A 223,588-nucleotide genomic window follows, 5' to 3' on the forward strand; every position below is an offset into this window, starting at 1 on the left:
GACGGACTCGTGTACGTCCAGCCCAGCGAGCGCAACACGGTGGCGGGGGACGTCTGACATGGCCTTCCGTGAGATCAACTCGAAGATGATCGAGGCGACCGTGCTGCCGGGCCAGCGGCTGTTCAGCCAGCGCGGCGCGATGCTCGCCTACAAGGGCGAGGTGTCGTTCACCCCCAACATGCAGGGCGGGCAGGGCGGCATCGCGTCGATGATCGGCCGCCGGGTGGCGGGCGAGGCGACCCCGCTGATGACCGTCGAGGGCAGCGGCACGGTCCTGTTCGGGCACGGCGGTCACCACATCCAGGTGATCAACCTGACCGGCGAGACCCTCTACGTCGAGGCCGACCGCCTGCTGGCCTTCGACGGCACCCTCCAGCAGGGCACGATGTTCATGGGCTCGCAGGGCGGCGTCATGGGCATGGTCCGGGGCCAGGTGACGGGCCAGGGCCTGTTCACCACCACCCTCAAGGGCCACGGCGCCGTCGCCGTCATGGCGCACGGCGGGGTGATCGAGGTCCCGATCACGCCCCAGCGCCCGGTCCATGTCGACCCGCAGGCGTACGTGGCGCACCACGGCGACGTACGCAACAAGCTGTCCACCGCGCTCGGCTGGCGCGACATGGTGGGCCGGGGCTCCGGCGAGGCGTTCCAGCTGGAGCTGAGCGGCAGTGGTGCGGTGTACGTCCAGGCCTCGGAGGAGAAGCTGTGAGCATGTACGGGGCCCCGGTCGCCGGACCGACCGTCCACGACCCGATGACGCTGCCGTCCGACGACAACGTCAACAACTACACCTTCTGCGTGGAGCTCAAGGGGAGCCAGTGGTTCCTGCAGAAGGGCAAGATGATCGCCTACTACGGCCAGATGGAGTTCAACGGCATCGGGCACGGCCGTCTCGGCGGTCTCGTCCGTACGTCGTTCCATTCGCCTCTGCACGCGAGCGACTGGGTCGTGGCCGAGGGGTCCGGCAAGATGCTCCTCGCCGACCGGGCCTTCGACGTCAATTCATATGACCTGGAGGACGGCAACCTCACCATTCGCTCGGGCAACCTCCTCGCTTTTCAGCCAAGTCTTTCGCTGAAGCAGTCCATCGTCCCGGGCTTTCTGACCCTCATCGGCACGGGCAAGTTCGTGGCGGCCTCCAACGGCCCGGTGGTGTTCATGGAACCCCCCATCCGGGTCGACCCGCAGGCCCTGGTCGGGTGGGCCGACTGCCCCTCGCCGTGCCACCACTACGACCACAGCTACATGGCCGGTGTCATGGGCGGTCTACGTGCGATGACGGGCATCGGCGGGGCGTCCGGCGAGGAGCACCAGTTCGAGTTCGTCGGGGCGGGCACGGTGCTGCTCCAGTCGTCCGAGACACTCATGGCCGAGCAGGCCACGGGCATGGTCCCGCACGAGCCGGGCGTACCCGGCGGCGGTGGGGTACCCGGGCATCCCGGACAGCCGGCGGGGGCACCGCGCCTTCCCGGACAGCTGGGGGACCTGCAGCGTCGCTTCGGGCTGTGAGCGGTAGTCTGCGGAGTGTGACATCGAACGTGTGCGCGTTGTCATGCTCCACACCCGTAAGACCCGACCTGTCCGCACGAACGACACCGACGAACCCTCACTAGTTCGCCTTTCAACATTTTAGGTAGACTTCATTCATGGAGACCGAAACGGCCACGCGCTGGCTGACCGATGCGGAGCAGTGCGCCTGGCGCACCCATCTGGACGTCAACAGGCTGCTGACGCACCAGCTCGAAAGAGACCTGCAGCCGTTCGGCCTGACAATGAACGACTACGAGATCCTGGTGAACCTCTCCGAGTCGGAGGGGCGGCGGATGCGGATGAGCGACCTCGCCGCCGCCACGCTCCAGTCCAAGAGCCGCCTCTCGCACCAGATCACCCGGATGGAGAACGCCGACCTGGTGCGCCGGGAGAACTGCGAGTCCGACCGCCGCGGGCTGTTCGCCGTGCTCACCGAGCACGGCATGGAGACGATGCAGCGGGTGGCGCCGCATCATGTCGCCTCCGTGCGGCGGCACTTCATCGACCTGCTGTCGGAGGAGGCGATGGCGGAGCTGCACAAGTCGCTCGTCCCGATCGCGGAGCACCTCCGGAGCCACCGCGGTAAGCCGTAACCCTCTTTCGGGGCGGGCCGGCGGACTGCGGGTCGAGTGTCGGCCGCGGGTTCGTCGTGGCTGGTCGCGCAGTTCCCCGCGCCCCCTAGGGGCGCGGGGGTCCCAAGGGGAGCCTGAGTTCGAAGAGGGCGCCGCCTTCCGGGGCGTCGCCGATCGTCAGGGTGCCTCCGTGGCGTACGGCGATGTCCCGGGCGATGGCGAGCCCCAGACCCGCGCCGCCGTCGTCCCTCGCCCGGGACTCGTCCAGGCGGACGAAGCGTTCGAAGATGCGCTCGCGGTCGGCCGGCGGGACGCCCGTGCCGTCGTCCGCCACCTGGAGGACCGCCCAGTCCGGCGTGGTGCGCAGCGTGACGGCGACCCGGTCGCGGGCGTGGCGGTCCGCGTTGTCCAGGAGGTTGCCGAGGACACGGCAGATCTGGTTGCGCGAGCCGCGCAGCTCCACCGAGTCCACGCCGTCCAGGGTCACGCCCTCCCGGGACGCCACCTCTTCCCGTACGACCCGCGCCAGGTCGAACCGCGCGTCCGGCGGCGGCCGCTCTCCCGCGTCCAGGCGGGCGAGCAGCAGCAGGTCGGCGGCGAGGCTCTGCAGCCGCACGGTGTCCTCGACCGCCCCGTCCAGGTCCAGCAACTCCGGGTGCGCGGCGCCCACTTCCAGCTGGGTGCGCAACGAGGCGATGGGGCTGCGCAGTTCGTGCGAGGCGTCCGCGACGAACGCGCGCTGCCGCTCCACCGATGCCTCCAGCGCGGCCAGCGTCTCGTTCGTGGTCCGTGCGAGCCGGGCGACCTCGTCGTGCGTGTCCGGCTCGGGGACGCGCCGCGAGAGGTCCTCGGAGGCCGTGATCGCCGCCATCTCCGCACGGATGCCCTCGACGGGTCGCAGTGCCCGCCCGGTGACGACGTACGTCACCCCGCCGACGGTCAGCAGCAGCAGCGGAAGCCCGATGAGCATCGTGGTCAGCGCGGTGCCGACGGCGTCCTCCTCGGTGGAGAGCGGAGCACCCGCATAAACGGTGAGCGGCACACCCGCCGGCGTCACCACCTCGACCCCGGCGAACCGGTAGTCCGCCGTGACCCCTTCGACGGTCGCGGTGCCCTCGCCGTACCAGGTCTCGTCGGCGACATCGCCCGCCTTCAGGGTGCCCTCGTCCTCGGCGTCCCGGTCGCCCTCCGCACGGTCGTCGGCGTCGTCGTTGGTCTCGGAGTTCAGCCGGTTCGAGTCGATGGCGGACACGTCCATGCCCTCGACGTCCTCGCCGACCGCTACGGGCTTCTCGTCGACGTCCAACACCTCGACCGGGTTCTCGTCCCCGTCCGGCAGCCTCAGCTCCGCGTAGGCGAACCCGTTCGCCAGTGCCGAGGCGGCGTTGCGGGCCACGGAGTCGGCCTCCGCGTCCGCCTTGTCGGTCAGGGTGAACCTCAGCGACAGCAGGACGGCGGCGCCCGCGGCGACCAGGGCCACGGCGACGACGACGGTCGCGGCGAGGGTGGCACGGGCCCGTACCGAGCCCAGGCGGCGCTTCACGAGCGGCCCTCCAGTCTGTATCCGGCCCCGCGTACGGTCTTGATGAGCGTGGAGCCGAGCTTGCGGCGCAGCGCGCTGATGTAGACCTCGACGATGTTCGGGTCGCCGTCGTAGGCGAAGTCCCAGACGTGTTCCAGGATCTCGGCCTTCGAGACGACCTCACCGGCTCTCAGCACCAACTGCTCCAGGACGGAGAACTCCTTGGTGGTGAGGGTGATCTCGTCCTCGGCGAGGAACACGCGCCGGGCGGCGGTGTCGACCTTCAGCGTGCCGACCTCGTGCACGGGCGAGGCGCCGCCCGAGGGGCCGCGCCGCCGCAGCAGCGCCTTCACCCGGGCGACGAGGACGACGTACGAGAACGGCTTGGTCAGATAGTCGTCGGCGCCCGTGTCCAGGCCCTCGGCCTCGTCGTACTCGCCGTCCTTGGCGGTGAGCATCAGGATCGGCACGTCGTGACCGGCGGCGCGCAGGGCGGCGCAGACGCGGTAGCCGTTCATGCCGGGCAGCATGATGTCGAGGATCACCAGGTCGTACGACCCCTCGCTCGCCCGGTGCAGTCCGTCGATCCCGTCGTGGACGACGTCCACGGCGTACCCCTCGGCCGTCAGGCCCTTGGCCAGCGACACCGCGAGCCGCTTCTCATCTTCCACGATCAACAGACGCATGCGTTCAGCTTGGCAAACCGAACCTGAAGCGGTCTTCAGGGGGCTTCAGGTCCGCTTCAGCGTCGGTCGGCCAGATTGGTTCCCGTCGAAAGCAGACGAGGCAGACAAGCCGGATCAGCCAGACGATCCTGACAAGTCATCTGCAACCGGCGACATCATCCGTTACTGGTTGCAGCCAGTCGCATCCTGGAGGAACCCCATGAAGCGCAACATCGTCATCGCCACCATCACGGCCGTCGCCCTGATCGGCGGCGGCACCGCGACCGCCATCGCGGTCGCGGGTGACGACGAGGCGCCGGCGAAGAAGACCGTGTCGGTGTCGAACGACGACAACGACCGCGACGACCCGAACGACGACTCCGACGACACGGCCCAGGACAAGGCGGACGACAAGGCCGAGGACCGGGCGGCCCGCGACACGGACCAGGACGCGGACGACAAGGCCGAGAACGCGGCCGAGGCGAAGGCCGGTCAGGTCACGGCCGCCGAGGCGATCAGGACGGCGCTGGAGCACAAGGACGGTACGGCGGTCTCCGCCGACCTCGACGACGAGGGCACGAACCTGGTCTGGGACGTCGACGTGCTGACCGGCGGCGGCAAGTGGTTCAGCGTGCAGGTCGACCCCGGCACCGGCAAGGTCCTCGGCTCGCACGCCGACCGCGACGACGACGGTGACGACGCCGCCGAGACCCAGCAGATCCGGACCGCGCTGAAGGGCGCCTCCGTGACGGCCGCCGAGGCCGCCGAGGCCGCCGCCGGCAAGGGGACGGTGACCTCCGTCGACCTCGACGAGGAGAGCGCGGACCAGGCCTGGGAGGTCGACACCACCGCCGCCGACGGCACCGGCAGCGACTGGAGGGTGAACCTCGACTCCGGCAAGCTCACCGCCGACCGCACGGAGGACTGACCCCTCGCGGGTCCGACCAGACCACCGGGAGGAACGTCCCGCCGACCCCCTCAGCCGGACGTCCCCCAGGAGGACCGGCGCTCCGTCTCCCCCACATCCCGGGAGCCCGCCCCCTCCTCCACGCCGGGAAGCCCGCCGCCTCCTCCTCCCCCCCGGAGGCACGCGGCCTTCCTCACCCCAGGTAGGGGCACCCGACGCCGGGTGCCCCTACTGCCGTTCGCGCGACCGGGGACGTCCTCGGCCGCGCACGCTGACGGGGATGGCCGCCCGACGGCCCGTCACGAAGGCGCCGCGACCGCGCGGGTCGCCGCGTGAGCCGTCCCACGACCGACTGGGCGCCGGTCGCGTGACGGCTCACGCTCCTTGATGCTCGCTCGCCCCCGCGCGGGCGGCCTGCCCCCTCACGCCTTCCTCCCCGCTTTCCTCCCCGCTTTCCTCCGCGCTCGTCTCCGAACCGGCCGCGCGGCCCCGTCGGCTTCCCACTCCCACGGCGGTCGCCGCGAGAAGGGCCGTGGCACCCGCCAGGGCGAAGCCGAGGGCGGGAGAGAGGCGGTCCACCAGCAGCCCGGAGGCCGCCGCCCCCGTCGCGATACCCGCGTTGACGGCCGTGTTGACCCAGGCGCCGGACCGGGTGCGGGCGGTGGGCGGGGCGGTGGCGTCGGCGACCAGGTACGCGGTGGTGAGGGCCGGGGCGACGAAGAGGCCCGCGCAGACGACGGCGCCGGTGAGGACGGCGAGGTTCGGGGCGAGCCCCGCACCCGCGAGGGCGAGACCCAGCCCCGCCGTCAGCAGCGCGAGCCGTACGCGGGCACCGGAGCGCCACTCGACCGCGCCGTACAGCAGCCCGCCCACCGCGCTCCCGGCGGACAGCGCGGCGAAGACCCAGGCCACCACGCCGTCCCCGTGGCCCCGCTGCTCGGCGAAGGCCAGCACGAGCAGGTCCAGCGCCCCGAGCGCCAGCCCGACACCGCCGGCCGCGACGACGGGCGGCACGATCGCGGAGACGCCCCACCAGGCCCGTGGGCCCGCCCCCGCCCCGGACCTGGACCTGGACCTGGACCTGGACACGGTGCCCCGCCCCGGAACCCGCGCCAGGGCCGGGGAGGCGACGAACCCGAAGGTCCCGACCGCCACCAGCACGGCGCCCAGGACCACGGCGGCGGCCGGAAGGGCGAGGCCCACCACCACGCCCACCACCAACGGCCCCGACACGAACAGCAGTTCCTCCGCGACCCCGTCGAGGCTGTACGCACGCGGCAACAGCCCCCGCTCCGCGGCGAGTTCGCTCCACACCGTGCGCATCGTCGGCCCGAGCGGCGGCGTACAGGCGCCCGCCGCCGCCGCGACCGCACCGAGCACCGGGGCCGAGGCGCCCGGCCGCCAGGCCGCCACGGCCAACAGGACGAGCAGCACGGCGTACAGCGAGGCCATCGGTGGCAGAGCCCGGCGGGGGCCGTACCGGTCGACGAGTGCCGCCCTCGCGGGCGACAAAAGGACGCTGGTGGCCCCGAAGAGGGCCATGACGGTGCCGGCGACGGCGTACGACCCCGTCGCGCGGGTCACGGCGAGCAGGACGGCGAGCGGCACCATGCCGTAGGAGAGCCGGCCGACGAGCGCGGCGGCGAAGGTGCGGCGGGCGTACGGGATGCGGAGCACCGCGGCGTACGACGGCCGCGGGGAGGTCGCGGACATGCGAAGGGTTCCTCACGGGAGGCGTATCGGGGGACACCGAAGCCCCGCGGGGCGACGCGATGTCGCATGCGGGGCGGGGCCGCCTCTACGCCATGTGAGGGAACATACGGCCAAGTTAGCAGCCGCGAGAGAGCTCGGGAGTACGGGTTCACGGGCGACCGCGGGCCCGGTGGGACTTCTCGCGCAGTGCCCCGCGCCCCTTTCAGGGGCGCGGCCCCTGGGGGTCAGCCCTCCGTCAGCCCCGTCACCAACTCATCCGCCGCCCGATACGGATCCAGCTCCCCCGCCACGATCCGCTCCGCGAGAGACTCCAGCCGCCGATCCCCGTGCAGGTCACCGATCCGCTCCCGCAGGGCGGTCACCGCGATGGTCTCCACCTCACGAGCCGCACGAGCCCGGCGCCGCTCCGCGAGAACCCCCCGCTCCTCCATCCACGCCCGGTGCTTCTCCAGCGCCTCGACGACCTCGTCGACCCCTTCCGCCCGCGCCGCCACCGTCTTGACGATCGGCGGCCGCCAGTCCCCGGGCCCACGGCTCTCACCGAGCCCCAGCATGTGGTTCAGCTCGCGCGCGGTCGCGTCCGCGCCGTCGCGGTCGGCCTTGTTGACGACGTAGACGTCGCCGATCTCCAGGATCCCGGCCTTGGCCGCCTGGATGCCGTCCCCCATGCCGGGGGCGAGGAGCACCACGGACGTGTCCGCCTGGGAGGCGATCTCCACCTCGGACTGCCCGACCCCGACCGTCTCGACGAGGATCACGTCGCAGCCCGCCGCGTCCAGGACCCGGATCGCCTGCGGGGCCGCCCAGGCGAGGCCGCCCAGGTGACCACGGGTCGCCATCGAACGGATGTACACGCCGGGGTCGGAGGCGTGGTCCGACATCCGGACGCGGTCGCCGAGCAGTGCACCACCGGAGAAGGGCGAGGACGGGTCGACGGCGAGCACGCCGACCCGCTTGCCGGCCCTGCGGTACGCGGTCACCAGCGCCGACGTGGACGTGGACTTGCCCACGCCGGGCGAGCCGGTGAGGCCCACCACGTACGCGCCGCCCGTGAGCGGCGCGAGTGCCGCCATGACCTCACGCAGTTGCGGGGACGCCCCCTCCACCAGGGAGATCAGCCGGGCGACGGCCCGGGGCCGCCCTTCCCTGGCCTGTGCCACCAGCGTGGGGACGTCCTGCATCACAGCTCCGATCCGAGTAGCCCGTACACCTGGAACGACGGGCCTCAGGCCTTGGGTACCCGCACGATCAGCGCGTCACCCTGACCACCGCCGCCGCACAGCGCCGCCGCGCCGACCCCGCCGCCGCGCCGCTTCAGCTCCAGGGCGAGGTGCAGGACGAGCCGGGCGCCGGACATGCCGATGGGGTGCCCGAGAGCGATCGCACCACCGTTGACGTTCACCTTTTCCGGGGACACGCCGAGGTCCTTCATTGACTGCACGGCGACGGCGGCGAAGGCCTCGTTGATCTCGATGAGGTCCAGGTCCGCCACCTCCAGCCCGTCCTTCTTCAGGGCGTGCTGGATCGCGTTCGACGGCTGGGACTGGAGCGAGTTGTCCGGCCCGGCCACGTTCCCGTGGGCGCCGATCTCGGCAAGCCACGTGAGGCCGAGCTCCTCCGCCTTGGCCTTGCTCATCACGACCACGGCGGCGGCGCCGTCGGAGATCTGCGAGGCGGAGCCGGCCGTGATCGTGCCGTCCTTGGCGAAGGCCGGACGCAGCTTGCCCAGCGACTCGGCGGTCGTCTCGCCCCGGATGCCCTCGTCCTGACTGAAGACGACCGGCTCCCCCTTGCGCTGCGGGATCTCCACCGGTGTGATCTCGGCGTCGAAGAGGCCGTTCTTCTGGGCGGCGGCGGCGCGCTGGTGGGACTGCGCGGCGATCTCGTCCTGCTCGGGGCGCAGGATGCCGAGGCGGGTGTTGTGCTTCTCCGTCGACTCGCCCATGGCGATGTTCTCGAAGGAGTCCGTGAGCCCGTCGTACGCCATCGCGTCGAGCATCTGGATCGCACCGTACTTGTAGCCCTCGCGGGACTTGGGAAGCAGGTGGGGGGCGTTGGTCATGGACTCCTGGCCGCCGGCCACCACGATGTCGAACTCGCCGGCGCGGATCAGCTGGTCGGCGAGCGCGATGGCGTCGAGGCCCGACAGACACACCTTGTTGATCGTGAGCGCGGGCACGCTCATGGGGATGCCGGCCTTGACCGCGGCCTGGCGCGCCGGGATCTGCCCCGCCCCGGCCTGGAGCACCTGGCCCATGATCACGTACTGCACCTGGTCGCCACCGATCCCCGCACGGTCCAGGGCGGCCTTGATCGCGAAGCCGCCGAGGTCGGCTCCGGAGAAGGACTTCAGCGAACCGAGCAACCGTCCCATGGGCGTACGGGCGCCCGCGACGATCACCGAGGTCGTGCCGTTCGTTCCAGTCATGAGGTGCGATCCCCTTCCAGCTTGCACAGCCGAGGAGTGAGTGAACGAGGGTTTACTTCGAATGTACTGAGTGGCACTCCGTGCCGTCACCGGGCTGTCGGTGTGATCGCGCGCACGTTGCGTAACCGTCGGATGAGCGCTGCACTGACACCATGCTGACGCGAATCGACCACATCGGGATCGCCTGTTTCGACCTCGACGCCACCGTCGAGTTCTACCGGGCCACGTACGGCTTCGAGGTGTACCACTCCGAGGTCAACGAGGAGCAGGGCGTGCGCGAGGCCATGCTCAAGATCAACAGCACGGACGACGGCGGCGCCTCCTACCTGCAGCTTCTGGAGCCGACCCGCGAGGACTCCACCGTCGCGAAGTGGCTGGCCAAGAACGGCGAGGGGGTCCACCACATCGCCTTCGGTACGGCGGATGTCGACGGTGAGGCAGCCGCGATCAAGGACAAGGGCGTACGCGTCCTGTACGAGGAGCCGCGAATCGGTTCCATGGGGTCACGGATCACGTTCCTGCACCCCAAGGATTGTCACGGCGTACTGACAGAACTGGTCACTTCGGCGCCAGTTGAGTCACCTGAGCACTGACCCCCGTACATATGGGCCGGTAGGGTTGGGGTCGGCCGTCGCCTTCGAGGGGGACGGCCCGGGTCCTGCCGCCTTCCGAGGAGCGGGATCCAAGGGCAGCGCGGAGATCCATCAGCGCCTGTCCTAGGGCCGGGGTCCAGGTTTCGGGGGACGAGGGTGAGGGCGGCAGCCCGTGCTCCGCCGTTGATCTGACACCATTCCCCGGGGGCCCCGTTCGGCGGTTGGACGGAGCTCGATTGCCAGAGGTTGCGACCAGGGGACGGATGGGACCGCGCAGTGCGGGGCTACGAACGCCAGGAGCGAGAGCCGGCGGCTGACGTCGACCACCTCTCTCGGTTCGAGGCCGAGATGGAGCGGCTGAAGACCGAGCGGGAAAAGGCGATCCAGCACGCCGAGGACCTCGGCTACCAGGTCGAGGTGCTGCGCGCCAAGCTGCACGAGGCGCGCCGCACCCTCATGTCCCGGCCCGCCTACGACAGCGGCGGCGACCTCGGGTACCAGGCCGAGCAGATGCTCCGCCAGGCCCAGATGCAGGCCGACCAGCTGCGCGCGGACGCCGAGCGCGAGCTGAGCCAGGCCCGGGCGCAGACGCAGCGCATCCTCCAGGAGCACGCCGAGCAGGCCGCACGGCTCCAGGCGGAGCTGCACCAGGAGGCGGTCGCCCGCCGCCAGCAGCTCGACCAGGAGCTCTCCGAGCGCCGGCAGACGGTCGAGTCGCACGTCAACGAGAACGTGGCGTGGGCCGAGCAGCTGCGGGCCCGCAGCGAGTCCCAGGCCCGCCGGCTCGTCGACGAGTCGCGCGCGGAGGCCGAGCAGGCGCTGGCCGCCGCCCGTGCCGAGGCCGAGCGGCTCGCCGCCGAGGCCCGCCAGCGGCTGCAGAGCGACTCGGAGGCCGCCCGCAGCGAGGCCGACCAGATCCTGCGCCGGGCCCGCGCCGAGGCCGAACGGCTGCTGAACGCGGCGTCCACACAGGCCCAGGAGGCCACCGAGCACGCCGAGCAGCTGCGCACCTCCACCGCCACCGAGTCGGACTCCGCGCGCCGCCAGGCCGCCGAGCTGAGCCGGACCGCCGAGCAGCGCATGGCGGACGCGGAGGCGGCGCTGCGCGAGGCGCGCGCCGAGGCCGAGAAGCTCATCACGGAGGCCAAGGAGAACGCGGCCAAGGCCGTCGCCGGCGCCGAGTCGACCAACGAGCAGCGCACCCGTACGGCCAAGGAGCAGGTCGCCCGGCTGGTCGAGGAGGCCACCAAGGAGGCCGAGGCCACCAAGGCGTCCGCCGAAGAGGTCGTCGCGGACGCCAGGGCCGAGGCGGAGAAGCTGCTCGCCGAGGCCGCCGAGAAGGCCCGCTCGATCACCGCGGAGGAATCCGCCTCCGCTCTCGCCAAGACGGCCAAGACCGCCGAGGACGTGCTGAACAAGGCGTCCGAGGAGGCCCGCAACACCACCAAGGCCGCCATAGAGGAGGCCGAGCGCATCCGCGCCGAGGCCGAGGCCGAGGCGGACCGGCTGCGCGCCGAGGCCCACGACATCGCCGAACAGCTCAAGGGCACGGCGAAGGACGACACCGAGGAGTACCGCGCCAAGACGGTCGAGCTGCAGGAGGAGGCGCGCCGGCTGCGCGGCGAGGCCGAGCAGCTGCGCTCCGACGCGGTCGCCGAGGGTGAGCGGATCCGCTCCGAGGCCCGGCGGGAGGCCGTCCAGCAGATCGAGGAGGCGGCCAAGACCGCCGAGGAACTGCTCGCCAAGGCCCGCACGGACGCCGACGAGCTGCGGCAGACGGCCACCGCGGACAGCGAGAAGGTCCGCACCGAGGCCATCGAACGCGCTTCGACGCTGCGCCGTCAGGCCGAGGAGACGCTGGAGCGGACCCGCAAGGAGGCCGAGCGGCACCGCGCCGAGGCCGAGGAGCAGTCCGAGGAGCTGAAGGCCGAGGCCGAGCGGGCCGCCCGTGAGCTGCGCGAGGAGGTCGAGCGCGGCGTCGAGGCCCGTAAGGCGGAGGCGGCCGAGGAGCTGACCCGGCTGCAGAGCGAGGCCGAGGCCCGGCTGGCCTCCGCCGAGGAGGCGCTCGCCGACGCCCGCGCCGAGGCCGAGCGGATCCGCCGCGAGGCCGGCGAGGAGAGCGACCGGCTGCGCGCCGAGGCCGCCGAGCGCATCCGTACGCTCCAGGCGCAGGCCGAGGCCGAGGCCGAGCGGCTGCGCGACGAGGCCGCGGCCGACGCGTCCGCGTCCCGCGCCGAGGGCGAGGCCGTCGCCGTACGGCTGCGCTCGGAGGCGGCGGCCGAGGCCGAGCGGCTGAAGTCCGAGGCGCAGGACACCGCCGACCGGGTACGGGCGGAGGCGCAGGCCGCGGCCGAGCGGCTCGCCACGGAGGCCTCGGAGACACTGGCCGCCGCACAGGAGGAAGCCGCCCGGCGCCGCCGCGAGGCCGAGGAGCTCCTCGGCTCGGCCCGGCAGGAGGCCGACCAGGAGCGGCTGCGGGCCCGCGAGCAGAGCGAGGAGCTGCTGGCCTCGGCTCGCAAGCGCGTCGAGGAGGCCCAGACCGAGGCCGTACGGCTGGTCGAGGAGGCCGAGCGGCGGGCCGGCGAGATGGTGTCGGCGGCCGAGCAGCACGCGCAGCAGGTGCGGGACTCCGTCGCCGGGCTGCACGAGCAGGCCCAGGAGGAGATCGCCGGGCTGCGCAACACGGCCGAGCACGCGGCGGACCGGATGCGCCGCGAGGCCGAGGAGGAGTCGGACCGGGTCCGCGCCGACGCCTACGCGGAGCGGGAGCGGGCCACCGAGGACGCCAACCGGGTGCGCCGCGAGGCCCGGGAGGAGTCGGAGGCGGCCAAGTCGCTCGCCGAGCGCACGGTGGCGGAGGCCATCGCCGAGGCGGAGCGGGTGCGCAGCGACGCGTCCGAGCACGCCCAGCGGGCCCGTACGGAGGCCTCGGACACCGTCGCGCGGGCCGACCAGGACGCCTCGCGCACCCGTGCGGAGGCCCGCGACGACGCCAACCGCATCCGTTCGGACGCGGCGACCCAGGCCGACACCCTGATCACCGAGGTGACGGCCGAGGCGGAGCGGCTCACCCGGGAGACCAACGAGGAGGCCGAGCGGGTCCGGGCCGAGTCCGTCGCCAAGGCCGACCGGCTGATCGGCGAGGCCACCGACGAGGCCGAGCGGCTGCGGGCCGAGGCCGCCGAGACGGTGGGCTCCGCGCAGCAGCACGCCGAGCGGGTCCGGGCCGACGCCGAGCGGGCTCGGGCCGAGGCGGAGGCGGAGGCCGACCGGCTCATGGCGCACGCCCGCGAGGAGGCCGACAACACCCTCGACCAGGCCCGCAAGGACGCCAACAAGCGGCGTTCCGAGGCCGCCGAGCAGGTCGACAAGCTCATCTCGGAGACGGCGGCCGAGGCCGACAAGCTGCTCACCGAGGCGCAGACGCAGGCCCTGCAGACCACCGCGGACGCCGAGGGACAGGCCGACTCCATGGTCGGCGCGGCCCGCAAGGAGGCCGAGCGGCTGGTCGCCGAGGCGACCGTCGAGGGCAACTCCAGGGTGGAGAAGGCCCGTACGGACGCCGACGAGCTGCTGGTCGGGGCGCGTCGGGACGCGACCGCCATAAGGGAGCGGGCCGAGGAGCTGCGCGACCGCATCACGGCCGAGATCGAGGCGCTGCACACGCGGGCCCGTCGTGAGGCCGCCGAGACGATGAAATCCACCGGTGATCGCTGCGACGCGCTCATCAAGGCCGCCGAGGAGCAGTTGGAGAAGGCGACGGCCAAGGCCAAGGAGATCGTTTCCGAGGCGAACTCCGAGGCGGGCAAGGTGCGTATCGCCGCGGTGAAGAAGGCCGAGGGCCTGCTGAAGGAGGCCGAGCAGAAGAAGTCCACGCTCGTCCGCGAGGCCGAGGAGCTGAAGGCCGAGGCGATCCGCGAGGCCCGCCGGACGGTCGAGGAGGGCAAGCGCGAGCTGGAGGTGCTGGTCCGCCGCCGCGAGGACATCAATGCCGAGATCTCCCGTGTCCAGGACGTCCTGGTGGCGTTGGAGTCTTTTGAGGCCCCGTCGAGCGGCAAGGACGGTGGAGTCAAGACGGGTGCCGCGGCGGGTGCGACTCGTTCGGGTGGCAAGTCGTCAGACGGCTAGCGGTGTCGGGGCGTTGCGGGTATCTTCCCGCCCCGCCCTGGCACTACGGACACCAATTTGTGCTCGTTCTGTGCTTGCCATCTGTGCCGTCTGTGCTTTCAGGGCCTTTACGCAAAGTTTCTGGCAAGTATTCCGATGGTCGGCCACTCAAAAGGGGTGTCATTCTCCAGATCAAACGTGCATCTGCTCGATGACACGCCGCTTCGCCCCCTAGGATTCCACCTATCACCTCACCGGTCTCATTCGACAGGAACCCCATGAGCGACACTTCCCCCTACGGCTTCGAGCTTGTGCGGCGTGGATACGACCGCGCTCAGGTGGACGAACGTATCTCCAAGCTCGTCTCCGACCGTGACTCCGCTCTCGCCCGCATCACCGCTCTGGAGAAGCGCATCGAGGAGCTCCACCTCGAGACGCAGAACGCCCAGGCCGCGGTGACCGACGCCGAGCCGTCCTACGCCGGGCTCGGCGCGCGCGTCGAGAAGATCCTCCGCCTCGCCGAGGAGGAGGCGAAGGACCTGCGCGAGGAGGCCCGCCGCGCCGCCGAGCAGCACCGTGAGCTCGCCGAGTCGGCGGCCCAGCAGGTGCGCAACGACGCCGAGTCCTTCGCGGCCGAGCGCAAGGCCAAGGCCGAGGACGAGGGCGTCCGGATCGTCGAGAAGGCCAAGAGCGACGCTTCGCAGCTGCGTGCCGAGGCGCAGAAGGACGCGCAGTCCAAGCGCGAGGAGGCGGACGCCCTCTTCGAGGAGACCCGTGCGAAGGCCGCGCAGGCCGCCGCCGACTTCGAGACGAACCTCGCCAAGCGCCGCGAGCAGTCCGAGCGCGACCTGGCGTCGCGTCAGCAGAAGGCCGAGAAGCGTCTCGCGGAGATCGAGCACCGCGCGGAGCAGCTGCGGCTGGAGGCCGAGAAGCTGCGCACCGACGCCGAGCGCCGTGCCCGCCAGACGGTGGAGACCGCGCAGCGTCAGGCCGAGGACATCGTCGCGGACGCGAACGCCAAGGCGGACCGGATCCGTTCGGAATCCGAGCGCGAGCTGGCGGCGCTCACCAACCGTCGCGACTCGATCAACGCCCAGCTGACGAACGTGCGCGAGATGCTGGCGACCCTCACGGGTGCGGCGGTCGCCGCCGCGGGCACGCCGGTCACCGACGACGAGCCGATCTCCCGCGGGGTCCCGGCCCAGCAGTCCCGGTAACACGGTCGCCTGACGGCCACGGCCGGAAGAGGCACCTTCGGGCCCGCGTCTCCCCTCCGGGGGGCGCGGGCCTTTGGTGTTCCTGGGGGTGGTGGCAGCCGCCGCCCAGCCTTGATGGCGATGCCTACGAGCTCGGGGGCTCCTGCTGTCGCGCGGCTGACGGTCGTACGTGGCTGGTCGCGCAGTTTCCCGCGCCCCTTGTGGGGGCTGGACCGTGGTCATCAGTACTCCGGTGGCAGGGGGTCTGCGGCCGTTTTAGCGTGGCCGCATGATCGAGCTCGACGGGCTGACCAAGCGGTATGGCGAGAAGGTCGCGGTGAACAATCTGACTTTCGCCGTGCGGCCCGGGCTCGTGACCGGTTTTCTCGGGCCGAACGGCGCCGGGAAATCGACGACGATGCGCATGATCCTGGGGCTGGACCGCCCGACGGCCGGGGACGTCCGGATCGACGGCACGCACTACGACCGTCTGAGGGACCCGCTGACGTACATCGGCGCGCTCCTGGACGCGAAGGCCGTGCACGGCGGCCGCAGCGCCTTCAACCATCTGCTGTGCCTCGCGCAGAGCAACGGGATCCCCAGGGCCCGCGTGCACGAGGTGCTGGACACGGTCGGACTGACGTCGGTGGCGCGGAAGAAGGCGAAGGGCTTCTCGCTGGGGATGGGGCAGCGGCTCGGCATCGCCGGCGCACTCCTCGGCGACCCGCGGATCCTGATGTTCGACGAGCCCGTCAACGGCCTCGACCCCGAGGGCATCCACTGGATCCGCAACCTGATGAAGTCCCTCGCGGCCCAGGGCCGCACGGTGTTCGTGTCGTCGCACCTGATGAGCGAGATGGCGCTGACCGCCGACCATCTGGTGGTGATCGGGCAGGGACGGCTCCTAGCCGACACCTCGATGGCGCTGTTCATCCAGCAGAACTCACGGTCGTACGTACGGATCCGCACCCCCCAGCGCGAACAGTTGCTCGACGCGCTGCACGCCGTCGGTGTCATGGCCGTGCAGACGGGCGACGGGGCGCTGGAGGTGGACGGCCAGAAGACGGAGCAGATCGGCGAGCTGGCCGGCCGGCACGGCATCGTGCTGCACGAGCTGAGCCCCCGACAGGCGTCGCTGGAGGAGGCGTTCATGCGGCTGACCGCCGAGTCGGTGGAGTACCACGCGCACGACGGCACCCCGGTGGCGAGCCCGTCGCCCGCCCCCGCCTGGGGCGCCGGCTGGAAGCGGGAGGGCTGACCATGGCCGCCGTCCAGGTCGTCCGCTCGGAGTGGACCAAGATCCGTTCGGTGGCGTCCACGGTGTGGACGCTGTCGCTGGCCGGGCTCGTGACCATCGCGCTCGGCGTGCTGATCTCCCTGCTGTCGAAGAACGAGTTCGACAATCTGAGCCGCGACGACCGGCTCTCGTTCGACCCCACCTTCATCAGCTTCGCGGGCATGACCCTCGGCCAGCTGGCGATGATCGTGTTCGGGGTGCTGGTGGTGTCGAACGAGTACAGCACCGGCATGATCCGGACCTCGCTCGCCGCCGTGCCGCAGCGCGGCACCTTCCTCTTCGGCAAGATCGCGGTGGCCACCGCACTCGCGTTCGCGGTGGGACTCGTGACCAGCTTCGTGACGTTCTTCCTGGGACAGGCGATGCTCGGCCCGCACCGGGCCGAGATCGGCGATCCGGGTGTCCTGCGCGCGGTCTTCGGCGGCGGGCTCTACATGACCCTGATCGCGATGTTCTCGATGGGCGTCGCGGCGATGCTGCGCAGCCCGATGCTGTCGCTCGGCATCCTGATGCCGTTCTTCTTCCTGATCTCCAACATCCTCGGCAACGTCGGCGCCACCGAGAAGGTCGGCCGCTACCTCCCCGACCAGGCCGGCAGCAGGATCATGCAGGTGGTCACCCCGGTGGACGACGACACCCCGTACGGGCCCTGGGGCGGTCTCGCCGTCATGGCGCTGTGGGTGGCCGCGGCGCTGCTCGGCGGATATCTGACACTGAAGCGGCGCGACGCGTGATCGGACGATCAGGCGCCTGACCAGCGGTTACGTACATGCCAAGTCGACCGGCTCGTGACCTGCGAGGTTTTACCTCCTCTTGGGCGGAACCGTCAGCGTCCCGATAAGCTCCTAATCCTTACGGGGGCGTGCGCCCCGACGTCCTGAGACGAGTCCGAGACGTCACGAACCGTTCGATGGGTGCGGAGCATGATCGAGGCAGTCGGCCTGACGAAGCGCTATGGCGCCAAGACAGCCGTGTACAACCTTTCCTTCCAGGTGCGGCCGGGAGCCGTCACCGGCTTCCTGGGCCCCAACGGCTCGGGCAAGTCGACGACGATGCGCATGATCCTCGGCCTGGACAATCCCACCTCCGGGCAGGTGACGATCGGCGGCTACCCGTACCGCAAGCTGCCCAACGCGGCCCGTCAGGTCGGCGCCCTCCTCGACGCCAAGGCGGTGCACGGCGGCCGGCACGCCCGCAACCACCTGCTGTCCCTGGCCCAGCTGTCCGGCATCCCGGCCCGCCGGGTGGACGAGGTGCTCGGTGTCGTCGGCCTCCAGGACGTGGCCAAGAAGCGCTCCAAGGGCTTCTCCCTCGGCATGGGCCAGCGGCTCGGCATCGCCGCGGCCCTGCTCGGCGACCCCCAGGTCCTGCTCTTCGACGAGCCGGTCAACGGCCTCGACCCCGAGGGCATCCTCTGGGTGCGCAACCTGATGAAGGCGCTCGCCGCCGAGGGCCGCACGGTCTTCGTCTCCTCGCACCTGATGAGCGAGATGGCCCTGACCGCCGACCACCTCATCGTCATCGGGCGCGGGCAGCTGCTCTCCGACATGAGCATCAAGGACTTCATCTCGGCGAACTCCGCCGACTTCGCGCGCGTACGCACCCCGGACAGCGAGCCGCAGCAGCGCGAGAAGCTGACGGCGGCGCTGACCGAGGCGGGGGGCCAGGTGCTGCCCGAGCAGGACGGGGCACTGCGTGTCATGGGTCTGCCGCTCCCCCGGATCAGCGATCTCGCGCACGGCGCCGACGTACGGCTGTGGGAGCTGTCGCCGCACCAGGCCTCGCTGGAGGAGGCGTACATGCGGATGACGCAGGGCGCCGTCGACTACCGCTCGACGACCGACCAGAAGGCCGGTCTCCAGCAGCCCCTGCCGCCCGGCGCGCAGCCGCCGATGCCGGTGCCCGGACAGGGCCAGCCGGGCTGGTACGCGCCGCCGGCACCGCAGCAGGGCGGCCAGCCGTACGCTCCGCAGGGCCACCCGGCGCCGCAGGGCCAGCCTCCGGCCGGTCCCTACGGCGCTCCGGTGCCCGGGGCGCCCGCTCCGGCGCCCGCGCAGCCCCAGGCGAACCCGTACGCCCAGTCCGCGCCCCCGGTCGCGCCCCCGGCCCCCGCGCAGCCCGCCGCCGCGCCGGAGCCCGCCTCCTCCCCCGCACCCGCGGCCCCCGCGCCCGCCGCCGACCTGACGAAGTCCGAGGACGCCCGATGAGCACGCCCCAGCCGCACCTCGCCCAGCAGCCGCCCGCCCCCGCCTGGCAGGGCGCGCCGGGCACGTCGTACACCTCGCCGATCCCGATCGTGCGCACCCACCTCGGGCACGCGATCTCCTCCGAGTGGACGAAGATCAAATCGGTCCGCTCGACGATGTGGACGCTGGGCGTCTTCGTCGTGCTGGTGGTCGGCCTCGGTCTGCTCTTCGCCATGATCGCCGCCTCCACGGACATGAACCTGGAGGGCGAGTCGCCGCTGGGCCTCGGTCTGTTCGGGCTGATGATCGGCAGCGTCTGCTTCATCACGCTCGGGGTGCTGACCACCGCGTCCGAGTACGGCACGGGGATGATCCGGACCACGATGACGGCCTGCCCGAGCCGGGGCCGGGTGCTGCTCGCGAAGGCCATCGTGTTCTTCGCGCTCACCTTCACGGTCACCCTGGTCACCACCGCGTTCGTCGGCTTCGCCCAGGTGGCGATCCTGGAGGGCAGCGGCGTGGTGAACCCCGACGGCGAGGAGTGGCTCAAGGCCACCGTCGGCGTGAGTCTCTTCCTCGCGCTCTTCGGGCTGCTCTCGCTGCTCATGGGCTCGCTGATCCGGCACTCCGCCGGCGCGATCACCATCATGCTCGGTGTCTTCCTCGCGCCGCTGGTCATCGCGATCTTCATGTTCTCGGAGTCGCTGAAGGACGTGCAGGAGTTCCTGCTGGAGTACTCGATCCCGAGTCAGCTCAGCGTCTTCTACGGTGCGGAGATCAGCCAGTCCGGCCCGTCGGGCTGGGACCCGCTGTGGATCATGCTCGTCCTGGTCGCGGCCGGATTCGCCGGCGCGTACGCCCTGCTGGAGAAGCGGGACGTCTGACCGAGGACGGCGACGGAAGTCCGCGAGGTGTCAGAACCTCGGCGCGTTACGGGACCGCTGCACCCGCGAGGTGCGGCGGTCCTTCGCGTTCCAGCAGGCCTTGTGCCAGTGCCGGCGCTCGTCGACGCCCGAGTGCTCGGGCCAGGCGACGACGTGCGGCACCCCGGAGGGGATCATCTGGTCGCAGCCGGGGCAGCGGTAGGTCTTGCCGGCCGCGCTCGCGCCCGCCACATGGCGCACGCTCCACTCCTCGCCCCGCCAGGGCTCGCTGGTCTGCCAGCCGCCGTACCGGTTCGCCCGGTCCTCCTCCGCACTGCGGCCTGACGGACCCGACAGCCCCGAGGAGGCATTGTCCTTGGGGCGGTTGCGACGCGGGGACACGGGACACCTCACGGAGCTATACAGGGAGCAGGGTTGGTGTCCAGCCTACGCGGGCCCGGTGGGGGTACGCGTACGGCGCCAATCCCCTCAGAACGCCCTCCGCCCGGCGCATTCTGCAGACAATCCGCAAATCTCGTCGCCAGGCCGTGTCTTCGGCACGTGTCACGGGGTTATGCCGGTGGGGGAGCTCCCGAGTCGGAGCCGAGGAAGCAGGAAGAGCGATGCACGTAGGAACATTTGTACTGGGCGCCCAGTTCCCCGGCCAGGGCCAGGGGGAGGCGCTCCACCGGGCGGTACGGACCGCGGAAGTGGCCGACGAGGCGGGCCTGGACGCGGTCTGGCTGGCCGAGCACCACTTCGTGCCGTACGGCACCTGTCCGTCGGCGATCACCCTCGCCGCGTTACTGCTGGGGCGTACCCGGCGCATCCGGGTCGGCACGGCGGTCAGCGTGCTGCCCACCACGCACCCCGTGGCCCTGGGCGAACAGGCCGCGCTGCTGCACATCACCTCCGGCGGACGCTTCTCCCTGGGTGTCGGGCGCGGCGGGCCGTGGGTCGATCTGGAGGTGTTCGGCTCCGGGTTGGAGGCGTACGAGAAGGGCTTCCCGGAATCACTCGATCTGCTCATGCGCTGGTTGCGTGAGCCCTCGGTGTCGGCGTCGGGGGAACGATTCAGCTTCCGTGAGGTGGCGGTCGTCCCGAGGCCCGCGGAGGACCTGGACGAGACCCCGGGTCCGGAGGTCGTCGTCGCCTGCACCTCACCGACGAGCGTGAAACTGGCGGCCGAGCGCGGTCTTTCGATGCTCCTCGGCATGCACGTCGGGGACGAGGAGAAGGCGGAGATGGTCGCGCTGTGGCGCAACTGCGCCCGCGCGGCGGGCCGTTCGCCGGAGGAGATCTCCGGCGCGGCCCATGTCTCGGCCGGCGTCTGCCAGATCGCGGACCGCCGCACCGACGCCGTGGAGGCGCTCACCAAGGCGATGCCGGGCTGGCTGAAGCAGGGCCTCGACGCACATGTGACCGTCGACGGCCGCGCCCGCGCGATGCGGGACCCGCTGGCCTACACCGAACTCCTCTGCGGGCTGCACCCGGTGGGCACCCCGCGGCTGTGCGCCGACCGGCTCGCGGCGACCAGCGAGCGGACGGGCATCTCCCGCTTCGCCCTGCTCGTCGAGGGCTCCGGCGATCTGGCGGCGACGGAGGAGAACGTACGGCGACTCGGTGCCGAGGTGCTGCCTCACCTCGGCTGAGCCACGAGGGCCTGTCTGACAATTCCCGTCGTCGCCCGGAGGGCGGCCTTGCGGCGGCATGGGGGTACCTCCCGGTCGAGCGAAGTCGAGACTGGGGGAGCGTGCTCTCGGCGTGCCGGGCGTAGACCCTCGTACTGGACGTACGTGGGTCTGCGCCCGGTGCGGCGAGAGCGCGTGCATGGCGTCGCAGGGCAGACGGGAATTGTCAGACAGGCCCTAGGGGGAGCTTGCCGCCCCGGTTACCGATGCACCTCCCGCGATGGGAGCGGCAAGCTGTGGCGCGTCATGCCCTTAGCAGTCCCGGAGTTCCGGGGACTGGTTGAGGAGCTGGCCGCGGATCGAGGTGAAGCGGGCCAGCCTGTCGTCCACGGACGGGTCCAGTGGGAACACCGCCACCCGGTGGCAGTTCTGGAAGGCCAGCCGTACACCGAAGTGCCGCTGCAGCGCGCCGCGAATCGCGTCACTGGCGAGCGCGCGCAGCAACTGCCCGCGCGCCTGCTCGTCCGGCGGGGGCGTCTGGTTGTCGGCGAACTCTCCGCCGTCGACCTTCAGCTGGGCCACCAGAGAGCTGATCATCTCCCACGCGTAAGGCAGGGAGGTCCGGACGCAGTCGACGAAGGCGGCTTCGTCGACCTCGCCTCGCTCGGCCTGTTCGAGTAGGGCCGGTGAGACGTCGAGCGACATGGGTTCTCCTCTCGCACCCCCACGACAACAGGGGTTGACGGACAGGGCGGAGATCGGGTCGGCGAACACGCAGAGTGCACGCTTCGCGACCTCCAGTTTCTACGGTAAGCAACCGCACGTGACCGCACCAGGAGATTGCGCGCACCGACAGGGCCTGTGACGCACACAATCAGCCAATGCCGAACAGGAGTTGACAGCGGCACATGCCGGGGGACGACGAAGGCCCACGTGAGAGGCGGGAGGGCGTGACGGAGTGCGACAGGCGCCGGGCGGGGGCGCCGGGCCTGTCGCACGCGCCGCACGGTGCCCGCCGGGGCGCGCCGGGAAAGGAGGGGACTCGGGCGTGGGCTGATGCGGCGGTCGAATCGCGCGCACCCGTCGGCGTCGAGTAGCGTTGCCGACCATGCGTCTCGTCATTGCCCGTTGCTCCGTCGACTACGCGGGCCGGCTCACCGCCCATCTCCCCTCGGCCCCCCGCCTGATCCTGGTGAAGGCGGACGGCAGCGTCTCGATCCACGCGGACGACCGGGCCTACAAGCCCCTCAACTGGATGTCGCCGCCCTGCACCCTGAAGGAGGGTTCCGGGGACGAGCAGGGCGTCTGGACCGTCATCAACAAGGCGGGCGAGAAGCTCATCATCACGATGGAGGAGGTCCTCCACGACTCCTCGCACGAGCTGGGTGTGGACCCCGGGCTGATCAAGGACGGCGTCGAGGCGCATCTGCAGGAACTCCTCGCCGACCGTATCGAGACCCTGGGCGAGGGCTACACCCTGATCCGCCGCGAATACATGACGGCGATCGGCCCCGTCGACATCCTGTGCCGGGACGCCGACGGCGCGACCGTGGCGGTGGAGATCAAGCGGCGCGGTGAGATCGACGGCGTCGAGCAACTCACGCGTTATCTGGAGCTGTTGAACCGCGACCCGCATCTCGCGCCGGTCCGCGGCATCTTCGCCGCCCAGGAGATCAAGCCCCAGGCGCGGGTCCTCGCCACCGACCGCGGCATCGGCTGCGCGGTCCTCGACTACAACGCCCTGCGCGGCATCGAGGACGACAAGCTGCGTCTGTTCTAGGGCGGTCGCCGGCGCCGCCCGGGGAACGCCCGGCGGCCCCGGCTGCCCCTGTCCCCCCGGCGGCCCCTACCCCCTCCTGCCCCCTGCCCCTGCCCCTGCCCCTGCCCCTGCCCCTGGGACCTCATGGCACGGGAGATGGCGTCGGCCGCCGCCCGGACGAGGGGCACCACCCACGTGGGACGGATGCCCCGGATGCCCCCCTCGGGCCCCGCCGCGCGCACGGCGGCGACCACCGGCGCCCTGACTGTCGCGCACCGGGACGCAGCAGACCGGGCCGCGTCCCCCTCCGGCCGCGAGGCCGCCGCCCAACCGCTCCGCGAGATGGGGCCCTAGTCTCCGGCGTACCGGCGGGCCGACTCGTTCTCCTGGGCCATGCGCCGCAGCGCGAGCAGCGCGGGCTCCAGGAGGACGGTCAGCAGCAGGGCGCGCTCGGCGGCCTCCAACGGGTCCTCGATCCCGTCGAGTTGGTCGAGGTCGAGGGTCGCGGTGCGCTCAGCGAGCCGGGCGTACGGCAGCAGCACCTGCCAGTCGAGCGGGGCGCCCAGGGTGCGCAGCGTGGACAGGGTCTCGGCGAGGACCGCGCGGGCGGGGGCGGCCTCGTGCACGTTCCATCCCAGTTCCTCGACCAGGGCGTCGACGTTCCCGGTCTCCGAGTGGGCCTCGGCGGACTCCTCCGCGAGCCTGATGGCCCCGAGGGCCAGCCCGAGTTGGACGTGGGTGTCCCCGGCGTGCTCCGCCAGGGCGCCCAGGAGCTCCCGGGTGGTGCTGACGGACAGCCCCCGGACCCCGATCAGCGCACGGATCAGCCGAAGCCGACGCACATGGCTCTCGTCGTACTCGGCCTGCGTCGCCGAGATCTGCCGCCCGGTCGGGAGCAGCCCCTCACGGAGGTAGTACTTGATCGTCGCGACGGAGACTCCGCTGCGGCGGCTCAGCTCGGAGATACGCATCGGTCGTCCCCCGCACTAGAAGTTGGATACCTTCACTGTCTAACATAGATAGTGAAGGTATCCAACATCTCTCCGGAGAGGGCCACAGCCATGCCCACCCTGCGCTGGACCACGGTCAGCACCCCCGCACCGGACACCGAGGCGTTCGTCATGGCCTCCCGACTGGAGGTCCGCTCGTTCAAGGACGTACCGCGCTTCTTCCTCCAGTCCCTGTCCGCGTGGAAACAGGTCTCCGGCACCCCCGGGGCCTACGGCGCCTCCCTGATCGCCGAGCCCCTGAAGCGCACCTTCTGGACCTTGTCGGCATGGGAGGACAGGGACGCGCTCTACGCGTACGCGAGGACCGAACCGCACCGGTCGATCATGAACGGCCTGCGGCCCACGATGAAGGACTCGGTCTTCACCTTCTGGCAGGCCCCCGCGGCCGATCTGCCCATCGCCTGGTCGGACGCCCGCCGCCGCCTCGCCGAGGAGCAGGCGCGGAGCCGTTCCTGACCCCCGGTTCCTGATCCCCACCGGCCGAGCCCTTCGCGCCCCTCCCCCAGGAGAGACCCACCATGACGTTGTCCGAGCAGAACGCGGTTCTCGACAGTCCCGCCCCGGAGCCGGCCGTCTCCGGCGAGCGGCGCGCACCCCTGTGGCTCGCCGTCGTCGCGTGCAGTCTGCCCATGTTCATGGTCGCGCTCGACAACCTCGTCGTCTCCACGGCCCTGCGGACCCTGGCAGTCGACCTGGAGGCGAACACCCAGCAGCTCCAGTGGTTCGTCAACGCCTACGTCCTGAGCTTCGCCTGTCTGTTGATGACCGGCGCGGCGCTCGGCGACCGGTTCGGCCGCCGCACGGTCTTCGTCGCCGGCATCGCCGCGTTCACGCTGGCCTCCATCGGCTGCGGCCTGTCCGACACCAGCGCCCAGCTGATCACCTACCGCACCCTCCAGGGCTTCGGCGCCGCCGCTGTCATGCCGCTGTCGCTGACCCTGCTCTCCCAGGCGGTCCCCGAGCGCCTGCGCGGCATGGCGCTCGGCATCTGGTCCGGAGTGAGCGGCCTGGCCGTGGCCATGGGCCCCGTCGTGGGCGGCGCGGTGGTCGACGGCCTCGACTGGCGGTGGATCTTCTGGATCAACGTGCCGGTGTGCCTGGTCGCCATACCCCTCGTCCTGATCGCCCTGCGGGAGAGCTCGCTGCCCGGCTCGCGCCTCGACCCGGTCGGCATGCTGCTGGCCGCGGCCGGACTGTGCGCCGTGGTGTGGGCGATCGTGCACGGTGAGCCCGACGGCTGGACCTCGACGAGGGTCCTGGGCGCCTTCGCGGGCGGCGGCGTGCTGCTGGTCGCGTTCGTCGCCTGGGAGGCCCGGTCCGCCGACCCCATGCTGCCGCTGTCCTTCTACCGGGTGCGTGCCTTCACCCTCACCAACATCGTCTCGGCGGCGATGTACTTCGGCGTCTTCGGCTCCCTGTTCCTGCTGGCCCAGTACCTCCAGCTGGTGCCTCCGCGCACCCCGCTGGAAGCCGGCGTCCGCACCCTCGCCTGGACCCTCATGCCGATGTTCGTCGCCCCGGTCGCCGGGCTCCTCACCGACAAGGTCGGCGGTGGCCGTCTGATGGCGCTCGGCCTGTTCCTCCAGGGCGTGGGGCTGGGCTGGATCAACCTGGTCGCGGACACCGACACGGCCTACTCCGCCCTGGTCGGCCCGATGATCGTGGCGGGCATCGGCATGGGCTTCGTCTTCGCCCCCACCGCCGCGGTCGTCCTCGGCTCGGTCGCCAAGGAGCACGCCGGGAAGGCGTCCGGCGCCAACAGCACCGTCCGCGAGATCGGCGGCGCGCTCGGCATCGCCGTGCTCAGCACCGTGTTCGTGGCGCACGGCAGCACGCGCACCCCGCAGGAGTTCGTCGACGGTCTGCAGCCCGCGGTGTGGGTCGGCGTGGCCGTGGTCCTCGGCGGCGCCCTGTGCGCCCTCGCCATCCCCCGCCACCCGCGTCCGGCGGCGACGACACCGCCCGACGACTGAGCCGTCCCGGCGAGAGCGGTGGCCGACCCCGCAGGCCCGTTCGCCCTTCCCGCGAGGTCCGGACCGTCCACCCATTCCTGCCGCGGGCGGGCGCGGAGGGCCGCGGGCGGCCGCAGTCCCGGCGGGCGAGGTCAACTCCGTGAGGCCGCCGTCCCCGCGAGCCCAGTCGCCGTCCTCTCAAGGGCCCGTCGCCTTACCCGCGAGGGCCCGTGGCCGTACCCGCGAGGCGCGGTGGCCGGCACGTCGGCCCCGCTCCGAGGCCAGCAGGGTCCGCGTCGATGCTCCGCCCGGCCAACCGGCCCTCCGTCTCCCGCGAGAACATCTCGTCCACGTGGGAGACAGCCCAATCCCTAGCCGTCAGGCCACCGTGTCGGCCGGAGGCCCGGGGTCGCTCGCCGTGGTGCCGCCCGCCGTGGGAGCGGTCGCGGTGTCGGTGGTGCCGGGCGGCGGGCCGCCGGTCGGATCGCCCGTCGGGTCACCGGTGGGGTCCGTCGTCGGGTCACCGGTGGGGTCGCCCGTCGGATCGCCCGTGGGGTCGCCCGTCGGATCGCCGGTGGGGTCCGTCGTCGGATCGTCGGACGGCGTCGGCTTCGGCGAGGTCTTCGACGGGGACGGCGTCGGCTTGCCCGACGGCCCCTTCGTCCCGCTCGGGTCGTCCGACGGCCCCGCCGTGTCGGTCGGCGTCGGGTCGTCCGACGTGCCGTAGGTGCCGTCGGGGCCCGGATCCGTCGGTTCGGGCAGGGCGCCCGGGGTGTCGTCCTCGTCCCCGGCCTTGGGGCGGTCCGCGACGAGGCCACCGTCGTCGGTGCCCTCGCTGGCGGACGGGTTGACGCCGACCCGCTCGGCCGGGGTGTCCCCGTTGCGGTCGGAGGTCGCGCCGAGGGTCACGACGGTACCCAGCACGGCCGCCAGGAGCGCACCCGCACCCGCAGCGACCATGTTCCGCCGGGCACCGCCGACCAGGCCCTTGAGACTGCTCAGCCGGTGCGCGGGCGACGTGGAGCCGGCCCGCTGGGTGACGAGCGTCGTGTCCTTGGCCGCCGGTGCCGAGGCGGCTCCGCCGTTCCCGGCCGCGCCCGATCCCCACGCCCCCGGTCCGGTCGGCGTACCGAAACCGGCCCCGCTCGACGCCGTGGCCCCGTAGCCGACCGCGCCGAGGCCCGCCGCACCGAGTCCCGCACCGGTCGAGCCGGCCGGCGGGTACGCGGACGGCACGCCCCCGGGCGGGGAGGCCGACTCCTCGTGACGGGCGTCCGGCACCTCCTCCCCCGCCGCCGTGCGCCCGCCGGGCGGTGTCGCCCCGGAGCGGTCGGCGACCAGGGCGAGGGCCCGGCGTCCGGCGACGGTGCCGCGCTTGTCGGCGAGGACGTTGCGCAGCCCGATGGAGGACTCCAGCTCCGCCCGGGCCCGCTCCAGCTGCCCGGAGCAGAGCGCGAGGACGCCCAGCTCGTGATGGAAGTAGGCCTGCTCGCCGGTCTCACCGGCGAGACCGGCCGCCTCGGCGCCGGCCCGCAGCGAACGCTCCCAGGCGTTCCAGCGCAGCCCGGCGGCGAACGCGGGCGCCGCCTGCCGGGCCAGCACCACGGCGGCGCTCTCCTCGTCCTCGCCGGGCGGGACCGTCGTCGGCACGAGCGCGGTGAGGGCGGCCAGGACGGCGTCCGCCTCGGCCGAGACCCGCTCGGGGGTGACCGAGGGGTGCCCGGCCCACCAGGCGTAGTGCTGGGCGGCGGTGTGGGCGCGCGCCTCCGTGTCGTCGGCGTACCCGGCGGCCTCCAGCTGTGTCCGCACCCCGGCGGCGAGCCGGTAGCGGGCGCCGACAGGTGTCACCAGGGCGCAGCCGACCAGTTCGCCGAGAGCGGCGTCGGCGTGGGTGTCGCCCACCAGGGCGGGCAGGTGGGCCTGGTGCGGGATCTCGCCGTCGAGCGCGACGGCGAACCTGAGGGTCTCGCGGGCCGAGGCACTCAGCCGGGAGGCGAGCAGCGCGGCGGGCGCGGCCCCCTCGGCGAGCGACGGCAGGGGCAGGTCGTGCCCGTCCGGGACGGCGTCGACGGGCATGGCGACGGGTGGTGCCTCCTGGAAGACCCCGAACTCGTCGACGGCGTCCGCACCGGCCCGCTGCCGGTCCCGCTGCCTGAGCAGCGCGCCGGCCTGGGTGAAGCGCAGCGGCAGGCCCTCGGACTCGAACCAGAGGTCACCGGCCCAGTTCGACTCGTCCTCGGTGAGGGGCCGCCCGACGGCACGCTCCAGAAGCTGTTCGCTGCCGACGCGGTCGAGGCCGCCGAGGAGGATCTCCTCCAGGGGCGCGTCGTTGGAGGGCAGCGGGATGTCGGGGGTGGCGGCGATCAGGAAGGCGCACTCGGGGGTGGCGTCGAGCAGTTCGTCGAGCGCGATCCCGCCGAACTCCAGGTCGTCCAGGACGACGACCGCGCCGATGTCCTTCACGATGTCGAGGATCTGCTGCCGGGCGGGCCGGAACAGGGGTGTGCTGTACACGGCTGCGAACAGTTCGTACAGCAGGTCGTCGACCGTGCGCCGGAAACCGCTCAGCCGGACGACGCCGTCGGGGGCCAGATCCGCGCAGTCCTCGGCGACCGCGTCGAGGAGCGTGGTGCGACCGGAGCCGGGGGCTCCGGTGAGGCGCACGGAGCGGCCGCGTGCGAGCAGCCGTACGAGCCGTGCTCTCTCCTCGTCGCGCTGGAGCAGGGGCAGCTGGGGCAGCGAGGGGCCCGGGGGCACCGGCGGCCGGGCGGCGCGGTCGGCGGCGGCACGCTCGGCGGGTGTGTGCTTCACGAGCTGACCAGGCAGTTCGCCCGGCGGGCAGTTCTCTATCTCGCTGCCGTCGACGGGGTTGACGGTCAGCAGGAAGTCGCCCGAGACGAGCTGGACGGTGCGGGCGAGCGCCGGGGCGTGCCGGTCGAAGTCCTGCGTCAGCGCGTCCCGTGGCGGACGCTTGTTCGGCGCCTGTGCGTCGTCATGGCCGTACTCTTCGGGTCCCCGGTTGTTCGGGTCCATCGGTCCTAGCCCCCCAAAAGCGTCTCGTGTGCTGGAGCCCCTCCCGGCCGTGTCGCACACCGCGCTGTCGCTTCTGGTCCGGAGCCCGCTCGAGGGTAGCTGGCAGCGGGCAGCCGAACCCTAAACCTTCGCACAGTATCTCCGACAGTCCGGGGTCCCGCGCCGTCCGAGACATCACAGTCTCGTGAGGATTGCGAGCGTGGTGCGTTTCGCCCTCATGGTCCGCACTGGTCCACCAGGTCTCATGACCCCCATGACGACCGGAGGGGTCAGGCCGACCGGAGGGTCATGCCGACCGGGTGTCCCGCACACACGGAGCCATACGTACGAACCCGCACACGCGTTCACACGCGGGGCAGTGACTCCAGACCGATTCCGCCCTCGATCGCGAGGATGCGGTGCAGCCGGGTGGCCACGAGCAGCCGCTGCATCTGCGGCGGCACATCGCGCAGCACGAGCCGCCGTCCGCACCGCCCCGCCCGCCGGTGGGCTCCCATGATCACCCCGAGTCCGGTGGCGTCCCAGGAGTCCAGCTCTGACAGGTCGAGCACCAGGTCGCCGGCTCCGTCGTCGACGGCCGAGTGCAGGACCGTACGGGCGTCCGCCGCGCTGCGTACGTCGAGGCGGCCCCCGACGACCAGCTCGGCGTGGTCGCCCCTGATGTACATAAGCGCTCCCCGTGAGTGCGTCTCGTACTCCGTGATGTGGGTGATGCAACGTCTGACGGCGTTTGACACCGACAGGTTGCCGTCTGTGAGCGAACCGATACCGAATTCACCTCAAGGGGTGAAGCCGGAGAGGCTCATGCGTTCACATGCGTGGGAGGGGCCGCCCGTGACGCGTGGGCCGGCGTCAGCCGGATCCGCGTCAGTAGGTGTAGAAGCCCTGCCCGCTCTTGCGTCCGATGTCACCGGCGTCCACCATCCGGCGCATCAGCTCCGGAGGGGCGAACTTCTCGTCCTGCGACTCGGTGTAGATGTTGCTCGTGGCGTGCAACAGGATGTCCACGCCCGTCAGATCGGCCGTGGCCAGGGGCCCCATCGCGTGGCCGAAGCCCAGCTTGCAGGCGAGGTCGATGTCCTCGGCGGTGGCGACACCCGACTCGTACAGCTTCGCCGCCTCGACGACGAGGGCGGAGATGAGACGGGTCGTCACGAACCCGGCGACGTCACGGTTGACGACGATGCAGGTCTTGCCGACCGACTCGGCGAACTCCCGCGCGGTGGCGAGCGTCTCGTCACTCGTCTTGTAGCCGCGCACCAGTTCGCAGAGTTGCATCATCGGCACCGGCGAGAAGAAGTGGACGCCGACGACCCGCTCGGGCCGCTCGGTGGCCGCCGCGATCTTGGTGATCGGGATGGCGGAGGTGTTCGAGGCGAGCACGGTGTCCTCGCGGACGACCTTGTCGAGCGCCCGGAAGATCTCGTGCTTCACCTCCAGCTTCTCGAAGACGGCCTCGACGACGATGTCCGCGTCGGCCGCCGCGTCGAGGTCGGTGGTGGCGGTGATCCGCCCCAGCGCCGCCTCGGCGTCCCCGGCCGCCAACTTCCCCTTGCTCACGAACTTGTCGTACGACGCCTCGATGCCGCCGATGCCACGGTTGAGCGCCTCGTCGGTGACGTCGCGCAGGACGACGTCCCAGCCCGCCTGCGCGGACACCTGGGCGATCCCGGACCCCATGAGTCCGGCTCCGATCACGGCGAGCTTCCGTGCCACTGTGCGACTCCCCTGGTACACGCTGTTGATGTGTTGCCTCTCCGGCGGACACTAGCGCCCGTGAGGGGCCGTGTGACCGCTTAGTAACGCGAGTCACGTCTCAACAGACGGACATCACACCGGCGGCACCCACGCGAAGGGGCATGCGGCGCAGTTGAGCACCTCCTCGCCCAACAGCCCCTCCACGCGACCCAGGAGAAGGAGCACCTCTCGGGATACTTCGCCCGAATTGTTCCCGGGGCGCCTCTCGCGCCTCCTGACGGCCATCACCGTCCGCTGGACCCAGGCGATCTGACCGGCGATCAGCGAGAGAGACGATCGGCATCGAGCGCGCCCCCGGCACGGCGGCTCGATCGACGCGCACCCAGCAGAACTCGGGACTCCTCCTCGGCCCACCGCCCACCGATGTACCGCCGGGTCTCGCCGCCCCTCGCCCCCTGGTTGCCTGAGGACGGCCGGGCGACGTCCCGGCGGCCCCCTCCCCCACAACGACCTCCGTGACAGTGGGCACACAGGTCGTCCGGACGGCCGGGGCGTAACTACGCTGGTCACATGGTCAATCTGACGCGCATCTACACCAGGACCGGCGACCAGGGCACCACCAACCTCGGCGACATGAGCCGGGTGCCCAAGACCGATCCGCGGATCTCGGCGTACGCGGACACCAACGAGGCCAACGCGGCGATCGGGACGGCGATCGCGCTGGGCGGCCTGGACGAGGAGGTCGTCAAGGTCCTCGTACGGGTGCAGAACGACCTGTTCGACGTGGGCGCCGACCTCTCCACGCCCGTCGTCGAGAACCCCGAGTTCCCGCCCCTGCGGGTCGAGCAGTTCTACATCGACAAGCTGGAGGCGGACTGCGACCGCTTCAACGGGGAGCTGGAGAAGCTGCGCTCCTTCATCCTGCCCGGCGGCACCCCCGGCGCGGCCCTGCTGCACCAGGCCTGCACGGTGGTCCGGCGCGCCGAGCGCTCGACCTGGGCCGCGCTGGAGGATCACGCCGACGCGATGAACCCCCTCACCGCGACCTACCTCAACCGCCTCTCCGACCTCCTGTTCATCCTCGCGAGGACGGCGAACAAGGAGGTCGGGGACGTGCTGTGGGTCCCGGGCGGCGACCGGTAGCCACTCCCGGCCACGCTCGCACGAAGCGACAGCGATCTTCGCGGAGCCAGCGGTCTTCGCGGAGCGGCAGCGGTCTTGGTGCGGAGCAGCAGCGGCTCTCGCGGAACGGTCACCCGCCGGTCGCCGCTCCGCGAGCCCGCCGATAGAGGCCCGTGACGACGAGGACGCCTCCCACGCACATCATCACCACGCCGACCTTGGTCAGGGTGACCACCGGGACCTCCACCCCCTCGGTGAAGAGCCACAGCAGCAGGCCGATCACGAAGGTGGCGACCCCTTCCACCAGGTTCCTCGTCGCCCGGCCGACCGTCCTGTCCAGCGTGCCACTCAACGCCCGATCCTCTCCTTCGCGTACCCGGAGTCGCGGCCGTCCCGGGAGCCCCGGTCCCCGTCCCCCCGCGTGTCCGGCTCCTTCTTCGGCCAGATCGTGTAGGCGAGGGCGATCAGGCCGTGGATGCCGGCGGCCCGCAGGGCGATCCACTGGAACGACCTCAGCGAATCGACGTTCCCGTCGTCGCCGACGTACCAGACGGCCAGCTGGAGCAGGGCCAGCGCCACCCCGGTCGCCACCAGCGTCCGGGTCCAGAGCCGGCCCTCGTGGCGGGCCCTGGCCAGGCCGTACTTCGGCGGCCCCGCCGGCTTCGGCCCGCCGGCCAGGCGATGCGCCGCGTGGCCGTCCAGCCACCGGATCATGTAGTGGCCGTAGCCCACGGTGAAGCCGATGTAGAGCGCCGCGACCCCGTGCTCCCAGCTCGGCTCGGCGCCGTTCTTCAGGTCGATCGCGGTCACGACGAACAGCACCAGTTCCAGCACGGGCTCGCAGAGCAGCAGCACGACACTGGCCCGGCGCTTCTTCAGTAGGTAGCGGACGGCCAGAGCCAGGGCCAGCAGCACCCAGAAACCGACCTCGCAGGCGATGATCAACGCGACGATCACGATGCGCTCCTTTCGTTCACCCTTCCAGGCTCCCGGCCGTCGCGCGCGGAATCGTCGTCGGCGGCGACGAAGTCGCGGTACATCGAAAGATGCAGTGCGGGACCGTTCCCGGGCACCAGGCGTCGGGCTCCCGTCCCGTGTTGGATGGAGGGCATGGCCGTACGACCGCCCCGCCCACACCGCGTGGACCTGTACATCGCCGCCGCCGGACTCCTCGGCGGCCTGCTGCTGTGGGGCCTCGGCCTCGACACCCGCACACCCCACGACGGCCTCGTGGTGCTCGAGAGCCACTGGTGGGTGCTGCCGCCCCTCGTCGTGACGGCGGGCTGCGAGGCGCTGCGACGCGTGATGCCCCGCACGGCCCTGCTGGTGGGATGGGCCGCGCTGACCCTGGACACCATCACCCAGGGCAACCTGATCACGGTCCTGATGTTCACCGACCTGGTCTACGCGGCCGTGCTGTACGGCCCGCCCGCCACGGCCCGCCGGGTGCCCTGGGTCTCCGGGCTGGTGACCGTCGCCTTCACCGTGGTCCCGATCGCGGCCTTCCGGAAACCGGAGGCGCTGCTCATCGGGGTGGTCGTGGGTCTGGTCTCCCTCATGCCCGCCGCCACCGGCTGGATCGTGCGCAACCACCGCGACGCCGCCGAGGCGGCCCGGCTGCGCGCCGAGCAGACGGCCCTGCTGGCGGAGATGGACCGGGCCCAGGCCGTCGTCTCCGAACGGGCGCGGATGGCGAGGGAGTTGCACGACATGGTCGCCAACCATCTCTCGGCGATCGCGATCCACTCCACCGCCGCCCTCTCCCTCGACGACCCCGACACCTCCAAGGAGGCCCTCGGGGTCATCCGTGAGAACAGCGTCGCGGGGCTCGCCGAGATGCGCCGGCTGATCGGCATCCTGCGGGATTCGAGCGACGACACCGAGCCGTCCGCCGCGCCCACGCTCGACGGCCTCGGCTCCCTCGTCGAGGGCGCCCGCACCAACGGTCTCGACGTCACCCTGGACGCCGACCACGCCACCACCCTCCCCGCCCCCGTCGAGCTGGCGGCCTACCGCATCGTCCAGGAGTCGCTCACCAACGCCCTCAAGCACGCCTCCCCCGGCCGGGTCTCCGTGCTGCTGCGGCAACCGGACGGCTCCCTCGACATCACCGTGACCAGCCCGTACGGCGACCGTGACGGGCCGAGCGCGCCCGGTTCCGGCGCTGGTCTGGTCGGGATGCGGGAGCGGGTCGCCCTGCTGGGCGGCACCTTCGAGGCGGGCCCCGAGAGCTCGGTGCACGGCAAGATCTGGAGCGTCCGCGCCACCCTCCCCGTCGCCCAAGGAGAACCCGCATGATCCGTGTGCTCGTCGCCGAGGACCAGTCCGCCGTACGGGCCGGGCTGGTGCTCATCCTGCGCAGCGCCCCGGACATCGAGGTGGTCGGCGAGGCGGCGGACGGCGAGCGGGCGGTGGCGCTCGCCCGGGAACTGCGGCCCGACCTGGTGCTGATGGATGTGCAGATGCCGCGCCTGGACGGGGTGTCGGCGACCCGGCAGGTGGTCGCCGAGGGGCTGGCCGACGTCCTCGTGCTGACCACCTTCGACCTCGACGAGTACGTGTTCGGGGCGCTGCGGGCCGGGGCCGCCGGGTTCCTGCTGAAGAACACGGAGGCGAGGGACCTCATCGAGGCCGTGCGGGCGGTGGGGCGCGGCGAGGGCCTGATCGCCCCCGCGGTCACCCGGCGGCTGATCGCGGAGTTCGCCGCCAGGCCCGTACGGGAGCCGGCGGTCGATCCGTCCGTCCTCGACTCCCTCACCCGGCGGGAGCGGGAGGTCCTCTCCTGCCTGGGCGAGGGGCTGTCGAACGCGGAGATCGCCGGGCGACTGGACATGGCCGAGGCGACGGTGAAGACGCACGTCAGCCGACTGCTGGGGAAGCTCGATCTGCGCAGCCGCGTGCAAGCGGCGGTACTGGCGCAGGAGTTGGGTGTCTGACCCCGGTACGGCTCCGCCCGGGGTGTCCGGCGTGGGCGCAGTGGTCCAGACCCATTGACCTATGGTCCAGACCTTTCTATTCTCGGGCCCACTGCGCCACGTCATGCTCATGCAACAAGACACCCCACAAGGAGGCGCACATGCGCTTCAGGCACAGAGCCATAGCGGGTCTCGCGACCCTGCTCCTCCCCCTCGCCGGCCTGGTCGGCCTCGCCACCCCCGCGCAGGCGGCCACGGAGGCGACCGCCACCTACGCCAAGCCCCAGGACTGGGGCTCCGGCTTCGAAGGCAAATGGACGGTGAAGAACACCGGCACCACGACCATCAGCTCCTGGACCGTCGAGTGGGACTTCCCCTCCGGCACGTCGGTCACCTCCGCCTGGGACGCGGACGTCACCTCCTCCGGCACCCACTGGACCGCGAAGAACAAGTCCTGGAACGGCACCCTCGCCCCCGGCGCCTCCGTCTCCTTCGGTTTCAACGGGAGCGGCTCAGGCTCCCCGGCCAACTGCAAGCTCAACGGCGGAAGTTGTGACGGCGGTCCCAGCGTCCCCGGCGACGCGGCACCCTCCGCCCCCGGCACCCCGACCGCCTCGGACGTCACCGACACCTCGGTGAAGCTGAGCTGGCGCGCCGCCACCGACGACAAGGGCGTCAAGAACTACGACGTCCTGCGCGGGGGCACCAAGGTCGCCACCGTCACCGGCACCACCTACACGGACACCGGCCTGACCGCCGGCACCGACTACTCGTACACCGTCCAGGCCCGTGACACCGCCGACCAGACCGGCCCGGTCAGCGGCGCGGCGGCCGTCCGGACCACCGGCGGCGGCACGAACCCGAACCCCGGCTCGAAGATCAACCTCGGCTACTTCACCGAGTGGGGCGTCTACGGCCGCAACTACCACGTGAAGAACCTGGTCACCTCGGGCTCCGCCGCCAAGATCACCCACATCAACTACGCGTTCGGCAACGTCAAGAACGGTCAGTGCACCGTCGACGACACCTACGCCGCCTACGACAAGGCGTACACCGCCGACCAGTCCGTCAGCGGCGTCGCCGACACCTGGGACCAGCCGCTGCGCGGCAACTTCAACCAGCTCCGCCAGCTCAAGGCCAAGTACCCGCACATCAAGGTGCTGTACTCCTTCGGCGGCTGGACCTACTCCGGCGGCTTCGGCCAGGCCGCGCAGAACCCGGCCGCGTTCGCCAAGTCCTGCAAGGCCGTCGTGGAGGACCCGCGCTGGGCCGACGTCTTCGACGGCATCGACATCGACTGGGAGTACCCGAACGCCTGCGGTCTGACCTGCGACACCTCGGGCCCGGCGGCCTTCCGCAACCTCTCCCAGGCACTGCGTGCCGAGTTCGGCTCGAACTACCTGGTCACCGCGGCCATCACCGCCGACGGCTCCTCCGGCGGCAAGATCGACGCGGCCGACTACGGCGGCGCCGCCCAGTACCTCGACTGGTACAACGTGATGACGTACGACTACTTCGGCGCCTTCGACAAGGACGGCCCGACCGCCCCGCACTCCCCGCTGACCTCGTACTCGGGGATCCCGCAGGCCGGCTTCAACTCGGCCGACGCCATCGCCAAGCTGAAGTCGAAGGGCGTCCCGTCCGCCAAGCTGCTGCTCGGCATCGGCTTCTACGGCCGCGGCTGGACCGGCGTCACCCAGTCCGCCCCCGGCGGCACGGCGACCGGAGCGGCCCCCGGCACCTACGAGGCGGGCATCGAGGACTACAAGATCCTGAAGAACTCCTGCCCGGTCACCGGCACCATCGCGGGCACGGCGTACGCCCACTGCGGCAGCAACTGGTGGAGCTACGACACCCCGTCCACCATCGCCGGAAAGATGACCTGGGCGAAGAACCAGGGCCTCGGCGGCGCCTTCTTCTGGGAGTTCAGCGGCGACACGACCAACGGAGAGCTGGTGAACGCGATCAGCAACGGCCTGAAGTAGTACTACGCGACGTTCACGCTCCCCCAGACTTCGTCCGGGGGGACCCCCACCCAGCGAGTGAAAGTGGCTACGCCACATTCACTCGCTGGCCGGGCGGGGCTGCCTCCAGCCACGCGAGGAAACCGGTCAGCGCGTCTTCGCTCATCGCCAGTTCCAGCCGGGTCCCGCGGTGCAGACACGCGAGGATCACGGCGTCGGAGAGCAGCGCCAGCTCCTCCTCGCCCTCGGGAGTGCGACGCCCGGCCACCTCGATCGAGGCGCGCTCCAGGACGCGGCGGGGGCGGAACGCGTACGAGAAGACGCGGTACCACTCGATGCGGTCGCCGTTGTAACGGGCGACGCCGTACCCCCAGCCCTTGCCGTTCTCGTCGCCGTCGGGTTTCTCCGGGGCGTCCCAGCGGAGGCTGCAGTCGAAGGTGCCCCCGGAACGCTGGATGAGCCGGCGGCGCAGCCCGAAGACGAAGAGCCCGACCACCACGAGCGCGATCACCGACCCGCACACAGTCAGAGCGAGGACCATCGACACCGACCTCCTCGTCTCCTAGGTAACGGAACGTAAAAAACACCCATATTCGCCTCAGCCGCGGCCAGGTCGGGATGAAGACATCCGGACCCGGCCGCGGCTGGGGTACAGCATCACACGGCGTCTGCGCTCAGCGCGCACCCGCCGTACGCAGTCGTACATCCGCGCGGCGCTCGGCGGCGGCGTCGCCCTCCGCCTTCGCGCGCTCCAGCTCCCGCTGGGCGCCCTGGACGTCGATCTCGTCGGCCAGCTCGGCGACCTCGGCCAGCAGGGACAGCTTGTTGTCCGCGAACGAGATGAAACCGCCGTGCACAGCGACGACGACAGTGCCGCCCTCACTCGTACGGATGGTCACCGGGCCCGACTCCAGCACACCGAGCAGCGGCTGGTGACCGGGCATGACGCCGATGTCGCCGGACGTGGTCCGCGCGACGACCAGGGTGGCCTGGCCCGACCAGACCTCTCGGTCGGCCGCGACCAGCGCGACGTGCAGCTCAGCAGCCAAGGTGGCTCCTCGGGTCACCACCCGGCGCCTCGGCCGGGTGTTGGGTCAATTCTAGAGGGAGTACAGAGGGGGGCGGGACGCACCCCATGAGGTGTGGCCTCGCCCCCCACTGATCACGATGCGCCTGACGTCAGCTGACGCCGAGCTCCTTCGCGTTCTTCTTCAGGTCCTCGATACCACCGCACATGAAGAACGCCTGCTCCGGGAAGTGGTCGTACTCACCGTCGATGATCGCGTTGAACGCGGCGATCGACTCGTCCAGCGGCACGTCCGACCCGTCGACGCCGGTGAACTGCTTGGCGACGTGGGTGTTCTGGGACAGGAAGCGCTCCACGCGACGGGCACGGTGGACGACGAGCTTGTCCTCCTCGCCGAGCTCGTCGATACCGAGGATCGCGATGATGTCCTGCAGGTCCTTGTACTTCTGCAGGATGCTCTTCACGCGCATCGCGGCCGTGTAGTGGTCCGCCGCGATGTACCGCGGGTCGAGGATGCGGGACGTCGAGTCCAGCGGGTCCACGGCCGGGTAGATGCCCTTCTCGGAGATCGGACGGGAGAGCACCGTCGTCGCGTCGAGGTGGGCGAAGGTGGTGGCCGGGGCCGGGTCGGTCAGGTCGTCCGCGGGGACGTAGATCGCCTGCATCGAGGTGATCGAGTGACCACGGGTCGAGGTGATGCGCTCCTGGAGGAGACCCATCTCGTCGGCCAGGTTCGGCTGGTAACCCACCGCGGAGGGCATACGGCCGAGCAGGGTCGACACCTCGGAACCGGCCTGGGTGAAGCGGAAGATGTTGTCGATGAAGAACAGCACGTCCTGCTTCTGCACATCGCGGAAGTACTCCGCCATGGTCAGACCGGCCAGGGCCACGCGCAGACGGGTGCCCGGGGGCTCGTCCATCTGGCCGAAGACCAGCGCGGTCTTGTCGATGACGCCCGACTCGGACATCTCCTCGATGAGGTCGTTGCCCTCACGGGTGCGCTCACCGACACCGGCGAACACGGAGACACCGTCGTGGTTGTTGGCGACGCGGTAGATCATCTCCTGGATGAGCACCGTCTTGCCGACACCGGCACCACCGAACAGACCGATCTTTCCACCCTTGACGTACGGGGTGAGGAGGTCGATGACCTTGACGCCGGTCTCGAACATCTCGGTCTTCGACTCGAGCTCGTCGAAGTTCGGGGCCTGGCGGTGGATGCCCCAGCGCTCGCCCGTGTACTGCTCGTCGACGTTCAGCACCTCACCGAGGGTGTTGAACACCTTGCCCTTGGTGAAGTCGCCGACCGGCACGCTGATGGAGGCGCCGGTGTCGGTGACCGAGGCCTGGCGGACCAGACCGTCGGTGGGCTGCATGGAGATGGTGCGGACCAGGCCGTCACCCAGGTGCTGGGCGACCTCCAGGGTCAGCGTCTTCAGCTCGCCGGCGTTGGCCGGGTCGGCCACCTCGACATGAAGGGCGTTGTAGATCTCCGGCATCGCGTCGACGGGGAACTCCACGTCGACGACCGGGCCGATGACCCGGGCGACGCGGCCCGTGGCAACGGCCGTCTCAGAAGTCGTCGTCATTACTTGTCACTCCCCGCGGTCGCGTCGGAAAGGGCTGCGGAGCCACCGACGATCTCGCTGATTTCCTGGGTGATTTCGGCCTGGCGGGCCGCGTTGGCAAGGCGGGAGAGCGTGTTGATCAGCTCACCCGCGTTGTCGGTCGCCGACTTCATCGCGCGGCGGGTGGCGGCGTGCTTGGAGGCAGCCGACTGCAGCAGCGCGTTGTAGATACGGCTCTCGACGTAGCGCGGCAGCAGGGCGTCGAGGACGTCCTCCGCCGACGGCTCGAAGTCGTACAGCGGCAGGATCTCGCCCTTCGGCGCCTCCTCCGCGACCTCTTCGAGGCTGAGCGGCAGCAGACGCGCGTCGAGCGCCGACTGCGTCATCATCGAGACGAACTCGGTGTAGACGATGTGGAGCTCGTCCACCCCGCCGTCCGCCGTGTCCTTCTCGATGGCCTCGATCAGCGGGCCCGCGACCTTCTTCGCGTCCGCGTACGTGGGCTCGTCGGTGAAGCCGGTCCACTGGTCCGCGATCTTGCGCTCGCGGAAGTTGTAGTGGGCGACACCGCGGCGGCCGACGATGTACGTGTCGACCTGCTTGCCCTCGGCCTCGAGGCGTGCCGTCAGCTGCTCCGCGGCCTTGATGGCGTTGGAGTTGAAGGCACCGGCGAGACCGCGGTCACTCGTCAGCAGCAGCACTGCGGAACGCGTGACCTGCTCGGCCTGCGTGGTCAGCGGGTGCTTGGTGTTCGAACCAGTGCCCACCGCCGTGACCGCGCGGGTGAGCTCGGTCGCGTAGGGCGTGGAGGCCGCCACCTTGCGCTGCGCCTTGACGACGCGCGAGGCGGCGATCATCTCCATCGCCTTGGTGATCTTCTTGGTCGCGGTGACGGATCGGATGCGACGCTTGTAGACCCGGAGCTGAGCTCCCATGAGTCAGGTCCCTTCCTTACGTCACTTGGAGACGTTGACGGCCGGAGCGTCCTCGCCGAGCAGCTTGCCGTCCGCGGTCTCGAACTGCTTCTTGAAGTCGGCGATCGCGTCGGCGACAGCGGTCAGCGTGTCGTCCGAGAGCTTGCCGCCCTCCTTGATGGAGGTCATGAGGCCCTGCTCCTTGCGGTGCAGGTACTCGAGGAGCTCCTTCTCGAAGCGGCGGATGTCGGCGACCGGGACGTCGTCCATCTTGCCGGTGGTGCCGGCCCACACGGAGACGACCTGGTCCTCGGTGGACATCGGCTCGTACTGGGCCTGCTTCAGCAGCTCGACCATGCGCTGGCCGCGCTCCAGCTGCGCCTTCGACGCGGCGTCCAGGTCGGAACCGAAGGCGGCGAACGCCTCCAGCTCACGGAACTGGGCGAGGTCCACGCGCAGACGGCCGGAGACCTGCTTCATCGCCTTGTGCTGGGCGGAACCACCGACTCGGGAGACGGAGATACCGACGTTCAGCGCGGGACGCTGACCGGCGTTGAAGAGGTCCGACTCCAGGAAGCACTGGCCGTCGGTGATGGAGATGACGTTGGTCGGGATGAACGCCGAGACGTCGTTGGCCTTCGTCTCGACGATCGGCAGACCGGTCATCGAGCCCGCGCCCAACTCGTCGGAGAGCTTCGCGCAGCGCTCCAGGAGGCGGGAGTGCAGGTAGAAGACGTCGCCCGGGTAGGCCTCACGGCCCGGCGGGCGGCGCAGCAGCAGGGACACGGCGCGGTAGGCGTCGGCCTGCTTCGAGAGGTCGTCGAAGATGATGAGGACGTGCTTGCCCTCGTACATCCACTGCTGGCCGATGGCCGAACCGGTGTACGGGGCCAGGTACTTGAAGCCGGCCGGGTCGGACGCCGGGGCGGCGACGATGGTCGTGTACTCCAGCGCGCCGTTCTCCTCCAGCGCGCGGCGGACCGACGCGATGGTCGAGCCCTTCTGGCCGATGGCGACGTAGACGCAGCGGACCTGCTTGTTCACGTCACCCGAGCGCCAGTTGTCGCGCTGGTTGATGATCGTGTCGACGGCCAGGGCGGTCTTGCCGGTCTGGCGGTCACCGATGATCAGCTGACGCTGACCGCGGCCGATCGGGGTCATCGCGTCGACGGCCTTGTAGCCGGTCTCCATCGGCTCGTGCACCGACTTACGGGCCATGACGCCCGGGGCCTGCAGCTCCAGGGCACGACGACCGCTGGTCTCGATCTCGCCGAGGCCGTCGATCGGGTTGCCGAGCGGGTCGACGACGCGGCCGAGGTAGCCCTCGCCCACGGCGACCGACAGGACCTCGCCGGTACGGGTGACCGGCTGACCCTCCTCGATGCCGCTGAACTCACCGAGGACGATGGCGCCGATCTCGCGCTCTTCCAGGTTGAGCGCGAGGCCGAGGGTGCCGTCCTCGAACTTCAGCAGTTCGTTGGCCATGGCCGAGGGAAGACCCTCGACCTTCGCGATGCCGTCGCCGGCAAGGGTGACCGTACCGACCTCCTCGCGCGAGGCCGCGTCCGGCTTGTACGACTGGACGAAGTTCTCCAGCGCGTCCCGGATCTCCTCCGGCCGGATCGTGAGCTCCGCCATCTGGGTTCCCTGCTCTCCTTGTTGGGCCCGAAGTTTCACTTGGGGGGAATGCCTAAACTCCCGGACTCCCCCCTGAACGAGGTGAATCCTCTGCACGGCCCAACCGGGCCGTAGGAATACGTACGTACTGCTATGAAGTTTGAGCTAGCTCGCCAGGCGGCGGCCGGCGTCCTCGAGTCGGTCCGCGATCGAGCCGTTGATGATCTCGTCGCCGACCTGCACCCGGATCCCGCCGAGGACGCCGGGGTCCACGTCGAGGTTGAGGTGCATGGGACGGCCGTAGAGCTTCGCCAGGGCGGCGCCGAGGCGTCGCTTCTGGGGGTCGCTCAGCGGGACCGCGGAGGTGACGACGGCGACCATGCGGTCCCGGCGCTCGGCGGCGAGCTTGGACAGGGACTCGAGTCCCCCCTCCAGGCTACGTCCACGCGGCGCGGTCACGAGGCGCGTCACCAGACGCTCGGTGGTGGCCTTGGCGCGGCCGCCGAGCAGGCTGCGCAGCAGCTCGCCCTTGGCCGAGGCGCCGGCGGCACGGTCGGTCAGCGCGGACCGAAGCCCGGTGTTCGAGGCGACGATCCGGCCGAAGCGGAACAGCTCGTCCTCGACGTCGTCGAGCGTGGCCGACTGCTGCGCGGCCGTGAGGTCGGCGATGTCGGCCAGCTGCTCCAGCGCGTCCACCAGGTCGCGGGGCTGCGACCAGCGGGAACGCACCAGGCCCGACACCAGGTCGGCGGTGGTCGAGCCGACCTGCCCGCCGAGGATGCGGACGACCAGCTCGGCCTTGGCCTCGCCGGACTGCGCCGGGTCGGTCAGGACCCGACGCAGCGACACCTCGCGGTGGAGCAGAGCGGTGACGGCGGCCAGCTCGTCGGCGAGCCGCGCCGCGTCCACGGACGTGGAGTCCGTCAGCGCGTCGAGACGCTCACGTGCGGCTGCCAGGGCCTCGCGGCTCGCTCCGTTCATCGCGTGGCCTCGGCCTTCTCCTCGAGGTCGTCGAGGAAGCGGTCGATCACGCGGCTCTGCCGGGCGTGGTCCTCGAGGGACTCGCCGACGAGCTTGCCGGCCAGGTCGGTGGCGAGCTTGCCCACGTCCTGACGCAGCGCCGAAGCGGCGGCCTTGCGGTCGGCCTCGAGCTGCGAGTGACCGGCGGCGATGATCTCCTCGCGCTGACGCTGGCCCTCGGCCCGCATCTCGGCGATGAGCGTGGCGCCCTGCTCCTGCGCCTCCTGGCGCAGCCGCGCGGCCTCGTGCCGAGCCTCGGCGAGCTGGGCCTTGTACTGCTCCAGCACGCTCTGGGCCTCGACCTTCATGCGGTCGGCCTCTTCGATACCGCCCTCGATCGCGTCGCGACGCTCGTCCAGAACCTTGTTGATGTTCGGGAGCGCCTTCTTCCAGAAGAAGAAGAACACGATGGCGAAGGCGATGGCGCCCACGAGCAGCTCGGGGCCCGGCGGGACGAGCGGGTTCTGCTCTTCCCCGGCCGCCAGCTGTACCAGGTTGGCGATCACATCAGTGCCTTTCGTTGAAAGGTTTGCTCGTCAGGGTTCGTCAGTTGTAGACGAACGGCATGACGATGCCGATGAGGGCGAGCGCCTCACAGAAGGCGAAGCCGAGGATCTGGTTGGCACGGATCAGGCCGGCGGCCTCGGGCTGACGGGCCAGGGCCTGGGTGCCGTTGCCGAAGATGATGCCGACGCCGACGCCGGGGCCGATGGCGGCGAGGCCGTAGCCGACGGAACCGATGTTGCCTTCGAGGGCGGCGAGGGTCTCCATGGCAGCCATGCTGATTCTTCCTTCTCTTTCATGGACCGGCGGGGGTTGGCCACCGGACGTTCTTGGGGGCTTGGGAAGCGGCGGGGCTCAGTGGTGCTCGGCGAGCGCGCCCTGGATGTACGAGCAGGCGAGGAGCACGAAGACGTACGCCTGGACGGCCTGCACGAAGAGCTCGAAGAGGATCATGACGATGGTCATGATGAAGGAGACGCCGGCCGCCGGGATCATCCAGCTGTTCAGCAGGTACCAGGAAGCGACGGTGAACATGACCAGCATCAGGTGGCCGGCGAACATGTTGGCGAACAGTCGCACCGCGTGCGTGAACGGGCGGACCAGCAGGTTCGAGAAGAACTCGATGACCACCACGAGGGGCAGCACCGGGCCGAGCGACTTGTCGTAGCCGGTGACGTTCTTGAAGAAGCCGACGAAGCCGTGCTTCTTGAAGGTCAGCGAGACCCAGACCACATAGACGACCAGGGCGAGGACCATCGGGTAGGCGATGATCGACGACACCGGGAACTGGGCCAGCGGGATCACGGACCAGATGTTCATGATCCAGATGAAGAAGAACAGCGAGACCATCAGCGGGACGTACTTCTCGCCCTCCTTCCGGCCCAGCGTCTCGTAGACGATGCCGCGGCGCACGAAGTCGTAGCCCGCCTCGCCGATCATCTGCAGCTTGCCCGGGACCACCTTGGCCTTGCCGAAGGCGAGGGTGAAGAAGGTGATCACCAGGAGGGTGGTGACGAGGGCGAGCAGCATCACCTTGTTGAACTCGAACCCGCCGACCGTGGCGATCGGCTTGAAGAGGAACGAGTGCAGGCCCGGAGCCGGGAAGCCACAGCCGTTGTCGGACATGATCCGACAGCTCCAGTCAAAGGCGAGCTGGGTCTGGTCAGCACTCACCACGGGCTCCTTCGGCGTGACGCATGGGTACGGCAACCTCGTTGTGTCGGCGCGGCGCGCAGCCGCGGGTCGGCACTGGACTGGTGTTACGGATGTGGGGGCGGCTGGGGGGCATCAAGCCTCGCGATTGAGCAGGCGTCAGCTCAGATGCCCGCGCCCGCGATGCCGCAGTTGGCACCGGACGATAGCAGGAGTTCGCACACGCCCTTATCCCGGCCCTACTCCTCACGACGAGTGCCCCGATTTTTCGGGCTTGTTGCCCGTCGGCGCATCGGGTTCGACGTAGAGGATCTTGGCCTTCATATGAGCACGCGTCTGTGCGGCGATCCACACGAGGGTGGTCCCGACGAGCGTGAACGCGAAGGCCTTGGGGTGGAACAGCGTGGTGTTCTTGAACGCGGACAGAAAGATGAACAACAGCAGGATCTGTGCCGCGTAAAGCATGAGGCCCATCATCTGGAACAGATGAGGAAGCGATTTGGCAGTGCGCTGCAGAACGTAGAGCCCGATTCCCATGAAGAGGATCGTGATCACCGCGGCCACGACGGCGCCGAGAGCCCCCTTGCCTCCGACGACCACACCGCTGACGACAGCGGCGATCGCGCCGGCGGCTGCCGTGGGTACGGCGGCCTGAAGGAGGGTCCGGACGTCATTGGACGGCATGGCGGCAACTCCGCTTGCTAAGGGGGCAGGGTGTCGTCATGGACGAGCGTAGACCCCGGGGGCGAGCGAGAATCTCGCGCCAACGGACCGTCGCAGTGCGGTCCTTCGACTCTGTCCCGGGTTCTCGTGAACCGTATCACAAACTATTTGATGAGGTCTTTACCTGAATGCTGTGCCAGGTGTCACACATGAGGGTGAAGCTGCCCGTCTGTGCAAAATCCACGCCGACTTGTCTGGTATAAGGCCGTTTTGCGTCGTCACGGGCTCGCATGGCGTCGGCAAAGTGTTAGTCAGATTCTTACCTTGCCGTCAGCGCTGTGCCCCGCCCCGCCGCCCTCACGACGGACGGCCGGAGGCCGTGCGCGAGGTGCCGCGCACGGCCTCCGGCCGGTTCTGCGAGTGGGACGACCACGGCTCCGCGCGGAGCCGTCGCTCAGCGGCGCGCGCCCGCCGGGCTGCGTTCCGGTTCGTGGCTGCGGCCGCCGATCGCCGTCGCGCCGTCGAGGGAGGGCGTCCAGTCGGCGACGGGCTCCGGGGCGGCCGCCGGGACCGCCCGGCGGCGGTAGCGGGGCGGTACGAAGCGCTCCGCCCAGCGCGGCGCGCGCGGCGTGAAGCGGGGCAGCAGCAGGAGGAAGAGGCCGACCCCGCTGAACATGGCGATGGCGAGGACGATCCACATGGACGCCGAGTTCACCGTGTACGCCAGGGTGCCGAACGCGATCACCGCGGACCAGAAGTACATGATCAGCACGGCCCGGCTGTGCGAGTGCCCGACCTCCAGGAGCCGGTGGTGCAGATGCCCCCGGTCCGCGGCGAACGGCGACTGGCCCCGCCAGGTGCGGCGCACGATCGCGAGGATCAGGTCGGCGGCCGGGATCGCGAGGATGCTCAGCGGCATCAGCAGCGGGATGTAGACCGGCACCATCGAGTAGACCGTGCTGCGCTCCGAGCCGTACAGGTTCATCACGTCCGGGTCGACCTGACCCGTGATGGAGATCGCGCCGGCCGCCAGCACCAGGCCGATCATCATCGAACCGGAGTCGCCCATGAAGATCCGGGCGGGATGCATGTTGTGCGGCAGGAAGCCCAGGCACATGCCCATCAGGACCGCCGCGAAGAGGGTGGCGGGTGCCGCGGCCTCGATGCCGTAGCTGTACCAGAGGCGGTAGGCGTACATGAAGAACGCGGCGGAGGCGATGCAGACCATGCCGGCCGCGAGACCGTCGAGGCCGTCGACGAAGTTGACCGCGTTGATGGTGATGACCACCAGGGCGACCGTGAGCAGGGTGCCCTGCCACTGGGTCAGGGCGACGATCCCCACACTGGGGATGGGCAGCCACAGGATCGTCAGACCCTGCATGACCATCACGCCGGCGGCGATCATCTGGCCGCCGAGCTTGATCAGTGCGTCGATCTCGAACTTGTCGTCCAGGACGCCGATGAGCCAGATCAGCGCGGCCCCGGAGAGCAGCGCGCGCGGTTCGTTGGACTCGGCGAAGACCTGGCTGAGGTTGGTCAGATGGTCGGCGACCAGCAGACCGGCGCACAGCCCGAAGAACATCGCGATGCCGCCGAGGCGGGGCGTGGGCTCACGGTGGACGTCACGCGCACGGATCTCCGGCATGGCTCCGGCCACGATCGCGAACTTCCGCACCGGCCCTGTCAGCAGGTACGTCACCGCGGCCGTGATGCAGAGCGTCAGGAGGTATTCACGCACGGGCTTCCCCACAGGTCTCGCTGGCCATCACAGCCTCACACCCTAGCGATGCGCGGAGCGATACACGCATACGGTGGAGGACATCCGGGTAGCGACGATGGTTGCACGTGATGCTGTGCCTGGTGGTGCGTCTACCCCACCTCAGCGCGGATACGGCGGAAATCTTCCGGCCAGGTCCCGCACTTCTTCACGCGTCCGCTTGCCGTCGCCGCCGTCCCGCAGGGCCCCCGCGAACAGCGCCGCGATCCGCGCCATCTCCGCCTCGCCCATGCCCTGGGTGGTCAGCGCGGCCGTGCCGAGCCGCAGGCCACGGGAGTCGCCGTGCGGAAGCGCGCAGCAGTCCAGGACCATCCCGGCCGCCGCGAGCAGCCCCTTGGCCGTGCGGCCGTCGACACCGAGCGGCGCGGGATCGACGGTCAGCAGGTGTGTGTCGGTGCCGCCGGTGACGACCACGAGCCCCTCCTCGGCCAGCCCCCTGGCCAGCACGCGGGCGTTCGCGACCACCTGATGGGCGTACGCGGTGAACGCCGGGGTTGCCGCCTCCCCGAACGCGACGGCCTTCGCGGCGATGGTGTGCATCTGCGCGCCGCCCTGGGTGAACGGGAACACCGCCCGGTCCACCCGCTCGGCCAGCTCGCTCCCGCACAGCAGCATCCCGCCGCGCGGGCCTCGCAGCACCTTGTGCGTGGTGGCGCACACGATGTCGGCGTACGGCACCGGGTTGGGCGCGGCTCCCCCGGCGACCAGCCCGATCGGATGGGCCGCGTCGGCGATGAGATAGGCGCCCACCTCGTCGGCGACCTCGCGGAAGAAGGCGTAGTCGAGGTGCCGGGGGTAGGAGATGGACCCGCACACGATGGCCTTGGGGCGGTGGGTGCGGGCCAGGGTGCGCACCTGCTCGCGGTCGACCAGCCCCGACTCGGCCTCCACGCCGTACCCGACGAAGTCGAACCAGCGGCCGGAGAAGTTGGCGGGTGAGCCGTGGGTGAGATGGCCGCCGAAGTGCAGGCCCATCGCGAGGACGGTGTCGCCGGGGCGCAACAGGGCGGCGTAGGCGGCCAGTACGGCCGAGGAACCGGAGTGCGACTGGACGTTGGCGTGCTCGGCCCCGAACAGGGCCTTGGCACGCTCCACGGCGAGCCGTTCGGCGACGTCCACCATCTCGCAGCCGCCGTGGTGCCGGGCCCCCGGATACCCCTCCGCGTACTTGTTCGCGAGCGGTGATCCCAGCGCGGCCAGCACCGCGGGCGAGGTGAAGTTCTCCGCGGCGACGAGCTGCAGGGTCGTCGCCTGCCGATCGGCCTCCCCCAGGAGGATGTCGGCCAGCTCAGGGTCCTGCCGCCGCAGGACATCCGCCTCGAGAACAGGGGTGACCGACATGATGGGCTCCGGGGCGACGTGTTTTCGGGCGGCTGGCCTCCGGGGCGCCTGAGTCGGTGTCGAGCTCTCGACACCGACACGCCCCTTCGGCCCGCTCGCTGTGATGACGTACGGCCAATGTAGACCCGCCGGTCCGCACGCGCCCGGTGTCACGCCCTGGCCGGCACCCCCGTCAGCGCCGTCACCACCGGGAGCCGATCCCCGACGCATCTCTCGCGGCGCTCGGCCCTGGCGGGCCTCCCGGCTTCGAGATGCTGCGCCGGACTCCGTCCGCCGGCTACGCCCACCCGGATCAAGCCCGAGCCGGCACCCCCGTCAGCGCCGTCACCACCGGATCCAGCGCCTGCTGTATCTCGTCGCCCACCGACCGGAAGAACGGCAGAGGAGCGCCGTACGGGTCGTAGACCTCGTCGGCCTCGGCGGTCGGGGCGAGGAGCCACCCGCGTAGAGCCGCCGCAGCGCGGACCAGCGCACGCGCGCGGACGACCATGCCCTCCTCCAGGGGAGGCAGCGTGGTCGGGTCGATCGCGCGGACCAGGCGGGTGAACTCCTTCAGGGTGAAGGTGCGCAGCCCGGCGGAGTGCCCCATGGAGATGACCTGCGCCCGGTGGTCGCGGGTGGCCGTCAGCACCAGGTCGGCGCGGATGACGTGCTCGTCCAGCAGCTCACGCCCCGTGAAGCCGGAGGCGTCCGCGCCGAAGTCCGCGAGGACCGCCTCCGCGTTCGCCTCCATCGGCGCCCCCTCGTGCCCCCACGTCCCCGCGCTCTCGACGATCAGGCCGCCCCACAGCGGGTCCCCGAGCCGGTCCGCCAGGGCATGCCGGGTCAGCCGCTCGGTGATCGGCGAGCGGCACACGTTGCCGGTGCTGACGTGGAGGATGCGGAAGGTGTCCCGCGGCAGCCCCGTGAAGGTCCGCGTCTCTTCCCCGTCCCATATGCCACGCCCCGCGTCAGGGGCCGTCAATTCGCCACCTCAAGGTCGGGTACGACCTTGCGGAGCTCCTCCGCCGACAGGGCCCCGGCACGCAACAGCACCGGCACCTTTCCCGTGACGTCGACGATCGACGACGGCTCGTTGCCGGGGGTCGGGCCGCCGTCCAGGTAGACGGAGACGGAGTCGCCGAGCATCGCCTCGGCGGCGTCGCAGTTCTCCGGCGCCGGGTGACCGGTCAGGTTCGCCGAGGAGACCGCCATGGGGCCGACCTCGGTCAGCAGCTCGATCGCGACCGGGTGCAGCGGCATGCGCACGGCGACGGTGCCCCGGGTGTCGCCGAGGTCCCACTGCAGCGACGGCTGGTGCTTGGCGACGAGCGTGAGCGCGCCCGGCCAGAACGCGTCGACGAGCTCCCAGGCCATCTCGGAGAAGTCCGTGACGAGGCCGTGCAGGGTGTTCGGGGAGCCGATGAGCACGGGCGTGGGCATGTTCCGCCCCCGGCCCTTGGCCTCCAGCAGGTCGGCCACGGCCTCCGACGTGAACGCGTCCGCGCCGATGCCGTACACGGTGTCCGTCGGCAGCACCACGAGCTCGCCCCGGCGAATGGCGGACGCGGCCTCGCGCAGACCGGTGGCGCGGTCGGTCGCGTCGTTGGTGTCGTATCGCCGTGCCATCTAGCGGGCCTCCTCGTACACGTACTGCTGCTGGGGGGTTTTCGTCGTGCGCGTGCGCGTGCTCATCAGGGCAGCGCCTTGCGGGCGGTCGCGAACCGCGGCCGGTTGTTGAGGTCCGGGTGGTCGGCCGCGTCGGCCCAGCCCCGCTCCTCGGTGAAGATCCAGGGCACCTGGCCGCCCTGGGTGTCGGCGTGCTCGATGACGACGACACCGCCCGGTCGCAGGAGCCGGTGTGCGGTGCGCTCCAGGCCACGGATCAGATCCAGTCCGTCCTCCCCCGAGAACAGGGCGAGTTGGGGATCGTAGTCGCGTGCCTCGGGCGCCACGTACTCCCACTCGGTGAGCGGGATGTACGGCGGGTTGGACACGACGAGGTCGACCTGGCCGTCGAGGTCGCGGAAGGCGTCCAGGGCGTTGCCCTGGCGCAGGTCGACGCGGGAGCCCGCCATGTTCTTGCGGGTCCACGTCAGCGCCTCCTCGGACAGCTCCACGGCGTGCACGCGCGAGCGCGGCACCTCCTGGGCCAGGGCGAGGGCGATGGCACCGGAGCCGGTGCACAGGTCGACGATCAGCGGCTCGACGACGTCCATCGCGCGGACGGCGTCTATGGCCCAGCCGACCACCGACTCGGTCTCGGGCCGGGGCACGAACACCCCGGGCCCGACCTGAAGTTCGAGGTAGCGGAAGTAGGCGCGCCCGGTGATGTGCTGGAGCGGCTCACGCTGCTCGCGCCGGGCGATGACCTCCCAGTACCGGGCGTCGAAGTCGGCGTCCTTGACGGTGTGCAGCTCGCCCCGCTTGACGCCGTGCACGAAGGCGGCGAGCTCCTCCGCGTCGTTGCGCGGCGAGGGCACGCCGGCGTCGGCCAGGCGCTGGGTGGCCTGGGCCACTTCCGCGAGCAGCAGGTTCACGCAAGTCCTCCGTCGTACTCTTCGTGCCCGTAACGGCCTTACGCGGCTGCCAGTTTCGCGGCCGAGTCCGCGTCGACACAGGCCTGGATCACCGCGTCGAGTTCACCGTCCAGCACCTGGTCCAGGTTGTAGGCCTTGAAGCCGACACGGTGGTCCGAGATGCGGTTCTCCGGGAAGTTGTACGTGCGGATCTTCTCGGAGCGGTCGACGGTACGGACCTGACTGCGGCGGGCGTCGGCGGCTTCCTTCTCCGCCTCCTCCTGTGCCGCGGCGAGCAGCCTGGAGCGCAGGATACGCATCGCCTGCTCCTTGTTCTGCAGCTGGCTCTTCTCGTTCTGGCAGGAGGCGACGACTCCGGTGGGAAGGTGCGTGATGCGCACGGCGGAGTCGGTGGTGTTGACGGACTGGCCGCCGGGCCCGGAGGAGCGGTAGACGTCGATCCGCAGGTCGTTCATGTTGATCTCGACGTCGACCTCCTCGGCCTCGGGCGTGACCAGCACACCGGCGGCGGAGGTGTGGATACGGCCCTGGGACTCGGTGGCCGGCACGCGCTGGACGCGGTGCACGCCGCCCTCGTACTTCAGCCGGGCCCAGACTCCCTGGCCGGGCTCGGTGGCGCCCTGGCCGCCCTTGGTCTTCACGGCGACCTGGACGTCCTTGTAGCCGCCCAGCTCGGACTCGGTGGAGTCGATGATCTCGGTCTTCCAGCCGACGCGCTCGGCGTACCGCAGATACATCCTGAGCAGGTCGCCGGCGAACAGCGCGGACTCGTCTCCCCCTGCCCCGGCCTTGATCTCCAGGATGACGTCCTTGTCGTCGGACGGGTCCCGGGGCACCAGCAGCAGCCGCAGCTTCTCCGTCAGCTCCTCGCGCTGCTTCTCCAGGTCCTTGACCTCGGCGGCGAAGTCCGGGTCGTCCGCGGCGAACTCACGAGCGGTGTCGATGTCGTCGCCGGTCTGCTTCCAGGAGCGGTACGTGCCGACGATCGGGGTCAGCTCCGCGTAGCGCTTGTTCAGCTTGCGCGCGTTGGCCTGGTCCGCGTGGACCGACGGGTCGGCGAGCTTCTTCTCCAGGTCGGCGTGTTCCCCGACCAGTTCCTCGACCGCCTCGAACATCTTCTCCGGCTCCCTGTACGACGTACGACGTTGTGAGTGGGCTGCACTCCTGGGCTGCGCAGCTGTGTGCCGCACCGCAAAGCGCCGGTCCCGACGCCCCCGATGGGGGCGCCGCGGACCGGCGCTGGGGGCTCGCTACTTCTTGGCAGCGGCAGCCTTGCCGAAGCGGGCCTCGAAGCGGGCCACGCGGCCACCGGTGTCGAGGATCTTCTGCTTGCCCGTGTAGAACGGGTGGCACTCGGAGCAGACCTCGGCACGGATGGTGCCGCTCTCGATCGTGCTGCGGGTGGTGAACGACGCGCCGCAGGTGCAGCTGACCTGCGTCTCGACGTACTCGGGGTGGATGTCGCGCTTCAAGGTGTCTCCTAGTTTCGGGAGGGCGCCGGGTCGCGTCCGCGGGGTGCGAGCGCGTGAACCGGAGCCGACGTACCAGTCTGCCAGCACTGGCGTCATCTCCCAAAACCAGGGGGTGCCGCCAGGTATTCCCCCGGCGCCGCACACCGCCCGGCTGAAGCCGCTCCCCCACAGGCCCCACTGCGGGCAGTCGTGCCGCTGGGGCGGCACGGGTGGGCGCAGCGGCACCCTGTCAGCGCCGGTAAGCGCCTGCTGGTCCGGGCCGGCCACGCCACGGGGTGCCTCGTCATCGCCGTACGCGACCGCAGGGCCGTCGTGGCTTGTCGCGCAGTTCCGCGCGCCCCTCAGGTGCCGGCGGTCACCACGCCCTCCGCGGCCCCCGTCGCCGTCCCCTTCGTCGCCGACTTCGGGATCGCCTTGTCGGCCTTCAGCGCAGCCCAGACCCGCTTCGCCTTCGCCTCGTCCACCAGCACCCGGTTCAGGTCGTCGGGGTCGTACTGCACCGGCATCGTGACCATGGTCATGTTCTTGGAGCTGATGCCCTTCAGACCGTTCGCGAAGGAGGCGAGGTCCTTGACGTCCTTCAGCTCGGAGTCGGTGGTCACCGCGTCGGTCGCGGTGTCGGCGAGATCGTAGAGCTTCGTCGGGTTGCTGAAGATCCCGACCGACTTGACCTGCTCGATCAGCGCCTTGATGAACGCCTGCTGGAGCTGGATACGTCCCAGGTCCGACCCGTCACCCACCCCGTGCCGCGTCCGCACGAGCCCGAGCGCCTGCTGGCCCGTGAGCGTGTGCTCCCCGGCCTTGAGGTTCAGATGGCTGTCGGGGTCCTTGATGTTCTTCGTGGTGGTGACGGGCACCCCGCCGAGGACGTCGATCAGCTTCTCGAAGCCCGCGAAGTCCACCTCGATGTAGTGGTCCATCCGGATCCCGGTCATGGACTCGACGGTCTTCACCGCACACGCCGCGCCGCCCGTCGAGTACGCGGAGTTGAACATCGCGTACGAGGCCGCCGGGTGCGCCGTGCCGTTCGCGTCCGTGCACTCGGGCCGCTCGACGAGCGTGTCGCGGGGGATGGAGACCACGCTGGCCCGCTTGTGGCCCTCGTAGACGTGCACGACCATCGCCGTGTCGGAGCGGGCGCTGCCGTCGTCGACGCCGCCGCCGAGCTTCTTGTTGCTGCCCGAACGGGTGTCGGAGCCGAGGACCAGGATGTCCTGCGAGCCGTTGTCGACGTCGAGGGGCCGGTCGGTGCCGAGCGCCTGGTTGATGTCGACGCTCTTGATGTTGCCGTTGAGCTTGAAGTAGAGGTAGCCGATGCCGGTGCCCCCCAGCACCAGGACGCCCGCGGCGGTCCAGACGACGGCGAGCGCCGCTCTGCTGTGCCCGTCGCGTGACTTGCGGCGGCGGCCCTTGGCCGCGCGGTGGCGCGGACCGGTCGTGCCGGTCTTCCCCGGTATGCCGGCGTCCGGCGTGCTGTCGGCGGACATCTGCTCCTCGTTCTCTCTCCGGTCGGTTACCCCCTGCGCTCAGGCCCAGGCCTGTCGGGTCGGACGCGGCCGTGCCACGGCGTCGCCGTTCCAGTGACCGGTCCGCCCGGTCAGACGGGATATGCCGGGAAAGGGTTGCACAACGAACGGTGCCCATCGCGTAAAGCGCGATGGGCACCGTGTGTGACGGATGAGCCCGGCGGGACCGGGTTCACCTGGTGTTTCAGCCGAGCAGGTCGTACTGGGCGTAGCTGGTGCCGACCGAGACGCGTGTGCTGAAGATCTCGCTCGTGGCCTTGCCGGTGCCCTTGTAGAGGTACAGCGTGCCGGCCGGCGTACGGGCCAGCAGGTCCGCCCTGCCGTCGCCGCTCACGTCACCGGGAGTGATGAGCGTGTTGTAGGCGCTCCAGTCCGAGCGGACCTTGATCCGGGTGGCGAAGGCGCCCGTGCCGGACTTGCCGGTGCCCTTGTAGAGGTAGACGTTCGAGCCGGTCTTGGTGCGCGCGATCAGGTCGGCCTTGCCGTCGCCGGTGAAGTCGCCGTGACCGAGCACCGCGTTGTACGTGTTCCAGCCCGTGCCGACCTTGACGCGGGTCGAGAACGTCCCGTTGCCCTTGCCCGGGTAGATCCACAGGGCGCCCGCCGAGTCGACCGAGAGCAGGTCGGGCAGCGCGTCGCCGGTGACGTCACCGGGGGTGAGGATCCGGGTGCGGGTCGCCCAGTTGTCGAAGATCTGCGTGGTCGACCAGGTCTTGGACGAGGGCACGTACCGCCGCCAGAAGACGTCGCCGTCGGAGGAGCGGCGCAGGACGAAGTCCTGGTGGCCGTCCCGGTTCAGGTCGGTCTGCTGGACCAGGTTGTAGCCCTTCCAGCTGCCCTCGGCGTTCAGGGCCTTGCGGTCACCGAGCGCGGAGCCCGTGGAGGCGCGGACGTAGCCCGTGCCGGTCTCCTTGTTGCGCAGGAAGACGTCGGCCTTGCCGTCCCGGGTGATGGCGGTGTCGTCGACCCTCGGGTAGACCGCGCCGACGTACGTGCTGACCTTGGCGAAGACCGGGTAGGCGTCCGGCCACACACAGTCCTCGACGCCCCAAGAGACGACACCGACGACCTTGCTGCCCACGACGAGCGGGCCACCCGAGTCACCGTTGCAGGTGGCGGTGGTCGTGGCGTCGGTGCCGCCGGAGGGCTTGCCCGCGCAGACCATGTGCCCCTTGACGAACCAGGGGCTCCAGGTGTTCGCGCAGGTCGTGTCGCTGACCATCGGCAGCGTGGCCGTCTTCAGCGTCTGCGAGATGTCATCGGTCTTGGAGCTGGTACGGCCCCAGCCGTAGGCCCTGGCACTGGTGCCCGCCGCGTACGAGGCCGTGTCGCCGGACGTCGTCATCTTGATCGGCGTGGCCTTGACGGGCGCGGACAGCGTGAGGACCGCGACGTCGTTGTCGATCGCCTCCTCGTCCCACGAGGAGTGGTTCCACTGCCGCGAGACCTTGCTGACGGTGCCGCCGTGGTAGTCGAGGTGGTCCAGGCTGCCGTCGGACTTGTAGACGGCCGTGGGCAGCTGGTCGGTGCCGGTGACGATCTCGCCGTACTCGACCCAGTTGTAGTGGTTCTTGTCGACGCAGTGCGCGGCGGTGAGGATCTTCGTGGGCGAGACGACCGTGCCGCCGCAGAAGAAGCCGAGGTCCTGCGTCGGGTCGTAGTACCAGAGCTGCGCCATCCAGGGCGCGTTGGCGATGGTCGTCTCCGAGCCGCCGATGATCTGGGCGGACGGCTTCATGCCGCTGTCGCTGTCGCTGTCCGTGCTCGCGGTCGACGACGGCTCCCGCGTCACGGCCACGGTGTCGTCCGCCGCCATCGCCTTGGCGATGCGCACATCCGCCTCGTCCGGTGTAGAGGTGCCGTCGGCGCCGGCCGCGCTCGCGGACGACAGCAGCAGCGTCCCGGCTATCGCGGCGGCTATGGCTCCGGACACAGGTCTAGCCACTCAATTCCCCCCTGGGAGTGCATGGATTGATCAGATTGATCAGATCGTGCAGAAACTGATCGTGGAAGACCGTGATCGTACACGTGTCGCATACAGAAAACTGGGGCCACCCTCACAAAGAGGGTGGCCCCAGCGTCTGCAGAGGTACGAGACCTAGTCGCCGTTACCGGGCGTCGGCGTCGTCTTCTGGATCTGCATCAGGAACTCGATGTTCGACTTGGTCTGCTTCATCTTGTCGAGGAGCAGCTCGATGGCCTGCTGCTGGTCGAGCGCGTGCAGCACCCGGCGCAGCTTCCAGACGACCGCCAGCTCCTCGTTGCCGAGCAGGATCTCTTCCTTACGGGTACCGGACGCGTCCACGTCCACCGCCGGGAAGATGCGCTTGTCGGCGAGCTTGCGGTCGAGCTTGAGCTCCATGTTGCCGGTGCCCTTGAACTCCTCGAAGATCACCTCGTCCATGCGGGACCCGGTGTCCACCAGGGCGGTGGCGAGGATGGTCAGCGAGCCGCCGTCCTCGATGTTCCGGGCCGCGCCGAAGAAGCGCTTCGGCGGGTACAGGGCGGTCGAGTCGACACCACCGGACAGGATGCGGCCGGAGGCCGGCGCCGCCAGGTTGTAGGCACGGCCCAGACGCGTGATCGAGTCGAGGAGCACGACCACGTCGTGGCCCAGCTCGACGAGGCGCTTGGCCCGCTCGATGGCGAGCTCGGCGACCGTCGTGTGGTCCTCGGCCGGACGGTCGAAGGTCGAGGAGATGACCTCGCCCTTCACCGACCGCTGCATGTCGGTGACCTCTTCCGGACGCTCGTCGACGAGGACGACCATCAGGTGGCACTCGGGGTTGTTGTGCGTGATCGCGTTGGCGACCGCCTGCATGATCATGGTCTTACCGGTCTTCGGCGGGGCCACGATCAGACCGCGCTGGCCCTTACCGATGGGCGAGACCAGGTCGATGATGCGGGTGGTGAGCACGCCCGGGTCCGTCTCCAGACGGAGGCGGTCCTGCGGGTACAGCGGCGTCAGCTTGTTGAACTCGGGGCGGCCGCGCCCGGAGTCGGGCGCCATGCCGTTCTGGGAGTCCAGGCGGACCAGCGCGTTGAACTTCTCGCGGCGCTCGCCCTCCTTGGGCTGACGCACGGCACCGGTGACGTGGTCGCCCTTGCGCAGGCCGTTCTTGCGGACCTGGGCGAGGGAGACGTACACGTCGTTCGGGCCGGGCAGGTAGCCCGAGGTGCGGATGAAGGCGTAGTTGTCGAGGATGTCCAGGATGCCCGCGACGGGGATCAGGACGTCGTCCTCGGCGAGCTGCGGCTCGGGGGCGCCCATCTCGTCACGGCCACGGCGGCCACGACGGTCGCGGTAACGGCCGCGACGGCCACGGCGTCCGCCGTCGAAGTCGTCGTCGTCCTGCGGGCCGTTGTCACGCTGACGGTCCTGACGGCCGCCGCCCTGCTGCTGGCCCTGCTGGCCGCGGTCGCGCTGCTGCTGACCGCCGCCCTGCTGCTCGTCGCCCTTGCCGCGGCGGCCGCGGTCGCCGCGCTCACCGCGGTCCCCACGCTCGCCCCGGTCACGGCCACGCTCGCGGCGGCCCTGACGGCCCTCGCCGCCCTGGTCACCGGCGTCGGCCCTGGTCTCGGCGGACACGGCCGGGGTCTCGGCCTTGGGCTCGCTCTTCGCCTCGGCGGCGACCGTCTCGGGGCTGCCCGCGTCGGCGGTGGCCCGGCGCCGACGGCGCTCGGTGGGCGCCTCGTCGCCACCGGCCGGCTGGCCGGGGATCTCGATCTGCTGCTGGGCCACGGCCTTCTCGGCCTTCTCGGCGGGCGCCGCGGCCTTCTTGGCGGTGGCGGTGGCCTTCTCGGCCGGGGCGACGTCGTCACCCGTGCGCGCCTTCGAGGTGGCGCGGCGCTTCGGCTTGGTCTCGGCGGCGGCCTCGGCCTTCGCCGGGGCGCCCCCGCCCGCCTGCGCCTCCTTGATGACCTCGATCAGCTGGCTCTTGCGCATCCGCGCGGTGCCCCTGATGCCGAGGCCGGATGCGACCTGCTGCAGCTCGGCCAGCACCATGCCCTCGAGGCCGGTGCCACGGCGCCGCCGGGAGCCGGCACCGCTGGCAGGCGCGGCGTCCGTGGCGGGCGCGGCAGCGGTGTCCTCGACACGTGCGCCCATCAGATCGGTGGTGTCGCTCACGAAGGGTCCTTCCCTGGAGCGGACGTCGGCCTTCTGGCTCGGCGACCGTTTGTGCTGTCCGGCTTCGGTCCTGTTCGGGTGGACCGTGCCGGGGCGGTGGTCCGCCAAAGGCGGCGGAGGGGAATTTCTGGCGATTCGGCGCTTTCCGGGCCGTGGCACTGATGTGTCTGTGTCACGGGGATCGGCAACGCCGGTTCCGGAGCCTGCTCGGCAGACCGCTCAGTGCCTGCGTACGGCGTACAGCTTGACGTACGAAGCACAGTGCGGCTTGGGAGACTCCCGGAAGAATGGTTGTCCCGGACGGGGACGATAAGCACCTCGCCATGGCTGGGGCAGGTGCAGACTTGAGGTTAACACTACCGGATCCAACAAACATTCCCCCTCTCGAAATCCGGCAACCGCGCCCCTACGCGTCGCCGGTGTCGACGCCGTGTTCGGCGACGGTGGTGGTGAGCGGCAGGACGCACGCCCCGCGGGCGTCGAGGTCCAGCCGGTTCGCGGCCCATCCCGCACCCGCGAGATCGGCCACCTTGTCGGCACTGGCCTCGTCGGCCAGGGCCAGGACGGTGGGTCCGGCGCCGGAGATGACCGCCGGGACGCCGTCGGCCCGCAGTCGCTCGACCAGGGCCGCGCTCTCCGGCATGGCGGGCGCCCGGTACTCCTGGTGCAGCCGGTCCTCGGTGGCGGGCAGCAGCAGCTCGGGGCGCCTGGTCAGGGCCTCCACGAGGAGGGCCGCCCGGCCCGCGTTGGTGGCAGCGTCGACGTGCGGGACGTTGCGCGGGAGCAGTCCGCGCGCTGTCTCCGTCAGGACCGGCTTGCCGGGGACGAAAACCACCGGAACGATGGAATCCGCGGGGTCCATCCTGATCGCCCGCGCGGCGCCGCCCTCCATCCAGGAGAGGGTGAAACCACCGAGGAGGCAGGCCGCGACATTGTCGGGGTGGCCCTCGATCTCCGTGGCCAGTTCGAGCAGCGCGGCGTCGTCGAGCCGGTGGTCCCCGCCTATGGTTACGGCGCGGGCGGCGACGATGCCGGCGCAGATGGCGGCGGAGGAGGAGCCGAGGCCGCGGCCGTGCGGGATGCGGTTGGCGCAGACGATCTCCAGGCCCCGGGGCTGTCCGCCGAGCAGGTCGAAGGCGGTGCGCAGGGAGCGGACGAGCAGATGCCGCTCGTCGCGCGGGAGCGTCTCGCTGCCCTCCCCCGCGATGTCGACGTGCAGGCCGGAGTCGGCCACCCGGACGACCACGTCGTCGTAGAGCCCCAGCGACAGGCCCAGGGCGTCGAAGCCCGGACCGAGGTTGGCGCTGGTGGCGGGGACGCGCACCCGTACGGCGGCGGCGCGGAACGCTGGACCGGCCATCGCTCGATGACTCTCCTTGAGCTGCGAGATTGACGAGTGTCGAATGACATTCGATTGGCGTTCGACAGGTACCTGGAACCCTGCGGCCGCTCAGGACGGCGCGGCGCCGCGCCCTTGCGGGCATATGCAGCGGGCGGGTTCACCACAGCCTATCGAAGGAAGGTTCTGTGGCGACATAGGGCGCACAGGAGGCGCACGATGCGTGTCGTAAGCCCCCTGTGCACCCCCTGTCGGGTCCTGTCAGGGTTATCCCCCGAGAATCGACGTCTACGCGCGGCTCTCAGGTCTTTTCGAACGGCTGGGCGAGAGGATACGCGAGCAGCCGTCCGTGTCGTTACGCGAGGCCGAGGCGCTCGGCCGCCGTCGCCGCGTCCACCGGGACCGTGACGGGCTGCGGGGCGCCCGCGACGGCCCAGTCCGGGTCCTTGAGGCCGTTGCCGGTGACCGTGCAGACGATGGTCTGGCCCGGGTCGACCTTGCCGGCCTCGGCGGCCTTCAGCAGACCGGCCACGGAGGCGGCGGAGGCGGGCTCCACGAACACACCCTCCTGAGCGGCCAACAGCCGGTAGGCGCGCAGGATCTCACGGTCCGTCACCTCGTCGATGGCACCGCCGGACTCGTCCCGCGCGGCCAAGGCGTACTGCCAGGACGCGGGGTTGCCGATCCGGATCGCGGTGGCGATCGTCGAGGGGTCCTTGACGACCTCGCCGCGCACGATCGGCGCGGAACCGGAGGCCTGGAAGCCCCACATCCGGGGCGTCTTGGCGGCGATGCCGTCGGCGGCGTACTCCTTGTAGCCCTTCCAGTAGGCCGTGATGTTGCCCGCGTTGCCCACCGGCAGGACATGGATGTCGGGCGCGTCGCCGAGCATGTCCACGATCTCGAACGCGGCGGTCTTCTGGCCCTCGATCCGCACCGGGTTCACCGAATTGACCAGCGCCACCGGGTAGTTGTCGCTCAGTTCACGCGCGAGGGTGAGGCAGTCGTCGAAGTTGCCGTCGACCTGGAGGATCTTCGCGCCGTGCACCAGGGCCTGGCCCATCTTGCCCAGCGCGATCTTGCCCTGCGGGACGAGCACGGCCGAGACCATGCCCGCGCGGACGGCGTAGGCGGCCGCGGAGGCAGAGGTGTTGCCCGTGGAGGCACAGATGACCGCCTTCGCGCCCTCCTCCTTCGCGCGCGTGATGGCCATGGTCATGCCGCGGTCCTTGAAGGACCCGGTTGGGTTCGCGCCCTCCACCTTGAGGTGGACCTCGCACCCCGTGCGCTCAGAGAGCACCTGCGCGGGGACGAGGGGCGTACCGCCCTCGCGGAGCGTCACGACCGGCGTGCTGTCGGAGACGGGCAGCCGGTCCCGGTACTCCTCGATGATTCCGCGCCACTGGTGGGTCATTGCTGGTTACTCTCCTTCAACCCGCATGATGCTGGCGACACCCCGCACGGTGTCGAGGTTGCGCAGCGCCTCGACGGTCCCGGTGAGGGAGGCGTCGGAGGCGCGGTGGGTGACGACGACGAGAGAGGCCTCGCCGTCCTTGCCCTGCTGCCGAACCGTATCGATCGACACGCCGTGCTCAGCGAACACGGTCGCCACCTGGGCGAGAACTCCCGGTTTGTCGGCGACGTCGAGGCTGATGTGGTAGCGCGTGACGACCTCGCCCATCGGCGAGACCCGCAGGGCGGCGTAGGCGGACTCGCCGGGCCCGGTGGAGCCGGCGAGGCGGTTGCGGCACACGGCCACGAGGTCACCGAGCACGGCGGAGGCGGTGGGGGCACCGCCCGCGCCCGGGCCGTAGAACATCAGCTGACCTGCGGCGTCCGACTCCACGAACACGGCGTTGTAGGCGCCGCGCACGGAGGCCAGCGGGTGGGTCAGCGGGATCATCGCGGGGTGCACGCGCGCGGTGACGGACCCGCCGTCCGCGGCCCGCTCGCAGATGGCGAGCAGTTTGATGGTGCAGCCCATGTTCTTGGCGGAGGCGAAGTCGGCCGCCGTCACCTCGGTCATGCCCTCGCGGTACACGTCGTCGAGGCGCACGCGCGAGTGGAAGGCGATGCCGGCGAGGATCGCGGCCTTCGCGGCGGCGTCGAAGCCCTCCACGTCGGCAGTCGGGTCGGCTTCCGCGTATCCCAGGGCGGTGGCCTCGTCGAGGGCCTCCTGATAACCGGCGCCCGTGCTGTCCATCTTGTCGAGGATGAAGTTGGTCGTCCCGTTGACGATGCCCATCACCCGGTTGATCTTGTCGCCGGCGAGGGACTCGCGCAGCGGCCGGATCAGCGGGATGGCACCGGCGACGGCGGCCTCGTAGTAGAGGTCCGCGTCGTGGTCCCCGGCGGCGGCGTGCAGGGCGGCGCCGTCCTGGGCGAGGAGGGCCTTGTTGGCGGAGACGACGGAGGCGCCGTACTCGAACGCGGTGGTGATGAGGGAGCGGGCGGGCTCGATACCGCCGATGACCTCGACGACGACGTCGATGTCCCCCCGTTTGACCAGGGCGGTCGCATCGGTGGTGACGAGCGCCGGGTCGATGCCCTCACGCACCCGCGAGGGCCGCCGGACCGCCACGCCCGCGAGCTCGACCGGGGCGCCGATGCGCGCAGCGAGATCGTCGGCGTGCGTCGTCATGATGCGCGCCACCTCTGAGCCGACAACCCCACAGCCCAGCAGCGCCACCTTCAGCGGACGCGTACGCATCATCCGACCTCGTTTCCTCACATACCGACATACCGAACACGGTGGGACCAGTCTCACTCACCGGACGGGGGTTTCTATCCCCGGTCCGGATCGTGAGACATCTATTTCATTTTCTCAGCGCCGGAGGACGGAGATCTTCCGGCCCCGAGGCGTCTTCATGCTTTGTCGCCGCGCCTCAGCCGACGTCGAGCCGGAGAAGGTCCTCCTCCGTCTCGCGGCGGACGATGACACGGGCCTCTCCATCATTGACGGCGACGACCGGCGGGCGCAGGACGTGGTTGTAATTGCTCGCCATGGAACGGCAGTACGCGCCCGTGGCCGGTACGGCGATCAGGTCACCCGGTGCCAGGTCCGCCGGCAGGAACGCGTCCCTCACCACGATGTCACCACTCTCGCAGTGCTTGCCGACCACACGCGCGAGCATCGGCTCGGCGTCGGAGGTCCGGGACACCAGCGCGACGCTGTACTCGGCGTCGTAGAGCGCGGTCCTGATGTTGTCCGACATGCCCCCGTCGACGGAGACGTACGTCCGCAGCCCGTCCAGCGGCTTGATGGTGCCGACCTCGTAGAGCGTGAAGGCGGTGGGTCCGACGATGGCCCGCCCCGGCTCGACGGAGATGCGCGGGGCGCGCAGCTTGGCGGCGTCGCACTCCCGGTTGACGATCTCGGTCAGCGCCTTGGCGATCTCGTGGGGCTCACGGGGGTCGTCGCCGCTGGTGTAGGCGATGCCGAGCCCGCCGCCGAGGTCGATCTCGGGCAGCTCGACGCCGTGCTCGTCACGGATCTCCTTGAGCAGCCCGACGACACGGTGGGCGGCGACCTCGAACCCGGAGGTGTCGAAAATCTGCGACCCGATGTGGGAGTGGATCCCGATGAGTTCGAGCCCATCGAGCTTCAGAGCCCGCCGAACGGCCTCCGCGGCCTGCCCTCCCGCCAGCGGAATCCCGAACTTCTGGTCCTCGTGGGCGGTGGCGATGAACTCGTGGGTGTGGGCCTCGACGCCGACGGTGACACGGATCTGCACACGCTGCCGCGTGCCGAGCGACTGGGCGATGTGCGCGACCCGCACGATCTCCTGGAACGAGTCGAGCACGATCCGCCCGACGCCGGCCTCGACGGCCCGGCGGATCTCGCTCTCGGACTTGTTGTTGCCGTGGAAGGCGATGCGATCGGCGGGCATCCCGGCGGAGAGGGCGGTGGCCAGCTCGCCGCCGGAGCAGACGTCGAGGTTGAGCCCCTCCTCGTGCAGCCAGCGCACGATGGCCCGGGACAGGAACGCCTTGCCCGCGTAGAACACGTCGGCGTCCTGCCCGAACGCGGTGCGCCAGGCGCGCGCCCGCGCACGGAAGTCGGCCTCGTCGACGAAGTACGCGGGCGTACCGAACTCCTCCGCGAGCGCCTTCACATCGATCCCGCCGACGCTGACGACTCCGTCGGGGGTACGGGTGACGGTCTGCGCCCACACCTTGGGGTCCAACGTGTTCAGGTCGGCGGGCGGGGCGGAGTAATGCCCCTCGGGGAGCACGTCGGCGTGACGGGGCCCGGCGGGGTGTGCGGAACGGCTCATTTTCTTGCGGCTTTCTGTGTGCTCTCTGGGCGGGCGGCGAGGGGGCTTTGGCCTGCGGTGCGGGTGGGTGAGTGGGCGGGCGACGGTGGCTGTCGGCTCGACTGCGCTTCGCTGCGCTTGCGGCCGACGGCCGACGGCTTGCGACCTGGGCTTGGGCTATGGCCTCCGGCTTGCTCGCTCGCTCCTCGCTCCTCGCTCGCTCAGAGATAGTCGGGTGCGTCGATGCCGAGCAGGGACAGGCCGCCGGCCAGCACCGTCCCGGCGGCTTCGGCAAGGGCCAGCCGGGCCCGGTGGGCGGCCGAGGGTTTCTCGTCGCCGCGCGGCAGCACCGTGTGCTGGAAGGCGAGCAGGGCGTCGGCGAGGACGACCAGGTGCCGGGCGAGACGATCGGGGGCACGGTGCGTGGCCGCTCGGGCGAGTACGGAGGGGTACTCGGTGAGGGCGCTGACGAGGGGGGTGGCCACGTCTGGGGCGGTGACGTCGGGGGTGGTGACGTCGCCTGTGAAACCGAGGCCCGCGGCGTTGCGGGTGAGCGCGCGGGCCCGGGCGTGGGCGTAACGGACCCGGAAGAGGGGGTTGGCGGCCCGCTGCACGAGGAGATCCGCCGTGATCCGGGGCCGGTCGTGGGCGGCCGGGTGCAACAGGGCCCAACGGAGGGCGTCGGGGCCGAGGGGGGTGGGGTCCTCCGGGGCGGGGACGGGGCGGAGGTCGATGGAAGTGAGGGTGGAGGTGGAGGAGGCGGGCGTGGGGATGGTTTCGGAGTCGCCGGCACCAAGCTCCAGGGGTGGGCCGGGCCGGGTGTGATCGACCTCGACGCGACCACCCTGACTGGCGATGATCCGTACGAGCGCATCGGCGACGACCTCGGCGCGGATGTCGTACGGGATGCGCAGCCGGACGACGTGCCCGGCGAGGGTGTCACTGTGGCCGTAGGGAAGAGCACCAGTCGTGTCCGGACCGCCCTCGTTGCCCTGGATCCGGCGCACGAGGGCGGTGACGGCGGCCCGGTCGAGGTGGATGTTGAGGAAGCCGGGGCCGGTGATCTCGACGGCGGCGACTCCGTCGGTGCGGCTGAGGTGGGGTCGCAGTATCTCGGCGACTTGCAGGGGAGGCCGACCGGCGGGCCGGGCCAGCTGCAGGGCGATGTTCGTGGCGTAGTCCCCGCGCCCGCCGGGCCCCGGCGGGGTGACGACGGCGCGTGCGGGCACGGCCACGCTCAGCTCCCCGTCGTCGACAGCACGACGCACCGCGCGCAGCACGGTACGGGAGAGCTCGACGGGGGTCACGGGGACAAGCGTATGGGAGGAGGGGGGTGGGTATGCGAGCCGGTTTACCTCGGGGTCCGCGATGTGGACGGGCGGGGCGGGGCCTCCGGCGAGGCCGAAGCACAGGGAGTAAGGACTCCGTGAGACACCATGACGCGTGATACACGACGCATGATGCGTCAGGTGTTGGTGTCAGGTGCCAGGTGTCAGGCGCCCTCGAATCAACTTCCGCTACGGCCTGCGCGCTGGGCACGCTCGGGTTGGTCGCTCCCGTTGCCCAAGCCGCCGGCCGTGGACCCGGCGGAGGCGGTGGAGGAGGGAGCGATGGCAGCGCCGGGGACGGCGGTGGACGTGGCGGGGCCGGGGCCGACGGTGGACGTGGCGGTGCCGACGGTGGTGCCGGAGGCGACTGGACCGTCGGCCGCGACGCCGCCGACCCGGTCAGACGCGGCCACACCGCTCCCGACCCGCGCCTGCTCGACCAACTGCCGCACCAAGGCGACGAGTTGGCTCGGCTCGAAGGGCTTGGCGAGGAACGCGTCGACGCCGACGTCGAGCCCGGCCTCGACCTCGTACTGGGTGCAGGCGCTGACGATGGCGAGCGGCAGACGCCGTGTGCGCGGGTCTCCGCGGAGCTGGGCGGCGGTACGGAGACCGTCGAGCCGAGGCATGACGACATCGAGGGTGATGAGGTCGGGCCGCACCTGATGAACGACGTCCAGGCATTCGGCACCATCGGCCGCGGTCACCACCTCGAAGCCCTCCAGCTCGAGGTTGACCCTGATCAGCTGCCGGATGACCTTGTTGTCGTCCACAACAAGCACCCGGCCGGACGCGCCTGGCACAACTCGAGAGTAGGTCGGCACCCACCGCCGCGTCCGGGTTTTCCCCACTTCCACCCCCTGCGGGCGGTCCCGGACCACTCAACCCCGCTCCCACCCCCACGAAAACCGTTCATGATCTCCCTCGGAGAGCTGGTAGGGTTCTACCCGTCGCCGCCAAACAAGGCGCCCGACACGCCCCCGTAGCTCAGGGGATAGAGCAACGGCCTCCGGAGCCGTGTGCGCAGGTTCGAATCCTGCCGGGGGCACTTCGCCTCAACCAGCACGATGATGCGGTTGACCAGCGCAGATGCCAAGCATGAAGAGCGGGAACCAGTCTTACTGGGTCCCGCTCTTTGTCGTTGATTCGTGCTGATCGCGATAGACCTGCGATAGAGGGGACCGGTGCGAAGCCGGCCGGTCATCTCGATCCTCGCCTGACGTTCAGCTACGACATACTCTCGCTTCGTCGTCTGGATGAGAGGCAGCAAAGAAGTGACCGCAGCAGGCGAGACCAACGGGCGCATCGACTTCGAGGTCGAGTCCGATGACGAGTTCGATGAGGATTACGAGGACCCCGGCTCACTCACGGCAAAGCAAGTTCAGGGGGCAGTGGTCTACACCCTGGACTGGACCGTCAGCACCATCGTCGAGCAGATCGACGCCGACCCTGACGATGCCGAATCAATCGGATTCCTCGTCACCTCACCTCCCTTTCAGCGACGTACAGCATGGAACGACCAGCGCAAGAGCCTCTTTATTGAATCACTGATGTTGGGGCTCCCGATTCCCCCTATCGTTCTCGCAGAGAGCATAAACAATCCAAGTCAGTTCTACGTCCTTGACGGAAAACAGCGCCTCACAGCACTGAAGACTTTCGTCGCCGACAAGGAAAACCCTTTGAGATTGAAGGGGCTCGAACTGCTCGACAGTGATTTGAGTGGTCTCACCTACGATCAAATCAGGACTCAACCAGAAACGCGCAACTTTGCCCGGTCTCTGGGCGCTCAGCCAATTCGAACGATCGTTGTTAGAAACTGGCGCACTCCTGCTCTATTGCATCTCATCTTTACACGCTTGAATAAGCAGAGTGTCCCTCTAGCTTCACACGAACTGCGCCAGGCCCTATACCCGGGCAAGATGACCAACTTCATCAACAAGCGGAGCGCGGAGAGTGAACCACTACTTCACGCTCGTCGCCTAACAGCCCCGGATGCCCGGTTGCGCGACGCAGAAACCCTCCTACGCTACGTCGCGTTCCGTACCAATATCGATAAGTACCGCGGCGATCTACGCGATTTCATGGACCGTGTACTAAAGGGCGGTAACGACAACTTCAACCAGATCGAAGACGACTTGGCAGATTTGGTGGACTCGCTAGAGCGAGCTATCAATACAGCCTTCAAAATTTTCGGAAGAACGGCCTTTCTGCGCTACGACGCGGATCGAGCAAAGTATATGCCACGATTCAACGTATCTGTCTTTGAGTTGATGACATGGTATTTCGCCGACCATCAAATCGCGGCGAGAGCTCTGGAAGACCCTGATGCAGTGATCCGGGCCTTCGAAGGCCTTATTCAGAGTGACGCAAAGTTCTCTGGATATCTAACTTCGACAACCAAGACTCGCGACGCAGCCACAGGCAGGCTGGAGAAGTGGGGGAAAGCACTCGGAGACGCCCTATCTCTAAACCTCGACTACACCGATCACGTGAAGAGATTCTTGCCCATCGCAGTTGCAGGCAAGTAGGTGAGCAGTGCAACTCGGGGAAAAGATCAGGTCTGCGCACTTTAGATCCCGTAGAGGCGATGAGCTAGTCAATCGCCTAGACGAGTTGGCCAAGAGCCTTCACGTAACTCTGCTAACCGCACCGACCAACCAGGATATCGTAGATCACCTGCACGCTTACCGCGTGCTGGCCTACTCAGAAGTTCAGGCTTACATAGAGGCTGTCACGGAGCAGATGCTAGTCACCACCGAGCATATGTTCGCGAGTAGGCAACGTCTAAGCCATGCCGGGCATCACCTGATGGTGAGCTCTGAAATATTGCAGCTCGCCAATAAGTCTCAAGCTGCCGCCTCAAGATATCCGCTGTACGAAGTTAATGCGGTCCGTTCAGCCCTCACGTCTGACCCGGCAGTCCTTGCAAAGCACATAAAGGCCCACCGTGAACGCATCAAGAGGAATAGCGGAGCTAAAGCCAGCAACGTGCGCGCCCTACTACTTCCATTGGGCTATCGCGAGGAGTTCTTTCGAGTAGGCTTGTTCGATAAGCTAGATGAACTCGGGCGCGAACGAGGCAACGTAGCCCATGGAACTGGTGCGATTACGCGAAACCTGCCGTCCGGATCGGTTGAGCTTGGCAGAGTGAACAGCATATTGCCCGGCCTCATCGATGTAGACCGATATGTGCCACGCCTATTGCGGCCCGCATGGTAGACCTTGCTGTGCCATCAGCTGCGGCTGATGGCACAGCAACTAGGCCCACGAGGCTAACCTTCAGAACTAAAGGATCACGCCCAATCCAGCTCTCGCTCGATCTTCGCGTTCATGGCGTCCTCCTGGCCGTATATGCACCCTTCGTAGACGCGGTGGATCACCTGCGGTGAGTTGCCGACTCTCCGAGCAACCTCCGCAACCGGCACGCCAGCGTTCAGCCACGTAGTGATGCAGGTGTGCCGCAGATCGTACGGTCGCCCCCCAAGGATGGACGCTTGAAGGTCCGGCGGAAGCGCCAACTCTCTAGCGTCCCGCCACACGCGCCAATAGGTACTGCTGCCCACGAGACCGCCTCGTTCGTTCGTGAAGAGCCGCCCGTCCTTGGCCGTGCCGAACTCCTTCAGGTGGGCGCGGAGCATGGCCACAAGCGGCGGGGGAATGGGAACCGGCCGGTCTTCCTTGGCCTCCCTCGACTTCAGGCCACGCTTGTCGTGACGCTCTCCACTGTCTGTCCACTGCTTGCCAGACACGGGGTGCGTATCGTGGAGCGTCAGAACGCCCCACCCCTTCTCTGGAAGGAAGCAATCAGCCTTTCTGAGGCCCACGGCCTCACTCGGGCGGAGCCCTGCGAAGTACATGACCGCGTAGAAGCCCACCAGGCGACGGCCCTTCTTGCGATCCCATGTCCCAACGTAGGAGACGGAGGCGAGGAGTTGAGCGGCCTGCGTCTTGTTCACGAGAACTCGGGGGTCCACACGGTCCGATGAGGAACTCTTCACCTTCTTGATGGCGGTGAGTGGGTTCTCCGTCAGTAGCTTGCGTTCGATGGCGTATTCAACCGCCGTGTTGAGCGCGCGCCGCCGACGACGGGATGTCTCTCCTGCCGCGGGAGTGCCATCCAGTTTGAAGGAGATCCGATACTGAACATCGCGGAGAGTCTTCGGGTCTTCCAGCGAGGAGACGAGAAGCGATTTCTTGGAGATCCATCCGTAAGCGTCTTCAAGTTCCTCCGGCGGGTCAAGTTCGGCGTTCTTGGGAATGACCGCCCACCGGAACGCAAGGCGCAACTCTTCCGGTGACGGCATCTTCTGTTCCTGCTCCACCAGGGCCAGCGTCACCGCTGCGAGCCCATCGGCGATTCCCTCACGGGTCTTGGCCGCAGCGGTCGGCCAGCGCATCGCCATGTACTCGCGGCAGAATGCGAACCAGGGAAGTTCCTCACGGACTTGCTCCGCAGTGGCCTGAGCCCGTACCTCGGATTCGGGCAGACCGTCGGCGATGCGGAATGCCTCGCCGCGGCGCATTGCCTGCCACAGTTCAGATCTGCGGCTCTCTGCGAGAGCCACCGTGGCGAAGGTGGCGCTACTGACCTTTCCTCCGACTTTCCAACGGAGTTGGTAGGGACGAGTTTTGCTCTGCGCCTTGGACACCTTCCACAGGCGGACGTCGAGCGAGAACCCTTCCGGGGCCGAGCCGTTGTTCTGCTCGGCCCCGTTGTCACTGTCCTGCGTCACGCACTCTCCTCCAGTGTCTGGAGCCACCGACTCAGTTCGGACCGGCGGATGCGCACAGCGCCGTTGGGGAGCTTGATGGACTTCGGGCCCTTCTTGTACTGCCGCCAGCGGTAGAAGGTCGCTCGCGGAACGCCTATCTCTTCGATCACTTCGGGGATGGTCAGCATCTCGTCGCGGGGCTTGGCCACGACTCCTCCTTGGGCGAGAGAGCAAGGGAAGGTGGTGGGACCAGCCGAGGGCCGCCACAGAAACCACGAAAACCACAGAAACCCTGGATTAGCGGGCTGACCTGCGGCGATGCCGCACGGTGGGGGCTGCCACAGAAATCGCGGAAAGTTCCACAGAAATAGGCGGCCGGACCGGCGGGGGCGGGTGACGGGTTATTTCTGTGGCTTCTCGGTTGGTTTCTGTGGCAGCGCCCCGCAAGCCCCTGGCAGGGGTGTCTGTGCTGGTCAGGGGCTTGCCGGGGTTATTTCTGTGATTCTGTGGTTTCTGTGGCGGGGGTCAGGCGGTCGCGTCGGTCAGGCGGGGGTGGATGAGGTAGCGGGGGGAGGGCGGCCGGCCGCGTCCTCCGCTGCGCTGGACGGCTTGGGCGCGCACGTAGCCGTGGTCTTCCAGCAGGGCCAGGACCGGATCGAGGTCGTTGGCGGTGCGGAACTCGGAGCGGGAGAGCTTGACCATCAGGTCCCGCTTGCTGACCTCACGCCACCCGTGGGCGTGGAGCACTTCCAGCACGGTGCGGGCGCGCTCCACGATGCGGTCAGCGCCCATGGAGTCGAACGCGGCGAGGCTGTGGCTGATGAAGTACTCGGCCAGCGCGATCGCGTCGCGCATGGTCGCTTCCGCCACGGGCACCGTGTGCCCTTTGGTGAGGTGTTCGGCGAGGTGGAGCAGGGCGGCCATGCGGGCGGTGGCGCCGACCAGCTTGCCGCCCCAATCGCCGATCTGGCCCATGATGCCGCCGCGGGCTTCCAGCATCGGTTCCACCCGTGCCTGAAAGGCTTTGAGGGCGGCGACCGCCTCGGGGGTGAGCTGGATAAGGGCCGGATCGGTCCACTCCGCGAGGAACAACGTCAGGTCGAGGACGTGACGCCGGTAGGTCTCCATGACCTGCTCGGGGATGGGGTCCGGCTCGATCTTGCGGCGGCCGACCAGCGACTCAGGAACCGAGTAGAGGAACCTGCCGAGCAGGCCACGGCCCTTGAACCCGTCCTGGCGTCCGATGTCGTCCAAGACCTGCGGCTGCACGCACAACCCCATGGTGAGGGCGGGGTGTTCGATGTATTCCTCTCGGGTCTGCCGGTCGACCTTGAGCCGGTCTCCGGCATGGCCTTTGAGAAAGACGCCCATGTTGGGCTTGCCGGAGTAGCGTCCGGCGATGATGTCGAAGATGTCGCCCTCCGCGGACATGACGGAGATCCGGCCGCCCTGCTCGGCCATGCGGGAGGTGACCGTCTCAGCGGTGGTGTCGTCAGCCAGCAACTGCGGTTTGGCCGGCACGCTGACGCTCTCCGCGGTCTGCGCCAGCGCGATCGCAGTGGAGACCAGGTCGTCCCGCTCGTCCGCGCTCGCGGATGCCGCCTTGGCGGTGGCCTTGTCGGCCGCCTCCTTGGCGAGACGCGCGGTCATCTCGGCTTCCACGATGGCCGGTTGGATCAGCGTGCGCAGTTGCTGCTCTGCCTCGTACAGCGGATCGGTGAGCAGGCCGAACACAGCGGACTTCCGGTTGGCGGGCGGCAGCGAGACGACGACGTAGAGGTTGGTCGGCTCACGCCAGTGCCCGCGCACCTGCACCACCGCCCGCCCGCCGGCCGCGGTAGCGAGCACGGACAGGGCGATGCATCCGGCGAGGTCGACGGGGGTCTGTGTCTCCTCGGCAACCGCGGCCACGAACTCCCCCAGCCACCCCGGAAGCGAGGCGGTGGGGAAGGGCGCAAGCTTGCGGGGTCCGGCGAGGGGAACGGGGTCCTCCCACACGGGTGCGGGCGGCTCGTCGAGGGTGGGCAGTCCGGCCCACAGGTCGGTGCTGTCCACAGGCTGTGCGGTCATGAGGTTGCCCTCCCTTCGGTGGGATCGCCGACGTGCGGGTCAGAACCAAGGACAGGGCGGACGCCTACGGCGACGTTCCTTCGGCCGCCTACGATGACCCGTAGTGCGGCCTGCGTAGCGTTCTGAGGCTGTTTCAGGGGTTTGAAGATCTTATGGGTCATGCGGCGCCCCTCTCGGTCGCACAGAGGCCATTGGCGACCGCGCGGCGGGCGTAGGGCTCGGGGACACCGACCGAGACGGCCGCGGCCACGATCTCTTCCCCGATCACGTCCAGTCCGCACGGTCCGGGGCAGCCGGTGTGCTGGGCGGAGAGGAACCGGGCCACCCCGAACGCCTGTGATCCGGCACCGGATTCGACGCGGGAGCGCACGAGGGTGAGGCCCCGTTCCAGACCGGCGCGGACGTAGCCGTCGGTGTGACGGCATCCGGTGGCAACCGTCCGGTCGAACGTGGCGCGCTCGGGGAGGGAAGAGACCACCTCCCCGCGGGCGGCGGTGGTCTCTTCCTTCACCACCAGGGCGCGGACGGCCGACGGCAGATCGGTCATCCGGCCGGCGCCCGGACCGAGCCAACGGGCGTACGACATCGCGGACTTGATGTCGACACCCGCCCGGACTGCGTTGTGCGACCCCATGACGCCTCGGTAGATCCAGTGCTCACCGCGGGTCGTCGCCACCGTTCGGGTGGCGGGCAGGGTCTCGCGAGCCCAGGCGACGGCCGCCGCGTTGTCGAGGTCGACCACGGTCAGCCTCGCCCCTCCGGGGTGGTAGCCGACGCACACCGCCCGCTCCCATGCCGCCACCCACAGCGGGGAGACGACGACGTTCCGTTCGGTGGTGGCAGCGGCCCACGCGTGGCAGGGAGCGGGGCAGCGGCAGGTACCCGCGCGCTTCATGTTCGGCCGCCCGCCGCACGCGTTCTTGGCGCAGGCAGGGCAGTTGCCGAACGGGACCTTGCCGTCCCGCAGCGGCAGCACCGGCACACCGGCCGCCGCGAGGTACAGCGCGTTGCGCAGATGACTACCGTCTTGGCGGTCCGCGCCGTGGGGGCGCGGGGTCTTGCGGTCAGGTGTCATGCTGGAGGTCTCCTGTTCTGTCGAAGGGACGGAGAACCGGGGCGGTCGCGGTCTTTGGCGAGAGGCGACCGCCCCAGCCGTGGCTAGGCGACGTCGTGGCGGGTGAAGGTGTCGTACTGATCGCGGGTGATGAGTCCGCTCTCGCGCCATTCAGCGAGCAAGTCGGTCTGTCCCTCGGTGTCGACGCACTTGGAGCACAGCCGTCCGGCCGCCTTGCGGGTGCGCTCGCCGGGTGGACGCTGGCCCCATTTGCAGGCGGGGAAGCCTGCAGCTTCGGCTTCGTTCTCCAGCTCACGAAGCGGCTTGGCCGCGTGGGGGTAGAAGAACTCGATCTCGTCCAGCTCTCCGGGCTTGGCGAAAGCCCCACACAGGCACTCCCCGGACATGTGCAAGTGAACGGTCACCTCGTTCAACGGCAGCGCGCCGGGGCTGCACAGGCGGTGCGGGGCGTGTTCGTGGGGGAGGTCGCAGCGGTGTCGGGCCCGGTACTCGCGCATGTGGGCATCGGTCCAATGCACGATGGGCGAGACCCAGATCAGCGAGCCTTCCCGGTCGACCTCTTCAGCGTTGCGAAACCGCCGATCAGTCTCCGCCCACCGCATTCCCCCGAGGTAGACGACGTTCCGGGTCCGCCACTGGGTGCCGACGATCTGAGCGCGCAGCCGCTGCAACGGCTCATCCTTCAACCGTCGGTACATCACGCTGTGCCCGGCCGGGCCAGGGAAGCCCTTCCAGACCTGGCGACCGATGTTCTTACCCCGGGTCGACAAGACCCGCCCCATGACGAGTTCGGCGTAGCTGTTCTTCGGGTGCAGCTCATGCAGCGGCAACCCCCAAGCGGCGACCACATCCCGTACATGGTGAGTCGTCTCCGGGATGCCGGTTCCGGTGTTGACGTGCGCGACCGCGTCGACACGGTCGCGGAAGAGGTGATTGACGACCACGGAGTCGTTGCCGCCGGAGAACAGTCCGATGGTGGCGACCACCGGATGAGCGGCAAGGACCTTGTCCACGATGGCGTGAGTCTTCGCGATCGCCTCGTCCAACGTCAGGGCTTCCGGCTCGGTTTCGGCTTTCGGCGGCGTGCCGTCGATGCGGTCGGCCATGCCCGGGAACATGTCCACCGGCTGACGCTTCTTCTTGCTGCGTGACGTCATAGCTGTCAGCACTCCTGTTCTGTCGAAGGGACGGAGAACCGGGGCGGTCGCGGTCTTTGGCGAGAGGCGACCGCCCCAGCCACAGCTACTGCTCGGCGGCGAGCGAGTGGGCGTACTGCTGACGGACGTACGTGCGCGGGTCGTAGAACGGGCCCGGCTGGTCCATGTCCATCAGGAACACGGCCGCCGCGTCGGCGGTCTCGGTGGCGTCACTGAACAGATCGTGGGGTTCGTCCAGGAGCGCGATGCGGTCCAGCAGTGCGGCCTTGCGCAGGTAGAAGTCACGCCCCAGCTCGGTGAAGCACTCGGCGGCAGCGAGGGTGCGCGCCACCCAGCCGATCTCGCTGTTCATGCTGGGGGCGTTGGCGTACGCCTGCTCGGCGGTGAGCGAGGACTTGGCCGGCTCGGCGTCGGTGGGCTTGGACTCGGCGCGGGCGTAGAGGCGGTTCCGCTTGCGGTCGCGGGTGGGGTAGACGCTCACGGTGCCGACCGTGAAGGTGCGGTCCAGCGCGGCGACGATCGGTTCAGTTTCGGCGGGGTCGCAGATGACACGGATCTCGAACACGGTTCTCCCATCGGGGTGTTCAGCCGTTGAAGTGGTTGCGCTTGAAGACGGCCTTGCGGATGTGGAAGGTGTTGCCACCCCGGTGGCCGCTCGCGCTGAAGACCTGCACGGCGACCCAGCCGCCGAAGATGACGGCGGCGAGAATGATGAGCTGGTGAATCAGCGCGGCGAGCGCGGCGATGAACGTGGTCAGCAGGAACAGCCCGCCGCACACGGCGCCGAACCCGACGCCTCCGAGGACGATGTTCACCGCCGTACGCGAGACGGCCGGCTTGGTGGCGACCGGTTCGGGCTTGGCGGGCTCGATGGCGTAGCCGGTGACGACGCGGCCGTCCGGCAGGACGACGCTCGCCACGGCCGCGATGCTGCCGGGCTGCACGACTGCGAGCGGCGCCGTGCGGGCGGCGGGGGTGATCGGGGTGGGGACGTGGACTTCCACGGTCGCGGGCGAGTGCCTGTTGCGGCCGTGGGGGGTGGGTTCGTTCACGAGCTGTCTCCCTAGTTCCCGAGGGCGGACAGGGCGTCGGCGGACGCCTGCACGAGGTTGTGGATGGGCTCGTACGCGCCGGTCCCGGCGGCGAAGAAGCCGAAGAGGAAGAGCACGATGGCCGAACCGCCCCCGGCGGACTTGGTCTTGACGGCGAGGGCGGACGCGGCACCGAACAGCAGGACGGCGGAGATGCTGAGGATCACGGGGAAACTCGCTTTCGGGCGAGGTGGATGGGTGGATACGCTCCGCAGGCCCCGGGTGCTGGCAAGTTCGGGGCATTGACCGGCGACCGCGCCCACCTAGCTCCTGCTCGGAGCGGGGTCCGTCTCATGGCGGGCGGTCGTCTGTCTTCTCCTCAGCCGGTGCCGGAGCGGTAGATGCGGGCCCAGCGGTTGTAGAGCCAGCGGCCGACGCGTATGCGCTTGCCGGTGGCCTTGCAGCGGCGGCAGTCCTTGCCGCGCTTCTGGCGGCCCTTGCGGTCGGTCTTCATCTGGAAGCCCCAGCCGTTGCACTTGCGGCAGTTGCCGAACGGCGAGGCAGCACACACCGCGACGTAACACAGTGTTACGCCGAGCAGGAGTGTGATAGCGAGCAGGGCAGGGGTCATGACGGGCCCTCCGGGGCGGTTTTCAGGGTTTCCGCAGGTGGGCCGCTATGCGCTAGCGACCTGATCAGGGCTGGTTTGGGGCGCTAAGCGAGCCGCTAACGCTAGCGGGGGGTGCCGCTAGCGCTAGCGGCCCGCAGCGGTCAGCCCGCGTCCCGCTTTCCGTCACGCTCCGCAATCGCTGCGGTGATGTGGGAGCGGTCGACACCGCGCCGGTTGACGACCTTGCCGTCCACCCGGCGGCCCACCTGGATCGTGGACAGACCCCGCGGCTTCAGCGCTGCGGCGAGGGTTTCGGGCTCCCATCCGTCGTAGACCTCGGGGCGCAGTTCGGCGAGCCGTGCGACGACGGTCTCGGACCACACCTTGGTCTCCTTGACGGGGATCACGGCGAGGATGTCGGCGAGCAGGTCGTACGCGCTCGCCACGGTCTCCGGCTCTTCCCCGAGCGCGTGCCCGGACAGCAGTCCGGCCTTATCGCGCGCCGTGCGGGCACGGGCGGCGATGCTGTCGGCACCGGGTCCGTCGACGTAGACCGAGCCGACGATCCGGGCATCGGAGCCTTCACCGATGAAGTAGTGAATGCCCTTGTCACCCCAGCTGAACATGGTCGCCCGCACGCCCCGCTTGTAGGCGGACGTACCGAGGACCATGTCGTTCTCCAGCTGGCCCATGACCTTCAGGCACCAGCGGGCCGACGCGTTCGCAGAAATCCCGGTGGGCAGCGCCTTGGCGTCGGGGCGCTGAGTGGCGAGCAGGAGCACGATGCCGGTGGCCGGACCGCGCTTGACCAGGTCGGTTGCGATCTCCTCGAACTCGTCCTTGTGCTTGGGGTGCTCGAACAGCACCTGGCACTCGTCCACCCCGATCACGATGGGGTGCAGGCCAAGGGAGCGCTTGTCGGCGAGTTCGCTGGTCACCTTCGACTCCGGGCAGATGTCCCGCGGAAGCGAGCGGATCACCTTGGTACGCCGGCGCAGTTCCTCGCGCAGCGCCCTGAAGTCATTGAGCGCGTACTCGATGGCGTCGTCATCGTCGCCCGCGGCGTGCCGGTGCGAGACGGCATTGCCGACCGGGTCCAGGTCGCCGGTGCCCTTCATGTCGTAGGTGTGCAGCTCCGCCCGCGGGTCCAGCGCGGCGATCAGCAGGAGAAGGCGGAGCAGGAAGGTCTTGCCCATGCGCGGGATGGCGCCGATGATGCCCGCGATGTACATCAGGGTGACTTCGACCCAGCGTCCGCGCTGGTCGGTGCCGTAGGCGACGGGCTTGAACAGATTGACCGAACCACTGGTCAGCAGCGGCCACTTGGGCTTGCGAGAGGTCGACATGTCCTGATCGCCGACCCACAGCACCAGGTGCCCGGTGTGCTCACTCGGCACGGCCTCGGGCCATACGCAGCCGAGCGGCCGACGCAGACCGGAGGCGAGCCGGTCGCGCCGCTCGATGACGTCCGTGACGGTGACGCCGTAGGGGAGGTTGCCCTCCGCACGCCATCCCGGACCGTCGCGGGTGATGGGGGCGGTGAACTCGAACCCGTCGCGGCCCTTGCCCTGTGCCTGGTTGATGGCGGGGATGCCGAGCGAGCCGAGCGCGCGCAGCACGATGTCACTGGTGAGCTTGACGGCCTTGGGGAGCTCCACCGCGCGGTGGATGACCGGGTCGTCCGCCTTGCGGCCGGCGGCCCCGAGCGCCATAACAACCGCACCGACCGACAGGGCCTGAAGCCAGTCGGGGGCCAGGACGTAGATGGCGAGCGCGGAGCCGAGCCCGATGAACATCGCGAGCACGGCGACCAGCGTCCGGAGTCGGACCCGTCCGTCACGCTGTCGCGACAGCTTCAGGTACTCGGCAGCGTCCTCGCGCCGGACCGCTGCGAGTCGGACCGGCTCGCCCTCGCGGTCGGCCACCCACCGCATGGTGGCTCCCACGAACTTCGCGGCACCGGACGGGGCCTGAAGCGTGAGCCGTGCGGCGTAGACCGGGGAGCGAAGCGCGTGATAGCTGGCCGAGTGGGCGTAGTGGCGGGCCACCCATCCGGTTGCGGTCTTCAGTTCCGCCACGGACTTCAGCCACAGCGGAACGACCGGACGGCGCTGCGCGGCGAGCAGCCGACCGAGGTAGCCCGGACCGGTCGCCTTGGCGCTCGGAAGGTCGACCAACCGGCGGGCGGTCGGGTCGCCCGACTCGGTACCCGACCGGTCCGGCGCGGGGTCGGCCGACGGGTCGGAGTCGGATCGAGTGGTCGGGTCGGACGACTCGGTACGGGCCGACCGTGCTTTGTCGAGGTCGACTACCTCGCCCCCGGAGTCGGCGGCCATGTCAGCTTCGAGTCGGTGGAACAGTTCGTTCTCGTCGTCGGGGTGCTTCACTGAATGTCCCTTCCAAGGGAAAGAGGCGGGGTCCGGCCGTCGCTGTAGGAGGTGGGCGGACGGACCCCGCACGGCGGTGCTACGGGGGTGGCATGGGGGAATCTGCGTTCAGGACGCGGCCGTGCAAGTGGTGCGGCAAGCCGGTGAAGCAGCCAGAAAGTCGCTGGCGAAGGCGGCGTTTTTGCAGCAAGTCACACCGCCGCAGGAGCCGTGTCCTCGAAGCTGTCCTGGAGTTCGTGGACATCTGGTAGGTCACGCGGCGCGCTGTTCCTCGGGGTAGGCGCAGGGCACGCACATGCCGAGCGAGGTGGGGATGACGTATCCCGCATCCGTGCGGCACTGCGGGCAAGTACGGCGGGCACGCATCGCCTTGGCGAGCGCGGCCCGCTTGCCGGGCGTCATCGGCCGCACCGGCTTGGCGCGGTCGACGCGGTAGAGATAGGCGACCAGCGGGCCGCGCCGGTAGCGCGGGCGCAGCACCTGCGCCGCGATCGGCTGACCACCCGGACGTAAGCCGCGAACGCGCAGCTGACGCCGTGTGGCGAGCCCGTCGGGGGCATAGCGCCATGGGTAGGTGGGGATGCCGTACTGGCTTCCGGAGGGGTCGTAGCACTTGCCGAATGCCGCGGGCATCAGGCGGCCTCAGCCTCGGACTCCTCGCCCTCCACGTCATCGACGGAGTACAGCGGAGGGCCCTCAGCGCGCTCGGACTTCAACGCGTCGCGCAGCGTGCGGGCGTTCGTTGCCGAACAGTGCACTTCGGTGCGGATGCGTTCCGCGGTCAACTCCGCGTCCGGCCACTGTGCGGTGGCCGTGCGTGCCTCGGTCAGCAGCTCCTCGAAGGTGCGCTGCGCCTTGGTCTTTCCCTTGGCGGGAGTCCGGCGGCGCGGACGCGGCTTGGCATCGGCCGGGGACGCTGGCGTGGCCACCGGGGGCGGCGCGGGGGTGGTTTCTTCGATGGCGGGGGCGAGGTCACCCATGCGCAGCAACACGCGTTCGCGGCGCGGGGTCTTGGACCGCCACTTGCGGCCGTACTGCTCACGCAGATCCGCGCGAGCCAACTGCCGCTCCTTCTCCCGCGCCAGTGCCTCGCTGTAGGAGGTGACCTCCCACAGCGTCATCCGACGCCAGAGCGCGAAGGTGGAAGGGAACGCGAGCAGCCAGCGGGAGAACCGGATCTTCTCCATACGACGGCCGGTGGCCGCGCCGATCCGGACGGCGTAGATGTGCGCGCCGATCTCTGAAAAGACCACCCACAGCAGCGGCATGGTGCCGTGCGCGACCTTGGCCGACGGGGAGTGTCCGGCCGCGATGTTCAAGCCGCACGTGATCAGCGTGAGTGCCCAGGGCACGAACCGCACCCATGCGAGCGCCATATCCATGCGGATCAGCAGCAGGTTGGCGACGGTGAACACCGGGATGGCCACGTCGATGCCGACCGGCAGCATCCACGGCGAGGCAAAGCCCCAACTCGCCGCGGCAGCGGAGACCGCGTCGAAGGAGGAAATCAGTCCCAGCGCGCCGACCGCGGCGGCGGCGAGCGCGCCGATTCCGGCGAGTCCCAGTTCCGGGCGGGTCAGTGGCGGCACTCCGGACGCGGGTGTCTCGGGGGCGGTGGTCATGCTGCTGCCTCCGTTCCGCCGGCCGTGCCGGGGCGACCGACGCGGCGGTTGTTGACCGTCCCTGCCTGCGGGGTGAGGTCCAGGGCGGTCAACCAGTCGGCACCGGAGCGCTTGGCCGCGTACATCTGCTCATCGGCCAGGCGCAGCAGCGTGGACAGGTCCACGTCGTCGGCGCGGGGGTCGTAGGCGACCGCGCCAACAGATGCGCCAACCGTGAGCGGGCGGCCGTCGACCGTGACCGGCTGCTCGATGGCGCGGGTCAACTCGCCCAACGTCCACGACAGATCAGCGCGACTGAAGACGCGAGCGACCGCGGCGAACTCGTCACCTCCCAGGCGCACCACGGTGCCCGCGTTGATGTCGGCCCATTCCGCCAGCCGCTGGCCGGTGGCCGCGATAACCGCGTCTCCGACAGCGTGCCCGTAGCTGTCGTTGATCTCCTTGAAGCTGTCGAGGTCAACGACGTAGACCGCGCTGGGACCGCCCGCCAACACCCTCATGGCGCGCTCCGCGAACGCGTCGCGGGTGAACAGACCGGTGAGCGGGTCACGGCGGGCGGTCTCGATACGACGGCGCAGGCGCAGCGCGTGCAGCGACCATCCGGCCGCCATCGGCAGTCCGGCCGCAGCGGCAAACAGCAGCTCACTCATGCCGCAGCCCCCTTGCGTGCCGTGCGGCGGCGAGCGGGGCGAACCAGGGGAACGACGTCGAACAGGTCCGGGTTCTCCTCGATGACCTGCGCGGCGATGCGGACCAGGTCGTCGGGAAAGTGCGGGTTGTCGGCGAGGATGTCGCGCGCCGCGTCCTCGCGGGCGGCGCGCTCTTCGTCCGTCTCTCCCTCGACCCCGAGCCACAGCTCAACCGGGGTACCGAGCGCGAGTTCCGCGAAGTCGGCAGCAGAGACGGCCTGTTGGTGGCCGATGTACGTACGCATGGAAGTTCTCCAGGCATCGAAGGGATGCCGGGGCGGTCGCGGTCTTTGGCGAGAGGCGACCGGCCCGGAAGACGAAACCCGGACCGCGTACGCGGTCCGGGTTGGGCGGCTGGGCCGTGGCGATGGTGAGCGTGGCGACCAGCAGCCGCAGGTGGTGAATAGAGCTGGTCAAGGTGGACGTGTCTCGGGTCCACCGTTTCGGCGGCTAGCTCCGGCGGCGGAGCAGGCGCCGCATCAGGGCGCGAAGGTGGTCGCCGATGGCGCGGACATGCTCGATTGCAGTCTTCGAGTCACGCGAGGTGTCGACGTTGGTGAAGCGCGGTCCGGGTACCGCCGCCAGGAAAGTGAGGTAGGCAGCCAGCAAATTGGCTGCGTTCCCGAGGTTTTCAAGCACGGTCAGCTGTCTCTCTGCGAGTCGGGTCTATTCCGTGACGTGACCGGGCCCGGTTCGTCGACTCAAGCATCGAGGGCAGCGTTATCCGCAGCAAGGGGTGTTTTCGCAGGTCAGAGGACCTTTGACGGGTTCGAGGACTCTCGCGTAGACCAACGACCCGGCGGAGCCGGGTCGTTATTGTACGCGAGAATTCTTGAACTCGCAATATATTAACCCTGTGACTATGGGCACAAAGTTCCTCTCGCGCACCTCGAGTTCCGGCCGCTTCCACTGACCACCTCACTGCGGGCACATACTCGCCGCTCGCTCCACTAGCTGATCTGGACGTCGCCGCCGGCCACCCGGCGGCGGACATTCAGGTGCGCCGCGCCCGTGATGCGCGCGCACCCCGAGGTGGCATTCACCACGAGACGGCCGGTCGCCTGCGAGGTCGCGGTCATGCGGATGTTGCCGGAGGTGAGGTTCAGCCGGGCATGGTGGCCGCTGTAGGCGCCGACGTTGACGTTGCCGGACGTGAGGTTGACGTCCAGCGGGCCGCTCACGTCGCCGACGGTGACGCTGCCGCTGGTGACCGTGGCGTCCAGTTCGCCGATGCGCTCAGCGGCCAGGGTGCCGGACGTGCCGTCGTACTCCAGTCGCGCCAGGGTGCCGGTGACGACGGTGTTCGCGCTGTTCGTACCGATCGCGACCACCGACTTGGTGGGCAGGTGAATCGTGGCGGTGACCGGGGTGACCGCGCCCCCGGCCGGGCCACTCGCGGTTACCTCACGGCCGTTGACGAACACCTTGCCGCCACCGTGACCGGTGAGGTGCACGTTGCCGTTGATGATCTGCACGCCGCTGCCGCCGGAGAACGTCATGGTGCTGTTGCCCATGCGGATGGTGGTGCTGCCGCCCGTACCGTCGGCGACATCCGGGACGCGAACCCTGAGGTTCTGACCGGTGAGACTGACGGCGGTGTCGCGGATCGCGTCGGCCGACGGGCCCGAGGTGGCCGCGGTCTTCAGCGCCACGTGCGCCTGCTTCAGCGCGGGGTCAACGACGACGCGGATAGTGCCCGCGTTCATGGTCAGGTCCAGGGCGATCGGGCCGAAGGCGTCCACGGGGATCGTGCGTTCGGTCATGGCGAACTCCAGGAAGTCGAGGGGACGTGTGATGCGAAGTGCCGGGGCGGTCACGGTCTTTGGCGAGAGGTGACCGCCCCGGAAGGCACCTGACCGCCGTACGAGGTACGGCGGTCAGGTGCCGTGGTGCGTTGTCTCCTTCGGGAGCTCGGGCTCCCGTTTCAGGCGTATGGAGATGAGACCTCTCGGTCTCCAGCCCTCCGGTTAATGCCAAGGCGCCGGGTCGCCTCCCCCCGTCCGATGCGGGGCTCCTGGTCGTGCGCTCGTTCGGGTCGCTGACGCGATCCGAACTAGAGGAACATGTATTACGTGTTCCTCATCTTGCAGAGGGAGGTTCGCTCCGTCAAGCCCTTCGGCTGATGGAGGTCTGCGAGACCCTCGCGCTCGATGTACCTACAGACTGGCGTCGGCAGCGACGACGTTCGACTTCGCGGTTGCGCGGCTCAGGTCGTTCTTAGCTACCGTGAAGTCGAACCAAGTCGTCCCAATAAGTCGGAGGTTGGCATGGCGAACGAGCGACTGCGCGGCGCGATAGTGGACTTGGGACTGACGCTCGATGAGGTTGCCGAACGACTCGGGGTCGCGGCCAAGACGGTCGAGCGATGGATCAACGAACCTGAGCGCAAGCCGTACCGCCGCTTCCAGTTCGCAACAGCGTCGCTGCTGAGGTGCGAGGTGTCGTACCTGTGGCCGGACGAGCGCACGTCAGCTGAGGTTGCGGCCGCCGGCAACGCGGAGTTGGTCAGGCTCTATCCACACCGATCCGTCGTGATGCAGAACCTGTGGACGAACCTCTACTCCAAGGCGACCCGTCAGTTTGACCTGTTGGTGTACTCCGGGTTCTGGCTCACAGAAGACGCGTCGTTCCACCGGATCGTGAAGGAGAAGTCAGCCGACGGAGTGCCCATCCGCTTCATCCTGGGAGAGCCCACGTCGCCGGCTGTGGCGATGCGGGGCGAGGACGAAGGTATCGGCGGGGCGATGGCAGGCAAGATCCGGAACGCCCTTATCAACTACGGCCCACTCTTCGGTCTCCCCGGGGTGGAGTTCCGTTTGCACAGTACGACCCTCTACAACTCCATCTACCGGGCCGATGATGAGATGCTGGCCAACGGGCACCTCTATGGCGTCGGCGCCTACATGGCTCCCGTGCTGCACCTGCAACGCGTGCCCGGCGGTGAACTCTTCGACGCCTACGCTGAGAGCGTTGAGAAGGTCTGGCAATCGGCCCGCCCGATCTCTTCACCTGCCGATTGGGAAGGCGCTGCCTGATGAGCCGCATCGACTACTTCCGCGACCCGAACGCCCCTCAAGCCAACTCGGTGGTGCCCTCCATCACCGCGATCGTCCGAGACGACACGGGGCGTTTGCTGCTCATCCACAAGACCGACAACGACCTGTGGGCGCTGCCCGGTGGCGGCCACGACATCGGCGAACGCATCGCTGACACCGCCGTACGTGAGGTCGCGGAAGAGACCGGCATTGACGTCGAAGTGGACAGCATCGTCGGCCTCTACACCGACCCTGAACACGTGCTGGCGTACGACGACGGAGAGGTCCGGCAACAGTTCTCCATCTGCTTCCGAGCCCACCCTGTCGGGGGCTCGCTGCGTACGAGCAGTGAGTCAAAAGAGGTCCGCTGGGTTGACCCAACGGACCTTGACGAGCTGGACATCCACCCGTCGATGATGCTGCGCATCCGCCACGGTCTCGACGACTCGCGGCGAGAGCCCTACATCGGCTGACTGTCGGCGGAGACCTGCGCCAACCGGCTCTCAACACGCTTCGCCGCCGCATGGATCTCGGGTGCCGCGCGTTGGATGAATCGCCCGACGATCGTGTCCGGGCCGTACCGCTGCACGATCTCGTCCAGCCGCTCGGTCGAGGTGGTCTGCGTTCCGTCGGGCGTCGTCGTCATGTCGCAGAAGAGCAGGGCATCGACAAGGTCCGGACGCTCTAGCTCGAACTCCCCTTCAAGGTCCTGCCTCAGCCCGCGTTCCTCGGCTTCCAGCAGGGCGCAGGAGTGGTGGGCCACGAGACGAACGACCCGCTCGTCTGCCTTCTCCTGGTCGCGGAGGAACCGCGCACCGTCCAGGGGATGAAAACCGGTCGTGGCGATGGCCGGCGAGTACCCGATGTCATGCAGCACCGCGGCAGCTTCCAGCAACTCGGCATCGTCGCCCATGATCGGGCCCAGGGAGCGAGCGCGCTTGGCGACCCCCAGCGAGTGCGCCCACCGGCGCGGGAGCGGATCGGACAGCAGCGATTCGGAGAGCGAGTACGCCCACTCAGTCAGTCCCATGGCAGCCAAGACTACGGCCGGTCGGTAGGCGTCGGGAGAGCGTGTACGGTTCGCCCCTTGCCGTGGACGGTGGCGAGCAGGCCGTTTCCTTCCATCTGTGCCAGCACGCGGCGCACAGCGGTGCGGGAAGACCCGAACCGCTGACACAGCTTCGCCTCGGAGGGGTAGGTGTCGCCTACTGCAAGGGAGTCCTCCGCGATCAGGTCCGTCATCCGTTGCGCCAAGGAACGCCGGTCACCGCCCTGGACGACACGCCAACCGATGCCGGGTGCCGGTTCAACGACGCCGTCGGCCTCCAAGACCTTAAGAGCGCGGCGGATGGTATTGCGCGAGACGTCATGCGCACGCATGAGGGCGGCCTCCGACGGCAAGACACTGTCCGCGTTGCGCGACTCGATCTGTTGCCGCAACGCCTCAGAGACTTGCAGATAGGTACCGCGTGGACTCGCTTGTGGCACAGCCTCCCCTTCCGCGATCGGGTAGTCACGAACAAGCCTCCCAGGTTCACGCAACTTCGAGGCATCCCCCTCCAAGACTACGACCTCGGATTATCCACCGTGAACCAGCGATGTTCGTACATGGAATCTACCCCATAGTGCCGTTTCTTGAACTGCCCAAGTGCAGCCTGCCATTGACTCAGAAGCAGCACTACGTCACTGTTTTGCGGAAGGGTTTCTTCGTCCAGATTTTCGAGAAAATCTCGACTCGGATCATCGCCGAGAACCTTAACGAGCTCATCCAAGAGCCTGTTGATGTTCCTAATTTTCAAGGCATTAACGATTCCATCTTGTTTCTTCTTCGAAAGCTCACTCATCTCCTTATGGGCAGCTGTCAGCATCGGAACTAGGCGGTCATACGTTTCCGCCTGCGCTTCACTGATGTCGGTCATGATGTACTCCTACTTCGGAAGAGTTCTCGTAAACTCTACGTACTTCTTACGAACGGCTTCGATCGGCCGACGTCCAGATTCCATCAACTGAAGCATCAACTCAAGGTCGCTGTCGTCAAGACACAGCACGGCCGCACGTTTAGATGAATGCAGGTCCACAATATTCTGGGCCACGTTTCGTGGAGAAGGATTACGAGCCAAGAGGATGCCGAACTTCCCGATATCCTCTTCATCCAAATAACGGTATAGTTGATTCACGTGCTCAGTCTCCAGAGACTTCACATTCTTCAACTCGACCACGACTTGGCGGGCTCCATACTGATCACGCAAGTCACCCAGGAAAGCGGTCTTTCTATCGTTATGGAAGATCACATCACGAATGTGCGCGCCGCTGATTGTCCGCACTTGGTCGGCCGCGAGATCGAGCTCAGGGTAAAGCAGAGAGGAGAGTAGCTCGTATGCCAGATCCTCGAACTGCTTGTCGGCGCCCCCGGCCCTACCTGTGGGCAACTTACGCAGCTCAGCAAGCTTCCGCTTAAGCGTTGTGAAGCGCAGCGGCGTGAAGAGTGGATCAGGAGTGCAGAGCGATGCATTGGCCTCACGGGAGGCCACATACCCCTGGACCGTGTCATAATGAGCACGGTTATATGCCAACACCGATTCCTTGGGCACCGCCTTCCTGGATCTTCCTGGAGGAAGCACCAGCGGCGCATATGAACTGCGATAGTAATCCGCGTAATTGATCCACGGCAGGCGGCGCAGCAGGTCGAGCGGGCACAGAATTATGGGAGATTCATCAACAGGGTTGTACGGAAGTCGACAACTAAACGGCACCCAATCGAGCCGACCCCCATCCCAACCAAGCATTCTGAAGCTTCGAGTTGGAATACCGAGCTGCTTCGACTGCTTTTCACTATATTCCGCAAGCCATTTCTTAATCACAGAAGCTGTGATGTCACTGATACGGTCTTCAGCTACTTTGGGAACAAGGAGAGCGAGCAACTCGATATGGCTGAGACCTTCAGAGTGGAGCTGCGGGGTGTCCCTAAAGGTTGCAGTAATGGCAGTCCTCAAGGCTGGTCCCAGAGCGGAGCCTCTCTTACTTCCAGCTGCATATCCGAGCCCTAGCTCTACCGGCTCAGCAACCTCAGAGAGAAGTAGCTGTGCCCGCGTTTCGCTCCCTCCAATAGCTTCCGACCTTACTTTTTCGACAAAGCTCAAGAGGGTTTCGTGCAGAGTCGCATACTCGGTACTTTCCGACTTCCAGAGAAGGAAGGGATCAATCGAGAGCGGCAGATCCTCCTTAAGATGCGGGATAGCAAATCCCACCTCATCCTGGCGAATCGTCAAGTCAAATACATCACTTAGTCGCGGATTGATGGTGCCAGCGTCGTTTCCTCTGCCCACGTCGGCACCGTCGTCAGTTGCTCTAGGCTCATCTTCGTGATCACTCGCAGACATCGCCCCACCCCTCCCGGAGGAATGACGGCATGTTACCTGCGACCACTGACACCACACCGCGTACGGACCAGCGGTCATCCCGTTGGGGGCAAGCGGCCTTGTGCGCCCATGGCCCCTGCCTGCCTCAGCCAGGCCGAGCACGAGGGCAGCCGCCCCGCCTCGCACCCGGCGGGTGAGCGGGAATTCATCCGACGCATGGTCTGCGATAGATATCAACGTCCCTCAGCAGGAGGCCCGGGAAAGGTGCAGGTCAGGGGCCCTCTTCGGCCCCATGACGGCATGCCCTCCGGAGCCGTGTGCGCAGGTTCGAATCCTGCCGGGGGCACTCCGGAAAATGCTCGTCGGCGGGGCCCGGGAGTTCGTTGGGGTATTTGTACTCCCGGACCCTCATGGGCCGCTCGACGCTGTCCTCTCCGCCTTCGAGGTGGAGGTCGCTCCCCTGCGCGATGAGTATGGGAGTCCTCTCCGTCCTCACACGCTGAGCGCGGTCCGTACGGTCTGCTCGGCCGCCACCCCGCCGTCGCCGGAGGAGGTCACGCGGCCCGCTTCCAGGACGTAGTAGCGCTGGGCGGCGCGCATGGCGAAGCCGACGTGCTGTTCGACGAGGAGGACGGAGAGGCCGCCGCGTCGGGTGAGGGCGAGGATCGTCTCCTCGATCTCTGCGACGACGGAGGGCTGGATGCCCTCGGTCGGCTCGTCGAGAAGGAGGAGCCTGGGGCGGGTGATCAAGGCGCGGGCGATGGCGAGTTGCTGGCGCTGGCCGCCGGAGAGGAGGCCGGCGCGGCGGCCGGACAGCTCGCGCAGGGCCGGGAAGAGGTCCAGGGCCTCGGTGATGGCCTCCTTGCCGTCGGGGCGGCCGTCGGCGACGAGTTGGAGGTTCTCGGCGGTGGTGAGGTGCGGGAAGGACTGCTGGCCCTGCGGGACGTACGCCATGCCGCGGGCCACCCGCTGGTGCGGGGCGAGGCTGGTGATGTCCTCGCCGTCCAGCAGGACCGTGCCGCCCGTCGGCTTGATCAGTCCCATGGCCGCACGCAGGAGCGTGCTCTTGCCGGCGCCGTTGTGGCCGAGGACGGCCGCGACGCCGTCCTTCGGGACCGCGACAGTCACTCCGTGCAGCACGGTGGTGCGGTCGTAGCCGGCCCGGACGGTGTTGATCTCCAACATGGGCGTCACGCCTCCTCGGCGACAGGAACGGCAGCGGGCTCAGGCTCGGGCTCGGGTTCGGAGGCGCGGCCGAGGTAGACCTCCTGGACCTTGACGTCGGCCTGGACCTCGGCGACAGAGCCCTCGCTGAGCACCTTGCCGGCGTGCAGGACGGAGACGCTGCGGGCGAAGGAGCGCATGAAGTCCATGTCGTGCTCGATGACGACGACGGTGTGGTCGCCGCTGACCCGTTGGAGCAGTTCGCCGGTGGCCTCGCGTTCGTCGTGGCTCATGCCTGCGACGGGCTCGTCGAGCAGCAGCAGTTTCACGTCCTGGACGAGCAGCATGCCGATCTCCAGCCACTGCTTCTGGCCGTGGGCGAGCACGCCCGCCGGGCGATCGCGCAGGTCCGTCAGGCCGGTGGTCTCCAGCGCCCTCGTCACCGACTCCGGTACACCCTTGCGGCGCCGCAGCATCGTCCACGGGCCGCGTCCGGCGCCTGCCGCGATGTCGAGGTTCTGCAGGACGGTCAGCTCCTCGAAGACGGTGGCCGTCTGGAAGGTACGGCCGACGCCCATACGGGCGATCTTGTGGACCGGCTTGCCCAGCAGGTCGTGGTCTCCGAATCGGACCGAGCCGGTCGCCTTCACCAGACCCGTGACCGCGTCGACGAGCGTGGTCTTGCCGGCGCCGTTCGGCCCGATGAGGAAGCGCAGGTCGCCGGGACGGATGTCCAGGTCCACTCCGTCGACGGCCCTGAAGCCGTCGAACGTCACGCGCAGGTCGCGGACGGTCAGTCCCTCGCCGATCATGCTGTCTCTCCCGTCGGGGTCGCAACGGTACGGCGCTTGCGCAGCACGGTCACCAGGGACGCCAGGCCGCCGGGCAGGAAGCCGACCGCCACGACGAACAGCAGGCCCTGGAGGTACGTCCACGCCGCGGGGTAGGCGTCCGAGAGCGTGCTCTGCGTCCAGGCCACCGCGATCGCGCCCAGCACCGCGCCCACCAGGCTGGCCCGGCCGCCGACCGCCGCGCCGATGACGAAGCCGATGGACGGCACGATCCCGATCAGCGCCGGGGAGATGATCCCGACCGCGGGCACGAAGAGGGCACCGGCCAGGCCCGCCATGCCGGCCGCGACGACGTACGCCACCAGCTTGACGTTGGCCGGGTTGTAGCCGAGGAAGCGCACCCGCTCCTCGGAGTCCCGTACGGCGATGAGGAGTTCGCCGTAGCGGCTGACGAACAGTTGGCGGGCGGCTGCCATGAGCAGGAGCAGTACAGCGGCGACGATGAAGTACACCGTCCGCTGGTTGACGGGGTCGTTGAGGTCGTAGCCGAAGAAGCCCTGGATGTCGGTCAGGCCGTTGGTGCCGCCCGTGGTGGCCTGCTGGCCGACCAGCCAGATGGCCAGGGCCGCCGCGAGGGCCTGGCTGAGGATCGCGAAGTACGCGCCCTTGACCCGGCGGCGGAAGACGAGGAAGCCGAGCAGCGCGGCAACCGCCATGGGCAGCAGTACGGTCATGGCGAGCGCGAAGGCCGGGTCGGCGAACGGTTTCCACCACCAGGGCAGCGCGTCACCGGTGCCGTACAGCTGCATGAAGTCGGGCAGGGTCTGGCCGGTGGCGGCGGCGTCGGCGAGCTTGAGGTGCATGGCCATGGCGTAGCCGCCGATGCCGAAGAAGACGCCTTGGCCGAGGACCATCAGTCCGCCGCGGCCCCAGGCGAGGCTCACGCCGACGGCCACGATCGCGTAGCACAGGTACTTGGCCAGGAGGTTGAGCCGGAAGTCGGACAGGGCCAGCGGGGCGATGCCGAGAAGCAGGACGGCGCCGAGGAGAAACCCGCCGGGCACGCGGAAGCGTTCCAGGAGGGACGCCGACGGCTGCGCCACGGACGTCGTCTTGGTCGGGGAGGTTGTCGTCGTCATGCCAGGCTCCGGGTGCGCAGTGCGTACAGGCCCTGGGGTCGCCACTGCAGGAAGGCGACGATCGCCACGAGCACGATGACCTTCGCGACGCTCACGGTCGTCGAGTACTCCAGCACCGACTGCAGCACGCCGAGCGCGAAGGCCGTGATGACACTGCCCTTGAGCTGGCCGATGCCGCCGACGACCACGACCAGGAAGGCGTCGACGATGTAGTTGGTGCCCATCGTCGGGCCGATCGGGCCGACCAGGGTGAGCGCGACGCCCGCCACACCCGCCAGGCCCGAACCGATGAAGAACGTCGTACGGTCCACCCGCTCGGTGGCGATGCCGGACACCTCGGCGAGGGCCCGGTTCTGCACGACGGCCCGGATACGGCGCCCGAGCGGGGTGAGCCGCAGGATCAGGGTGAGGCCGAGGACGCACAGCAGCGCGAGGCCGAGGATGAACAGCCGGTTGTTGGCGAGGGTGATGCCCGCGACCGAGATGTTGCCGGTCAGCAGATCCGGGGCGGCGGTCTGCACGTTGGGGGCGCCGAAGATGTCACGGGCGAGCTGCTGAAGCATCAGGGACACGCCCCAGGTGACCAGCAGGGTGTCCAGCGGCCGGGTGTACAGGCGGCGGATGAGCAGCCACTCCAGGAGCGCTCCCATGGCGCCGGCGACCAGGAAGGCAAGTGGCAGGGCGACGAGCAGGGAGACGCCCGCGCCACTGATGGACTTCTGCAGCACGTACGTGGTGTAGGCGCCGGCCATGATGAACTCGCCGTGCGCCATGTTGATCACGCCCATCTGACCGAAGGTCAGGGTCAGGCCGAGCGCGATGAGCAGCAGCACGGCACCGATACTGATGCCGGTGAAGGACTGGTTGAGGATGACCGTCATGAAGCGGCTCCGGGTCGGGGACGTAAGGTGCGGGCTTTCCATGGGCGTGACCCGGCCTCACGAGAAGGCCGGGTCCCACCACGCGGGGCCGAGCGGGGCTCAGGAGAGGCCGGAGGCCCAGGAGTAGCCCTTCAGGTACGGGTCCGGCTCGATCGGCTTGCCCGAGTTCCAGACCTCCTCGATGAGGCCGTCCGCGCCGACCTTGCCTATCCGGGCCGTCTTGTAGACGTGCTGGGTGGCGCCGTCGACGGTGACCTTGCCCTCGGGGGCGTCGAAGGTGATGCCGTCCGAGGCGGCCTTCACCTTCGCCACGTCGAAGGAGCCGGCCTTCTCGACCATCGCCTTCCACAGGTAGACCGAGATGTAGGCGGCCTCCATCGGGTCGGACGTCGGCTTGTCCTTGCCATAGGCGGCCTGATACGCCTTCACGAACTTCTCGTTCGCCGCGCCCGGAGTGGTCTGGTAGTAGTTCCAGGCCGTCAGCTGGCCCTCCAGGTACTGGGTGCCGATGCTCTTGACCTCTTCCTCGGCGATGGACACCGACAGCACCGGCAGGCTCTTCGCGGTCAGGCCCGCGGACTTGTACTCCTTGAAGAAGGCCACGTTGCTGTCGCCGTTGAGGGTGTTGAACACGGCGTCCGCGCCGGCGTCCTTGACCTTGTTGACGATGGTGCTGAACTCGGTCGATCCCAGCGGCGCGTAGTCCTCGCCGACCACCTCCATGCCGTTGGCCTTCGCGTAGGCCCTGATCTCCTTGTTGGCGGTGCGCGGGAAGACGTAGTCGCTGCCGACGAGGTAGAGCTTGGTCAGGCCCTGCTTCTTGAGGTAGTCCAGCGCGGGCACGATCTGCTGGTTGGTCGTCGCGCCGATGTAGAAGATGTACGGGGACTGCTCCAGGCCCTCGTACTGCACGGGGTAGAACAGCAGCGACTTGTTCCGCTCGAAGACCGGCTTGACGGCCTTGCGGCTGGCCGAGGTCCAGCAGCCGAAGGTGGCGACGACCTTGTCGTCCGTGATCAGGGTCTGCGCCTTCTCGGCGAAGGTGGGCCAGTCGGAGGCGCCGTCCTGGCTGATCGGCTTGAGCTTCTTGCCGAGGACGCCGCCGGCGGCGTTGATCTCCTTGACCGCGAGCAGCAGGGCGTTGTGGACGGTCACCTCGCTGATTGCCATGGTGCCCGAGAGCGAGTTCAGCAGACCGACCTTGACGGTGTCACCCGAGGTGTCCGCCTTGGCGCCGGAGCCTGACGACGTGTCGCTGCCGGTCTTGGCGCCGCACGCGCTGAGGGCGGCGGATGCGCCGAGGGCGGATACGCCTGCCAGGAGACCGCGCCTGCTGATGTTGAGCCCGGACATTCAATACCTCCATGCCCCGAAGGGCGGTGCGAAGCGAGCGGAAGACTCTGGGGAGGGAGCGGAAGACTCTGGGGAAGGAATGGAGCGGACGCGCTTCAGTGGCGGCGGCGTTGGCGCGCGAGTTCCCCAGCCGTTCCGGGGTGACCTCCGGGCTGGTCGCTGAAGTGCGTCCACAGCCTGCGGCGGAACTGTTTCAACCGCGTTTCGGCGCAATTGAAGAACAGTTTCCATCGAAAGTATCGAGGTAGGTCGATAAACAGGAGAGCCGCCACTGACGACGCACGATTAACGGCGCCTCAGTGACGGCATTTATTGCTTCCTCCGGAAAGGATCATATTCTGGGAATGCTCTGTCAAGAGTGAAGTGATCGACGGTAGGCTCACGGCATCCCCGCCGCGGGGTCGTGCGCATGCGAGCTGAGGAGTGCAATGGCGAGGCAGCCCCAGGACCTGCTCCATCTGCTGACACGGGCCGAGCGCCTCGCGGTGCGCCGAGTCCAGTCCGTGCTCGAGGAGTTCGACTGCTCCATCGAGGCGTGGCGGGTGCTCGACCTGCTCTCCGACGGCGAGGGGCACAACATGACCGCCCTCGCCGACCATGCCTTCCTGCCGGCTCCGACCCTGACGAAGCTGATCGACCAACTCGTCGACCAGAACCTGGTCTTCCGCCGCGTCGACCCTGCCGACCGGCGCCGTGTCCTGGCCCAGCTCACGCCACGGGGAATGCAGCGCCGGCAGCGGCTGTCCCGCGCGGTCCGGGCCGACTGGGGTGAGGTGGAGCCCCTGCTCGGGCAGGACGACGAGGAGCGGTTGCAGACCCTGCTCGATCAGCTGGCCGGGGCACTGGAAGGCGACGGGAGCGTCACAACAGCTCGTGCGGAGCGCGCAGTTGGGCGAGCACATTGAAGTCGAGCCCGTCCGCCCGCGCCAGGTAGATGCGCTGGCGCACATGCCGTCCGTGCAGGCTCAGCAGGCCGCGCGGGCCTTCGTACGCGACGTTCTCGGCTGCCGCTCCGATGGCGGACACGTCCAGGGTTCGGGCCCGTTCGATGAGCGCCGCGAGCAGCAGCACGCCCTCGTAGCAGGACTCGCCGAGACTGCCCGGAACCGGTGCCTCCACACCGAAGCGGCCCGCGTACCGGCCGTGGAAGTCCATCGTGTTCTGGTCGGCCAGTGAGGCGAAGAACCCGGCCGTGCTGTAGAGGTCGGTCGTTGCCTCGGCGCCGCTCGCCAGCAGCATGCTCTCGTCCATGAGTGTGCTCAGCCGCAGGCAGCGCTGGTCGAGTCCGGCAGCGGCGAAGGCCCGGTTGAAGCGGACCGCGTCGCTGCCCACCATGAGCATGAGCACGCCGTCGGCGTCCGCCCGCTCGATGCGGCGCAGGGCGTCGGTGAAGTCGTCGGTACCCAGCGGCAGGTACACCTCGCCGCAGACCCGGTCCCGGCCTTCGCGCGCGTAGCGGCGCGCGGCCTGGGCGGTGCGGCGGGGCCAGATGTAGTTGTTGCCGACGACGAACCAGCGGCGCACGCCCCGCGCCTCGGCCAGCAGCCGCATCGCCGGCAGCAGCTGCCAGGCAGGCGTCTCGCTGGTCATGTAGACGCCCTCGGTGCGCTCGCCGCCCTCGTACAGGGCCGTGTAGACGTACGGCACCCGGTGCGCGATGCGTGGTGCCACCGCCTGCCGCACCGAGGAGATGTGCCAGCCGGTGACGCCCTGCACCGCGCCCGCCGCCACCAGGGCCTCGACCTCGTCCGCGACCCGCTGAGGATCCGCGCCGCCGTCGACCTCCAGCAGCCGCAGCTCCTTGCCGAGCACGCCGCCCGCCTTGTTGATCTCCTCGGCGGCCAGCCGCGCGCACGCCTCGCAGGTGGGACCGAAGATCCCGGCAGGCCCCTGCATCGGGTACACGAACGCCACATTCAGGGTCGACTCGTCGGCCGTGAACCACTCGGGGGCGTAGAGGCGGAGCGGCGGCCGATGCATGGCCCCATGATTGCCGCACCGCCCTCAGCGCCCAAGCGGTGGCCCGGATCGAGACCGATTCGTAGACATGCGGCACGACTGGGTCGGCCCCGGCGGCCTCAGCACCACCGTCTACCTCGGCCTGCACGGGTACCGGCACCTCCGAGGGGCCGGGACTTCGCCCAGCTCAGGTCAGGTCCTCCTGCGGGACGGTGGGGTGAAGAGGTAGAGGTCGAGGATGGGGGGCATGGGGGTGATGCCCGGGCCGCCGGCGAGGATCCAGGTGGCTATGTCCTCGGTCGCGTCGGGGTCGTTGACCAGGCCCAGCCAGACGGGGCGGGCGCCTGCGGCTCGGCCTGCCGCTGACGGCTGGACGACGATCACGTTGGCCTGGTCGCAGGCGTCCAGGCAGGCGGAGATGCGGGTGGGCACCAGGGACTGGAGGCGGGTGGTCTGGGCCTCGTGGTCCACGCCGGGGAGTTTGGGGGTGCCGCAGCAGCAGTCCCGGCAGATCGTCACTCGGCAGGGAGCGGGATCGGGGGTGGGGCCGTCCGAGTTCAGCCGGTCGGGGGTCACCTGGGTGTCGGGTGGGTGGGAGTGGGCGTCGTCATTCGGGTCGTCGCCGTTCGGTGCGTCAGGTGGCTCATGCGTGTCGTGCGCTTGATCGGTCCGGTCTACTGGTCGCCCGCCTTGTGAACTGGGCTTTTTCGCTGGGATTTTACTCGCCTCCGCCGCCCCTCCGGAGAACGGGTGCGCGGTCCAGATGGTCGCGCCGTTGGGGGTGTGGCGCGTGCCCCCAACGTCCGGTGAGGTGGGCTACGAGGAACAGGCCCCGGCCACCCTCGCCCTCGGTTCGGGTGAAGGCCGGTTCGGGCAGGCCCCAGTCGGCTGGCTGCGCGGTGACCGCCTCCCGCGCGAGGGAGACGACCGCCGGGTCGCCGAACAGGGTGTCGAGGACCGCCTCGCAGGTGTCCTCGGGGGCGCGGTCGGGGCGGGCCAGGGCGGTACGGAGCATGTCGAGGCCGGTGTCGATGTCGCGGTGGCGGTCCTCGACCAGGGCGTCGGTGCAGAGGACCAGTCGGCTGCCATCGGCCAGGTCGAGTTCGACGGCCTCGAAGGGCATGCCGCCCCAGGCCCAGCGGGGCCGAGGGCAGGTCGACGAACTCCACCGGCCCGTCCTGGGCCACGGCCGTCGGCAGCGGGTGCCCGGCACGAGTGAGGACGCAGCGCCGGGACGCCGGGGGCGTAGACCGCGTACAGGGAGGTCGCGCCGACGATGCCGGAGTCCTCGTGGGTGTTCTCCACCGCCCTGCCCTCGCCCCGGTCGAGGCGGTCGACGAGGTCGTCGAGGTGGGTGAGCAGTCCGCCCGGGGCAGGTCGAGGGCGCAGACGTTGTGGACGGCGGTGCGCAGCCGGCCCCTGGTCGCGGCGGCGTGCAGGCCGTGGCCGACGACGTCTCCGACGACGCGGGCGACCGGGCGCCGGAAGCGGCGGTAGGCGAGTGACCTCGACCGCGCTCTCTTCGGGGCGGCCGCGCGGCAGCAGGCTGCGTGGCAGGGCGAGGGCCGTGTTGTGCTCGCGCGTGTAGCGCTACAACCCCAGGCCTCGAGTGACGCATATCACAACGGCGGGGTGGGGGTGGGGTGCCGTGGTTTCCAGTCGAGGGTGGGTCGGCCGGACGTTCGGGGTGGGTGGGTGTGGCATTGGTTTCGGCGGATCGACTCAGGTGCGTACGGCGGGGTACGGCGGCGGTCGTCGCTCTCGGCGGCGACCGGTGAGGCGGGGTGGTGCGGGGCGGGGCGGGCGGGATGCCGTAGGGGGTGGGTGGGCCCCTTGCGTCGGGGGGCTCGGGAGTGACTTGCGTCTCATGCGGGGTCGTGGGGTTCGGGTGGGTGTCGGGCGCGGAGTCGCTGTTCGGACGCGGTGTCGTCGTTCTGGCGGTGGCAGGAGTTCGGGCGGTGCATACCGGGGAGTCATTTGGGGTGGGAACGGTCCTGGGGTTCCCTTCGTTCTTGACTTGCCCTGCCTCCGTCGACGCGGTCCCCCGCCGTACCGACGCGACGCGGAAGGACGACGTGCCCTTTGTTCCCGCTCCCGCTCGACGCGCCGCCCCCCTCGCGGCCGACCCCGTCCCCGGTCCCCGATCCCCTCACCCTGATACCCAGCCCGGCCCGTCCCGTGGACCTCACCCGGGCCCCGCGTCACACCGCACCCACGGCCGCCGAGCTCACGGCTGCCGCTCCCACGGCTGCCGGGCTCACGGATTCTGAGCCCACGGCTGCCGAGCTGACGGATTGCACACCCACGGATCGCACGCCCATGGATTGCGAGCTCGCGGTGTGCGAGCTCACGGCTTCTGCGGATCCCGCGGCTGCCGACCCCGCGGTTCGCACGGCCCCCACGGTCCCTGCGGCTCCCGCGAACCCGACGGTGGCCCCGGCCTGCGACTCCGCCTCCACCTCCGCCCAGCCCTCCGTACCCCACCCGGCCCGGCTTGTCGCGCTCCTGCCCGGCAGGGTTCGGGCGCTGCTCCCCGCCCGGTCGGCCGCCAATGGCCGACGGCTGCGGCTTGCTCTGGCCTTGTTGCCGCTGGTGCTGCTCGGCGCGTGGGCGGCGTTCGACTGGCGCACCGTGCACGGCGGGGCGGTGCGGCTGGCCTCGGCCGATCCGCGGTGGCTCCTGGCCGGGGTGTTGTTCACCGGCCTGTGTTCGGTGGCCTCCGCGTTCGTACGGCAGGGGGCGGTGCCCGAACGGCTGCCGCCGGGCCAGTTGCTGGCGACGCAGTTCGCGGCCGGGGCGGCGGGGCACGCGCTGCCGGGCAACATCGGGGCCCACGCCGTCGTCCTGCGCTTCCTGCGACGCCAGGGCATCCCCCTCGCCCGGGCCACGTCCTCGCTCGCCCTGTACTCGGCAGTCAAACCCGTGGCCAAGACCCTGGTGATCGTCGCCTTCGTCGTCGCCTTCCCGGGCACGCTGCGCCTGACCGAACTCCTCCCGAAGGGCGAGACGCTCGCCCTGGTCGGCGCGATCACCGGCGTCAGCCTCGCCGCCGTGGTCACACTGATCACGACCGTACGGCCGTTGCGGCGGCCACTGATCGGAGGGCTGCGTTCCGCCCTCACCGACACCCGGATCGTGCACAGCCGCCCCGGCCGGGCGCTGGCCCTGTGGGGCGGGGCCGCCGCCTTCCCCCTGTGCCAGGGGGCCGTGGTCGCCTCGGTCGGCTCCTCGCTCGGGCTGCCCGTGTCCTGGCCGCAGATGCTCTTCGCCTATCTCGTCGCCAGTACGGCGGCCGGTGCGGTGCCCGCGCCGGGCGGCCTCGGCCCCATGGACGCGGCGCTCGTCTTCACCCTGGTCGCCTTCGGCGCGCCGGCGGCCCTCGCCACCACGACGGTCATCGGCTACCGCGTCCTCACCGTCTGGCTCCCCCTCCTCCCGGGCACGCTCGTCCTCTCGGCGCTGGTGCGAGCGAAAGTTCTTTGACGGGCGGCGGCCTTCGGGGCCGCGCCGCGGCAGGCAGGCAGGCGGCCGACGGTGCGGGAGGCCGCCATGGACCGCCATGGACCGCCGTGGGCCGCCGTTCGTGAGACGCCGGCGGCGGGGTCGCGCCTTGTGTGGTCGCCGTGGACCGCGGTGTCCGCCTCGGCCTCGCGGGACGCCTTCGCGCTACGCCCCCGGGGCGAGTGCCCTCGCCGGCCATGGGTGCAGTGATGGGTGCAGTAAGCAGTTGAAGCGGGAACCATCTCGGGAACTGGAGGATCGGGCGAGGCTGGGCAGTTGGGGAGGGCGTATGCAGTACTCGGTGGGGCGCCGAGTGGTCGTCACGGGGCTGGGGGCCGTCACTCCGCTCGGGGTGGGCGTGGGTGAGCTGTGGCAGGGGCTGTTGGAAGGGCGTTGCGGGATACGGGAGTTGGACGGGGAGGAGTTCGCGGAGTTACCGGTGCGGGTCGCGGGGACGGTGCCGGTGGATCCCGCCGAGCTGCTCCCCCGGCCCCGGGCCCGGCGTATGAACCGGGCCGCGCGGTTCGCCGTACTGGCGGCGCGGGAGGCGTGGCGGGACGGGGGCTTCGAGCCCGGCGGTGCGGCGGAGAGCGGGCTCGACGCGGACCGGGTCGGGGTGTCCGCCGGGGCGATCCTCGGAGACGCGTCGGTGCTGGTGGCCGGCGACCGGCAGTTACGGGACCGGGGGCCGCGCGGTGTCTCGCCGCTCACGACCCCGATGTGTGTGCCCTCGCAGGCGGCGTCGCAGGTCTCGCTGGACCTCGGGATCACCGGGGAGGCGCGGACGGTCACCAGTGCGTGCGCCTCCGGGACCGAGGCGATCGGGCAGGCGGTCGACCGGATCCGGTACGGGCGGGTGGACGTCGCGCTCGCGGGTGGGGCCGAGGCGGTGGTGACCCCGGCGATCATGGCGTCCTTCGCAGCGATGCGAGCTCTGTCGCGGCACGGGCTGGACGAGGGTGAGGCGAGTCCGTCCCGGCCGTTCGCGAGGGACCGGGACGGGTTCGTGAACGGCGAGGGAGCGGGGTTTCTGCTGCTGGAGGCGGAGGACCACGCCCGGGCTCGCGGGGCCCGGGTCTACTGCGAGGCCGCCGGGTGGGGGCTGTCCGCCGACGCGCATCACATGGCGGCGCCCGATCCGTCGGGCTCGGGAGTGGCGCTCGCGTTGCGGCGGGCTTTGGAGGACGCGGCGGCGGGGCCCTCGGACGTGGTCCACATCAACGCGCACGCCACCGCCACGGTCGACGGGGACCTCGCGGAGGCGAACGCGCTGGCGGCGGTGCTGTCGGGGCGCCGGGTGCCGGTGACGGCGCTGAAGGGGCACCTCGGGCACCTTCAGGGGGCGGCCGGGGCGGTGGAGGCCCTTGCCACCGCGCTCACGCTCCACCACGGGCTCATCCCACCGACCATCGGCTGCGCCGACCAGGACCGGGCCATCACCCTCGACGTCGTCACCGCCGCCCCGCGCCCGCTCCCCCGCGACGGCGACCTCGCCCTGACGAACTCGTTCGGCTTCGGCGGCCACAACGCCGTCCTGGCCCTCCGCCGCACCACGTAGCCCTCCGGGTCGGCCACAGCTTGCAGCAGGCCCGTCCTGTGCGCCCGGGCGCCGCCGAGCGACCGCGACCGTCGTGGCTGAGCGGCGCGGGGGTGGGGAGAGTAGGCGGGAGGGCCACTGGAGAGCTGAAAGAGGGAGCTGGTTGCAGGAAGCCGAGGGCCAGCGAGGAAAGAGCTGGGCCAGACAGGCCAGACAGGCCAGACGGGCCAGACGGGCCAGACCGCGGAAGGAGGCCCTCGGCGTGGGGCCGTACTGAGTCGTTCCCCCTCAGGCCGAGCGTTTGCGGGCCGTGGTCTTCTTCGCCGGGGTCTTCTTTGCGGGTGTTTTCGCCGTCGCGGACTTTTTCGCCGCCGTGGATTTCGTGCTCGTCGACTTCGCCGCCGTCGTCTTTCTGGGCGTCTGTTGCTTCGTGGCCGTCTTCTTTGCCTGCTGTGTTGTCTTCGCGGTCGACTTCTTCGGGGAAGCAGCCGTTTTCCTGGTCGATGCCGTGGACTTCTTGCCCGGGGACTGTTTGGGGGTGGGCCGGGACGCGAGGTGGGTCACATCGGCCTCGGCCTCCCCCTGGGCGTCGACGCTCTCGCCCCGGGACTCCTTCGCCTCACGCACGCTCTTCTCCAGCGCGGCCATGAGGTCGAGGACCTTGCCCTCCGCCGCCGGCATCGGAGCGCTCGGCGGCTCCTCGCCGGACGCCTTCGCCGCGATCAGCTCCTCGACCGCCTCGCGATAGTCGTCGTGGAGGGTTTCCAGGTCGACCTCCCCGAGCGTGTCCATCAGGGCGTCCGCCAGGTCGAGTTCCTTGTCGCGGACGGTGACACTCGCGTCGGGGGCGACCCCCTCGGTCGTACGGATCTCGTCGGGCCAGAGCAGACCGTGCATGGCGAGGACGTCGTCCACCACCCGGAGCATGCCGAGCCGCTCACGCCCCCGCAGCGCGAACTTGCAGATCGCCACCTTGCCGCTGCGCTTGAGCGCCTCGCGGAGGAGGGTGTACGGCTTGGCTGCCGGGACCCCGTTCGCCGCGAGGTAGTACGCCGCGTCCACCTGGAGCGGGTCGACGCTCTCGGCCGGTACGAAGCCCTCGATCTCGATCGTCTTGGCCGTGGGGATGGGCAACGACGCGAGGTCCTCGTCGGTGATCGGGATCATCGTGCCGTCCGCGTCCTCGTACGCCTTGCCGATCTCCCCCTGCGTCACCTCACGGTCCTCCAGCTCGCAGACCTTGCGGTAACGGATGCGGCCGCCGTCCTCCAGATGGACCTGGCGGAAGGAGACGGAGTGGCTCTCGGTCGCGTTCACCAGCTTGATCGGGATGCTGACCAGGCCGAAGGAGATGGCACCGTTCCAGATGGATCGCACGGGCAGCACGCACCTTTCGGGTCCCTGCTTCCGGTTTGCCCACACCGTAACGCCGACCCGCCGCCCCTGCCCGTCGACGACCGACGCGCACCCGCCACCGGCCTAGGGTGCGTTTCGAAAGTGCTGGTCACAGCCACTCGTTGATGGCTGCGACCAGCACGGTCGCCTCGTAGCGGACGGCGAGTTTGTCGTATCTCGTCGCCACCGCGCGGTGGCGCTTGAGGCGATTGATGCCGCACTCCACCGCGTGGCGCTCCTTGTAGTCGGCCGTGTCGAACTTCGGCGGCCGGCCACCGCGGGAACCGCGCTTCTTGCGGTTGGCGATCTGGTCCCGCTTCTCCGGAATGGTGCAGCGGATACCGCGCTTGCGCAGGTAGACGCGGTTCGCGCGGGAACCGTATGCCTTGTCGGCGCGCACCTTGTCCGGCCGGGTACGCGGGCGGCCCGGCCCGAGCCGAGGCACCCTGATACGCCCCAGAACCACCTGGAACTGCGGCGAGTCACCGCGCTGCCCGGCCGTAATCACCAGCGACATCGGCTTCTGGGCCTGCTCGACTGCCAGGTGCAGCTTGGTCGTCAGCCCGCCCCGCGAGCGTCCGAGACCGTGGTCGTCGGGCTCGGCGAAGACACCACCGGGCGGCTCGACCTGCAGATCCCCTTTTTGCGGGCACCGGCCGCATGCTGGTGGGCGCGGGCGATGGTCGAGTCCACCGAGACGTCCCAGGTGATCAGTCCCTCCGCGTCGGCCCGGGCCTGCAGTTGCTCGAAGATACGATGCCAGGTGCCGTCCCGCTGCCAGCGCCGGAACAAGCCGTAGACCGTCTCCCACGGACCGTACCGCTCGGGCACGTCCCGCCACGGAGCACCGGCGCGGGTGCGCCAGCGTATGCCGTCTATCAACTGCCGCTTGGTGTGTACCGGTGGCCGTCCAGGCTTCTTCCCGAGCGGCAGCAGCGGCTCCAGCTTCGCCCACTGAGCATTCGTCAGATCGTGCCTCGCCACGAAGTGGATCTTGCCACATCAAGATCCACTTCTGAAACGCACCCTAGGTCCGGCCCCGCCACCGGCCAGGTACGGCCCAGCCACCGCACCGGTCAGGATTCGAGAAGCGCGGGTGGGTGGGGCGCGCCTAGCGTGAGGGCCATGGACCTCACCGTCCAGCCGTACGGCGTCCGTGACTTCGTCGTCCGTGATCCGGCGGGCAACCTGATCCGCGTCCACGAGGTCTGAGATCCGGAGGACCGCCGTAGCCGTTACGAAGAGGGCCACCGCGGTCGTACGACGGTCGGCAGTGGACGGGCGACGCCGGTGGGGACCGTGACGGGGCCCCGCCCGACAGATGGAGGAACGATGACCAAGGCCACGAGCGCGCGGACGCGGGCGCAGGCTCCCGGGCCGCACGCCGCCGACAGCCATGATCTGATCCGTGTGCACGGGGCGCGGGAGAACAATCTCAAGGACGTCAGCATCGAGATCCCGAAGCGCCGGCTGACCGTGTTCACGGGCGTCTCCGGCTCGGGGAAGAGCTCGCTGGTGTTCGACACGATCGCCGCCGAGTCGCAGCGACTGATCAACGAGACGTACAGCGCCTTCCTCCAGGGCTTCATGCCGAACCTCGCCCGGCCCGAGGTGGACGTGCTGGACGGGCTGACCACCGCGATCACCGTGGACCAGCAGCGGATGGGGTCCGATCCGCGCTCCACCGTCGGCACCGCCACCGACGCCAACGCGATGCTGCGCATCCTCTTCAGCCGGCTCGGCACCCCGCACATCGGCCCGCCCGGCGCGTTCTCCTTCAACGTCGCCTCGGTCTCGGCGAGCGGCGGCCTCACGGTCGACCGGGGCGCCGACAAGACCAAGACGGAGAAGGTGACGTTCAGCCGCACCGGCGGGATGTGCACGCGCTGCGAGGGCCGGGGCACGGTCTCCGACATCGACCTCACCCAGCTGTTCGACGACACGAAGTCGCTGTCCGAGGATCCGTTCACCATCCCCACCTACACGGGGGACGGGTGGGTCGTGCGGGTCATCGCCGAATCCGGGTTCTTCGACAAGGAGAAGCCGATCCGGGAGTACACCAAGAAGGAGCGGCACGACTTCCTGTACCGCGAGCCGACCAAGGTGAAGATCAACGGCGTCAACCTCACCTACGAGGGCCTGATCCCGAAGATCCAGAAGTCGTTCCTCTCCAAGGACCGGGAGTCGATGCAGCCGCACATCCGGGCCTTCGTGGACCGGGCGGTCACCTTCGCCGTGTGTCCCGACTGCGACGGCACCCGGCTGAGCGAGCTGGCCCGCTCCTCGCGGATCGCCGGGCTCAACATCGCGGACGCCTGCGCGATGGAGATCCGCGACCTCGCCACCTGGGCACGCGGGATCGAGGACGCCTCGGTCGCGCCGCTGCTCGCCAAGCTGCACTACACGCTCGACTCGTTCGTGGAGATCGGCCTCGGCTACCTCTCCCTGGACCGGGCCTCCGGCACACTCTCCGGCGGCGAGGCGCAACGGACGAAGATGATCCGCCACCTCGGCTCCTCCCTCACCGACGTCACGTACGTCTTCGACGAGCCGACCATCGGGCTGCACCCGCACGACATCGAGCGGATGAACAAGCTGCTGCTGCGGCTGCGCGACAAGGGCAACACGGTGCTGGTGGTCGAGCACAAGCCGGAGACGATCGCCATCGCCGACCATGTCGTGGACCTCGGGCCCGGCGCCGGCACGGCGGGCGGCACGGTCTGCTTCGAGGGCACCCTGGAGGGGCTGCGCGCGAGCGACACCGTCACCGGACGTCACCTCGGTGACCGGGCCGCGCTGAAGGAGACGGTGCGCAAGCCCACCGGCGCGTTGGAGATCCGCGGCGCCTCGGCGAACAACCTCCGAGACGTCGACGTCGACATCCCGCTCGGCGTGCTCACCGTCGTCACCGGCGTCGCCGGCTCCGGCAAGAGTTCGCTGGTGCACGGGTCGATGGCCCGACAAGCGGGGGCGGAGGGCGTGGTGTCGGTCGACCAGACCCCGATCCGCGGCTCCCGGCGCAGCAACCCGGCGACGTACACCGGGCTTGCCGACCCGATCCGCAAGGCCTTCGCCAAGGCCAACGGCGTCAAACCGGCGCTGTTCAGCGCCAACTCCGAGGGCGCCTGCCCCACCTGCAACGGCGCCGGTGTCATCTACACCGACCTGGCGATCATGCAGAGCGTCGCCACGACGTGCGAGGAGTGCGAGGGGAAGCGGTTCGAGGCGTCGGTGCTGGAGTACCGCTTCGGCGGCCGGGACATCAGCGAGGTGCTCGCGATGTCGGTGACCGAGGCCGAGGCGTTCTTCGGCGAGGGCGAGGCGCGCACCCCGGCCGCCCACCGGATCGTCGAGCGGATGGCGGACGTCGGGCTCGGCTACCTCACCCTCGGGCAGCCGCTCACCACGCTCTCCGGCGGCGAGCGGCAGCGGCTGAAGCTGGCCACCCACATGGGTGACAAGGGCGGGGGCCGGAACGTCTTCGTGCTCGACGAGCCGACCACGGGTCTCCACCTCGCCGACGTGGAGCAGTTGCTCGGGCTCCTCGACCGCCTGGTCGACGCCGGCAAGTCGGTGATCGTCATCGAGCACCACCAGGCGGTCATGGCCCACGCCGACTGGATCATCGACCTCGGGCCCGGCGCCGGTCACGACGGCGGCCGGATCGTCTTCGAGGGCACCCCGGCCGACCTGGTCGCGGCCCGCTCCACGCTCACCGGCGAGCACCTGGCCGCGTACGTAGGGGCATGAGCGCGGCCGTCGGGGCATGAACACGGGCATGGGGCTGAGCGCGGCTGTGGGGGCGTGAGCGTGGCCACGGAGGCCTTGTTCATCCCCTTCATCACCTAATCATGGGATTCTGGGTCCCATGACACCCATCACCGAGGTGGAGGGCCACAGGGTCGCCCTCTCCAATCTGGAGAAGGTCCTCCACCCGGCGACGGGCTTCACCAAGGGCGAGCTGCTGCACTACTACGCCACGACGGCGGACGCCCTGCTGCCGCATCTGCGCGACCGCCCGGTCTCCTTCCTGCGCTACCCGGACGGGCCGGGCGGCCAGGTCTTCTTCACCAAGAACGTGCCGCCGGGCACACCGGACTGGGTCACCACCGCCGAGGTACGGCGGATGGAGGGGCCGGCCCGGATGGTGCTGGTCCAGGACCTGGCGAGCCTGATGTGGGCCTCGAACCTGGTCGCCGAGTACCACACACCGCAGTGGACCGTCCGCACCTCCGACGAGGCCGACCGGCTGGTGTTCGACCTGGACCCGGGGTCGCCCGCGACCGTCGTCGAGTGCTGCGAGGTCGCCTGCTGGCTGCGGGAGCGGCTCGCGGCGGACGGGATCGAGGTGTACGCGAAGACGTCCGGGTCGAAGGGGCTGCATCTGCTGGCGGCGGTGCGCGGGGCGTCGTCGGAGCGGGTCTCGGAGTACGCGAGGGAACTGGCCGTCGAGGCGGAGCGGGCGATGCCCCGCCGGGTCGTCCACCGGATGACCCGCAGTCTGCGCCCGGGCAAGGTGTTCGTCGACTGGAGCCAGAACGCCGCCCGCAAGACCACGGCCACGCCGTACACCCTGCGGGCCCGTGCCGAGCCGACCGTCTCCGCGCCGGTCACCTGGACCGAGGTCGAGGAGTGCCGCGCCCCCGAGCGGCTGTCCTTCCGCGCCCCGGACATCGGCCCCCGGCTGCAGGACTACGGCGACCTGCTGGCACCGCTCCTGGACCCGGAGGCCGCGCGACCACTGCCGTGACGGCGGCAGTGCCGGTGTGGTCCGGGGCCGGTCGGGCCCTACAGGCCCTACACCCGCGTCCACGTCCGCCGGTCGCGGGCCATCGCGTGCAGGCCCTCCACGTCCGCAGGCTTCAGCACCCCGCCGGCGCGGGCGAGTTCCGACAGGTCCGTGTCGCGCAGGACGCGCACCTCCCGCAGGGGTGTGGTGACCGCGACCGAGGAGGGTCCGGCGAGGGCGAGGACCGGGCGGACCTCGGCGGTGAGGGCGTAGGAGGCGCGGTCGGCGTCGGCCCGCAGCCCGCGCAGCAGCGCCCGGGGTTCGTGCCGGCCCACGGCGACCATGGGGTCGGTGACGACGACGCGCTGCCTGCGGGCGTGGACGGAGCGGACGCAGAACAGGCCCCCGGGGCCGACGACCAGGTGGTGGATGCGGTCGCCGCCGGGCAGTGGCACGGAGTGCAGGGTGTGCCAGCCGGCGCCCGCCAGCCGGTCCAGCGCGTCGCCGACGGTCTGTTCGGCGGCCAGGGCGCGGCGGCGCGGGTCGGGGCGCAGCCGGCGTGCCGGGCCGGGGGCTCGGTCGAGGGCGATCAGCAGGGCTTCGCCGGGCCGGTTGGGGGCGAGGTCGTCGTCCGGGGGGAGGCTCAGCCGGGCCAGTTCGGCGGGGGTCGGCACGGGCGGCGGTCCCACGGTGACCGGGCCGGTGACGAAGGGGCCGAGGACGGCCAGCACGTCCTCTCTCAGCTCCTCGCTGAGAAGGTTCACCCGGCCCGCCTCACGGTCGTACCAGGCGACGTGCCTCCCGTCGGTCCGGCACACGTACAGGCGTTGCTGTCCATGACGCCAGGTCGGTATGACGCGCAGTCCGCTCATGCACCATCACCCCACGACCATGGGAACAGGCGGGGTGCTCCATCGGCAAGAACCCGGCTACCTTTGGGGTGACGACCCGTCGTCGAGGGCCACGGCCTGGGGGAGGCGCCGTTGCGGACGCGCAAGCAACCCGATGTCCCGGCTCCGCGGGAGCCGTGGAGCGAGATCGTGCCGGGGCTGTGGATGGGCGGGCACGAGTTCGCGGGGCCGGCCGGGACCAGGGGCGTCGAATTCGCGGTCGTACGCGACGAGTTCGATCTGGTGCTGACCCTGCTGCGGCTGCCGGGGCACGGACCCGACGAGGGTGTCGAGCACCATGTGTGGCCGATCCCGGACGGGCCGCTGGACGGTACGCAGTTGGCGGGTGTGATGCGGCTGGCGCAGGCGGCGTGCGATGCGCTGGAGGACGGCAAGCGGGTCCTGGTCCGCTGCTACAGCGGGTACAACCGCTCCGGTCTGGTCGTGGCGCACGCGCTGATCCGTGACGGGCACTCCGCCGAGGAGGCGATCCGGCTGATCCGCACCCGCCGTTCGCCGTGGGCACTGCACAACGAGCTGTTCGTGGAGTACCTGCACACGGGGCTGGCGACGGTCCGGCTGCTGGAGGAACTGGAGGAGCCGGCCGAGTGACGGCACGTGCCCGGGCAGCGCGGCGAGCCGAGCCGCATGGCCCGGCGTGCCGGGCAGCGCGGTCGGCACGTCGGTCGGCACGACCGAGCCGTCACGAAAAAGCACTTCCGCACGAATTAGGGTGTACGGGACCACAGCGGTCCTCCCCCACAACCGCCCTTCCCGTCCCCGTACACCCAGGAGTCCCGTGTCCCGCCGCCGCCCCGCGCGCGCTGCCGTCGGCGCGCGCGTCGCCGTCGGCGCCTTCGCCGCCATGGCCGCCGTCCTGCTGGTGGGCGGCTGCGGCGACTCCGGGGGCCTGGTGAGCGCGGGCGCGACGCCCACCGCGAGCGGCCCGACCCGGCTGTGGCCCGGGGAGCCGCCCGCGTCCTCCCCCGCCTACGACTACGGCGAGGCCGAGACGGAGGTGGTCAAGGGCGTCCGCGCTCCCGGCGAGGACATCCACAAGGTGGACCCGCTGGCCGTCGTCCGCGCGGAGATCGCCGCGCACCCCGAGGTGTACGCAGGGTCCGGGGCCATCTACCGGGGAACGACCGCACGCATGGCCGACTGCGGAAAGGGCGGCACCGAGGCTTCGGCCGACCCGGACGCGACCGTCGGCACGGACACGGACACGACGGCAGGCCCGGACACGACCGCGGACAGGGGCACGACCGCAGGCCCGGACGCGACCGTCGGCATGAGGACCGACCGCGCCAGGTGCCCCGTCCTCCGGGCCTACTACCGGGACCTCACCGGCGACGGGCGCGACGACATGGTGCTCGGCTTCCGGCTGCTGCCCGGCAATCAGACGGCGGTGCGGATGTACACCTTCCAGGCGGACCGGCTGGTGCAGGTGCTGGCCAGCGACGACGCGGTGCTCGCGGTCGAGCTGGCCGGCCGAACCGTGATCATCCGCTCCCCGGCGGGCATCGTCGGCTACGAGTACCGCACGCAGTGGACCTGGGACGAGGACCAGCTGGCCATGCTGCTCACCCGGGACGAGATCCTGCGCGTGGGCGGAGCGGCGAAGCCGTCCCGGTCCCCGTCGGCGTCACCCTCCGCCTCCCCCTCGCCCGGCACGCCTTCCGCCTCGCCCTCGCCCGACATGCCCTCCGCTTCGCCCTCGGGGAGGCCGGGGTGAGCGCCGCGAGGCCCGCGAGACCCTGGCGGAAACGGTTCGGCCTGCCCCGTTGGACCTCCTCGCTCACCTGGAAGGCGCTGGCGTTCATCACGGTCATGTGCTGCGGGCTGGCCGCTCTGCTCGGCGCCCTCGTCCATGTCTCCGTCACCAACCGGACGGTGAGCGACGCCCGTTCCCGGGCCCTGGTCCGGCTCGACGAGGCGGCACAGGCGTACAAGGCCGGGAACCGGCTCCCGCCCGATGCCGGGATCGACCCGCGGGGCATGCCGGGGGAGCTGCGCGAGCTGGCGGTGAGCGGGCGGCGCGGCACGATGGTCGGGGTCGTCTCCGGGGTCCCCTCGATGTGGGCCGCCGCCCCCGCCGACGGCCGTGCCCTCGCCGTGCGGATCGACTACGCGCAGAGCGCGGCCACCATCGAGAACCTCGACCGGGCCATCCTGGGCTCCTCGGCGCTGGCGATCGGGGCGACGCTGGTCGTCGGCGCGCTGGGCGTCGGCGGGGTGACCCGGCGGCTGCGCACGACCTCCCAGGTGGCCCGGCGGATCAGCGCGGGCGACCTGGACGCCCGGGTCGGCGACCCCCGGACGACGGACCCGGCGCGGTATCGCGACGAGGTGGCCGCGGTGGCCGCCGCGCTCGACACCATGGCGTCCACGCTGCAGCGGAAGCTGCTCGGCGAGCAGCGGTTCACGGCGGACGTCGCGCACGAGCTGCGTACGCCGTTGACCGGGCTGCACGCGGCGGCGGAGCTGCTGCCGGCGGGACGGCCGACGGAGATGGTGCGGGACCGGGTCGCCGCGTTGCGGACGCTGACCGAGGACCTGCTGGAGATCTCGCGGCTGGACGCGGGGAGCGAGCGGCTGGACCTGGACGCGATCCGGCTCGGACTGCTGGCCGAGCGGGTGGCCGCGCACGCGAGCGGCGACACCGAGGTGCGGGTCGTCGAGGACGCGTGGGTGGAGACGGACCGGCGGCGGCTGGAGCGGGTGGTGGGGAACCTGGTGGCCAACGCCCACAAACACGGGGCGCCTCCGGTGGTGTTGACCGTGGACGGGCCGGTGGTGACCGTGCGGGACCACGGGAACGGGTTCCCTGACTATCTGCTGACCGAGGGACCGCAGAGGTTTCGTACCGAGGGTTCCGCCAAGGGACACGGTCTGGGTCTGACCATCGCCGTGGGGCAGGCGGAGGTGTTGGGAGCGCGGTTGGGATTCGAGAACGCTTCGGACGGGGGCGCGTTGGCCGTTCTGCGACTGCGGGTCGGTGGGGGTTGATCGCGCAGTTCCCCGCATCCCTGAAAAAAGCGGCGCTGCCCTGATGGCCCATCGAGAAAGGCGCCCCCTCCGCCCTCCTCCTAACGTGGCGAATAGTCAGCCTCGCCCCCTTTTTCCCTGGAGGAACATCAGATGTCCCTGCGGATTCTGCTCATGCGGTTCGGTATAGCCGCTGCCGGTGGCGCTCTCCTCGCGTTCGCCGCCACGACTCCCGCCGCCGGTGCCGAACAGGAGGACCCCCGGAAGAGCAAGCAGATCGTCGACGGCGAGGTCGTCGCCCCGTCCGGCCTGATCCTGCGCAGCGCGCCGACCCGAGGAGGTTCGGTCATCCGGGTCGCGCGCTACGGCGAGATCGTCAAGATCTACTGCCGGACCGAGGGCCAGAGCGTGGACGGCAACCGGCAGTGGTACCTGCTCGTCGACGGGACCTGGGCCTGGGGCTCGGCCCGCTACATCGCCCCCTTCAAGGCGCCCCTCTGGTGTGACGCCTGAGCAACAAGGCACAACAAGGCACACAGGCAGAACAAGGCGCACAAAGCATTCCATTTGGGTAAGTTCCGGGCATGACCACCAAGGCCGGAACGACCCTGGCGGCGGATCCCTCCGATCCGTCCCCGCCGCCCGCCGTACGCCTGCTCCGGCGCCGGGGCGTCGAGTTCACCCTCACCGTCGTGGCCGTCCTGCTCTCCGTGTACGGCTACTGCGCTGTGGGTCTGGCCAGATACGGAACCGTCCCGCCCGGCGCCGCCGACTACGGCGCCGGGCTCGGCGTGCTCGCGCTGCTGGCCCATCTGGTGGTCCGGCTGCGGGCGCCGTACGCCGATCCGCTGCTGCTGCCGATCGCGGTGCTCCTCAACGGCCTGGGGCTGGTGCTGATCCACCGGCTCGACCTGGAGACACCGGCCGACCAGGCGGCGCCCGCGCAGCTGAACTGGTCGACGCTCGGCGTCGCGCTGTTCATCGCGGTGGTGGCGCTGCTGCGCGACCACCGGGTGCTCCAGCGGTACGCGTACGTCTCGGTGGTGGCGGCGCTCGTGCTGCTGGCACTGCCGATCCTCTTCCCACCGGTCAACGGGGCCCGGATCTGGGTACGGATCGCCGGGTTCTCCCTCCAGCCGAGCGAGTTCGCGAAGGTGCTGCTCGCGCTGTTCTTCGCCAGCTATCTCGCGGCGAACCGCAACGCGCTGGCGTACGCCGGACGTCAGATCTGGCGGTTCAGACGCCTCCAACTGCCCACCGGGCGGGTCCTCGGCCCGATCGTCACCATCTGGCTGCTGAGCGTCGGCGTCCTGGTCCTGGAACGGGACCTGGGCACCTCCCTGCTGTTCTTCGGCCTGTTCGTGATCATGCTGTACGTCGCCACGGGCCGCACCGGCTGGATCGCGGTGGGGCTGCTGCTGGCGTGCGTGGGCGCCGTCGCCGTCGGCTGGCTGGAACCGCACGTCCACAGCCGCGTCGAGGACTGGCTCCACCCGTTCGCCTCGATCGAGGCGGGCCAGGGTGCCAACCAACTCGCCCAGTCCCTCTTCGCGTTCGCCGCCGGCGGGCTGCTCGGCACCGGGCTCGGTCTCGGCCACTCCATCCTCATCGGCTTCGCCGCCAAGTCCGACTTCATCCTGGCCACGGCGGGCGAGGAGCTGGGCCTCGCCGGACTCTCCGCGATCTTCCTGCTCTACGCCCTGCTGGTGGAGCGCGGCTTCCGGGCCGGTCTCGCCCTGCGCGACGCCTTCGGCCGGCTCCTGGCCACCGGCCTCGCCTCGATCATCGCCCTCCAGGTCTTCGTCATCGCCGGCGGCGTCACCGGCCTCATCCCGCTCACCGGCATGGCGATGCCCTTCCTCGCCCAGGGCGGCTCGTCGGTCGTCACCAACTGGGTCATCGTGGCCCTGCTGATCCGGCTCAGCGACTCCTCCCGACGGCAGTACGCCCCCGGGCCACCGTCGGGGGACCCGCTCGGGGAACCGGAGGGCCGGGACGGCCTGCGGGAGGGCCGCAGCGCATGACGCCGTACATCCGCCGGGCCGCCGCCCTGTGCGCCCTGCTGCTGCTCGCCCTCCTCGTCAACGCCACCCGCGTGCAGGTCCTGCAGTCCCGGGCCTACGACGACAATCCCGCCAACCGCCGCGCCGAGATCGCCCGTTGGGGGCAGCCGCGCGGGGACATCCTGGTCGGGGGACGCCCGGTCACCGGCTCGACGGACACCGGGGAGCAGCTCCGCTACGAACGGACGTACCGGGACGGCCCGTTGTACGCGCCGGTCACCGGCTTCGCCTCGCAGGTGTACGGAACGACGTTCCTGGAGCACGCGCAGGACTCCGTCCTCGACGGCAGCGACCCGCTGCTGTCCTTCCTCCCGCTGTGGAACGACATCACCCGCGACCGGAACGCCGGCGGCACCGTGGTCACCACGATCCAGGAGGCGGCCCAGCGGGCGGCGTACCTGGGTCTCGGCACCCGCCGGGGCGCGGTCGCCGCACTCGAACCGGCCACCGGGCGCGTCCTGGCGCTGGTGTCCCGGCCGTCCTACGACCCCGGACTGCTGTCCGGCAACGGCCCCGAGGCGGCCGAGGCGTGGGCACGGCTGAACGGGGACGCGAGCAGACCGATGCTCAACCGGGCGGTGCGGCAGACCTATCCGCCGGGCTCGACCTTCAAGGTGGTGACGGCCGCCGCCGCGCTGGACTCCGGGGTGGTCACGGACCTCGACGCCCCGACCCGCTCCCCCGACCCGTACACCCTGCCGGGCACCACGACCTCCCTCGCCAACGAGGTCGAGGGCTGCGCGAACGCCTCGCTGCGCTATGCCTTCGAGTGGTCCTGCAACACGGTCTTCGCGAAGCTGGGCGTGGACGTCGGCCTCGGCGCCATGACGGACACGGCCCGCGCCTTCGGCTTCAACGACCCCGGGCTGCGGATCCCCTTCTCGGTCGCCCCCAGCAGCTTCGACACCGAGATGGACCGGGCCCAGCTCGCCCTCTCCTCCATCGGCCAGTACGACACCCGGGCCACGCCCCTGCAGATGGCGCTCGTCACGGCGGCCGTCGCCAACGGGGGCTCGGTGCGGGCGCCGTACCTCGTCGAACGCACCACCACGGCGAGCGGCCGCACGGTCGCCGGCTCGGGCACGCACCCGCTCCGCCAGGCCATGAACCCCACCACCGCGCGGCGGCTGCGCGACCTCATGCGCGGCGTCGTCAAGGACGGCACCGGCGCCAACGCCACCCTCCGTCACGCCACCGTCGGCGGCAAGACCGGCACCGCCCAGCACGGCCTCGGCAACTCCGGCACCCCCTTCGCCTGGTTCATCGGCTGGGCCCAGTCCGACGACGCGGTCGAACCCGAGGTGGCCGTGGCGGTGGTGGTGGAGGACGCGGAGGCGGTACGGGGCGACATCAGCGGGGGCGGCGACGCGGCACCGATCGCGAGGGAGGTGATGCGGGCGGTGCTCAAGGCTTCCGACGCCCCGTAGGGGGCGCGGGGGCGCGGGGCCGTTTCGATGTGCGGCTCCGTCGCGTGGGCGCGAGAAGCCCCACCGGCGGGCACGGTACGCGCCCTTCCCACCATCCGAGATAAGCCGTGTGACCCCGGCCCCGCCCCGGCCTACCGTTCGCCCATGACGACCGCCGCGTACGAACTCGCCCAGGTGAACATCGCCCGCCTCCAAGCCCCGCTGGACTCGCCTCAATTGAAGGACTTCGTCGACGCCCTCGACCCGGTGAACGCGGTCGCGGACCGCTCCCCCGGCTTCGTCTGGCGCCTGCAGAGCGACTCCGGCAACGCCACCGACATCCCGGTCCTGGGCGACGAGTGGCTGATCATCAACATGTCGGTGTGGCGGGACACCGACGCTCTGACCGCCTTCATGTACCAGGGACAGCACCGGGAGCTGCTGGCCCGCAGGCGGGAGTGGTTCGAGCGGCTGAGCGAGGCGGCGACCGCCCTGTGGTGGGTGCCGGCCGGTCACCACCCCACCGTTGCCGAGGCGGAGGAACGGATCGTCCACCTGCGCGCCCACGGCCCGACGCCGTACGCGTTCACCCTGCGCACGTCGTTCCCGGCGGGACCGGCGGAGCCGGCAGGACCGGCGGAGCCGGCGCAGCCGGACGCGGTGCTCAGCTGATCGGCTGCCGGAGTTCGGAGCGGACCTGGAGCGTGCGCTCCGCGAAGGCCTCCACGTCGACCTCCGAGGCGTCCTGCCCGACGCTCTCGACGCTGAGCTCGGCGACGGACGCCCCGGTGTTGCCGTCGGCCCAGGCGCACATCGGGTAGGTGATCTCGGTGCCGGCCTGGTTCTGGGTGACGACCTGGCAGCTGATGGTGAGGCCGTCGTCGCCCGGGGTGTAGTCCTTGGGCGGCACGACCACCTCGATCGAGCTGACGCCGGCCGCGCCCTTCAGCATGTTGTCGCGGGCGGCGTCGGTGTTCTTGAACCGGCCGTACATGCCCGAGACGATCAGCGCACCCTCGGCCCCGCTCTTCTGGGGCGCGTACTGCGCTACGGCGGCCGTGACGTCACGGGCGTCCCAGGCGCCCTCCGCCTCGTCCTCTACCTTCCGCCCCTCGCTGTCGGAGAGGTCCTGGACCAGCTCGTACTCACCGTCGAGGACGGTCTCGGGCAGGGCCAGCTTGTACTCGGCCTCCGGGAAACCGCTGGTGCTCTGCGTCCCGACGACCCACAGCCCCACGGCCCCGAGCACCACGAGGCCCGCGACCCCGCCGACGATCCCGAGGACGAGTCCCGTGCGGCTCTTCGGCGGCGGCGTGGGCTGCCACCCGGCAGGCTGGGGCGCGCCGTACGGCTGGGGCTGCGGCGGGTACTGCTGCGGTGGGTACTGCTGGGGCACGTGCGGGTGCTGACCGTACGGCTGAGGCGGCTGTTGCGGCTGTTGCGGCGGGTACGGCTGCTGACCGTACGGCCCCTGGGGCGGCGGCTGCTGACCGTACGGCGGCTGGGGCGATGGAGGCATGGACACGCCAGCACGTTACTGCACAAGTCCCGCACAAAGGATTGACGGCCTTGCTGACAAGTAGTCTCATAAGCGGTGACCGCTGGTAACTCCCTGAACGTCCGCACGAGGAGCTGCGACAGCCATGACTACGGTGACCTCGCTGAGTTCGACGAACCCCGAGTCGGAGGCGGAGGTGCTGCGCGACGCGCTCGGGCTCCTCAAGGACCGGGAACAGGTGGCCGAACGGCTGCTCGTCTCCTCCGCGAAGCACTCCTTCGACCCGGACAAGGAGCTGGACTGGGACGCCCCCTTCGAGGAGGGGAAGTGGTTCTGGCCGCCGGAGCTGGTGTCCCTGTACGGGACGCCGATGTGGCGCAGGATGTCGGAGGAGCAGCGCATCGCGCTGTCCCAGCACGAGGCGGCGGCGCTGGCCTCCCTCGGCATCTGGTTCGAGATCATCCTCATGCAGCTGCTCGTCCGGCACATCTACGACCGGGCGGCGACCAGCGCGCATGTGCGCTACGCGCTCACCGAGATCGAGGACGAGTGCCGGCACTCGAAGATGTTCGCCCGGCTGATCAGCAAGGGCGGCACCCCGTACTACCCGGTGAGCAGGCTGCACCAGAACCTGGGCCGCGTCTTCAAGACGATCTCGACGACACCGGGGTCCTTCACGGCGACCCTGCTCGGCGAGGAGATCCTCGACTGGATGCAGCGGCTGACCTTCCCCGACGAGCGGGTCCAGCCGCTGATCCGGGGTGTCACCCGGATCCATGTGGTCGAGGAGGCGCGGCACGTGCGCTACGCCCGTGAGGAGCTGCGCCGCCAGATGGTGACGGCCCCGCGGATGTCCCGGAGCTTCACCCGCGTCACGTCCGGCGAGTTCGCCCGCGTCTTCTCGGTGGCGTTCGTGAACCCCGAGGTCTACTCGAACGTCGGCCTCGACCAGCGGGCGGCTGTCGCCCAGGTCCGGGCGAGCGGGCACCGGCGGGAGGTCATGCAGACCGGGGCGAAGCGGTTGACGGACTTTCTGGACGACATCGGGGTGCTGCGGGGCGTGGGGCGGCGGATGTGGAGGTCGTCGGGGCTGCTGGAGTAGGTGCTTGGGGCGATCTGGGAGCGGGGGGTTGGGAGGTCGGTGCGCCTGGGAGCGCGGGGTTGGGAGGTCGGCGCGCCTGGGGGCTCGGGGGTTCGTGTTCTTCGGCGGCTGCGGGCCCGGTGGGGCTTCTCGCGCAGTTCCCCGCGGGCCTGGAAGACGGCGGGGGCAGCGGGACGCGGATGAAGAGCACGGGGCGCAGCCCCGGCTTTTCAGGGGCGCGGGGAACTGCGCGAGAAGCCCCCACGCACCCGCAGCCGCCCACGAAACCCGCATCCCCACCCCCTGACGCGATCCCGGCGGTCGCCACCCACCCCCGACTACCCTGCGGGTATGACGTCCGAGGCCCCCTCCCGCGCATACCGTCGGCTCAGTGTCGAGGAGCGGCGCAGCCAGTTGCTGGACGCGGCCCTGGAGCTCTTCGCGCACCACGCGCCCGAGGACGTCTCCCTCGACGACGTCGCGGAGGCGGCCGGCGTCTCACGCCCCCTCGTCTACCGCTACTTCCCCGGCGGCAAGCAGCAGCTCTACGAGGCGGCCCTGCGCACGGCCGCCGAGGAGCTGGAGCACTGCTTCGACGAGCCCGCCGAGGGCCCCCTCACCAGCCGCCTGGCCCGCGCCCTCGACCGGTATCTGGACTTCGTGGACACGCACGACACCGGCTTCAGCGCCCTCCTCCAGGGCGGCAGCGTCGTGGAGACCTCCCGGGCGACGGCCATCGTGGACGGGGTCCGGCGGGCCGCCGCCGACCACATCCTGCGGCACCTGGAGGTGGCCGAGCCCGGCCTGCGGCTGCGGATGACCGTCCGGATGTGGATCACCTCCGTGGAGGCCGCCTCCCTCATCTGGCTCGACGAGGGCAAACAGCCCGACGTCGGCGAACTGCGGGACTGGCTCGTCGAGCAGTTCGTCGCCTGTCTCGCCGCCACCGCCGGCCGCGACCCGCAGACCGCCGCCGTCGTCCGGCACGCCCTGACCGTCGAGACCCCCGAGGGCGCCGTCGGGACCCTGGCCCGCCGCATCCTGCCTGTGGTCGGCGACGCCGGGCACCTGCTGTGACACCGATCCTGTGACACTGGTCCGGTGAAGAGCCAAGACACCCCTTTCGTGGGCGGCCCCCTCGACGGGCGCGTCCTGCCCGTGCTGCTCGGCATCACCGGGCACCCCCCGAAGACGTACCGGGTCCCGGTGCCCGACACCGCCGGTGGCCCGCCGACGGTCCTGGTCTACCGCCGGGTCGACGCCGGCCGCGGCCGCTTCCTGCACCAGCTGTGGAAGTACGAGTACGCACCGGACGCGGACCCCAGCCGCCGCCTGAAGTGGCCCTGGTCCAAGCCGGACACCCGGCCGGGCCCCGGCGCCCCCGACACCCCGGACGGGCAATCCGCCACGCCGCCCGCGCGGCCGCGCCCCACCGACGAGTGACACCCCGGCACCGAACGGTCCACCCGGCGCGCGCCCGCCTCCCCCTCCTCCGATCCTGCCGGTGCGAGGTGGACGGCCCACCTGAGCACCGGAGGTGATGACGTGTCAGCAAGGCTGCTGCGCCTGGTCGGTTCGGCGACGGTCACGGCCCTCACGGCCGGCGCCCTCCTCACCACGGCCCCCGGACCCGCCGCGGCCACACAGGAACCCCGCGCCGCCGAGACCCCCACCGGCACTGCCGCCGAGTCCCCCTCCGCCGGGGACCGCTCGGTCGCCGATCTCCTCACCGACCTCCAACGGCTCCACCGCGAGGCCGAGAAGGCCGCCGAGGCGTACGGCAGGACCGGCCAGGAGCTGAGGAGGCAGCGGGCCGAGGTGGCGAGGCTCGACCATCGGCTCGCGGTGGCACGCCTCTCCCTGCACGACAGCCGGGGCGCGGCGGGCCGGCTGGCCCGGCAGCAGTACCAGAGCAGCAGCACGGCGCTCTCCCCCTACGTACGGCTGCTGATGACGCGGGACCCGTACCGGGCCCTGGAGCAGGGCCATGTGATCGGACAGATGGCGCAGGAGCGGGCGGAGACGATCGAGCGTCTGGTCGGCAGCGAACAGGACACCGACGCCCTGGCCCGCAGGGCCCGCGTGGCCCTGGACCGCCAGCTCACCCTCGCCGAACAGCACAGAAGGGAACACGACACCGCGTCCGACCGCCTGGCCGAGATCGCGGAACTCCTGGCCTCCCTCACCCCGACCCAACTGGCCGAACTCAGGAAGTCGGAGCACACCCCCGACCGCGACCTCCCGGAGCCCCCGTCCCCCTAGGCGCGCGGGGAACTGCGCGAGAAGCCCCACCGGACCCGCACCCGGCAGCCGAGACGCACCCCGACGGCGCCCACCCGCTCACCCGCCCCCGGCTCCCTACCCCCCGGCCACCTCAGAGAGATACGCCCGCGTCTTCTCCGCCTCGTAGAAGTACCCCTCGAAATCCGCCGGATCGTCAAACCCGTTGGCGAATCGATCCGCCACCACCGGCAGCCCCTCCGCCGCCTCGACCAGCTCCCGCGCGTGCTCGGTCGGCGGAGCCAGCATCGTGTTGGTCCACTTGGTGGCCGGCCCCGCGATCTGCCAGAACCGCTCGAACGTCCGCCGCATCCAGACCTCGTCGAACTCGCCGTCCCCGTGGTCGAGGATCGCCGAGAGGTACACGGCCGCGCACTTGGCCGCCGAGTTCGCCCCCTGTCCGGTGAGCGGGTCGTTGGCCACGACGACGTCCCCGGCGCCCAGCACCAGCCCGCCGCTCGGGAGCTCTCCCACGGGGTGCCGTACCACCGGTGTGTAGCGGCCGGTCAGCGCCGCACCCGGGTCCGTCACCTCGGCGCCCGTGGCCCGCGCGTACTCCCAGGGCGTGTAGCGCTTCATCAGCTCCAGGGTCAGCGCGAGCTGCCCCTCCGCGTCCCGGACGCCCTCGAAGGCATCGACCGGCCCGCCGGGCAGCCCCAGCCAGAAGAGGGCGTCGGCGCGCCCGGAGGTGGTGAGGACGGGCTGCACGATGAGTTCGCCGACGCCGGGCACCAGGTTGCAGCGGGCCGCGTCGAACTCCGGGTGCTCGGGGCGCGGGCCCAGTCCGTGCACGTACACCGCTGCGAGCGCGCGCTGCGGTTCGGTGTAGGGCGAGCGGGCGGCGTCGCGGCGGAACATCCGCACCAGTTCGCCCTTGCCCGCGGTGACGAGCACGAGGTCGTACATCCGGGAGAAGTAGTCCAGGTCGGAGACCGCCGCGCCGTGGACGACCAGTTGACCGCCGCGCCGGGAGAACGTCTCCAACCAGCCGGCCATCTTCACCCGCTGGTCCACGGCCTGCGCGTACCCCCGCAGCCGGCCGACCCAGTCGACGTCGCGCCGTCCGTCCGGGCCCGCGACGGAGACTCCGACGCCCTCGATCCTCGGCGCCTGGGAATCCCAGAAGTCGAGGTCCAGCTCACGCTCGTGGCGCAGGGCCGAGTCGAACATGCACTGGGTGGACATGATGCGGCCGGCGCGTATCTCGTCCGGGGTGCGATTGGACATCAGTGTGACCTCGTACCCGTGCGACTGGAGTCCGAGGGCCAGTTGCAGCCCGGACTGGCCGGCTCCGACGACGAGAATCTTCCGCATCCGGACAGGTCTCCTGGTTCGTCCGTGGCGTCCCGTGGTGTCCCGCTCGGGACTACTCGGGGCTACTCGGGGCTGAGGGATATCGCGTGGGCGCAGAGCGCCAGCAGGGTCTCCATCGCGGAGGCCCGCTTGCGCGCGTCCATGATCATGACAGGTACATGGTCGGGGACGGTCAGCGCGTCCCGGACGTCCTCGGGCTCGTAGCGCACACTGCCGTCGAAGGCGTTGACCGCGACGATGTACGGCAGTCCGCAGCTCTCGAAGTAGTCGAGCGCGGGGAAGCAGTCGCCGAGGCGGCGGGTGTCGGCGAGGACGACCGCGCCGATCGCGCCGCGCACCATGTCGTCCCACATGAACCAGAACCGCTCCTGTCCGGGCGTGCCGAACAGGTAGAGGACGAGGTCGTCGTCGAGGGTGATGCGGCCGTAGTCCATGGCCACGGTGGTGGTGAGCTTGTCCGGCGTCGCGGAGAGGTCGTCCGTGCCGACGCTGGCCGCGGTCATCAGCGCCTCGGTGCGCAGCGGGGTGATCTCGGAGACCGCGCCGACGAAGGTGGTCTTGCCGACACCGAAGCCGCCCGCCACCACGATCTTCGTGGCGATGGGGGCCCGGCTCAGGTCGGACTGCCAGGGTTTCAGCTCTTCCTCGGGCTCCGCGGCGGGCCCGGCCGCGCCGTCCCCGGCGCCGGCCCGCGCCTCGGCGAGCCGGTCGAGACCGCGGGAGGCCGCCCGGGCGTAACCCCCGGGCGGGGCCGTGCCGGTGCCGGTGCCGGTGTCGACGCCGTGCGTACCGGGCTCGGCACGCACGGCGTCCGCGTCGACACGAGGAGCGTCCGCGTCCAGCTCGACGCGGGGGGCGTCGCCGACGCCCGGGGTGACGCCGGCCGAGGCGTCGGGGTTGACGCCGGCCGAGGCGGCGTCAGAGACGGCGGAGTCCACTCAGCACCCTTTCCAGCAGAGCGCGGTCCGGCTGTCCCGGTCCGTGACCTGTTCCGTACACACGGATCTTTCCCTGGTCCGCGAGATCGCTGAGGAGGACGCGGACCACGCCGAGCGGCATCTTCAGCAGCGCGGCGATCTCCGCCACCGTCCGCATACGGCGGCAGAGTTCGACGATGGCCCGCATCTCGGGCATCACCTTGGTGTTGAGTGAACCATTCGCCAACTGCGGCCGTTCCGCCGGGGCTTCGAGTACGGCGACGAAGGTCTCCACGTGCAGGACGTGGCCGAAGCGGGTGCGGCCGCCGGTGAGCGAATAGGGGCGTACGCGGGCAGGTTTGCGGTCGCCGCCGCGCACGGGAAGCTTCTTGGCACCCCTGGTGCTCCTGGTGCCCGTCGCGCCCTTGGTCGCGGGCGGCCGCTTCGCCCGGCCGGGCTCGTGGGCCCGCGCCCTGTTCTGCCTGGGGCCGTTCATCGACGGCTCCCGGCCGCCTCGGTCTCCCTGTGGGACTCGGCCTCCAGGGACTTGCGCAGCTCGCTGCGGAGTTCCGGGGTGAGGACATGGCCGGCGCGACCGACGAAGAGCGCCATGTGGTACGCCACCACGCTCATGTCGCAGTCCGGGGAGCCGTGCACCCCGAGCAGCGAGCCGTCGCTGATCGACATCACGAAGAGGTTGCCCTCGTCCATCGCGACCATCGTCTGCTTGACCCCGCCGAACTCCATCAGCTTGGCGGCGCCGATGGTGAGGCTGCCGATGCCGGAGACGATGGTGGCCAGGTCGGCGGCGGAGCCCCGGGGGCCCTGCGGCCGCACTTCCCGTGCCTCGCGGGCCGCGGCGTTCCTGCCGGGGTCGGAGGAGAGCAGCAGCAGGCCGTCGGAGGAGACCACCGCGACCGACAGCAGCCCCGGCACCTCCTCCACCAGGTTGGTCAGGAGCCAGTGCAGGTTGCGGGCTTCACTGCTCAGTCCGAAGGTAATGGGCGCGGTCAACTGCTTTCCTCCTCGGAAGTGCCCCCCGTGGTGTCAACTGCCTCTGTCCGGTACTCATGGGGCACGGGCATCCGTGTCTCGCCCGACTGCTCGGCGATCTCGGCCTCGACGTCGCGCCGCCCCTCCCTGGCCCCCTGGTGGAACCCGCCGAGCCGCCGGCGCAGCTCCTCGGCGTTCACGCCGCCGACCCGCGGCCGGGGCGTCGTGGGCGCCGGCGCGGTGATCCTGGGCGTGCGCTTGGGCAGGCCCTTGTCGGTGAGGCGCGGGGTCGGTTCCCCCCGCGGTCCCTCCGTCCCGGCCCGTGACACCTCGGTCGCGCGCGCCGTGTTCCCCTCGTCGGCGGCACGCTCATGGGTGTCGGGTTCGCCCGTGTACGGATCGTCCCCTTCGGCGCCGGCGTCGGTGTCGTGGTCGGCGAAGGTCTCGTCGCTCTCCTCGTCGGCGCCCTTCCCCGGGGCCACCGGAGCGAAGAGCTCCATCGTCGTCTCGGACACGGACACGGCCCCGGACGCGGGTCCGGTCCCGGCCTCGGTGTCAGGGCCGGGTTCGGCCTCGGTGTCGGGGCCGGGTGCGGCCTCGGGTGCGTCGTCTTCCGGTACGACGCTCCCTGCGGCCTCTGCGGCGTCGGCGGCCGTCCCCACGGCCCCCCTCGCCTGAAGTGCCCGCTCGGCCGCCTCGATGAGGGGGTCGCCGTCGCCCTCGGGCTCACGTACGGCGACGGATCGGCCGGGCAGGACGTTCGAGTTGGCCTCGGCCACGGCGCCCGGCAGCGTGAACTGGGGCGTGACGGAGGCCGGGGTCCCCACGGGCACGGCGGGCGTGGGGGCCAGCAGCGCCTTGGGCAGGACGACGACCGCGGCGGTGCCGCCCGAGCCGTGCGGCTGGAGCCGGACGGGGGTGCCGAGCCGGTGCGCGAGGCGGGCCACGACGTACAGGCCGAGGCCGAGGCCCTCGCCGTCCTCCTGCTCGTAGGGCGCCTCGGGGTCGAAGTCGGTGAGGCGTGAGTTGAGCCGGGCGAGCCGGTCGGGGGCGACGCCGATGCCGCCGTCCTGGACGGAGAGGGTGATCTCTCCGTTCTCCATCAGCCAGCCGGTGACCTCGACGGACATCTCCGGCGGCGAGAACGACGTGCCGTTCTCCAGGAGTTCGGCGAGGAGGTGGCTGAGGTCGTCGGCGGCGAACCCGGCGACGTGCGCGCCCGGCGGCAGCGCTGCGATGCGGACGCGTTCGTAGCGCTCGATCTCGCTGACCGCGGCGCGGACGACGTCGACGAGCGGGACGGGTCCCGCGTGGTGCTGGACGTGCTCGTGGCCGGCCAGGACGAGGAGGTTCTCGCTGTGGCGGCGCATGACGGTCGCGAAGTGGTCGAGCTTGAAGAGGGTGGCGAGCCGGTCCGGGTCCTGCTCGCGCTCCTCCATGGACTCGATGACGGCGAGCTGCCGCTCGACGAGGCCGAGGGTGCGCAGCGCGAGGTTGACGAAGGTGGCGTGGACGCTGTGCTGGACCTTCGTCAGGTGCGCCGTCGCCTCGGCGAGTTCGGCGCGCAGCCGGTCGCGGTCGTCGGCCATGGTCTGGCGCTGGCCGATGAGGTGCTTGCGGTCGCCCTCCAGGGGCGCGAGCCGCTCGTGCAGGGCGAGGGCGTGCGCGTGGAGCGCGTTGACCGAGCGCACGACCTGCGCGAACTCGTCGTTGCGACCGGTGAACTTGACCGGTTCCTGGTTCGCCGGGTCGCCGGCGACCCGGGCGGAGCCGATCCGCAGCACCGCGAGCGGACGGGTGAGCGAGCGGGCCATGCCGGTGGCGACACCGACGGCCAGCAGCATCAGGGCACCGAGGACGGCGACGCGGATCTCCAGCGCGGTGACGTCCTCGTCGCGCAGCTGGGCGAGATCCTTGGTGCGCCGGTCGTAGAGGGAGGACTCGGCGCCGCGCATCAGGTCCACGCGGGCGGACAGGGCCGCGCCGACCTTCTCGGCGCTGGTGCCGGCCTCGCCCTCGGAGAGCGTGGGCTGGTCCGTGAGGTCCGCGAGGTACTTGTCGGCGGTGTCGGCCTCGGGGCCGGTGACCGTGGCGTCGTAGGAGGAGCGGCCGGCGGCGGGCGCGGTCTCGCGGAAGTGGGCGAGAGCGGCGTCGGAGCGGACGCGGGCCTGCTGGGCGACGGCGGTGAGGGCGTCGCGCTGCTTGGCGTCGGCGGCCGAGGCACCGGTCGTGACGGTGGGCAGCCCGGTGGTGGGGTCGATGACCGTCCGGGTGGTCGTCGGGACGCTGAGCGCGGCGACGAGCAGCCCCCGGGCGGCGGCGGCCTGCTGGACGGCGGTGTCGAGTTCGGCGAGGGCGTAGGCGCCGCCACCGGCACGCGGCGGCAGTTCGGCGGCCAGTTCCTCGGCGAGGGCGTGGAGTTCCGAGACGACGGCGCTGTACGCGGTGTGCGCCTCCAGCGCGGTGCTCTTGCCGGAGAGGGCCGCTTCCCGTACGCCGGAGATGGACTCGATGTCCTCCCGCAGAGCGGCGGAGGTGTCGGTGTCGGCGCTCAGTTCCTCGGCCTGGGTGTCGACGCGGTCGCTGCGCTGCTTGCTGGGCGCGGCCGACTTGGGGCGCCCGGCGGCGATGTACGCGGTGACCTCGTCCCGCTCGTCGGCGAGCGCGTGCGCGAGGGTGAGCGCCTCCTGGGTCTGCTCGGCGAGCGTGACCAGGCTCTGGGTGTCGTGCAGTTGTTCCGAGGCGGCGAGGATGGAGGGGGCTCCGGCGCCCGCTATGGCGGCGGCCACGACGGCCACGGCGACGATGAGCCGGTTGCGTACGTGCGCCTTCCGCCCGGTGCCGACGGCGGGGGCCCCTGCCTGAGCCGTCCCCTGCTGGTTCGGGGAGGCCGCGGAGGCCTTCGAAGCTGCCTGCTTGCCTGCGCGCCGAGGCCGCGTCTTCTGCACCGGTGCTCGCATTCCTGACTCGTGTACCCATTAGCCCGGGTGACGATCCGTCAACTCGTCAAATCTGGCCGTCCCCCCGGTACGGCTCCCGACCCTCCCAGTGCCGGTGGGCAGTGGTCCCGCATCATCAGTCCCGCCACCCGAAGGAGTGAACATCCCCGGGGAGTTGGCGGGCAAGTTCCTCCGGCTCGTGCCGATGCCCCCTGCGGCAGGCCGGTTGGACGTCGGCGACGCGCTTTGACAGTATTCGCCGCCGCGCTTCACCGCTCACGATCATTCCATGCCAAACCCGGCGGCCCACCTGGAGGGTCCGGGTCGTACGGCGACCATTGTCGGTCTTTCACGGATCTTGTGGCGGGCTCGTGCAGACTGGCCGAATGCGCACGGAACTCGTCTCGGAACCCGGCGATCCCCTTCGCCCCAACGAGGACTTCGCGTCGGTGGCCCTGCCCGCGGGGGGAACGGGCGGCGCCCTCGTCGTCCTCGACGGGGTGACTCCGCCGCCCGACGGCTACGGCTGTCGACATTCGGTCGCATGGTTCGTTTCCCGCCTCGGCGGCTCCCTGACCGAACTGTCCGTTTCGGAGCGGGATTCGCCGTTGCCCGACGTGCTCTCACAGGCCATTTCTCGTACCGCCCGAGCCCACGCCCAAACCTGTGACCTTTCTCACCCACGAACCCCACAGGCCACGGTGGTTGTCGCCCGCTGGTCGCGGACGGCCGTGGAGTACCTGGTGTTGTCGGACTCGGCCCTGCTGTTCGAGCGGCCGGACGGCACCGTGACGGCCGTCCTGGACGACCGCCTCTCCCTGCTGCCCCGGGCCTCGTTGGCGACGGCCGCGATCGCGGACTCGACCGTGCGGAACAAGGAGGGCGGGTTCTGGACGGCGGCCGCCGATCCCGCCGTGGCCGCGCGGGCGGTGACGGGAACCGTCCCCCGCGAGGAGGTCCGCGCGCTGGCCGCGTTGACGGACGGGGCGGGCCGCTGGGTGGAGACGTTCCGCGAGGGCGACTGGGCGGACTGCCTCACCCTGGTCCGCAAGACGGGGGCGCGGGGGCTGGTGCAGCGGGTGCGGGAGCTGGAAGCCGTCGACGTGGAGCGGGAGTTCCTGGGCCGCGCCAAGAGACACGACGACGCGAGCGTCGTGTTCGTCGAGTGGTGAACCCCACGGCCGCTCACCTCTCCCCGCCTCGGTTCAGTTCTCCACGCCTCGGTTCAGCTGGTGCAGCAGATGCGCGAGTTGGGCCACCTCGTCCCGGTCCCAGCCCGCGAGCTGTCGTACATACGCCCCCCGCCGGGCGTCCCGGACCGCCCGGAAGCGGGCCCGGCCCTCGTCCGTGAGGTGGACGAGCCAGGCGCGGCCGTCGGCGGGGTCGGGTTCGCGGGCGATGAGGCCGAGGTGTTCCAGGGCGCGGAGCTGCCGGGACATGGTGGCCTTGCCGACGCCGATGTAGGCGGCGAGTTCGGTGGCGCGCAGCCGGCCCGTCTCGTCGAGGCGGGCGAGGAGGCCGTAGGCGGCGGACTCCAGATCGGGGTGGACGGCCCGGGCCATCTCGCCGGACTTGGCGCGGGCGCGACGCAGCAGGACCGTCAACTCGCGCTCCAGCGCCAGGAACGCCTGGTCCATGCCCACCGCCGGCAGGCCGGCCCCGACACCGCTGTCGGCCCCGCCGCCGCTTTCGCCGCCGTCGCCGTTTCCGCCCTCGTCGTGCACGTCAGCGCTCCTGCTTTCCGATTCCGGGTACCTGCGGTCAGTATTTCGCAGGTGAGGGGTGGACACCGCCCAGGCCGCCCGCGGGCCCGGTGGGGGCGGGCCGCACCCGTAGAACGACGCCCACCCCGCCCCCACCCGGAGGGTCACGCCGCCACAGGTACCTCCGAATCCACCACCGCCGGGGCCAGCGCCAGCTCCAGCACCTGGCGGACATCGGTCACCGCGTGCACGTCGAGCTTCTCCAGCACCTCGGCGGGCACATCGTCGAGGTCCGCCTCGTTCCGCTTGGGAATGACGACGGTGGTGACACCGGCCCGATGCGCGGCGAGCAGCTTCTGCTTCACCCCGCCGATCGGCAGCACCCGCCCGGTCAGCGACACCTCACCCGTCATCGCCACATCCGTACGGACCAGCCGCCCGGACAGCAGCGAGGCGAGGGCCGTCGTCATGGTGACACCGGCGCTGGGGCCGTCCTTGGGGACCGCGCCCGCCGGGAAGTGGATGTGCACGCCCCGGTCCTTGAGGTCGGCGACGGGCAGCTCCAGCTCCGCGCCGTGCGAGCGCAGGAAGGAGAGCGCGATCTGCGCGGACTCCTTCATCACGTCGCCCAGCTGGCCGGTGAGGGTCAGTCCCGCCGCGCCCGTCTCCGGGTCGGCCAGCGACGCCTCGACGTAGAGCACGTCGCCGCCCGCACCGGTGACCGCGAGCCCGGTCGCGACACCCGGCACCGCCGTACGCCGCTCCGCCGGGTCCTGGGCCGACTCGGGCACATGGTGCGGTCGGCCGATGAGCCCGCGCAGATCCGCGTCGGTGACGGTGAACGGCAGCTCGCGCCGGCCCAGTTCGTGCTGGGCCGCGACCTTGCGCAGCAGCCGCGCCACCGACCGCTCCAGGTTCCGTACGCCCGCCTCGCGCGTGTACTCACCGGCGAGCTTGCGCAGCGCGCTCTCGTCGAGCACGACCTCGTCGGCGTCGAGCCCGGCCCGCTCCAGCTGCCGGGGCAGCAGGTGGTCCCGGGCGATGACGACCTTCTCGTCCTCCGTGTAGCCGTCGAGCCGGACGAGTTCCATCCGGTCGAGCAGGGCCTCGGGGATCGCCTCCAGCACGTTGGCGGTGGCGAGGAAGACGACGTCGCTCAGGTCCAGCTCGACCTCCAGGTAGTGGTCCCGGAAGGTGTGGTTCTGCGCGGGGTCGAGGACTTCGAGCAGCGCGGCCGCCGGGTCGCCCCGGAAGTCGGAGCCCACCTTGTCGATCTCGTCGAGCAGGACGACCGGGTTCATGGACCCGGCCTCCTTGATGGCGCGGACGATACGGCCGGGGAGCGCGCCGACGTACGTACGCCGGTGTCCGCGGATCTCGGCCTCGTCGCGCACACCGCCGAGCGCGACCCGGACGAACTTCCGTCCCATGGCGTGCGCGACGGACTCGCCGAGGCTGGTCTTGCCGACGCCGGGCGGCCCGACGAGCGCCAGCACGGCACCGCCGCGCCGCCCGCCGACGACACCGAGGCCCCGCTCGGCCCGCCGCTTGCGCACCGCGAGGTACTCGGTGATGCGCTCCTTGACATCCTCCAGCCCGGCGTGCTCGGAGTCGAGGACGCGCTGCGCGCCCTGGATGTCGTAGGCGTCCTCGGTCCGCTCGTTCCAGGGGAGTTCCAGGACGGTGTCGAGCCAGGTCCGGATCCACCCGCCCTCGGGCGACTGGTCGCTGGACCGCTCCAGCTTGTCGACCTCCTTGAGCGCGGCCTCCCGTACCGCCTCCGGCAGGTCGGCGGCCTCGACGCGGGCCCGGTAGTCGTCGGACTCCTCGCCGTCCTTCTCGCCGTTCAGCTCACGCAGTTCCTTGCGGACGGCTTCGAGCTGGCGGCGCAGCAGGAACTCGCGCTGCTGCTTGTCGACGCCCTCCTGGACGTCCTTGGCGATGGTCTCGGCGACGTCCTGCTCGGCGAGGTGGTCGCGGAGCAGCTGGGTGGCGAGCTTCAGCCGGGCGACCCCGTCGGTGGTCTCCAGGAGCTGGATCTTCTGTTCGAGGGTGAGGAAGGGCGAGTAGCCGGAGTTGTCGGCGAGCGCGGAGACGTCGTCGATGGCCTGCACCCGGTCCACGACCTGCCAGGCGCCGCGCTTGCGCAGCCAGCTGGTGGCAAGTGCCTTGTACTCCTTGACGAGTTCGGCGACCTGTCCGGGCAGCGGCTCCGGCACGCCGTCGTCGATCCGCGTCCCCTCGACCCACAGGGCGGCACCGGGCCCGGTGGTCCCGGCCCCGATCCGCACCCGGCGCAGCGCGCGGATGAGCGCCCCGGGGTCGCCGTCCGCCAGCCGTCCGACCTGTTCGACGGTCCCGAGCACGCCGATGCTCGCGTAGGCGCCGTCGATACGCGGCACCAGGAGCACCTTCGGCTTGCCCGGTTCGGCCCGCGCGGCCGCCTGCGCGGCCTCCACAGCGGCCCGTACATCGGTGTCATTGAGGTCCAGCGGCACCACCATTCCCGGCAGCACGACCTCTTCGTCGAGCGGCAGCACGGGCAGGGTGAGCGGTGCGGACGTCGATGCCATGATCTCTCCCTCGGCAGTCAAGTTGAGCTATGCCGACTCAATGCAGATGAGCCGGGGAATGTTCCCCGAGCGGCCATCCGTTCGCTGTGGGCGATCACGACCCGCGTCCCGCCGGGCGGCCCCCGCGCTGCCCGAGCCACTGCTCGGCGCCCCAGGCACGGAACCGCTCCACCTCGGTGAACCCCAGCTTCGCCGCGAGGCGCATCGAGGCGACGTTGGCGGTCTGGGTGGCGAGTACCACCGGCTCGCCGGGAAGGAAGCCGTCGACCCAGTCGAGCGCCGCCGCGCACGCTTCAGCGGCATACCCGAATCCCCACACCCGCGGCAGGAACAGGTAGCCGAGATCGACCTTCCCCTCGGCAGCCGGGCGACGGTGCTCCGGCGCCCTCCTGAGCAGGATCTGCCCGATCATCGTCCCGTCGAGCTCGACGACGAAACACCCAGGCCCCCGCCCGGGCACCGCGGGCATCTCGCACTCCAGTTCGTCCCGCGGCCGGGGCCCGCCGAGGTAGGTGTGCACCTCCGGCGAGGCGTGCAACTCGACGAACACCGCACGGTCCCGGGCCTCGGACTCACGGAGCACGAGCCTCTCGGTCCGGATCGGGACGGGCGGCCAGACGACAGGCCCAAGATCAGTCATGCCGGCCAGCCAATCAACAGGCCCGGCAGCGTTCAAGGCGATGCACGGCCCCTCGCTTGCACCGCCACTCAACGTAATACCCTGTCGACAATCTCAACCATTACGACACACGGGGGTCAGGGTGGACGGAAGGATGGACGGAACAGTGCGGGCATGGGTCGACGGATGGGTCGTGTCCCGGGGAGCGGCGCCGCCGGTGGTCGAGCCCTGGGGCTTCACCGTCGACATGGGCCTGGCCCACCACGTCACCCGCCACGTGCTGTCGGCCACGAACGACGAGGTGGAGGAGAAGACGGTCCGGAAGGTCGCCGACGCCGTCACCGGGGCCGGCACCTGGCTCAAGGTCTTCACGGACGCGTCGACGGTGGGCCCCTGGCTCGGCGAGGGCTGGTGGATCGACCCCGACCCCGGCTTTCTGATGACCGTACGACTGAGGCCCCGCGAGACCCCGGCACCCTCCCTGCCCGACGGCTACCGGCTGCGCACCTGGTCGCGCGGCGGCGTGATCCGGGTGATGGTCGCGGCGCCGGACGGTTCCCTGGCGGCCCGCGGTCAGATCGTGCCGACCGGAGCGACAGCGGTCGCCGACCAGATAGAGACGTCCCCGGCCCACCGCCGCCGCGGCCTCGGCACCTTCGTCATGGACACCCTCGCCCAGGCCGCCCTCGAACACGGGGCGGAGACGGGGGTGCTGGCCGGCACACCGGACGGCCGAGCCCTCTACGCGTCACTGGGCTGGACGGTGACGGCCCCACTGACGAGCGCGAAGTTCACCGGCCGCGACTGACGGGCGGTTCCACTCCCGTACCACCGGCCACATCGCCACCCCGATCGCCAGGGCCAGCAGATGCCCCCAGTTGGCCATCGGGTCCGCGAACGCGATCAGGTCGTCCAGCAGCATGCCGCCGAAACCCAGCAGGAGCGGCCACCTGAGCCACGGCGGCAGCAGGCCCGCCGACGCGCCCGCGCTCGCCGCCACCCCGAAGCTGATGCCGTAGTCGAGGCGGTGGAGGGAGCTGTCGGGGAGGTGGCCGACCAGGACGGCGAGGCCCACGGGGACCTCCGTCGCGAGGGTGGCGAGGACATGGCCCAGCAGGAAGACGCCGGCCGTGCGCCACCCGCCGACACGGCGTTCCAACGCGGTCAGCACCAGCAGGAAGGCGAAGAAGTACACGGAGCCGACCCCGCCCGCGACCCACAGCGCGCTCGCGACCAGGACCAGCACCGGGGAGTGCACCAGATGCGCCACGTCCGTACTGGAGCCCTGGTGCAGGGCGCGCACCAGGGCGGGGTCGGCATACGCGGCGACCAGCGAGGTCAGCACGAGGACGGTGGCGTAGAAGAAGGTGAAGGGCGTGCCGACGGGGGTGGGGAGCAACCGCCAGGGGCGCGGGAACGGGGTGCGCCGGCCCTGGTCGGACGCAGCCCCGGCACGCGTCTCGGGCCCCGCGCCGAGCTCCACCGCGCACGCCTCGGATCGCGCCGCACACACCTCGGCTTCCACCGCGTACGCCACCGACTCCACGTGCGTCACTGGCTCCGCGTACGCCACCGGCTCCCGCCCGGGTGTCGCCGTCGGCTGCCGCGGAATGCCGTCGAGGACGGGCCCCGCGGTCTCCACAGTCTCGGCGGCATCCAAGGTGAGGCGCTCCTTCCGTTTCACCTCACCTTCGACGGACCGGTACGCCGTTGTCTGTGATCCCCGCCACTGGAACGGCGATTCACAGCAAGCCGACACCTCCACGGCTCGGCCCCCCTCACGCGAACCGGCGGTTACACGAGTCAATCACCCGTTCTTTCAAGCCATCTGCCGCGTGAGAGTGGCCACTTGGTCCCTATCTGGTCCGCGCCCGGTTTCGCTGATTCCCTGAATGGGCCTGCCGACGACACCGACACCCGTACAAGGAACTCCGGATGTCCACAGCCCCGTACCGTGACCCGAGCCGCCCCGTCGACGAGCGGGTGGAGGACCTGCTGGCCCGGATGACCCTCGCGGAGAAGGCTGGTCAGCTCTTCCACACGACGCTGACGATGAACGGCGACGGGACACTCACCGAGGCGAGCGACGGACCGTCCCTCCGGCAGGGCACCACGGAACTGGTCGTGGACAGCCGGCTGACCCACTTCCACCTCGTCGGCCGCCACGGGACGCGGGAGACGGCGGAATGGGTCAACCGCCTCCAGGCCCTCGCCGCCGACACCCGCCTGGGCATCCCGGTCACTCTGTCCACCGGCCCGCGCCACTCGTTCACCGCCAGGGCGGGCGCCCCCTTCGGCGCCGCGGCCTTCTCGACCTGGCCCGATCCCCTGGGCCTGGCGGCGATCGGAGAACCGGAACTGGTGGAGAAGTTCGGCGACACCGTCCGCCGCGAGTACCTCGCCCTCGGCCTCCGCGTGGCCCTGCACCCCCGGATCGACCTCGCCGGCGGGCCCCACCGGGCCGGCCGGTCCCACCGGTCCAACCATCGCGGCTCACCCGCCGACGTCACGTGCGCGCTGTTCAGGGCGTACGTACGCGGCCTCCAGGGCCCCCGGCTCGGCCCGCGCTCGGTCGCCGCCGTGGTCGCGTACTGCCCCGGCGGTCCTCAACAGCACGACGGGGAACCGCATTTCGCGCACGGCGGGGGTCGGGTCCGTCCCGGCGGCACGCACGACCACCGCCTCGCGCCCGTCCGGGCGGCCGTCGAGGCCGGGTGCTCGCAGATGATGCCGCACCACGGCCGGCGGACCGGTGCGGACGGCTGTGCGGAGATCAGCCTCGGCCTGGACCGGGACGCCCTGACCGGCCTGCCGCGCGAACGCCACGGCTTCGACGGCGTCGTCCGGACCGACCGGGGCCTGCTGACCCACGCCCCCGCCGACGGCGACACGCACCGCACCCGCGCCTGGGGCCTCGAACACCTCACCGTCGCCGAACGCGCCGCGAAGGCCCTGGACGCGGGCGCCGACCAGTTCGGCGGCGAACACGGGGAACAGTGCCCCGAGTTGATCGTCGAACTGGTGCGGTCCGGCCGGATCCCCGAGGAACGGATCGACGCCTCCGTACGCCGCCTCCTGCGTGAGAAGTTCGTCCTCGGCCTCTTCGAGAGGCGGTACGTCGACCCGGACCGCGCCGAGGAGACCGTCGGCGCCGGCGAGTTCACCGCCCTCGGCGAGGCCGCCCAGCGCCGCTCACTCACCGTCCTGACCAACCACTCCCTCCTCCCGCTCACCGACCGCCCGAACCTGTACGTCGAAGGAGTGGGCGCGCAGACGGCGTCCCTGTACGGCAACGTCGTGGCCGACCCGGCCCACGCGGACGTGGCCGTGCTGCGGCTGGGCACGCCGTACGAGGAGCGGCTGAAGGAGACCCTGGCGCTGCTGGCGGCGGTGCCCACCCTGGTCTGCGTCAACCTGCAACGGCCCGCCGCGCTCCCGGAGATCGCCGCGAAGGCCGCCGCGCTCGTCGCCGACTACGGGGCCTCGGACACGGCCCTGCTCGACGTGGCCTTCGGCCGGGCCCGCGCGGAGGGCCGGCTGCCCTTCGCACTACCGCACTCCCTGACGACCGCCGAGCCCTTCCACCATGCGGCCCCCGACGACACCGGGCCCCCGCTCTTCCCCTACGGCCACGGCCTGACGCTCTGACAGCGAACGGACGGGGCGTCGCCGTGCCGTCGTAATTCGGCTGCCCCGGCACGGGGAGCACGTAAGGATGGGTGGATGCCCATCACCGACGAACCCGAAGTCATCGACCGTCACGAGGGCCCCTACGGCGAGGTCGTGCTGCGACGGCACGGAGAGCTGTTGCAGATCATCGCCAACGGGTGCTTCCTGATGGACACCTCGGACGGCCGCTCGGAGCGACTGCTGGTCGACGCGGCCCTCGCCGCGCTGACGGATCGTTCTCGGCCAAGTGTGCTCATCGGCGGTCTGGGCGTCGGCTTCTCGCTCGCCCACGCCGCCGCGGATCCGCGCTGGGGGCCGATCACAGTTGTCGAACGCGAACCCTCCGTCATCGCATGGCACCGCTCCGGTCCGCTGGCCGAGGTGTCCGCCGGAGCGCTCGCGGATCCCCGTACGGAGATCGTGGAAGCCGACCTCGTCAAGTACCTCGATGAGACATCCGCCACGTTCGACGCGCTCTGCCTGGACATCGACAACGGGCCCGACTGGACCGTCTCCGAGAGCAACGACAGCCTCTACTCGCCGAACGGACTGACAAGCTGCGCAAGGGTGTTGAGGCCAGGTGGAGTCCTTGCCGTGTGGTCGGCGCGGCCATCTGCGGAATTCGAGGAAACCTTGGGGAATGCCGGGTTCCAACAGGTGCGTACCGAAGAGATCCCGGTTGCCCGAGGAGTTCCGGACGTGGTGCACCTCGCGGTCCGACCTGGATAGCCCTGGTGCGGCGACTGCCCGTACCCTGCTTGCCTGACGCCGATCATTCAAGCGTCAATCGCAGTCATGCGCAGCCATGCGTAGTCAAGGGATCACCCCACGGATTCCGGAAAGCAACACAGGGGCGGGCGATGGAGCAGACACACACCACCCACAGCAACACCACGGCGACGCCGGGCGCGCAGCGCCGGGTCCTCGTGGTCGAGGACGACGCGACGATCGTCGACGCCATCGCGGCCCGCCTGCGCGCCGAGGGTTTCGTCGTCCAGACCGCGTCCGACGGACCGGCCGCGGTGGACACCGCGGAGGCCTGGCAGCCCGATCTGCTGATCCTCGACATCATGCTGCCCGGCTTCGACGGCCTGGAGGTGTGCAGGCGCGTCCAGGCCCAGCGGCCCGTCCCCGTGCTGATGCTCACCGCCCGGGACGACGAGACGGACATGCTGGTCGGGCTCGGCGTCGGCGCCGACGACTACATGACCAAGCCGTTCTCCATGCGGGAGCTGGCCGCCCGCGTGCACGTCCTGCTGCGCCGGGTGGAGCGGGCCGCGCTGGCAGCCACCACGCCGCGCTCGGGCATCCTGCGCCTCGGCGAGCTGGAGATCGACCACGCGCAGCGCCGTGTGCGGGTGCGCAGCGAGGACGTGCACCTCACGCCCACCGAGTTCGACCTGCTCGTATGTCTCGCGAACACCCCGCGTGCCGTACTCTCGCGCGAGCAGCTGCTCGCCGAGGTGTGGGACTGGGCGGACGCGTCCGGGACGCGGACCGTGGACAGCCACATCAAGGCGCTGCGGCGGAAGATCGGCGCGGAGCGGATCCGCACGGTGCACGGTGTGGGGTACGCCCTGGAGACCCCGACTCCCTGACCCGTGCCCGCCGTTCCGTGTGCGCAGGGCACACGTAGGCACGCAGGCACGTAGGCACAAGGGGCTGATGGCGTGATGAGCGGAGTCGGTGACCCGAGGTCCCGGAACCGGGGTCCCGGTGGCGCGCAGTCGCGGAAGGGCGCGAGCCCGCTCGGCGGGGTGCGCCCCTTCTCGATCAAGACGAAGCTGGGCGCTCTCGTCGTCATCTCGGTCCTGATCACCACCGGTCTGTCGATGATCGCGGTGCACACCAAGACGGAGCTCCGCTTCATCACGGTGTTCTCGATGATCGCCACACTCCTGATAACGCAGTTCGTGGCGCATTCGCTCACCTCGCCACTGGACGAGATGAACGCGGTCGCCCGGTCCATCTCGCGCGGCGACTACACCCGCCGGGTCCGTGAGAACCGCCGGGACGAGCTGGGCGACCTGGCCCACACGATCAATCTCATGGCGGACGAGCTGGAGGCCCAGGACCGCCAGCGCAAGGAGCTCGTGGCGAACGTCTCCCACGAACTCCGTACGCCCATCGCCGGCCTGCGCGCGGTCCTGGAGAACATCGTCGACGGCGTCACCCAGGCCGACCCCGAGACGATGCGCACGGCCCTGAAGCAGACCGAACGCCTCGGCCGTCTCGTGGAGACCCTCCTGGACCTGTCCCGCCTGGACAACGGCGTGGTCCCGCTGCGCCGCCGACGCTTCGAGGTCTGGCCGTACCTCTCGGGTGTCCTCAAGGAGGCCCAGATGGTCTCCTCGGCCCGCGGCGGCGTCGCCTCGGACTCGGGCAAGCACACGCGTACGGACGTGCACCTGCACCTGGACGTGCACCCGCCGGAGCTCACCGCGAACGCCGACCCGGAGCGCATCCACCAGGTCGTGGCGAACCTCATCGACAACGCGGTCAAGCACAGCCCGGCACACGGCCGCGTGACGGTGAAGGCCCGGCGCGGTCCCACCGCCGAGTCGCTGGAGCTGGAGGTCCTGGACGAGGGCCCCGGCATCCCCGAATCCGAGTGGCACCGCGTCTTCGAACGCTTCAACCGCGGCGCCGTCAGCTCCCCCCACGGCCCCGGCAGCGACGGCGGCACGGGCCTGGGCCTGGCCATCGCCCGCTGGGCGGTCGACCTCCACGGCGGCCGAATCGGAGTAGCAGAGTCCCCGAAGGGCTGCCGTATCCAGGTGATCCTCCCCGGGATCCCCCCGAAACCACAGAGCGCGGCAAGCGTCTAGGCCACAGCAGACCGCAGCCTTCCCAGGCGGCAGGGGTCCTGAGCCGGGGAAGCCGCCGCTTCCAGAGACGAGGCGATCCGCCCGAGAAGCCACAGGCTCCCAGGGCCGCGGCGCACCGCCCGAGAAGCCCCACGCTCCCAGGGGCGCGGGGAACTGCGCGAGAAGCCCCACCGGACCCGCACCCGACAACGCACCCCCGCTGCCCCCACCGCCCCGCTGCCCCCACCATCCTCGCCGCCCCCACCCACCCAGGGGGGTCTGGGGGCGCAGCCCCCAGGGACAGGATGGGACGGGTAGGGGCGGCGGGGGCGGAAAAATCCCGCGATACCCACATTGCACCTGGCTGAATCCCCCCACCCTTGCCAGATTTCGCTCATCCTCCCGGGGCTTACTTCTCTCCCAAGTTGACGTAAAGTTCGAACCGGAGCCACAAGATCCATGGCAGATCCGCCCAGCCGGACACGTGTGATCAGGTGCGTTCGAGCAGAGGGCCGCGTGCACATCCCCGCAGGCCCCACCCGAGGCATGCCCGGCACCCACCCCCCACACCCATTCCAGACCGGAACCACGATTGTTTCCCGCCATTTCCACCCCCGAAACACGCTTTCCGATGTGACTTACGCGACGAAGAGCGGACTCGGCCTGACCTTCCCGGCCAGGGGGGCGTAGCCTTAATTCCCGCTGTCCATCACCTTGTGAAGCGGAAGAGGGCGGTTGCCGCCGTGTCGCCACAGTCCCCCAGTAACTCGAGCATCTCGACCGACGCAGACCAAGCGGGTAAGAACCCCGCCGCGGCCTTCGGTCCGAACGAGTGGCTCGTCGACGAGATCTATCAGCAGTACCTCCAGGACCCGAATTCGGTAGACCGAGCCTGGTGGGACTTCTTCGCCGACTACAAGCCAGGCGCAGCTGCCGCCCCGGCTCCGGCGAGCTCTGCGGCCACGGGGCCCGCAGCGACCACCACACCCGCGGCCCCCGCCGCCCCGGCCCAGGCCGCACCCGCCGCCCCGGCCACCCCCGCCCCGAAGCCCGCGGCAGCCGCCCCGGCCCCGGCCCCCGCGAAGCCCGCGGCCGCCGCGCCCGCGCCGGCCAAGCCCGCGGCCGCCGCCCCGGCGAAGCAGGCCGCGCCCGCCGCTGCCGCCGCCGAGGGCCCGGAGCTGATCACGCTGCGCGGCCCCGCCGCCGCCGTCGCGAAGAACATGAACGCCTCCCTGGAACTGCCCACGGCCACGTCCGTGCGCGCCGTCCCGGTGAAGCTGCTGTTCGACAACCGCATCGTCATCAACAACCACCTCAAGCGCGCCCGGGGCGGGAAGATCTCCTTCACGCACCTGATCGGCTACGCGATGGTGCAGGCCATCAAGACGATGCCGTCGATGAACTGGCACTACGCGGAGAAGGACGGGAAGCCCACCCTCGTCAAGCCGCCGCACGTCAACTTCGGCCTCGCCATCGACCTGGTGAAGCCCAACGGCGACCGTCAGCTGGTCGTCGCGGGCATCAAGAAGGCCGAGACGCTGAACTTCTTCGAGTTCTGGCAGGCCTACGAGGACATCGTCCGCCGCGCCCGTGACGGCAAGCTGACGATGGACGACTTCACCGGTGTCACGGTCTCCCTGACCAACCCCGGCGGCCTCGGCACCGTCCACTCGGTCCCGCGTCTGATGCCCGGCCAGTCGGTCATCATGGGCGTCGGCTCCATGGACTACCCGGCCGAGTTCCAGGGCACGTCCCAGGACACCCTCAACAAGCTCGGTATCTCGAAGGTCATGACCCTGACCTCGACGTACGACCACCGGGTCATCCAGGGCGCCGCCTCCGGCGAGTTCCTGCGGATCGTCGCGAACTTCCTCCTCGGCGAGGGCGGCTTCTACGACGACATCTTCGAGGCCCTGCGCATCCCCTACGAGCCGGTCCGCTGGCTCAAGGACATCGACGCGTCGCACGACGACGACGTCACCAAGGCCGCGCGCGTCTTCGAGCTGATCCACTCCTACCGGGTCCGCGGCCACGTCATGGCCGACACCGACCCGCTGGAGTACCGCCAGCGCAAGCACCCCGACCTGGACATCACCGAGCACGGGCTCACCCTGTGGGACCTGGAGCGCGAGTTCGCGGTCGGCGGCTTCTCGGGCAAGTCCCTGATGAAGCTCCGCGACATCCTCGGCGTCCTGCGCGACTCGTACTGCCGTACGACCGGCATCGAGTTCATGCACATCCAGGACCCGAAGCAGCGCCGCTGGATCCAGGACCGCATCGAGCGCCCGCACACCAAGCCGGAGCGCGAGGAGCAGCTGCGCATCCTGCGCCGGCTGAACGCGGCGGAGGCCTTCGAGACCTTCCTGCAGACGAAGTACGTCGGCCAGAAGCGCTTCAGCCTGGAGGGCGGCGAGTCCGTCATCCCGCTGCTGGACGCGGTCATCGACTCGGCGGCGGAGTCCCGTCTCGACGAGGTCGTCATCGGCATGGCCCACCGCGGCCGGCTGAACGTCCTCGCGAACATCGTCGGCAAGTCGTACGCGCAGATCTTCCGCGAGTTCGAGGGCAACCTCGACCCGAAGTCGATGCACGGCTCCGGCGACGTGAAGTACCACCTGGGCGCCGAGGGCACCTTCACGGGCCTGGACGGCGAGCAGATCAAGGTCTCCCTGGTCGCGAACCCCTCGCACCTGGAGGCGGTGGACCCGGTCCTGGAGGGCGTCGCCCGCGCCAAGCAGGACATCATCAACAAGGGCGGCACGGACTTCACGGTCCTGCCGGTGGCCCTGCACGGCGACGCGGCCTTCGCGGGCCAGGGCGTGGTGGCCGAGACCCTGAACATGTCGCAGCTGCGCGGCTACCGCACCGGCGGCACGGTCCACATCGTCATCAACAACCAGGTCGGCTTCACGGCGGCTCCCGAGTCGTCGCGCTCCTCGATGTACGCGACCGACGTGGCCCGCATGATCGAGGCCCCGATCTTCCACGTGAACGGCGACGACCCCGAGGCCGTCGTCCGTGTGGCCCGCCTCGCCTTCGAGTTCCGTCAGGCGTTCAACAAGGACGTCGTGATCGACCTCATCTGCTACCGCCGCCGCGGTCACAACGAGTCGGACAACCCGGCCTTCACCCAGCCGCTGATGTACGACCTGATCGACAAGAAGCGCTCGGTGCGCAAGCTCTACACCGAGTCCCTGATCGGTCGCGGCGACATCACCCTGGAAGAGGCCGAGCAGGCGCTGCAGGACTACCAGGGCCAGCTGGAGAAGGTCTTCACGGAGGTCCGCGAAGCCACCTCCCAGTCGGCGTCCGCCGAGGTCCACGACCCGCAGGACGGCTTCCCGGTCGCGGTGAACACCGCGATCACGGCGGAGACCGTCAAGCGCATCGCCGAGTCCCAGGTCAACGTCCCGGACCACATCACCGCCCACCCGCGACTGCTGCCGCAGCTCCAGCGCCGGGCGGCCATGGTCGAGGACGGCACCATCGACTGGGGCATGGGCGAGACCCTCGCGGTCGGCTCCCTCCTCCTGGAGGGCACCCCGGTCCGCCTGGCCGGCCAGGACTCGCAGCGCGGCACCTTCGGCCAGCGTCACGCGGTGATCATCGACCGTGAGACGGGCGAGGAGTTCACGCCGCTGATGTACCTCTCCGAGGACCAGGCGCGGCTGAACGTCTACAACTCGCTGCTCTCCGAGTACGCGGCGATGGGCTTCGAGTACGGCTACTCGCTGGCCCGTCCCGAGTCCCTGGTGATGTGGGAGGCCCAGTTCGGCGACTTCGTCAACGGCGCCCAGACGGTCGTGGACGAGTTCATCTCGTCGGCTGAGCAGAAGTGGGGCCAGACGTCCGGCGTCACCCTGCTCCTCCCGCACGGCTACGAGGGCCAGGGCCCGGACCACTCGTCCGCCCGCCCGGAGCGCTTCCTCCAGATGTGCGCGCAGAACAACATGACGGTCGCCATGCCGACCCTGCCGTCGAACTACTTCCACCTCCTGCGGTGGCAGGTGCACAACCCGCACCACAAGCCGCTGGTCGTCTTCACCCCGAAGTCGATGCTGCGCCTGAAGGCCGCCGCCTCGAAGGCGGAGGAGTTCACGAGCGGCGAGTTCCGCCCGGTCATCGGCGACAACTCGGTCGACCCGAACGCGGTCAAGAAGGTCGTCTTCTGCGCCGGCAAGGTCTACTACGACCTGGAGGCCGAGCGTCAGAAGCGCGGCGTCACGGACACGGCGATCATCCGCATCGAGCGCCTCTACCCCCTCCCCGGGGCCGAGGTCCAGGCGGAGGTCAACAAGTACCCGAACGCCGAGAAGTACCTGTGGGCCCAGGAGGAGCCGGCGAACCAGGGCGCGTGGCCCTTCATCGCCCTCAACCTGATCGACCACCTCGACCTCGCGGTCGGCGCGGACGTCCCCCACGGCGAGCGTCTCCGCCGCATCTCCCGCCCGCACGGCTCGTCCCCGGCGGTCGGCTCGGCCAAGCGCCACCAGGCCGAGCAGGAGCAGCTGGTACGTGAGGTGTTCGAGGCGTGAGCCTCTGACCTCCGGTCGTGCCGTTCATGGTGAGGCCCGGCCCGAGTGACGTATCACGTCGCTCGGGCCGGGCCTCGGCTTTTCAGCGGTGGTGTCAGGGGATCTCGTCCCGACAGGAACGGGCGTCGATCGCGTCAGCACTCGGCCGGTAGTCACTGATCCAGCCCGGGTCCTGCTCGGGGATGCCCGGCAGCCACGCCTCGAAGTCACGCTTCCACTGGTCGCTGCGGACATAGTCCTTGACGACTTCACGGAGCCTCACGCAGTCGGTCCGGTGTCCTTTGGGCAGACCGATGCCCCAGTGCTGAGGCCCGCCGATCGTCAGGCCGGGAACCACCCGGAGCCCGTCGCCGGTGTGCAGTTCGGCGAAGCCCTGGAGGATCATCTGGTCGGTGAAGACCGCGTCGACCTGACCGTCCCTGAGCTGCTCGACACACGCGGAGGCGTCGCGGAGGGTTCGGGCCTCGATGTCGGCCAGCTTGAACTGCTGCAGGACGTCGGCGGAGGTGCTGCCCTCCCAGGAGCACACGATCTTTCCGCCCAGATCGCCCAGTTCTTCGATGGCCTCGCCCTCGGGACCGACCAGGAACCCCTGGTAGGTGGTGGCGTACGGCCCGACGAAGTCGATCCTCTTCATCCGCTGCGGGGTGATGGAGAAACTGGCGACCACCAGGTCGAGCTGGCTTTTCTCCAGCTTCGACACGCGGGCTTCGGAGGACACGTTGGTGAGCGTCGCGTCGTCCTCGTCCATCCCCAGCTCGTGCATCACGGCACGGAGCACATCGGAATCGAACCCGAAGCGCTGGTAATGCTTCTCGAAGGAGATGCCGGGCAGGTCGTTGTGCATGCCCACTCTGGGCTGTTCGGTGCCGAGCAGCGCGGGACGCTGTTCGGGCATGCCCACCGCGAGGCCGACCACGCTGCAGACGAAGAGAACCACCGAGGCAGCGAAGATCCAACGGGTGTTCCAGCTCATACGGTCTCCTTCAGCCGTGCAGCACGGCGCTGTGGACGTTCACTCGCATCTGGCAGCCGTAGGGCGTACGGACTGTCACCCGGACACGGGCATCCGACCGTGTCCCGCCCAGAGGAAGGTCGACCACCTGGCCGGAGAGGACATCGGTCACGGTGTTCCGGCTGCCGTCGAGGGCGACGTCGAGAGAGGTGTCCGGGGTGCAGAACTGTGTGCTGTCGTCGCCTTCCGCGACCCGGAGGACGAGGCGTAGATGGGTACGGGCGACGCCACCCCGCACCACCACGGCGAGCGACTCCCCGTCCGTCAGCGGGCGGCCGGACGAGAGCGTCGTCCGGCCCTCGACGTCGACCTCACCATGTCCGCGTAGGTACTCCGCCCGCACCAGCGCGCCGACGGCGAGGGCTACGGACAGCGCCGAGGCGAGGGCGGCGGCGGCCGCGGGGCGCCGGAAGCCCGCCACCCGCACCAGGGCGGCCGCCACCGCGACACCGAGCATCAGGCACACCCACAGCCACTGCTCGGAGGAGCCCCGTGTACGCAGCAGAGCGGTGCCGCCCAGGCCGAGGACCACGAGGAAGGGCAGCCAGTTCCACCCGCGCCAGCTCCGTACGCCCTCGGCGGCGTCCTTGAGCGCGTCACCGACGACCAGGCTGACCACGAGGTTGCCCAGCACCTGCCCCACGGCCGTCACCCAGCGGCCCTGCCCCCAGACCCCGGGCCGCAGGTCCTCGGGGCGCTCCCCGTGGTCGCTTTTCGGGACGCTGTCAGTCGGCTGGGGCATCTGCCGCTCGCGGTTCCGCCCCGATCGTGATGCGGAAATCGCGCTCGATCCGCCCCACCGCCACCGCGTGATCCCCGTATGCCGTCACCTGGAAGTCACCGCCCCGCCCGAGCCCCGCGGCCTTCACGACCTGCGCCTCCAGGGCGGCGGGGCTCAGATCGCTCCCGGCCAGCCAGTGCCCCACGGCCGCTTCCAGCAGAGCCCGATCCTCGTCGCCGAGCCGTTGGAGGGCCGTCTCCGCACCGGCAACCTCTTCGTCCCCCGCGCCGTCCCGTCGGCGCAGGGCGGCGGCCAGGAACGTACGGCCGCCGCGTACCGCGCTCTCCGCCAGCTGGTCCCTGGCCGTGACGAGCACGGCCGTCCCCATCGAGGCCGCCGCGGCGCTGAGGCAGGGAGCCAGCTGACCGACCACCGATATCAGTTCGGACATCTCATCACTCCATGAACAGGCGTACGAAATAGGGCAGTTGCCCACGAATCGTCAGGCGCACACCATAGCCGCGGACTCACCCGCCGGAGAGGCATCGAGCGATTTCGTACGCTGTGAGCTGCACATCGACCACGTACGCACCCAGGAGAGCGAGCCATGTACTTCACCGACCGCGGCATCGAGGAACTGGAGAAGCGGCGTGGCGAGGAGGAGGTCACGTTCGAGTGGCTCGCCGAGCAGCTGCGGACGTTCGTGGATCTGAACCCGGACTTCGAGGTGCCCGTGGAGCGGCTGGCCACGTGGCTGGCACGGCTGGACGACGAGGACGAGGACGAGTAGCCGTTCCCTCCGGCAGGAGCGGCGGGGCTCAGTCGCGCGGGTGGGCCAGGTCGTAGAGCAGGCCGAGGGCGCCGTGGGCGATCAGGAGGCCGCCGGCGACGAGCCAGCCGGGGCTGCGGCGGTACAGGCCCCAGCCGGTGAGCGGGAGGCCCGCGAGGAGCTGGCCGGTGGCCAGGGCGCGCGCTCTGGGGGTGCCGGCCCAGGGCAGCCACGGGCCCAGTCGGCCGCGTTCGAGGGCGTCGAGTTCCGTGCGGACGGCCCCGCGCCAGCCCGTCCACTCGATGCGCTGGACACCGGGCTGGACCCGGGCGACCTCACGGAGCCGGTCGGCGGGTTCGCCCGGGGTGAGGCCCGCGGGGAGTGACACTCCGGCGCGGGCGAGGACGGCGAGCAGACCCAGCAGGCGGGCGCGGGCGTCGGCGGCCGGGTCGGGCTCGGTGAGCCGGTCCAGGGCCTGTGCGTCCAGGCCCAGGCGGGCGGCGAAGGTGCGCATCGCCTCGCTCTCACCGGCCGGGGTGCCGTTGGCCAGCCATACGTAGCCGACGGTGCGGCGGAATCCGGCGGCGAGGGTGTAGCCGCCGCGGTCCGCGTCCCACCACAGGGCCAGTACGGGCCACGGGACGCCGACGGCGAGGGCCGTCGCCCAGCCGGTGAGCACCCGGTCCACCAGTTCCCCACCGTGCGACCAGGGCTTTCCCTCCGGCACGAGCGCGGTCCACTCCGGACCGGCGGGGACGAGCAGCATGCGTTCGCGCAGCAACTGGGCGACGGGGGCGACGGCGTCGGAATCCGCCCGGCAGAGCAGGAGCGCGCCGGGGGCGGGGGCGGGCCGGGGGTCACGGGATCCCTGGGAGCGTTCCGTCGACATGCCTCTACGCTAGGCCGATTTGCCCAGGTATATCCCTGCGGGATCACCAGAACGGGTGTCTTGACTTTCCCTCTCCGCGATATATCGTGAATTACATGAGACGCGATAGCTCGCGTCTGTGTCTGGGGTCTTCCGCCGCAGTCGGGGTCTGTCGAGGAGGTCAGCACCATGTCCGAGTGGTCCGTCGCCGAGCCGCGCAAGCTCACGTTCGACGAGCCGGTGACGGCACTGCACGTACGCGTCGTCAACGGAACGGTGAACGTCATGGGCACCGACGAGGGTTCCGCCCGCCTGGAGGTGTCCGACATCGAGGGCCCACCGCTCACGGTCACCCAGAAGGACGGCACCCTGACCGTGGCCTACGACGACCTGCCCCGGAAGGGCTTCCTGACGTGGCTCGACCGCAAGGTCCGGCGTCGCACCGCCCTGGTGTCGCTCGCCGTCCCGACGGGCACCCGGGTCGAGGTCGGCGTGCTGGGTGCCACGGCTGTCGTGTCCGGGCTGGGCGGGCGTACGGAGGTGAGGGGCGTCTCGGGTGACACGACACTGGTCGGCCTGTCGGGGCCGGTGCGCACCACGACGGTCTCGGGAAGCGTGGAGGCGCAGGCCCTCACGGGCGATCTACGGCTCAGTTCCGTCTCCGGCGACCTGACCGTCATAGAGGGCTCCTGCCCCACCGTGAAGGCCGAGTCGGTGAGCGGCGCCATCATCCTCGACCTCGACCCCTCGGGCGGCCCCGCCGACATCGGCCTCACCAGCGTCTCCGGCGAGATCGCCATCCGTCTCCCCCACCCCGCCGACGCCGAGGTCGAGGCCAACACGGCCAGCGGCACGATCTCCAACGCCTTCGACGACCTCCGCGTCAGCGGCCTCTGGGGCGCCCACAAGGTCACCGGCCGCCTCGGCCCGGGCACCGGCCGCCTCAAGGCCACGACAGTCTCCGGCTCCATCGCCCTCCTCCGCAGGCCACCGGCGGAGGACGGACCGTGGGACGACCTCGACTCCCCCGATCCTGACGGCACGACCGCTGACGCGACCACTGACGCAACCGATGGCACGCCCCCTCGCACGACCGACAAGAAGGTGCTCTGACATGCCTCCCGTCTTCGCCCACGGCCGCCTGCGGCTGTATCTGCTGAAGCTGCTGGACGAGGCGCCGCGCCACGGCTACGAGGTGATCCGACTCCTGGAGGAGCGCTTCCAGGGCCTGTACGCGCCCTCGGCCGGCACCGTCTACCCCCGCCTGGCCAAGCTGGAGGCCGAGGGCCTGGTCACCCACACCACTGAGGGCGGCCGCAAGGTGTACGCGATCACCGACGCCGGCCGCGCCGAACTGGCCGACCGCAGCGGAGAGTTGGCCGATCTGGAGCTGGAGATCCGCGAGTCGGTGGCGGAGCTGGCCGCCGAGATCAGGGCCGATGTCCGGGGCGCGGCGGGCGACCTGCGCCGTGAGATGCGGGCGGCGGCCTCCGGGGCTCGCAAGGGGGGCGGGGAGGGCGGTACGCCCGGGGAGTCTGGGGAGTCCGGGGAGTACACCGACAACGCGTCCTGGCGGGCCGCGAAGGAGGAGATGCGCCGAGCCAAGCAGGAATGGAAGGAGCAGGCCCGCCGCGCGAAGGACGAGAGCCGACGGGCCCGGGAGGAGGCCCAGCGCGCCCGCCGTCAGGCCAAGGAGGCCCAGGAGCGCGCCCGCACCCAGGCCCAGGAGGAGTTGCAGCGCATCGCCAAGCGCGTCCAGGACCATGTCCAGGACCACTTCACGCGGGGCGACTGGCCGACGGGTGTGCGCGAGGGCCTGACGGAACTGGTCAAGGAGTTCGGCGAGTTCGGGGAGGACTTCGCCAAGGAGTTCGGCAAGGACTTCGGCTTCGGACGGACGGGCGCGGAGCCCGACCCCGGCACGGCCGGCCCGGAGCGCGGTGCGGGGGCCGGGCCGACCTCACCCAAGGGCACCGGGACCAGCACCACCACCGGCGGTGAGGCGCCCGAATACTCGACCACCCCCGAGGACTTCCCGGCCGACTACGAGCCCGCCTGGGTGCACGAGACGTCCACCGGCGACCCGTCCCGCGACCTCGACCGGCTCCTGGACCGCTTCCGCGACGACATCCGCGACGCGGCCCGCGACCACGGCGTGACAGAGGACCAACTCCGCGACGCCCGCCGCCACCTGTCGACAGCGGCGGCGCACATCGGGGCAGCCCTGCGAGTACCGAAGGGATAGCGGGAGGGCAGGGGCGCAGCCCCGCCCTCCAGGGGCGCGGGGAACTGCGCGACAAGCCACGACGAGCCCACACCCCGCGACGCACATCACCCCCACCCCGAACCCGACACACCCCGAACCCGACACACCCTGAATCCGACGCGACCCCACCCCGGTCACCCCACCCAAGTCACCCCGCCTTGGCCTCCCCCGCCCCATAGAGCACCCGCTCCAACGCCTCGTACGTCACCCCGTGGTCCGCGAGAACCTCGGCCGGAACCCCGGGCCGGGTGGTCAGCGCGAGCAGCAGGTGCTCGTCGCCGATGTGGCGGTCGCGGTGGGCGTGGGCAGCGCGGAGGGACCGGGTCAGGACGTCCTTGGCCTCGCGGGCGAAGGGACGGTGTCCCGACAAGCGACGGCGCCGCCGTCCCCCGCCGCCGGACTCCAACGCTCCCACCCCGTGGGCCTCTTCGACCCGGAAGACGATCTGCGAGAGGTCGATGCCGAGACCGGAGAGCGCGTCCGTGTCCGCGCGGGAGAGGCCACCCCGGCGTCGGGCCTCGGCGAGCGCCCGCTCCACGGAGTCCCGGCGGTCACCCGCGGCCAGCCCGAGCGCGGCCAGGGCGAACGAGGCGCGGCTGGCCTTCCGGTCCAGCAGGGAGAGCAGCAGATGCTCCTCGGTCACCTCCCCCGCACGGGCGCGTTCCGCGTGATCGACCGCGCCCAGGACCACGGCCCGGGCATCCTTCGTGAACCGCTCGAACATCAATGCCTCCCGTACTTCTTGTGGACGGCCTGCCTGCTGACTCCGAGTTCCGCGGCGATCTCCTGCCACGACCAGCCCTGATGGCGCGCGCTGCGCACCTGTACCGATTCCAGCTGCTCCAGCAGCCTGCGCAGCGCGGCGACGGCCCGTAGCCCGACCCGGGGGTCCCGATCGCCCGCGCGCTCGGCGAGATCCGTTGCTTCGGTCATGATGTCAACCTACGTTGACACACCCCTCGTGTCAACCGTGGTTGACACGACGACGGCCGGCCCGGAGGACCGGGCCGGCCGTCGCGATATCGAGAATCGTCAGGGGTTGGTGAGCACGATCTTGCCGAACTGGTCGCCCGCAGCGAGGCGTTCGAAGCCCTCGCGGGCACGGTCCAGGGGCAGCACCTCGTCGATGACGGGGCGGACACCGGTCGCGGCGCAGAAGGAGAGCAGGTCCTCCAGCTCGTCCTTGGTCCCCATGGTGGAGCCGACGACCTTGAGTTCGAGGAAGAAGATACGGGTCAGCTCGGCGTGGGAGGGCCGGTCGCCGCTGGTGGCGCCCGAGATGACGAGGCTGCCGCCGGGGCGCAGGGATTTCACCGAGTGGGACCAGGTGGCGGCGCCGACGGTCTCGATGACCGCGTCCACACGGTGCGGGAGCCGAGCCCCCGACTCCAGTGCCTCCACGGCGCCGAGTTCCAGGGCCCTCTTCCGCTTGGCCTCGTCGCGGCTGGTGGCGAAGACCCGCAGGCCCGCCGCCCTGCCGAGCACGATCGCGGCGGTGGCGACACCGCCACCGGCGCCCTGCACGAGAACGGAGTCCCCGGGGCGTACACCGGCGTTGGTGAAGAGCATGCGGTACGCCGTCAGCCAGGCGGTGGGCAGACAGGCGGCCTCTTCGAAGGAGAGTTCGGCGGGCTTGGGGAGGACGTTCCAGGTGGGGACGGAGACGAGTTCGGCGAAAGTGCCCTGGTAGCGCTCGGTGAGGATCGAGCGGGGTTCGTCCGGGCCGACACCGTGGCCGGTCTGGCCGATCACGGAGTGCAGGACGACCTCGTTGCCGTCCTCGTCGACACCGGCGGCGTCACAGCCGAGGATCATGGGCAGCTTGTCCTCCGCGAGGCCGACCCCGCGCAGAGACCACAGGTCGTGGTGGTTCAGCGAGGCGGCCTTCACCTTGACGGTCGTCCAGCCGGGCCTCGATTCCGGCGCGGGCCGGTCGCCCAACTCCAGTCCGTTGAGCGGTTGGTCACGGTCGATGCGGGCGGCGTAGGCAGCGAACATGCGCCTGACCATAGGGGGATGCCGGGACCGATGGAACCACGGACCACTGTGACACGCGTCCCGTCCCCGACCTCCGCGTTCGAACTCGGGACGCCAGGTCGTGTGGCCGGTGCGAACCAAAAGATTCAGGCCCCTGCGGGCCTGAAAAGCACGGGGCGCAGCCCCTGCTCTTCAGGGGCGCGGGGAACTGCGCGAGAAGCCCCCACCGGACGGACGCCTGGGGGTCGAAGGGGCGCAGCCCCTTGAGGAGGGACGGGTAGGGGCGGCGGGGGCGAGGAAAACACCGCCGCCACCCCGAAGGGGCTAGCGCCGAGCCACGCCCTCCGCCCGCGCCGCCGCCGCGACCGCCGCGGTGACCGCCGGAGCGACCCGCTCGTCGAACGGCGACGGAATGACGTAGTCCGCCGCGAGATCGTCCCCGACCACCGACGCCAGCGCCTCGGCCGCCGCGATCTTCATCCCCTCGGTGATCCGGGAGGCCCGCACCTGAAGGGCCCCCGCGAAGATCCCCGGGAAGGCGAGGACGTTGTTGATCTGGTTCGGGTAGTCGGAGCGCCCGGTCGCGACGACCGCCGCGTACTTGTGGGCGACGTCCGGGTGCACCTCGGGGTTGGGGTTGGCCATGGCGAAGACGAACGCGTTCTCGGCCATCGAGGCCACCGCCTCCTCCGGGACCGTACCGCCGGAGACGCCGATGAAGACGTCCGCGCCCGCGAGGGCGTCCTCCAGGGAGCCCGACAGACCGGCCCGGTTGGTGAGCTCGGCGAGCTCCCGCTTGACCGGCGTGAGGTCCTCGCGGTCCACGGAGACGATGCCCTTGCGGTCGGTGACCGCGACGTCGCCGAGACCGGCCTCCAGCAGCATCTTGGCGATGGCCACGCCCGCCGCGCCCGCGCCCGAGATCACGGCGCGCAGGTCGCCGAGCCCCCGGCCGGTCAGCCGGGCGGCGTTGCGCAGGGCCGCCAGCGTCACGACGGCCGTACCGTGCTGGTCGTCGTGGAAGACCGGGATGTCCAGCCGCTCCTGGAGCCGCTTCTCGATCTCGAAGCAGCGGGGCGCGGAGATGTCCTCCAGGTTCACGCCGCCGAAGGAGGGAGCGAGGCGGACCACGGTCTCGATGATCTCGTCGACGTCCGTGCAGGCGAGCGCGATCGGCACCGCGTCGACGCCGCCGAACTGCTTGAACAGGATCGCCTTGCCCTCCATCACGGGGAGGGACGCCTCGGGGCCGATGTCGCCGAGGCCGAGGACCGCCGTACCGTCCGTCACGACGGCGACGACCGACGACTTCCAGGTGTAGTCGTTGACCAGGTCGGGCTGCTCGGCGATGGCGGTGCACACCCGCGCCACGCCGGGCGTGTAGGCGAGGGACAGGTCGTCCTTGTCCCGGATCGGCACGGTGGCCTGCACGGCCATCTTGCCGCCACGGTGCAGGGCGAACGCCGGGTCGAAGGAGTCGAGGGAATTGAGGGGCTCCCCGCCGCCTTCCTGGCCCGTACTCCCGTCGCCGTTGTCGGTGCGAGGATTGACAATCTCCGCTGCCACTGTGTGTACCCCTTAGGTCTACATGGTTTGAGGGTGACCGCTCCCGGTTCGGAGGCGGGCGGGCACCGCGTAAGGCCCAGGTCGACCGATACGTACGGCGACGCCTGCGGGCTCAGACGCGACGGGCGCGCCGCACACGCGCCCTGGGCCCCGGATGAGGGGTGTAAGGAACCTTCTTACCGGACGGACGGCGCCGAGGACGAGTCCATACGACTTCATACCGTGAAGGTCACAACTCGAAGGTCAATTGAAGACGATCACGGTCGGCTCGACTCATCGACGGATGACATGACAAGTCGGGTCACATCATGACAAGTCCTGTACGGCCGCGTGTGCGGAGTTCACAGTCGACCGCATCCTGAGATGCACCGAAGATCTTCCGGTCGGAAGAGGGGAATCCCGCACATGATCCGGTGTGATCACGCGGTCCACGGCGGTTCGTAGGTCATCCGGGGGTCACCCGTTATCCGATTTTGACATGGCTGGTCATCTGATTGCACATGCCCGAATGGCAAGATGCCGTAATCACACGAGGTCGCCACACTCGAAGACGCGTGTTAATCGTCGACCTGTAGGCAACTCCACACCACCCCCGCCGGAGGAACCCACCATGACCGCAAGCACCACCCGTCGTACGACCGGCCTGCGTTCCCGTACAGCCGCGGTCGGAGCGATCGCGGTCGCGGGCGCCCTGCTGCTCACCGCCTGCGGTGACCAGACCAAGAAGGACAACGGCTCCGCCTCCACCAGCGCGGCGCCCCTGGCGGACAAGCTGCCCGCGGCCGTCCGGGACAAGGGCGTGATCAACGTCGGTTCGGACATCGCCTACGCCCCGGTCGAGTACAAGGACGAGTCGGGCAAGGTCGTCGGCATCGACCTGGACATCGCCGCGGCGATGGGCAAGCAGCTCGGTGTGGACTTCAAGTTCCAGAACGCCACCTTCGACACCCTCATCGGTGGTCTGGCCGCCAAGCGGTACGACATCGCGATGTCGGCCATGACCGACACCAAGGACCGCCAGGAGGGCATCGACGCCGACACCGGCAAGAAGGTCGGCGCCGGCGTCGACTTCGTCGACTACTTCACCGCGGGTGTCTCGCTGTACACCAACAAGGGCGACGACCAGGGCATCAAGACCTGGGACGACCTCTGTGGCAAGACGATCGCCGTGCAGCGCAACACGTTCTCGCACGACCTCGCCAAGGACCAGGCGACCAAGTGCAAGGACGACAAGAAGAAGGCCCTCAAGATCGAGGACTTCGCCACCAACCCCGAGGCCGAGACCCGGATGCGCTCCAAGGGCGCGGACGTCGTCTCCGCCGACTACCCCGTGGCCGCGTACTCGGTGAAGACCTCGGGCGGCGGCGACTACTTCGAGATCGTCGGCGACCAGGTCGAGGCCGGCCCCTACGGCATCGCCGTGGCGAAGGACAACACCGAGCTGCGTGACGCGCTCCAGGCGGCCGTCCAGGCGATCATCGACAGCGGCGAGTACGAGAAGATCATCAAGAAGTGGGGCGTCGAGGACGGCGCCGTCACCGAGGCCAAGATCAACGGTGGCTCCTGATCACAGCGGCTCCTGATCCTCGGCTCGGTTCTGAAAGGCTCCACCCTTGACTGTTGACGTCAGCAAGACGGACGGTCCCTCGGACACTCCCCCCGCCGGCCCGGAGGCCCTCAAGGCCGTTCCGGTCCGGCACCCGGGGCGCTATGTGTCCGCGGCCATCGCACTCGCCCTCCTCGGTTCGATCGTCTACGCCTTCGCCCAGGCGCAGAAGATCAACTGGGGTGCGGTCCCCGACTACTTCTTCGACGACCGCATCATCGAAGGCGTCCTGAACACCCTGCTGCTCACCGTGCTGTCCATGGTGATCGGCGTCGTCGGCGGCATCCTGCTCGCCGTGATGCGGCTGTCCAAGAACCCGGTGACCTCGTCGGTGGCGTGGTTCTACATCTGGTTCTTCCGCGGCACGCCGGTCCTGGTCCAGCTCTTCGTCTGGTTCAACCTGGGTCTGGTCTTCGAGTACATCAACCTCGGACCGATCTACAAGGACTACTGGTCGTCCTTCATGACGCCGCTGCTGACGGCGCTGCTCGGCCTCGGTCTCAACGAGGCCGCGTACATGGCGGAGATCTGCCGCGCCGGTCTGCTGTCGGTGGACGAGGGCCAGACCGAGGCGTCGCACGCGCTCGGCATGAGCCAGTCCAAGACCCTGAGGCGGATCGTGATCCCGCAGGCGATGCGCGTGATCGTGCCGCCCACGGGCAACGAGGTCATCAACATGCTGAAGACCACGTCGCTCGTCTCGACGGTGCAGTACGTGGATCTGCTCAAGGCGGCCCAGGACATCGGCCAGGGCTCGGGTTCCACGGTGGAGATGCTGTTCCTGGCCGCCGCCTGGTACCTGATCCTGACCAGCATCTTCAGCGTCGGGCAGTACTACCTGGAGCGGCATTACGCGAAGGGGTCCTCCCGGTCCCTGCCGCCGACACCGATCCAGCGTCTCAAGACGGCCGTACTGCCGGTGCGCCGTCCGAAGGGAGTCTCGGCATGACCGCCATGGTGAAGGCCGAGGGCATCCACAAGTCGTTCGGCCCCGTCGAGGTCCTCAAGGGCATCGATCTGGAGGTGCAGACGGGCGAGGTGTTCTGCCTCATCGGCCCCTCCGGCTCCGGCAAGAGCACGTTCCTCAGGTGCATCAACCACCTCGAGAAGATCAACGCCGGGCGGCTGTACGTCGACGGCGAGCTGGTCGGCTACCGCCAGAAGGGCGACAAGCTGTACGAGCTCAAGGACAGCGAGGTCGCGCTCAAGCGGCGTGACATCGGCATGGTGTTCCAGCGCTTCAACCTGTTCCCGCACATGACGGCCGCGGAGAACGTCATGGAGGCGCCGATCCAGGTCAAGGGCGTCGGCCGGGGTCAGGCCCGCGAGCGCGCCCATGAGCTGCTGGAGCGCGTCGGCCTCGGCGACAAGGCGGGCAACTACCCGTCGCAGCTCTCCGGCGGCCAGCAGCAGCGGGTGGCCATCGCCCGGGCCCTGGCCATGGAGCCGAAGCTGATGCTCTTCGACGAGCCGACATCGGCGCTCGACCCGGAGCTGGTGGGCGACGTCCTCGACGTCATGCGCGACCTGGCCGAGTCCGGGATGACCATGGTCGTCGTCACCCACGAGATGGGCTTCGCCCGCGAGGTCGGCGACAGCCTGGTCTTCATGGACGGCGGTGTGGTGGTCGAGTCCGGCAACCCCCGTGACGTGCTGACGAACCCGCAGGAAGAGCGGACGCAGTCGTTCCTGTCCAAGGTGCTGTAGGGCCTGGGCGCGACGGCGCGACGGGAGGAGGGGCGGTACGGGATTCCGTACCGCCCCTCACTCGTGCCACCCCTCACTCGTACCGCGGCGCGGGCGGGCCGCCTACTTCACCGCCAGCACCATCGAGTCGGCGGGCGAGCACCACACCGCGCGGGCCTCGGCGAAGCCCCGCTCGCGCAGGACCCGGGCGTGCCAGTCGACGCTCTGGAAATCGCCGTCGGCGTGCTCGCCGTAGATCTCGAAGCGGCGGGCCGTCGGCGCGGCGAGCACGGGGTCCTGGGCGGCGAGCTGCCACCATGCGGCCCAGTCGACGACGCCGGCGGCTGTGGCTTGTTCCATACCCGCGTGCCGGTGCGCGCGCTCCGCCGCGTTGATCCGGGGCGTCGACTCGTCGATCATGTGGTCCGCGTTCATGAAGACACCGCCGTCGCGGAGGAGTTCCGCGACCTGACCGTAGAGGGCGGCGAGGGGTTCGCTGTGCAGCCAGTGCAGGGCTGTGGCCGTCAGGACGGCGTCGTACGCGTCGTACGGCAGCCGGGCCGTCCAGTCGGGGTCGGTGAGGTCGGCGGTGACGAAGGTGACCCGCCGGTCGCCCTCGAACGTGCCCTCGGCGATGGCGAGGAGGGCCGGGTCGAGGTCCACGCCGGTGCTGACGGCCTTCGGGAACCGCGCGAGCAGCCTGGACGTGATGGAACCCGTACCGCAGGCGAGGTCGAGGACGCGGGGCGCGGGGCCGGCGAAGGCCTCCACCATGTCGAGCATCACCCGGAACCGCTCCTCACGGTCCGGCAGATACAGCTCCTGCTGCCGGTCCCAGCTCTCCTGCCAGGCCTGCCAGTCGGTTCCTGCCGTGGTGGTCATGAGGTCCCCTTCCTCCGTGCACCGCTTGTGCTGCTTGTACCGCTTCTTCCAGCTGTCAGGCCGAACGCGTAATACCCTGTAAGTGCGAGCAGCCATTACTTGACCCGCAACCGACATTAGAGCGCCCCCGTAAGGACTACAAGTGGAACTGGCCCATTACTCGGACTACGCCGTACGCCTCGTCAACACCGAGGAACCGGCCCGGGGCAAGGACACGCTCACCTCGGTCGAGGCCGTCCGCGACCTCTTCGGGCCCAGCCGCCAGGCGGCCCGGCGGGCGACGGACGCCGATGTCACCCGGTTCCGGTCGGTGCGGGCCCGGCTGCGCTCGGTCTTCGAGGCCGCGAACGACGGCGACGAGACCCTCGCCGTGGACCTGCTGAACTCGCTGCTGCTCGAATTCCCGGTGAACCCGCAGATCTCGGGGCACGACTTCCGGGACGACGACGGCCGCCCGCTGTGGCACATGCACCTGGCGGACCACCCGTCCAACGCGACGGCGGGCTATGCCGCCATCGCCGCGATGGGCCTGGCCTTCCACCTCACCGAGTACGGCGTGGACCGGCTCGGTCTGTGCGAGGCGGCACCGTGCCGCAACGCCTACCTCGACACCTCGACCAACCGCTCCCGGCGCTACTGCTCGGACCGCTGCGCGACCCGCGCCAACGTGGCCGCCTACCGGGCCCGCAAACGCCTGGAGGCGGACCGGTCGCCGAACACGGGCCGGGCCGCCGAGAACGCCCAGCGGGCGAGCGTGAGCGGCGAACGCTGACCCTCGGGCCTGGGCCGGTAGCGGAACCGGACCTTCCCCAGGACCAGTTCGTCGGGGACGACCCCGTAGTCGGTGCTGTCCCCACCCGCGTAGGCGTTGTCCCCGAGCACCCACCAACCGCCGTCGCGCCGCTCGGCGATCCGTTTCACGACGAGCAGATCCTGCTGGAAGGGATGGCGCAGCACGAGGACGTCACCGACCCGCAGGCGGGCCCCGTAGTGGACGAGCAGCTGGTCCCCGTGGCGCAGCGTCGGAACCATGGAGGGCCCCGTGACCTCGGCCACCCCGAAGGGCAGGAGGGCCCTGCCCCGCTCACTTCCCGGCCCGCTCTCCTGCGACGGCTCCGGCATCACCCGGCACCTCCCCGGTCCGTTCCTCTCCAGTGCTCCACCAGTCCCAGTCTGACCCCGGACTTTTGTCCTAAGCCCATGGGGGCACTCGCGAAAACCTCTCTCGCAGGGAGTAATGTCCCACCTGAGAAGACGATCACGAGGAAGGAATGCTCCATGCTTTCCCGCCTGTTTGCCCCCAAGGTCAAGGTCAGCGCCCACTGCGACCTGCCCTGCGGTGTGTACGACCCGGCCCAGGCCCGCATCGAGGCAGAGTCGGTGAAGGCCGTGCAGGAGAAGATGGCCGCCAACGACGACCCGCACTTCCAGGCGCGTGCCACGGTCATCAAGGAGCAGCGCGCCGAGCTCGCGAAGCACCACGTTTCCGTGCTCTGGAGCGACTACTTCAAGCCCCCGCACTTCGAGAAGTACCCGGAGCTGCACCAGCTGGTCAACGACACCCTCAAGGCTCTCTCGGCCGCCAAGGGCTCGACGGACCCGGCGACGGGCCAGAAGGCTCTGGACTACATCGCCCAGATCGACAAGATCTTCTGGGAGACCAAGAAGGCCTGACCCGGCCTCTCTCGTCCGCACCCGGTCCGCATACCGCCGTCCCGAACGACGGTGTGACGGGCCGGGTGCGGTCGTGTTCGGGGGCCCGTATGGCCCTGACGGTCCAAGCCCTGACGGCCGTTCGTCCGGCCGGAGTCAGGGGGTCGGGTCGGGACCCGGCCAGATCGCCGACGCGTCGTCGCGGTCGGGGTCGGGGAGGCGGAGGGGGCGGACGGGGACTGCGGTGGCGTGGCCGTCGGTCGTCGCCGTCCAGGGGGCGGGGCGACCGGAGTAGCAGAGGGCGGTCAGGACGAAGACACCGTCGGCGTAGACCTCGACGTACTCACCGACCGTCAGGACGCGCAGTGACGTGGGGGGTTCACGCAGGACCGTCTCGGCGAACGGGGCGCCGGCGGGGCCCGTGACGCGGAGGTTCTTGCCGTCGCAGGTGACGGTGAGGGCCGGGCGGGCGGGGTCGGCCGGGTCGGTGCGCAGGGCGATCTCGACGGGGCGGCCGGAGAGGTCGATGTCGCCGACTGCGTGGAGTGCTGGGTCGGTCGTCGGGTCACCGAGCCAGGCGTCCAGGCCCGGCCACCAGGCCAGGTGCGGGGCCCCATCCGCCCCCACGACCAGGGACTTGGGCTGGGCGAGCATGCCCCGACAGGTGTCGCCGGCGTCGGTGAGGCCGACCCGGCGAGGGGTCGTGTGCAGCACGACGCGAGAGCCGTCGGGGGCGGCGATGACGCGGGGGGCGTACGCCCCCGTGGGGCCGAGTGGGCCGCGACGGGTCCAGGGGCCGCGCAGGCGGGGGGCGGTCCACGCGTCGAAGCCGCGCGTCGCGCCGATCGAGCCCAGGAGGAGCCAGGTCCCGTCGTCGAGGCGTTCCAGGACCGGGCACTCCAACTCGTCCACGTCGCCCGGGGAGATCAACGGCGGGTGGACCGTCCAGTGTTCGAGGTCCGGGGAGGTGGCCCAGGCCACGCAGCCGCTCACCTCGACCGGGAGCGAGGCGTCGGCCGCGCAGATCGCCATGACCCAGCCGTCGCCCTCGTCGTCGCGTACGACGAAGGGGTCGCGCCAGCCCATCCGGTCGGCGGTGCGGTACCAGCGGGGGTCGGCCTCGACGACCGGTCCCGTGCCGTGGCGCCGCCAGCCCGTGCCGTCCGTGCGGTCGGAGAGGGCGAGGCCGACGGACTGCAGGGGCCAGCCCTCGGGAGTCAGCCCGCTCACCCCCGTGTAGAACATCGCGCTCCCGGTGCCGTGGCGGACGGGGTGCATCGTCCACACCGCCTGCTGGTCGAAGCGGCCGGGCAGTCCGTTGCCGAAGGCGGTGCCTTCGGGCCGCCAGCCGACCAGATCGACCGAGGTGGCCCGGCCGTAGGACGTCTCCATCCGCAGATGGTCGAACTCCGCGGTCCAGGGCCCCTGGAGATGCAGCACCGTGTAGGTGCCGTCGTCGTCGCGGAGCAGGGCGAAGTCGTTCACGCAGAGGCCCGGCGGGGCGTATCGCATGCGCAGCAGTCCTGTCGGCTCGCAGCGCCCAAACGCGTGCGCTGACCATGGTTCAGAGAGATGTCGATTGAGAATCAGCGCAAGTAAAACTGAACGCAAACGCTTGCGCAACAAGGAGGCCGGGTTTACGGTCACGTCACCCCCCAGACACACACCGACGTGAACCCGACGGGAGAAATCCGCCGTGCCGGTCAGCATCACCGATGTCGCCCGCGCCGCCGGCGTCTCGGCGTCCACCGTGTCCCGCGCGCTGCGGGGCAGACCGGGCGTCTCGGACGAGGTGCGCACCCAGATCGCGGCCGTCGCCGCACAGCTCGGCTACACCGCGTCCCGTTCGGCGTCCAGCCTCGCCAGCGGGCTCACGTACACGATCGGGGTGGTCGCCCCGTACATCGGCCGCTGGTTCTTCGGCACCGTGCTGGACGCCGCCGAGCAGGTGTTCAGCGCCGCCGGGTACGACGTACTGCTCTACAACCTGGGTTCGGCCGAGGCGCGCAAGCGGTTCTTCACCAAACTGCCGGTGCGCAAACGGGTCGACGCGGTGCTGTCCCTGCTCATACCGGACGAGGACGAGTCCGCCGCGCTGCGCTCCCTCGGGGTGCCGCTGGCCTCCACCGTCGGGGGCGCCCGGCCCGGCTTCACCGTGGTCGGCATCGACGACCGGGCGGGCGCGGAGAGCGCCGTACGGCATCTGGTGAACCTCGGCCACCGCCGGATCGGCATGATCTCCGGCGCCAGCGGGCCGCTGCACTGGACCACCCCCGTCGACCGTCGCGCCGCCTATCTGCACGTCCTCGCCGAGGCCGGGATCGAGCACGACCCGGCGCTGGTGGCGGACGGCGACTACACGGTGGACGGCGGCGAGCGGGCGATGACCGAGCTGCTGGCCGCGTCCCGGCCGCCGACCGCCGTGTTCGCCCAGTCGGACGAGATGGCGATGGGCGCGTTGCGCGCGCTCAGACGGCATCGGCTGCGGGTGCCGGACGACGTGTCCGTGGTCGGCTTCGACGATCACGAACTCGCCGACGTGGTCGGGCTGACCACCGTCGCCCAGCCGGTCGCCGGGCAGGGCGCGGAGGCCGCCCGGCTGCTGCTGCGGCAACTGGACGAGCCTGAGGCCGAACAGCCGCCCGGCCGGGTGGAGATGCCCATCCGGCTCGTGCTGCGCGAGACCACCGCGCCCCCGCGCCCGCGCGGACCCCAGTGACTTCCCGTACGCCCCCCATTCCGTCGAGCTCGGCACCCCGCCGGCCGAAAGACCCCCGCACTTCGCACCTCGCACCCTCATCCCGCACGGAGGCACACACCATGAACCCGACCACCCGCTCGACCGGCAGAAGGTTTCGCCGCACCGCCCGTACGGGACTGGCCCTGGCTCTCCCCCTGGCGGCACTGGCCGCCTGCGGCGGTGGCGGTGGGAACGACACGTCCGCCGAGGCCGGCAGCGGCGAGGGGACCATCAGTGTCTGGGCCCACCAGGGCCAGAAGAGCGAGTCGGAGGCCCTGCAGAACGCGGTGAAGTCGTTCAACTCCTCGCAGAGCAAGGTCAAGGTCGAGCTGAAGCTGATACCGGAGACCGACTACACCAAGACGATCACCGCGACGGACGCCGGTGAACTGCCGGACGTCCTGGAGTTCGACGGCCCGACGATGGCGAACTTCGTCTACAACAAGAAGCTCGCCCCGCTCGACGAGCACGTCTCCGCCAAGACCCTCGACAACGCCACGGACGCCTCCAAGGCGCAGGGCGAGATCGACGGCAAGCACTACGGCCTGGGCATGTTCGACTCCGGACTCGGCATGTACGGCAGCAAGAAGCTGCTGGACGCGGCCGGGGTCACGTACCCGAAGGGCCTGGACGACGCCTGGACCGCGAAGGAGTTCGACGCCGCGCTCAAGGCGCTCAAGGCGAAGGATTCCGACGGCAAGGTCCTCGACCTCCAGGAGGGCAACGGCTACGCCACCGAGTGGGGCACCTACGGATTCGCCCCGGTCGTCTGGTCGGCCGGCGGCTCCCTGCTCAAGGACGGCAAGGCGGCGGGCGCCCTCGACACCCCCGCGGTCGTGTCGGCCATGAAGACCTTCCAGTCCTGGAAGGCCACCACGGACGCCAACACCGACGGCAACGCCTTCGCCAAGGGCCGGGTCGCCCTGAGCTGGGTCGGGCACTGGATGTACCCCGCCTACAGCGAGGCGCTCGGTGACGACCTGGTCGTGCTGCCGCTGCCCGACTTCGGCGACGGCCCGAAGACCGGCCAGGGCTCGTGGGCCTGGGGGGTCGGCGCGAACAGCAAGAACGCCAAGGCCGCGGGCACCTTCCTGGACTTCCTGCTCGACGACACCAACGTCGGCGCGATGACGAAGGCCAATGGCGCGCCGCCGGCCACGAAGTCCGCGCTCGCCGCGAGCCCGCTCTACCGCCAGGGCGGCCCGCTCCAGCTCTTCGCCGACCAGCTCGCCAAGCCCTGCGGCGACAGCGACATCAGCGCGGCGTGTGTCGCCGTCACCCGCCCGGTGACCGCCGGATACCCGGTGGTGACCGCGAAGTTCAGCGAGGCCGTGAACTCGATCTACGGCGGCGCCGACCCGAAGGACGCCCTGTCGAAGGCCGCCCGCGCCATCGACCGGGACTTCTCGGACAACGCCGGTTACGAGATCCCGTAGCAACGCGCCCTGCAGGCCGCACCGGACCCATCGGTCCAGCCGAACCCATCGGCCGGGGCGGACGCGCACCCCGTGTCCGTCCGCCCCTTTCGGGAAGAGGACCCCTCCGTGAAAACCGTGGAACCCGCGCCCGCGGCGGCCCCAGGCCGGCAGCAGGCCCCATCCCCCGGCGCGACGACCCGGCGGCCGTCACGCCGCGACCGCGCATGGCTGCACGGGCTGCTGATGTCCGCCCCCGCCGTCGCCGGACTCATCGCCTTCGTCGGCATCCCCTTCTGCTACGCCGTCGTGCTCTCCTTCTACAACGTGCGCCTCGGCTCCCCGCTGGAACCCACCTTCTTCGGTGTCGAGCAGTACCGCCGGCTGTTCACCGACCCCGACCTCTCCGGCCCGTTCCTGCGGGCCCTGCTCAACAACCTGACCTTCGCCGTGGTCGTCGTCCCCCTCCAGACCGGCCTCGCGCTGGGCCTGGCGATCCTGCTGAACCGCAAGCTGAAGGCGATCGGCGTCTTCCGGTCGGTGTTCTTCATGCCGGTCGTCTTCCCGATGGCGCTGGTCGCGGTGATCTGGCGGCTGATCCTGGCCCGCAGCGACCAGGGCATGCTCAACTCGGCGTTGGACGCGGTGAGTTTCGGCAACTGGGGCGCGTTCGACTGGCTCGGCGACGGCCTGACCGCGATGGCCTCGATCATCGTGCTCTCCGTCTGGCAGGGCGTCGGCTTCCAGATGGTCATCCTGCTCGCCGGGCTCCAGCAGATTCCGGGCGAGCTCTACGAGGCCGCCCAGCTCGACCGGGCCTCGCGCTGGCAGCAGTTCCGGCACGTCACCCTGCCGGGCATCCGCTCCACCCTGGTCTTCGTCGTGATGCTCACCTCGGTGCTGTCCTTCCGCGTCTTCGACCAGGTGTACGTCCTGGTCAAGGGCGGCGGGCTCGACGAGGACGCGGCCCGCACGGTGATGTACCAGGCCGTCACGACCGCCTTCGACCAGAACAACATCGGCCAGGCGTCCGCGATCACCGTCGTGTTCTTCCTGATCGTCGTCGCCCTGACCCTGATCCAGCGCCGCGTCGTCCGGCCCGACAACGAGGACTGAGCAGATGAGTACGACCATGAGCTCGACCGTCAGCACGGGTGCGGGTACTGGTACTGGTACTGGTACTGGTACTGCTACGGGTACGAGCACGGGTGCCGGCCCGTCCCGCGGGCCGCTGCGCCGCTTCCTCGACTACGCCGTCCTCTCCGTCCTGGCGTTCGTCTTCGCGCTGCCCGTCCTCTATCTCCTCCTCGGCAGCCTCAAGCCGTCCGACGAGGTGTTGAACGGGCTGTCCGGCTTCCTCCCCACCCATCTGTCCTTCGACAACTACTCGGCCGTCCTGGACAGCCTGAACTCCGAGAGCACGGGCTACTTCTGGCAGTTCATGGGCGTCTCGCTGCTGCTGGCGTTCGTGGTGGTGACCGGCGGCCTCTTCGTCAACTCGATGGCGGCGTACGGCCTCTCGCGGCTGCGGTGGCGGGGCCGGGAGTCCGTCTTCACCCTGGTCCTGCTGCTGATGCTGGTGCCGTTCGAGTCGGTGGCCGTGCCGCTGTTCTACATGTTCAACGACCAGCGGAACACGCTCTTCATCCAGGCGCTGCCGTTCGTCGCCAACGCCTTCTCGGTCTACCAGTTCCACACGTTCTTCCGCTCGATCCCACCGAGCATCGAGGAGGCGGCCCGGCTGGACGGCGCCGGCCCCTGGCGCACCTTCTTCGCGATCATCGTCCCGATGTCCAAGCCTGCCTTCGCCTCGGTCGCCATCCTGACCTTCCTCACCCAGTGGGGGTCGTTCCTGTGGCCGGTGCTGATGGTCTCCGACCCTTCGGTACGTCCGCTGCCGCTGGAGATGAGCGTCTTCCAGGGTCAGCAGCCCCCGGACTGGGGCCAGATCCTCGCCTTCGGCGTCCTGCTCGTCCTGCCGGTGCTGATCGTCTTCGCCTTCTTCCAGCGGTGGTTCGTCCAGGGGGTGGCCAGCTCGGCGGTGAAGGGGTGAGCTTCCGCCCGCCCCGGGCGGGCGTACCCCGACGTCCCGGGCGTGGCCCGTTGTCAGTGCCCGGTGCGATGCTGTGGGCATGGACCGGGACGATCTGGTGCGGCTGCGGCGGGCGCGGGACCGCATGGACCGCGAGTACGCCGAGCCGCTGGACGTGACCGCGCTCGCCCGCACGGCGCTGATGTCCCCCGGACACTTCCAGCGCAGCTTCCGCGCGGCGTACGGCGAGACTCCGTACGGCTACCTCATGACCCGTCGGACAGAACGCGCCAAGGCGCTGCTGCGCCGCGGCGACCTCACGGTGACCGAGGTGTGCATGGCCGTGGGCTGTACGTCGCTGGGCTCCTTCAGCTCCCGCTTCACGCAGCTGGTCGGCGAGACACCGAGCGCGTACCGGGCCCGCTCGCACGAGGAGGGCGCGGCCGTCCCCGCCTGTGTCGCGAAGCGCCTGACCCGGCCGTCCCGACACGGCGTACGCATGACGGAACCCGGTGACGCGGACACGGCCTAGCGTGAGGGCATGACTACGAACGATGCGAACGCCGCGCGCGGCCTCCCGGTCCCGGACGTGAAGCTCGCCCAGTGCTTCCTCGCCGTCGACGACCATGACAAGGCGCTCGCCTTCTACCGCGACGTCCTGGGCATGGAGGTCCGTGGCGACGTGGGCTTCGAGGGCATGCGCTGGGTGACCGTGGGCTCGCCGCTCCAACCGGACGTCGAGATCGTCCTGGAGCCGCCCGCCGCCGACCCCGACATCTCCCCCGCCGACCGCGAGACCATCGCCAACCTCCTCGCCAAGGGCGTCCTGCGCGGCGTCAACTTCACCACCACCGACTGCGACGCCCTCTACAGCCGCGTCGAAGCCTCCGGTGCCGACGTCCTCCAGGCCCCCACGGACCAGCCGTACGGCGTCCGCGACTGCGCGTTCCGCGACCCCGCGGGCAACATGCTGCGCTTCATGCAGCGCCGGGACTGACCAGCCGGGTACGGAGAGAGCGCCCGGCTCACGGAAACGGCGTTGCGTGGAGCGGGACGGCGAGAGAGCGTACGAGTCGTTCAGCCGTGGGGCTGGACCGTACGACAGGGAGCGGCGCTGTGGGTGGAGTGGGCGGGAACGGCAAGGACGGCGGAGACGGCGGGGACGGCGGGGGCGACGTCCTGGGCCACGTCTTGGACGGCGGCTCGGTGGGCGGGGAGGGCGAGGTAGGGGTGCCGATCCGGTGGACGTACGCCTTCGTCGACCGGCCGACGGCCGTGTTCGAGCGGGCCTGCGCCTTCTGGACGGGGGTCACGGCGACGCGGCTGTCCGCGCCCCGGGGCGATCAGGGCGAGTTCTACACCCTGCTGCCCGAGACCGGCGACGCCTGTGTGAAGGCGCAGGGGGTCGGTTCGGACGGCGGCGCTCACCTGGATCTCGTGGTCGAGGACGTCCCCGCGCTCGTCGGCCGGGCGGTCCGGCTCGGCGCCGAGGTGGTCGCCCCGCACGACGGCTGGGCGGTGCTGCGCTCGCCTGCCGGGCAGCTCTTCTGCGTGGTGCCGTGGCACGGAGAGGCCGAGCGGCCGCCCGTGGTGGACGGCAGCCGGCTGGACCAGGTGTGCCTCGACGTGCCGCCGGCCGCCTTCGCGGCTGAGGTCACCTTCTGGGCGGCCCTGACGGGGTGGGACTCCCACCCGGGTTCCCGCCCGGAGTTCCATGTACTGCGCCCGCCGGCCGGTCTCCCCCTTCGCATCCTCCTCCAGCGACTCGACGCCCCTCGCCCGGCCTCCGCCCACCTCGACCTCGCCTGCGCCGACGTCGACGCCACCCGAGCGCACCATGAATCCCTCGGCGCCACCTGCGTGTCGCGCCGGACCCACTGGACCGTGATGCGTGATCCGGCGGGCGGCACCTACTGCCTGACGGGCCGGTCCCCGGAGACAGGCGGGCTGCCTCCGACGGCGGGGTGAGACAGCCCGGTCGGCTCAGATGTCCTCCGCGCCCTCCAGCACCGGGCGGATGACCACCGGGTACTCCTTGAGCCCCTCCGGGCCGGGGCACTGGGCGACGCGGGCCGCGATCTCCGTGACGCGGTCCAGGTCGGCGCAGTCCAGGAGCCAGTAGCCGGCGAGCAGTTCGGCGGTGTCCGGGTACGGGCCGTCCGTGACCACCGGTTTGCCGTCGACGTCGGCCGTGACGAAGCGGGTGCTCGCCGGCTCGGCGAGCCCCTGCCCGTCGATCATCTCCCCGGTCTCGGTGAGGTCGTCGTTGATCGCGCTCATGTAGGCGTACATGGCCCGCAACTGCTCCGGCGTCCAGGCCGGGGACTGCTCGGAGGCCCGGCCCCGCATGCCCTCGTAGTCCGCCTGCGTACCGAGGACCATCATCAGGAACTTCATGTGTCCGCTCCTTCGTCCGCCGCGCGGGCCGGGAGCCAGGGGCCGAGCCCGGCCAGGTCGGGCCGCTCCGGTCAGGCTTTCCCCTCGGTCCGCTCCTCGGCCGGGCCCGGGGCCGGGGCTGGGGCTGGGACCGGGTCGGTCGCCTCGGCCGGCTCGGCCACCGCCTCGGCATCGCCGGGATGCGCCGCACGACCGGCCTGACCTGCAGGGCCGCCGTGCCCGGCCCGACCACCGTGACCGCCATGCGCACCATGGCTGCCGTGCGTCCGGCGGGCCACCGCCCGGGGCTTCTCAGCGGCGGCCTCCGCGACCTCGTCGACATACACCGCACACTCGTGGTTCCTGCACGGACCCGGACCCCACACGGGTACCCACGCGCCCAGCGTCTTGTGCCGCCGTACGACCGTGGCCACAGGCTGTCCGCAGACCGAGCAGACATGCTCGACGATGCCCATGCCCTCAGGGTAGGGCCGACGGGGTCGGTGCGCTCCCCGCCGTACACCGGCAATCCCCGGCGCTCAGCGCCGCGCTCGGCGCTTCCTGCTGTACTTCCGTACGACCACCCCGTTGTCGAAGCCGCGCACGTCGTCGAGCGTGAACTCGGCGAGGGCGAATCCGGAGCCGAACATCGGCATGCCGCTGCCCTGCACGACGGGGTACGTCTTGATGATCAGCTCGTCGATCTCGTCGAGCAGCTCGCCCGCGATCACCGAGCCGCCGCAGAGGTAGATGCCGAGCTCGCCGTCCTCCGCCTTGAGCTCGCGGACCTTGCCGACCAGGTCGTCCGAGATGATCTCGACGTTCGGGTCGGGCGACTCCCTCAGCGTGCGCGAGGCCACGTACTCGCGCAGATGGGCGTACGGGCTGGTGACGCCCTCCCGCAGCGCCACGTCATAGCTGCCGCGGCCCTGGATGATCGTGTCGTAGTCCTTGGGGGGAAGCCCGTCGGTGCCGATGAGCCGACGGACTTGGCTCGGGTTGGTGTCCGGGTGCTCCGCGATCAGGTACTCGGCGAATTCACCCACCACATACGGATACATGTACGACGCATCACCATCCGGGTCCCCGATGAAGCCGTCGATCGAACATGCGATGAGGTACGTCAGCTTGCGCAAACCGGTCTCTTTCCCTCGTCCGACAGTCAGGTCGCGAGAGGGCAGGCGGCCACCTGTCGGCGCCCTCCCCCGCAATCAACCACTTCAGTTATAGTACTTCAGACGTAGTGGTTGCAAGGGAATTCAGTACTGAGGAGTGCGGATGGTCAGGAACCCCGAGCGCAGGGGCGCTCTGCTGGACGCGGCGGTGGCGGTGCTGGCACGGGAAGGGGCCCGCGGGCTGACGTTCCGCGCGGTGGACGCCGAGGCCGGGGTTCCGGTGGGCACCGCGTCGAACTACTTCGCCGACCGTGACGCCCTGCTCCACCAGATCGACGCACGGCTGAAGGAACGCCTGGCCCCCGACCCGGCCGTGGTCGAGGAGCTGCTCGCCTCACCGAAGGACCGGACCCTGGTCACGGCGTTCATGCGTGATCTGCTGGCCCGCGTCACCGGGGACCGCACCGGCTACCTCGCCCACCTCGAACTGCGCCTCGAAGCCACCCGCCGCCCGGCCCTGTACGCCTCGTACACCGCGTCGGTGCGCGGCGAGCTGGACTTCGGCATGCGCTTCCACCGTGAGGCGGGCCTCCCCGGCGGCGACGAGACCGTCATGGTGCTCTACCTGGCCATGCAGGGCCTGCTGCTCGAACACCTGACCCTGCCGGACGTCCTCGACGACGCCCTTCCCGGGGTCGCCGCCCCCGAGGGCCTGATGGAGCGTGTCGTGGAGACGATCGTCCCGTAATCCGTAAGGAGCGCGGTGAACTGCACGACGAAGCCACGAAGCTCCAAGCCCCGAAAACCCGGCGGGCCCCGCACACCGTGGGGATGTGCGGGACCCGCCGACCACCCGAAGGCGCCGGCACCGTGCGGGGTCAGGTCCGCACGGCACGAGACGACGCCTCCGGAGCATGGACCACCCCTCGGCCCCGCCTCAGCTGCTGCGGCGCGTCACGAATTCGGCCAGTGCGAGCAGACCGCCGGCCGACTCCGGGTCAGGGACCGCGCGGGAGAGTTCGTGCATGGCCCTGGCCATGCGGTCGGCGGCCTGGATCTGCGCCCAGTCGCGCCCACCGGCCCGCTCCACGACCGACGCCGTGCGCTCCAGGTCCCCTTCCGTGTACGGCAGGCCGTACAGCTCGGCGAGTTCGAGAGCCTCCGGGGTGCCGGAGGCGAGGGCGGCGACCACCGGAAGGGACTTCTTGCGGACCATGAGATCCGCCCCGGCCGGCTTGCCGGTGTGACTCGGGTCGCCCCAGATGCCGATCACGTCGTCGATGAGCTGGAAGGCCAGTCCGGCCTCCCGTCCGAACGCGTCCAAGGCCTCGACGTCCTCCTCACCGGCGCCCGCGTACAACGCGCCCACCGCACAGGCACAACCGAGCAGAGCGCCCGTCTTCGCCTCGGCCATGACGAGCACCTCGTCGAGAGTGACCTCCTCCGGCCGGCGTCCCTCCAACTCGGTGTCGGTGTGCTGGCCCGCGCACAGTTCGACGACACAGGCCGCGAGCCGGGCGGCGGCCGCGGTCGACGCCGGATGCGGGTCCTGGGCGAGCAGTTGCTGGGCCAGGGCCTGGAGCGCGTCCCCGGCCAGGATCGCGTCGGGAATCCCGAACACGGTCCACGCGGTGGCCCGGTGTCTGCGCGTGGTGTCCCGGTCCATCACGTCGTCGTGCAGCAGCGTGAAGTTGTGCACCAACTCCACCGCGGCGGCGGCCCGCACGGCGGTGGACTCGCGCCCGCCGAGTGCGGCGACGGCGGCCAGGACCAGCGCCGGGCGTATCGCCTTGCCCGCGTTCCCCGTGACCGGGGTGCCGTCCGTGTCCTCCCAGCCGAAGTGGTAGCGCGCGACGCGACGCATCGAACCCGGTAAGGACCCGATGGCCCGGCGCAGTTCGGGATCGACCGACAGCCGCGCCTGTTCCAGGATCCCCGCCGCCTCGTGTCCTTCAGGTCCGCTCGCCGCGCCCACCCGGCCGGCCGACCCGTCGGCACCGGCGGGTCTCCGCTTCGCCTCCGTCACGGACTCACCCATGGGGTCGCTTGGGAGGGGCCGCGGAGGGCGGCGGTTCCGCTGTGCGCGGGCGCGTGCTCGCGAGGTGTTCCCGCCCGGTGGGGCGGGGACACGGCGTCCGTTCGGACAGGGTCACCGCCAGCGGCCGATCTCGACGTTCTCCAGCACGCCGAGCGCGTCGGGGACCAGGACCGCGGCCGAGTAGTAGGCCGTCACGAGGTACTTGATGATCGCCTGTTCGTTGATGCCCATGAACCGCACGGACAGGCTGGGCTCGATCTCGTCGGGGATGCTCGCGGCCCGCAGACCGATGACGCCCTGGTCCTCCTCGCCGGTACGCAGGGCGATGATCGACGTGGTCCGGGCCTCGGTCACCGGGATCTTGTTGCACGGGTAGATCGGCACTCCGCGCCAGGTGGGGATGCGGTTGCCGGCGATGTCGATGGTCTCGGGGACCAGTCCGCGCTTGTTCAGTTCGCGGCCGAACGCGGAGATCGCGCGCGGATGGGCGAGGAGCATCTTGGTGCCCCGGCGGCGGCAGAGCAGCTCGTCCAGGTCGTCCGGGCTGGGCACGCCGTCGTGCGGCTGGAGCCGCTGGTCGTACTCGCAGTTGTGCAGGAGGCCGAACTCCCGGTTGTTGACGAGCTCGTGCTCCTGGCGCTCCTTCAACGCCTCGACCGTGAGCCTGATCTGCTGCTCGGTCTGGTTCATCGGCTGGTTGTAGAGGTCGGCCACGCGGGTGTGGATACGCAGGACGGTCTGGGCGACGCTGAGTTCGTACTCGCGCGGCGCGGCCTCGTAGTCGACGAAGGTGTGCGGGATGTCCGGCTCACCGCTGTGGCCGGCGGCGAGGTCGATCTCCTTCTCGCCGTACTTGTTGGTGCGCTGCGACGGGATCGAGCGCTGTTCCTGCAGGTGCTCGCTGAGCGTCTCGGCACGTTCGGCGAGTTGCTCGACGGCCTGGCGCGGCAGGACGAGCACCGTGCACGCGGTGACCGCGCGGGCCGTGTACTCCCAGATCGCGTCGGGGTCGAGCAGTGCCTGCTCGCCGAAGTAGGCGCCGTCGGCCAGTACGCCGAGGACCGCGTCGTCGCCGTAGGGGCCGGTGCCGATCTTCTCGACCTTGCCGTGCGCGAGCAGGAACACCTCCTCCGCCTGGCTGCCGAATTCGGCCAGGACGTCGCCGGGCACGAACTCCCGCTGCTCGCACCGCTGGGCCAGTTCGCCCAGTACGTCGATGTCCTCGTAGGTCCGCAGGGCCGGCAGTTCGCCGAGCTCCGCGGGGATGACGGCGACCTGGTCGCCGGTCTTCACAAAGGTGACGCGGCCGTCGCCGACCGCGTAGGTGAGCCGCCTGTTCACCCGGTACGTACCGCCCTGCACGTTCACCCACGGCAGGGTGCGCAGCAGCCAGCGCGAGCTGATCTCCTGCATCTGGGGCGTGGACTTCGTGGTGGTGGCCAGGTTCCGGGCAGCGGCCGTGCCGAGACTCTGCTGCGGCCTGTCCTGCTGCGAGCGAACCTCTTCGCCTACCGACATGCGGATTCCCCTCCGGGTATGCACTGACAGCACTGATCGCGGTCACCGATCTCGCGATCCAGCCTTGCATCGCGGAGCGTGCCGGTGCTATTACCCGAAAGAGCGGGAATGGATCTTCACAGACTGGGCATGTCGGCTGTTTCTGTCGACCACTCGCACCCTCGTACGAGCCCCGGCCGAATCTGACCGGATCCATCCGCGCGCCCCCTCGTCCGCCTCGCCCGCACCGCGAGTTGGGGTACACACCGCGTACGAGGCGGTCACGACCAGCGGCCGTCGCACGGCACGAAGGAGTCGGCCATGGCCCCACCCATGTCCGCGAGCAGGTTTCTCACCGTCCTGAAGAACGAGGGCGTCCGGGTCGTCGAGGTCGGCGACTGGGAACATCACAATCGCAACCATGTGGGCCCCTGGGGGCCCGTCCACGGCGTGATGATCCACCACACCGTCACCTCCGGGAGTGAACGCACCGTCCGTATCTGCCGCAACGGATACGAGGGGCTGCCGGGCCCGCTGTGCCACGGCGTCATCACCAAGGACGGCCGGGTGCACCTCGTCGGCTACGGCCGGGCCAACCATGCCGGCCTGGGCGACGACGACGTGCTGCGGGCCGTGATCGCCGAGAGGCCGCTGCCCGCGGACAACGAGGCCAACACGGACGGCAACCGCCATTTCTACGGCTTCGAGTGCGAGAACCTCGGCGACGGCGAGGACCCCTGGCCGGCGGCGCAGCTCGAGGCCATCGAGCGGGTCTCGGCCGCCGTCTGCCGTCACCACGGCTGGAACCAGCGGTCCGTCATCGGGCACCTCGAATGGCAGCCCGGGAAGGTCGACCCCCGGGGATTCACCATGGCCAACATGAGAGAGCGCGTCCGGGACCGGCTGAAATAGGGCCCGGCGGCGGGCGCGTCCGACACCCACCGGTCATGTGTCCGACAATGGGCACGTGACCGGCCAGCCCTCCACCCCCGACGACCCCACCACCGTCCTGGAGCCCAGGCTGCCGTCACCCCTTCAGGAGGTCGCGGACGAGCGCTTCGCCCGCCACGGCCTCCGGTTGCTGCTCAAGCGCGACGACCTGATCCATCCGCGGCTCGTCGGCAACAAGTGGCGCAAGCTGGTCCCGAACCTGCGCGCGTCGGCGGGCCGCCCGCTGCTCACCTTCGGCGGCGCCTACTCCAACCATCTGCGCGCCACCGCGGCCGCGGGTCACCTCCTGGGCCTGCCCACCATCGGCGTGGTCCGCGGCCAGGAGCTGGCCGACCGCCCCCTGAACCCTTCCCTGGCCCGCTGCACGGCGGACGGCATGCGGCTGCACTTCGTCGACAGGTCGACGTATCGCCACAAGTCCGACCCGGCCACCCTGGCCGCCGTCCTCCGTGCCGCCGACGCCGACGGCGCGTACGTGGTCCCCGAGGGCGGCAGCAACCCTCTCGCCGTCCAGGGCTGCCAGGACCTCGGCGCCGAGCTGCGCGGCCGGGCCGACGTCGTGGCCCTCGCCTGCGGCACCGGCGGCACGCTCGCCGGACTGGCCGCGGGGCTGGCCCCCGCCCAGCGCGCCCTCGGCATTCCGGTTCTCAAGGGCGGCTTCCTCGACGAGGAGATACGGCAGCTTCAGCGCAGGGCGTTCGGCGGGCCGCGCGGCGACTGGAGTCTCGACGACCGCTTCCATTTCGGCGGTTACGCACGGACCTCACCCGAACTGGACGCCTTCGCGGACGACTTCGAGACGCGCCACCGTCTCCCGGTGGAACGTCTCTATGTCGCCAAGTTGCTCTACGGACTCGTCGCCCTGGCGGCGGAGGGCGCCTTCCCGCACGGGACGACGGTCGCCGCAGTGATCACCGGCCGCCCGTTCCCGGAGCCGCCGGCCTAGGAGGCCTCCCGGTAGACGGCCGCCTCCTCCAGGTCCAGCCTCCGCAGCAGGGTGCGCAGCATCTCGTCGTCGATGTGCCTGGAGTCCCGCAGCCTGACGAAGACCTCGCGTTCGGCGCCGATCATCTCGCGCGACAGGCGACTGTAGGTGTCGTCGACACTCTCCCCGGTCACCGGGTTCACGGCGCCGAGCCGCTCCCAGACGGCGTTGCGGCGCCGTTCCAGGACGGTGCGGAGGCGGTCGACCAGCGGGGGCGGCAGTTCGTTGCGCTCGTCCGCGAGGAGCTCGTCCAGCCGGGCCTCGGCCGCCCGGGACGCCTGGGCCTGGGCGTTGGCCTCGGCGAGGGTCTCGGCCTGCTGGTCGCGTCCCGGCAGCTTCAGGAAACGGATCAGTGGCGGCAGGGTCAGTCCCTGGATGACCAGGGTCCCGATGACCGTCGTGAAGGTCAGGAAGAGGATCAGGTTGCGCTCGGGGAAGTCGTCCCCGCCGTTCACGGTGAGCGGGATCGAGAAGGCGATGGCCAGCGAGACGACACCCCGCATGCCGGCCCAGGCGATGACGAACGGCCCCTTCCAGGTGGGGTCGTCCTCCCGTTCCCGGATGCGCCGCGACACCATGCGCGGCAGGAAGGTCGCCGGATAGACCCATACGAACCGGGACACGACGACCACGAGGAAGACGGCCACGGCGTACCACGTGGCGCGGCCCCCCTCGTACTCGCCCAGCCCTTCGAGGACGACCGGGAGCTGGAGTCCGATGAGGGCGAAAACAGATGATTCCAGGAGGAAGGCGACCATCTTCCAGACGGCCTCCTCCTGGAGGCGGGTGGCGAAGTCGACCTGCCAGTTGCGGTGGCCGAGGTACAGGCCGACGACGACCACGGCGAGCACCCCGGAGGCGTGCACCCACTCGGCGAGCCCGTAGGCGACGAAGGGGATGAGCAGGGAGAGGGTGTTCTGGAGCAGCGCCTCCTTGAGGTGGGTGCGCAGCCAGTGGATCGGCACCATCAGCAGCAGGCCCACCGCGACACCGCCGACCGCCGCCACCAGGAACTCCACGATCCCGCCGGCCCAGCTCGCGCCCTCGCCGAGGGTGGCCGCGAGGGCCACCCGGTAGGCGGTGATCGCGGTCGCGTCGTTCACCAGGGACTCGCCCTGCAGGATCGTGGTGATCCGCGACGGCAGGCCCACCCGCCGGGCGACCGCCGTCGCCGCGACCGCGTCCGGCGGCGCCACCACCGCGCCGAGCACCAGCGCGGCGGTCAGCGGCAACCCCGGCACGATCATGTACGCGGCCCAGCCCACGACGAGGGTCGCGAAGAGGACGTAACCGACCGACAGCAGGGCGACGGGTCGCAGTTGGGCCCGCAGGTCGAGGTAGGAGCTGTCGCCGGCGGCGGTGTAGAGCAGCGGGGGCAGGATCAGCGGCAGGACGATCTCGGGGTCGAGTTCGTAGTGCGGCACCCCGGGCAGGTACGACACCGCGAGCCCCACCGAGACCAGCAGCAGCGGGGCGGGCACCGGCGTGCGCCGGGCGGCAGCGGCGACCGTCGCACTCCCTGCGACCAGCAACAGCAAGGGCAAAAAGTGCATCGCTTCCGCCGCCTTCGTTTCCGCGCGATGTTCCGCGCGCCCGTCGTAACCTGGCAATCATGAAACAGTGCACGCACACGGACGCGCTGCCGCACCCCGAGCCCGATCCCCTGAGCGACACCTGCCTGGAGTGCCTGGCCGCGGGGAGCCACCCGGTGCAGTTGCGGATGTGCCTGGAGTGCGGACACGTGGGTTGCTGCGACTCCTCGCCGATGCGCCACGCCACCGCGCACCACAAGGAGAGCGGCCATCCCATCATGCGTACGTTCGAGGCCGGCGAGACCTGGCGCTGGTGCTTCGTGGACCATGTACTCGTTTGACGAACACGACCGAGACGTCGTACGACGGAACCATGTCACCCCGTGACACGTCGACGTACTCGTGTGACACGGTTCGGCGGTCCGGCGCCTGGGTACGTCAATCCGGCGCGTGCTCTTCCTATTTGAGGCCCGCAGACCTCTAGCCACCGAGCGTGTTCATAGGCTTACTATGAGTGACAGCGTGGGGTGGGGTCCTCAGGACCCCGAGGACACGGCGCTCGGTAGCGCGATAGCGTCACCGCTGAACCACGTAGCGCGTTACCCCGGGGGGCGACCCTCGGCCCCCGAAAAAGCTTGTACCACCTTGGAGGTGAGGGTGTCCCAGATCGCAGGCGAGCCCGGGACCCAGGACTTCGTGGAAGTCCGGCTGCCGGCCGCGGGTGCCTACCTGTCGGTGCTGCGTACGGCGACGGCCGGCCTCGCGGCCCGTTTGGACTTCACCCTCGACGAGATCGAGGACCTGCGCATCGCGGTCGACGAGGCCTGCGCGATCCTGCTTCAGCAGGCCGTGCCCGGCTCGGTGCTCAGCTGTGTCTTCCGTCTGGTCGACGATTCGCTGGAGGTCACGGTCTCGGCCCCCACCACCGACGGCCACGCCCCCTCGCGCGACACCTTCGCCTGGACCGTGCTGTCGGCCCTGGCGGGCAAGGTCTCCTCCGCGGTGGCCGACGACAAAACCGTTTCGATCAGCCTCTACAAACAGCGCGGCGCGGGACCCGGGCCGGCGTGAGGAACGGGGACGGGCCGGTGCGGGACGAAGAACGCGGCACACGGGAACTGCCCGCTGAGGACGACGGCGGTCCGAGTGGGCCGGCGCATCTGGCGGACGGCGTCGACGGCATCCCCGAGCAGGCCCGGCCGCACCCGGAGGACGAGTCCTCGGCGGCGGGAGCGTCTCGGTGGGCGGAGCCGTCCGACGACGAGGCGCCCTCCGACGGGCAACGGAATCCGGAGGGTGCCCTGAGGAGCACCACGTCCTCACGAGGGCGGACTGGGGCCTCCCCCGCTCGAGCACAGTCGAGAGCTGGGGGAACGGTGACGGCGGGCGGGACTATGAGCGAGCACGAGCGACACGACGAGGCGAGCGCGCAGAACGCGCAGAGCGTGCGGAACGCACAGCACGACCCTCAGGACCGCAGCGGGGCGCGCGCCCTGTTCGTGGAGCTGCGCGCCCTGCCGGACGGCAGCGCCGAGTACGCGGAGCTGCGCAACCGGCTCGTCCGGATGCACCTGCCGCTCGTGGAGCACCTCGCACGCCGGTTCCGCAACCGCGGCGAGCCGCTGGACGACCTGACCCAGGTCGCCACCATCGGCCTGATCAAGTCCGTGGACCGCTTCGACCCGGACCGCGGCGTGGAGTTCTCCACGTACGCGACCCCGACGGTCGTCGGCGAGATCAAGCGGCACTTCCGCGACAAGGGCTGGGCGGTGCGGGTGCCGCGTCGGCTCCAGGAGCTGCGGCTGGCGCTGACCACGGCCACGGCCGAGCTGTCGCAGCAGCACGGGCGCTCCCCGACGGTGCACGAGCTGGCCGAGAAGCTGGCCATCTCGGAGGAGGAGGTGCTGGAGGGCCTGGAGTCGGCCAACGCGTACTCCACGCTCTCCCTGGACGTCCCCGACACCGACGACGAGTCCCCGGCGGTCGCGGACACCCTCGGCGCGGAGGACGAGGCGCTGGAGGGCGTCGAGTACCGGGAGTCTTTGAAGCCGCTGCTGGAGGACCTCCCGCCGCGCGAGAAGCGGATCCTGCTGCTGCGGTTCTTCGGCAACATGACCCAGTCGCAGATCGCCCAGGAGGTCGGCATCTCCCAGATGCACGTCTCCCGACTGCTGGCGCGCACCCTGGCGCAACTGCGGGAGAAGCTCCTCGTCGAGGAGTAGCGGCGAGAGTCCCGGCGGGAGCGGCGAGAAGAGAGCCGCGGAGGTCGAGGAGGAGCGGGGCGAAGCGACGGTCGCGCCGGCGCGCGACCGGAGCACACCCCTCGACCACACCCGCACACCACGCCCACCTCGACGAACGACACTCCCCCGGCGGCCGGCGATGCCCCCACCGGCACACGGACACCGATTGGCCTCGCCCTCCGCGCCCGCGCGCGGGGTCCGAGCACCGGTGACGGCTCGCGACCGACGCCGGAGACCTGGCGACTGCGCATGGGCCACGATCAGCCGCTGACCGTCTGTCCGCCTGTGCGCGACCGAGCGCGGGGCCGGCCCCAGAAAGCCGTCAGCGGACCCGAAGTTTTCGCTCTGCGTCCGGCTGCCCGGCCGATGGGCCACTCGGTCCTGTGCAACCGCACGGCCGACCTCGCACTCGGCTTTCGCTGCCACTCGCCCCAGCAGACTTCGGCTTGCTCGTCCGCCCGGCTGCCCGGCTGCCCGCTAGGGCTTCGGCTGCTGGGTGCGGCCCGGGCCCTGGATGTCGAGTGCCTGGGTCGTGGCGGGGTTGATCAGGAGGACCAGCGCGGCCACGGCGACCACCGCCAGCGCGATGCCCGCCGGGATCGCCACGCTGTCGGCCCGCAGCAGGTTGTAGGCCACCGGCAGCGCCATGATCTGGGTGATGACGGCAGGCCCCCGGCTCCAGCTCCGCCGCAGCAGCAACCCGCGCGCGGCGATCAGCGGCAGCAGGGCCAGCGCGATCAGGGTGATGCCGCCGGTGACTCCGGTGGTCAGGTCGTCCGCGTCACCGGTGAGGCCGACGACGAGCATGGCCCCGCCGCCCACCAGCAGGGCCACCCCCTCCAGCGCGGCCAGCGCCGCCGCGGCGGTCAGCCGTCCCGGACGGGGCTCGGCGTCGGAGGTGTCCGGCGTGGGGGTCTGCTCAGGGCTCACCCCTGAAGGGTAGCCCTCGCCCCGTCGCCCGCTCCGCCCCCGGTACCCGGCCCCGTTTCCGGCACGTGCACCGCGTTTTCCGGCACGTGACACCGCGTTCGCGCGCCCCCGCGTGCTCATCGTCACTACCTGATCTCCCCCTTGATCCGCACCTCGGTATGGGCCGGGTACCACCCAGTAGGTACCCTGCAACTCATGCGTGCACTTCTCGTGGTCAACCCGGCGGCAACCACCACAAGCGCACGTACGCGCGATGTGCTGATCCACGCTCTCGCGAGCGAGATGAAGCTGGAGGCGGTGACCACCGAGTACCGGGGTCACGCCCGGGACCTCGCCCGCCAGGCCGCGGAGGGCAAGGGCGACATAGAACTGGTCGTCGCACTCGGCGGCGACGGCACGGTCAACGAGGTCGTCAACGGCCTGCTGCACCACGGCCCCGACCCCGACCGCCTGCCCCGTCTCGCCGTGGTCCCCGGCGGCTCCACCAATGTCTTCGCCCGCGCCCTGGGTCTGCCCAACGACGCCGTGGAGGCGACCGGCGCCCTGCTCGACGCGCTGCGCGAGAGCCGGGAGCGCACGGTCGGCCTGGGCATGGCCTCCGGCACCCCGGGGACGGAGGACGAGGCGGTCCCGTCGCGCTGGTTCACCTTCTGCGCCGGCCTCGGATTCGACGCGGGTGTGATCGGCCGGGTCGAGCAACAGCGGGAACGCGGACGGAAATCCACACACGCTCTTTACCTGCGTCAGGCTTTCCGCCAGTTCCTGGAAGAGCCCCATCGCAGACTCGGCACGATCACTTTGGAGCGGGCCGGCGAGGACCCGATTTCCGATCTTGTGCTGTCCATAGTCTGCAACACGTCCCCGTGGACGTTTCTGGGCAATCGCCCGGTGTACGCGTCGCCTAAGGCCTCGTTCGATAAAGGTCTCGACGTGCTCGGCCTCAGCCGCATGTCGACGCCCGCGCTCGCCCGATATGGCACACAGTTGCTCACTTCGTCCCCCGAGCGGGGACCCCAGGGCAAGCACGCCACCACCCTGCACGACCTGACCGACTTCACCTTGCATTCGAAGGCGCCCCTCCCCCTCCAGATGGACGGCGACCACCTCGGACTGCGAACCAGCGTGACGTTCACAGGCGTACGCCGTGCACTGCGTGTGATTGTGTGAGCGGAACGGGCAAAAGTCCTTCCACTCGAACGTTTAGGCCAGGGTCCACCCCATGGAAGTACGGCTGTGACACAGTCGACACCGAGGAATCAAAAAAAACTTTCCGGAAGGGGTTGTATCCGCCGCTGAGGTTTGCGAGTCTCTACGTGGCGCTCGGGACAGCCCGCAACACCGGCTCACGCAAGCGCCAGAACCCCTCCTCAATCCACAGGACCACACCAGTCCGTCTGGTGATCGGCCCTTCACTTGTTGAGGGATTCGTGAAAGCGTTCACATTCACAAGCTAACGTGCATGTAATACCAAGGAGAGGTAGCAGCCATGGACTGGCGTCACAACGCCGTTTGCCGCGAGGAAGACCCCGAGCTCTTCTTCCCCATCGGCAACACCGGTCCTGCGCTGCTGCAGATCGAGGAAGCCAAGGCTGTCTGCCGTCGCTGCCCGGTTATCGAGCAGTGTCTGCAGTGGGCGCTTGAGTCCGGCCAGGACTCCGGCGTCTGGGGTGGTCTCAGCGAGGACGAGCGCCGCGCCATGAAGCGCCGCGCCGCCCGCAACCGGGCCCGTCAGGCATCCGCCTGACATCCCACCCAGCAATAGCCTGAGCTTGGCGGCGCGCACAGCGAGTGCGCATCTCCCGCCCCCGAGCCGCAGCGCGCAGTGCCCCCGGTGCGCTTAATCAGCCACGAGCCCGAGCCCCGGACCACATGATGGTCCGGGGCTCGGTGCTGTCTCGGCTACGGCTACGGATACGGATACGACGACCGTGGTGTCCCGACCGGTACGGCCGCCGTACGCCCGCTACTTCTGGGCGCGCACCGGGATGTCCAGGATGACCTGGGTGCCCCGCTCCGGCGCCGGGACCATGTCGAAGGTGCCGCCCAACTCCCCCTCCACCAGGGTCCGTACGATCTGCAGGCCGAGGTTGCCCGAGCGGTGCGGGTCGAAGCCCTCGGGGAGGCCGACGCCGTCGTCCTGGACGGTGACGAGCAGCCGGGCCTCCTTGGAGGTGCCGCCCCTGACGGCCGAGACCTCGACCGTGCCGGTATCGCCCTCGCGGAAACCGTGTTCGAGGGCGTTCTGCAGGATCTCGGTGAGGACCATGGACAGCGGGGTGGCGACCTCCGCATCGAGGATGCCGAACCGTCCGGTGCGCCGGCCGGCGACCTTACCCGGTGAGATCTCGGCGACCATCGCGAGCACCCGGTCGGCGATCTCGTCGAACTCCACCCGCTCGTCCAGATTCTGGGACAGCGTCTCATGCACGATCGCGATCGACCCGACCCGTCGGACGGCCTCTTCGAGGGCCTCCCGGCCACGCTCGGACTCGATGCGCCGGGCCTGGAGACGCAACAGGGCGGCCACGGTCTGGAGGTTGTTCTTCACCCGGTGGTGGATCTCCCGGATGGTCGCGTCCTTGGTGATCAACTCGCGCTCGCGGCGCCGCAGTTCGGTCACGTCCCGCAGCAGCACCAGCGAACCGATGCGCGGGCCCTTGGGCTTGAGGGGGATCGCACGGAACTGGATCACCCCGTCGCTGGACTCGATCTCGAACTCGCGCGGCGCCCACCCGCTCGCCAGCTTGGCGAGCGCCTCGTCGACCGGGCCCCGGGAAGGGGCGAGTTCGGCGGTCGTACGGCCGAGGTGGCAGCCCACCAGGTCGGCGGCGAGGCCGAGGCGGTGGTAGGCGGAGAGGGCGTTCGGGGAGGCGTACTGGACGATGCCGTCGGCGTCGAGCCTGATCAGCCCGTCGCCGACGCGCGGCGAGGCGTCCATGTCGACCTGCTGGTCGGGGAACGGGAACGCGCCCGCGGCGATCATCTGGGCCAGGTCGGAGGCGCTCTGGAGATAGGTCAGTTCCAGGCGGCTCGGGGTCCGCACGGTCAGCAGATTGGTGTTGCGCGCGATGACGCCGAGGACGCGCCCCTCCCTGCGCACGGGGATGGACTCGACCCGTACGGGCACCTCCTCGCGCCACTCCGGGTCGCCCTCGCGGACGATCCGGCCCTCGTCGTGCGCGGCGTCGAGCAGGGGCCTCCGGCCGCGCGGGACCAGATGGCCGACCATGTCGTCCTGGTACGAGGTGGGGCCGGTGTTGGGGCGCATCTGGGCCACGGAGACATAGCGGGTGCCGTCACGCGTGGGGACCCAGAGGACCAGGTCGGCGAAGGAGAGGTCGGACAGCAACTGCCACTCCGACACCAGCAGGTGCAGCCACTCCAGGTCGGAGTCGCTGAGGGCGGTGTGCTGGCGGACGAGTTCGTTCATGGAGGGCACGTGTGCGAGCGTACCTGGCGGTACGGAGATGACCGGAAACGGCTGCTGGAGTGGCCGGTACGAGCCCGGGAACACCCGCGGGCCGCGGCACCTGAGAGGGACCCTCAACCCTCCCGGCACCGCAGCCCGGAGCAACATCGGCCGTGGGGTGTGCGGTCCCAGTCGGCCGAAGGATGAGGATCCGGAGCAGTCAGGGCAGAGAGCGCCGGGTCCTCGGTCCGCCTTCCTGTGCGGGGAAGACGGAGGCTTGTCGTCGCGTGCGATCGCCGGCGGCGGGCCGCTGATCGATCACATGCTCTACCACGCATTGTTGACTAGACCACTGCGTGTGTCCATGCGTTGACGGATGTTTGTTGTTGTTCCCTTGCCCGACATCCGCGGACGGTCCACTGGCAGAGTAGCCCGCTTCGGTCCGGGGGTGGGCCGGAACGCCACCGCCGGAGCCGGTGACGGGCCTCACGCTCGCCCCCTGTGGAGAGGGGGTCACCCCTGCTAGATTGGTCTACACCACATGAAAGGTGCTTGACCCGCGGGTTACCGGTCGAGTCCTCTTGAGTCCTACGTTCCAGATCGGCAGGCCAGCGTGGAAGTTGTCATCGTTCCGGATGCCAAGGCGGGTGGCGAGCTCATAGCCGAGGCGATGGCGGAGTTGCTCCGGCGGAAGCCCGACGCGTTGCTCGGGGTGGCCACGGGGTCGACTCCGCTGCCCATCTACGAGGCGCTGGCGCGGAAGGTGCGTTCGGGCTCCGTGGACGTCTCCCGGGCACGGGTGGCCCAGCTCGACGAATACGTGGGGCTGCCGGCCGAGCACCCCGAGTCCTACCGCTCGGTGCTGCGGCGGGAGGTGCTGGAGCCGCTGGGGCTCGGGATGGACGCGTTCATGGGGCCCGACGGCACCGCCGAGGACGTGGCGGGGGCCAGCGCGGCGTACGACAGGGCGCTGGCCGAGGCGGGGGGTGTGGACCTGCAGGTGCTCGGTATAGGCACCGACGGGCACATCGGGTTCAACGAACCGTGCTCGTCGCTCGCGTCCCGGACGCGGATCAAGACCCTCACCGAACAGACCCGGATCGACAACGCGCGGTTCTTCGACGGCGACATCGACCAGGTGCCGCACCACGTCATCACGCAGGGCATCGGCACGATCCTGGAGGCCCGGCACCTGGTGCTGCTCGCCACGGGCGAGGGCAAGGCGGACGCCGTCGCGGCGACCGTGGAGGGCCCGGTGGCGGCGGTGTGCCCCGCGTCGGCGCTGCAGCTCCACCGCCACGCGACCGTCGTGGTGGACGAGGGCGCCGCGTCGAAGCTGAAGCTCGCGGACTACTTCCGGCACACGTACGACAACAAGCCCGACTGGCAGGGCATCTAGGGCGGCCGGGGGTACACGTAGGCGCCACAGCCCGGGGAGGAGGGCTGTGGCGCCGGTGTGTTTCCCGGGGCGGGGTGGGGGCGCGGGTCGGTGTGTCCCGCCTCAAGGGGCACGACGTCCCGCCTCTAGGGGACGATGTCCCGCCTCCGGCGCCCGCCCGCGATGACCTCCGCCGCCGCCCTGCCGCAGACCCTCGCCGCGCCGTGGGTGGCGATGTGGAGGGCGGCACGGGGCGGGGACTGGGGGACGCCCATCTCGACCACGATGGTGTCGGGGCGGGTGGTGAGGAGGATGTCCAGGGCGGCGGTCATCCAGGGGTGGCGGTGTTCGTCGCGGACGACGGCGACGATCCGACGGGTGCCCGCGACCGCCAGGGCCGAGGCACCGGCGCTGTCGCCGGCGAAGGTGCCCGTCTCGGTGCCGGGGAGGAGGCGGGCCAGTTCCGCGCCGACGCCCCAGGGGGTCTCGTCGCCCACGGCGATGTTCGCCACCGGGGTGAAGGCCGCGACGTAGACGGGTTGGGTGGGCGGGTGGTAGGGCCGCGTGAACGTCGTCGTCAGGGCGCGGCGGGCGGCCACGAGGCCGATGCCCCCGTCGACGCGGTCGGTGCCACCTGCTCGGCCCGTCCGCCCGAGAGGCTCGGGCGACGTGCCGTCGACACCTTCCGCTTCCGCGGCGGCCTCTCGCGTCCACCGCGCCAGAGCCCTGACCCGGTTCGCCGCGTCCGCCAGACGCTCCTCGGGCAGTTCGCCGGTGCGGACGGCGGTGACGAGGGCGTCGCGGAGGCGGAGGACGGTCTCCTCGTCGGCGAGGCCGCCGCCGACGCAGATGGCGTCGGCGCCGGCGGCGAGGGCGAGGACACTGCCGTGTTCGATGCCGTAGGTGCCGGCGATCGCCCGCATCTCCATGCCGTCGGTGACGATGAGGCCGTCGTAGCCCAGCTCGTCGCGGAGGAGGCCGGTGAGGACGGAGCGGGACAACGTTGCCGGGAGGTCGGGGTCCAGGACCGGGACCAGGATGTGGGCGCTCATCATGGCGCGCGACCCGGCGGCGATGGCGGCCCGAAAGGGGGCCAGGTCCCGGGTGTCCACCAGCGAGCGGTCCGCGTCGATGCGGGGCAGGGAGAGATGGGAGTCGACGGCGGTGTCGCCGTGGCCCGGGAAGTGCTTGGTGCAGGCGGCGACGCCCGCGGCCTGCAGGCCGCCGACGTAGGCGGCCGTGTGGCGGGCGACCAGGCCGGGGTCGGCGCCGAAGGAGCGGACCCCGATGACGGGGTTGGACGGGTTGGCGTTCACGTCCGCCGACGGGGCCCAGTTGAAGTTGACGCCGCACTCCGCCAGTCGGCGGCCCAGGGCGAAGGCGACCTGCCGGGTGAGGTCGGTGTCGTCGACCGCGCCCAGGGCGTGGTTGCCCGGGAAGGAGGAGCCGGTGCGGACCTCCAGGCGGGTGACGTCGCCGCCCTCCTCGTCGATCGCGACCAGGACGTCCTCGTGCTCGGCGCGCAGCTGCGCGGTCAGGGCGGCGAGCTGTCCGGGCGAGACGATGTTGCGGCCGAAGAGACCGACGGAGGCGAGGCCCTCGCCGAGGCGGCGCAGCAGCCAGTCGGGGGCGGTGGTGCCCGTGAAGCCGGGCTGGAGGACCGTCAGGGCGTCCCGGGTGAGCGCGTCCTGTCCGGACGGGGAACCGGGGGAGCCGGTGGCGAACGTCGTCGGTGACATCAGGGTTCGTTATCCCTTCACGGCGCCCGCGGTGAGGCCCGCGGCCATCTTGCGCTGGACGAGGAGGAAGAGGACGACGATCGGCACGGCCATCATGGTGGAGCCGGCCATCATCGGGGCGTATTCGGTGCCGTGTTTGGTGGTGAAGTTGCCCAGCCAGACGGTCGCGGTCTGGTTCTGCTGGCTCATCAGCATCAGGGCGTACAGATACTCGTTCCACGCCTGGATGAAGCCGTAGACGGAGGTCGCCACCATGCCCGGGGCGAGCAGCGGGAACACCACGCGGATGAAGGCGGTGGTGCGGGAGCAGCCGTCGACCATGGCCGCCTCCTCCAGTTCGCGCGGGATGTTGACGATGAAGCCGCGCAGCGTCCACACGGTGAACGGGAGGATGAAGGTCAGATAGGTGATGATCAGACCGGTCAGGCGGTCGTACTGCCCGAGGTCGTTCAGGAGCAGGAAGACCGGGATGATCATGGCGACCAGCGGGACCATCTGCACGGCCAGGATGCCGACGATGACGACCTTCCGGCCGCGGAAGGCGAAGCGGGAGATGGCCAGGGCGGCCAGCATGCCGACGACGATGCCGATCACGACCACGGTCAGGGACACGATGAGGCTGCGGCCGACCGGTCCCCAGAAGTCGGCGATGCTCAGCGCCCGGCTGAAGTTGGAGAGGGTCACGGCGGTCGGCAGCAGGCTCGGGTCCGGGTCGATGGCGTCCTTCGCCGGTTTGAACGCCGTGTTCAGCATCCAGTAGACGGGGAAGCCGGCCGTGACGAAGACGCACAGTCCGAGGAGGTTCCACCCGAGCCTGGACTTCCGGGGGCCGGAGCGGCTCTTCGTGTTCCTCCGGGGACCGGAGACGGTGGCGGTGCTCATTCGACTTCTCCGATCTTCAGCATCTGACGCATGTAGACGCCGATCACGCCGAGCAGCAGCAGCACGGTGAGCAGGGCGATCGCCGAGCCCTGCGCGTAGTCGTTGACCACGAACGCCTTGTCGTACGAGTAGGTCGTGAGCAGTTGGAACTCGGCCTCCGGGTGGCCGTTGCGCATCACGAAGACCTGCGGGAAGACGCCCATGTCCCAGATGACGGAGAGGGTCGTGAGCATCACGATGATGGGCTTGAGGATGGGCAGGGTGACGTAGCGGAAGACGCCCCAGGCGCCGGCGCCGTCGAGACGGGCGGCCTCCTCCAACTCCTTGGGGACCTGGGTGAGTCCGGCGCTCAGGGTGATGACGACGAACGGCACCGCGCCCCACACCACGAGCAGCGTGATGACGGCCAGGCCCTCGGGTCCACTGGCGAACCAGTTGTGGCCGATCATGTCGACGCCGGGGAGTTTGCTGAGGAGCGCGTTGAAGATGCCGTAGTCGGAGTCGAAGAGCCACTTGAAGACGGTGGTGGCCACGATGATCGGCATGCCCCAACTCGCCACGAGCGCGATGTTGATGAGCGTCTTCACCCAGCCGGAGACCCGCTGGAGCAGCAGGGCGATCGCCATGCCGATGACCATCGTGAAGACGACGCAGGCGGCGGCGAAGACGATGGTCCGGACGACGACCGCCCAGAACTCGCTGTCGCCGAGCACCTTGGCGAAGTTGTCGAGGCCGACCGACTCCGCCGGCTTGAACCCCCAGAGCTGCGACTGGCCGAACTCCTGGAAGGACAGGGTGACGAGCCGGACGAGCGGGTAGCCGAGGACGACGGCGAGGATCAGCAGGCAGGGGGCCAGCAGGGCCCAGGGAACGGCGGCCCCGCCGGAAGTCCGCTTCCCGGTCGGCCGTTCCGGCGCCGCCGGCGGTGGCGGTGGCCCCGGCCGCACGGGCGGCACCTTCGCTGGGGCGGTCGTGTCTGCGGCACTCATCGCGCACTCCTAAGCAGATGAAGGAGGGGCCAGGCAGCCTCCCCGAGGGGCTGCGCCCCGAAAGGGGCCGGGGAACTGCGCGACCAGCCACAACGCACCGGCACCGAACCCGGCCCCGTCGCGGCACTTTCTTAGATCACCCACCGGCCGAACCGATGTCGTCGACCGGCCCGACCGATGTCCCCCACCGGCCGAACCGTGCGGCACCCCCGGCCGGGCCCGGCCACCACGGCCAGGCCCGACCGGCAGGTCACCTCACTCGTTGTTGATGACCTTGTCGATCTCGGCGTCGGCGTCCTTCGCGGCCTCCTCGACCGACTTCTTGCCGGTGCCGATGGACTGCAGCATCGTCTGGAGGATCTGCGCCTTCTCGACCTGGCCCCAGCCCGGTGCCATCGGCACGAACCAGTTGGACTCGGCCGCGGTGGCCGGGACCGCCGTCGCCGGGTCGTCCTTCAGCGTGGCGAGGTCGGTCTTGTTGTTGGGCAGGTTGCCCTTCTCCATCAGCCCCTTCTGACCGGCGGGCCCGGTGAAGGCGTTGATCCACTCGGCGGCGACGGTCTGCGCGTCGGACTTCACCGGGACGGCGAGGTCACTGCCGCCGAGGAAGACGGGCAGGTTCTTGCCGGACGGGCCGGGCAGCACGAAGTTCTCGACGTTGCCGGCGAGCTTGCCGGTCTTGTCGTTCTCCTTGGCCGCGGCGGTCGCGCCCTCCCAGGCGGGGGCGAAGATCATGCCGGACTTGCCCTGGCCGTAGACGATGTACCGGTCGGACTCGTCCTTGGTCTTGTCGCCGTGCATGTACGTGTCGACGACGTTCTTGAACTCGTTCAGGCCCTTGAGGGACTCCGGGGAGGAGAGGCTGGCCTTCCACTTGCCGCCGGACTCGACGGCTATGGAGCCGCCGGCGTCGTAGACGAAGGACATGGCCGCGTACCAGTCGCGGGTGGGCTGGTACCAGGCGCTGAACTTGTCGCCCCGCTTCTTCTGGACCTTGTCGAGGGCGGCGGTGAGCTCGTCGTACGTCTTCGGCGGGGACTTGACGCCCGCGGCGGCGAAGACGTCCTTGCGCCAGTTGGCGACGCGGCCACCGGCGTAGTACGGGACGCCGTAGGTCTTGCCCTCGTAGGTGACGGAGGCCTTGAGGCCGTCCAGCCAGGCCCCGGAGTTGTCGAACTTCGCCGGGTCGAGGGGGGCGAAGGCGCCCTTGACCATGTAGGCGAGCATCTCCGTGTTGCCCATCTCGACCACGTCGGGGGCCTTGTCGGTGGCGAGGACGGCGTCGAGCTTGGCGTTCTTGTCGGGCCAGCCGTAGTACTCGTGCGTGATCGTGATGCCGGGGTGCTTCTTCTCGATCGCCGCGTCGGCGGCCTTGACCAGCTCCGGCCAGTTGTTCTGCGCGTCGACCGTGAGCCAGACCGTCAGCTCCTTGGTGTCCGCCCCGGTGTCGGAGCTCTTGTCCTCGCCGCCCCCGCACGCCGCGATGGAGACCATCATGCCCGCGACACAGATCGCGGTCGTCAGCTTCCTCTTCACGCCACCCTCCTCAGGGATGCCATTGCTCAGGGATGCCACAAACCCCCCTGCTCCCCGCGGTGACAGACGTACCGCCCATGGGGCCAGGACCTGGACCAATGGTGTAGACCAGTACGCCGGAGCTTGGCTCAGACCATTCGCCGTGTCAAGGGTGCTCGAACCCCCTCTCACCAGCCGTTATGCGACCTACATATGCAGGAACCTTTATGTAATAAGGCAGCGAAAACCGCGCGACTGAGCCACACTCTTCGGGTAGACCACTGCGCCTTCCCCGGGAGGACCACCGGAGACCCTTCCGTGGACTAGACCAGCGGGGCCCGCAGAGGTATACAGAGGGATCACGCCACGAGGAGCCGGGAAGGCGGAGCATGAGCACCGACGTCAGCAGTGCGGAGAACGAGAACGGGGCGGCCGTCCGTACCGCACGCGTGCCCAAGTACTACCGCCTGAAGAAGCACCTGCTCGACATGACCGAGACGCTTCCGCCCGGCACCCCGGTACCGCCCGAGCGCACCCTCGCAGCCGAGTTCGACACCTCGCGCACGACCGTGCGCCAGGCGCTGCAGGAGCTGGTGGTCGAGGGGCGGTTGGAGCGCATCCAGGGCAAGGGCACGTTCGTGGCCAAGCCGAAGGTCTCCCAGGCGCTGCAACTCACCTCCTACACCGAGGACATGCGCGCCCAGGGGCTCGAACCCACCTCGCAGCTGCTGGACATCGGCTACATCACCGCGGACGACACGCTCGCGGGACAGCTCGACATCACCGCCGGCGGCCGGGTGCTGCGCATCGAGCGGCTGCGCATGGCGAACGGCGAGCCGATGGCGATCGAGACGACCCATCTGAGCGCCAAGCGCTTCCCGGCGCTGCGCAGGTCGCTGGTGAAGTACACCTCCCTCTACACCGCGCTCGCCGAGGTGTACGACGTCCATCTCGCCGAGGCCGAGGAGACCATCGAGACCTCGCTGGCCACGCCGCGCGAGGCCGGCCTGCTGGGCACGGACGTCGGCCTGCCGATGCTGATGCTCTCCCGGCACTCGCTGGACAAGGACGGACAGCCGGTGGAGTGGGTGCGCTCCGTGTACCGGGGCGACCGGTACAAGTTCGTGGCCCGCCTCAAGCGACCGCAGGACTGAGCCCGTTCGGGGCCTCCCCGGCTCGGCGCCCGCGCGCGGAGGGGCCTGCCGACTCCAACTCCAGCGCCGTCTCACCACTGGTGGACCACCGGCTTGAACACAGAACCTCCGCATCCGATATCCGGACAGGGGGTTCCGTACGACGGAAGCCGTCCCTTAGATTTCCTGCGCGTTGCGCGAGGGATCAAAGGTGACCCAGTGGTGATCGGCGAGGGGACGGAACCGGGACATGTCAGAAGCGTCTGAAGTGAGGCCGCCGGCACCCGAAGCGGGACCACCGACGGTGACACCTGTCAGGGTGGTCATCGCCCTGTGTCTGCTCGCCCCGTTCGTCGCGATGCTCTGGGTCGGCTCGTACGCCAAGACGGACCCGGTGTTCATCGGCATCCCCTTCTTCTACTGGTACCAGATGGCCTGGGTGCTCATCTCCACCGCGCTCACCGCCACCGCGTACGTCCTGTGGCAGCGTGACCAGCGCGCCCGGAAATCCGGCGAGTCGCAGCAGCCCCAGCGGTCCCCGGAGTCCCAGGACGGGGGTGCCGCGAAGTGAAGGACGGCGTGAACGGCGTGGCACTCGCCGTCTTCATCTTCTTCTTCCTGGCCGTCACGGTCATGGGCTTCCTGGCCGCGCGCTGGCGCAAGGCCGAGAACGAGCACAGCCTCGACGAATGGGGCCTCGGCGGCCGGTCGTTCGGCACCTGGATCACCTGGTTCCTGCTGGGCGGCGACCTCTACACCGCGTACACCTTCGTCGCCGTGCCGGCGGCGATCTACGCGGCGGGCGCGGCCGGTTTCTTCGCGGTGCCCTACACGATCCTGGTCTATCCGCTGATCTTCACGTTCCTGCCCCGCCTGTGGTCGGTCTCCCACAAGCACGGCTATGTGACGACCTCGGACTTCGTCCGCGGCCGCTTCGGCTCGAAGGGCCTGTCGCTGGCGGTCGCGCTGACCGGCATCCTCGCGACGATGCCGTACATCGCCCTCCAACTCGTCGGTATCCAGGCCGTCCTGGACGTGATGGGCGTCGGCGGCGGCGAGAACACCAACTGGTTCATCAAGGACCTGCCCCTGCTGATCGCGTTCGGTGTCCTGGCGGCCTACACCTACTCCTCCGGCCTCCGGGCGCCCGCGCTGATCGCGTTCGTGAAGGACACCCTGATCTACATCGTCATCGCAGTGGCGATCATCTACATCCCGATCAAGCTCGGCGGCTTCGACGACATCTTCGCCAAGGCGGGCGAGGCCTACAGCCAGACCAACCCGGCGACCGACAAGCCACGCGGCGCGCTCGTCCCGGGCGACGCCAACCAGTGGACGTACGCGACGCTGGCCCTCGGCTCGGCGCTGGCGCTCTTCATGTACCCGCACTCGATCACGGCGACGCTGTCGTCCAAGAGCCGCGAGGTCATCCGCCGGAACACGACGATCCTGCCGCTGTACTCCCTGATGCTGGGCCTGCTGGCGCTGCTGGGCTTCATGGCGATCGCGGCCGGCGTCCAGGTGCAGAACGGCCAGCTGGCGATCCCGCAGCTGTTCGAGACGATGTTCCCGGACTGGTTCGCGGGCGTGGCCTTCGCCGCCATCGGCATCGGCGCGCTGGTGCCCGCGGCGATCATGTCCATCGCGGCGGCGAACCTCTTCACCCGCAACATCTACAAGGACTTCATCAAACCGGACGCCACGCCCGCGCAGGAGACGAAGGTCTCCAAGCTGGTGTCCCTGCTGGTGAAGGTGGGTGCGCTGGCCTTCGTCCTCACCATGGACAAGACGGTCGCCATCAACTTCCAGCTCCTGGGCGGCATCTGGATCCTCCAGACCTTCCCGGCCCTCGTCGGCGGTCTCTTCACCCGCTGGTTCCACCGCTGGGCCCTCATCGCCGGCTGGGCGGTCGGCATGCTGTACGGGACGATCGCCGCGTACGGCGTGGCCTCCCCGACCCAGAAGCACTTCGGCGGCTCGTCCGCCGAGATCCCCGGCATCGGCGAGATCGGCTACATCGGTCTGACGGCGTTCGTCCTCAACCTCGTGGTCACGGTGGTCCTCACCTTCGCCCTGCGCGCCGCGAAGGCCCCCGAGGGCATCGACGAGACCCGCCCCCAGGACTACACGGCAGACGCCGGCGACCCGGGAGTCCAGGTGGAACTCCCTCCGGCGACGGCGGGAACGAGCCACTAGCCGGGTTGCGCCCCTGAAAAAAAGGCAGGGGCGCAGCCCCGCCTCTTTCAGGGGCGCGGGGAACTGCGCGAGAACCCCCACCGGACGGACGTGTGGGGGTCAAAGGGGCACAGCCCCTCATGGACGGGACGGGTAGGGGCGGCGGGGGCGAGAAACACCCCGCTACGCTGGGACAGTGACCGCTCGCCCCCCGATCGTCCTGGACAGCGACCCCGGCATCGACGACGCCGTAGCCCTCCAGTACCTCCTGGGAACAGACCTCTGGGACCTCAAGGCGTACACCTCGGCAGGCGGAAACCTCCCCGCCGAAGCGACGTACGCCAACGCCCGCGCCCTCGCCCGAGCCCTACGCATCGACACCCACGTCCCGGTCCACAGAGGCGCCGGCCGCCCCCTCTCCCGCCTCCCCTACCGCGAGGCCTCCGCCTTCCACGGCCGCGCCGGCCTCGGCGACGAAACCCTCCCCGACTCCACGGCCCCGCACCCCACGGAGTCCTCCGCCCAGGCCCTGCTCCGCCTGTCGAGGGAGTACGAGGGCGAGCTGACCGTGTGCGCCACCGGACCCCTCACCAACGTGGCCATCGCCCTGCTGGAGGACCCGCACTTCGCCCACCGCGTCCGCAAGTTCGTGTTCATGGGCGGCGCCGCGCAGGTCCCGGGCAATTTCACCCCGGTCGCCGAGTTCAACATCTGGGCCGACCCGGACGCCGCCGAGATCGTGCTCTCCTCGGGCATCCCGTTCACCATGGTCGACCTGGACGCCTCGCACCGCTGGCTGTTCCGCCCGGAGGACCTCGCCGCGCTGGAGGCCGCGGGCCCCGGCACGGCCCTCGCCGCCCGGCTGATGCGCACCTACATGGGCGCCTACACCCGCCACGGCGGAGACGGCACCTGCCCGCTGCACGATCCGCTGGCCGTCGGCGTCTGCGGCGACGAGGCGTTCGTCGAGGCCGCGGAGGGGGCTGTCGTCGTGGAGTGCGCGAGCGAACTCACGCGTGGCCAGACGGTGTTCGTGCCGACCGCCGCCCGGCGCGTCTGCTACTCCGAGTCCCCCGCGCTGACGGCGCGCCTGCGGGCCACCGGCCGGGTCGCGCTGGGACCGGGCACCCGTGACTTCACCGCGGACTTCGTGACGACGCTGCCCCGGTGGCCGGCGACGGCCTGACGCGGCCTGCGCGATCTCCACCGGAGAGCCCGAACAGCGCGGCGCGACCTGCGCGATCCCGAACGGCGATCCCGAATGACCTGGGGTCACCCCCCCGGTCCCGAACGGCCCGGCGGGACACGCGCGGTCCGATTGTCCGACCGACGGCGCTCCCTGTGGAAAACCGCAGCCCCGCCGACCCGTCGCTCGTGCACACTGCGACGCATGGACATCACCATCAGGACCGCCGCTCCCGCCGAGTACGCCGCACTCGGCGAGATCACCGGCCAGGCCTACCTCGGCGACGGCCTGCTGGACTTCGGGCAGAGCGACCAGTACCTCGACGAGCTGCGGGACGTGGCGAAGCGGGCCGCCGACGCCGACGTGCTCGTGGCGGTCGCGGACGAGCGGGTGCTGGGCGGAGTGACCTTCGTCCCCACGGGCGGCCCCATGGCCGACATCGCCCGTGCGGGAGAGGCCGAGATACGGATGCTCGCGGTCTCCCCGGAGGCCCGCGGGCGCGGTGCCGGCGAGGCGCTCGTGCGGGCCTGTGTGGAGCGCGCCCGCGCCGTGGAGGGCTGTGTGCGCCTCGTGCTGTCGACCCAACGCGGCATGCAGGCCGCCCATCGCATCTACGAACGCCTGGGTTTCACCCGCACACCGGAGCGCGACTGGAACCCCCTGCCCGACCTCCTCGACGTCACTCTCATCACCTACGAGTTGACGCTCTGACACCCTGCAAGACCGAAGGCGACACAACATGTGGGGGTGACACCGCGCCCCGGCACTAGATGTATGCTCATGCTCGCTGTCGCCGCAGGGGAATCCGGTGTGAATCCGGAACTGTCCCGCAACGGTGTACGGGCGCGTGCACATCACCATGCGCGCACGCCTGTTCAGTCCGAACACCTGCCGACAGTGCGCCCGGCCGTCCGGTCCGGGTGCCCTGACGTCCGGGCCTCGCGGAATGGGCCGGTGGACGCGACGCCCCCGTGCGCTCGTGTGCTGCCGCCTGCCCTCCGCAGGGCCCCCAGCCGAGCGAGGGAGAGCCCCACGTGACCATCGCGCCAGCCGATCCGGTGTCAGACATCGCCGCGGCCGAGCCGGTTCCAGCCGACCCGGCGGCGGAGTCCGACGGCCCCGGTGCCGCGTTGCTGCGGACCCTGACCGAGCTGACCGCCGACCTCCCCGACGCCGACCCCGGCCGGGTCGCGGCCGCCGCGCTGCGCGGCCGGTCGGTGCGTGTCTCCTCCGCCGAGATGGTCGCGGAGCTGCGTGAGCTGGCCACGGAGGCGGCCGCGGGCCTCATCGCCGAGGACCCCGCCTACTCGAAGCTGGCCGCCCGGCTGCTGGCCATCGGCATCCGCGCCGAGGCGGCCTCGCAGGGTGTCACGACGTTCACCGAGTCCATCGCCGTGGGCCACCGGGAGGGCCTCGTCGCCGACCGCACGGCCGAGTTCGTCCGCGCCCACGCCGAGCGTCTCGACGCCCTGATCGACCCGGCCGGGGACGACCGCTTCGGCTACTTCGGTCTGCGCACCCTGCACAGCCGCTATCTGCTCCGGCACCCGCTCACCCGCAAGGTCGTCGAGACGCCCCAGCACTTCCTGCTGCGGGTCGCCGCCGGTCTCGCCGAGGACACGGGAGCCGATCCGGAGGCGGGACTCCGCGCCCTGGACGAAGTGGCCGCGCTGTACGGGCTCATGAGCCGCCTCGACTACCTCCCCTCCTCGCCCACGCTCTTCAACTCCGGCACGCGACACCCCCAGATGTCGTCCTGCTACCTCCTCGACTCCCCGCTGGACGAGCTGGACTCCATCTACGACCGCTACCACCAGGTGGCCCGCCTCTCGAAGCACGCCGGCGGCATCGGTCTGTCGTACTCCCGCGTCCGCGCGCGCGGTTCGCTGATCCGGGGCACCAACGGGCACTCCAACGGCATCGTGCCGTTCCTGAAGACGCTGGACGCCTCGGTCGCCGCCGTGAACCAGGGCGGCCGGCGCAAGGGCGCGGCCGCGGTCTACCTGGAGACCTGGCACTCCGACATCGAGGAGTTCCTGGAGCTGCGCGACAACACGGGCGAGGACGCCCGGCGTACGCACAACCTGAACCTGGCGCACTGGATCCCGGACGAGTTCATGCGCCGGGTGAACGCCGACGAGCAGTGGTCGCTGTTCTCCCCCTCCGACGTACCCGAGCTGGTCGACCTGTGGGGCGAGGAGTTCGAGGCCGCGTACCGCAAAGCGGAGGCGGACGGCCTGGCGAAGAAGACCATCGCGGCGCGCGACCTGTACGGCCGGATGATGCGCACCCTCGCGCAGACCGGCAACGGCTGGATGACCTTCAAGGACGCGGCCAACCGCACGGCGAACCAGACGGCCGAGCCGGGCCATGTCGTCCACTCCTCCAACCTCTGCACGGAGATCCTGGAGGTCACGAACGACGGGGAGACGGCAGTCTGCAACCTGGGCTCGGTGAACCTGGGCGCGTTCGTCGACCCGGCGGCGGGCGACATGGACTGGGCGCGGCTGGACGCGACCGTCCGGACCGCCGTCACCTTCCTCGACCGCGTGGTCGACATCAACTTCTACCCGACCGAGCAGGCGGGCCGCTCCAACGCGAAGTGGCGTCCGGTCGGACTCGGCGCGATGGGCCTGCAGGACGTCTTCTTCCAGCTGCGGCTGCCCTTCGACTCCCCCGAGGCGAACTCCCTGTCGACGCGGATCGCCGAGCGCGTCATGCTCGCCGCGTACGAGGCCTCGGCCGACCTCGCCGAGCGGTCCGGCCCGCTGCCGGCCTGGGAGAAGACCCGTACGGCGCGCGGCGTGCTGCACCCCGACCACTACGGCGTCGAGACCACCTGGCCGGAGCGCTGGGCGGCCCTGCGTGAGCGCGTCGCGACGACGGGCCTGCGCAACTCCCTGCTCCTCGCCATCGCGCCGACGGCCACCATCGCCTCGATCGCCGGTGTGTACGAGTGCATCGAGCCGCAGGTGTCCAACCTGTTCAAGCGCGAGACGCTGTCCGGTGAGTTCCTCCAGGTCAACTCGTATCTGGTGAAGGACCTGAAGGAGCTGGGCGTCTGGGACGCCCGCACCCGTGAGGCGCTGCGCGAGTCGAACGGCTCGGTGCAGGACTTCGCGTGGATCCCGGCCGACGTACGGGCGCTGTACCGCACGGCCTGGGAGATCCCGCAGCGCGGTCTGATCGACATGGCCGCCGCCCGCACCCCGTATCTGGACCAGTCCCAGTCGCTCAACCTGTTCCTGGAGACGCCGACCATCGGCAAGCTCTCCTCGATGTACGCGTACGCCTGGAAGTCGGGCCTGAAGACCACGTACTACCTGCGCTCCCGCCCGGCGACCCGCATCGCCCGCGCCGCACAGGGTCAGGGCCAGGCGCAGACGTCGAACCGGCCCGAGAACACCATCCCCGTCCAGCAGTCGGCCGATCCGGATGCCGTCGCCTGCTCCCTTGAGAACCCCGAGTCCTGCGAGGCCTGCCAGTAATTCCCGCCCGCCACCCGACCACCACCCCTGGAGGACGGCGCTTCGCGCCGACTGCTATGACCCAGAATCTCCTCGACCCCGGCTTCGAGCTGACTCTCCGCCCGATGCGCTACCCGGACTTCTACGAGCGCTACCGGGACGCGATCAAGAACACCTGGACTGTCGAGGAGGTCGACCTCCACTCGGACGTCGCCGACCTCGCGAAGCTCTCCCCCGCCGAGCAGCACCTCATCGGCCGTCTGGTCGCGTTCTTCGCGACGGGCGACTCGATCGTGGCGAACAACCTCGTGCTGACGCTCTACAAGCACATCAACTCCCCCGAGGCGCGGCTCTATCTGAGCCGCCAGCTCTTCGAGGAGGCCGTGCACGTCCAGTTCTATCTGACGCTCCTGGACACCTACCTCCCCGACCCGGAGGACCGGGCGGCGGCCTTCGCGGCGGTGGAGAACATCCCCTCCATCCGGGAGAAGGCGGAGTTCTGCTTCCGGTGGATGGACTCGGTCGAGAAGCTGGACCGACTGGAGTCCCAGGCGGACCGCCGCCGCTTCCTGCTCAACCTGATCTGCTTCGCGGCGTGCATCGAGGGCCTGTTCTTCTACGGCGCCTTCGCGTACGTCTACTGGTTCCGCAGCCGGGGTCTGCTGCACGGTCTGGCCACCGGCACCAACTGGGTGTTCCGCGACGAGACGATGCACATGTCCTTCGCCTTCGAGGTGGTGGACACCGTCCGCAAGGAGGAGCCGGAGCTCTTCGACGACGCGCTCCAGCAGCAGGTCACGGACATGCTGCGGGAAGCGGTCGAGGCCGAGCTGCAGTTCGGGCGCGACCTGTGCGGTGACGGACTGCCGGGCATGAACACCGAGTCGATGCGGCAGTACCTGGAATGCGTGGCCGACCAGCGCCTCACGCGCCTCGGCTTCGCCCCGGTGTACGGCTCGGAGAACCCCTTCTCCTTCATGGAGTTGCAGGGCGTCCAGGAGCTGACCAACTTCTTCGAGCGGCGCCCGTCCGCGTACCAGGTCGCGGTGGAGGGCACCGTCGACCTGGACGAGGACTTCTGAGCCGGGCCCCTTCGAGGTGATGGCGTCCCCGGCCGACGTGACCTGCGCGGTCGTCGTCGTGCCGGGGAGGTGCCGGAGGGGTCGCCGCCTCGGGTCGTGCGTCCGTGGCCATGGGGCGCCGCATGCCTGACGACGGCGATCAGGCGGGGCGGGCGACGCGGTGCGACGGCGCCGCCTGCCTCTCCTGCGCCGCCTGCCGTTCCTGCGGTGCCCGCCTCTCCTGCGTCGCCCGACGTTCCTGCGCCGCCCGCCGGAGCTGGCGGTCGATACGCCGGTCGTGCACGACGCCGACGATCGCGGGTAGCGCCACCAGGGCGAGCATCCCGAGGACGGCCAGTGTTCCGATGAGTCCTTGCAGCTGTGTCGTATCCATGGACACCACTGTCGCGCCGAACACTCCTGACAAACAGTGGCAGGACTGCCGCACCCCCTCGAATTCCTGCCACTTCCGAGGCACACTGGCAGCATGCTGAAGAACGTGGCCGCCATCCTCATGGAGGGCGTGCACCCCTTCGAACTGGGAGTCGTGTGCGAGGTCTTCGGCCTCGACCGCAGCGACGAGGGCCTGCCGGTGTACGACTTCGTGGTCGCGTCGGCGGAGGGCCCGACCCTGCGGACGCACGCGGGCTTCACCATCTCCACCCCGTACGGCCTGGACCGGCTCGAAGAGGCCGACCTGGTGGTCGTGCCGGCGGGCGACAGCTATGTGCACCGGATCTACCCGGCCGACCTGCTCGACGCGCTGCGCCGGGCCGCGGACCGGGGCGCCCGGGTGCTGAGCGTGTGCTCGGGCGTCTTCGTGCTCGGCGCGGCCGGACTGCTGGACGGCCGGCCGTGCGCGGTCCACTGGCGGCACGCCGAGGAACTGTCCCGGCAGTATCCGCGCGCGGTGGTCGAGCCGGACGTGCTGTACGTCGACGCGGACCCGGTGATCACCTCGGCGGGCACGGCGGCCGGTATCGACGCCTGTCTGCACATCGTCCGCAAGGAGCACGGGACGGAGGTGGCGAACAAGATCGCCCGGCGGATGGTGGTGCCACCGCATCGCGACGGCGGCCAGGCCCAGTACATCGAGCGGCCGCTGCCGCGCTCGCAGTGCGACACGGTCGGCGAGGTGCTCGTATGGATGGAGCAGCACCTCGACGAGGAGGTCACCGTCGAGCAGCTCGCCGCCCGCGCGCACATGTCCCCGCGCACGTTCGCCCGCCGCTTCCAGCAGGAGACCGGGACCACCCCGTACCGCTGGATCCTGCGCCAACGGGTGCTGCTGGCCCAGCGCTTGCTGGAGGCGACGGACGAGACGGTGGACGCCATCGCCTGGCGCACCGGCTTCGGCACCGCCGCCGCCCTGCGTCATCAGTTCGTCCGGTCGCTGAACACGACCCCGCAGGCCTACCGCCGGACGTTCCGGGGCCCGGAGGCCGCCTGAGGGCGGGGCGAGTCGTTTCAGTCGTTGGCGACCACGGGGTAGCGGGGCTCGTTCTCGGCCATCTGCCGCAGGGCGTCCTTGCGGTCGCGCTTGGAGAGCCGGTCGATGTAGAGGTAGCCGTACAGGTGGTCGGTCTCGTGCTGGAGGCAGCGCGCGAAGTAGCCGGTGCCGCGCACCTTGATCGGGTTGCCCTTCTCGTCCTGCCCGGTGACCTCGGCGTAGTCGGGGCGGGCGAGCGGCATATAGGCCGTCGGCACGGACAGGCAGCCCTCGTTGCTGTCGTCCAACCGGCGCTTTTCGGCCGGGAGTTCGACCAGCTTCGGGTTGCAGATGACACCGGTGTGACGCTTGCCCTCGTCATCGGGGCAGTCGTACACGAAGACCTTCAGATCGACACCGACCTGGTTCGCGGCCAGACCCACGCCCTCCGCCGTGCGCTGGCTGGCGAACATGTCGTCCACCAGCTTGGCCAGCTCGTCGCCGAACTCCGTGACGTCCTTGCACTCCTTGTGCAGCACCGGGTTCCCGACCACGGTGATCGGCAACGACGTGCCACGCTCGCGGTACGCCTGCTCGCGCTCCTCGCAGTCCTCCGTGTCGATGACGAACCCCTCGTCATCGACGGGGAGCACGCCCACGTGCTGCTGATCGGTGTCCTGCTGGGCCATGACAGACGTACGCCTTCCTCAAAACAACAAGCGATGAAGTTGCTGATACAGGGTACGGGGACCGCGCCCCGTGTTTTGGGGGCGCGGGGAACTGCGCGAGAAGCCCCACCGAACCCGCGGCCGAAATCGAACCGCACGCCCCTAACAAACCTCTTCCAGATCCCGCCAATCACGAGAATCCGGACTGTCGGCCACCCACCCGTCCAGCAACCCCCGAACCAGCGAAGCCGGCGCGGCCACCCCGCACTCCCGCTCCGGCGCCCACAACTGCCCGTCCGTGACATGCCCCAGCGGCCCGGGATGCCCCGGCTCGCTGTGATCGTGCGGATCGAGATGCTCCCCGTCGCCCTCGTCGGACGGCATCCGTGACTCCGAGCACAGCCGGCACAGCAACCGCACCGACGACGACCAGTCCTCCGCAGCGAACCCCGCGTCCGCCGCGAGCCGCTCCAGCGCGTCCCGGTCCGCCTCGGTCGCGGCCTCCAGCAGCACCACCCAGGTCGGCACGGGGGACGGCGCCCACAACTCGATCTCGTCGAACACCGGATACGCGTGCCCCGCGGCGGTGGTCCGCTCCCCGTGCGGCACGCCGTCGTGCAGGACGACCTCGCCCCAGCGCCGCCCGGACGACGGCAACGGGATGGAGAGCACCTCGATCCGGGCGGGGTCGAGCCGCCGCCCCCACACGACCTCGGCCTCGCCCTCGGGCGAGAGCCGTACGGCCGCGCTGCCGAGGTCCATGCCCACCGGCTCCCCGGAATCGCCGGGCCCGCTACCGGGCTTCGGCCGGGCCGCGCCCCCGGGCACCCGCAGCCCGTACGCCTGCCACGCCCTGCGGGCCAGCGGCCAGTCCTGGAGGGCGGTCGCGGCGATGCCCACGTTCCACCAGTCGGGCGCGCCGGTCTCGCGGTCGAGCAGTGCGACGGCCCGCAGTCCGGCCGCTCTCGCCTGCTCCCAGTCGTGCCGGAACTTGTGCAGGAGGGCGAGGTTGAACCAGGACTCGGACAGCCACGGCTCCAGGTCCGCGGCACGTGTCAGCAGCGCCCCCGCGTCCTCGTACCGACCGTCGCCGATCAACGTGAACGCACGATCGGTGGCCTGCCGCCAGGAGGCGGAGGGCCGATGCCGTCCCTTGCCGAAGATCCTCACGATTCCCGCCTGCCAGTTACGGTTCCCGCCTGCCAGTTCCGTCGGAGTGGGCTGGCCGTCGCCCCCGGTACACCCTCTCCCTCGCATCCAACCACGACCGGATGGAGAGGCGCTCATTACCCATGGGTTACCCCACCGCGGGCAAGGTCAGACAGTCTCTCGACAGTACCCGCGCGAGCGACTCCACCACCTCCGGGTGATAGTCCCGGGCCGTGCCCAGCCGCAGTTCCTCCAGCGCCCGGAGCGGCCCTTCCGGCCCTGCTTCCCGGACCTTCTCCTCGTATGCGTTCACGGCCCGCACGATGCGCGCGCCGACCGGCTGCTCACGGTACGGATCCGCCTGGCGCTCCACCACCACGGCGACCTCGGCGTCCACCCCGGTCTGCCGCACGACGGCGCCGCCCAGCAGCGCGATCCGGCGCTGCTCGGCCACCGGGAGCCCGGCGGTGGCTCCGGCCGGTACGGGGTCGACGAGGCTCAGCTGGCCGATGTCGTGCATCAGGGCGGCGAACTCGACGACGGTCAGCTGGGACTCGCCGAGCCCCAGCTCACGGCCCACCTCGCGGCTCAGCAGGGCCACCCTCCGGGCGTGCCCGGCCGGGGTGTACCCGGCGATCTCCGTGGCGCGGGCCAGGGAGGCGATGGTCTGCCGGTAGGTGTTGCGGACGTGGGCGTACCGCCGCGACGACAGGTGGGTGAGGAGCAGCGGCAGCGAGAACACCGGCAGCGCCCACAGCCCGACGACACCGGTGGCGAGGGCCATGACGGCCCCCGTCGCGCACACCGCCGACCCTATTCCGGGCAGCGTCCGCAGTTCGTCCCTCAGCAGCGGGCCGTACGGCCACCGGGTCCGCGCGTGCGCCATGGCCGCCGCGAGCACGGCGTCGCACAACGCCGTCAGGACGAGCAGCGCGACGAGGAGCAGAGCGTGGGAGGGGCCGCTCCACTGCGCGGGTACGCCCCGGTGGTGCAGCGGCTGGAAGCAGAGGGCGGCGAAGGCGACGGTGAGGACCCGCCGGGTGAGGTGGTCGACGGTCGATCCGCACCCCTTGGCCACATGCGGCACGCACCCCAGCAGCGCGGCTGCGACGACCACGGCGACGACCTGGAGCACCCCGTGCCCCGTCGGCCGCCCGCCGTTCTCCCCCAGCAGCGCGTAGGCCAGCGCCCCGGCGGCCCCGAGCGGCGCCACATCACGCCCCTCCGCCCCACGCCACCGCGACAGCTCCCCCACGCCCATGAGCACCCCGAACGCGAGGGCGACACCGGGATCGTCGAGACCGTGCCAGAGGGTGTGGCCGAGGGCCAGGAGAGCAAGCAGCCCGGCGAGACAGCGCAGACCGACGAGCAGGGTCACGGCACGCGCCCCCCATCGCCACCACGCGCCCCACTTCCGCGCCCGAGCCCGGCCTCGCGCCGCTCCCGGCCCGTCCCCGGCTCGCCGCGCGTCCCGCCGGACGGGATGCTCGCGCCGGGTGGGACGTTGCCACTGGGGTCGGCCGTGACGGTCGGGGCCCAGCCGTGGCGGGCGAGGGCGCGGCTCAGTGCCGTCACCATGACGGGGTCGAACTGGGCGCCCGCGCATCGCCGCAGCTCGGCGAGGGCGGCGTCGACGGGGCGCGCCCGGCGGTAGGAGCGGGTGGAGGTCATGGCGTCGAAGGCGTCGGCGACCGCGACGACCCGGGCGAACTCGGGGATCTGGCCACCGACCAGCCCGTAGGGGTACCCGCTCCCGTCCAGCCGCTCGTGATGGTGCAGCACCGCCGCCCGGGCCTCCCCGAGGAAGGAGATCCCGCGCACCATCTCGTGGCCGTACTCGGGATGCAGTTCGACGATCCGCCGCTCCTCGGGCGTCAGCGGACCGTCCTTGCGCAGCAGCCGCGTGGGCACCCCGAGCTTGCCCACGTCGTGCAGGATCCCGGCGAACCGGAGGACCTCAGCCCGTTCGTCGTCCATGCCCAGTTCCCGCGCGATCAGCAGGGACGCCTGCCCGACCCGCTCGCTGTGCCCGCGCGTGTACCCGTCCTTGATGTCGACGGCCTGGACGAGCGCGCGGACGGTCGCCCGGTGCGCCGCACGCTCCCGGTGGTACTGCGCGAACACCCAGCAGGACACGTACATCGGCAGCAGCACGAGCAGCGCCGCGACGGGCCCGTGCGGGCTGCGCCACAGCACGGCCATCATCAGCCCGGCGAGCCCGTGCACGACGACGGGCGCCAGCGACCGCCAGAAGAGCCCCCGCCAGGCGACGCGCGCCGGTACCCGCTCGGCGAGCGCCAGGATCCCGCCGTCGAGCAGCGTGAGCACCGCGCAGAACACCACGGCCGCGGCGCCGGCGGGCAGCAGCGCGTACGGGAAGTCGGGACCGGCGACCGCGTCCCGGCCGCCGAGCGCCGCGTGCGTGTGCGACGCGGCCCCCACCGCGAGCACCAGCCGGCCCGCCCGCCAGATCCGGCGCAGTGCTCGCGGCCGCTGTTCGACCAGGGAGAGCAACGCCCCCGGCACGGCCACGAGCGCGGCGGCGGGCACCGGCAGCAGAAAGGCCCCGGCGAGGAGGACGGGGAAGAAGGTGCCCATGCCCTTGGGCGCGCGGTGGCCCATGAAGGGGCAGCGGGTGATCTGCTCGCACGCGGCGTACAGCGCGGCGAGCAGGGTCACCGCCCACCACGGGACGTGGCCGCCCGACAGGGGCGCGAGACAGACCAGGGCCCCGAGGACGACACAGGCGACGTACACACGTGCCCATGCCGTCACCGACCCCATGGCACCCTCCCCGAGTTCAGGCTCCGGAGCCTAGGACGGGCCGGAACGGGAGGGGACGGCTACGGGTGAATCCCTCGCGCCACGACGGCCGGATTAACCCCTTCGAGTGAAGTAACGCTCCCGCGTCGACGGCCCCGGTCTGCGGCACCGCCGTACCTCTTCGCCGTCCCGGTCGACGGCACCGCCGTGTCTCGTCGTCGTCTCAGTGCGCCACATCCGCCGCGAGCGCCTTGTTCAACTGTTCGACGGTCGCCGGGGACTCGCGTTGGAAGGCGGCGAGGTCGAGGCCGTCGTCGCCCATGACGGTCAGCAGGGTGCGTTCGCCCACGGCGACCACGATGACGTGCCCCGCGCCGCACCGGACGACCACCTCGCGGAGGGCCCCGGCACCGGACTGGTCGGCCATACGACGGCTGACACCGAGGGTGGCGGCGGCGAGGGCCGCGACGGACTCGGGGTGGACCTTGTCGACGTCGGCGACGACGAGGAGCCCGTCCACGGTGGACAGGACGCTCTCGGCGACGCCCATCACCCGGTCACGCAGCGAGGCCAGGATGCCGGTCAGCGATTCGGTCGATGCGTGTGTGGTCATGGGCACGTGCTCCTTGGTCCATACGTCTGCGGTGGGTGTGCGGTCCGGGCGGCAGGGGGTGCCGGCGGACTTTCCCGGCGCCCGCTAGTCGGGCAGGTGCCGGTGGGACTCGGGGAGAGCCCGCAGCCCGCGGCGGACACGCCGCAGCATTTCTACGGAGGGTTGGTCGGCGAGCAGTTCCTCGGCCGACAGCAGGGACATGGGCGGGAACGGGGACGGAACGGCCGGGTTGTCCGGCGTGCCGTCCGCGGCGTCGGTGGGAGGACGCGCCGCGCCCCGCACGGGTAACGGCGGCTTCGCGGCGACATCACCGGGTAGGGCGCCCGACGGCCGTTCTGCGGCCGGGACGGGGTTCTCGGTGTTCTCGGTGTTCTTGGAGTTCTTGGAGTTCTTGGTGGGAGGTGACGATCCGGCCGGCATCGCACCGGACGGTGACCGTTCGGCCGCCCCGGCCCCGGCCACTGAGGCGGACGGTGGCCGTTCGGCCGCGCCGACACCGGGCTCGGTGGACGGCGGTCGTACCGGGTTCGTGGGGACGGGCGCGGCGTGCGGTGGGGTTTCGGCGGGTGGGACCGGACGGTCGTCCGTGGGCGCTCTCGGCACCTGCCGCCGTCGGAGGCGGGCGGCCTTGCTGCGTATGCGGCGTTTGCGGGCCGGGTCTCTGTGGGGGCTCACTACCCGCCCTTCGCTCCGAGGCCTCCGGTGGGAGAGCCTCCACCGGGCCTGCGTCTGGGCAGGGGACCGGCTCTCGGTGACGGTTCGTCCGGTGCCGACTGCCCCTGGAGGACCCGGGGCGCGGTGCTGGGCCGGCGGTCGGGGGCCGGCCCGCTCTCCCAGTGGACGACCCGGCGCGCCTCCAGCCGGACGAGGTCCAGCATGACCGCGTAGAGTCCGCGCCCCCGGGCGAAGGCCATGTCTCGTGGGGTACGGCGGCCGTTGGCGGCCTCCACAAGGTCCTGGTGGCGTCGGGTCAGCCGACCGTCAGGCTCCGGGGTGCCGCGGCCGCCGACCGGTCGGGGCCGGGCCCGGGCCAGTTCTCCCGCGGGGCCCCACAGCCGGGTCAGCAGCGCCATACGGCGGGTGGTCTCCTCGGCCAGCGGCCGCGGCTCGACGCCGGGCCGGGCGAGGAGAGTGGGCTGGCGTTCGGTCAGTTCCCAGCCGCCGGGCGGGCTGAGCGCCATCGCGAAGGCCCCGTCGAACACGGCCGCCGTGCAGACGACCTCCAGTTCGGCGGCGCCGATCAGACCGGCGGCGATCAGATGCGGGGCGAGCCGGTCGGCGTCGGGCTCGGCGGCGCGGGCCGCGAGCCAGGCGTCGTCGTCGATCCGGCCCGAGGCGAGCAGCGTGGACGTCGCGGTCGGCGCACCCGGTGTCTCGATCGCTCCGATCAGTCCGTCCCGCAGGTGAATCGTGCCACCGGGGGAGCCGGAGACCCGTACCGTGCCGGTGTAGCTCTCCTGGTGCAGTGCCTGCAGCAGTGCGGGGACGTTGCGTGCCGAGGGTGTCTTCACGCCAGCACCTCGCGCACCCGGTCGCCGAGGCTGCGCAGTGCCAGCGCCACGTTCGCCCGGTCACGGTCGAGGCCGGCGGCGAGCAGCAGCGGGTCGCCGGCCGTCCGGTCCACGGAGAGCAGTACCTGATGGCGTCGTCTGCTGGTCATGACCACGCTCTCCAGCTCGCCCTCGGCCCCGGCCTCGCCGAGCCGGTCGGAGATGAGGGTGGCGAGATCGGAGCACTCCGCCCCCGTCCCGACCTGGGCCGCGTCGCCCGCGACGGCGTAGGTGAGTCCCGTGACCGCGTCGATCAGGGCGAGGCCGGTGACGCCGGGAGAGTCGAGAAGCCGGTCCAGGGAGGCCTGGAGCGCGGGCTTCCTTTCCTCAAGTCCCCCCATTCGCCCTCCACGTTGACGCGCCGCACAGTACTTTGAACGCCAACTTCCGTAACACACAGAAAAGTTGATGTTTGTGACCGGTGGGTCACTGATGTCGATCGTAGATGGCCGGACAGTGACCGGTCAGCAGCACTGAGGAATTGGGGCAGCAATATGAACATCGAGACCGCACTCAAGGAAGCCATGACCATCGACGGCGCGGTCGGTGTCGCGCTGGTCGACTACGAGAGCGGGATGTCACTCGGCGCCCTCGGCGGCGGGCCGCACCTCGATCTGGAACTCGCGGCGGCCGGCAACACCGAGGTGGTGCGCGCCAAGATGCGCACGCTGGCGTCCCTCGACATGAACGACGTGATCGAGGACATCCTGATCACACTGAGCCGGCAGTACCACCTGATCCGCCCGCTGACCAGCAGCAAGGGTTCACTCTTCCTCTACCTCGCGCTGGACCGCTCCCGCAGCAACCTGGCCCTGGCCCGGCACGGCCTGAAGCGCATCGAGAGCGGCATGGAGGTCTGAGCCCGTTCCACCGCCGCGCCCCCGCACATGACTGAGCCCGTTTCGGGGACGGCCGGGCGGCCGTCCCCGAAACGGGCTCAGAAGAAGGTCAGCCCTCCTGCGGTGTGACCGGCGACGCCGTCACATCATGTTCGGGAACGGCCTGTCCCGATCGGATCAGATCGATCCTGCCCATGACCTTGGCGCGCAGATCGGTGGGCACGTCGTCATGCCCACAGCAGCGCTTCACCAGCTTCTTGACGGCCTGTTCGAGTCCGTACTTCTCCAGGCAGGGCGAGCACTCCTCGAAGTGGTGCTCGAACTTGGTGCAGTCGGCGTCGGGCATCTCCCGGTCGAGGAACTCGTAGAGATGATCGAGGATTTCGCTGCAATCCGTCTCATGCGGCTCTCCGCAGCTCATGAGCCCGAGCCTTTCGCTTCGTTCGACTCCCCGGCGCCGGCCGGAACCAGCCCGCGGTCACGGGCGTAGTCCTCGAGCATGCCGCGCAGTTGACGGCGACCCCGGTGCAGCCGGGACATCACCGTACCGATGGGTGTCCCCATGATGTCGGCGATCTCCTTGTACGCAAAGCCCTCGACATCGGCCAGATAGACGGCGATGCGGAACTCCTCGGGGATCGCCTGCAGCGCCGCCTTCACGTCCGAGTCGGGCAGGTGGTCGAGCGCCTGCGACTCGGCGGAGCGCAGCCCGGTCGACATGTGCGACTCGGCGCGCGCCAGCTGCCAGTCCTCGATCTCCTCGGCCGCGCTGCGCTGGGGTTCGCGCTGCTTCTTGCGGTACGAGTTGATGAAGGTGTTCGTGAGGATCCGGTACAGCCAGGCCTTCAGGTTGGTGCCCTCACGGAACTGGTGGAAGGACGCGTACGCCTTCGCGTACGTCTCCTGCACCAGGTCCTCGGCATCGGCCGGGTTGCGCGTCATGCGCAGCGCGGCCGAGTACATCTGATCGAGGAATTCCAGAGCGTCCCGTTCGAACCGGGCGCTGCGCTCCGCGGCGGTCTCGGTGCCCTCGGGCTGCTCCGCCTGGCCCCGTTCGGTCCCTGCGTCGGTCCCAGTGACCGGACCCACCTCCTCCAGCGTCTGTGCGATACCGAAACCGGTACCACCAGAATCGGAGGATAGACGACGATCCATGCCCGCCGCCGCCCGAACAGGGCCGCTCTTGGCCGCGTGCAGCACCGTCCAGTCCAGGTCAGCGCGGCTGCTGCGGCTCGGGCAATAGGTCGAACCCATGCGGCGGACTTCCTCTCGTACGGCGGTCAGCACGGTCTTTCGCGCTGTCTGATCCGCACAACCAAGGGCCACCGCTCCACATTCCCGTCCGCCACCGGACGGATCACCGGAGTGACGCGATCCACTCCACGACACCCTCGGTGATCACCGTCAGCGCCTCGTCCTGCCCGAGGGGCGCCCGCTTCGGCACGGCGAACCCGTGATCGCCGTACGGCACCTCCACGAGCCCGTACCCGCCCTCCGGGAACTCCTCCGGCCTCCCGAACGGATCGTTGCCGCCCTGGACCACGAGGGTGGGCACCCCGGCCCCCAGCAGTTCCTCGGCCCGGGACTTCTCCGGCCTGCCCGGCGGATGCAGCGGAAAGCTCAGCGCCAGTACGGCCGCCGCGCCCAGCTCAGCCGCCGTGCGGCAGGCCACCCGCGCGCCGGCGCTCCGGCCGCCCGCGATCACCGGGAGTCCCGGCTTCGCCAGCGCGGGCCACAGACCCCGCCAGCCCACGTCCAGCGTCCTGGGCGCGGGCGCGAGCTTCTTCCCGGCGACCCGCCACGGCTGCTCCACCAGGGCCACGCTCACCCCGTGCGCGGGGAGCACGGCGGCGAGGGCCCGCAGATCACGGGCCTCGATGCCACCGCCGGCGCCATGGCTGAGGGCAAGGACGCGTTCCGGCGCCTCGGCCTCGTACCAGCTGACACGGCCCGTGCCGGCCTCGGTGTCGATCTCTTCCGTCGCTGCTGCCTCGATCTCGGTCACGTCAGAAGAGTGTGCCTTCCTCGGGCCCTTCCAGCTCCTTCAGCAGCTCCGGCCCGTTGTTGCGGACGTTGCTGACGGCCGTGGAGACGGGGTAGGCGCGCATCAGCCCGGCGGGCGGCGGTTCGAGCAGCCCGCGCAGGTCGTCGAGGTCGGTTCGGGCCGGGTCGAGCCAGCCGTCCCACCGGTCCGGCGTCAGCATCAGCGGCATCCGCGGGTGGATCTCGGCCAGCGCGTGCGGGCCGTCCGCCGGGGCCACCGCCAGCGGGGTCGTCTCGGCCTCCGTCGTGATCACCGAGCAGGTCGCCCACCAGGCCCCCGGATGGTCGTCCGGCAGCGTCCTGTCCCGCCAGAACTCGTACAGCCCGGCCATCGCGAAGACGGAGCCGTCCGCCGGGAGCACGAAGTACGGCTGCTTGCGCGGGCGCTTCTTCTTCCCCTCGACCTCCAGCTCCCGCTCCCCCTTGCCGGTAACCCACTCGAAGTACCCGTCGGCGGGCAGGATGCAGCGCCGGGCGGCGAACGCACGGCGGTACGACGGCTTCTCGTGCACGGTCTCGGCGCGGGCGTTGATCATCCGCGCGGCGCCCTCGGGGTTCTTGGACCAGGAGGGGACCAGCCCCCACTTCAGCTTCCGCAGCTGGCGAACCGGCCGCTTGTCGTCGGCGTCCTTCAGAGGGCGGTCGAGAACCGCGTAGACCTCCTTGGTGGGAGCCACGTTGTAATCCGGCTCCAGGCCCTCCTCCGGCTCCCACTTCTCGATCTCAAAGATTCCTGCGAGATCCTCGGGCCTACGACTCGACGCATACCGTCCGCACATAAGTGCCACACTGCCAGGCCCACCCGTCACCCGACCACCACCCCCGACGAACGGCGCAAGGCGCCGACGCCGTTCGACAACGACCCGAGGGAGCCACCGCAGAACATGGAAAGCACCGCAGCCACCTCGCTGGCCAGCCTGTGGGACGAGGTCTTCGGTACCCAGCCGGACCCGGACCTGTGGGTCGTCATAGCCACCGGGGTCGCCGCGCTCGCGGCGATCGTCCCGCACGGCGTCTGGCGGCTCTCGCGCAACGCCATCACCATCGCGCACGAGGGCGGCCACGGACTGATCGCGCTGCTCACCGGCCGCACCCTCACCGGCATCCGACTGCACTCCGACACCAGCGGTCTCACGGTCAGCCGCGGCAAGCCCACCGGCCTCGGCATGATCCTCACCGCCGCCGCCGGCTACACCGCTCCCCCGCTCCTCGGCCTCGGCGGCGCCGCCCTCCTCGGCTCCGGCCGCATCACCCTGCTCCTCTGGCTCGCCACGATCCTGCTGATCGCCATGCTGGTCATGATCCGCAACGCCTACGGCGCCCTGACGGTCCTCCTCACCGGCGGCACCTTCGTCGTCGTCTCCTGGCTGGCGGGCCCCCAGGTCCAGGCCGCCTTCGCCTACGCGGTGGTCTGGTTCCTGCTGCTGGGAGGCGTACGCCCGGCCTTCGAACTCCAGGCCAAGCGCCGCCGGGGAGGCGCCGGCGACTCCGACGCGGACCAGCTCTCCCGGCTGACCCATCTGCCGGCGACGGTGTGGCTGGTGATGTTCCACGTGGTGTCGCTGTGCGCGCTGATGGGCGGCGGAAGGTGGCTGCTGGGCCTCTGAGGTTTTTCGAAGCTGCGGTCAAGGCGCGCGCCCCTCAGCAGCGCGGGGCTCTGTCGATGTGCGCCTCCGCCGCTTGGGCGCGACCAGCCACAACGGACCCGCGGACAAATGCCGGCCCTCGTTCCCCGGCGCGACCCGGCGGAGCGAACCCCTACTAAAGTGGCCGCATGGCCCTGAACGCACAGCCCGCCCTCTGGCCCGCCCCCACCGCGAGCGGAGCCGTCGACGCGACGGTCCACGTCCCGGGGTCAAAATCGGTCACCAACCGCGCCCTCGTCCTCGCCGCCCTCGCGAGCGAACCCGGCTGGCTGCGCCGCCCCCTCCGCTCCCGCGACACCCTCCTGATGGCGGCCGCCCTGCGCGCGATGGGCGTCGGCATCGAGGAGACCGTCTCCTCCAGCTCCTCCGGCGCGGGCGGCTCCGGCGAGGCCTGGCGCGTCCTGCCCACCGGCCTGCACGGCCCGGCCACGGTCGACGTCGGCAACGCAGGCACGGTCATGCGCTTCCTGCCCCCGGTGGCGGCCCTGGCGGACGGCCCCATCCGCTTCGACGGCGACCCCCGCTCCTACGAGCGCCCGCTGAACGGCGTGATCGACGCCCTGCGCGTCCTCGGCGCCCGGATCGACGACGACGGCCGGGGCGCGCTCCCCCTGACGGTCCACGGCAGCGGTGCCCTGGACGGCGGCCCGGTGGCGATCGACGCGTCCTCGTCCTCGCAGTTCGTGAGCGCCCTCCTGCTCTCCGCCCCCCGCTTCAACCAAGGCGTCGAGGTCCGCCACACCGGCGCGACCCTCCCCTCGCTCCCCCACATCCGGATGACCGTCGACATGCTGCGCTCGGTGGGCGCCCAGGTGGACACCCCGGAGTCGGGCGGCGAGCCCAACGTCTGGCGGGTCACGCCGGGCGCCCTGCTGGGCCGTGACCTCACGATCGAGCCGGACCTCTCCAACGCGCAGCCGTTCCTGGCGGCGGCCCTGGTGACCGGAGGCAAGATCGTCGTGCCCGACTGGCCCGCGCGCACCACCCAGCCCGGTGACCAGCTCCGCGAGATCTTCACGGAGATGGGCGGCACCTGCGAACTGACCGAGTACGGACTGGTGTTCACCGGTTCGGGCGCGATCCACGGCATCGACGTGGACCTGAGCGAGGTGGGCGAGCTGACCCCGGGCATCGCGGCGGTCGCCGCCCTCGCCGACTCCCCCTCCACGCTGCGCGGCGTCGCCCACCTCCGTCTCCACGAGACGGACCGCCTGGCCGCGCTCACCAAGGAGATCAACGAACTCGGCGGCGACGTCACCGAGACCGCCGACGGTCTGCACATCCGCCCGCGCCCGCTGCACGGCGGTGTCTTCCACACCTACGACGACCACCGCATGGCCACGGCCGGCGCGATCATCGGCCTGGCGGTGGAGGGTGTGCGGATCGAGAACGTGGCGACGACGGCCAAGACGCTGCCGGACTTCCCTGACATGTGGACCGGGATGCTCGGGAAGAACTGACGGGCGGGCCGGGATCATGCGCCGTTACGGCAAGCACACCGACGAGGACGACATCCGCAGCCGCCCGAACCGCAAGGGCAACCGTCCCCGGACGAACATCCGCCCGAAGCACGAGGACGCCGCCGAGGGCATGGTCCTCACGGTCGACCGGGGCCGGCTGACCTGCCTCGTCGAGGACCGCGTCGTCCTCGCGATGAAGGCCCGCGAACTGGGCCGCAAGGCCGCGGTCGTCGGCGACACGGTGGCCCTCGTGGGCGACCTCTCCGGCAAGAAGGACACCCTCGCCCGGATCGTCCGCATCGCCGAGCGCACGTCGGTCCTGCGCCGCACGGCCGACGACGACGACCCGTACGAACGCGTCGTCGTCGCCAACGCCGACCAGCTCGCCATCGTCACCGCCCTCGCCGACCCCGAGCCCCGCCCCCGTCTCGTCGACCGCTGCCTGGTGGCGGCCTACGACGGCGGCCTGGACCCGCTCCTGGTCCTCACGAAGTCGGACCTGGCCTCACCGGACAAACTCCTGGAGCTCTACGGCGACATCGACATCCCGTACGTCGTGACGAGCCGCGAGGAGCTGGAGACGGGCGGCGCCGCCGACCGCGTGCGCGCACACCTCTCCGGGAAGGTCACGGCGTTCGTCGGCCACTCGGGCGTCGGCAAGACGACCCTGGTGAACGCCCTCGTCCCGGAGGACCGGCGCCGCACCACGGGCCACGTCAACGCGGTGACCGGACGCGGCCGGCACACCACGACCTCCGCACTCGCCCTCCCCCTCGCGGACTCGGACGGCGGCTGGGTCGTGGACACCCCCGGCGTGCGTTCCTTCGGGCTCGCGCACATCGATCCGTCCCGGGTGATCAACGCCTTCCCGGACCTCGTGCCGGGCACGGAGGGCTGCCCCCGCGCGTGCAGTCACGACGAGCAGGACTGCGCGCTGGACCAGTGGGTGGCGGACGGGCACGCCGACCCGGCGCGGCTCTACTCCCTGCGCAGGCTGCTCTCGACGCGCGAACGGCGGGAAGGCGACTGACCTCCGCGTTGTTTGCGCCCCCGCCCACCCGGTAAGTGCATAATCGCACCGAGTCGGACCCAGACCAGACGAGATCAGCCGAGAACAGACGAAGCGGTCACGGAACGTGGGACACGGGAGGACGAGACATGGCGTGGCTGCTGGTGGTCGTGGCGGGGCTTCTGGAGACCGGATTCGCCGTCTGTCTGAAGCTCTCGCACGGCTTCACCAGACTCTGGCCGACGGTCGCCTTCTGCGTCTTCGCCCTCGGCAGCTTCGGCCTGCTGACCCTCTCCCTGAAGAAGCTCGACGTCGGCCCCGCCTACGCCGTCTGGACGGGCATCGGCGCGGCCGGCACCGCGATCTACGGGATGATCTTCCTAGGCGACATCGTGTCGACCCTGAAGATCGTCTCGATCAGCCTGGTGATCGTGGGCGTCGTGGGACTCCAACTGTCGGGCTCGGCCCACTAGTTCCGACCCACCAGTTCCGGCCCGCCAGCTCAGCCCCCACCACTCCCTGGGCGACAGCTAGCCGAGGGGACGGCTGAGCTGTCGGGGCAGCGCCGTCCGCACGAGGTCCGTGACCCCGCCGTCGACCGGGGGCGCTGCCACGCACGAGAGGGCGAGCCGCACCGCGAGTTCACAGGACCTGGCCAGCTCCGCCTGGTCCGCCTTGGGGGCGCCCGGCGCGGAGAGCACGGCCACGGCCCGCTCGCGCACCAGCGCGACGAAGTCGGTGGGCGCGGGCAGCGGCCCGTCCGCGCGGCGCTGCGCGGGCACCGCGGAGGACGAGCGCACAGCCGCGAGCGTCGGTGACGGCAGCCGCTCGCTCCAGCAGCCGGTGAGCATGGCGCGAATCAGCGCGTTGTTGCGGGAGGCCGCCACGGTCCACTCGGCGGTCGCCGCCAACCGGTCCCGCGAGTCCGCGGGGGTGGCCAGCGCCCGCTCGACGCCCGCCAGATAGCCGTCCGCTTCCCTGCGGACCAGGGCTCTGGCGAGCCCGTCCTTGCTGCCGAACTCGTTGTACAGCGTCTGACGTGACACTCCGGCCACCGCCGCCACGTCCACCATGCGCACGGCGGACCACGGCCGACGCACCAGCGCCGTGTAAGCGGCGTCCAACAAGGATTCCCGCGCTGCAGGCATCATCGCCTCCCTGAATGCGAGCGGGCGGCTCTGGCCCTCAGATTTGACGCGCATCAAGTCACTGTCAAGGGTTCACGGCACCCCCCAGGGGCGCACACCGGCCAATGTGCGCGGCACGATCCTCCGCACGCGGCGACAGCCCCCACTCAGGTGCCCACCCCGGCGAACCCCATACGTACCGCCGCCTCCGCCGGTCCGACCCCGACCCCTGTAGCCCCGCACCGACCTCGGCGGATACCGTTCGCCACATGGCCGATTACCTCGACGACCTCCGCCTCGCCCACGTCCTCGCGGACGCCGCCGACGCGACCACCATGTCCCGCTTCAAGGCCCTCGACCTGAAGGTCGAGACGAAGCCGGACATGACCCCGGTGAGCGAGGCCGACAAGGCCGCCGAGGAACTCGTCCGCGGCCAGCTCCAGCGCGCCCGCCCCCGCGACGCCATCCTCGGCGAGGAGTACGGCGTCGAGGGCACCGGCCCGCGCCGCTGGGTGATCGACCCGATCGACGGCACCAAGAACTACGTCCGGGGCGTCCCCGTCTGGGCCACCCTGATCTCCCTCATGGAGGCGGCCGAGGGCGGCTACCAGCCCGTCGTCGGCGTGGTCTCCGCCCCCGCGCTCGGCCGCCGCTGGTGGGCCGCCAAGGGCCACGGCGCCTTCACCGGCCGCAGTCTGAGCTCGGCCTCCCGCCTGCACGTCTCCCGCGTCGCCGACCTCTCGGACGCCTCCTTCGCGTACTCCTCCCTCAGTGGCTGGGAGGAGCGCGGCCTCCTCAACGGCTTCCTGGACCTGACCCGCGAGGTGTGGCGCACCCGGGCGTACGGCGATTTCTGGCCGTACATGATGGTCGCCGAGGGCTCCGTGGACATCTGCGCCGAACCCGAGCTCTCCCTCTGGGACATGGCCGCCAACGCGATCATCGTCACCGAGGCGGGCGGCAGCTTCACCGGCCTCGACGGCCGCCCCGGCCCGCACGGCGGCAACGCGGCGGCCTCGAACGGCCTCCTCCACGACGAGCTCCTGGGCTATCTGAACCAGCGCTACTGAGCCCTGGAATGATCCGGGGCGCCCCGAACTGACCACGCACGCCCTCTTGTTGACCTCCGCTTTACCTGCCACATTGAGAGTTCCCCCACTTGTGAACTTGTGAATCCTTGAACAAAGCGTTCCGGGATTCCCTAGGAGGTGGCTGAACTCCATGCTCGTCCGCGACGCCATGAGCACAGTGGTCCTCACCATCGGCCCCGATCACACCCTCCGCCAGGCCGCCGCCCTGATGGCGGCTCGCCGGATCGGCGCGGCCGTGGTCCTCGACCCGGACGCCGGCGGACTCGGCATCCTGACCGAACGCGACGTCCTCGTCTCGGTGGGCCTGGGCCAGAGCCCCGACACCGAGCGCGCCCACGCCCACACCACCACCGACGTCGTGTTCGCCACGCCGTCCTGGACCCTGGAGGAAGCCGCCCGCGCCATGACCCACGGCGGCTTCCGCCATCTGATCGTCCTCGACGAGGGCGCCCCCATCGGCATCGTCTCGGTCCGCGACATCATCCGCTGCTGGGCACCCGCCCGACAGCCCGCACCGGCGTAGCCGCGCCCCGGACGCACGAACGGGCCGGGAGTCTCCTACGAGACCCCGGCCCGCCCCAACGACAAGCGGTCCAACCCCGGTCAGCCGCACAAGGCCTGGACGGCGGCCTCCAGGCGCTTGCCGAAGCCTTCATCGATCGAAGCCAAATCCTACATTGGACAAAATCCAAGTCAAGGCAAGCTCCAAATTCACACCCGTTCGGGAACTGTTTCCGCTTGCTGTTACGCTGACCGGTATGAGTGACCTTCTGGAGCGGCTGCGCGGACGCGGATGGCGTATGACCGCGCAGCGGCGTGTCGTGGCCGAGGTCCTCGACGGCGAACACGTCCATCTGACGGCCGACGAGGTGCACGCGCGCGCTGTCGCCAAGCTGCCCGAGATCTCCCGGGCGACCGTCTACAACACCCTCGGGGAGCTGGTCTCTCTCGGCGAGGTGCTGGAAGTCGCCACGGACCGGCGTGCCAAGCGGTACGACCCGAACGCGCACCGTCCGCACCACCACCTGGTCTGCGCCCGGTGCGGCACGATCCGTGACGTGCACCCGACCGGAAACCCCCTGGCGGACCTCCCCACCTCCGAGCGCTTCGGCTTCACCGTCTCGGACGTGGAGGTCACCTACCGAGGCGTCTGCCCGAACTGCACCCAGGCGTAGCACCACCACCGCCGCACGACGAAGCCCCGGCCGCACAACGGCCGGGGCTTTTCTTCGACACCTGAATGTGAACCTGAACAAAAAACACCGATGGCCCGGAACCTCACGGTCCCGGGCCATCGGCCTTCAGTAGCGGGGACAGGATTTGAACCTGCGACCTCTGGGTTATGAGCCCAGCGAGCTACCGAGCTGCTCCACCCCGCGTCGATGAACTGAACACTACGTCACCCTCGCCGACCAGAGCAAATCCATTAACCACCAGCCCAAACCAGGCGCAGCCGCAGTGCAGCAGGCCAGTACGGGTGGACGCAGCGACACCCCGGCCCGACACAGCCGCGGGCAGCCGCACCCCTGGGCGCCACAGCCGCGACGCAGCGACACCCCGGCCCTGCACGGCCGCGGGCAGCCGCACCCCTGGGCGCAACGGGCGGGACGCAACGACACCGCGAACCCGGCATAGCAGCGGGCAGTCGTGCCGCTGGGGCGGCACGGGTGGGCGCAGCGGCACCCTGCCAGCGCCGGTGAGCGAGACACCGCCCGGCGCCCAGCACGCGCCCCCGGGCACCCTCGCAGCCCCGGACCACACCGCCACCCCGCCGCCCTGACACCCCTTCGGCGCCCCGCCCCCTCACCTACGCCGACAACTCGTCCCGCAACGCATCCCGCAACCGCGCCGCCCGCTCCGCCACCTCGGCCGGCCCGAGCGCCACGGCCCGGTCGGCCCACCGCTTCCCCTCCACCAGCTCACCCCGACGCGCGTAGACGAGGGCGAGCCGCAACGCCGCCCGTCCATGCCCCGCGTCGGCGGCCCGAGCCCACCACACGGCGGCCTCCGGCTCACTCCCCTCCCGGGCCAGCAGCAGCCCCAGATTGAACGCGCCGTTCCGCGACCCCGACTCCGCCGCGACCCGGTACCACCGCGCGGCCTCGACCACGTCCCCCCGCCCGGCCGCCAGCATCCCGACACGCACCTGCGCCCGCCGATGCCCCTGCGACGCGGCCCGCTCGTACCACTCCTCGCACTCGTTCTTCTCCCGCACCGGCTCGCCCAGTTCGTGTGCGGGCGCGGGCGGACGGCGCGCGTCGAGCACGGCGGCCAGCCGGTACGCGGCCTCCGCGCTGCCCCCACCGGCGGCGCACCGCAGATGCCGCTCGGCGGCGCGCTCGTCACCGTCCCGCAGCCGCGCTATGGCCACCTGGAGCGCCGCCTCGGTGTGCCCGGCGGCAGCCGCCCGCTCGTACCAGACCAGTGCCGTCGCGTCGTCGCCCCGTCCGGCGAACAGAATGCCCAGGTTGAAGGCGGCGTCGACGCTCCCGGCCTCGGCGGCCTTGGAGAACCACGGCTCCGCACCGGACGCGTCGCCGACCTGGAGCAGCAGGATGGCCAGCGCGTTCGCCGCCTCCCGGTGGCCGGCGTACGCGGCACGCCGGTACCACTGGTCGGCCTGCGCGGTCCGCCCCTGCTCGGCACAGAGCAGCCCGAGGTTGTACGCGCCGTTGACGTCCCCGGCGTCCATCGCGGCCCGGTACCAGCGCTCGGCGGTCTGCGTCTCGCCGCGCTCGGCGTGCAGCGCGCCCAGCGCGTTCGCCGCGTTGCCGTTGCCGTCCTGGGCGGCCCGCAGCCACCACACGGCCGCGCTCTCGGTGTCGCCCGCGTCCCGCAGCAGGAACCCGAGCGCGCACGCGGCGCGCGGCTCGCCGTCCTTCGCGGAGGTCAGGTACCAGCGGCCGGCCTCCTTCAGCTCCCCGCGCCGCTCCAGGATCGCCCCGAGGTGCAGCGCGGCCCGTCGGTGCCCGCGCGCGGCGGCCTGCCGGTACCACTGCTCCGCCTCCTCGGCGGCGCCCGCCACGACACCGTTGTCGGTGTCGCGCTGCCCCGCGCCCACGGCCCGCCCGCCGCCGTCCCGCGCGGCAGCACGGCGCTCGCGGGGGCCGCTCCCGATCTCGAGCGCCGCGCGTGCGATCTTCCGCCCTTCGCGCACAGCGGTGCGCTCCTCCTGCTCCGCGCGCTGGTCGAGCGTCCGCGCGAGCCGGTACGCGGCCTCGCGGTGCCCGCGCTCGGCGGCCACTCTCATCCACCGCTCGGCGGCGGCGTCGCTGCGGTGCTCCAGCAGGTCGGCGAGCGCGTACGCGCCCAGGGCGTGCCCCTGCTCCGCGGACTGGCGCAGCCAGTACTCGGCGGCCGGTTCATCGCCGCGCTCGCGGTGGTGCCGACCGAGCGCGTGCGCGGCGGCGGCGGAACCGGCGACGGCCGCGACCCGCCACCAGCCGGCGGCCTCGTCGGCGTACCCACGCTGGTGCAGCAGGACACCCAGGTTGTTGGCGGCCGCCCGGTCCCCGGCCGCGGTGGCGGCCCGAAGACAGGGCTCGGCTCCGTCCAGGTCGCCGCGGCGCAGGAGCATGGCGCCGAGGACACTCATCGCCTCGGTGTCACCGGCTTCGGCGGCGAGCCGCTGACGCGCCTCCTCGACGGCGTCGCCCGTCTCGTCCTCGTCCGCGACCCCCGCGGACTCGACCGACGAGGCGGACTCGGCGGGCAGCACGAAGTCGGCAGGCAGCGCAATGTCGGCAGGCTGCGCAAACCGCCCTGTCTCCAACAGAGTTGCCTTGTCCCCCATAACGTCCATCGTCGCACCACCTGCAACCTGGGTACACCTGGTATACCGCAGCCATTGAGGTCACTACAGCGTTTTGTCGACATGCCCACAGAGCGACAAGTCAAACACAGATTTCCCGTGCATCCCGGCCAACACGTCGAAGGCCCGGATCCTTTAGAGGATCCGGGCCTTCAACTTCAGTAGCGGGGACAGGATTTGAACCTGCGACCTCTGGGTTATGAGCCCAGCGAGCTACCGAGCTGCTCCACCCCGCGCCGTTGCGTTGCAACCGTACCACGGCGCGGGACGGAGCCTTGAATCAGCCGCCTCCGGAGCCTCCGTCGCCGCTCTGGTCGCTGTCCTCACTGCCGCTGCCGCCGGTCGCGTCGGCCTTGGACTGCGCGTCCTCCGCCCGCTTCAACGCGTCCTCCAGGTCCTGTTGGGCCCGGCCGTACGCCTCCCAGTCGCCGTCCTTGAGGGCCTGCTGCCCCTCGTCGAACGCCTTCTGAGCCTGCTGCAGGGCCTCTTGGACCGTCGGATCGCCCGACGTCGGCGGCTCGTCGGTGCCCTCGTCGGGGTCGTCCGGCGGCGGCTCGGTGGGCGCGCCCTCGGTTTCGAACACCTTGTTGAGCGCCGCGTCGAGGGTGTCCTCGAAGGCCGTGTTGCCGCCGTAGGTGACCAGGACCTTGCGCAGCAGCGGGTACTTGAGTCCGCCGCCCTTCACATAGACGGGTTCCACGTAGAGCAGTCCGCCATCGAGCGGGACCGTCAGGAGGTTGCCGTACTCGACCTGCGAGTCACCTCTCTTGAGGAGGCTGATCGTCTCGGCGATGTCCTGTTCGGAGTTGAACTGGCTCTGGACCTGTTTCGGCCCGTCGATCGGTTCGCTGGTCGGCAGTTTCAGAATTCTGATCTTGCCGTAGTCCTTGGTGCCCGCCTCGGCGTTGACCGCCACGAAGGCGCTGAGGTTGTCCCGGCCGTTCGGCGTGAGCGTCGTGGTCAGCGAGAACGCCTGTTCCGTCTGGCCCGGCAGCTTCATGCTCAGGTAGTACGGCGGCACCGCGTTGCCCGAGGTGTTGGTCGGGTCGTCCGGGACCTGCCACACCTCGCTGCCGCTGAGGAACGTCTCGGCGTCCTTCACGTGGTAGCGGGTCAGCAGCTCGCGCTGCACCTTGAACAGGTCCTGCGGGTAGCGCAGATGGGCCAGCAGCGAGTCGGAGATGTCGTCCTTCGACTCCACCGTGCCCGGGAACGCCTTCATCCAGGTCTTCAGGACCGGGTCCTGGGTGTCCCACTGGTAGAGCTTGACCTGACCCGTGTACGCGTCGACGGTCGCCTTCACCGAGTTGCGGATGTAGTTGACCTGGTTCTGCTGGGCCACCACCGCGCGCTGGCTGTTGTCCGCCGTCAGCGAGTCGGCCGTCGTGTCGCCCAGGGTGGTGCGGGAGGCGTACGGGTAGCCGTTGGTGGTGGTGTACGCGTCGACGATCCACTGGATCTTGCCGTCGACGACGGCCGGGTAGGCGTCGCCGTCGATGGTCAGCCACGGCGCGACGGCCTCGACACGCTCCTTGGGCGTGCGGTTGTACAGGATCCGCGAACCCTCGCCGATGGCACCGGAGTAGAGGATCTGCGGCTCGTTGAACGCCACCGCGTACGCGGCGCGGTTGATCGGGCTGGAGAGGTTCACCCCGCTGCCGCCCTTGTAGCTGGTGGTCTTCTCACCGCTGTCGTCGGAGTAGTCGATCTCGTCCTGGGGGCCACCGACGATCGAGTACTGGGTGGTCTTCTCGCCGTAGTAGACCCGCTGCTGGTACTCGCCCAGGTCGCCCTTGGACGGCAGGTCGGACTCGGTGAAGACCGGGCGGCCTCCGGAGGTGGCCTCGGTGCCCTTGGCGGCGACCACGCCGTAGCCGTGGGTGTAGCGGAAGTGGTCGTTGATCCAGTTGTTCTTCGGGATGCCGGCGAGGTTCAGCTCGCGCAGACCGATGACCGTGTCCTGCTCCGCGCCGTCCTCATTGCTGTACCGGTCGACGTCCAGGTTCGTGGGGAACGCGTAGTAGTTCCTCATCTGCTGGAGCTGCTGGAACGTCGGCGAGACGATGTTCGGGTCGAGCATGCGGATGCTGGCCGTGGTGTCGGCGTCCTTGCGGAGCTTGGCCTTGTCCGTGGTGTCGCTCACACCCGAGTACTCCTCGACGTCGGTCCCGTCGATGCCGTAGGCCTGTCGGGTCGCCGCCAGGTTCTTCTCGACGTACGGCGCTTCCTTGGCCTGCTCGTTCGGCTGGACCTGGAACTTCTGCACGATGGCCGGGTACAGCCCGCCGATGAGGATCGCGGAGAGGACCATCAGACCGAAGCCGATGACCGGCAGCTGCCAGGTGCGCCGCCAGATGGTGGCGAAGAACAGCAGCGCGCAGATCACGGCGATGCAGAACAGGATCGTCTTGGCCGGCAGGTACGCGTTCGCGTCGACGTACCGCAGACCGGTCCAGTTGCCCGTGGCCTTGAAGTCGCTGGACTTCACCGCGAGCCCGTAGCGGTCGAGCCAGTAGGCGACCGCCTTCAGAGCGACGAAGATGCCGAGGAGCACCGACAGGTGCCCGGTGGCCGCTGCGGTGGCACGCGCGCCCGGCGAGGTGACCCTGAGGCCGCCGTAGAGGTAGTGCGTGAGCGCGGCGGCGATCACCGAGAGCACGGCGGCGGCGAAGCCGAAACCGAGCAGGAAGCGGTACCAGGGCAGGTCGAAGGCGTAGAAGGCCACGTCCAGGTCGAACTGGGGGTCCTTCTGCCCGAAGGGCACCCCGTTCACCCACATCAGCCAGGTGCGCCACTGCCCGGAGGCGGAGGCGCCGGCGATGAGGCCCACCAGGGAGGTGATCCCGAGAAGCAGCCACTTCTTGTAGGGCGCGATGCCCATGCGGTACCTGTCGAGGCTCTGCTGCTCCATCGACATCGCGCTCAGCGGCGGCCGCAGCCGGTGCGCCAACCAGATGTTGAAGCCGACCGAGGCCGACATCAGCAGACCGAAGACGAAGAAGAGCCCGATCTTCGTCCACAGTGTGGTGGTGAAGACGGAGGAGTACTTCACCGACCGGTACCAGAGCCAGTCCGTCCAGAACCCCGCGAACATGACGAACGCCATGCCGAGGACGGCAAGGACGCCGAGCGTCATGAGCAGGGTCCGGACACGTCGGGACGGTCGGCCCACTCTGATCCGCGGCCCCGTCGGGCCTCCGCCGCGGTCCGGCATCTGGAAAGCCAAGGTGCGCACCTCGAAGTTCGCTGTCGATACGTCAGGCCCGCGTCTGCGGACCCTCCAGCGGGCCCCGTGATCGTAGGGGCCTCACCTATGCAACTTACTCACGCTTTACTCGGTTCCCGCTTCCGGGAACGAACGAGGCAGGATTGTGACCATGTCCAACACTCCCATGGCAGCGAACCCCCTCACCCGGGCGGTGCTCGAGATCGACGAGTACGCCTCGGGCCTCGGCTGGGACCAGCCCGCTCGCCTCTTCGCCCTGGTGGATACCGCGCGTCTGCGGTCCCAGGAACCCGCCCTCGCGGCTCAGCTCGGTCTGCAGGACGAGTCCGAGACCGTGGGTCTCACTCCGATCGAGCAGGAGGAGATTCCCGCGGGCAAGGCGCTGGACGAGTTCCTCGGCACCATCGCCTGGCCCGACGCGGTGGTCGGCTGCGCCCTGACCGTGGAGCGGCTGATGCTGCCGCCGTCCGCCGAGGCGTCCGTCCCGGAGAACCTGGACGGGGCCCGGCTCACCAAGTGGGTGGCCTCCCACCCCGACCGCCAGGAGGTCCGGATGACGGTCGCCGTACTGCGCGACGGCTCCCGCGACTCGGCCCTGCGCCTGCGTGAGAAGGACACCCCGACCGAGGTCCTCACCGGCCCCGAACTGGTCCCGGGCCTGGCGGAGGCCCTGTCCGCGACCTTCGTGGACTGATCCCCGGCCGCACGACGACCGGGTCCGGGACGACCGGATCCACGACACTCGGGTCCACGACACTCGGATCTACGACGATCCGATCAACGACTGTGGGGGCGCCCTCCGGCTCGGAGGGCGCCCCCACGCGCGCGTGCGCCGTCACTGCGCTCCCGTCAGCCCTTGGTGGTGCACTTCGGCAGATCGGCCGTGTCGCCGGAGCGGATGTCCTTGAGGGCCCCGAGGGCGTCCTCGATGGTGTCGACCTTGACGAGGGTGAGCCCGTCGGGGGTGTCCTTGGCGGCCGTGGCGCAGTTGTCCTTGGGCGTCAGGAAGTACTCGGCGCCCTTGTCACGCGCGCCGACCGTCTTCATCTCGATGCCGCCGATGGGGCCGACCTTGCCCGCGTCGTCGATCGTGCCGGTGCCGGCCACGAACTTGCCGCCGGTGAGATTGCCCGGGGTGAGCTTGTCGTAGATCCCGAGGGCGAACATCAGTCCGGCGCTCGGGCCGCCGACGTCCGCGAGCTTGATGTCGATGGTGAACGGGAAGGTGTGGTCGGTCCCGGCGGAGATTCCGACGATCGCCCGTTCCTCGCCCGTGTCGTCGGACTTGGCCGTGGTGATCGTGACCGTCTCGGTCTCGGTCGCCGTCCTGTTCGCCTTCTCGGCGGCGGCCTGCGCCTTGGCGGGCACGATGACGAAGTCGACGTCCTCGCCGGGCTTGTGCTTGGTGACCAGCTTCGCGACGTCCTCGGGCGCCTTGACCGCCGTGCCGTCGACGGACTTGATCACGTCACCGGCGTGCAGCTCGCCCTCGGCCGGTGAGTCCTTGAGGACGGTGGAGACGATCACCCAGGACTTCACCGGGATGCCCAGCTCCTTCAGGGCGGCGACCTTGGCGCTCTCCTGGGACTGGCTGAACTCCTCGGCGTTCTCCTGGGTCGACTGCTCCTCGGTCTTGCCGTCCGGGTAGAGCGTGTCGTGCGGGACGACCTTGTTGTCGTGTGCCAGCCAGCCGTACACGGCCTCGACGAGGTTCATCCTGTAGTCGGCGCTGGTCACACGGACCGTTGTCATGTTCAGGTGGCCGGTCGTCGCGTACGTCTTGCGTCCCGAGATCTGCAGTACCGGCTCGCCGCCGTGTTCCCCGAGCGTGTTCACCGTCGGCCCCGGCGACATCTCCGAATACGGCACGGGAATGATCACACCCGCGCACAGGAGCGCGATCAGCATCAGGGTGGAGGCGAGCATCGTCGCGGTGCGGCGTGGCATGGAACGACAGTACGGGACAGGCCTGTCAGTGCACCGTCGGGGCCGTCCGTCCGGGGGCGGCCGGCGCGGGCACTAGCCGCCGGTGTGGGACCGCTCCATGGCCTCGCGGAAGCGCGAGTATCCCGCGAGCTCGGTGCCGTCCTCGATGCTCCTGCGGTTCCGGCTGGCCCAGCCACCCCACAGTCCGGCACCGATCGCGGCCACCAGTGGAATCAGCAACCAGGCGAGCGCCGCCATGCCGGCCTCCCAACCCCTATGAAGCAACCACAACTGACTGATCAGCAGATTATCCGTCCGTCCCGTCAACGCTCTCGCCGGGGGCCGGGTTACGCAACCGGAACGCGCACGGGCGTATTCCGGTCACTCCATCAACAAGCTCCGACCCATTCATCGGTGCCGTCGGAGAACCGCTGGTGCTTCCAGATGGGCACCTCGTGCTTCAGGTCGTCGATCAGCCTGCGGCACGCCTCGAAGGCCTCGCCCCGATGCGGACAGGACACGGCGACGACCACGGCCAGGTCACCCACCTTCAGATTCCCCACCCGGTGCACGGCAGCGAGCGCCCGCACGGGGTAGTCGGCGACCACCTTCTCCGCGATCCGCCGCATCTCGGCCTCGGCCGTCGGGTGGCACGAATAGCCGAGCGCGTCGACATCGGCCCCGCCGTCGTGGTTCCGCACGGTCCCCACGAACAGCGCCGTCCCCCCGGCCGCGTCGTCCCCGACCGCCCGGAACACCTCGTCGAGGGAGAGCGCCGTCTCCCGGATCGCGATCAGCTTGATGGGCTCCGCGGCGCCCCGCTCACCAGGGTGATCATCATTCACAGCCATACCCCCATCGTGCCTCACCCGCGCCCCGGACCGGCCGGGGCGCCCGTCAACGCCTGCCCCGCGCCTTCCGCGCCCGCCGCACCAGCGCCGCCGTGCCCAGCAGCGCGACCGTCGCACCGGCGGCACCCGCGGCCGTCGCGTCCTTCCGCCCCAGCCGCCGTCCGGCCACGGTGTGCCGCCCGGCGACCTCCTCCAGCAGCTCCGCGAGCACTTCCTCGTTCGTCCACAGCGGCCGCCACCCGGCGTCGTGCAACCGGCTCCCGCTCACCACCCACGGGTACATCGTGTACGCCAGGTCGCCCGCCGGTGACGGCGTGAGCCCGATCCGGTGCAGCCGGGCGGCGGCCCCGAGCGCGACCGCGGACGGCAGCTCCATGCGCCGGATCCCGCTGAGCTCCTCGACCTCCTCCTGCTCCAGCCACCCCTCGCACCCGACGGCGAGCTCCCCGTCGACCTTCTCCAGCACGGCGTACTCCAGCGCCCCGCAGAGGTCCTCGACGTGACAGAACTGCCAGGCCGGGCGCGACCCGGCCACCACCAGCAGCCGCGGCGACTCGAAATACCTGGTCAGCGCCGTGTCCGTCCCTCCGACCAGGGTCGCGGGACGCACCACGGTGACATTGAGGCCGGGATGAGCGCGCGGCGCCCGGCGCGCGAGCCGCTCGATCTCCAGCAGGTCGCCGACCCCCGTGGCCTCGGCGGTCGCCCGCAGCTCAGCGTCCTCCGAGAGCGGCAGCTCGTTGTCGGGCAGCGCCCCGTAGACCATCGCCGACGTGCACAGCACGACCCGGTGCACCCCGGCCGCGGCGGCCGCCGTGAGCACGGTCTGGGTCCCGCGCACGTTGTACGCGCTGCGGGCCGCCGAATCGGTGCCCAGGTCGAGGTCGACGGCGAGGTGCACCACCACGTCGGCCCCGCGCAGCTTCTCGGCGATCGCCGGGTCCCGCACGTCCAGGATGTGCCACTGGGCGGACGCGCACTCGCCGCGCCGCTCGTCGATGGCGATGACCTGCCGGATCTCGTCGGACTCGGCGAGCCGCTCGGTGAGCAGCGCTCCTACGCCGGACGCGGCACCGGTGACCGCGACGACGGGCCCGCGCACGGCGGGACTGGTTGAGTGGTTTCGCGCTGCGCGAACCTGCGGATCTGGGGAACTCACCGGGCGTCTCCAGCGGTTGTCTTCAGTACGAACGCGGGTGACGCGTACGTACCAGGTGGCATCCATCCTGCCGCAGGCCTTCGGTCGGCGGAGCACCGAGGCCTTAACCCGCCGTGGTGTCTACGCTGGGTGGTGTTCGGGCAGCCGTGCCGTCGGAGAAACCCGATGGCCCTATCAGCCGAGGAATCCCGTGAGTGACACCCCATTCGGATTCGGCCTTCCGCCGGAGGAGCCGGACGACGGCGACGAGGGCAAGAAGAAGGACCAGCAGAGCGGTGGTGGTCAGGGCCCGGCCAACCCGTTCGGTTTCGGGTTCCCCGGGGCCGGCGGCCCCGGCGCCGACAATCCGTTCGCCGCGATGTTCGGTTCCATGAACCCCACCGACCTGGGCGCCGCCTTCCAGCAGCTGGGCCAGATGCTCTCCTACGAGGGCGGCCCGGTGAACTGGGACATGGCCAAGCAGATCGCCCGCCAGACGGTCGCCCAGGGGACCGCCGACGGCACGAAGGACGAGAGCGTCGGCCCTGCCGAGCGCACCGCCGTCGAGGAGGCCGTCCGCCTGGCCGATCTCTGGCTGGACGACGCGACGTCCCTGCCGTCCGGCGCCGGCTCCGCCGTGGCGTGGAGCCGCGCGGAGTGGGTGGAGGCGACCCTGCCCGCCTGGAAGGAGCTGGTCGACCCGGTGGCCGAGCGGGTCGGCGGCGCCATGGGCGACATCCTGCCCGAGGAGATGCAGGCCATGGCAGGCCCGCTGATCGGCATGATGAAGTCCATGGGCGGCGCCATGTTCGGCCAGCAGATCGGGCAGGCCGTGGGCGTGCTCGCGGGCGAGGTCGTCGGATCCACCGACGTCGGCCTGCCGCTCGGGCCGGCCGGCAAGGCCGCGCTGCTGCCGCTGAACGTGGCGGCGTTCGGCAAGGACCTGGGCGTCGGCAAGGACGAGGTGCGGCTCTACCTGGCGCTGCGCGAGGCCGCCCACCAGCGTCTCTTCGCGCATGTGCCGTGGCTGCGCTCGCATCTGTTCGGCGCTGTCGAGGGCTACGCACGCGGGATCAAGGTCGACACGGCCAAGCTGGAGGACGTGGTCGGGCAGTTCGACCCGCAGAACCCCGAGGAGCTGCAGCAGGCGCTCCAGCAGGGCATGTTCCAGCCGGAGGACACCCCGGCGCAGAAGGCGGCCCTGGCCCGTCTGGAGACCGCTCTGGCCCTGGTGGAGGGCTGGGTGGACGCGGTGGTGCACGCCGCCGCGAAGCCGCGCCTGTCGTCCGCGGACGCCCTGCGCGAGACCCTGCGCCGCCGCCGTGCCACCGGCGGTCCGGCCGAGCAGACCTTCGCCACGCTGATCGGTCTGGAGCTGCGCCCCCGCCGCCTGCGCGACGCCTCCCGCCTGTGGGCGTCCCTCACGGACGCGCGCGGTGTCGACGGCCGCGACGCCCTGTGGGCCCACCCCGACATGCTGCCCACCGCCTCCGACCTGGACGACCCGGACGGCTTCGTCCACCGCGAGCAGATGGACTTCTCCGAGCTGGACAAGATGCTCGGCGAGGCCGCGGGCGGTGGTTCCGCCGAGAAGCCCGACCTCAAGAAGAAGGACGACGACACCGAGTGAGCCTGTACGACGACGCGGTCCTCGTACTGAAGAGCTACGAGGACCAGGCCGAGCTGCGCCAGGCGTACCTCGACCATCTCGCGGCCCACCCGGACGGCATGTGGAAGGCGTGCGGCGCCGGACACATCACGGCGAGCGGCCTGGTGATCGACCCCGAGCGCGGCCGCGTGCTGCTCACCCTCCACAGGAAGCTGCGCATGTGGCTCCAGATGGGCGGCCACTGCGAGCCCGGGGACACCGCCCTCGCGGACTCCGCGCTGCGCGAGGCCACGGAGGAGTCCGGCATCGCCGGCCTGACGCTCCTGCCGGGCGGCCCGGTCCGCCTGGACCGCCATCACACCCCGTGTGCCTGGCACCTGGACGTCCAGTACGCGGCCCTCGCCCCGGCCGACGCGGTGGAAGCGATCAGCGACGAGTCCCTCGACCTGCGCTGGTTCGCCTACGACGAGGTCCCGACCGTGGCAGACGATTCGGTCGTCCGCCTGCTGGAGGCCACGCGGGCGCGGCTGTGACCTCGCTCTTTCGCTTGGCGGGGG

Annotated in this window: 208 protein-coding genes, 3 tRNA genes, 4 pseudogenes and 1 riboswitch (1 of these 216 running past the window's edge); of the genes and pseudogenes, 90 read left to right on the forward strand and 125 right to left on the reverse strand. The window is 70.4% G+C overall.

Translation table 11 applies throughout. From position 1 onward, the window contains the following. The 4 genes from ACZ9QC_RS12425 to ACZ9QC_RS12440 form a co-directional block, all read left to right on the forward strand. Window positions 1–57 carry the final stretch of an AIM24 family protein gene (locus ACZ9QC_RS12425; RefSeq protein WP_184903697.1) on the forward strand. Its footprint begins 576 nt before the window's first position, so the window shows 57 of its 633 coding nt (coding positions 577–633); its start codon lies beyond the left edge, outside the window; its stop codon occupies window positions 55–57. A gap of 1 nt (window position 58) precedes the next feature. Continuing rightward, window positions 59–709: an AIM24 family protein gene (locus ACZ9QC_RS12430; RefSeq protein WP_472920211.1), complete on the forward strand. Its 651-nt coding sequence runs from the start codon at window positions 59–61 to the stop codon at window positions 707–709. A 2-nt stretch (window positions 710–711) separates the two neighbouring features. Then, window positions 712–1,509: an AIM24 family protein gene (locus ACZ9QC_RS12435; protein ID WP_472921669.1), complete on the forward strand. Its 798-nt coding sequence runs from the start codon at window positions 712–714 to the stop codon at window positions 1,507–1,509. A gap of 137 nt (window positions 1,510–1,646) precedes the next feature. After that, window positions 1,647–2,123: a MarR family winged helix-turn-helix transcriptional regulator gene (locus tag ACZ9QC_RS12440; RefSeq protein WP_184899511.1), complete on the forward strand. Its 477-nt coding sequence runs from the start codon at window positions 1,647–1,649 to the stop codon at window positions 2,121–2,123. Between the two features lie 85 nt (window positions 2,124–2,208). Here the strand turns inward: ACZ9QC_RS12440 and ACZ9QC_RS12445 are convergent, their stop codons facing one another. Both ACZ9QC_RS12445 and ACZ9QC_RS12450 read right to left on the reverse strand, forming a co-directional pair. Beyond that, on the reverse strand, window positions 2,209–3,645 hold the full coding sequence (locus tag ACZ9QC_RS12445; protein WP_472920212.1) for a sensor histidine kinase: 1,437 nt from the start codon (window positions 3,643–3,645) through the stop codon (window positions 2,209–2,211). After that, window positions 3,642–4,310: a response regulator transcription factor gene (locus tag ACZ9QC_RS12450; protein ID WP_472920213.1), complete on the reverse strand. Its 669-nt coding sequence runs from the start codon at window positions 4,308–4,310 to the stop codon at window positions 3,642–3,644. Before ACZ9QC_RS12450 ends, ACZ9QC_RS12445 begins: the two co-directional genes overlap by 4 nt. A 199-nt stretch (window positions 4,311–4,509) precedes the next feature. Here ACZ9QC_RS12450 and ACZ9QC_RS12455 point away from each other — a divergent pair, with 199 nt between their 5' ends. Beyond that, window positions 4,510–5,217, forward strand: coding sequence for a PepSY domain-containing protein (locus ACZ9QC_RS12455; protein WP_472920214.1), 708 nt, complete (start codon window positions 4,510–4,512; stop codon window positions 5,215–5,217). Window positions 5,218–5,571: 354 nt separating this feature from the next. Here the strand turns inward: ACZ9QC_RS12455 and ACZ9QC_RS12460 are convergent, their stop codons facing one another. The 3 genes from ACZ9QC_RS12460 to ACZ9QC_RS12470 all read right to left on the reverse strand — a co-directional run bounded on the left by ACZ9QC_RS12460 (window position 5,572) and on the right by ACZ9QC_RS12470 (window position 9,337). Continuing rightward, window positions 5,572–6,909, reverse strand: a complete 1,338-nt coding sequence (locus ACZ9QC_RS12460) for an MFS transporter (protein WP_472920215.1) — start codon at window positions 6,907–6,909, stop codon at window positions 5,572–5,574. A 224-nt stretch (window positions 6,910–7,133) separates the two neighbouring features. After that, complete coding sequence (meaB, locus tag ACZ9QC_RS12465) at window positions 7,134–8,090, reverse strand: methylmalonyl Co-A mutase-associated GTPase MeaB (protein ID WP_472920216.1); 957 nt, start codon at window positions 8,088–8,090, stop codon at window positions 7,134–7,136. A gap of 44 nt (window positions 8,091–8,134) precedes the next feature. After that, window positions 8,135–9,337 (reverse strand): acetyl-CoA C-acetyltransferase, encoded by a 1,203-nt coding sequence (locus tag ACZ9QC_RS12470; RefSeq protein WP_472920217.1) that lies wholly within the window; start codon window positions 9,335–9,337, stop codon window positions 8,135–8,137. 152 nt (window positions 9,338–9,489) lie between these two features. Between ACZ9QC_RS12470 and mce the strand changes: the two genes are divergently transcribed. From mce to ACZ9QC_RS12505, 7 genes are all read left to right on the forward strand, one after another. Next, a complete protein-coding gene (gene mce / locus ACZ9QC_RS12475; RefSeq protein ID WP_184899498.1) occupies window positions 9,490–9,930 on the forward strand; it encodes a methylmalonyl-CoA epimerase in 441 nt (146 codons plus the stop codon). Between the two features lie 276 nt (window positions 9,931–10,206). Then, window positions 10,207–14,058: a polarized growth protein Scy gene (gene scy / locus ACZ9QC_RS12480; RefSeq protein ID WP_472920218.1), complete on the forward strand. Its 3,852-nt coding sequence runs from the start codon at window positions 10,207–10,209 to the stop codon at window positions 14,056–14,058. A 257-nt stretch (window positions 14,059–14,315) separates the two neighbouring features. Then, complete coding sequence (locus tag ACZ9QC_RS12485) at window positions 14,316–15,254, forward strand: coiled-coil domain-containing protein (RefSeq protein WP_215449050.1); 939 nt, start codon at window positions 14,316–14,318, stop codon at window positions 15,252–15,254. A gap of 268 nt (window positions 15,255–15,522) precedes the next feature. Next, on the forward strand, window positions 15,523–16,491 hold the full coding sequence (locus ACZ9QC_RS12490; RefSeq protein ID WP_472920219.1) for an ATP-binding cassette domain-containing protein: 969 nt from the start codon (window positions 15,523–15,525) through the stop codon (window positions 16,489–16,491). 2 nt (window positions 16,492–16,493) lie between these two features. Then, on the forward strand, window positions 16,494–17,264 hold the full coding sequence (locus ACZ9QC_RS12495; RefSeq protein ID WP_472920220.1) for an ABC transporter permease: 771 nt from the start codon (window positions 16,494–16,496) through the stop codon (window positions 17,262–17,264). Between the two features lie 189 nt (window positions 17,265–17,453). Further along, entirely contained in the window at window positions 17,454–18,737 is a 1,284-nt protein-coding gene (locus ACZ9QC_RS12500) for an ABC transporter ATP-binding protein (protein ID WP_472920221.1), read from the forward strand. Continuing rightward, window positions 18,734–19,600: an ABC transporter permease gene (locus ACZ9QC_RS12505; RefSeq protein ID WP_472920222.1), complete on the forward strand. Its 867-nt coding sequence runs from the start codon at window positions 18,734–18,736 to the stop codon at window positions 19,598–19,600. Before ACZ9QC_RS12500 ends, ACZ9QC_RS12505 begins: the two co-directional genes overlap by 4 nt. 30 nt (window positions 19,601–19,630) lie before the next feature. Here ACZ9QC_RS12505 and ACZ9QC_RS12510 read toward each other — a convergent pair whose 3' ends face one another. After that, on the reverse strand, window positions 19,631–19,981 hold the full coding sequence (locus tag ACZ9QC_RS12510) for an ATP/GTP-binding protein (RefSeq protein WP_230220428.1): 351 nt from the start codon (window positions 19,979–19,981) through the stop codon (window positions 19,631–19,633). 221 nt (window positions 19,982–20,202) lie between these two features. On the opposite strand from ACZ9QC_RS12510, the gene ACZ9QC_RS12515 reads away from it, so the two are divergent. Then, window positions 20,203–21,231: an LLM class flavin-dependent oxidoreductase gene (locus ACZ9QC_RS12515; protein ID WP_472920223.1), complete on the forward strand. Its 1,029-nt coding sequence runs from the start codon at window positions 20,203–20,205 to the stop codon at window positions 21,229–21,231. A 291-nt stretch (window positions 21,232–21,522) separates the two neighbouring features. Here ACZ9QC_RS12515 and ACZ9QC_RS12520 read toward each other — a convergent pair whose 3' ends face one another. Then, entirely contained in the window at window positions 21,523–21,915 is a 393-nt protein-coding gene (locus tag ACZ9QC_RS12520) for an SCO5389 family protein (RefSeq protein WP_005480204.1), read from the reverse strand. A gap of 403 nt (window positions 21,916–22,318) precedes the next feature. Between ACZ9QC_RS12520 and nucS the strand changes: the two genes are divergently transcribed. Then, the gene (nucS, locus tag ACZ9QC_RS12525; protein WP_472920224.1) at window positions 22,319–22,990 is read left to right on the forward strand and encodes an endonuclease NucS; all 672 of its coding nucleotides are present in this window, start codon (window positions 22,319–22,321) and stop codon (window positions 22,988–22,990) included. A 329-nt stretch (window positions 22,991–23,319) separates the two neighbouring features. Here nucS and ACZ9QC_RS12530 read toward each other — a convergent pair whose 3' ends face one another. Then, window positions 23,320–23,940 (reverse strand): MerR family transcriptional regulator, encoded by a 621-nt coding sequence (locus ACZ9QC_RS12530; RefSeq protein WP_472920225.1) that lies wholly within the window; start codon window positions 23,938–23,940, stop codon window positions 23,320–23,322. Between the two features lie 90 nt (window positions 23,941–24,030). On the opposite strand from ACZ9QC_RS12530, the gene ACZ9QC_RS12535 reads away from it, so the two are divergent. Both ACZ9QC_RS12535 and ACZ9QC_RS12540 read left to right on the forward strand, forming a co-directional pair. Then, a complete protein-coding gene (locus ACZ9QC_RS12535; protein ID WP_472920226.1) occupies window positions 24,031–24,435 on the forward strand; it encodes a DUF3291 domain-containing protein in 405 nt (134 codons plus the stop codon). A gap of 62 nt (window positions 24,436–24,497) precedes the next feature. After that, window positions 24,498–25,952, forward strand: a complete 1,455-nt coding sequence (locus ACZ9QC_RS12540; protein ID WP_472920227.1) for an MFS transporter — start codon at window positions 24,498–24,500, stop codon at window positions 25,950–25,952. 357 nt (window positions 25,953–26,309) lie between these two features. Here ACZ9QC_RS12540 and ACZ9QC_RS12545 read toward each other — a convergent pair whose 3' ends face one another. The 3 genes from ACZ9QC_RS12545 to ACZ9QC_RS12555 all read right to left on the reverse strand — a co-directional run bounded on the left by ACZ9QC_RS12545 (window position 26,310) and on the right by ACZ9QC_RS12555 (window position 30,680). Continuing rightward, complete coding sequence (locus ACZ9QC_RS12545; RefSeq protein WP_472920228.1) at window positions 26,310–28,964, reverse strand: ATP-binding protein; 2,655 nt, start codon at window positions 28,962–28,964, stop codon at window positions 26,310–26,312. Between the two features lie 344 nt (window positions 28,965–29,308). Then, entirely contained in the window at window positions 29,309–29,632 is a 324-nt protein-coding gene (locus ACZ9QC_RS12550; protein ID WP_033526497.1) for an STAS domain-containing protein, read from the reverse strand. 199 nt (window positions 29,633–29,831) lie between these two features. Beyond that, window positions 29,832–30,680 (reverse strand): 3-hydroxyacyl-CoA dehydrogenase family protein, encoded by an 849-nt coding sequence (locus ACZ9QC_RS12555; RefSeq protein WP_472920229.1) that lies wholly within the window; start codon window positions 30,678–30,680, stop codon window positions 29,832–29,834. A gap of 552 nt (window positions 30,681–31,232) precedes the next feature. Between ACZ9QC_RS12555 and ACZ9QC_RS12560 the strand changes: the two genes are divergently transcribed. Continuing rightward, a complete protein-coding gene (locus ACZ9QC_RS12560; protein WP_467300126.1) occupies window positions 31,233–31,805 on the forward strand; it encodes a cob(I)yrinic acid a,c-diamide adenosyltransferase in 573 nt (190 codons plus the stop codon). A gap of 109 nt (window positions 31,806–31,914) precedes the next feature. On the opposite strand, the gene ACZ9QC_RS12565 is transcribed toward ACZ9QC_RS12560, so the two are convergent. Both ACZ9QC_RS12565 and ACZ9QC_RS12570 read right to left on the reverse strand, forming a co-directional pair. Continuing rightward, window positions 31,915–32,136, reverse strand: a complete 222-nt coding sequence (locus tag ACZ9QC_RS12565) for a DUF5708 family protein (RefSeq protein ID WP_472920230.1) — start codon at window positions 32,134–32,136, stop codon at window positions 31,915–31,917. Beyond that, complete coding sequence (locus ACZ9QC_RS12570; protein ID WP_472920231.1) at window positions 32,133–32,741, reverse strand: hypothetical protein; 609 nt, start codon at window positions 32,739–32,741, stop codon at window positions 32,133–32,135. The genes ACZ9QC_RS12565 and ACZ9QC_RS12570 overlap by 4 nt, the downstream gene beginning before the upstream one ends. A 153-nt stretch (window positions 32,742–32,894) precedes the next feature. Between ACZ9QC_RS12570 and ACZ9QC_RS12575 the strand changes: the two genes are divergently transcribed. The 3 genes from ACZ9QC_RS12575 to ACZ9QC_RS12585 all read left to right on the forward strand — a co-directional run bounded on the left by ACZ9QC_RS12575 (window position 32,895) and on the right by ACZ9QC_RS12585 (window position 36,684). Then, on the forward strand, window positions 32,895–34,082 hold the full coding sequence (locus ACZ9QC_RS12575; RefSeq protein WP_472920232.1) for a sensor histidine kinase: 1,188 nt from the start codon (window positions 32,895–32,897) through the stop codon (window positions 34,080–34,082). Beyond that, the gene (locus ACZ9QC_RS12580) at window positions 34,079–34,720 is read left to right on the forward strand and encodes a response regulator (RefSeq protein WP_005480228.1); all 642 of its coding nucleotides are present in this window, start codon (window positions 34,079–34,081) and stop codon (window positions 34,718–34,720) included. Before ACZ9QC_RS12575 ends, ACZ9QC_RS12580 begins: the two co-directional genes overlap by 4 nt. 140 nt (window positions 34,721–34,860) lie before the next feature. Then, complete coding sequence (locus ACZ9QC_RS12585) at window positions 34,861–36,684, forward strand: glycosyl hydrolase family 18 protein (RefSeq protein ID WP_472920233.1); 1,824 nt, start codon at window positions 34,861–34,863, stop codon at window positions 36,682–36,684. A gap of 67 nt (window positions 36,685–36,751) precedes the next feature. On the opposite strand, the gene ACZ9QC_RS12590 is transcribed toward ACZ9QC_RS12585, so the two are convergent. The 26 genes and pseudogenes from ACZ9QC_RS12590 to ACZ9QC_RS12715 all read right to left on the reverse strand — a co-directional run. Then, window positions 36,752–37,204, reverse strand: coding sequence for a DUF2550 domain-containing protein (locus tag ACZ9QC_RS12590; protein ID WP_472920234.1), 453 nt, complete (start codon window positions 37,202–37,204; stop codon window positions 36,752–36,754). Between the two features lie 133 nt (window positions 37,205–37,337). Then, the gene (locus tag ACZ9QC_RS12595) at window positions 37,338–37,712 is read right to left on the reverse strand and encodes a F0F1 ATP synthase subunit epsilon (RefSeq protein WP_033526509.1); all 375 of its coding nucleotides are present in this window, start codon (window positions 37,710–37,712) and stop codon (window positions 37,338–37,340) included. Between the two features lie 130 nt (window positions 37,713–37,842). Continuing rightward, window positions 37,843–39,279 (reverse strand): F0F1 ATP synthase subunit beta, encoded by a 1,437-nt coding sequence (gene atpD / locus ACZ9QC_RS12600; RefSeq protein WP_472920235.1) that lies wholly within the window; start codon window positions 39,277–39,279, stop codon window positions 37,843–37,845. Further along, a complete protein-coding gene (locus ACZ9QC_RS12605) occupies window positions 39,279–40,193 on the reverse strand; it encodes a F0F1 ATP synthase subunit gamma (protein ID WP_472920236.1) in 915 nt (304 codons plus the stop codon). Before ACZ9QC_RS12605 ends, atpD begins: the two co-directional genes overlap by 1 nt. Window positions 40,194–40,214: 21 nt before the next feature. After that, entirely contained in the window at window positions 40,215–41,810 is a 1,596-nt protein-coding gene (gene atpA / locus ACZ9QC_RS12610) for a F0F1 ATP synthase subunit alpha (RefSeq protein WP_472920237.1), read from the reverse strand. Window positions 41,811–41,954: 144 nt separating this feature from the next. Then, window positions 41,955–42,770 carry a F0F1 ATP synthase subunit delta gene (locus tag ACZ9QC_RS12615; RefSeq protein WP_472920238.1) on the reverse strand — a complete coding sequence of 272 codons (816 nt, stop codon included), beginning with the start codon at window positions 42,768–42,770 and terminating at the stop codon, window positions 41,955–41,957. Beyond that, the gene (locus tag ACZ9QC_RS12620) at window positions 42,767–43,315 is read right to left on the reverse strand and encodes a F0F1 ATP synthase subunit B (RefSeq protein WP_472920239.1); all 549 of its coding nucleotides are present in this window, start codon (window positions 43,313–43,315) and stop codon (window positions 42,767–42,769) included. The genes ACZ9QC_RS12615 and ACZ9QC_RS12620 overlap by 4 nt, the downstream gene beginning before the upstream one ends. 40 nt (window positions 43,316–43,355) lie before the next feature. Continuing rightward, window positions 43,356–43,589, reverse strand: a complete 234-nt coding sequence (gene atpE / locus ACZ9QC_RS12625; RefSeq protein WP_013000660.1) for an ATP synthase F0 subunit C — start codon at window positions 43,587–43,589, stop codon at window positions 43,356–43,358. A 78-nt stretch (window positions 43,590–43,667) separates the two neighbouring features. Beyond that, the gene (atpB, locus tag ACZ9QC_RS12630; RefSeq protein WP_217177345.1) at window positions 43,668–44,438 is read right to left on the reverse strand and encodes a F0F1 ATP synthase subunit A; all 771 of its coding nucleotides are present in this window, start codon (window positions 44,436–44,438) and stop codon (window positions 43,668–43,670) included. Window positions 44,439–44,711: 273 nt separating this feature from the next. Further along, window positions 44,712–45,149: a hypothetical protein gene (locus ACZ9QC_RS12635; RefSeq protein ID WP_472920240.1), complete on the reverse strand. Its 438-nt coding sequence runs from the start codon at window positions 45,147–45,149 to the stop codon at window positions 44,712–44,714. A gap of 433 nt (window positions 45,150–45,582) precedes the next feature. Next, window positions 45,583–46,866 (reverse strand): MraY family glycosyltransferase, encoded by a 1,284-nt coding sequence (locus ACZ9QC_RS12640; protein ID WP_472920241.1) that lies wholly within the window; start codon window positions 46,864–46,866, stop codon window positions 45,583–45,585. Between the two features lie 141 nt (window positions 46,867–47,007). Further along, complete coding sequence (locus ACZ9QC_RS12645) at window positions 47,008–48,246, reverse strand: serine hydroxymethyltransferase (RefSeq protein ID WP_472920242.1); 1,239 nt, start codon at window positions 48,244–48,246, stop codon at window positions 47,008–47,010. A 292-nt stretch (window positions 48,247–48,538) separates the two neighbouring features. Continuing rightward, window positions 48,539–49,210, reverse strand: coding sequence for an arsenate reductase/protein-tyrosine-phosphatase family protein (locus tag ACZ9QC_RS12650; protein ID WP_472920243.1), 672 nt, complete (start codon window positions 49,208–49,210; stop codon window positions 48,539–48,541). Further along, complete coding sequence (locus ACZ9QC_RS12655) at window positions 49,207–49,854, reverse strand: L-threonylcarbamoyladenylate synthase (protein ID WP_033526519.1); 648 nt, start codon at window positions 49,852–49,854, stop codon at window positions 49,207–49,209. Before ACZ9QC_RS12655 ends, ACZ9QC_RS12650 begins: the two co-directional genes overlap by 4 nt. A 65-nt stretch (window positions 49,855–49,919) precedes the next feature. Next, on the reverse strand, window positions 49,920–50,765 hold the full coding sequence (gene prmC / locus ACZ9QC_RS12660; RefSeq protein WP_215449022.1) for a peptide chain release factor N(5)-glutamine methyltransferase: 846 nt from the start codon (window positions 50,763–50,765) through the stop codon (window positions 49,920–49,922). Between the two features lie 38 nt (window positions 50,766–50,803). Next, window positions 50,804–51,880, reverse strand: coding sequence for a peptide chain release factor 1 (gene prfA, locus ACZ9QC_RS12665; protein ID WP_472920244.1), 1,077 nt, complete (start codon window positions 51,878–51,880; stop codon window positions 50,804–50,806). A 135-nt stretch (window positions 51,881–52,015) separates the two neighbouring features. After that, a complete protein-coding gene (rpmE, locus tag ACZ9QC_RS12670; RefSeq protein ID WP_028804216.1) occupies window positions 52,016–52,237 on the reverse strand; it encodes a 50S ribosomal protein L31 in 222 nt (73 codons plus the stop codon). Between the two features lie 341 nt (window positions 52,238–52,578). Further along, window positions 52,579–53,724, reverse strand: coding sequence for an LCP family protein (locus ACZ9QC_RS12675; RefSeq protein WP_472920245.1), 1,146 nt, complete (start codon window positions 53,722–53,724; stop codon window positions 52,579–52,581). Window positions 53,725–53,947: 223 nt separating this feature from the next. Continuing rightward, complete coding sequence (locus ACZ9QC_RS12680) at window positions 53,948–55,708, reverse strand: trypsin-like serine protease (protein WP_472920246.1); 1,761 nt, start codon at window positions 55,706–55,708, stop codon at window positions 53,948–53,950. A 153-nt stretch (window positions 55,709–55,861) separates the two neighbouring features. Continuing rightward, complete coding sequence (rho, locus tag ACZ9QC_RS12685; protein ID WP_472920247.1) at window positions 55,862–57,892, reverse strand: transcription termination factor Rho; 2,031 nt, start codon at window positions 57,890–57,892, stop codon at window positions 55,862–55,864. A gap of 406 nt (window positions 57,893–58,298) precedes the next feature. After that, entirely contained in the window at window positions 58,299–59,252 is a 954-nt protein-coding gene (gene thrB / locus ACZ9QC_RS12690; RefSeq protein ID WP_472920248.1) for a homoserine kinase, read from the reverse strand. Window positions 59,253–59,586: 334 nt separating this feature from the next. Then, window positions 59,587–60,645 carry a threonine synthase gene (gene thrC, locus ACZ9QC_RS12695; protein ID WP_316725812.1) on the reverse strand — a complete coding sequence of 353 codons (1,059 nt, stop codon included), beginning with the start codon at window positions 60,643–60,645 and terminating at the stop codon, window positions 59,587–59,589. 6 nt (window positions 60,646–60,651) lie between these two features. Beyond that, window positions 60,652–61,944, reverse strand: coding sequence for a homoserine dehydrogenase (locus ACZ9QC_RS12700; RefSeq protein ID WP_472920249.1), 1,293 nt, complete (start codon window positions 61,942–61,944; stop codon window positions 60,652–60,654). A gap of 172 nt (window positions 61,945–62,116) precedes the next feature. Next, on the reverse strand, window positions 62,117–63,508 hold the full coding sequence (gene lysA / locus ACZ9QC_RS12705; protein ID WP_472920250.1) for a diaminopimelate decarboxylase: 1,392 nt from the start codon (window positions 63,506–63,508) through the stop codon (window positions 62,117–62,119). Between the two features lie 200 nt (window positions 63,509–63,708). Then, window positions 63,709–64,794, reverse strand: coding sequence for an ArgS-related anticodon-binding protein NrtL (gene nrtL / locus ACZ9QC_RS12710; RefSeq protein WP_472920251.1), 1,086 nt, complete (start codon window positions 64,792–64,794; stop codon window positions 63,709–63,711). A gap of 377 nt (window positions 64,795–65,171) precedes the next feature. Beyond that, window positions 65,172–65,666, reverse strand: a pseudogene (locus ACZ9QC_RS12715) (response regulator); the annotation flags it as partial. A gap of 125 nt (window positions 65,667–65,791) precedes the next feature. On the opposite strand from ACZ9QC_RS12715, the gene ACZ9QC_RS12720 reads away from it, so the two are divergent. Then, window positions 65,792–65,863, forward strand: a tRNA-Arg gene (locus tag ACZ9QC_RS12720). A gap of 208 nt (window positions 65,864–66,071) precedes the next feature. After that, complete coding sequence (locus tag ACZ9QC_RS12725) at window positions 66,072–67,343, forward strand: GmrSD restriction endonuclease domain-containing protein (RefSeq protein ID WP_472920252.1); 1,272 nt, start codon at window positions 66,072–66,074, stop codon at window positions 67,341–67,343. 765 nt (window positions 67,344–68,108) lie between these two features. Here ACZ9QC_RS12725 and ACZ9QC_RS12730 read toward each other — a convergent pair. The 15 genes from ACZ9QC_RS12730 to ACZ9QC_RS12800 form a co-directional block, all read right to left on the reverse strand. After that, entirely contained in the window at window positions 68,109–69,548 is a 1,440-nt protein-coding gene (locus tag ACZ9QC_RS12730) for a tyrosine-type recombinase/integrase (protein WP_472920253.1), read from the reverse strand. Beyond that, complete coding sequence (locus ACZ9QC_RS12735) at window positions 69,545–69,736, reverse strand: helix-turn-helix transcriptional regulator (protein ID WP_101400676.1); 192 nt, start codon at window positions 69,734–69,736, stop codon at window positions 69,545–69,547. The genes ACZ9QC_RS12730 and ACZ9QC_RS12735 overlap by 4 nt, the downstream gene beginning before the upstream one ends. A 316-nt stretch (window positions 69,737–70,052) precedes the next feature. Beyond that, complete coding sequence (locus ACZ9QC_RS12740) at window positions 70,053–71,597, reverse strand: YfjI family protein (protein WP_472920254.1); 1,545 nt, start codon at window positions 71,595–71,597, stop codon at window positions 70,053–70,055. Between the two features lie 157 nt (window positions 71,598–71,754). After that, the gene (locus ACZ9QC_RS12745) at window positions 71,755–72,672 is read right to left on the reverse strand and encodes a bifunctional DNA primase/polymerase (RefSeq protein WP_472920255.1); all 918 of its coding nucleotides are present in this window, start codon (window positions 72,670–72,672) and stop codon (window positions 71,755–71,757) included. 83 nt (window positions 72,673–72,755) lie between these two features. After that, window positions 72,756–73,829 carry a phosphoadenosine phosphosulfate reductase domain-containing protein gene (locus ACZ9QC_RS12750; RefSeq protein WP_472920256.1) on the reverse strand — a complete coding sequence of 358 codons (1,074 nt, stop codon included), beginning with the start codon at window positions 73,827–73,829 and terminating at the stop codon, window positions 72,756–72,758. A gap of 85 nt (window positions 73,830–73,914) precedes the next feature. Beyond that, window positions 73,915–74,394: a hypothetical protein gene (locus ACZ9QC_RS12755; protein ID WP_424884628.1), complete on the reverse strand. Its 480-nt coding sequence runs from the start codon at window positions 74,392–74,394 to the stop codon at window positions 73,915–73,917. Between the two features lie 19 nt (window positions 74,395–74,413). Next, window positions 74,414–74,881 (reverse strand): hypothetical protein, encoded by a 468-nt coding sequence (locus ACZ9QC_RS12760; RefSeq protein WP_472920257.1) that lies wholly within the window; start codon window positions 74,879–74,881, stop codon window positions 74,414–74,416. A gap of 11 nt (window positions 74,882–74,892) precedes the next feature. Further along, entirely contained in the window at window positions 74,893–75,087 is a 195-nt protein-coding gene (locus tag ACZ9QC_RS12765; protein WP_037717778.1) for a hypothetical protein, read from the reverse strand. Window positions 75,088–75,239: 152 nt separating this feature from the next. Continuing rightward, complete coding sequence (locus ACZ9QC_RS12770; RefSeq protein ID WP_280911340.1) at window positions 75,240–75,491, reverse strand: hypothetical protein; 252 nt, start codon at window positions 75,489–75,491, stop codon at window positions 75,240–75,242. 140 nt (window positions 75,492–75,631) lie between these two features. Then, on the reverse strand, window positions 75,632–77,857 hold the full coding sequence (locus tag ACZ9QC_RS12775) for a cell division protein FtsK (protein ID WP_472920258.1): 2,226 nt from the start codon (window positions 77,855–77,857) through the stop codon (window positions 75,632–75,634). A 252-nt stretch (window positions 77,858–78,109) separates the two neighbouring features. Continuing rightward, a complete protein-coding gene (locus tag ACZ9QC_RS12780) occupies window positions 78,110–78,490 on the reverse strand; it encodes an RRQRL motif-containing zinc-binding protein (RefSeq protein ID WP_329440913.1) in 381 nt (126 codons plus the stop codon). Beyond that, complete coding sequence (locus ACZ9QC_RS12785) at window positions 78,490–79,479, reverse strand: DUF2637 domain-containing protein (protein WP_472920259.1); 990 nt, start codon at window positions 79,477–79,479, stop codon at window positions 78,490–78,492. The genes ACZ9QC_RS12780 and ACZ9QC_RS12785 overlap by 1 nt, the downstream gene beginning before the upstream one ends. Next, entirely contained in the window at window positions 79,476–80,129 is a 654-nt protein-coding gene (locus tag ACZ9QC_RS12790; protein WP_472920260.1) for a GGDEF domain-containing protein, read from the reverse strand. The genes ACZ9QC_RS12785 and ACZ9QC_RS12790 overlap by 4 nt, the downstream gene beginning before the upstream one ends. After that, complete coding sequence (locus ACZ9QC_RS12795) at window positions 80,126–80,413, reverse strand: hypothetical protein (RefSeq protein ID WP_472920261.1); 288 nt, start codon at window positions 80,411–80,413, stop codon at window positions 80,126–80,128. Before ACZ9QC_RS12795 ends, ACZ9QC_RS12790 begins: the two co-directional genes overlap by 4 nt. A gap of 705 nt (window positions 80,414–81,118) precedes the next feature. Beyond that, the gene (locus ACZ9QC_RS12800; RefSeq protein ID WP_472920262.1) at window positions 81,119–81,931 is read right to left on the reverse strand and encodes a DUF4097 family beta strand repeat-containing protein; all 813 of its coding nucleotides are present in this window, start codon (window positions 81,929–81,931) and stop codon (window positions 81,119–81,121) included. Between the two features lie 504 nt (window positions 81,932–82,435). On the opposite strand from ACZ9QC_RS12800, the gene ACZ9QC_RS12805 reads away from it, so the two are divergent. After that, window positions 82,436–83,203: a helix-turn-helix domain-containing protein gene (locus tag ACZ9QC_RS12805; RefSeq protein ID WP_472920263.1), complete on the forward strand. Its 768-nt coding sequence runs from the start codon at window positions 82,436–82,438 to the stop codon at window positions 83,201–83,203. Then, window positions 83,203–83,676 carry an NUDIX domain-containing protein gene (locus ACZ9QC_RS12810; protein WP_472920264.1) on the forward strand — a complete coding sequence of 158 codons (474 nt, stop codon included), beginning with the start codon at window positions 83,203–83,205 and terminating at the stop codon, window positions 83,674–83,676. Before ACZ9QC_RS12805 ends, ACZ9QC_RS12810 begins: the two co-directional genes overlap by 1 nt. Here ACZ9QC_RS12810 and ACZ9QC_RS12815 read toward each other — a convergent pair. The 9 genes from ACZ9QC_RS12815 to urtA form a co-directional block, all read right to left on the reverse strand. Beyond that, window positions 83,664–84,233 (reverse strand): HD domain-containing protein, encoded by a 570-nt coding sequence (locus ACZ9QC_RS12815; protein ID WP_424884638.1) that lies wholly within the window; start codon window positions 84,231–84,233, stop codon window positions 83,664–83,666. The two genes, ACZ9QC_RS12810 and ACZ9QC_RS12815, sit on opposite strands and share 13 nt — an antisense overlap. 11 nt (window positions 84,234–84,244) lie before the next feature. Further along, window positions 84,245–84,691 carry a GntR family transcriptional regulator gene (locus ACZ9QC_RS12820; protein ID WP_472920265.1) on the reverse strand — a complete coding sequence of 149 codons (447 nt, stop codon included), beginning with the start codon at window positions 84,689–84,691 and terminating at the stop codon, window positions 84,245–84,247. A 77-nt stretch (window positions 84,692–84,768) separates the two neighbouring features. Further along, the gene (locus ACZ9QC_RS12825; RefSeq protein WP_472920266.1) at window positions 84,769–85,122 is read right to left on the reverse strand and encodes a hypothetical protein; all 354 of its coding nucleotides are present in this window, start codon (window positions 85,120–85,122) and stop codon (window positions 84,769–84,771) included. A 9-nt stretch (window positions 85,123–85,131) separates the two neighbouring features. Continuing rightward, window positions 85,132–86,583, reverse strand: coding sequence for a hypothetical protein (locus ACZ9QC_RS12830; protein ID WP_472920267.1), 1,452 nt, complete (start codon window positions 86,581–86,583; stop codon window positions 85,132–85,134). Between the two features lie 471 nt (window positions 86,584–87,054). Beyond that, the gene (urtE, locus tag ACZ9QC_RS12835) at window positions 87,055–87,747 is read right to left on the reverse strand and encodes an urea ABC transporter ATP-binding subunit UrtE (RefSeq protein WP_472920268.1); all 693 of its coding nucleotides are present in this window, start codon (window positions 87,745–87,747) and stop codon (window positions 87,055–87,057) included. 5 nt (window positions 87,748–87,752) lie between these two features. Next, window positions 87,753–88,538: an urea ABC transporter ATP-binding protein UrtD gene (gene urtD, locus ACZ9QC_RS12840; protein WP_472920269.1), complete on the reverse strand. Its 786-nt coding sequence runs from the start codon at window positions 88,536–88,538 to the stop codon at window positions 87,753–87,755. Continuing rightward, window positions 88,535–89,656, reverse strand: coding sequence for an urea ABC transporter permease subunit UrtC (urtC, locus tag ACZ9QC_RS12845; protein WP_472920270.1), 1,122 nt, complete (start codon window positions 89,654–89,656; stop codon window positions 88,535–88,537). Before urtC ends, urtD begins: the two co-directional genes overlap by 4 nt. Then, window positions 89,653–90,537, reverse strand: a complete 885-nt coding sequence (urtB, locus tag ACZ9QC_RS12850) for an urea ABC transporter permease subunit UrtB (protein ID WP_184899403.1) — start codon at window positions 90,535–90,537, stop codon at window positions 89,653–89,655. Before urtB ends, urtC begins: the two co-directional genes overlap by 4 nt. Window positions 90,538–90,636: 99 nt before the next feature. Beyond that, complete coding sequence (gene urtA / locus ACZ9QC_RS12855) at window positions 90,637–91,890, reverse strand: urea ABC transporter substrate-binding protein (protein ID WP_472920271.1); 1,254 nt, start codon at window positions 91,888–91,890, stop codon at window positions 90,637–90,639. Between the two features lie 428 nt (window positions 91,891–92,318). Here urtA and ACZ9QC_RS12860 point away from each other — a divergent pair, with 428 nt between their 5' ends. Then, a complete protein-coding gene (locus tag ACZ9QC_RS12860; RefSeq protein WP_472920272.1) occupies window positions 92,319–92,795 on the forward strand; it encodes a MarR family winged helix-turn-helix transcriptional regulator in 477 nt (158 codons plus the stop codon). Here the strand turns inward: ACZ9QC_RS12860 and ACZ9QC_RS12865 are convergent. The 4 genes and pseudogenes from ACZ9QC_RS12865 to ACZ9QC_RS12880 all read right to left on the reverse strand — a co-directional run. Continuing rightward, a complete protein-coding gene (locus tag ACZ9QC_RS12865) occupies window positions 92,752–93,870 on the reverse strand; it encodes a substrate-binding domain-containing protein (RefSeq protein WP_472920273.1) in 1,119 nt (372 codons plus the stop codon). The genes ACZ9QC_RS12860 and ACZ9QC_RS12865 overlap by 44 nt on opposite strands. Window positions 93,871–94,041: 171 nt before the next feature. Next, a complete protein-coding gene (locus ACZ9QC_RS12870) occupies window positions 94,042–94,410 on the reverse strand; it encodes a (2Fe-2S) ferredoxin domain-containing protein (RefSeq protein ID WP_472921670.1) in 369 nt (122 codons plus the stop codon). Between the two features lie 157 nt (window positions 94,411–94,567). Continuing rightward, window positions 94,568–94,972: a SpoIIE family protein phosphatase gene (locus ACZ9QC_RS12875; protein ID WP_472920274.1), complete on the reverse strand. Its 405-nt coding sequence runs from the start codon at window positions 94,970–94,972 to the stop codon at window positions 94,568–94,570. 64 nt (window positions 94,973–95,036) lie between these two features. Beyond that, window positions 95,037–95,288: pseudogene (locus tag ACZ9QC_RS12880) on the reverse strand (ATP-binding SpoIIE family protein phosphatase); the annotation flags it as partial. Between the two features lie 991 nt (window positions 95,289–96,279). On the opposite strand from ACZ9QC_RS12880, the gene ACZ9QC_RS12885 reads away from it, so the two are divergent. Then, complete coding sequence (locus ACZ9QC_RS12885) at window positions 96,280–97,332, forward strand: lysylphosphatidylglycerol synthase transmembrane domain-containing protein (protein ID WP_472920275.1); 1,053 nt, start codon at window positions 96,280–96,282, stop codon at window positions 97,330–97,332. Between the two features lie 325 nt (window positions 97,333–97,657). Continuing rightward, window positions 97,658–98,908, forward strand: a pseudogene (locus tag ACZ9QC_RS12890) (beta-ketoacyl-[acyl-carrier-protein] synthase family protein); the annotation flags it as partial. Window positions 98,909–99,175: 267 nt separating this feature from the next. On the opposite strand, the gene ku reads toward ACZ9QC_RS12890, so the two are convergent. Together ku and ACZ9QC_RS12900 are read right to left on the reverse strand one after the other, a co-directional pair. Continuing rightward, window positions 99,176–100,264 carry a non-homologous end joining protein Ku gene (ku, locus tag ACZ9QC_RS12895; protein WP_472920276.1) on the reverse strand — a complete coding sequence of 363 codons (1,089 nt, stop codon included), beginning with the start codon at window positions 100,262–100,264 and terminating at the stop codon, window positions 99,176–99,178. Window positions 100,265–100,391: 127 nt separating this feature from the next. Further along, window positions 100,392–101,266 (reverse strand): IS5 family transposase gene (locus ACZ9QC_RS12900; protein ID WP_472919063.1). Its coding sequence is split into 2 segments (ribosomal slippage): window positions 100,392–100,874 and window positions 100,877–101,266, totalling 873 coding nucleotides; the frame shifts between segments, so codons are not numbered across the junction. Between the two features lie 348 nt (window positions 101,267–101,614). Between ACZ9QC_RS12900 and ACZ9QC_RS12905 the strand changes: the two genes are divergently transcribed. Both ACZ9QC_RS12905 and ligD read left to right on the forward strand, forming a co-directional pair. Next, entirely contained in the window at window positions 101,615–104,032 is a 2,418-nt protein-coding gene (locus ACZ9QC_RS12905; protein ID WP_472920277.1) for an ATP-binding cassette domain-containing protein, read from the forward strand. Between the two features lie 118 nt (window positions 104,033–104,150). After that, window positions 104,151–105,032 carry a non-homologous end-joining DNA ligase gene (gene ligD / locus ACZ9QC_RS12910; RefSeq protein WP_472920278.1) on the forward strand — a complete coding sequence of 294 codons (882 nt, stop codon included), beginning with the start codon at window positions 104,151–104,153 and terminating at the stop codon, window positions 105,030–105,032. Window positions 105,033–105,079: 47 nt separating this feature from the next. Here the strand turns inward: ligD and ACZ9QC_RS12915 are convergent, their stop codons facing one another. Continuing rightward, window positions 105,080–105,883: a nuclease-related domain-containing protein gene (locus ACZ9QC_RS12915; protein WP_472920279.1), complete on the reverse strand. Its 804-nt coding sequence runs from the start codon at window positions 105,881–105,883 to the stop codon at window positions 105,080–105,082. 111 nt (window positions 105,884–105,994) lie between these two features. On the opposite strand from ACZ9QC_RS12915, the gene ACZ9QC_RS12920 reads away from it, so the two are divergent. From ACZ9QC_RS12920 to ACZ9QC_RS12950, 7 genes are all read left to right on the forward strand, one after another. Next, window positions 105,995–106,513: a protein-tyrosine phosphatase family protein gene (locus tag ACZ9QC_RS12920; RefSeq protein WP_472920280.1), complete on the forward strand. Its 519-nt coding sequence runs from the start codon at window positions 105,995–105,997 to the stop codon at window positions 106,511–106,513. A 253-nt stretch (window positions 106,514–106,766) separates the two neighbouring features. After that, complete coding sequence (locus ACZ9QC_RS12925; protein WP_472921671.1) at window positions 106,767–107,636, forward strand: hypothetical protein; 870 nt, start codon at window positions 106,767–106,769, stop codon at window positions 107,634–107,636. Next, on the forward strand, window positions 107,633–108,910 hold the full coding sequence (locus tag ACZ9QC_RS12930) for an ATP-binding protein (protein ID WP_472920281.1): 1,278 nt from the start codon (window positions 107,633–107,635) through the stop codon (window positions 108,908–108,910). Before ACZ9QC_RS12925 ends, ACZ9QC_RS12930 begins: the two co-directional genes overlap by 4 nt. 132 nt (window positions 108,911–109,042) lie before the next feature. After that, a complete protein-coding gene (locus ACZ9QC_RS12935) occupies window positions 109,043–109,402 on the forward strand; it encodes an SH3 domain-containing protein (RefSeq protein ID WP_472920282.1) in 360 nt (119 codons plus the stop codon). Between the two features lie 71 nt (window positions 109,403–109,473). Further along, entirely contained in the window at window positions 109,474–110,913 is a 1,440-nt protein-coding gene (locus ACZ9QC_RS12940; protein ID WP_472920283.1) for an FtsW/RodA/SpoVE family cell cycle protein, read from the forward strand. Continuing rightward, complete coding sequence (locus ACZ9QC_RS12945; RefSeq protein ID WP_472920284.1) at window positions 110,910–112,379, forward strand: penicillin-binding transpeptidase domain-containing protein; 1,470 nt, start codon at window positions 110,910–110,912, stop codon at window positions 112,377–112,379. Before ACZ9QC_RS12940 ends, ACZ9QC_RS12945 begins: the two co-directional genes overlap by 4 nt. Before the next feature lie 144 nt (window positions 112,380–112,523). Further along, window positions 112,524–113,030 (forward strand): DUF3291 domain-containing protein, encoded by a 507-nt coding sequence (locus ACZ9QC_RS12950; RefSeq protein WP_472920285.1) that lies wholly within the window; start codon window positions 112,524–112,526, stop codon window positions 113,028–113,030. On the opposite strand, the gene ACZ9QC_RS12955 is transcribed toward ACZ9QC_RS12950, so the two are convergent. Next, window positions 113,023–113,877 carry a hypothetical protein gene (locus ACZ9QC_RS12955; protein ID WP_472921672.1) on the reverse strand — a complete coding sequence of 285 codons (855 nt, stop codon included), beginning with the start codon at window positions 113,875–113,877 and terminating at the stop codon, window positions 113,023–113,025. The two genes, ACZ9QC_RS12950 and ACZ9QC_RS12955, sit on opposite strands and share 8 nt — an antisense overlap. Before the next feature lie 124 nt (window positions 113,878–114,001). Here ACZ9QC_RS12955 and ACZ9QC_RS12960 point away from each other — a divergent pair, with 124 nt between their 5' ends. From ACZ9QC_RS12960 to ACZ9QC_RS12975, 4 genes are all read left to right on the forward strand, one after another. Then, entirely contained in the window at window positions 114,002–114,958 is a 957-nt protein-coding gene (locus ACZ9QC_RS12960) for an AurF N-oxygenase family protein (protein WP_472920286.1), read from the forward strand. Window positions 114,959–115,288: 330 nt separating this feature from the next. Continuing rightward, window positions 115,289–116,014 (forward strand): TetR/AcrR family transcriptional regulator, encoded by a 726-nt coding sequence (locus ACZ9QC_RS12965; RefSeq protein WP_472920287.1) that lies wholly within the window; start codon window positions 115,289–115,291, stop codon window positions 116,012–116,014. Window positions 116,015–116,038: 24 nt separating this feature from the next. Next, window positions 116,039–116,380, forward strand: coding sequence for a hypothetical protein (locus ACZ9QC_RS12970; RefSeq protein ID WP_472920288.1), 342 nt, complete (start codon window positions 116,039–116,041; stop codon window positions 116,378–116,380). Between the two features lie 102 nt (window positions 116,381–116,482). Then, a complete protein-coding gene (locus tag ACZ9QC_RS12975) occupies window positions 116,483–117,199 on the forward strand; it encodes a hypothetical protein (RefSeq protein WP_472920289.1) in 717 nt (238 codons plus the stop codon). Between the two features lie 96 nt (window positions 117,200–117,295). Here the strand turns inward: ACZ9QC_RS12975 and ACZ9QC_RS12980 are convergent, their stop codons facing one another. The 5 genes from ACZ9QC_RS12980 to ACZ9QC_RS13000 all read right to left on the reverse strand — a co-directional run bounded on the left by ACZ9QC_RS12980 (window position 117,296) and on the right by ACZ9QC_RS13000 (window position 123,401). Then, window positions 117,296–118,531, reverse strand: a complete 1,236-nt coding sequence (locus ACZ9QC_RS12980; RefSeq protein ID WP_472920290.1) for a styrene monooxygenase/indole monooxygenase family protein — start codon at window positions 118,529–118,531, stop codon at window positions 117,296–117,298. Window positions 118,532–118,593: 62 nt separating this feature from the next. Beyond that, window positions 118,594–119,169: a GTP-binding protein gene (locus tag ACZ9QC_RS12985; protein ID WP_472921673.1), complete on the reverse strand. Its 576-nt coding sequence runs from the start codon at window positions 119,167–119,169 to the stop codon at window positions 118,594–118,596. Window positions 119,170–119,449: 280 nt separating this feature from the next. Further along, window positions 119,450–119,944: a DUF742 domain-containing protein gene (locus ACZ9QC_RS12990; protein ID WP_251828757.1), complete on the reverse strand. Its 495-nt coding sequence runs from the start codon at window positions 119,942–119,944 to the stop codon at window positions 119,450–119,452. Next, window positions 119,941–120,462 (reverse strand): roadblock/LC7 domain-containing protein, encoded by a 522-nt coding sequence (locus ACZ9QC_RS12995; RefSeq protein WP_472920291.1) that lies wholly within the window; start codon window positions 120,460–120,462, stop codon window positions 119,941–119,943. Before ACZ9QC_RS12995 ends, ACZ9QC_RS12990 begins: the two co-directional genes overlap by 4 nt. Continuing rightward, on the reverse strand, window positions 120,459–123,401 hold the full coding sequence (locus ACZ9QC_RS13000) for a sensor histidine kinase (protein WP_472920292.1): 2,943 nt from the start codon (window positions 123,399–123,401) through the stop codon (window positions 120,459–120,461). The genes ACZ9QC_RS12995 and ACZ9QC_RS13000 overlap by 4 nt, the downstream gene beginning before the upstream one ends. Window positions 123,402–123,766: 365 nt before the next feature. Between ACZ9QC_RS13000 and ACZ9QC_RS13005 the strand changes: the two genes are divergently transcribed. After that, window positions 123,767–124,552 (forward strand): protein phosphatase 2C domain-containing protein, encoded by a 786-nt coding sequence (locus ACZ9QC_RS13005; RefSeq protein ID WP_472920293.1) that lies wholly within the window; start codon window positions 123,767–123,769, stop codon window positions 124,550–124,552. Window positions 124,553–124,585: 33 nt separating this feature from the next. Here the strand turns inward: ACZ9QC_RS13005 and ACZ9QC_RS13010 are convergent, their stop codons facing one another. From ACZ9QC_RS13010 to ACZ9QC_RS13020, 3 genes are all read right to left on the reverse strand, one after another. Beyond that, window positions 124,586–125,104 carry a MarR family winged helix-turn-helix transcriptional regulator gene (locus tag ACZ9QC_RS13010; RefSeq protein WP_472920294.1) on the reverse strand — a complete coding sequence of 173 codons (519 nt, stop codon included), beginning with the start codon at window positions 125,102–125,104 and terminating at the stop codon, window positions 124,586–124,588. 143 nt (window positions 125,105–125,247) lie between these two features. Beyond that, a complete protein-coding gene (gene lon, locus ACZ9QC_RS13015) occupies window positions 125,248–127,656 on the reverse strand; it encodes an endopeptidase La (RefSeq protein ID WP_472920295.1) in 2,409 nt (802 codons plus the stop codon). Between the two features lie 94 nt (window positions 127,657–127,750). Further along, complete coding sequence (locus tag ACZ9QC_RS13020; RefSeq protein WP_472920296.1) at window positions 127,751–128,296, reverse strand: GNAT family N-acetyltransferase; 546 nt, start codon at window positions 128,294–128,296, stop codon at window positions 127,751–127,753. Window positions 128,297–128,429: 133 nt separating this feature from the next. On the opposite strand from ACZ9QC_RS13020, the gene ACZ9QC_RS13025 reads away from it, so the two are divergent. Beyond that, window positions 128,430–129,083, forward strand: coding sequence for a GNAT family N-acetyltransferase (locus tag ACZ9QC_RS13025; protein WP_472920297.1), 654 nt, complete (start codon window positions 128,430–128,432; stop codon window positions 129,081–129,083). Here the strand turns inward: ACZ9QC_RS13025 and ACZ9QC_RS13030 are convergent. Continuing rightward, entirely contained in the window at window positions 129,024–129,935 is a 912-nt protein-coding gene (locus ACZ9QC_RS13030) for a rhomboid-like protein (RefSeq protein WP_472920298.1), read from the reverse strand. The two genes, ACZ9QC_RS13025 and ACZ9QC_RS13030, sit on opposite strands and share 60 nt — an antisense overlap. A gap of 275 nt (window positions 129,936–130,210) precedes the next feature. Here ACZ9QC_RS13030 and ACZ9QC_RS13035 point away from each other — a divergent pair, with 275 nt between their 5' ends. The 5 genes from ACZ9QC_RS13035 (at window position 130,211) to ACZ9QC_RS13055 (ending at window position 139,286) form a co-directional block, all read left to right on the forward strand. After that, window positions 130,211–131,923: a glycoside hydrolase family 3 protein gene (locus tag ACZ9QC_RS13035; RefSeq protein ID WP_472920299.1), complete on the forward strand. Its 1,713-nt coding sequence runs from the start codon at window positions 130,211–130,213 to the stop codon at window positions 131,921–131,923. Between the two features lie 75 nt (window positions 131,924–131,998). Then, window positions 131,999–132,673 (forward strand): spermine/spermidine synthase domain-containing protein, encoded by a 675-nt coding sequence (locus tag ACZ9QC_RS13040; protein ID WP_472920300.1) that lies wholly within the window; start codon window positions 131,999–132,001, stop codon window positions 132,671–132,673. A gap of 131 nt (window positions 132,674–132,804) precedes the next feature. Then, complete coding sequence (locus ACZ9QC_RS13045) at window positions 132,805–133,542, forward strand: response regulator transcription factor (protein WP_184899333.1); 738 nt, start codon at window positions 132,805–132,807, stop codon at window positions 133,540–133,542. A 75-nt stretch (window positions 133,543–133,617) separates the two neighbouring features. After that, the gene (locus ACZ9QC_RS13050) at window positions 133,618–134,772 is read left to right on the forward strand and encodes a HAMP domain-containing sensor histidine kinase (protein WP_472920301.1); all 1,155 of its coding nucleotides are present in this window, start codon (window positions 133,618–133,620) and stop codon (window positions 134,770–134,772) included. Window positions 134,773–135,494: 722 nt separating this feature from the next. After that, window positions 135,495–139,286, forward strand: coding sequence for a multifunctional oxoglutarate decarboxylase/oxoglutarate dehydrogenase thiamine pyrophosphate-binding subunit/dihydrolipoyllysine-residue succinyltransferase subunit (locus ACZ9QC_RS13055; RefSeq protein ID WP_472920302.1), 3,792 nt, complete (start codon window positions 135,495–135,497; stop codon window positions 139,284–139,286). Between the two features lie 94 nt (window positions 139,287–139,380). Here the strand turns inward: ACZ9QC_RS13055 and ACZ9QC_RS13060 are convergent, their stop codons facing one another. Genes ACZ9QC_RS13060 through ACZ9QC_RS13070 form a run of 3 tightly spaced genes read right to left on the reverse strand, consistent with a single transcriptional unit; the run spans window position 139,381 to window position 141,473 of the window. Continuing rightward, window positions 139,381–140,262 carry a transporter substrate-binding domain-containing protein gene (locus tag ACZ9QC_RS13060; RefSeq protein WP_472920303.1) on the reverse strand — a complete coding sequence of 294 codons (882 nt, stop codon included), beginning with the start codon at window positions 140,260–140,262 and terminating at the stop codon, window positions 139,381–139,383. 10 nt (window positions 140,263–140,272) lie between these two features. Further along, window positions 140,273–141,043, reverse strand: a complete 771-nt coding sequence (locus tag ACZ9QC_RS13065; protein WP_472920304.1) for a hypothetical protein — start codon at window positions 141,041–141,043, stop codon at window positions 140,273–140,275. Next, complete coding sequence (locus ACZ9QC_RS13070; protein WP_472920305.1) at window positions 141,027–141,473, reverse strand: hypothetical protein; 447 nt, start codon at window positions 141,471–141,473, stop codon at window positions 141,027–141,029. The genes ACZ9QC_RS13065 and ACZ9QC_RS13070 overlap by 17 nt, the downstream gene beginning before the upstream one ends. 156 nt (window positions 141,474–141,629) lie before the next feature. On the opposite strand from ACZ9QC_RS13070, the gene ACZ9QC_RS13075 reads away from it, so the two are divergent. Further along, a complete protein-coding gene (locus ACZ9QC_RS13075) occupies window positions 141,630–141,812 on the forward strand; it encodes a DUF6104 family protein (protein WP_003961784.1) in 183 nt (60 codons plus the stop codon). 28 nt (window positions 141,813–141,840) lie between these two features. Here the strand turns inward: ACZ9QC_RS13075 and ACZ9QC_RS13080 are convergent, their stop codons facing one another. Next, window positions 141,841–142,680: a hypothetical protein gene (locus ACZ9QC_RS13080; protein ID WP_472920306.1), complete on the reverse strand. Its 840-nt coding sequence runs from the start codon at window positions 142,678–142,680 to the stop codon at window positions 141,841–141,843. A 168-nt stretch (window positions 142,681–142,848) separates the two neighbouring features. On the opposite strand from ACZ9QC_RS13080, the gene ACZ9QC_RS13085 reads away from it, so the two are divergent. Together ACZ9QC_RS13085 and ACZ9QC_RS13090 are read left to right on the forward strand one after the other, a co-directional pair. Then, window positions 142,849–143,772 (forward strand): DUF4097 family beta strand repeat-containing protein, encoded by a 924-nt coding sequence (locus ACZ9QC_RS13085; RefSeq protein WP_472920307.1) that lies wholly within the window; start codon window positions 142,849–142,851, stop codon window positions 143,770–143,772. A gap of 1 nt (window position 143,773) precedes the next feature. Continuing rightward, complete coding sequence (locus ACZ9QC_RS13090) at window positions 143,774–144,904, forward strand: PadR family transcriptional regulator (RefSeq protein ID WP_472920308.1); 1,131 nt, start codon at window positions 143,774–143,776, stop codon at window positions 144,902–144,904. A gap of 169 nt (window positions 144,905–145,073) precedes the next feature. On the opposite strand, the gene ACZ9QC_RS13095 is transcribed toward ACZ9QC_RS13090, so the two are convergent. The 4 genes from ACZ9QC_RS13095 to ACZ9QC_RS13110 form a co-directional block, all read right to left on the reverse strand. Beyond that, window positions 145,074–145,649 (reverse strand): Clp protease N-terminal domain-containing protein, encoded by a 576-nt coding sequence (locus ACZ9QC_RS13095; RefSeq protein WP_472920309.1) that lies wholly within the window; start codon window positions 145,647–145,649, stop codon window positions 145,074–145,076. Next, window positions 145,649–145,858: a helix-turn-helix domain-containing protein gene (locus tag ACZ9QC_RS13100; protein WP_013000766.1), complete on the reverse strand. Its 210-nt coding sequence runs from the start codon at window positions 145,856–145,858 to the stop codon at window positions 145,649–145,651. The genes ACZ9QC_RS13095 and ACZ9QC_RS13100 overlap by 1 nt, the downstream gene beginning before the upstream one ends. Window positions 145,859–145,957: 99 nt before the next feature. Beyond that, window positions 145,958–146,923, reverse strand: coding sequence for a zinc-binding dehydrogenase (locus ACZ9QC_RS13105; protein WP_472920310.1), 966 nt, complete (start codon window positions 146,921–146,923; stop codon window positions 145,958–145,960). 303 nt (window positions 146,924–147,226) lie between these two features. Further along, the gene (locus tag ACZ9QC_RS13110) at window positions 147,227–148,468 is read right to left on the reverse strand and encodes an NAD(P)-dependent malic enzyme (protein ID WP_472920311.1); all 1,242 of its coding nucleotides are present in this window, start codon (window positions 148,466–148,468) and stop codon (window positions 147,227–147,229) included. Between the two features lie 610 nt (window positions 148,469–149,078). Here ACZ9QC_RS13110 and ACZ9QC_RS13115 point away from each other — a divergent pair. The 3 genes from ACZ9QC_RS13115 to ACZ9QC_RS13125 are packed head-to-tail and all read left to right on the forward strand — an operon-like array spanning window position 149,079 to window position 151,781. After that, window positions 149,079–150,035, forward strand: coding sequence for an ABC transporter substrate-binding protein (locus ACZ9QC_RS13115; RefSeq protein WP_472920312.1), 957 nt, complete (start codon window positions 149,079–149,081; stop codon window positions 150,033–150,035). A 46-nt stretch (window positions 150,036–150,081) separates the two neighbouring features. After that, window positions 150,082–151,023 carry an amino acid ABC transporter permease gene (locus ACZ9QC_RS13120; RefSeq protein WP_472920313.1) on the forward strand — a complete coding sequence of 314 codons (942 nt, stop codon included), beginning with the start codon at window positions 150,082–150,084 and terminating at the stop codon, window positions 151,021–151,023. Then, window positions 151,020–151,781 (forward strand): amino acid ABC transporter ATP-binding protein, encoded by a 762-nt coding sequence (locus ACZ9QC_RS13125; RefSeq protein WP_319245520.1) that lies wholly within the window; start codon window positions 151,020–151,022, stop codon window positions 151,779–151,781. The genes ACZ9QC_RS13120 and ACZ9QC_RS13125 overlap by 4 nt, the downstream gene beginning before the upstream one ends. A 102-nt stretch (window positions 151,782–151,883) precedes the next feature. Here ACZ9QC_RS13125 and ACZ9QC_RS13130 read toward each other — a convergent pair whose 3' ends face one another. Next, a complete protein-coding gene (locus ACZ9QC_RS13130) occupies window positions 151,884–152,642 on the reverse strand; it encodes a class I SAM-dependent methyltransferase (protein ID WP_472920314.1) in 759 nt (252 codons plus the stop codon). A 142-nt stretch (window positions 152,643–152,784) separates the two neighbouring features. Between ACZ9QC_RS13130 and ACZ9QC_RS13135 the strand changes: the two genes are divergently transcribed. Further along, the gene (locus ACZ9QC_RS13135) at window positions 152,785–153,414 is read left to right on the forward strand and encodes a CGNR zinc finger domain-containing protein (protein WP_472920315.1); all 630 of its coding nucleotides are present in this window, start codon (window positions 152,785–152,787) and stop codon (window positions 153,412–153,414) included. Here the strand turns inward: ACZ9QC_RS13135 and sodX are convergent. Next, the gene (gene sodX, locus ACZ9QC_RS13140; RefSeq protein ID WP_391450093.1) at window positions 153,318–153,764 is read right to left on the reverse strand and encodes a nickel-type superoxide dismutase maturation protease; all 447 of its coding nucleotides are present in this window, start codon (window positions 153,762–153,764) and stop codon (window positions 153,318–153,320) included. The genes ACZ9QC_RS13135 and sodX overlap by 97 nt on opposite strands. 156 nt (window positions 153,765–153,920) lie before the next feature. Here sodX and sodN point away from each other — a divergent pair, with 156 nt between their 5' ends. Next, a complete protein-coding gene (sodN, locus tag ACZ9QC_RS13145) occupies window positions 153,921–154,316 on the forward strand; it encodes a superoxide dismutase, Ni (protein ID WP_031140564.1) in 396 nt (131 codons plus the stop codon). Window positions 154,317–154,451: 135 nt separating this feature from the next. Here sodN and ACZ9QC_RS13150 read toward each other — a convergent pair whose 3' ends face one another. Beyond that, the gene (locus ACZ9QC_RS13150) at window positions 154,452–155,807 is read right to left on the reverse strand and encodes a glycoside hydrolase family protein (RefSeq protein ID WP_472920316.1); all 1,356 of its coding nucleotides are present in this window, start codon (window positions 155,805–155,807) and stop codon (window positions 154,452–154,454) included. Window positions 155,808–155,991: 184 nt separating this feature from the next. On the opposite strand from ACZ9QC_RS13150, the gene ACZ9QC_RS13155 reads away from it, so the two are divergent. From ACZ9QC_RS13155 to ACZ9QC_RS13185, 7 genes are all read left to right on the forward strand, one after another. Further along, window positions 155,992–157,014 carry a LacI family DNA-binding transcriptional regulator gene (locus ACZ9QC_RS13155; RefSeq protein WP_472920317.1) on the forward strand — a complete coding sequence of 341 codons (1,023 nt, stop codon included), beginning with the start codon at window positions 155,992–155,994 and terminating at the stop codon, window positions 157,012–157,014. A gap of 101 nt (window positions 157,015–157,115) precedes the next feature. Continuing rightward, window positions 157,116–158,471 (forward strand): ABC transporter substrate-binding protein, encoded by a 1,356-nt coding sequence (locus tag ACZ9QC_RS13160; RefSeq protein ID WP_472920318.1) that lies wholly within the window; start codon window positions 157,116–157,118, stop codon window positions 158,469–158,471. A gap of 108 nt (window positions 158,472–158,579) precedes the next feature. Next, entirely contained in the window at window positions 158,580–159,566 is a 987-nt protein-coding gene (locus tag ACZ9QC_RS13165; protein ID WP_472920319.1) for a carbohydrate ABC transporter permease, read from the forward strand. A 4-nt stretch (window positions 159,567–159,570) separates the two neighbouring features. Beyond that, on the forward strand, window positions 159,571–160,503 hold the full coding sequence (locus ACZ9QC_RS13170) for a carbohydrate ABC transporter permease (RefSeq protein WP_472920320.1): 933 nt from the start codon (window positions 159,571–159,573) through the stop codon (window positions 160,501–160,503). 79 nt (window positions 160,504–160,582) lie between these two features. Then, on the forward strand, window positions 160,583–161,014 hold the full coding sequence (locus ACZ9QC_RS13175) for a helix-turn-helix transcriptional regulator (protein WP_472920321.1): 432 nt from the start codon (window positions 160,583–160,585) through the stop codon (window positions 161,012–161,014). A 9-nt stretch (window positions 161,015–161,023) separates the two neighbouring features. Continuing rightward, on the forward strand, window positions 161,024–161,479 hold the full coding sequence (locus ACZ9QC_RS13180) for a VOC family protein (protein WP_472920322.1): 456 nt from the start codon (window positions 161,024–161,026) through the stop codon (window positions 161,477–161,479). Between the two features lie 233 nt (window positions 161,480–161,712). Further along, the gene (locus ACZ9QC_RS13185; RefSeq protein ID WP_472921674.1) at window positions 161,713–162,450 is read left to right on the forward strand and encodes a VOC family protein; all 738 of its coding nucleotides are present in this window, start codon (window positions 161,713–161,715) and stop codon (window positions 162,448–162,450) included. A gap of 15 nt (window positions 162,451–162,465) precedes the next feature. Here the strand turns inward: ACZ9QC_RS13185 and ACZ9QC_RS13190 are convergent, their stop codons facing one another. From ACZ9QC_RS13190 to ACZ9QC_RS13200, 3 genes and pseudogenes are all read right to left on the reverse strand, one after another. Further along, complete coding sequence (locus tag ACZ9QC_RS13190) at window positions 162,466–162,879, reverse strand: YciI family protein (protein ID WP_472920323.1); 414 nt, start codon at window positions 162,877–162,879, stop codon at window positions 162,466–162,468. A gap of 209 nt (window positions 162,880–163,088) precedes the next feature. Next, a pseudogene (locus tag ACZ9QC_RS13195) lies at window positions 163,089–163,334 on the reverse strand (hypothetical protein); the annotation flags it as partial. Window positions 163,335–163,397: 63 nt separating this feature from the next. After that, window positions 163,398–163,994, reverse strand: a complete 597-nt coding sequence (locus tag ACZ9QC_RS13200; protein WP_472920324.1) for a dihydrofolate reductase family protein — start codon at window positions 163,992–163,994, stop codon at window positions 163,398–163,400. Between the two features lie 142 nt (window positions 163,995–164,136). Between ACZ9QC_RS13200 and ACZ9QC_RS13205 the strand changes: the two genes are divergently transcribed. Further along, entirely contained in the window at window positions 164,137–164,721 is a 585-nt protein-coding gene (locus ACZ9QC_RS13205; RefSeq protein ID WP_472920325.1) for a TetR/AcrR family transcriptional regulator, read from the forward strand. Between the two features lie 189 nt (window positions 164,722–164,910). Here the strand turns inward: ACZ9QC_RS13205 and ACZ9QC_RS13210 are convergent, their stop codons facing one another. Then, window positions 164,911–166,011: a family 2 encapsulin nanocompartment cargo protein polyprenyl transferase gene (locus ACZ9QC_RS13210; protein WP_472920326.1), complete on the reverse strand. Its 1,101-nt coding sequence runs from the start codon at window positions 166,009–166,011 to the stop codon at window positions 164,911–164,913. 111 nt (window positions 166,012–166,122) lie between these two features. Further along, the gene (locus ACZ9QC_RS13215; protein ID WP_472920327.1) at window positions 166,123–167,529 is read right to left on the reverse strand and encodes a family 2B encapsulin nanocompartment shell protein; all 1,407 of its coding nucleotides are present in this window, start codon (window positions 167,527–167,529) and stop codon (window positions 166,123–166,125) included. 300 nt (window positions 167,530–167,829) lie between these two features. Between ACZ9QC_RS13215 and ACZ9QC_RS13220 the strand changes: the two genes are divergently transcribed. Both ACZ9QC_RS13220 and ACZ9QC_RS13225 read left to right on the forward strand, forming a co-directional pair. Continuing rightward, window positions 167,830–168,420 (forward strand): N-acetylmuramoyl-L-alanine amidase, encoded by a 591-nt coding sequence (locus ACZ9QC_RS13220; protein ID WP_472920328.1) that lies wholly within the window; start codon window positions 167,830–167,832, stop codon window positions 168,418–168,420. A 55-nt stretch (window positions 168,421–168,475) separates the two neighbouring features. Next, window positions 168,476–169,405, forward strand: coding sequence for a 1-aminocyclopropane-1-carboxylate deaminase/D-cysteine desulfhydrase (locus ACZ9QC_RS13225; RefSeq protein WP_472920329.1), 930 nt, complete (start codon window positions 168,476–168,478; stop codon window positions 169,403–169,405). Here the strand turns inward: ACZ9QC_RS13225 and ACZ9QC_RS13230 are convergent. Further along, window positions 169,402–170,997 (reverse strand): Na+/H+ antiporter, encoded by a 1,596-nt coding sequence (locus ACZ9QC_RS13230; protein ID WP_472920330.1) that lies wholly within the window; start codon window positions 170,995–170,997, stop codon window positions 169,402–169,404. The two genes, ACZ9QC_RS13225 and ACZ9QC_RS13230, sit on opposite strands and share 4 nt — an antisense overlap. Window positions 170,998–171,056: 59 nt before the next feature. Between ACZ9QC_RS13230 and ACZ9QC_RS13235 the strand changes: the two genes are divergently transcribed. The 3 genes from ACZ9QC_RS13235 (at window position 171,057) to ACZ9QC_RS13245 (ending at window position 173,198) form a co-directional block, all read left to right on the forward strand. Further along, window positions 171,057–171,317 carry a UBP-type zinc finger domain-containing protein gene (locus tag ACZ9QC_RS13235; RefSeq protein ID WP_472920331.1) on the forward strand — a complete coding sequence of 87 codons (261 nt, stop codon included), beginning with the start codon at window positions 171,057–171,059 and terminating at the stop codon, window positions 171,315–171,317. A 316-nt stretch (window positions 171,318–171,633) separates the two neighbouring features. Further along, the gene (locus ACZ9QC_RS13240; protein ID WP_033525425.1) at window positions 171,634–172,047 is read left to right on the forward strand and encodes an ATP-binding protein; all 414 of its coding nucleotides are present in this window, start codon (window positions 171,634–171,636) and stop codon (window positions 172,045–172,047) included. After that, window positions 172,044–173,198 (forward strand): RNA polymerase sigma factor SigF, encoded by a 1,155-nt coding sequence (locus tag ACZ9QC_RS13245; RefSeq protein ID WP_472920332.1) that lies wholly within the window; start codon window positions 172,044–172,046, stop codon window positions 173,196–173,198. Before ACZ9QC_RS13240 ends, ACZ9QC_RS13245 begins: the two co-directional genes overlap by 4 nt. A 498-nt stretch (window positions 173,199–173,696) precedes the next feature. Here the strand turns inward: ACZ9QC_RS13245 and ACZ9QC_RS13250 are convergent, their stop codons facing one another. Beyond that, entirely contained in the window at window positions 173,697–174,149 is a 453-nt protein-coding gene (locus ACZ9QC_RS13250; protein ID WP_472920333.1) for a hypothetical protein, read from the reverse strand. 195 nt (window positions 174,150–174,344) lie between these two features. Between ACZ9QC_RS13250 and ACZ9QC_RS13255 the strand changes: the two genes are divergently transcribed. Both ACZ9QC_RS13255 and ACZ9QC_RS13260 read left to right on the forward strand, forming a co-directional pair. Continuing rightward, entirely contained in the window at window positions 174,345–175,316 is a 972-nt protein-coding gene (locus tag ACZ9QC_RS13255) for a diacylglycerol/lipid kinase family protein (RefSeq protein WP_033525427.1), read from the forward strand. A gap of 319 nt (window positions 175,317–175,635) precedes the next feature. Continuing rightward, the gene (locus tag ACZ9QC_RS13260; RefSeq protein WP_003992873.1) at window positions 175,636–175,893 is read left to right on the forward strand and encodes a WhiB family transcriptional regulator; all 258 of its coding nucleotides are present in this window, start codon (window positions 175,636–175,638) and stop codon (window positions 175,891–175,893) included. 219 nt (window positions 175,894–176,112) lie between these two features. On the opposite strand, the gene ACZ9QC_RS13265 is transcribed toward ACZ9QC_RS13260, so the two are convergent. Beyond that, window positions 176,113–177,579 carry a sensor histidine kinase gene (locus ACZ9QC_RS13265; RefSeq protein WP_184903667.1) on the reverse strand — a complete coding sequence of 489 codons (1,467 nt, stop codon included), beginning with the start codon at window positions 177,577–177,579 and terminating at the stop codon, window positions 176,113–176,115. A gap of 592 nt (window positions 177,580–178,171) precedes the next feature. Here ACZ9QC_RS13265 and nagB point away from each other — a divergent pair. Next, window positions 178,172–178,957 carry a glucosamine-6-phosphate deaminase gene (gene nagB / locus ACZ9QC_RS13270; RefSeq protein ID WP_472920334.1) on the forward strand — a complete coding sequence of 262 codons (786 nt, stop codon included), beginning with the start codon at window positions 178,172–178,174 and terminating at the stop codon, window positions 178,955–178,957. Window positions 178,958–179,082: 125 nt separating this feature from the next. On the opposite strand, the gene ACZ9QC_RS13275 is transcribed toward nagB, so the two are convergent. From ACZ9QC_RS13275 to ACZ9QC_RS13290, 4 genes are all read right to left on the reverse strand, one after another. Further along, complete coding sequence (locus ACZ9QC_RS13275; protein WP_472920335.1) at window positions 179,083–180,675, reverse strand: glycoside hydrolase family 3 protein; 1,593 nt, start codon at window positions 180,673–180,675, stop codon at window positions 179,083–179,085. A 9-nt stretch (window positions 180,676–180,684) separates the two neighbouring features. Next, the gene (locus ACZ9QC_RS13280) at window positions 180,685–181,557 is read right to left on the reverse strand and encodes a carbohydrate ABC transporter permease (protein WP_472920336.1); all 873 of its coding nucleotides are present in this window, start codon (window positions 181,555–181,557) and stop codon (window positions 180,685–180,687) included. Then, window positions 181,554–182,546, reverse strand: a complete 993-nt coding sequence (locus ACZ9QC_RS13285; protein WP_472920337.1) for a carbohydrate ABC transporter permease — start codon at window positions 182,544–182,546, stop codon at window positions 181,554–181,556. The genes ACZ9QC_RS13280 and ACZ9QC_RS13285 overlap by 4 nt, the downstream gene beginning before the upstream one ends. Before the next feature lie 255 nt (window positions 182,547–182,801). After that, window positions 182,802–184,082, reverse strand: a complete 1,281-nt coding sequence (locus tag ACZ9QC_RS13290; protein WP_472920338.1) for an extracellular solute-binding protein — start codon at window positions 184,080–184,082, stop codon at window positions 182,802–182,804. Between the two features lie 368 nt (window positions 184,083–184,450). On the opposite strand from ACZ9QC_RS13290, the gene ACZ9QC_RS13295 reads away from it, so the two are divergent. The 7 genes from ACZ9QC_RS13295 to ACZ9QC_RS13325 all read left to right on the forward strand — a co-directional run bounded on the left by ACZ9QC_RS13295 (window position 184,451) and on the right by ACZ9QC_RS13325 (window position 193,104). Beyond that, window positions 184,451–185,215, forward strand: a complete 765-nt coding sequence (locus ACZ9QC_RS13295; RefSeq protein ID WP_184899259.1) for a GntR family transcriptional regulator — start codon at window positions 184,451–184,453, stop codon at window positions 185,213–185,215. 229 nt (window positions 185,216–185,444) lie between these two features. Further along, window positions 185,445–185,765 (forward strand): DUF3311 domain-containing protein, encoded by a 321-nt coding sequence (locus ACZ9QC_RS13300; protein ID WP_472920339.1) that lies wholly within the window; start codon window positions 185,445–185,447, stop codon window positions 185,763–185,765. Further along, window positions 185,762–187,390, forward strand: coding sequence for a monocarboxylate uptake permease MctP (gene mctP, locus ACZ9QC_RS13305; RefSeq protein ID WP_472920340.1), 1,629 nt, complete (start codon window positions 185,762–185,764; stop codon window positions 187,388–187,390). The genes ACZ9QC_RS13300 and mctP overlap by 4 nt, the downstream gene beginning before the upstream one ends. A 175-nt stretch (window positions 187,391–187,565) precedes the next feature. Then, complete coding sequence (locus tag ACZ9QC_RS13310) at window positions 187,566–188,555, forward strand: nucleoside hydrolase (protein WP_472920341.1); 990 nt, start codon at window positions 187,566–187,568, stop codon at window positions 188,553–188,555. Window positions 188,556–188,759: 204 nt separating this feature from the next. After that, complete coding sequence (locus tag ACZ9QC_RS13315; RefSeq protein ID WP_472920342.1) at window positions 188,760–189,266, forward strand: GNAT family N-acetyltransferase; 507 nt, start codon at window positions 188,760–188,762, stop codon at window positions 189,264–189,266. 63 nt (window positions 189,267–189,329) lie between these two features. Then, window positions 189,330–189,465, forward strand: a riboswitch (cobalamin riboswitch). A gap of 124 nt (window positions 189,466–189,589) precedes the next feature. Further along, window positions 189,590–192,043 (forward strand): ribonucleoside-diphosphate reductase subunit alpha, encoded by a 2,454-nt coding sequence (locus ACZ9QC_RS13320; RefSeq protein ID WP_472920343.1) that lies wholly within the window; start codon window positions 189,590–189,592, stop codon window positions 192,041–192,043. Between the two features lie 56 nt (window positions 192,044–192,099). Further along, the gene (locus tag ACZ9QC_RS13325) at window positions 192,100–193,104 is read left to right on the forward strand and encodes a ribonucleotide-diphosphate reductase subunit beta (RefSeq protein WP_184899248.1); all 1,005 of its coding nucleotides are present in this window, start codon (window positions 192,100–192,102) and stop codon (window positions 193,102–193,104) included. A 139-nt stretch (window positions 193,105–193,243) separates the two neighbouring features. Here the strand turns inward: ACZ9QC_RS13325 and ACZ9QC_RS13330 are convergent, their stop codons facing one another. Then, the gene (locus ACZ9QC_RS13330) at window positions 193,244–193,477 is read right to left on the reverse strand and encodes a hypothetical protein (RefSeq protein WP_472920344.1); all 234 of its coding nucleotides are present in this window, start codon (window positions 193,475–193,477) and stop codon (window positions 193,244–193,246) included. A 93-nt stretch (window positions 193,478–193,570) separates the two neighbouring features. On the opposite strand from ACZ9QC_RS13330, the gene ACZ9QC_RS13335 reads away from it, so the two are divergent. Beyond that, window positions 193,571–194,533, forward strand: a complete 963-nt coding sequence (locus ACZ9QC_RS13335; protein ID WP_472920345.1) for a GlxA family transcriptional regulator — start codon at window positions 193,571–193,573, stop codon at window positions 194,531–194,533. 17 nt (window positions 194,534–194,550) lie between these two features. Here ACZ9QC_RS13335 and def read toward each other — a convergent pair whose 3' ends face one another. From def to ACZ9QC_RS13375, 8 genes are all read right to left on the reverse strand, one after another. Further along, window positions 194,551–195,201 (reverse strand): peptide deformylase, encoded by a 651-nt coding sequence (gene def / locus ACZ9QC_RS13340; RefSeq protein WP_215448915.1) that lies wholly within the window; start codon window positions 195,199–195,201, stop codon window positions 194,551–194,553. A gap of 141 nt (window positions 195,202–195,342) precedes the next feature. Then, window positions 195,343–196,350: a tetratricopeptide repeat protein gene (locus tag ACZ9QC_RS13345; RefSeq protein ID WP_472920346.1), complete on the reverse strand. Its 1,008-nt coding sequence runs from the start codon at window positions 196,348–196,350 to the stop codon at window positions 195,343–195,345. Between the two features lie 127 nt (window positions 196,351–196,477). Further along, the gene (locus ACZ9QC_RS13350; RefSeq protein WP_472920347.1) at window positions 196,478–197,707 is read right to left on the reverse strand and encodes an HD-GYP domain-containing protein; all 1,230 of its coding nucleotides are present in this window, start codon (window positions 197,705–197,707) and stop codon (window positions 196,478–196,480) included. Further along, window positions 197,704–199,113: an HD-GYP domain-containing protein gene (locus tag ACZ9QC_RS13355; protein WP_472920348.1), complete on the reverse strand. Its 1,410-nt coding sequence runs from the start codon at window positions 199,111–199,113 to the stop codon at window positions 197,704–197,706. Before ACZ9QC_RS13355 ends, ACZ9QC_RS13350 begins: the two co-directional genes overlap by 4 nt. Before the next feature lie 202 nt (window positions 199,114–199,315). Continuing rightward, entirely contained in the window at window positions 199,316–199,705 is a 390-nt protein-coding gene (locus ACZ9QC_RS13360; RefSeq protein WP_472920349.1) for a roadblock/LC7 domain-containing protein, read from the reverse strand. A gap of 84 nt (window positions 199,706–199,789) precedes the next feature. Then, window positions 199,790–200,125 (reverse strand): hypothetical protein, encoded by a 336-nt coding sequence (locus ACZ9QC_RS13365; RefSeq protein ID WP_472920350.1) that lies wholly within the window; start codon window positions 200,123–200,125, stop codon window positions 199,790–199,792. A 254-nt stretch (window positions 200,126–200,379) separates the two neighbouring features. Then, window positions 200,380–201,216, reverse strand: coding sequence for a hypothetical protein (locus ACZ9QC_RS13370; protein WP_472920351.1), 837 nt, complete (start codon window positions 201,214–201,216; stop codon window positions 200,380–200,382). Continuing rightward, a complete protein-coding gene (locus tag ACZ9QC_RS13375; protein ID WP_184903663.1) occupies window positions 201,213–201,554 on the reverse strand; it encodes a hypothetical protein in 342 nt (113 codons plus the stop codon). The genes ACZ9QC_RS13370 and ACZ9QC_RS13375 overlap by 4 nt, the downstream gene beginning before the upstream one ends. Window positions 201,555–201,749: 195 nt before the next feature. Between ACZ9QC_RS13375 and ACZ9QC_RS13380 the strand changes: the two genes are divergently transcribed. Then, window positions 201,750–202,115 (forward strand): hypothetical protein, encoded by a 366-nt coding sequence (locus ACZ9QC_RS13380; RefSeq protein WP_472920352.1) that lies wholly within the window; start codon window positions 201,750–201,752, stop codon window positions 202,113–202,115. A gap of 88 nt (window positions 202,116–202,203) precedes the next feature. On the opposite strand, the gene rsrA is transcribed toward ACZ9QC_RS13380, so the two are convergent. The 4 genes from rsrA to ACZ9QC_RS13400 form a co-directional block, all read right to left on the reverse strand. Beyond that, entirely contained in the window at window positions 202,204–202,515 is a 312-nt protein-coding gene (gene rsrA, locus ACZ9QC_RS13385; protein WP_472920353.1) for a mycothiol system anti-sigma-R factor, read from the reverse strand. Beyond that, complete coding sequence (gene sigR, locus ACZ9QC_RS13390; protein ID WP_045559042.1) at window positions 202,512–203,183, reverse strand: RNA polymerase sigma factor SigR; 672 nt, start codon at window positions 203,181–203,183, stop codon at window positions 202,512–202,514. Before sigR ends, rsrA begins: the two co-directional genes overlap by 4 nt. Window positions 203,184–203,451: 268 nt before the next feature. Beyond that, complete coding sequence (locus ACZ9QC_RS13395; protein WP_472920354.1) at window positions 203,452–204,099, reverse strand: alpha/beta hydrolase family protein; 648 nt, start codon at window positions 204,097–204,099, stop codon at window positions 203,452–203,454. A 1-nt stretch (window position 204,100) separates the two neighbouring features. Continuing rightward, entirely contained in the window at window positions 204,101–204,916 is an 816-nt protein-coding gene (locus tag ACZ9QC_RS13400; RefSeq protein WP_472920355.1) for an SOS response-associated peptidase, read from the reverse strand. A gap of 105 nt (window positions 204,917–205,021) precedes the next feature. Between ACZ9QC_RS13400 and ACZ9QC_RS13405 the strand changes: the two genes are divergently transcribed. From ACZ9QC_RS13405 to ACZ9QC_RS13420, 4 genes are all read left to right on the forward strand, one after another. Beyond that, window positions 205,022–205,744 (forward strand): M50 family metallopeptidase, encoded by a 723-nt coding sequence (locus ACZ9QC_RS13405; RefSeq protein ID WP_316725922.1) that lies wholly within the window; start codon window positions 205,022–205,024, stop codon window positions 205,742–205,744. Window positions 205,745–205,911: 167 nt separating this feature from the next. Then, on the forward strand, window positions 205,912–207,243 hold the full coding sequence (gene aroA, locus ACZ9QC_RS13410) for a 3-phosphoshikimate 1-carboxyvinyltransferase (RefSeq protein ID WP_472920356.1): 1,332 nt from the start codon (window positions 205,912–205,914) through the stop codon (window positions 207,241–207,243). Between the two features lie 16 nt (window positions 207,244–207,259). Beyond that, window positions 207,260–208,273, forward strand: coding sequence for a ribosome small subunit-dependent GTPase A (gene rsgA / locus ACZ9QC_RS13415; protein ID WP_472920357.1), 1,014 nt, complete (start codon window positions 207,260–207,262; stop codon window positions 208,271–208,273). A gap of 128 nt (window positions 208,274–208,401) precedes the next feature. After that, the gene (locus tag ACZ9QC_RS13420) at window positions 208,402–208,725 is read left to right on the forward strand and encodes a DMT family transporter (protein WP_045559048.1); all 324 of its coding nucleotides are present in this window, start codon (window positions 208,402–208,404) and stop codon (window positions 208,723–208,725) included. A gap of 57 nt (window positions 208,726–208,782) precedes the next feature. Here the strand turns inward: ACZ9QC_RS13420 and ACZ9QC_RS13425 are convergent, their stop codons facing one another. Further along, the gene (locus ACZ9QC_RS13425) at window positions 208,783–209,400 is read right to left on the reverse strand and encodes a TetR/AcrR family transcriptional regulator (RefSeq protein WP_472921675.1); all 618 of its coding nucleotides are present in this window, start codon (window positions 209,398–209,400) and stop codon (window positions 208,783–208,785) included. Between the two features lie 248 nt (window positions 209,401–209,648). Between ACZ9QC_RS13425 and hisN the strand changes: the two genes are divergently transcribed. The 3 genes from hisN to ACZ9QC_RS13440 all read left to right on the forward strand — a co-directional run bounded on the left by hisN (window position 209,649) and on the right by ACZ9QC_RS13440 (window position 211,645). After that, the gene (gene hisN, locus ACZ9QC_RS13430; protein WP_472920358.1) at window positions 209,649–210,449 is read left to right on the forward strand and encodes a histidinol-phosphatase; all 801 of its coding nucleotides are present in this window, start codon (window positions 209,649–209,651) and stop codon (window positions 210,447–210,449) included. 151 nt (window positions 210,450–210,600) lie between these two features. After that, the gene (locus ACZ9QC_RS13435) at window positions 210,601–210,993 is read left to right on the forward strand and encodes a CBS domain-containing protein (protein ID WP_472920359.1); all 393 of its coding nucleotides are present in this window, start codon (window positions 210,601–210,603) and stop codon (window positions 210,991–210,993) included. Between the two features lie 235 nt (window positions 210,994–211,228). Continuing rightward, complete coding sequence (locus tag ACZ9QC_RS13440) at window positions 211,229–211,645, forward strand: Fur family transcriptional regulator (protein ID WP_472920360.1); 417 nt, start codon at window positions 211,229–211,231, stop codon at window positions 211,643–211,645. Window positions 211,646–211,775: 130 nt separating this feature from the next. Here the strand turns inward: ACZ9QC_RS13440 and ACZ9QC_RS13445 are convergent. From ACZ9QC_RS13445 to ACZ9QC_RS13460, 4 genes are all read right to left on the reverse strand, one after another. Beyond that, window positions 211,776–211,849, reverse strand: a tRNA-Met gene (locus ACZ9QC_RS13445). Between the two features lie 428 nt (window positions 211,850–212,277). Further along, complete coding sequence (locus ACZ9QC_RS13450) at window positions 212,278–214,272, reverse strand: tetratricopeptide repeat protein (protein ID WP_472920361.1); 1,995 nt, start codon at window positions 214,270–214,272, stop codon at window positions 212,278–212,280. A gap of 171 nt (window positions 214,273–214,443) precedes the next feature. Next, window positions 214,444–214,517 (reverse strand) — tRNA-Met (locus tag ACZ9QC_RS13455). 44 nt (window positions 214,518–214,561) lie between these two features. Then, window positions 214,562–217,495, reverse strand: a complete 2,934-nt coding sequence (locus tag ACZ9QC_RS13460) for a UPF0182 family membrane protein (RefSeq protein ID WP_472921676.1) — start codon at window positions 217,493–217,495, stop codon at window positions 214,562–214,564. A gap of 163 nt (window positions 217,496–217,658) precedes the next feature. Here ACZ9QC_RS13460 and ACZ9QC_RS13465 point away from each other — a divergent pair, with 163 nt between their 5' ends. Then, window positions 217,659–218,201 carry a PPA1309 family protein gene (locus ACZ9QC_RS13465; RefSeq protein WP_472920362.1) on the forward strand — a complete coding sequence of 181 codons (543 nt, stop codon included), beginning with the start codon at window positions 217,659–217,661 and terminating at the stop codon, window positions 218,199–218,201. A 155-nt stretch (window positions 218,202–218,356) separates the two neighbouring features. On the opposite strand, the gene ACZ9QC_RS13470 is transcribed toward ACZ9QC_RS13465, so the two are convergent. The 4 genes from ACZ9QC_RS13470 to ACZ9QC_RS13485 form a co-directional block, all read right to left on the reverse strand. Next, a complete protein-coding gene (locus ACZ9QC_RS13470) occupies window positions 218,357–219,454 on the reverse strand; it encodes a YlbL family protein (protein ID WP_472920363.1) in 1,098 nt (365 codons plus the stop codon). A 72-nt stretch (window positions 219,455–219,526) separates the two neighbouring features. Next, complete coding sequence (locus tag ACZ9QC_RS13475) at window positions 219,527–219,691, reverse strand: hypothetical protein (RefSeq protein ID WP_179201718.1); 165 nt, start codon at window positions 219,689–219,691, stop codon at window positions 219,527–219,529. Between the two features lie 131 nt (window positions 219,692–219,822). After that, on the reverse strand, window positions 219,823–220,284 hold the full coding sequence (locus tag ACZ9QC_RS13480) for a molybdenum cofactor biosynthesis protein MoaE (protein WP_472920364.1): 462 nt from the start codon (window positions 220,282–220,284) through the stop codon (window positions 219,823–219,825). A gap of 46 nt (window positions 220,285–220,330) precedes the next feature. Continuing rightward, window positions 220,331–221,443: an SDR family oxidoreductase gene (locus ACZ9QC_RS13485; protein ID WP_215448896.1), complete on the reverse strand. Its 1,113-nt coding sequence runs from the start codon at window positions 221,441–221,443 to the stop codon at window positions 220,331–220,333. A gap of 190 nt (window positions 221,444–221,633) precedes the next feature. Here ACZ9QC_RS13485 and ACZ9QC_RS13490 point away from each other — a divergent pair, with 190 nt between their 5' ends. Together ACZ9QC_RS13490 and ACZ9QC_RS13495 are read left to right on the forward strand one after the other, a co-directional pair. Continuing rightward, window positions 221,634–223,052: a zinc-dependent metalloprotease gene (locus ACZ9QC_RS13490; RefSeq protein WP_472920365.1), complete on the forward strand. Its 1,419-nt coding sequence runs from the start codon at window positions 221,634–221,636 to the stop codon at window positions 223,050–223,052. Then, complete coding sequence (locus ACZ9QC_RS13495) at window positions 223,049–223,564, forward strand: NUDIX hydrolase (RefSeq protein WP_472920366.1); 516 nt, start codon at window positions 223,049–223,051, stop codon at window positions 223,562–223,564. Before ACZ9QC_RS13490 ends, ACZ9QC_RS13495 begins: the two co-directional genes overlap by 4 nt. Window positions 223,565–223,588: the final 24 nt, after the last annotated feature.

It is taken from the genome of Streptomyces sp. HUAS MS02 (assembly GCF_055702265.1).

What these genes read in the sequence shown, in the direction of transcription:
- ACZ9QC_RS12430 (WP_472920211.1), top strand. Translation starts at nt 59, where the DNA reads ATGGCCTTCCGTGAGATCAACTCGAAGATGATCGAGGCGACCGTGCTG.
- ACZ9QC_RS12435 (WP_472921669.1), top strand. Translation starts at nt 712, where the DNA reads ATGTACGGGGCCCCGGTCGCCGGACCGACCGTCCACGACCCGATGACG.
- ACZ9QC_RS12440 (WP_184899511.1), top strand. Translation starts at nt 1,647, where the DNA reads ATGGAGACCGAAACGGCCACGCGCTGGCTGACCGATGCGGAGCAGTGC.
- ACZ9QC_RS12450 (WP_472920213.1), bottom strand. Translation starts at nt 4,310, where the DNA reads ATGCGTCTGTTGATCGTGGAAGATGAGAAGCGGCTCGCGGTGTCGCTG.
- ACZ9QC_RS12455 (WP_472920214.1), top strand. Translation starts at nt 4,510, where the DNA reads ATGAAGCGCAACATCGTCATCGCCACCATCACGGCCGTCGCCCTGATC.
- ACZ9QC_RS12460 (WP_472920215.1), bottom strand. Translation starts at nt 6,909, where the DNA reads ATGTCCGCGACCTCCCCGCGGCCGTCGTACGCCGCGGTGCTCCGCATC.
- meaB (WP_472920216.1), bottom strand. Translation starts at nt 8,090, where the DNA reads ATGCAGGACGTCCCCACGCTGGTGGCACAGGCCAGGGAAGGGCGGCCC.
- ACZ9QC_RS12470 (WP_472920217.1), bottom strand. Translation starts at nt 9,337, where the DNA reads ATGACTGGAACGAACGGCACGACCTCGGTGATCGTCGCGGGCGCCCGT.
- mce (WP_184899498.1), top strand. Translation starts at nt 9,490, where the DNA reads ATGCTGACGCGAATCGACCACATCGGGATCGCCTGTTTCGACCTCGAC.
- ACZ9QC_RS12485 (WP_215449050.1), top strand. Translation starts at nt 14,316, where the DNA reads ATGAGCGACACTTCCCCCTACGGCTTCGAGCTTGTGCGGCGTGGATAC.
- ACZ9QC_RS12490 (WP_472920219.1), top strand. Translation starts at nt 15,523, where the DNA reads ATGATCGAGCTCGACGGGCTGACCAAGCGGTATGGCGAGAAGGTCGCG.
- ACZ9QC_RS12495 (WP_472920220.1), top strand. Translation starts at nt 16,494, where the DNA reads ATGGCCGCCGTCCAGGTCGTCCGCTCGGAGTGGACCAAGATCCGTTCG.
- ACZ9QC_RS12500 (WP_472920221.1), top strand. Translation starts at nt 17,454, where the DNA reads ATGATCGAGGCAGTCGGCCTGACGAAGCGCTATGGCGCCAAGACAGCC.
- ACZ9QC_RS12505 (WP_472920222.1), top strand. Translation starts at nt 18,734, where the DNA reads ATGAGCACGCCCCAGCCGCACCTCGCCCAGCAGCCGCCCGCCCCCGCC.
- ACZ9QC_RS12515 (WP_472920223.1), top strand. Translation starts at nt 20,203, where the DNA reads ATGCACGTAGGAACATTTGTACTGGGCGCCCAGTTCCCCGGCCAGGGC.
- ACZ9QC_RS12520 (WP_005480204.1), bottom strand. Translation starts at nt 21,915, where the DNA reads ATGTCGCTCGACGTCTCACCGGCCCTACTCGAACAGGCCGAGCGAGGC.
- nucS (WP_472920224.1), top strand. Translation starts at nt 22,319, where the DNA reads ATGCGTCTCGTCATTGCCCGTTGCTCCGTCGACTACGCGGGCCGGCTC.
- ACZ9QC_RS12530 (WP_472920225.1), bottom strand. Translation starts at nt 23,940, where the DNA reads ATGCGTATCTCCGAGCTGAGCCGCCGCAGCGGAGTCTCCGTCGCGACG.
- ACZ9QC_RS12535 (WP_472920226.1), top strand. Translation starts at nt 24,031, where the DNA reads ATGCCCACCCTGCGCTGGACCACGGTCAGCACCCCCGCACCGGACACC.
- ACZ9QC_RS12540 (WP_472920227.1), top strand. Translation starts at nt 24,498, where the DNA reads ATGACGTTGTCCGAGCAGAACGCGGTTCTCGACAGTCCCGCCCCGGAG.
- ACZ9QC_RS12545 (WP_472920228.1), bottom strand. Translation starts at nt 28,964, where the DNA reads ATGGACCCGAACAACCGGGGACCCGAAGAGTACGGCCATGACGACGCA.
- ACZ9QC_RS12550 (WP_033526497.1), bottom strand. Translation starts at nt 29,632, where the DNA reads ATGTACATCAGGGGCGACCACGCCGAGCTGGTCGTCGGGGGCCGCCTC.
- ACZ9QC_RS12560 (WP_467300126.1), top strand. Translation starts at nt 31,233, where the DNA reads ATGGTCAATCTGACGCGCATCTACACCAGGACCGGCGACCAGGGCACC.
- ACZ9QC_RS12575 (WP_472920232.1), top strand. Translation starts at nt 32,895, where the DNA reads ATGGCCGTACGACCGCCCCGCCCACACCGCGTGGACCTGTACATCGCC.
- ACZ9QC_RS12580 (WP_005480228.1), top strand. Translation starts at nt 34,079, where the DNA reads ATGATCCGTGTGCTCGTCGCCGAGGACCAGTCCGCCGTACGGGCCGGG.
- ACZ9QC_RS12585 (WP_472920233.1), top strand. Translation starts at nt 34,861, where the DNA reads ATGCGCTTCAGGCACAGAGCCATAGCGGGTCTCGCGACCCTGCTCCTC.
- ACZ9QC_RS12590 (WP_472920234.1), bottom strand. Translation starts at nt 37,204, where the DNA reads ATGGTCCTCGCTCTGACTGTGTGCGGGTCGGTGATCGCGCTCGTGGTG.
- atpD (WP_472920235.1), bottom strand. Translation starts at nt 39,279, where the DNA reads ATGACGACGACTTCTGAGACGGCCGTTGCCACGGGCCGCGTCGCCCGG.
- ACZ9QC_RS12605 (WP_472920236.1), bottom strand. Translation starts at nt 40,193, where the DNA reads ATGGGAGCTCAGCTCCGGGTCTACAAGCGTCGCATCCGATCCGTCACC.
- atpA (WP_472920237.1), bottom strand. Translation starts at nt 41,810, where the DNA reads ATGGCGGAGCTCACGATCCGGCCGGAGGAGATCCGGGACGCGCTGGAG.
- ACZ9QC_RS12615 (WP_472920238.1), bottom strand. Translation starts at nt 42,770, where the DNA reads ATGAACGGAGCGAGCCGCGAGGCCCTGGCAGCCGCACGTGAGCGTCTC.
- atpE (WP_013000660.1), bottom strand. Translation starts at nt 43,589, where the DNA reads ATGGCTGCCATGGAGACCCTCGCCGCCCTCGAAGGCAACATCGGTTCC.
- atpB (WP_217177345.1), bottom strand. Translation starts at nt 44,438, where the DNA reads ATGTCCGACAACGGCTGTGGCTTCCCGGCTCCGGGCCTGCACTCGTTC.
- ACZ9QC_RS12635 (WP_472920240.1), bottom strand. Translation starts at nt 45,149, where the DNA reads ATGCCGTCCAATGACGTCCGGACCCTCCTTCAGGCCGCCGTACCCACG.
- ACZ9QC_RS12645 (WP_472920242.1), bottom strand. Translation starts at nt 48,246, where the DNA reads ATGTCGGTCACCCCTGTTCTCGAGGCGGATGTCCTGCGGCGGCAGGAC.
- ACZ9QC_RS12655 (WP_033526519.1), bottom strand. Translation starts at nt 49,854, where the DNA reads ATGGCACGGCGATACGACACCAACGACGCGACCGACCGCGCCACCGGT.
- prfA (WP_472920244.1), bottom strand. Translation starts at nt 51,880, where the DNA reads ATGTTCGAGGCGGTCGAGGAACTGGTCGGGGAACACGCCGACCTGGAG.
- ACZ9QC_RS12675 (WP_472920245.1), bottom strand. Translation starts at nt 53,724, where the DNA reads ATGTCCGCCGACAGCACGCCGGACGCCGGCATACCGGGGAAGACCGGC.
- thrB (WP_472920248.1), bottom strand. Translation starts at nt 59,252, where the DNA reads ATGGCCGGTCCAGCGTTCCGCGCCGCCGCCGTACGGGTGCGCGTCCCC.
- thrC (WP_316725812.1), bottom strand. Translation starts at nt 60,645, where the DNA reads ATGACCCACCAGTGGCGCGGAATCATCGAGGAGTACCGGGACCGGCTG.
- ACZ9QC_RS12700 (WP_472920249.1), bottom strand. Translation starts at nt 61,944, where the DNA reads ATGATGCGTACGCGTCCGCTGAAGGTGGCGCTGCTGGGCTGTGGGGTT.
- lysA (WP_472920250.1), bottom strand. Translation starts at nt 63,508, where the DNA reads ATGAGCCGTTCCGCACACCCCGCCGGGCCCCGTCACGCCGACGTGCTC.
- ACZ9QC_RS12725 (WP_472920252.1), top strand. Translation starts at nt 66,072, where the DNA reads ATGAGAGGCAGCAAAGAAGTGACCGCAGCAGGCGAGACCAACGGGCGC.
- ACZ9QC_RS12740 (WP_472920254.1), bottom strand. Translation starts at nt 71,597, where the DNA reads ATGACCGCACAGCCTGTGGACAGCACCGACCTGTGGGCCGGACTGCCC.
- ACZ9QC_RS12745 (WP_472920255.1), bottom strand. Translation starts at nt 72,672, where the DNA reads ATGACACCTGACCGCAAGACCCCGCGCCCCCACGGCGCGGACCGCCAA.
- ACZ9QC_RS12750 (WP_472920256.1), bottom strand. Translation starts at nt 73,829, where the DNA reads ATGACGTCACGCAGCAAGAAGAAGCGTCAGCCGGTGGACATGTTCCCG.
- ACZ9QC_RS12770 (WP_280911340.1), bottom strand. Translation starts at nt 75,491, where the DNA reads ATGACCCCTGCCCTGCTCGCTATCACACTCCTGCTCGGCGTAACACTG.
- ACZ9QC_RS12780 (WP_329440913.1), bottom strand. Translation starts at nt 78,490, where the DNA reads ATGCCCGCGGCATTCGGCAAGTGCTACGACCCCTCCGGAAGCCAGTAC.
- ACZ9QC_RS12785 (WP_472920259.1), bottom strand. Translation starts at nt 79,479, where the DNA reads ATGACCACCGCCCCCGAGACACCCGCGTCCGGAGTGCCGCCACTGACC.
- ACZ9QC_RS12790 (WP_472920260.1), bottom strand. Translation starts at nt 80,129, where the DNA reads ATGAGTGAGCTGCTGTTTGCCGCTGCGGCCGGACTGCCGATGGCGGCC.
- ACZ9QC_RS12795 (WP_472920261.1), bottom strand. Translation starts at nt 80,413, where the DNA reads ATGCGTACGTACATCGGCCACCAACAGGCCGTCTCTGCTGCCGACTTC.
- ACZ9QC_RS12800 (WP_472920262.1), bottom strand. Translation starts at nt 81,931, where the DNA reads ATGACCGAACGCACGATCCCCGTGGACGCCTTCGGCCCGATCGCCCTG.
- ACZ9QC_RS12805 (WP_472920263.1), top strand. Translation starts at nt 82,436, where the DNA reads ATGGCGAACGAGCGACTGCGCGGCGCGATAGTGGACTTGGGACTGACG.
- ACZ9QC_RS12810 (WP_472920264.1), top strand. Translation starts at nt 83,203, where the DNA reads ATGAGCCGCATCGACTACTTCCGCGACCCGAACGCCCCTCAAGCCAAC.
- ACZ9QC_RS12815 (WP_424884638.1), bottom strand. Translation starts at nt 84,233, where the DNA reads ATGGGACTGACTGAGTGGGCGTACTCGCTCTCCGAATCGCTGCTGTCC.
- ACZ9QC_RS12825 (WP_472920266.1), bottom strand. Translation starts at nt 85,122, where the DNA reads ATGACCGACATCAGTGAAGCGCAGGCGGAAACGTATGACCGCCTAGTT.
- ACZ9QC_RS12830 (WP_472920267.1), bottom strand. Translation starts at nt 86,583, where the DNA reads ATGTCTGCGAGTGATCACGAAGATGAGCCTAGAGCAACTGACGACGGT.
- urtE (WP_472920268.1), bottom strand. Translation starts at nt 87,747, where the DNA reads ATGTTGGAGATCAACACCGTCCGGGCCGGCTACGACCGCACCACCGTG.
- urtD (WP_472920269.1), bottom strand. Translation starts at nt 88,538, where the DNA reads ATGATCGGCGAGGGACTGACCGTCCGCGACCTGCGCGTGACGTTCGAC.
- urtC (WP_472920270.1), bottom strand. Translation starts at nt 89,656, where the DNA reads ATGACGACGACAACCTCCCCGACCAAGACGACGTCCGTGGCGCAGCCG.
- urtB (WP_184899403.1), bottom strand. Translation starts at nt 90,537, where the DNA reads ATGACGGTCATCCTCAACCAGTCCTTCACCGGCATCAGTATCGGTGCC.
- urtA (WP_472920271.1), bottom strand. Translation starts at nt 91,890, where the DNA reads ATGTCCGGGCTCAACATCAGCAGGCGCGGTCTCCTGGCAGGCGTATCC.
- ACZ9QC_RS12860 (WP_472920272.1), top strand. Translation starts at nt 92,319, where the DNA reads ATGGCGAGGCAGCCCCAGGACCTGCTCCATCTGCTGACACGGGCCGAG.
- ACZ9QC_RS12865 (WP_472920273.1), bottom strand. Translation starts at nt 93,870, where the DNA reads ATGCATCGGCCGCCGCTCCGCCTCTACGCCCCCGAGTGGTTCACGGCC.
- ACZ9QC_RS12875 (WP_472920274.1), bottom strand. Translation starts at nt 94,972, where the DNA reads ATGCCCTTCGAGGCCGTCGAACTCGACCTGGCCGATGGCAGCCGACTG.
- ACZ9QC_RS12905 (WP_472920277.1), top strand. Translation starts at nt 101,615, where the DNA reads ATGACCAAGGCCACGAGCGCGCGGACGCGGGCGCAGGCTCCCGGGCCG.
- ligD (WP_472920278.1), top strand. Translation starts at nt 104,151, where the DNA reads ATGACACCCATCACCGAGGTGGAGGGCCACAGGGTCGCCCTCTCCAAT.
- ACZ9QC_RS12915 (WP_472920279.1), bottom strand. Translation starts at nt 105,883, where the DNA reads ATGAGCGGACTGCGCGTCATACCGACCTGGCGTCATGGACAGCAACGC.
- ACZ9QC_RS12925 (WP_472921671.1), top strand. Translation starts at nt 106,767, where the DNA reads ATGGCCGCCGTCCTGCTGGTGGGCGGCTGCGGCGACTCCGGGGGCCTG.
- ACZ9QC_RS12935 (WP_472920282.1), top strand. Translation starts at nt 109,043, where the DNA reads ATGTCCCTGCGGATTCTGCTCATGCGGTTCGGTATAGCCGCTGCCGGT.
- ACZ9QC_RS12940 (WP_472920283.1), top strand. Translation starts at nt 109,474, where the DNA reads ATGACCACCAAGGCCGGAACGACCCTGGCGGCGGATCCCTCCGATCCG.
- ACZ9QC_RS12945 (WP_472920284.1), top strand. Translation starts at nt 110,910, where the DNA reads ATGACGCCGTACATCCGCCGGGCCGCCGCCCTGTGCGCCCTGCTGCTG.
- ACZ9QC_RS12950 (WP_472920285.1), top strand. Translation starts at nt 112,524, where the DNA reads ATGACGACCGCCGCGTACGAACTCGCCCAGGTGAACATCGCCCGCCTC.
- ACZ9QC_RS12955 (WP_472921672.1), bottom strand. Translation starts at nt 113,877, where the DNA reads ATGCCTCCATCGCCCCAGCCGCCGTACGGTCAGCAGCCGCCGCCCCAG.
- ACZ9QC_RS12960 (WP_472920286.1), top strand. Translation starts at nt 114,002, where the DNA reads ATGACTACGGTGACCTCGCTGAGTTCGACGAACCCCGAGTCGGAGGCG.
- ACZ9QC_RS12965 (WP_472920287.1), top strand. Translation starts at nt 115,289, where the DNA reads ATGACGTCCGAGGCCCCCTCCCGCGCATACCGTCGGCTCAGTGTCGAG.
- ACZ9QC_RS12980 (WP_472920290.1), bottom strand. Translation starts at nt 118,531, where the DNA reads ATGCGGAAGATTCTCGTCGTCGGAGCCGGCCAGTCCGGGCTGCAACTG.
- ACZ9QC_RS12990 (WP_251828757.1), bottom strand. Translation starts at nt 119,944, where the DNA reads ATGAACGGCCCCAGGCAGAACAGGGCGCGGGCCCACGAGCCCGGCCGG.
- ACZ9QC_RS13000 (WP_472920292.1), bottom strand. Translation starts at nt 123,401, where the DNA reads ATGCGAGCACCGGTGCAGAAGACGCGGCCTCGGCGCGCAGGCAAGCAG.
- ACZ9QC_RS13005 (WP_472920293.1), top strand. Translation starts at nt 123,767, where the DNA reads ATGCGCACGGAACTCGTCTCGGAACCCGGCGATCCCCTTCGCCCCAAC.
- lon (WP_472920295.1), bottom strand. Translation starts at nt 127,656, where the DNA reads ATGGCATCGACGTCCGCACCGCTCACCCTGCCCGTGCTGCCGCTCGAC.
- ACZ9QC_RS13020 (WP_472920296.1), bottom strand. Translation starts at nt 128,296, where the DNA reads ATGACTGATCTTGGGCCTGTCGTCTGGCCGCCCGTCCCGATCCGGACC.
- ACZ9QC_RS13025 (WP_472920297.1), top strand. Translation starts at nt 128,430, where the DNA reads ATGGACGGAACAGTGCGGGCATGGGTCGACGGATGGGTCGTGTCCCGG.
- ACZ9QC_RS13035 (WP_472920299.1), top strand. Translation starts at nt 130,211, where the DNA reads ATGTCCACAGCCCCGTACCGTGACCCGAGCCGCCCCGTCGACGAGCGG.
- ACZ9QC_RS13040 (WP_472920300.1), top strand. Translation starts at nt 131,999, where the DNA reads ATGCCCATCACCGACGAACCCGAAGTCATCGACCGTCACGAGGGCCCC.
- ACZ9QC_RS13045 (WP_184899333.1), top strand. Translation starts at nt 132,805, where the DNA reads ATGGAGCAGACACACACCACCCACAGCAACACCACGGCGACGCCGGGC.
- ACZ9QC_RS13050 (WP_472920301.1), top strand. Translation starts at nt 133,618, where the DNA reads ATGAGCGGAGTCGGTGACCCGAGGTCCCGGAACCGGGGTCCCGGTGGC.
- ACZ9QC_RS13060 (WP_472920303.1), bottom strand. Translation starts at nt 140,262, where the DNA reads ATGAGCTGGAACACCCGTTGGATCTTCGCTGCCTCGGTGGTTCTCTTC.
- ACZ9QC_RS13065 (WP_472920304.1), bottom strand. Translation starts at nt 141,043, where the DNA reads ATGCCCCAGCCGACTGACAGCGTCCCGAAAAGCGACCACGGGGAGCGC.
- ACZ9QC_RS13070 (WP_472920305.1), bottom strand. Translation starts at nt 141,473, where the DNA reads ATGTCCGAACTGATATCGGTGGTCGGTCAGCTGGCTCCCTGCCTCAGC.
- ACZ9QC_RS13075 (WP_003961784.1), top strand. Translation starts at nt 141,630, where the DNA reads ATGTACTTCACCGACCGCGGCATCGAGGAACTGGAGAAGCGGCGTGGC.
- ACZ9QC_RS13080 (WP_472920306.1), bottom strand. Translation starts at nt 142,680, where the DNA reads ATGTCGACGGAACGCTCCCAGGGATCCCGTGACCCCCGGCCCGCCCCC.
- ACZ9QC_RS13085 (WP_472920307.1), top strand. Translation starts at nt 142,849, where the DNA reads ATGTCCGAGTGGTCCGTCGCCGAGCCGCGCAAGCTCACGTTCGACGAG.
- ACZ9QC_RS13090 (WP_472920308.1), top strand. Translation starts at nt 143,774, where the DNA reads ATGCCTCCCGTCTTCGCCCACGGCCGCCTGCGGCTGTATCTGCTGAAG.
- ACZ9QC_RS13095 (WP_472920309.1), bottom strand. Translation starts at nt 145,649, where the DNA reads ATGTTCGAGCGGTTCACGAAGGATGCCCGGGCCGTGGTCCTGGGCGCG.
- ACZ9QC_RS13100 (WP_013000766.1), bottom strand. Translation starts at nt 145,858, where the DNA reads ATGACCGAAGCAACGGATCTCGCCGAGCGCGCGGGCGATCGGGACCCC.
- ACZ9QC_RS13105 (WP_472920310.1), bottom strand. Translation starts at nt 146,923, where the DNA reads ATGTTCGCTGCCTACGCCGCCCGCATCGACCGTGACCAACCGCTCAAC.
- ACZ9QC_RS13115 (WP_472920312.1), top strand. Translation starts at nt 149,079, where the DNA reads ATGACCGCAAGCACCACCCGTCGTACGACCGGCCTGCGTTCCCGTACA.
- ACZ9QC_RS13125 (WP_319245520.1), top strand. Translation starts at nt 151,020, where the DNA reads ATGACCGCCATGGTGAAGGCCGAGGGCATCCACAAGTCGTTCGGCCCC.
- ACZ9QC_RS13130 (WP_472920314.1), bottom strand. Translation starts at nt 152,642, where the DNA reads ATGACCACCACGGCAGGAACCGACTGGCAGGCCTGGCAGGAGAGCTGG.
- sodX (WP_391450093.1), bottom strand. Translation starts at nt 153,764, where the DNA reads ATGCCGGAGCCGTCGCAGGAGAGCGGGCCGGGAAGTGAGCGGGGCAGG.
- sodN (WP_031140564.1), top strand. Translation starts at nt 153,921, where the DNA reads ATGCTTTCCCGCCTGTTTGCCCCCAAGGTCAAGGTCAGCGCCCACTGC.
- ACZ9QC_RS13150 (WP_472920316.1), bottom strand. Translation starts at nt 155,807, where the DNA reads ATGCGATACGCCCCGCCGGGCCTCTGCGTGAACGACTTCGCCCTGCTC.
- ACZ9QC_RS13160 (WP_472920318.1), top strand. Translation starts at nt 157,116, where the DNA reads ATGAACCCGACCACCCGCTCGACCGGCAGAAGGTTTCGCCGCACCGCC.
- ACZ9QC_RS13170 (WP_472920320.1), top strand. Translation starts at nt 159,571, where the DNA reads ATGAGTACGACCATGAGCTCGACCGTCAGCACGGGTGCGGGTACTGGT.
- ACZ9QC_RS13175 (WP_472920321.1), top strand. Translation starts at nt 160,583, where the DNA reads ATGGACCGGGACGATCTGGTGCGGCTGCGGCGGGCGCGGGACCGCATG.
- ACZ9QC_RS13180 (WP_472920322.1), top strand. Translation starts at nt 161,024, where the DNA reads ATGACTACGAACGATGCGAACGCCGCGCGCGGCCTCCCGGTCCCGGAC.
- ACZ9QC_RS13190 (WP_472920323.1), bottom strand. Translation starts at nt 162,879, where the DNA reads ATGAAGTTCCTGATGATGGTCCTCGGTACGCAGGCGGACTACGAGGGC.
- ACZ9QC_RS13205 (WP_472920325.1), top strand. Translation starts at nt 164,137, where the DNA reads ATGGTCAGGAACCCCGAGCGCAGGGGCGCTCTGCTGGACGCGGCGGTG.
- ACZ9QC_RS13210 (WP_472920326.1), bottom strand. Translation starts at nt 166,011, where the DNA reads ATGGGTGAGTCCGTGACGGAGGCGAAGCGGAGACCCGCCGGTGCCGAC.
- ACZ9QC_RS13215 (WP_472920327.1), bottom strand. Translation starts at nt 167,529, where the DNA reads ATGTCGGTAGGCGAAGAGGTTCGCTCGCAGCAGGACAGGCCGCAGCAG.
- ACZ9QC_RS13220 (WP_472920328.1), top strand. Translation starts at nt 167,830, where the DNA reads ATGGCCCCACCCATGTCCGCGAGCAGGTTTCTCACCGTCCTGAAGAAC.
- ACZ9QC_RS13230 (WP_472920330.1), bottom strand. Translation starts at nt 170,997, where the DNA reads ATGCACTTTTTGCCCTTGCTGTTGCTGGTCGCAGGGAGTGCGACGGTC.
- ACZ9QC_RS13235 (WP_472920331.1), top strand. Translation starts at nt 171,057, where the DNA reads ATGAAACAGTGCACGCACACGGACGCGCTGCCGCACCCCGAGCCCGAT.
- ACZ9QC_RS13255 (WP_033525427.1), top strand. Translation starts at nt 174,345, where the DNA reads ATGCGTGCACTTCTCGTGGTCAACCCGGCGGCAACCACCACAAGCGCA.
- ACZ9QC_RS13260 (WP_003992873.1), top strand. Translation starts at nt 175,636, where the DNA reads ATGGACTGGCGTCACAACGCCGTTTGCCGCGAGGAAGACCCCGAGCTC.
- ACZ9QC_RS13265 (WP_184903667.1), bottom strand. Translation starts at nt 177,579, where the DNA reads ATGAACGAACTCGTCCGCCAGCACACCGCCCTCAGCGACTCCGACCTG.
- ACZ9QC_RS13275 (WP_472920335.1), bottom strand. Translation starts at nt 180,675, where the DNA reads ATGTCACCGACGACGTTCGCCACCGGCTCCCCCGGTTCCCCGTCCGGA.
- ACZ9QC_RS13280 (WP_472920336.1), bottom strand. Translation starts at nt 181,557, where the DNA reads ATGAGCACCGCCACCGTCTCCGGTCCCCGGAGGAACACGAAGAGCCGC.
- ACZ9QC_RS13285 (WP_472920337.1), bottom strand. Translation starts at nt 182,546, where the DNA reads ATGAGTGCCGCAGACACGACCGCCCCAGCGAAGGTGCCGCCCGTGCGG.
- ACZ9QC_RS13295 (WP_184899259.1), top strand. Translation starts at nt 184,451, where the DNA reads ATGAGCACCGACGTCAGCAGTGCGGAGAACGAGAACGGGGCGGCCGTC.
- ACZ9QC_RS13300 (WP_472920339.1), top strand. Translation starts at nt 185,445, where the DNA reads ATGTCAGAAGCGTCTGAAGTGAGGCCGCCGGCACCCGAAGCGGGACCA.
- ACZ9QC_RS13315 (WP_472920342.1), top strand. Translation starts at nt 188,760, where the DNA reads ATGGACATCACCATCAGGACCGCCGCTCCCGCCGAGTACGCCGCACTC.
- ACZ9QC_RS13325 (WP_184899248.1), top strand. Translation starts at nt 192,100, where the DNA reads ATGACCCAGAATCTCCTCGACCCCGGCTTCGAGCTGACTCTCCGCCCG.
- ACZ9QC_RS13330 (WP_472920344.1), bottom strand. Translation starts at nt 193,477, where the DNA reads ATGGATACGACACAGCTGCAAGGACTCATCGGAACACTGGCCGTCCTC.
- ACZ9QC_RS13335 (WP_472920345.1), top strand. Translation starts at nt 193,571, where the DNA reads ATGCTGAAGAACGTGGCCGCCATCCTCATGGAGGGCGTGCACCCCTTC.
- def (WP_215448915.1), bottom strand. Translation starts at nt 195,201, where the DNA reads ATGGCCCAGCAGGACACCGATCAGCAGCACGTGGGCGTGCTCCCCGTC.
- ACZ9QC_RS13355 (WP_472920348.1), bottom strand. Translation starts at nt 199,113, where the DNA reads ATGGGGTCGGTGACGGCATGGGCACGTGTGTACGTCGCCTGTGTCGTC.
- ACZ9QC_RS13360 (WP_472920349.1), bottom strand. Translation starts at nt 199,705, where the DNA reads ATGACCACACACGCATCGACCGAATCGCTGACCGGCATCCTGGCCTCG.
- ACZ9QC_RS13365 (WP_472920350.1), bottom strand. Translation starts at nt 200,125, where the DNA reads ATGCCGGCCGGATCGTCACCTCCCACCAAGAACTCCAAGAACTCCAAG.
- ACZ9QC_RS13380 (WP_472920352.1), top strand. Translation starts at nt 201,750, where the DNA reads ATGAACATCGAGACCGCACTCAAGGAAGCCATGACCATCGACGGCGCG.
- rsrA (WP_472920353.1), bottom strand. Translation starts at nt 202,515, where the DNA reads ATGAGCTGCGGAGAGCCGCATGAGACGGATTGCAGCGAAATCCTCGAT.
- ACZ9QC_RS13400 (WP_472920355.1), bottom strand. Translation starts at nt 204,916, where the DNA reads ATGTGCGGACGGTATGCGTCGAGTCGTAGGCCCGAGGATCTCGCAGGA.
- ACZ9QC_RS13405 (WP_316725922.1), top strand. Translation starts at nt 205,022, where the DNA reads ATGGAAAGCACCGCAGCCACCTCGCTGGCCAGCCTGTGGGACGAGGTC.
- aroA (WP_472920356.1), top strand. Translation starts at nt 205,912, where the DNA reads ATGGCCCTGAACGCACAGCCCGCCCTCTGGCCCGCCCCCACCGCGAGC.
- rsgA (WP_472920357.1), top strand. Translation starts at nt 207,260, where the DNA reads ATGCGCCGTTACGGCAAGCACACCGACGAGGACGACATCCGCAGCCGC.
- ACZ9QC_RS13420 (WP_045559048.1), top strand. Translation starts at nt 208,402, where the DNA reads ATGGCGTGGCTGCTGGTGGTCGTGGCGGGGCTTCTGGAGACCGGATTC.
- ACZ9QC_RS13425 (WP_472921675.1), bottom strand. Translation starts at nt 209,400, where the DNA reads ATGCCTGCAGCGCGGGAATCCTTGTTGGACGCCGCTTACACGGCGCTG.
- hisN (WP_472920358.1), top strand. Translation starts at nt 209,649, where the DNA reads ATGGCCGATTACCTCGACGACCTCCGCCTCGCCCACGTCCTCGCGGAC.
- ACZ9QC_RS13435 (WP_472920359.1), top strand. Translation starts at nt 210,601, where the DNA reads ATGCTCGTCCGCGACGCCATGAGCACAGTGGTCCTCACCATCGGCCCC.
- ACZ9QC_RS13440 (WP_472920360.1), top strand. Translation starts at nt 211,229, where the DNA reads ATGAGTGACCTTCTGGAGCGGCTGCGCGGACGCGGATGGCGTATGACC.
- ACZ9QC_RS13450 (WP_472920361.1), bottom strand. Translation starts at nt 214,272, where the DNA reads ATGGACGTTATGGGGGACAAGGCAACTCTGTTGGAGACAGGGCGGTTT.
- ACZ9QC_RS13460 (WP_472921676.1), bottom strand. Translation starts at nt 217,495, where the DNA reads ATGCCGGACCGCGGCGGAGGCCCGACGGGGCCGCGGATCAGAGTGGGC.
- ACZ9QC_RS13465 (WP_472920362.1), top strand. Translation starts at nt 217,659, where the DNA reads ATGTCCAACACTCCCATGGCAGCGAACCCCCTCACCCGGGCGGTGCTC.
- ACZ9QC_RS13470 (WP_472920363.1), bottom strand. Translation starts at nt 219,454, where the DNA reads ATGCCACGCCGCACCGCGACGATGCTCGCCTCCACCCTGATGCTGATC.
- ACZ9QC_RS13475 (WP_179201718.1), bottom strand. Translation starts at nt 219,691, where the DNA reads ATGGCGGCGCTCGCCTGGTTGCTGATTCCACTGGTGGCCGCGATCGGT.
- ACZ9QC_RS13480 (WP_472920364.1), bottom strand. Translation starts at nt 220,284, where the DNA reads ATGGCTGTGAATGATGATCACCCTGGTGAGCGGGGCGCCGCGGAGCCC.